At 39.2% G+C, this 230,686-nt stretch carries 208 protein-coding genes, 1 tRNA gene, 19 pseudogenes and 1 riboswitch (2 of these 229 cut by a window edge); of the genes and pseudogenes, 139 read left to right on the forward strand and 89 right to left on the reverse strand.

Translation table 11 applies throughout. The features are described 5' to 3' along the window. The 5 genes and pseudogenes from DX522_RS06590 to DX522_RS06610 all read left to right on the forward strand — a co-directional run. A pseudogene (locus tag DX522_RS06590) lies at positions 1-1,493 on the forward strand (YdbH family protein); it begins 1,242 nt to the left of the window's first position. After that, on the forward strand, positions 1,490-1,696 hold the full coding sequence (locus DX522_RS06595) for a YnbE family lipoprotein (RefSeq protein WP_115180228.1): 207 nt from the start codon (positions 1,490-1,492) through the stop codon (positions 1,694-1,696). Before DX522_RS06590 ends, DX522_RS06595 begins: the two are co-directional and overlap by 4 nt. A gap of 176 nt (positions 1,697-1,872) precedes the next feature. Then, a complete protein-coding gene (locus DX522_RS06600; protein WP_115180229.1) occupies positions 1,873-3,135 on the forward strand; it encodes a DNA cytosine methyltransferase in 1,263 nt (420 codons plus the stop codon). Beyond that, positions 3,128-5,233: an ATP-binding protein gene (locus DX522_RS06605; protein ID WP_262054177.1), complete on the forward strand. Its 2,106-nt coding sequence runs from the start codon at positions 3,128-3,130 to the stop codon at positions 5,231-5,233. Before DX522_RS06600 ends, DX522_RS06605 begins: the two co-directional genes overlap by 8 nt. Before the next feature lie 63 nt (positions 5,234-5,296). Continuing rightward, the gene (locus tag DX522_RS06610; protein ID WP_115180230.1) at positions 5,297-6,469 is read left to right on the forward strand and encodes a response regulator; all 1,173 of its coding nucleotides are present in this window, start codon (positions 5,297-5,299) and stop codon (positions 6,467-6,469) included. Positions 6,470-6,697: 228 nt separating this feature from the next. On the opposite strand, the gene DX522_RS06615 is transcribed toward DX522_RS06610, so the two are convergent. Next, complete coding sequence (locus DX522_RS06615) at positions 6,698-7,180, reverse strand: dioxygenase (protein ID WP_262054178.1); 483 nt, start codon at positions 7,178-7,180, stop codon at positions 6,698-6,700. A 304-nt stretch (positions 7,181-7,484) separates the two neighbouring features. Here DX522_RS06615 and DX522_RS06620 point away from each other — a divergent pair. Further along, positions 7,485-7,852 (forward strand): annotated as a pseudogene (locus DX522_RS06620) (rhodanese-like domain-containing protein). Positions 7,853-7,934: 82 nt separating this feature from the next. Here the strand turns inward: DX522_RS06620 and DX522_RS06625 are convergent. Beyond that, positions 7,935-8,727, reverse strand: a pseudogene (locus tag DX522_RS06625) (formate/nitrite transporter family protein). A 282-nt stretch (positions 8,728-9,009) separates the two neighbouring features. Next, a complete protein-coding gene (locus DX522_RS06630) occupies positions 9,010-9,477 on the reverse strand; it encodes a single-stranded DNA-binding protein (protein WP_115180231.1) in 468 nt (155 codons plus the stop codon). 162 nt (positions 9,478-9,639) lie between these two features. Here DX522_RS06630 and uvrA point away from each other — a divergent pair. Next, positions 9,640-12,472, forward strand: a pseudogene (uvrA, locus tag DX522_RS06635) (excinuclease ABC subunit UvrA). A gap of 120 nt (positions 12,473-12,592) precedes the next feature. Here the strand turns inward: uvrA and DX522_RS06640 are convergent. The 4 genes from DX522_RS06640 to rarD all read right to left on the reverse strand — a co-directional run bounded on the left by DX522_RS06640 (position 12,593) and on the right by rarD (position 17,623). Next, positions 12,593-13,666, reverse strand: coding sequence for a Fic family protein (locus tag DX522_RS06640; RefSeq protein ID WP_115180232.1), 1,074 nt, complete (start codon positions 13,664-13,666; stop codon positions 12,593-12,595). A gap of 242 nt (positions 13,667-13,908) precedes the next feature. Continuing rightward, entirely contained in the window at positions 13,909-15,435 is a 1,527-nt protein-coding gene (locus DX522_RS06645; protein ID WP_115180233.1) for a DHA2 family efflux MFS transporter permease subunit, read from the reverse strand. Positions 15,436-15,443: 8 nt separating this feature from the next. Beyond that, positions 15,444-16,613, reverse strand: coding sequence for an EmrA/EmrK family multidrug efflux transporter periplasmic adaptor subunit (locus tag DX522_RS06650; protein WP_115180234.1), 1,170 nt, complete (start codon positions 16,611-16,613; stop codon positions 15,444-15,446). Positions 16,614-16,747: 134 nt separating this feature from the next. Continuing rightward, positions 16,748-17,623 (reverse strand): EamA family transporter RarD, encoded by an 876-nt coding sequence (gene rarD, locus DX522_RS06655; RefSeq protein ID WP_115180235.1) that lies wholly within the window; start codon positions 17,621-17,623, stop codon positions 16,748-16,750. A 132-nt stretch (positions 17,624-17,755) separates the two neighbouring features. Between rarD and DX522_RS06660 the strand changes: the two genes are divergently transcribed. The 4 genes and pseudogenes from DX522_RS06660 to DX522_RS06680 all read left to right on the forward strand — a co-directional run bounded on the left by DX522_RS06660 (position 17,756) and on the right by DX522_RS06680 (position 22,943). After that, on the forward strand, positions 17,756-18,214 hold the full coding sequence (locus tag DX522_RS06660; protein ID WP_115180236.1) for an Lrp/AsnC family transcriptional regulator: 459 nt from the start codon (positions 17,756-17,758) through the stop codon (positions 18,212-18,214). Positions 18,215-18,401: 187 nt separating this feature from the next. Further along, complete coding sequence (locus tag DX522_RS06665) at positions 18,402-18,683, forward strand: ESPR domain-containing protein (protein ID WP_115180237.1); 282 nt, start codon at positions 18,402-18,404, stop codon at positions 18,681-18,683. A gap of 160 nt (positions 18,684-18,843) precedes the next feature. Beyond that, positions 18,844-21,675, forward strand: coding sequence for a YadA-like family protein (locus DX522_RS06675; RefSeq protein ID WP_115180238.1), 2,832 nt, complete (start codon positions 18,844-18,846; stop codon positions 21,673-21,675). A 131-nt stretch (positions 21,676-21,806) separates the two neighbouring features. Continuing rightward, positions 21,807-22,943 (forward strand): annotated as a pseudogene (locus DX522_RS06680) (DUF2827 family protein). A 54-nt stretch (positions 22,944-22,997) separates the two neighbouring features. Here the strand turns inward: DX522_RS06680 and DX522_RS06685 are convergent. Both DX522_RS06685 and nhaA read right to left on the reverse strand, forming a co-directional pair. Beyond that, a complete protein-coding gene (locus tag DX522_RS06685; RefSeq protein WP_115180239.1) occupies positions 22,998-24,530 on the reverse strand; it encodes a glycosyltransferase family 2 protein in 1,533 nt (510 codons plus the stop codon). 8 nt (positions 24,531-24,538) lie between these two features. Then, positions 24,539-25,726: a Na+/H+ antiporter NhaA gene (gene nhaA / locus DX522_RS06690; RefSeq protein ID WP_115180240.1), complete on the reverse strand. Its 1,188-nt coding sequence runs from the start codon at positions 25,724-25,726 to the stop codon at positions 24,539-24,541. Positions 25,727-25,934: 208 nt separating this feature from the next. On the opposite strand from nhaA, the pseudogene brnQ reads away from it, so the two are divergent. Next, positions 25,935-27,235, forward strand: a pseudogene (gene brnQ, locus DX522_RS06695) (branched-chain amino acid transport system II carrier protein). A 65-nt stretch (positions 27,236-27,300) separates the two neighbouring features. Here the strand turns inward: brnQ and rlmB are convergent. The 3 genes from rlmB to rpsT form a co-directional block, all read right to left on the reverse strand. Then, the gene (gene rlmB, locus DX522_RS06700) at positions 27,301-28,041 is read right to left on the reverse strand and encodes a 23S rRNA (guanosine(2251)-2'-O)-methyltransferase RlmB (RefSeq protein ID WP_049364038.1); all 741 of its coding nucleotides are present in this window, start codon (positions 28,039-28,041) and stop codon (positions 27,301-27,303) included. A gap of 16 nt (positions 28,042-28,057) precedes the next feature. Then, positions 28,058-30,403 (reverse strand): ribonuclease R, encoded by a 2,346-nt coding sequence (gene rnr / locus DX522_RS06705; RefSeq protein ID WP_115180241.1) that lies wholly within the window; start codon positions 30,401-30,403, stop codon positions 28,058-28,060. Positions 30,404-30,563: 160 nt separating this feature from the next. Next, positions 30,564-30,827: a 30S ribosomal protein S20 gene (rpsT, locus tag DX522_RS06710; protein WP_005695217.1), complete on the reverse strand. Its 264-nt coding sequence runs from the start codon at positions 30,825-30,827 to the stop codon at positions 30,564-30,566. A 267-nt stretch (positions 30,828-31,094) separates the two neighbouring features. Here rpsT and murJ point away from each other — a divergent pair, with 267 nt between their 5' ends. The 3 genes from murJ to ileS are packed head-to-tail and all read left to right on the forward strand — an operon-like array spanning position 31,095 to position 36,504. Continuing rightward, a complete protein-coding gene (gene murJ, locus DX522_RS06720; RefSeq protein ID WP_115180242.1) occupies positions 31,095-32,669 on the forward strand; it encodes a murein biosynthesis integral membrane protein MurJ in 1,575 nt (524 codons plus the stop codon). Positions 32,670-32,719: 50 nt separating this feature from the next. After that, positions 32,720-33,646, forward strand: a complete 927-nt coding sequence (gene ribF / locus DX522_RS06725; protein WP_115180243.1) for a bifunctional riboflavin kinase/FAD synthetase — start codon at positions 32,720-32,722, stop codon at positions 33,644-33,646. 32 nt (positions 33,647-33,678) lie between these two features. Next, positions 33,679-36,504: an isoleucine--tRNA ligase gene (gene ileS / locus DX522_RS06730; RefSeq protein ID WP_115180244.1), complete on the forward strand. Its 2,826-nt coding sequence runs from the start codon at positions 33,679-33,681 to the stop codon at positions 36,502-36,504. 101 nt (positions 36,505-36,605) lie between these two features. Here the strand turns inward: ileS and DX522_RS06735 are convergent, their stop codons facing one another. Then, positions 36,606-37,442, reverse strand: coding sequence for a neutral zinc metallopeptidase (locus DX522_RS06735; RefSeq protein ID WP_115180245.1), 837 nt, complete (start codon positions 37,440-37,442; stop codon positions 36,606-36,608). Positions 37,443-37,619: 177 nt separating this feature from the next. Here DX522_RS06735 and lysM point away from each other — a divergent pair, with 177 nt between their 5' ends. The 10 genes from lysM to rplA all read left to right on the forward strand — a co-directional run bounded on the left by lysM (position 37,620) and on the right by rplA (position 45,185). Then, entirely contained in the window at positions 37,620-38,060 is a 441-nt protein-coding gene (gene lysM / locus DX522_RS06740; RefSeq protein ID WP_115180246.1) for a peptidoglycan-binding protein LysM, read from the forward strand. Positions 38,061-38,273: 213 nt separating this feature from the next. Further along, complete coding sequence (gene tig, locus DX522_RS06745; RefSeq protein ID WP_115180247.1) at positions 38,274-39,572, forward strand: trigger factor; 1,299 nt, start codon at positions 38,274-38,276, stop codon at positions 39,570-39,572. Positions 39,573-39,687: 115 nt separating this feature from the next. After that, positions 39,688-40,041, forward strand: a complete 354-nt coding sequence (locus DX522_RS06750) for a helix-turn-helix domain-containing protein (RefSeq protein WP_115179798.1) — start codon at positions 39,688-39,690, stop codon at positions 40,039-40,041. Beyond that, a complete protein-coding gene (locus DX522_RS06755; protein ID WP_262054291.1) occupies positions 40,029-40,847 on the forward strand; it encodes an IS3 family transposase in 819 nt (272 codons plus the stop codon). The genes DX522_RS06750 and DX522_RS06755 overlap by 13 nt, the downstream gene beginning before the upstream one ends. 116 nt (positions 40,848-40,963) lie before the next feature. After that, on the forward strand, positions 40,964-41,545 hold the full coding sequence (clpP, locus tag DX522_RS06760) for an ATP-dependent Clp endopeptidase proteolytic subunit ClpP (RefSeq protein ID WP_049364030.1): 582 nt from the start codon (positions 40,964-40,966) through the stop codon (positions 41,543-41,545). Between the two features lie 9 nt (positions 41,546-41,554). Beyond that, entirely contained in the window at positions 41,555-42,793 is a 1,239-nt protein-coding gene (gene clpX / locus DX522_RS06765) for an ATP-dependent protease ATP-binding subunit ClpX (RefSeq protein ID WP_115180249.1), read from the forward strand. A gap of 122 nt (positions 42,794-42,915) precedes the next feature. Continuing rightward, positions 42,916-43,332, forward strand: a complete 417-nt coding sequence (gene secE / locus DX522_RS06770; RefSeq protein WP_115180250.1) for a preprotein translocase subunit SecE — start codon at positions 42,916-42,918, stop codon at positions 43,330-43,332. A 1-nt stretch (position 43,333) separates the two neighbouring features. Beyond that, positions 43,334-43,891: a transcription termination/antitermination protein NusG gene (nusG, locus tag DX522_RS06775; RefSeq protein ID WP_115180251.1), complete on the forward strand. Its 558-nt coding sequence runs from the start codon at positions 43,334-43,336 to the stop codon at positions 43,889-43,891. Between the two features lie 171 nt (positions 43,892-44,062). Then, entirely contained in the window at positions 44,063-44,491 is a 429-nt protein-coding gene (gene rplK / locus DX522_RS06780) for a 50S ribosomal protein L11 (RefSeq protein WP_014064251.1), read from the forward strand. Positions 44,492-44,495: 4 nt separating this feature from the next. Further along, positions 44,496-45,185 (forward strand): 50S ribosomal protein L1, encoded by a 690-nt coding sequence (gene rplA / locus DX522_RS06785; RefSeq protein ID WP_005695230.1) that lies wholly within the window; start codon positions 44,496-44,498, stop codon positions 45,183-45,185. Positions 45,186-45,528: 343 nt separating this feature from the next. Here rplA and DX522_RS06790 read toward each other — a convergent pair whose 3' ends face one another. The 3 genes from DX522_RS06790 to DX522_RS06800 form a co-directional block, all read right to left on the reverse strand. Beyond that, positions 45,529-46,068 (reverse strand): hypothetical protein, encoded by a 540-nt coding sequence (locus tag DX522_RS06790; protein ID WP_262054180.1) that lies wholly within the window; start codon positions 46,066-46,068, stop codon positions 45,529-45,531. 2 nt (positions 46,069-46,070) lie between these two features. Beyond that, complete coding sequence (locus tag DX522_RS06795; RefSeq protein ID WP_115180252.1) at positions 46,071-47,051, reverse strand: hypothetical protein; 981 nt, start codon at positions 47,049-47,051, stop codon at positions 46,071-46,073. 211 nt (positions 47,052-47,262) lie between these two features. Next, a complete protein-coding gene (locus tag DX522_RS06800; protein ID WP_115180253.1) occupies positions 47,263-48,354 on the reverse strand; it encodes an IS1595 family transposase in 1,092 nt (363 codons plus the stop codon). Positions 48,355-48,586: 232 nt separating this feature from the next. On the opposite strand from DX522_RS06800, the gene DX522_RS11670 reads away from it, so the two are divergent. Then, positions 48,587-48,763 carry a hypothetical protein gene (locus tag DX522_RS11670; RefSeq protein WP_161801355.1) on the forward strand — a complete coding sequence of 59 codons (177 nt, stop codon included), beginning with the start codon at positions 48,587-48,589 and terminating at the stop codon, positions 48,761-48,763. Positions 48,764-48,849: 86 nt separating this feature from the next. On the opposite strand, the gene DX522_RS11675 is transcribed toward DX522_RS11670, so the two are convergent. The 5 genes from DX522_RS11675 to DX522_RS06820 are packed head-to-tail and all read right to left on the reverse strand — an operon-like array spanning position 48,850 to position 53,645. Further along, positions 48,850-49,641 (reverse strand): hypothetical protein, encoded by a 792-nt coding sequence (locus DX522_RS11675; RefSeq protein ID WP_262054181.1) that lies wholly within the window; start codon positions 49,639-49,641, stop codon positions 48,850-48,852. Next, positions 49,622-51,040 (reverse strand): restriction endonuclease subunit S, encoded by a 1,419-nt coding sequence (locus DX522_RS06810; protein WP_115180254.1) that lies wholly within the window; start codon positions 51,038-51,040, stop codon positions 49,622-49,624. Before DX522_RS06810 ends, DX522_RS11675 begins: the two co-directional genes overlap by 20 nt. A gap of 41 nt (positions 51,041-51,081) precedes the next feature. After that, positions 51,082-53,103, reverse strand: coding sequence for an N-6 DNA methylase (locus tag DX522_RS06815; RefSeq protein WP_115180255.1), 2,022 nt, complete (start codon positions 53,101-53,103; stop codon positions 51,082-51,084). 36 nt (positions 53,104-53,139) lie between these two features. Next, positions 53,140-53,277, reverse strand: a complete 138-nt coding sequence (locus DX522_RS11680; RefSeq protein WP_261493073.1) for a hypothetical protein — start codon at positions 53,275-53,277, stop codon at positions 53,140-53,142. A gap of 35 nt (positions 53,278-53,312) precedes the next feature. Further along, positions 53,313-53,645, reverse strand: coding sequence for a helix-turn-helix domain-containing protein (locus DX522_RS06820; RefSeq protein WP_115180899.1), 333 nt, complete (start codon positions 53,643-53,645; stop codon positions 53,313-53,315). Between the two features lie 131 nt (positions 53,646-53,776). Here DX522_RS06820 and DX522_RS06825 point away from each other — a divergent pair, with 131 nt between their 5' ends. Further along, positions 53,777-54,814, forward strand: coding sequence for an IS1595 family transposase (locus tag DX522_RS06825; RefSeq protein WP_115179874.1), 1,038 nt, complete (start codon positions 53,777-53,779; stop codon positions 54,812-54,814). A 4-nt stretch (positions 54,815-54,818) separates the two neighbouring features. Continuing rightward, positions 54,819-55,241: a hypothetical protein gene (locus tag DX522_RS06830; RefSeq protein ID WP_115180256.1), complete on the forward strand. Its 423-nt coding sequence runs from the start codon at positions 54,819-54,821 to the stop codon at positions 55,239-55,241. Positions 55,242-55,268: 27 nt separating this feature from the next. Here DX522_RS06830 and DX522_RS06835 read toward each other — a convergent pair whose 3' ends face one another. From DX522_RS06835 to eno, 7 genes are all read right to left on the reverse strand, one after another. Then, complete coding sequence (locus DX522_RS06835) at positions 55,269-55,727, reverse strand: hypothetical protein (protein ID WP_070592550.1); 459 nt, start codon at positions 55,725-55,727, stop codon at positions 55,269-55,271. Between the two features lie 177 nt (positions 55,728-55,904). After that, on the reverse strand, positions 55,905-57,050 hold the full coding sequence (locus tag DX522_RS06840) for an iron-containing alcohol dehydrogenase (protein WP_115180257.1): 1,146 nt from the start codon (positions 57,048-57,050) through the stop codon (positions 55,905-55,907). A 48-nt stretch (positions 57,051-57,098) separates the two neighbouring features. After that, positions 57,099-58,280 carry a glutathionylspermidine synthase family protein gene (locus DX522_RS06845; RefSeq protein ID WP_115180258.1) on the reverse strand — a complete coding sequence of 394 codons (1,182 nt, stop codon included), beginning with the start codon at positions 58,278-58,280 and terminating at the stop codon, positions 57,099-57,101. Positions 58,281-58,282: 2 nt separating this feature from the next. After that, complete coding sequence (locus DX522_RS06850; RefSeq protein WP_262054292.1) at positions 58,283-58,909, reverse strand: hypothetical protein; 627 nt, start codon at positions 58,907-58,909, stop codon at positions 58,283-58,285. Positions 58,910-58,916: 7 nt separating this feature from the next. Continuing rightward, positions 58,917-59,624 (reverse strand): HAD-IA family hydrolase, encoded by a 708-nt coding sequence (locus DX522_RS06855; RefSeq protein ID WP_115180260.1) that lies wholly within the window; start codon positions 59,622-59,624, stop codon positions 58,917-58,919. Positions 59,625-59,632: 8 nt separating this feature from the next. After that, positions 59,633-60,052 carry a DUF2251 domain-containing protein gene (locus DX522_RS06860; protein WP_115180261.1) on the reverse strand — a complete coding sequence of 140 codons (420 nt, stop codon included), beginning with the start codon at positions 60,050-60,052 and terminating at the stop codon, positions 59,633-59,635. An 83-nt stretch (positions 60,053-60,135) separates the two neighbouring features. Beyond that, positions 60,136-61,446, reverse strand: coding sequence for a phosphopyruvate hydratase (gene eno / locus DX522_RS06865; protein ID WP_075875631.1), 1,311 nt, complete (start codon positions 61,444-61,446; stop codon positions 60,136-60,138). A gap of 285 nt (positions 61,447-61,731) precedes the next feature. Here eno and DX522_RS06870 point away from each other — a divergent pair, with 285 nt between their 5' ends. Beyond that, positions 61,732-63,498: a DUF4153 domain-containing protein gene (locus DX522_RS06870; protein ID WP_115180262.1), complete on the forward strand. Its 1,767-nt coding sequence runs from the start codon at positions 61,732-61,734 to the stop codon at positions 63,496-63,498. Between the two features lie 84 nt (positions 63,499-63,582). Here the strand turns inward: DX522_RS06870 and pyrG are convergent, their stop codons facing one another. The 11 genes and pseudogenes from pyrG to DX522_RS06915 all read right to left on the reverse strand — a co-directional run bounded on the left by pyrG (position 63,583) and on the right by DX522_RS06915 (position 74,374). Next, positions 63,583-65,220 carry a glutamine hydrolyzing CTP synthase gene (pyrG, locus tag DX522_RS06875; protein WP_065242715.1) on the reverse strand — a complete coding sequence of 546 codons (1,638 nt, stop codon included), beginning with the start codon at positions 65,218-65,220 and terminating at the stop codon, positions 63,583-63,585. 198 nt (positions 65,221-65,418) lie between these two features. After that, positions 65,419-65,761 (reverse strand): annotated as a pseudogene (locus DX522_RS11970) (iron-containing alcohol dehydrogenase); the annotation flags it as partial. Beyond that, positions 65,753-66,239, reverse strand: a pseudogene (locus tag DX522_RS06880) (MFS transporter); the annotation flags it as partial. The pseudogenes DX522_RS11970 and DX522_RS06880, both read right to left, overlap by 9 nt. Before the next feature lie 54 nt (positions 66,240-66,293). After that, positions 66,294-66,941: an L-fuculose-phosphate aldolase gene (fucA, locus tag DX522_RS06885; protein ID WP_115180263.1), complete on the reverse strand. Its 648-nt coding sequence runs from the start codon at positions 66,939-66,941 to the stop codon at positions 66,294-66,296. Then, a pseudogene (fucU, locus tag DX522_RS06890) lies at positions 66,907-67,388 on the reverse strand (L-fucose mutarotase). The gene fucA and the pseudogene fucU overlap by 35 nt, the downstream one beginning before the upstream one ends. A 13-nt stretch (positions 67,389-67,401) precedes the next feature. Then, the gene (locus DX522_RS06895) at positions 67,402-68,667 is read right to left on the reverse strand and encodes a PTS sugar transporter subunit IIC (protein ID WP_262054183.1); all 1,266 of its coding nucleotides are present in this window, start codon (positions 68,665-68,667) and stop codon (positions 67,402-67,404) included. A gap of 45 nt (positions 68,668-68,712) precedes the next feature. Next, positions 68,713-69,120, reverse strand: coding sequence for an alpha-L-fucosidase (locus DX522_RS11690; RefSeq protein WP_262054184.1), 408 nt, complete (start codon positions 69,118-69,120; stop codon positions 68,713-68,715). Beyond that, positions 69,110-70,036 carry an alpha-L-fucosidase gene (locus tag DX522_RS06900; protein ID WP_262054185.1) on the reverse strand — a complete coding sequence of 309 codons (927 nt, stop codon included), beginning with the start codon at positions 70,034-70,036 and terminating at the stop codon, positions 69,110-69,112. Before DX522_RS06900 ends, DX522_RS11690 begins: the two co-directional genes overlap by 11 nt. A 67-nt stretch (positions 70,037-70,103) precedes the next feature. Next, positions 70,104-71,522 (reverse strand): L-fuculokinase, encoded by a 1,419-nt coding sequence (fucK, locus tag DX522_RS06905; protein WP_115180265.1) that lies wholly within the window; start codon positions 71,520-71,522, stop codon positions 70,104-70,106. A gap of 108 nt (positions 71,523-71,630) precedes the next feature. Next, positions 71,631-73,400, reverse strand: a complete 1,770-nt coding sequence (gene fucI / locus DX522_RS06910; RefSeq protein ID WP_115180900.1) for an L-fucose isomerase — start codon at positions 73,398-73,400, stop codon at positions 71,631-71,633. 225 nt (positions 73,401-73,625) lie between these two features. Next, a pseudogene (locus DX522_RS06915) lies at positions 73,626-74,374 on the reverse strand (DeoR/GlpR family DNA-binding transcription regulator). Between the two features lie 126 nt (positions 74,375-74,500). Between DX522_RS06915 and glmU the strand changes: the two are divergent. The 3 genes from glmU (at position 74,501) to ispH (ending at position 77,420) form a co-directional block, all read left to right on the forward strand. Next, a complete protein-coding gene (gene glmU, locus DX522_RS06920) occupies positions 74,501-75,871 on the forward strand; it encodes a bifunctional UDP-N-acetylglucosamine diphosphorylase/glucosamine-1-phosphate N-acetyltransferase GlmU (RefSeq protein ID WP_049371771.1) in 1,371 nt (456 codons plus the stop codon). Between the two features lie 116 nt (positions 75,872-75,987). Next, positions 75,988-76,479 (forward strand): signal peptidase II, encoded by a 492-nt coding sequence (gene lspA, locus DX522_RS06925; RefSeq protein WP_070852916.1) that lies wholly within the window; start codon positions 75,988-75,990, stop codon positions 76,477-76,479. After that, positions 76,476-77,420, forward strand: coding sequence for a 4-hydroxy-3-methylbut-2-enyl diphosphate reductase (gene ispH, locus DX522_RS06930; protein ID WP_115180266.1), 945 nt, complete (start codon positions 76,476-76,478; stop codon positions 77,418-77,420). Before lspA ends, ispH begins: the two co-directional genes overlap by 4 nt. Before the next feature lie 48 nt (positions 77,421-77,468). On the opposite strand, the gene DX522_RS06935 is transcribed toward ispH, so the two are convergent. Then, positions 77,469-77,840: a DUF305 domain-containing protein gene (locus DX522_RS06935; RefSeq protein ID WP_115180267.1), complete on the reverse strand. Its 372-nt coding sequence runs from the start codon at positions 77,838-77,840 to the stop codon at positions 77,469-77,471. A 131-nt stretch (positions 77,841-77,971) separates the two neighbouring features. Here DX522_RS06935 and rdgB point away from each other — a divergent pair, with 131 nt between their 5' ends. The 7 genes from rdgB (at position 77,972) to DX522_RS06970 (ending at position 84,297) form a co-directional block, all read left to right on the forward strand. Next, on the forward strand, positions 77,972-78,571 hold the full coding sequence (gene rdgB, locus DX522_RS06940) for an RdgB/HAM1 family non-canonical purine NTP pyrophosphatase (protein WP_115180268.1): 600 nt from the start codon (positions 77,972-77,974) through the stop codon (positions 78,569-78,571). Between the two features lie 38 nt (positions 78,572-78,609). Next, the gene (locus DX522_RS06945; protein WP_005698058.1) at positions 78,610-78,927 is read left to right on the forward strand and encodes a heavy metal-binding domain-containing protein; all 318 of its coding nucleotides are present in this window, start codon (positions 78,610-78,612) and stop codon (positions 78,925-78,927) included. A 144-nt stretch (positions 78,928-79,071) separates the two neighbouring features. Continuing rightward, on the forward strand, positions 79,072-79,434 hold the full coding sequence (locus DX522_RS06950; RefSeq protein ID WP_115180269.1) for a helix-hairpin-helix domain-containing protein: 363 nt from the start codon (positions 79,072-79,074) through the stop codon (positions 79,432-79,434). A gap of 212 nt (positions 79,435-79,646) precedes the next feature. Beyond that, positions 79,647-80,501 (forward strand): formate transporter FocA, encoded by an 855-nt coding sequence (gene focA / locus DX522_RS06955; protein ID WP_115180270.1) that lies wholly within the window; start codon positions 79,647-79,649, stop codon positions 80,499-80,501. A gap of 55 nt (positions 80,502-80,556) precedes the next feature. Then, positions 80,557-82,869 carry a formate C-acetyltransferase gene (gene pflB / locus DX522_RS06960; protein ID WP_262054188.1) on the forward strand — a complete coding sequence of 771 codons (2,313 nt, stop codon included), beginning with the start codon at positions 80,557-80,559 and terminating at the stop codon, positions 82,867-82,869. A 129-nt stretch (positions 82,870-82,998) separates the two neighbouring features. Continuing rightward, complete coding sequence (pflA, locus tag DX522_RS06965; RefSeq protein ID WP_115180272.1) at positions 82,999-83,739, forward strand: pyruvate formate lyase 1-activating protein; 741 nt, start codon at positions 82,999-83,001, stop codon at positions 83,737-83,739. A gap of 54 nt (positions 83,740-83,793) precedes the next feature. Continuing rightward, positions 83,794-84,297: a surface-adhesin E family protein gene (locus DX522_RS06970; protein ID WP_054420262.1), complete on the forward strand. Its 504-nt coding sequence runs from the start codon at positions 83,794-83,796 to the stop codon at positions 84,295-84,297. A 121-nt stretch (positions 84,298-84,418) separates the two neighbouring features. Here the strand turns inward: DX522_RS06970 and efp are convergent, their stop codons facing one another. Continuing rightward, on the reverse strand, positions 84,419-84,985 hold the full coding sequence (gene efp / locus DX522_RS06975; protein WP_005695259.1) for an elongation factor P: 567 nt from the start codon (positions 84,983-84,985) through the stop codon (positions 84,419-84,421). Between the two features lie 36 nt (positions 84,986-85,021). On the opposite strand from efp, the pseudogene epmB reads away from it, so the two are divergent. The 9 genes and pseudogenes from epmB to DX522_RS07020 all read left to right on the forward strand — a co-directional run bounded on the left by epmB (position 85,022) and on the right by DX522_RS07020 (position 95,342). After that, positions 85,022-86,037: pseudogene (gene epmB, locus DX522_RS06980) on the forward strand (EF-P beta-lysylation protein EpmB). Between the two features lie 74 nt (positions 86,038-86,111). Next, positions 86,112-87,500: an opacity-associated protein OapA gene (gene oapA, locus DX522_RS06985; protein ID WP_115180273.1), complete on the forward strand. Its 1,389-nt coding sequence runs from the start codon at positions 86,112-86,114 to the stop codon at positions 87,498-87,500. Positions 87,501-87,605: 105 nt separating this feature from the next. Continuing rightward, the gene (locus tag DX522_RS06990; protein WP_115180274.1) at positions 87,606-88,013 is read left to right on the forward strand and encodes an MliC family protein; all 408 of its coding nucleotides are present in this window, start codon (positions 87,606-87,608) and stop codon (positions 88,011-88,013) included. 7 nt (positions 88,014-88,020) lie between these two features. Next, positions 88,021-88,725, forward strand: coding sequence for a DNA repair protein RecO (gene recO / locus DX522_RS06995; protein ID WP_115180275.1), 705 nt, complete (start codon positions 88,021-88,023; stop codon positions 88,723-88,725). A gap of 36 nt (positions 88,726-88,761) precedes the next feature. Beyond that, positions 88,762-90,072, forward strand: a complete 1,311-nt coding sequence (rlmD, locus tag DX522_RS07000; protein ID WP_115180276.1) for a 23S rRNA (uracil(1939)-C(5))-methyltransferase RlmD — start codon at positions 88,762-88,764, stop codon at positions 90,070-90,072. A 101-nt stretch (positions 90,073-90,173) separates the two neighbouring features. Further along, positions 90,174-92,422: pseudogene (gene relA, locus DX522_RS07005) on the forward strand (GTP diphosphokinase). 20 nt (positions 92,423-92,442) lie between these two features. Continuing rightward, entirely contained in the window at positions 92,443-92,799 is a 357-nt protein-coding gene (locus DX522_RS07010) for a diacylglycerol kinase (protein WP_049374693.1), read from the forward strand. Between the two features lie 144 nt (positions 92,800-92,943). Further along, positions 92,944-94,198 (forward strand): annotated as a pseudogene (locus DX522_RS07015) (GntP family permease). A gap of 14 nt (positions 94,199-94,212) precedes the next feature. Beyond that, positions 94,213-95,342, forward strand: a pseudogene (locus DX522_RS07020) (glycerate kinase). 58 nt (positions 95,343-95,400) lie between these two features. Here DX522_RS07020 and xerD read toward each other — a convergent pair. From xerD to proC, 3 genes are read right to left on the reverse strand one after another with little or no spacing between them, the layout of a single operon-like run. After that, the gene (gene xerD, locus DX522_RS07025) at positions 95,401-96,294 is read right to left on the reverse strand and encodes a site-specific tyrosine recombinase XerD (RefSeq protein WP_115180277.1); all 894 of its coding nucleotides are present in this window, start codon (positions 96,292-96,294) and stop codon (positions 95,401-95,403) included. 2 nt (positions 96,295-96,296) lie between these two features. Beyond that, complete coding sequence (locus DX522_RS07030) at positions 96,297-97,457, reverse strand: 3-phenylpropionate MFS transporter (RefSeq protein WP_115180278.1); 1,161 nt, start codon at positions 97,455-97,457, stop codon at positions 96,297-96,299. After that, positions 97,457-98,272: a pyrroline-5-carboxylate reductase gene (gene proC, locus DX522_RS07035; protein WP_115180279.1), complete on the reverse strand. Its 816-nt coding sequence runs from the start codon at positions 98,270-98,272 to the stop codon at positions 97,457-97,459. Before proC ends, DX522_RS07030 begins: the two co-directional genes overlap by 1 nt. A 667-nt stretch (positions 98,273-98,939) precedes the next feature. On the opposite strand from proC, the gene DX522_RS07040 reads away from it, so the two are divergent. After that, on the forward strand, positions 98,940-99,830 hold the full coding sequence (locus DX522_RS07040) for a replication initiation protein (protein ID WP_070868319.1): 891 nt from the start codon (positions 98,940-98,942) through the stop codon (positions 99,828-99,830). A gap of 166 nt (positions 99,831-99,996) precedes the next feature. Here the strand turns inward: DX522_RS07040 and DX522_RS07045 are convergent, their stop codons facing one another. The 3 genes from DX522_RS07045 to DX522_RS07060 all read right to left on the reverse strand — a co-directional run bounded on the left by DX522_RS07045 (position 99,997) and on the right by DX522_RS07060 (position 101,697). Further along, positions 99,997-100,149 (reverse strand): helix-turn-helix domain-containing protein, encoded by a 153-nt coding sequence (locus DX522_RS07045; RefSeq protein WP_005649008.1) that lies wholly within the window; start codon positions 100,147-100,149, stop codon positions 99,997-99,999. A 399-nt stretch (positions 100,150-100,548) separates the two neighbouring features. Beyond that, positions 100,549-100,899, reverse strand: coding sequence for a hypothetical protein (locus DX522_RS07055; RefSeq protein ID WP_115180280.1), 351 nt, complete (start codon positions 100,897-100,899; stop codon positions 100,549-100,551). 24 nt (positions 100,900-100,923) lie between these two features. Continuing rightward, positions 100,924-101,697: an LEM-3-like GIY-YIG domain-containing protein gene (locus DX522_RS07060; protein WP_115180281.1), complete on the reverse strand. Its 774-nt coding sequence runs from the start codon at positions 101,695-101,697 to the stop codon at positions 100,924-100,926. A 555-nt stretch (positions 101,698-102,252) separates the two neighbouring features. Between DX522_RS07060 and DX522_RS07070 the strand changes: the two genes are divergently transcribed. Next, the gene (locus tag DX522_RS07070; protein ID WP_044364853.1) at positions 102,253-102,675 is read left to right on the forward strand and encodes a multiprotein-bridging factor 1 family protein; all 423 of its coding nucleotides are present in this window, start codon (positions 102,253-102,255) and stop codon (positions 102,673-102,675) included. A gap of 36 nt (positions 102,676-102,711) precedes the next feature. On the opposite strand, the gene DX522_RS07075 is transcribed toward DX522_RS07070, so the two are convergent. Continuing rightward, positions 102,712-103,923: a tyrosine-type recombinase/integrase gene (locus tag DX522_RS07075; protein WP_115180283.1), complete on the reverse strand. Its 1,212-nt coding sequence runs from the start codon at positions 103,921-103,923 to the stop codon at positions 102,712-102,714. Positions 103,924-104,117: 194 nt separating this feature from the next. Between DX522_RS07075 and rdgC the strand changes: the two genes are divergently transcribed. Further along, the gene (gene rdgC / locus DX522_RS07080) at positions 104,118-105,047 is read left to right on the forward strand and encodes a recombination-associated protein RdgC (protein WP_115180284.1); all 930 of its coding nucleotides are present in this window, start codon (positions 104,118-104,120) and stop codon (positions 105,045-105,047) included. A gap of 84 nt (positions 105,048-105,131) precedes the next feature. Here rdgC and typA read toward each other — a convergent pair whose 3' ends face one another. Beyond that, positions 105,132-106,982: a translational GTPase TypA gene (gene typA / locus DX522_RS07085; RefSeq protein ID WP_115180285.1), complete on the reverse strand. Its 1,851-nt coding sequence runs from the start codon at positions 106,980-106,982 to the stop codon at positions 105,132-105,134. A 249-nt stretch (positions 106,983-107,231) separates the two neighbouring features. Between typA and glnA the strand changes: the two genes are divergently transcribed. The 19 genes from glnA to ndk all read left to right on the forward strand — a co-directional run bounded on the left by glnA (position 107,232) and on the right by ndk (position 126,042). Continuing rightward, positions 107,232-108,650, forward strand: coding sequence for a type I glutamate--ammonia ligase (gene glnA / locus DX522_RS07090; protein WP_115180286.1), 1,419 nt, complete (start codon positions 107,232-107,234; stop codon positions 108,648-108,650). A 121-nt stretch (positions 108,651-108,771) separates the two neighbouring features. Beyond that, positions 108,772-109,563 (forward strand): ABC transporter permease, encoded by a 792-nt coding sequence (locus tag DX522_RS07095; RefSeq protein WP_115180287.1) that lies wholly within the window; start codon positions 108,772-108,774, stop codon positions 109,561-109,563. Next, positions 109,563-110,294: an ABC transporter ATP-binding protein gene (locus DX522_RS07100; protein WP_115180288.1), complete on the forward strand. Its 732-nt coding sequence runs from the start codon at positions 109,563-109,565 to the stop codon at positions 110,292-110,294. The genes DX522_RS07095 and DX522_RS07100 overlap by 1 nt, the downstream gene beginning before the upstream one ends. A gap of 7 nt (positions 110,295-110,301) precedes the next feature. Next, entirely contained in the window at positions 110,302-110,655 is a 354-nt protein-coding gene (locus DX522_RS07105; RefSeq protein ID WP_262054189.1) for a GtrA family protein, read from the forward strand. A 35-nt stretch (positions 110,656-110,690) separates the two neighbouring features. Beyond that, positions 110,691-111,641, forward strand: a complete 951-nt coding sequence (locus DX522_RS07110; protein WP_262054190.1) for a glycosyltransferase family 2 protein — start codon at positions 110,691-110,693, stop codon at positions 111,639-111,641. Positions 111,642-111,650: 9 nt separating this feature from the next. Next, a complete protein-coding gene (rffG, locus tag DX522_RS07115; protein ID WP_115180291.1) occupies positions 111,651-112,718 on the forward strand; it encodes a dTDP-glucose 4,6-dehydratase in 1,068 nt (355 codons plus the stop codon). A gap of 75 nt (positions 112,719-112,793) precedes the next feature. Further along, positions 112,794-113,666 carry a glucose-1-phosphate thymidylyltransferase RfbA gene (gene rfbA / locus DX522_RS07120; RefSeq protein WP_115180292.1) on the forward strand — a complete coding sequence of 291 codons (873 nt, stop codon included), beginning with the start codon at positions 112,794-112,796 and terminating at the stop codon, positions 113,664-113,666. A 1-nt stretch (position 113,667) separates the two neighbouring features. Next, positions 113,668-114,552 carry a dTDP-4-dehydrorhamnose reductase gene (gene rfbD, locus DX522_RS07125; RefSeq protein ID WP_115180293.1) on the forward strand — a complete coding sequence of 295 codons (885 nt, stop codon included), beginning with the start codon at positions 113,668-113,670 and terminating at the stop codon, positions 114,550-114,552. A gap of 12 nt (positions 114,553-114,564) precedes the next feature. Then, on the forward strand, positions 114,565-115,137 hold the full coding sequence (locus DX522_RS07130) for a GTP pyrophosphokinase (RefSeq protein WP_115180294.1): 573 nt from the start codon (positions 114,565-114,567) through the stop codon (positions 115,135-115,137). Beyond that, entirely contained in the window at positions 115,137-115,679 is a 543-nt protein-coding gene (gene rfbC / locus DX522_RS07135; RefSeq protein ID WP_115180295.1) for a dTDP-4-dehydrorhamnose 3,5-epimerase, read from the forward strand. Before DX522_RS07130 ends, rfbC begins: the two co-directional genes overlap by 1 nt. A gap of 29 nt (positions 115,680-115,708) precedes the next feature. Further along, on the forward strand, positions 115,709-117,622 hold the full coding sequence (locus DX522_RS07140; RefSeq protein ID WP_262054191.1) for a rhamnan synthesis F family protein: 1,914 nt from the start codon (positions 115,709-115,711) through the stop codon (positions 117,620-117,622). A gap of 4 nt (positions 117,623-117,626) precedes the next feature. Next, the gene (locus tag DX522_RS07145; protein WP_115180296.1) at positions 117,627-118,439 is read left to right on the forward strand and encodes an NAD-dependent epimerase/dehydratase family protein; all 813 of its coding nucleotides are present in this window, start codon (positions 117,627-117,629) and stop codon (positions 118,437-118,439) included. Further along, positions 118,440-119,480 carry an acyltransferase family protein gene (locus DX522_RS07150; RefSeq protein WP_115180297.1) on the forward strand — a complete coding sequence of 347 codons (1,041 nt, stop codon included), beginning with the start codon at positions 118,440-118,442 and terminating at the stop codon, positions 119,478-119,480. Positions 119,481-119,498: 18 nt separating this feature from the next. After that, positions 119,499-121,028 carry a glucosyltransferase domain-containing protein gene (locus DX522_RS07155; protein WP_115180298.1) on the forward strand — a complete coding sequence of 510 codons (1,530 nt, stop codon included), beginning with the start codon at positions 119,499-119,501 and terminating at the stop codon, positions 121,026-121,028. 12 nt (positions 121,029-121,040) lie between these two features. Beyond that, positions 121,041-121,919: a glycosyltransferase family 2 protein gene (locus DX522_RS07160; protein WP_115180299.1), complete on the forward strand. Its 879-nt coding sequence runs from the start codon at positions 121,041-121,043 to the stop codon at positions 121,917-121,919. An 8-nt stretch (positions 121,920-121,927) separates the two neighbouring features. After that, positions 121,928-122,857, forward strand: coding sequence for a glycosyltransferase family 2 protein (locus tag DX522_RS07165; RefSeq protein ID WP_115180300.1), 930 nt, complete (start codon positions 121,928-121,930; stop codon positions 122,855-122,857). Next, the gene (gene wbaP / locus DX522_RS07170) at positions 122,854-124,272 is read left to right on the forward strand and encodes an undecaprenyl-phosphate galactose phosphotransferase WbaP (protein WP_115180301.1); all 1,419 of its coding nucleotides are present in this window, start codon (positions 122,854-122,856) and stop codon (positions 124,270-124,272) included. Before DX522_RS07165 ends, wbaP begins: the two co-directional genes overlap by 4 nt. 38 nt (positions 124,273-124,310) lie before the next feature. Next, positions 124,311-125,612, forward strand: a complete 1,302-nt coding sequence (gene pepB / locus DX522_RS07175) for an aminopeptidase PepB (protein WP_115180302.1) — start codon at positions 124,311-124,313, stop codon at positions 125,610-125,612. Positions 125,613-125,622: 10 nt separating this feature from the next. Further along, the gene (gene ndk, locus DX522_RS07180; protein WP_049374675.1) at positions 125,623-126,042 is read left to right on the forward strand and encodes a nucleoside-diphosphate kinase; all 420 of its coding nucleotides are present in this window, start codon (positions 125,623-125,625) and stop codon (positions 126,040-126,042) included. Positions 126,043-126,089: 47 nt separating this feature from the next. Here the strand turns inward: ndk and DX522_RS07185 are convergent. From DX522_RS07185 to DX522_RS07200, 4 genes and pseudogenes are all read right to left on the reverse strand, one after another. Then, positions 126,090-126,820, reverse strand: a pseudogene (locus tag DX522_RS07185) (ABC transporter ATP-binding protein). Next, positions 126,813-127,790, reverse strand: a complete 978-nt coding sequence (locus tag DX522_RS07190; RefSeq protein ID WP_115180303.1) for a FecCD family ABC transporter permease — start codon at positions 127,788-127,790, stop codon at positions 126,813-126,815. Before DX522_RS07190 ends, DX522_RS07185 begins: the two are co-directional and overlap by 8 nt. A 225-nt stretch (positions 127,791-128,015) precedes the next feature. Then, a complete protein-coding gene (locus DX522_RS07195; protein WP_115180304.1) occupies positions 128,016-128,801 on the reverse strand; it encodes a helical backbone metal receptor in 786 nt (261 codons plus the stop codon). Between the two features lie 73 nt (positions 128,802-128,874). After that, positions 128,875-130,782, reverse strand: coding sequence for a TonB-dependent receptor plug domain-containing protein (locus tag DX522_RS07200; RefSeq protein ID WP_115180305.1), 1,908 nt, complete (start codon positions 130,780-130,782; stop codon positions 128,875-128,877). A gap of 201 nt (positions 130,783-130,983) precedes the next feature. Between DX522_RS07200 and glyQ the strand changes: the two genes are divergently transcribed. The 9 genes from glyQ (at position 130,984) to DX522_RS07245 (ending at position 138,442) form a co-directional block, all read left to right on the forward strand. Continuing rightward, on the forward strand, positions 130,984-131,892 hold the full coding sequence (gene glyQ, locus DX522_RS07205; protein ID WP_115180306.1) for a glycine--tRNA ligase subunit alpha: 909 nt from the start codon (positions 130,984-130,986) through the stop codon (positions 131,890-131,892). Between the two features lie 52 nt (positions 131,893-131,944). After that, positions 131,945-132,595 (forward strand): FABP family protein, encoded by a 651-nt coding sequence (locus DX522_RS07210; RefSeq protein ID WP_115180307.1) that lies wholly within the window; start codon positions 131,945-131,947, stop codon positions 132,593-132,595. Further along, on the forward strand, positions 132,595-132,852 hold the full coding sequence (locus DX522_RS07215; protein ID WP_005709778.1) for a hypothetical protein: 258 nt from the start codon (positions 132,595-132,597) through the stop codon (positions 132,850-132,852). Before DX522_RS07210 ends, DX522_RS07215 begins: the two co-directional genes overlap by 1 nt. A gap of 137 nt (positions 132,853-132,989) precedes the next feature. Further along, a complete protein-coding gene (locus tag DX522_RS07220) occupies positions 132,990-133,628 on the forward strand; it encodes a hypothetical protein (protein WP_115180308.1) in 639 nt (212 codons plus the stop codon). 9 nt (positions 133,629-133,637) lie between these two features. Beyond that, positions 133,638-134,903 (forward strand): histidine-type phosphatase, encoded by a 1,266-nt coding sequence (locus tag DX522_RS07225; protein ID WP_115180309.1) that lies wholly within the window; start codon positions 133,638-133,640, stop codon positions 134,901-134,903. Between the two features lie 5 nt (positions 134,904-134,908). Further along, positions 134,909-135,280 carry a DUF559 domain-containing protein gene (locus DX522_RS07230; RefSeq protein ID WP_115180310.1) on the forward strand — a complete coding sequence of 124 codons (372 nt, stop codon included), beginning with the start codon at positions 134,909-134,911 and terminating at the stop codon, positions 135,278-135,280. A gap of 322 nt (positions 135,281-135,602) precedes the next feature. Then, positions 135,603-136,094 carry a hypothetical protein gene (locus DX522_RS07235; protein ID WP_115180311.1) on the forward strand — a complete coding sequence of 164 codons (492 nt, stop codon included), beginning with the start codon at positions 135,603-135,605 and terminating at the stop codon, positions 136,092-136,094. A gap of 16 nt (positions 136,095-136,110) precedes the next feature. Beyond that, positions 136,111-138,276: a glycine--tRNA ligase subunit beta gene (gene glyS, locus DX522_RS07240; protein ID WP_115180312.1), complete on the forward strand. Its 2,166-nt coding sequence runs from the start codon at positions 136,111-136,113 to the stop codon at positions 138,274-138,276. A gap of 89 nt (positions 138,277-138,365) precedes the next feature. Next, positions 138,366-138,442: transfer RNA gene (locus DX522_RS07245), tRNA-Ile, on the forward strand. A gap of 53 nt (positions 138,443-138,495) precedes the next feature. Here the strand turns inward: DX522_RS07245 and DX522_RS07250 are convergent. Next, the gene (locus DX522_RS07250; RefSeq protein WP_115180313.1) at positions 138,496-139,221 is read right to left on the reverse strand and encodes a 3-deoxy-D-manno-octulosonic acid kinase; all 726 of its coding nucleotides are present in this window, start codon (positions 139,219-139,221) and stop codon (positions 138,496-138,498) included. A 77-nt stretch (positions 139,222-139,298) separates the two neighbouring features. Here DX522_RS07250 and DX522_RS07255 point away from each other — a divergent pair, with 77 nt between their 5' ends. Further along, positions 139,299-140,354 (forward strand): glycosyltransferase family 9 protein, encoded by a 1,056-nt coding sequence (locus DX522_RS07255; protein ID WP_115180314.1) that lies wholly within the window; start codon positions 139,299-139,301, stop codon positions 140,352-140,354. Positions 140,355-140,425: 71 nt separating this feature from the next. Here DX522_RS07255 and DX522_RS07260 read toward each other — a convergent pair whose 3' ends face one another. Next, positions 140,426-140,770: a carboxymuconolactone decarboxylase family protein gene (locus DX522_RS07260; RefSeq protein ID WP_005698020.1), complete on the reverse strand. Its 345-nt coding sequence runs from the start codon at positions 140,768-140,770 to the stop codon at positions 140,426-140,428. A gap of 103 nt (positions 140,771-140,873) precedes the next feature. On the opposite strand from DX522_RS07260, the gene DX522_RS07265 reads away from it, so the two are divergent. From DX522_RS07265 to DX522_RS07310, 10 genes are all read left to right on the forward strand, one after another. Then, positions 140,874-141,764 carry a cupin domain-containing protein gene (locus DX522_RS07265; protein WP_115180315.1) on the forward strand — a complete coding sequence of 297 codons (891 nt, stop codon included), beginning with the start codon at positions 140,874-140,876 and terminating at the stop codon, positions 141,762-141,764. Positions 141,765-141,840: 76 nt separating this feature from the next. Then, positions 141,841-143,685: an ABC transporter ATP-binding protein gene (locus DX522_RS07270; RefSeq protein WP_115180316.1), complete on the forward strand. Its 1,845-nt coding sequence runs from the start codon at positions 141,841-141,843 to the stop codon at positions 143,683-143,685. Between the two features lie 133 nt (positions 143,686-143,818). Beyond that, entirely contained in the window at positions 143,819-144,343 is a 525-nt protein-coding gene (gene yceD / locus DX522_RS07275) for a 23S rRNA accumulation protein YceD (RefSeq protein WP_049357999.1), read from the forward strand. A gap of 22 nt (positions 144,344-144,365) precedes the next feature. Beyond that, positions 144,366-144,536 carry a 50S ribosomal protein L32 gene (gene rpmF, locus DX522_RS07280; protein ID WP_005544470.1) on the forward strand — a complete coding sequence of 57 codons (171 nt, stop codon included), beginning with the start codon at positions 144,366-144,368 and terminating at the stop codon, positions 144,534-144,536. A gap of 21 nt (positions 144,537-144,557) precedes the next feature. Beyond that, on the forward strand, positions 144,558-145,577 hold the full coding sequence (plsX, locus tag DX522_RS07285; protein ID WP_115180317.1) for a phosphate acyltransferase PlsX: 1,020 nt from the start codon (positions 144,558-144,560) through the stop codon (positions 145,575-145,577). Between the two features lie 18 nt (positions 145,578-145,595). Beyond that, positions 145,596-146,546: a beta-ketoacyl-ACP synthase III gene (locus tag DX522_RS07290; RefSeq protein ID WP_115180318.1), complete on the forward strand. Its 951-nt coding sequence runs from the start codon at positions 145,596-145,598 to the stop codon at positions 146,544-146,546. 92 nt (positions 146,547-146,638) lie between these two features. Continuing rightward, entirely contained in the window at positions 146,639-147,577 is a 939-nt protein-coding gene (gene fabD / locus DX522_RS07295; protein WP_115180319.1) for an ACP S-malonyltransferase, read from the forward strand. Between the two features lie 13 nt (positions 147,578-147,590). After that, complete coding sequence (fabG, locus tag DX522_RS07300; RefSeq protein ID WP_115180320.1) at positions 147,591-148,319, forward strand: 3-oxoacyl-ACP reductase FabG; 729 nt, start codon at positions 147,591-147,593, stop codon at positions 148,317-148,319. A gap of 217 nt (positions 148,320-148,536) precedes the next feature. Next, the gene (acpP, locus tag DX522_RS07305; protein WP_005544465.1) at positions 148,537-148,767 is read left to right on the forward strand and encodes an acyl carrier protein; all 231 of its coding nucleotides are present in this window, start codon (positions 148,537-148,539) and stop codon (positions 148,765-148,767) included. Positions 148,768-149,047: 280 nt separating this feature from the next. After that, positions 149,048-150,715 (forward strand): anaerobic C4-dicarboxylate transporter, encoded by a 1,668-nt coding sequence (locus DX522_RS07310; RefSeq protein ID WP_115180321.1) that lies wholly within the window; start codon positions 149,048-149,050, stop codon positions 150,713-150,715. A 93-nt stretch (positions 150,716-150,808) separates the two neighbouring features. Here the strand turns inward: DX522_RS07310 and DX522_RS07315 are convergent, their stop codons facing one another. Beyond that, positions 150,809-151,000: a hypothetical protein gene (locus tag DX522_RS07315; protein ID WP_115180322.1), complete on the reverse strand. Its 192-nt coding sequence runs from the start codon at positions 150,998-151,000 to the stop codon at positions 150,809-150,811. Positions 151,001-151,022: 22 nt separating this feature from the next. Here DX522_RS07315 and aroK point away from each other — a divergent pair, with 22 nt between their 5' ends. The 3 genes from aroK to DX522_RS07330 are packed head-to-tail and all read left to right on the forward strand — an operon-like array spanning position 151,023 to position 153,532. Next, positions 151,023-151,565 (forward strand): shikimate kinase AroK, encoded by a 543-nt coding sequence (aroK, locus tag DX522_RS07320; RefSeq protein WP_049362610.1) that lies wholly within the window; start codon positions 151,023-151,025, stop codon positions 151,563-151,565. A gap of 9 nt (positions 151,566-151,574) precedes the next feature. After that, a complete protein-coding gene (gene aroB / locus DX522_RS07325) occupies positions 151,575-152,663 on the forward strand; it encodes a 3-dehydroquinate synthase (protein ID WP_115180323.1) in 1,089 nt (362 codons plus the stop codon). Between the two features lie 14 nt (positions 152,664-152,677). After that, a complete protein-coding gene (locus DX522_RS07330; RefSeq protein ID WP_115180324.1) occupies positions 152,678-153,532 on the forward strand; it encodes a Dam family site-specific DNA-(adenine-N6)-methyltransferase in 855 nt (284 codons plus the stop codon). A gap of 1 nt (position 153,533) precedes the next feature. On the opposite strand, the gene DX522_RS07335 is transcribed toward DX522_RS07330, so the two are convergent. After that, positions 153,534-153,854, reverse strand: coding sequence for a DciA family protein (locus DX522_RS07335; RefSeq protein ID WP_115180325.1), 321 nt, complete (start codon positions 153,852-153,854; stop codon positions 153,534-153,536). Between the two features lie 72 nt (positions 153,855-153,926). Here DX522_RS07335 and secM point away from each other — a divergent pair, with 72 nt between their 5' ends. From secM to DX522_RS07355, 4 genes are all read left to right on the forward strand, one after another. Then, positions 153,927-154,244, forward strand: a complete 318-nt coding sequence (gene secM, locus DX522_RS07340; RefSeq protein ID WP_115180326.1) for a secA translation cis-regulator SecM — start codon at positions 153,927-153,929, stop codon at positions 154,242-154,244. Between the two features lie 73 nt (positions 154,245-154,317). Continuing rightward, positions 154,318-157,014, forward strand: coding sequence for a preprotein translocase subunit SecA (gene secA, locus DX522_RS07345; protein WP_115180327.1), 2,697 nt, complete (start codon positions 154,318-154,320; stop codon positions 157,012-157,014). 87 nt (positions 157,015-157,101) lie between these two features. Next, a complete protein-coding gene (mutT, locus tag DX522_RS07350) occupies positions 157,102-157,506 on the forward strand; it encodes an 8-oxo-dGTP diphosphatase MutT (protein ID WP_115180328.1) in 405 nt (134 codons plus the stop codon). Between the two features lie 22 nt (positions 157,507-157,528). Then, on the forward strand, positions 157,529-159,193 hold the full coding sequence (locus DX522_RS07355) for a sulfatase-like hydrolase/transferase (RefSeq protein WP_115180329.1): 1,665 nt from the start codon (positions 157,529-157,531) through the stop codon (positions 159,191-159,193). Between the two features lie 30 nt (positions 159,194-159,223). Here DX522_RS07355 and holA read toward each other — a convergent pair whose 3' ends face one another. From holA to DX522_RS07390, 7 genes are all read right to left on the reverse strand, one after another. Next, positions 159,224-160,261, reverse strand: coding sequence for a DNA polymerase III subunit delta (gene holA / locus DX522_RS07360; protein WP_115180330.1), 1,038 nt, complete (start codon positions 160,259-160,261; stop codon positions 159,224-159,226). After that, the gene (lptE, locus tag DX522_RS07365) at positions 160,261-160,764 is read right to left on the reverse strand and encodes an LPS assembly lipoprotein LptE (protein WP_115180331.1); all 504 of its coding nucleotides are present in this window, start codon (positions 160,762-160,764) and stop codon (positions 160,261-160,263) included. Before lptE ends, holA begins: the two co-directional genes overlap by 1 nt. Positions 160,765-160,851: 87 nt before the next feature. Continuing rightward, positions 160,852-163,440 (reverse strand): leucine--tRNA ligase, encoded by a 2,589-nt coding sequence (leuS, locus tag DX522_RS07370; protein WP_115180332.1) that lies wholly within the window; start codon positions 163,438-163,440, stop codon positions 160,852-160,854. 118 nt (positions 163,441-163,558) lie between these two features. Further along, complete coding sequence (yggU, locus tag DX522_RS07375) at positions 163,559-163,846, reverse strand: DUF167 family protein YggU (RefSeq protein ID WP_115180333.1); 288 nt, start codon at positions 163,844-163,846, stop codon at positions 163,559-163,561. Between the two features lie 78 nt (positions 163,847-163,924). Further along, positions 163,925-164,470: a YggT family protein gene (locus DX522_RS07380; RefSeq protein ID WP_115180334.1), complete on the reverse strand. Its 546-nt coding sequence runs from the start codon at positions 164,468-164,470 to the stop codon at positions 163,925-163,927. Beyond that, positions 164,470-165,417, reverse strand: coding sequence for a magnesium/cobalt transporter CorA (gene corA / locus DX522_RS07385; RefSeq protein ID WP_111315039.1), 948 nt, complete (start codon positions 165,415-165,417; stop codon positions 164,470-164,472). The genes DX522_RS07380 and corA overlap by 1 nt, the downstream gene beginning before the upstream one ends. 312 nt (positions 165,418-165,729) lie before the next feature. Next, entirely contained in the window at positions 165,730-166,329 is a 600-nt protein-coding gene (locus tag DX522_RS07390) for a YajG family lipoprotein (RefSeq protein ID WP_049369783.1), read from the reverse strand. 84 nt (positions 166,330-166,413) lie between these two features. On the opposite strand from DX522_RS07390, the gene DX522_RS07395 reads away from it, so the two are divergent. Further along, positions 166,414-166,725, forward strand: a complete 312-nt coding sequence (locus DX522_RS07395; protein ID WP_115180335.1) for a BolA family protein — start codon at positions 166,414-166,416, stop codon at positions 166,723-166,725. A gap of 106 nt (positions 166,726-166,831) precedes the next feature. On the opposite strand, the gene DX522_RS11700 is transcribed toward DX522_RS07395, so the two are convergent. Further along, complete coding sequence (locus DX522_RS11700; RefSeq protein WP_262054192.1) at positions 166,832-166,966, reverse strand: hypothetical protein; 135 nt, start codon at positions 166,964-166,966, stop codon at positions 166,832-166,834. Between the two features lie 158 nt (positions 166,967-167,124). Here DX522_RS11700 and DX522_RS07400 point away from each other — a divergent pair, with 158 nt between their 5' ends. The 19 genes and pseudogenes from DX522_RS07400 to rplS all read left to right on the forward strand — a co-directional run bounded on the left by DX522_RS07400 (position 167,125) and on the right by rplS (position 184,625). After that, on the forward strand, positions 167,125-168,468 hold the full coding sequence (locus tag DX522_RS07400) for a Na(+)-translocating NADH-quinone reductase subunit A (protein ID WP_115180336.1): 1,344 nt from the start codon (positions 167,125-167,127) through the stop codon (positions 168,466-168,468). A gap of 2 nt (positions 168,469-168,470) precedes the next feature. Beyond that, a complete protein-coding gene (locus DX522_RS07405; RefSeq protein ID WP_115180337.1) occupies positions 168,471-169,706 on the forward strand; it encodes an NADH:ubiquinone reductase (Na(+)-transporting) subunit B in 1,236 nt (411 codons plus the stop codon). Continuing rightward, positions 169,699-170,490, forward strand: coding sequence for a Na(+)-translocating NADH-quinone reductase subunit C (locus DX522_RS07410; protein ID WP_005695373.1), 792 nt, complete (start codon positions 169,699-169,701; stop codon positions 170,488-170,490). The genes DX522_RS07405 and DX522_RS07410 overlap by 8 nt, the downstream gene beginning before the upstream one ends. Beyond that, positions 170,490-171,119: an NADH:ubiquinone reductase (Na(+)-transporting) subunit D gene (locus tag DX522_RS07415; protein WP_005695375.1), complete on the forward strand. Its 630-nt coding sequence runs from the start codon at positions 170,490-170,492 to the stop codon at positions 171,117-171,119. The genes DX522_RS07410 and DX522_RS07415 overlap by 1 nt, the downstream gene beginning before the upstream one ends. Positions 171,120-171,122: 3 nt before the next feature. Further along, positions 171,123-171,719, forward strand: a complete 597-nt coding sequence (gene nqrE / locus DX522_RS07420) for an NADH:ubiquinone reductase (Na(+)-transporting) subunit E (RefSeq protein ID WP_070714890.1) — start codon at positions 171,123-171,125, stop codon at positions 171,717-171,719. A 10-nt stretch (positions 171,720-171,729) separates the two neighbouring features. After that, positions 171,730-172,965, forward strand: coding sequence for an NADH:ubiquinone reductase (Na(+)-transporting) subunit F (nqrF, locus tag DX522_RS07425; RefSeq protein WP_115180338.1), 1,236 nt, complete (start codon positions 171,730-171,732; stop codon positions 172,963-172,965). Between the two features lie 132 nt (positions 172,966-173,097). Continuing rightward, positions 173,098-174,138 carry an FAD:protein FMN transferase gene (locus DX522_RS07430; protein ID WP_115180339.1) on the forward strand — a complete coding sequence of 347 codons (1,041 nt, stop codon included), beginning with the start codon at positions 173,098-173,100 and terminating at the stop codon, positions 174,136-174,138. Between the two features lie 2 nt (positions 174,139-174,140). Further along, complete coding sequence (gene nqrM / locus DX522_RS07435) at positions 174,141-174,401, forward strand: (Na+)-NQR maturation NqrM (protein ID WP_049379890.1); 261 nt, start codon at positions 174,141-174,143, stop codon at positions 174,399-174,401. A gap of 120 nt (positions 174,402-174,521) precedes the next feature. Further along, positions 174,522-175,673: a tRNA 2-thiouridine(34) synthase MnmA gene (mnmA, locus tag DX522_RS07440; protein WP_070776140.1), complete on the forward strand. Its 1,152-nt coding sequence runs from the start codon at positions 174,522-174,524 to the stop codon at positions 175,671-175,673. A gap of 280 nt (positions 175,674-175,953) precedes the next feature. Further along, positions 175,954-177,981 (forward strand): BCCT family transporter, encoded by a 2,028-nt coding sequence (locus DX522_RS07445; RefSeq protein ID WP_262054193.1) that lies wholly within the window; start codon positions 175,954-175,956, stop codon positions 177,979-177,981. Between the two features lie 128 nt (positions 177,982-178,109). After that, complete coding sequence (gene tatA / locus DX522_RS07450) at positions 178,110-178,340, forward strand: twin-arginine translocase TatA/TatE family subunit (RefSeq protein WP_070852939.1); 231 nt, start codon at positions 178,110-178,112, stop codon at positions 178,338-178,340. Between the two features lie 2 nt (positions 178,341-178,342). After that, positions 178,343-178,948 (forward strand): Sec-independent protein translocase protein TatB, encoded by a 606-nt coding sequence (gene tatB, locus DX522_RS07455; protein WP_070852940.1) that lies wholly within the window; start codon positions 178,343-178,345, stop codon positions 178,946-178,948. Positions 178,949-178,957: 9 nt separating this feature from the next. Continuing rightward, a complete protein-coding gene (gene tatC / locus DX522_RS07460) occupies positions 178,958-179,752 on the forward strand; it encodes a twin-arginine translocase subunit TatC (RefSeq protein WP_115180341.1) in 795 nt (264 codons plus the stop codon). A gap of 56 nt (positions 179,753-179,808) precedes the next feature. Continuing rightward, positions 179,809-180,831: a porphobilinogen synthase gene (gene hemB, locus DX522_RS07465; RefSeq protein ID WP_115180342.1), complete on the forward strand. Its 1,023-nt coding sequence runs from the start codon at positions 179,809-179,811 to the stop codon at positions 180,829-180,831. Positions 180,832-181,064: 233 nt separating this feature from the next. Then, positions 181,065-182,413 (forward strand): annotated as a pseudogene (gene gdhA / locus DX522_RS07470) (NADP-specific glutamate dehydrogenase). A gap of 227 nt (positions 182,414-182,640) precedes the next feature. Then, positions 182,641-182,889: a 30S ribosomal protein S16 gene (gene rpsP, locus DX522_RS07475; RefSeq protein ID WP_115180343.1), complete on the forward strand. Its 249-nt coding sequence runs from the start codon at positions 182,641-182,643 to the stop codon at positions 182,887-182,889. A gap of 44 nt (positions 182,890-182,933) precedes the next feature. Further along, entirely contained in the window at positions 182,934-183,461 is a 528-nt protein-coding gene (gene rimM / locus DX522_RS07480) for a ribosome maturation factor RimM (protein WP_115180344.1), read from the forward strand. A gap of 37 nt (positions 183,462-183,498) precedes the next feature. After that, a pseudogene (trmD, locus tag DX522_RS07485) lies at positions 183,499-184,238 on the forward strand (tRNA (guanosine(37)-N1)-methyltransferase TrmD). Positions 184,239-184,274: 36 nt separating this feature from the next. After that, entirely contained in the window at positions 184,275-184,625 is a 351-nt protein-coding gene (gene rplS, locus DX522_RS07490; protein WP_005626422.1) for a 50S ribosomal protein L19, read from the forward strand. 60 nt (positions 184,626-184,685) lie between these two features. Here rplS and rho read toward each other — a convergent pair whose 3' ends face one another. Then, positions 184,686-185,948 (reverse strand): transcription termination factor Rho, encoded by a 1,263-nt coding sequence (rho, locus tag DX522_RS07495; RefSeq protein WP_014064140.1) that lies wholly within the window; start codon positions 185,946-185,948, stop codon positions 184,686-184,688. A gap of 230 nt (positions 185,949-186,178) precedes the next feature. Here rho and argH point away from each other — a divergent pair, with 230 nt between their 5' ends. Both argH and DX522_RS07505 read left to right on the forward strand, forming a co-directional pair. Then, positions 186,179-187,552: an argininosuccinate lyase gene (argH, locus tag DX522_RS07500; RefSeq protein ID WP_115180345.1), complete on the forward strand. Its 1,374-nt coding sequence runs from the start codon at positions 186,179-186,181 to the stop codon at positions 187,550-187,552. Positions 187,553-187,764: 212 nt separating this feature from the next. After that, positions 187,765-188,316 carry a hypothetical protein gene (locus DX522_RS07505; RefSeq protein WP_115180346.1) on the forward strand — a complete coding sequence of 184 codons (552 nt, stop codon included), beginning with the start codon at positions 187,765-187,767 and terminating at the stop codon, positions 188,314-188,316. A gap of 89 nt (positions 188,317-188,405) precedes the next feature. Here the strand turns inward: DX522_RS07505 and DX522_RS07510 are convergent, their stop codons facing one another. The 3 genes from DX522_RS07510 to serB all read right to left on the reverse strand — a co-directional run bounded on the left by DX522_RS07510 (position 188,406) and on the right by serB (position 190,505). Further along, complete coding sequence (locus DX522_RS07510; protein WP_115180347.1) at positions 188,406-188,906, reverse strand: hypothetical protein; 501 nt, start codon at positions 188,904-188,906, stop codon at positions 188,406-188,408. Between the two features lie 142 nt (positions 188,907-189,048). Beyond that, positions 189,049-189,540, reverse strand: coding sequence for a YajQ family cyclic di-GMP-binding protein (locus DX522_RS07515; RefSeq protein WP_115180348.1), 492 nt, complete (start codon positions 189,538-189,540; stop codon positions 189,049-189,051). A gap of 20 nt (positions 189,541-189,560) precedes the next feature. Beyond that, entirely contained in the window at positions 189,561-190,505 is a 945-nt protein-coding gene (gene serB, locus DX522_RS07520; protein ID WP_115180349.1) for a phosphoserine phosphatase, read from the reverse strand. A 68-nt stretch (positions 190,506-190,573) separates the two neighbouring features. On the opposite strand from serB, the gene DX522_RS07525 reads away from it, so the two are divergent. The 4 genes from DX522_RS07525 to hpf all read left to right on the forward strand — a co-directional run bounded on the left by DX522_RS07525 (position 190,574) and on the right by hpf (position 195,788). Next, the gene (locus DX522_RS07525; RefSeq protein ID WP_115180350.1) at positions 190,574-191,251 is read left to right on the forward strand and encodes a YtjB family periplasmic protein; all 678 of its coding nucleotides are present in this window, start codon (positions 190,574-190,576) and stop codon (positions 191,249-191,251) included. A gap of 85 nt (positions 191,252-191,336) precedes the next feature. Next, the gene (gene tkt / locus DX522_RS07530) at positions 191,337-193,334 is read left to right on the forward strand and encodes a transketolase (RefSeq protein ID WP_115180351.1); all 1,998 of its coding nucleotides are present in this window, start codon (positions 191,337-191,339) and stop codon (positions 193,332-193,334) included. A 308-nt stretch (positions 193,335-193,642) separates the two neighbouring features. Next, positions 193,643-193,764, forward strand: a riboswitch (glycine riboswitch). A gap of 88 nt (positions 193,765-193,852) precedes the next feature. Further along, entirely contained in the window at positions 193,853-195,223 is a 1,371-nt protein-coding gene (locus tag DX522_RS07535) for an alanine/glycine:cation symporter family protein (RefSeq protein WP_115180352.1), read from the forward strand. 241 nt (positions 195,224-195,464) lie between these two features. Further along, complete coding sequence (gene hpf / locus DX522_RS07540) at positions 195,465-195,788, forward strand: ribosome hibernation-promoting factor, HPF/YfiA family (RefSeq protein WP_115180353.1); 324 nt, start codon at positions 195,465-195,467, stop codon at positions 195,786-195,788. Positions 195,789-195,833: 45 nt separating this feature from the next. Here hpf and DX522_RS11705 read toward each other — a convergent pair whose 3' ends face one another. The 5 genes from DX522_RS11705 to pnp form a co-directional block, all read right to left on the reverse strand. Next, positions 195,834-195,977 carry a hypothetical protein gene (locus tag DX522_RS11705; protein WP_262054194.1) on the reverse strand — a complete coding sequence of 48 codons (144 nt, stop codon included), beginning with the start codon at positions 195,975-195,977 and terminating at the stop codon, positions 195,834-195,836. A gap of 56 nt (positions 195,978-196,033) precedes the next feature. Then, positions 196,034-197,428: a membrane-bound lytic murein transglycosylase MltF gene (mltF, locus tag DX522_RS07545; RefSeq protein WP_115180354.1), complete on the reverse strand. Its 1,395-nt coding sequence runs from the start codon at positions 197,426-197,428 to the stop codon at positions 196,034-196,036. 95 nt (positions 197,429-197,523) lie between these two features. Next, the gene (locus DX522_RS07550) at positions 197,524-199,374 is read right to left on the reverse strand and encodes a DEAD/DEAH box helicase (RefSeq protein ID WP_115180355.1); all 1,851 of its coding nucleotides are present in this window, start codon (positions 199,372-199,374) and stop codon (positions 197,524-197,526) included. A gap of 75 nt (positions 199,375-199,449) precedes the next feature. Next, positions 199,450-200,391, reverse strand: a complete 942-nt coding sequence (nlpI, locus tag DX522_RS07555) for a lipoprotein NlpI (protein ID WP_075916216.1) — start codon at positions 200,389-200,391, stop codon at positions 199,450-199,452. A gap of 64 nt (positions 200,392-200,455) precedes the next feature. Continuing rightward, entirely contained in the window at positions 200,456-202,594 is a 2,139-nt protein-coding gene (gene pnp, locus DX522_RS07560; RefSeq protein WP_115180356.1) for a polyribonucleotide nucleotidyltransferase, read from the reverse strand. 242 nt (positions 202,595-202,836) lie between these two features. On the opposite strand from pnp, the gene nanQ reads away from it, so the two are divergent. Beyond that, positions 202,837-203,304, forward strand: a complete 468-nt coding sequence (gene nanQ / locus DX522_RS07565) for an N-acetylneuraminate anomerase (protein WP_115180357.1) — start codon at positions 202,837-202,839, stop codon at positions 203,302-203,304. Positions 203,305-203,371: 67 nt separating this feature from the next. Here the strand turns inward: nanQ and DX522_RS07570 are convergent, their stop codons facing one another. The 7 genes and pseudogenes from DX522_RS07570 to polA all read right to left on the reverse strand — a co-directional run bounded on the left by DX522_RS07570 (position 203,372) and on the right by polA (position 211,764). Next, on the reverse strand, positions 203,372-203,593 hold the full coding sequence (locus DX522_RS07570; protein WP_115180358.1) for a sulfurtransferase TusA family protein: 222 nt from the start codon (positions 203,591-203,593) through the stop codon (positions 203,372-203,374). A gap of 9 nt (positions 203,594-203,602) precedes the next feature. Then, positions 203,603-204,645: pseudogene (locus tag DX522_RS07575) on the reverse strand (YeeE/YedE thiosulfate transporter family protein). A 166-nt stretch (positions 204,646-204,811) separates the two neighbouring features. Continuing rightward, entirely contained in the window at positions 204,812-206,188 is a 1,377-nt protein-coding gene (locus DX522_RS07580; protein ID WP_115180359.1) for a rhodanese-like domain-containing protein, read from the reverse strand. Between the two features lie 14 nt (positions 206,189-206,202). Beyond that, entirely contained in the window at positions 206,203-207,189 is a 987-nt protein-coding gene (locus DX522_RS07585; RefSeq protein WP_115180360.1) for a YeeE/YedE family protein, read from the reverse strand. Positions 207,190-207,316: 127 nt separating this feature from the next. Continuing rightward, complete coding sequence (locus DX522_RS07590) at positions 207,317-208,621, reverse strand: serine dehydratase subunit alpha family protein (protein WP_115180361.1); 1,305 nt, start codon at positions 208,619-208,621, stop codon at positions 207,317-207,319. An 18-nt stretch (positions 208,622-208,639) separates the two neighbouring features. Then, entirely contained in the window at positions 208,640-208,954 is a 315-nt protein-coding gene (locus tag DX522_RS07595; RefSeq protein ID WP_115180362.1) for a cupin, read from the reverse strand. An 11-nt stretch (positions 208,955-208,965) separates the two neighbouring features. Then, the gene (gene polA, locus DX522_RS07600) at positions 208,966-211,764 is read right to left on the reverse strand and encodes a DNA polymerase I (protein WP_115180363.1); all 2,799 of its coding nucleotides are present in this window, start codon (positions 211,762-211,764) and stop codon (positions 208,966-208,968) included. Positions 211,765-211,923: 159 nt separating this feature from the next. Here polA and DX522_RS07605 point away from each other — a divergent pair, with 159 nt between their 5' ends. Further along, positions 211,924-212,229 (forward strand): cell division protein ZapA, encoded by a 306-nt coding sequence (locus DX522_RS07605; protein WP_115180364.1) that lies wholly within the window; start codon positions 211,924-211,926, stop codon positions 212,227-212,229. 47 nt (positions 212,230-212,276) lie between these two features. Here DX522_RS07605 and DX522_RS07610 read toward each other — a convergent pair whose 3' ends face one another. Together DX522_RS07610 and ispB are read right to left on the reverse strand one after the other, a co-directional pair. Then, complete coding sequence (locus DX522_RS07610) at positions 212,277-213,017, reverse strand: epoxyqueuosine reductase QueH (protein ID WP_049379906.1); 741 nt, start codon at positions 213,015-213,017, stop codon at positions 212,277-212,279. 1 nt (position 213,018) lies between these two features. After that, positions 213,019-214,008 carry an octaprenyl diphosphate synthase gene (gene ispB / locus DX522_RS07615; RefSeq protein ID WP_115180365.1) on the reverse strand — a complete coding sequence of 330 codons (990 nt, stop codon included), beginning with the start codon at positions 214,006-214,008 and terminating at the stop codon, positions 213,019-213,021. Between the two features lie 229 nt (positions 214,009-214,237). Here ispB and rplU point away from each other — a divergent pair, with 229 nt between their 5' ends. The 6 genes and pseudogenes from rplU to DX522_RS07645 form a co-directional block, all read left to right on the forward strand. Beyond that, positions 214,238-214,549 carry a 50S ribosomal protein L21 gene (gene rplU, locus DX522_RS07620; RefSeq protein WP_005695431.1) on the forward strand — a complete coding sequence of 104 codons (312 nt, stop codon included), beginning with the start codon at positions 214,238-214,240 and terminating at the stop codon, positions 214,547-214,549. Positions 214,550-214,569: 20 nt separating this feature from the next. Further along, on the forward strand, positions 214,570-214,827 hold the full coding sequence (gene rpmA, locus DX522_RS07625) for a 50S ribosomal protein L27 (RefSeq protein WP_005539872.1): 258 nt from the start codon (positions 214,570-214,572) through the stop codon (positions 214,825-214,827). A gap of 186 nt (positions 214,828-215,013) precedes the next feature. Beyond that, positions 215,014-215,931 (forward strand): DMT family transporter, encoded by a 918-nt coding sequence (locus DX522_RS07630; protein ID WP_115180366.1) that lies wholly within the window; start codon positions 215,014-215,016, stop codon positions 215,929-215,931. A gap of 27 nt (positions 215,932-215,958) precedes the next feature. Then, on the forward strand, positions 215,959-217,131 hold the full coding sequence (gene cgtA, locus DX522_RS07635; RefSeq protein ID WP_049381822.1) for an Obg family GTPase CgtA: 1,173 nt from the start codon (positions 215,959-215,961) through the stop codon (positions 217,129-217,131). An 85-nt stretch (positions 217,132-217,216) separates the two neighbouring features. Next, positions 217,217-217,471, forward strand: coding sequence for a helix-turn-helix domain-containing protein (locus DX522_RS07640; protein WP_115180367.1), 255 nt, complete (start codon positions 217,217-217,219; stop codon positions 217,469-217,471). A 76-nt stretch (positions 217,472-217,547) separates the two neighbouring features. Next, a pseudogene (locus DX522_RS07645) lies at positions 217,548-218,375 on the forward strand (IS3 family transposase); the annotation flags it as partial. Between the two features lie 51 nt (positions 218,376-218,426). Here DX522_RS07645 and ykgO read toward each other — a convergent pair. From ykgO to arcA, 4 genes are all read right to left on the reverse strand, one after another. Then, positions 218,427-218,564, reverse strand: a complete 138-nt coding sequence (ykgO, locus tag DX522_RS07650; protein WP_005695435.1) for a type B 50S ribosomal protein L36 — start codon at positions 218,562-218,564, stop codon at positions 218,427-218,429. A gap of 9 nt (positions 218,565-218,573) precedes the next feature. Beyond that, positions 218,574-218,840 (reverse strand): type B 50S ribosomal protein L31, encoded by a 267-nt coding sequence (locus DX522_RS07655; RefSeq protein WP_014064115.1) that lies wholly within the window; start codon positions 218,838-218,840, stop codon positions 218,574-218,576. Positions 218,841-219,000: 160 nt separating this feature from the next. Next, entirely contained in the window at positions 219,001-219,483 is a 483-nt protein-coding gene (gene smpB / locus DX522_RS07660; RefSeq protein WP_115180369.1) for an SsrA-binding protein SmpB, read from the reverse strand. A gap of 111 nt (positions 219,484-219,594) precedes the next feature. Continuing rightward, positions 219,595-220,308 carry a two-component system response regulator ArcA gene (arcA, locus tag DX522_RS07665; protein ID WP_049381824.1) on the reverse strand — a complete coding sequence of 238 codons (714 nt, stop codon included), beginning with the start codon at positions 220,306-220,308 and terminating at the stop codon, positions 219,595-219,597. A gap of 179 nt (positions 220,309-220,487) precedes the next feature. Here arcA and DX522_RS07670 point away from each other — a divergent pair, with 179 nt between their 5' ends. From DX522_RS07670 to DX522_RS07705, 8 genes are all read left to right on the forward strand, one after another. Next, entirely contained in the window at positions 220,488-222,254 is a 1,767-nt protein-coding gene (locus DX522_RS07670) for a protein-disulfide reductase DsbD (RefSeq protein ID WP_262054293.1), read from the forward strand. Between the two features lie 117 nt (positions 222,255-222,371). Beyond that, on the forward strand, positions 222,372-222,770 hold the full coding sequence (locus DX522_RS07675) for a DoxX family protein (protein WP_049364883.1): 399 nt from the start codon (positions 222,372-222,374) through the stop codon (positions 222,768-222,770). A 178-nt stretch (positions 222,771-222,948) separates the two neighbouring features. Next, on the forward strand, positions 222,949-224,547 hold the full coding sequence (purH, locus tag DX522_RS07680) for a bifunctional phosphoribosylaminoimidazolecarboxamide formyltransferase/IMP cyclohydrolase (protein WP_115180371.1): 1,599 nt from the start codon (positions 222,949-222,951) through the stop codon (positions 224,545-224,547). Positions 224,548-224,637: 90 nt separating this feature from the next. Continuing rightward, on the forward strand, positions 224,638-225,924 hold the full coding sequence (gene purD / locus DX522_RS07685) for a phosphoribosylamine--glycine ligase (RefSeq protein WP_115180372.1): 1,287 nt from the start codon (positions 224,638-224,640) through the stop codon (positions 225,922-225,924). A gap of 24 nt (positions 225,925-225,948) precedes the next feature. After that, positions 225,949-227,172 carry a DUF711 family protein gene (locus DX522_RS07690; protein ID WP_115180373.1) on the forward strand — a complete coding sequence of 408 codons (1,224 nt, stop codon included), beginning with the start codon at positions 225,949-225,951 and terminating at the stop codon, positions 227,170-227,172. A gap of 63 nt (positions 227,173-227,235) precedes the next feature. Next, positions 227,236-227,805: a hypothetical protein gene (locus DX522_RS07695; protein WP_115180374.1), complete on the forward strand. Its 570-nt coding sequence runs from the start codon at positions 227,236-227,238 to the stop codon at positions 227,803-227,805. A gap of 115 nt (positions 227,806-227,920) precedes the next feature. Continuing rightward, complete coding sequence (gene glyA / locus DX522_RS07700; RefSeq protein ID WP_115180375.1) at positions 227,921-229,183, forward strand: serine hydroxymethyltransferase; 1,263 nt, start codon at positions 227,921-227,923, stop codon at positions 229,181-229,183. Next, on the forward strand, positions 229,183-229,458 hold the full coding sequence (locus DX522_RS07705) for a DUF1294 domain-containing protein (protein ID WP_115180376.1): 276 nt from the start codon (positions 229,183-229,185) through the stop codon (positions 229,456-229,458). Before glyA ends, DX522_RS07705 begins: the two co-directional genes overlap by 1 nt. Positions 229,459-229,529: 71 nt before the next feature. Here the strand turns inward: DX522_RS07705 and dsbB are convergent, their stop codons facing one another. Together dsbB and nhaB are read right to left on the reverse strand one after the other, a co-directional pair. Then, positions 229,530-230,063, reverse strand: a complete 534-nt coding sequence (gene dsbB, locus DX522_RS07710; RefSeq protein ID WP_115180377.1) for a disulfide bond formation protein DsbB — start codon at positions 230,061-230,063, stop codon at positions 229,530-229,532. Positions 230,064-230,081: 18 nt separating this feature from the next. Then, positions 230,082-230,686, reverse strand: the final stretch of a protein-coding gene (gene nhaB, locus DX522_RS07715; protein WP_115180378.1) for a Na(+)/H(+) antiporter NhaB. The gene runs 934 nt beyond the window's last position; only the last 605 of its 1,539 coding nucleotides appear in the window; its start codon lies beyond the right edge, outside the window; it ends in the stop codon at positions 230,082-230,084.

A 230,686-nucleotide genomic window follows, 5' to 3' on the forward strand; every position in this document is an offset into this window, starting at 1 on the left:
ATCGGTATGGCGTAGAGGGACGCTTACAAGCAACCTTAGAGGGAACAACGGCTCAGTTTAATCATTTAGATTTAAAATTAGATGGGCAAGCTCATGAATTTATTGCTGGTATTAAAACGGTATTTGATTTGCGGGCAGATGATCAGAAATTGCTCTCATTGGAGAAACAAGCGACAAACCGTTGGGATTGGACAATCAATGGCAGTGCAAACTGGAAATCTTTAAATACACCAGTCAAAATGGAAGGTAAAGGCTTTTGGGAAGCCGATCATATTGAATTAAATCAACTTTCTGCACGTTCTAACGAAGTGAAAATGAAAGAGGTGAAAATGGCACCACTTTCATTGGAACTTAAAGATCGACTTCGTTGGGATTATGAAAAAGAGCATATTCGTGGTTTGTTACAAGCAAAAACGGATTGGGTTGAATTGGCTTATGGCGGTCGTTTTGTTTCGCCGATTTTCGGTTTAGGTATTGAAGGAAAAAGCATCAATCATTTCAATTTGGCAGGGGATTTAAAAGCGGGTGAACTTGGTCCGTTGGATGTATCAGCCGTGTACCAAAATACCGCACTTTCAGGCAAAATCAGCTGGAAAGAACAATCCGCAAAAGTGTTCCAATCACTTTTCCCTCAACAATGGAATTGGATAATTCATGAGGGCAGCATTAAAGGACAAAGTGAATTCGCAATTAATGGCAATGGCGTGAAGATGAAGGGGGAGTTGAATCTTAAAAATGGCAAAATCACTATGCCAGATGGTGAAGTTTATGGTTTGAATATTCGCTTCCCAATGAATTATGAAAACTCAGCATTACAAGTGTCTTCAGGTAAACCAATTCATATTTCGACTAAGAATCTTCGCTATGGGGCGCTTTCTGTAGTAAATGGAGAGCTGAATTTATTCGGGCGTTATCCGAACACCATGAAAAATCCGCTTACTTTGAGAAATGTGAAACTTTCCTTATTTGATGGCGTATTGACGGTGCCTCAGCTCACTTTCCCACAAAATAAAATGGCGACACTTTCTTTTACTAATATTGATTTAGCCCAAGTGTTAGCTTTAGCACAATACAATCAAGTAAGCTTAACCGGCCGCGCCAATGCGACCCTGCCATTTTGGCTTGGACATAAGGAATGTTTGATTTGTAATGGTACATTGGAACAAGTGGGAAATGTATCCATCAAATTAACCGATGAAATGGTGAAAGGGCTGAAAAAAGGTGGTTGGACAGAAAATATTTTGGTGGATTTATTAAAAGAAATGGAACTGCAAAATTCCCATGCGGCGGTGACGCTCGATCCGAAAGGACAAATGACATTGCGTGCGAGTATTAGCGGATTTAATCCAACCAAGCGAACCAATAATCCGATAACGTTAAATTATACGCACCAAGAAAATATGTTTGAATTGTGGAATATGATTGACTACGGCTCGCAATTTGAACAAAATCTGCAATATAAACTTTATAAGCAATTAGACAAAGACAAATGATAAAACACCTTAAATTTCAACCGCACTTTTTTATTTTTGCGGCAATATTTACACTTACAGCTTGTACACCGACCATTCAATTGGACACCCCAAAGGAAGGTATCACCATTAATATGAATGTGGTGGTAGATCACAATATTAAAGTGGAAATGGATGAAAAATCTCAGAAAGCCGTGGGTGAAGTAGAGCCTGTGAAGAAATAATAAATAAAAAAACGTTTGAACTTTGATTTTATTTCTAGCTATATTGTTTTCCATGGGTGTAGTTGTGTCATATCCAGTCATTGTTATGGGAAAGTTGGTTTAATATTGTTCATTTTGTGGTATCAATTTATAGCTACTGTTATAGCTAATTAAAATATAAGTAATTAAGGTATTAAATGTCAGAATTGCGTTTTCTCGATCTTTTTGCAGGTGCAGGTGGACTTTCCGAAGGGTTCATTCAGGCAGGTTTTAAGCCCGTTGCTCATATTGAATCGGACAAGGCTGCCTGTTTTACTCTGCAAACGCGTATGGCTTATCATTGGTTAAAATCAATAGATAACCTAGATGTTTATGTGGACTACTTAAATGGAAAATTAAGTCGCACAGAATTTTATAAAATCATCCCTGAGCATATTATAAAAACAGTAATTAATATGGAAATCTCAGAAAATACCTTAAAAACATTATTTAATGAGATTGATTATTTACTTAAAGACTCACCTCTTGATTTGATTGTTGGTGGCCCGCCATGCCAAGCCTATTCTCTTGTCGGTAGATCATGTGATTCTAATAAAATGCTTGGTGATAAACGTAATTATTTATACAAGTTTTACGGGAAATTTCTTCAACGCTACCAACCTAAATACTTTGTTTTTGAAAATGTATTAGGACTTTTATCTGCAAAAGATGCTAATGGCAATTATTATTTTCAAGAGATGAGAAACCTTTTTAAAAAGTTAGGTTACGAGACTGAATATCGCATACTTAATGCAAATGATTATGGCGCTCTGCAAGCTCGCAAAAGAATCATACTGGTTGGTAGAAAAGGGCATCAAACCGGATTCTATCCTCAATTAGAGCTTGATAAACCAAATGTGTTAGTTAATGAAATATTTACTGATCTTCCTGTAATCCATGCAGGAGAAGGAAGTGTTCGTCCTTGTAGAATGAAGAAGTATACGGGTAACTGGTTGTATGATTCAGGCATAAAAAACAATGATATTCCTGTTACATGGCATATTGCACGCCCACTCAATCAACAAGACTCCAAAATATATCGTTTGGTAACGGATCTATGGAGCAGAGAGGGGAAAAGGATGGAATATAATGATTTGCCTGAGAATCTTAAAACACATAAGAATCGAACTGCATTTGCCGACAGATTTAAGGTTGTTGCAGATAATTTATCTGCATCTCACACTGTATTAGCTCATCTTGCTAAAGATGGACATTACTATATCCATCCTGATTCATATCAGAATAGATCAATTACCCCTAGAGAAGCAGCACGCCTTCAAACTTTTCCTGATGATTATTATTTTGAAGGAGGGACTGACAAACCAAGTAGAACTGCTGCATTTAGGCAGATTGGTAATGCTGTTCCAGTTATACTGGCTAGAAAAATTGCAGAAAATTTGAAGGAGAATTGGCATGAGTGAAAATGCTTATAAAATAAGACCGGCTGGACGACATTTACTAACTATCGGTAGAGATCTAATTCAGGACAGTTATGCAGCTATCGTTGAGCTTGTAAAAAACGCTTATGATGCGGATTCAGAATCTGTAGAAATACATTTTAAAGCAACTGAAAAAACATCAGAAAATGTAAATGGTAATGCCGAGAAAAGAATAGAGATTACAGTCCGTGACTATGGTCATGGGATGTCCCAAGATACTGTGATTAACAAGTGGATGGTTCCATCAACGCCAGATAAGCTTGAGCGCAGAAAGAGTCCGCATGGCCGAATTATGCAAGGCCGTAAAGGGATAGGCCGCTATGCTGCGTCTATGCTTGGTTCTACCTTGTTACTAGAGACAGTCTCAAAAAGTGCAGAAAAAACAACTGTTTTAGTTGACTGGCATGATTTTGAAACATCTAAATACCTAGATGATGTTGAACTTTTAGTTGAAACTCATTTAACTGATGAGCTCTCAGGAACTACTTTGACAATTGAAGGTGGAGAAGAGTATTACAGCGAATGGAATGGAAAACAGTTTAAAGATTTAAATTATGAATTAAAAAAACTAATATCTCCTGTTCAAAATTCAATAGATAAAGCAGCTCAGGCTTTTCAGATTCATTTGAAAATCAGTGGGTTCTCAGATGTTGAAGATTTAGAAGAGATCATTGCTCCGTACCCTATCTTTGATTTATTCGATTATAAAATTTCTGGGAGAATTCATTCAAATGGTAAAGGTATTCTGACTTATGCTTTGCAGAAGGCAAGGAATACAGTAGAAGAGGTTATTCCGTTTGATTTAAAAGGTTATACTGCTTGTGGTGATTTAATCTTTGATATCCGTGTTTACGACAGGGAAAAGGAATCAATAGAACAATTAATTCACCGTGGTCTTAAAGATGATCATGGTAACTATCTAGGAAAATTGCAGGCGAGAAAAATACTTAATGATTCCAATGGGATTGGGGTATATCGCAATGGATTCCGGATTAGACCTCTTGGTGATCCTGAATTTGATTGGTTAAAACTTAATGAACAGAGAGTTCAAAACCCTTCTTTAAAAATTGGTAGTAACCAAGTAATTGGTTACGTATTAATTGACTCAGAGGAAAAGTCTGATTTAATAGAGAAGAGCGCTAGGGATGGTTTGCGTGATAATAATGCTTATAAACAATTGCAGAAGATTACAAATGAAGTAATTAAAGAGTTGGAAATACGTAGATTCAGTTATAGACGCAAAGCAGGATTAAGTAAACCTGCACTTAAAGTTGAAAAAGAGCTGAATCGAATTTTTTCTTTTGATAATTTGAAACAAACTGTTCATAAAAAATTGATTGCAGGTGGAATGAATGAAAAATCAGCAGAAGAAGTTATTGAATTGATCAGTAAAGAAGAAGAAGAAAAAAGCCAGACAGTAGAAGAAATCCGTCAAGCTATTGCGACTTACCAAGGGCAAGCAACTTTGGGGAAAATTATGAATGTGGTTTTACATGAAGGCCGAAGACCACTAAATTATTTTCGCAATGAAGTTCCTAGAATAGATAGATTTATCAAGAAATACAAGGAAACAAGTGATTTTGAACATATAGAAACGATTGAATCAATTGCACACAATACAGTTTCAAATGCTAAAACATTTTCTGACCTCTTTTTACGACTAGACCCTCTTGCCATGGGAAAACGCCCAGCTAAACGACAATTATCTATAGAGAATGAAATTTCTAATTGTTTTGCAATATTTCGTCAACAAATGGAAGATAAGGGCATTAAATTCAAAATTAGCGGAAGTGCAATTATAGAAGCATGGCAACAGGATATTGCTGCTATATTTACTAATCTTATAGAAAATAGCATCTTTTGGCTGTCAGAGAAAAATACTGACATTAAGGAAGTCATGATCAGTATTATTACTGAGAAAAATTCTTTAAGTTATATAGATTTTCGTGATACAGGTCCCGGGATAGAATCCAATCTTATTGAGGATAATCTTATATTTGAACCTCAATTTAGCACTAAACCGGGGGTACAGGTATCGGTTTGGCAATTGCAGGTGAAGCTGCTGATAGAAACGGGTTGAAACTTACAGCTTTAGAATCTACTACCGGAGCTTATTTTAGACTTTCTACAAAAGGGGATGAAAATGAATAATATGAAGTTAATTCTTATCGAAGATAACGATGAAGAGCTGCAATCTTGTAAGAACGCCGTAAAAGATTTTAATGATGATCACAAAGACAAGAAGTGGTATATTCGGTTAGAAACTTATACCAATATAGAGAATGCATCAAAAGCATTAGAGAATTCTTACTTTGATGGTGCAATTATCGATATGAAATTAGCTGATTCTGGCAATGAGGGAAATCAGGCTTTAGATGTAATAAGAAAGCATTTAAAACGGATACCCGTAGCAATATATACTGGAACTCCTGATGTTGCAGATGTAACAGATATTCCTTCAATTGGTCTGTTTAAAAAAGCAGATATAACATATGAACAGCTTATATATAAATTTTGGGATATTTACAAAACTGGATTAACCAAAATAATGGGAGGAAAAGGTCAAATTGAACAAAGTCTAAGTCAAATTTTTATAAAATACCTTCTTCCTAAAATTTCACCGGAACCAACAATTTCAGAAAAGAGTAATTGGGTTTCTTATGCAGAAGAAGATCCGGATAACACGGAAAAAGCTTTACTGCGCTATACGCTTAATCATCTCATTCATGAATTATATAAAAGCAGTGAAAATTGCTACCCTGATGAAATGTATATACATTTGCCAAACCTAGAGCTGGATCAAGTAAAAGTAGATACAGGGTGCATTTTAAAAAATAAAGATAACAATAAATTTTATATTGTTTTGAGTCCTGCTTGTGATTTGGCAGAGCGTGAAGGGGGAGAATGCAATACTGATAGAGCATTACTGGTTGAGATTCAAATGCTTGAAGATATTTTATCTGATGACTATTTTATTAGTAATTGCCATGGTGGTAAAAAACTTAAAAAAAGGTACTTAAAAAGTAATCCTGAGTCTCCAAAAGAGTATCTTTTAAAGCAACAAGATAATGACTTAATAAAATACCAAAGAAATACAAAAAATTTATATTATTGTTGGCTTCCCAAGACTAGTTGTTTCAATAATGGAGCTGTCATTAATTTTAGAAGAGTCTCTACATATTCTCAAGAAGAGCTAAATGAGTCTTTTAATAGTCCAGTTATTCAAGTGTCTAGCCCATTTCTAAAAGACATAATATCTCGATTTTCATCCTATTATGCACGACAAGGGCAACCTGATATAAATTTTATGATTTGAGTATATTCTTAATTATATATTTGTAGAGATCTAGCAGATTTGAATATGTGTAAAAAAGAGGCCTTTAATACAGGGCCTCTATTGGAATATGGGTTTAATGTTAATTTTAGATATTAAACAATCTAAAAATTTAGATTGGATTGCGATACTAATCACAATCAATTTAATGCTTCTGTTAATTTATCCTGAATTTATACTCTGCTGAGTCCTATCTCTTAAAACTTATAATCAATAATCAGAAAAATTATGGTAACTAATTAAGTTGGTAAAGAAAATTTTCTCTTCCAATGAGTCTTCAAATTTCAAAGCATTTTTAAGGCTAAGTTGCACCACAGGAATATCGGCATCGGGATAGAGATATTTCAACACTGCCCATGCACCATGATCAAAACCACGCGTCGGGTTCAGCTCGACATTTTCCGGCTGTAATAATGACTGCACCTGCTCTGCCAACTCAGGCGAACTGGGCGCGGGATATTGCACTTGGCTGAGTTCATCGGGAAAACCATAGAAATCGTAAATCATTTCAGGGTGTTCACCTGATGTTACCTGCAAACGGCTACTGTACCAATGCGCTGAAATCATCAAAATAGCTTTTGGTTTGGCAAACTTTTGCGTAATTAGGCTGAAACTCTGATTGAACGGGTTTTCTTTATCTAACGCATTCATCGGGCTACCATGCCCAACGAACAATACAGGCATTTTTTTCATTATTTTCTCCTAAATATTTGATGGAGCAGATTGTACGGTTAAATCTTTGTGTGAAAAATACCACTTTATGAACAACATCTTTTACTAATCAGAAATAATGAATGATAAGGTTTAGAGAGATTGATGTGGTTAAATAAGGTAAATATTACAAAATGCGGTTAAATTTTACGAAAATTTTACTTAAAATTTACTTCATTTACAGTTTATTATCTTTATATTTAGGCGTATGATGACTATCAGTTTTACATAACCCCTAAATTTATTTAGATAAATATATTATTTCTATTTAATTGGAGATTGAATGATGAAAAAATTACTAGCAGCAGCAATTTCAGCGGTTGCCATTACTACCTCTTTTGTTGCTCATGCAGATGTTACCCGCAAGCCAAACAAAGTATGGTACAACCGGAAAAAGCAAAAGGTGTTTGGATTGATGTACGTTCTGCTGAAGAATTTAATGCTGGCCATTTACAAGATGCGGTGAATATTCCACATGATAAAATCATTGAAGGTGTTAAAGCGCTTGGTTCAGATAAAGATGCACCGATCAATCTTTACTGCCGTAGCGGTCGTCGTGCCGAAGCCGCACTCACTGAGCTGAAAAAAGCAGGCTATACGAATGTTACTAACTATGGCGGTTATGAAGATTTGGTTAAAAAAGGTTTGAAATAAACAACGCATCATTTAACGTAAAAATCCCCTAGATTAAGCATTTAGGGGATTTTTATTATAAAGAGCGGTCAGGTTTTGTTTACTAAATACAATAATCTTCTTTTAATAAGTGACGATAGGCATAAAGATAAGATGCACCGACAAATGCTGCACCACCGGTAACATTGCCTAAAAAGACAGGAATCATATTGAAGAAGAATTGGCTCCAAGTCACATTAGCACCAGCAAAAATCCCAGCAGGAATAATAAACATATTGGCGACAAAGTGTTGTAATCCGATAAGCACAAAAATCATCACAGGGAACCATATGGCTAGGATACGACCGGAGGTTTGTTTGGCGCCAAAATAGAACCAAATACCCATGCAGGCCATCCAGTTACAGGCAATAGCTGAAACAAAGGCACGACCAAAATCCATTTGCACTTTAGCCTCGGCAATCGCGATGGTTTTAGCGGCAGCAGCACCTTCTGATAAACCGACATAATGCCCTAAGAAATAGGCCATAAACAGCGCACCGAGCAGGTTGCCCAAACTCACGACAATCCAGTTACGAAATAATTTTTTTAAGCTTACTCTTTTGGTTAAATGACCTAACGCCATCATCATCATGTTTCCCGTGGCCAATTCACCACCACCGATTAATATACAAATCAAACAAATCGGAAACACCGCTGCACCAAGTAATGTCGATAGCCCTCCCCACTATGGAGGAATACCGCTCACGACTTTTAAATAGGCCATATAACCAAAACTCACATAGCCGCCACCTAAAAGCTTAAAATAGCCAGTGTTTTTAGGTGTCCTTCCGACTTAGCATAACTTTTATCGATAACATCTTGTAAGATTTCGTGGGATAAAGATCACGATGCTGCATAGTTGTACCTCTAGTGAAAATAAGACGGTAAAAATGTAGCAAAGCACATAGAAAAACAGAAAGAATTGTTAACTATATATACTTATTTTTAGTTATAACGAAATTGAATAATAATCCGAACCTAAAATTAGGTGTTTGAGTTTTTTGGGGAGGAGAAAAAAGAGCGGTTAAATTTTCAGGTGTTTTTGCTAAAAGTTATAAAAATCTGACTGCTTGCATGTATAGAAAAAGCGTTGTTCTAGTCACATAGAACAACGCTTTTATTTTTAAATTATATGTAACTTAGAATGGAATGTTGTCATCAAATGCGTCCATTGGTGGCTCAGCTTGTGGCGCTGGCGCAGATTGTGCTGGACGAGATTGATAGCTTGGCTGTGGTGCTGGTTGTGCAGGTGCATAACCGCCCATCTCTTGATTACGACCACCTAACATTTGTAAGTTATCACCTTGGATTTCAGTGGTGTAACGATCTTGACCATTGTTATCTTGCCATTTACGGGTTTTTAAACGACCTTCAACATAAACTTGTGAACCTTTGCGTAAGTATTGTCCCGCAATTTCCGCTAAACGACGATATAACACGATACGGTGCCATTCGGTCACTTCACGGCGTTCGCCTGTGTTTTTATCTGTCCAGCTTTCACTTGTTGCTACGCTAATATTTGCTACCGCTTCGCCATTTGGCATCGTACGGATTTCAGGATCATTACCTAAATTACCCACGATGATTACTTTATTAATACCTGCCATAGAATCCTCTATATTTTAGAAATAAGGTGAAAAATTTTGGCTATTTTGCCTTAAAAGAAACAAAAGATCCATAAAAATTAACTGGATATTTGCACAGATATTGAAATATGCGATAATGGTCGCAATTTTTGAATTTATTTTCTAAAGGCAATTGCTTTTTTTATGGATACTATAGACATTCGTGGGGCAAGAACCCACAACCTCAAAAACATCAATTTAACCATTCCGCGCGATAAATTAATTGTGATTACAGGCTTGTCCGGTTCGGGCAAATCTTCTTTAGCATTTGATACGCTTTATGCGGAAGGGCAGCGCCGTTATGTGGAATCGCTCTCTGCTTATGCGCGTCAATTCCTTTCTTTGATGGAAAAACCAGATGTGGATTCGATTGAGGGCTTGTCACCAGCGATTTCTATTGAGCAAAAATCTACTTCTCATAATCCGCGTTCAACCGTGGGCACTATCACCGAAATTTACGATTATCTGCGTTTGCTGTTTGCTCGCGTAGGGGAGCCGCGTTGTCCTGATCATGATGTGCCATTAACGGCACAAACCATCAGCCAAATGGTGGACAAAGTTTTAAGCTTGCCTGAAGAAAGCAAAATGATGTTGCTAGCGCCCGTAGTGAAAAACCGTAAAGGTGAGCACGTTAAGCTGTTAGATAGCTTGGCAGCACAAGGTTATATTCGCGCAAGAATTGATGGTGAGATTTGTGATTTATCTGATCCACCAGAACTTGCTTTACAGAAAAAACATACCATTGAAGTGGTGGTGGACCGTTTTAAAGTGCGGTCAGATTTAGCTACACGTTTAGCCGAATCCTTTGAGACAGCTTTAGAGCTTTCGGGAGGTACAGCGGTTGTGGCTGATATGAATAATCCTAAGGCTGAAGAATTAGTTTTCTCAGCAAACTTTGCTTGTCCGCATTGTGGCTATTCTGTACCGGAATTAGAGCCTCGCTTATTCTCATTTAATAACCCAGCAGGGGCGTGTCCGACTTGTGATGGCTTAGGTGTTCAGCAGTTCTTTGATGAAAGCCGAGTGGTGCAAAATGAAAGCATTTCCCTCGCAGGTGGGGCGGTGAAAGGTTGGGATCGTCGCAATTTCTATTATTACCAAATGCTTACTTCGTTGGCGAAACATTATAAATTTGATATTGAAACGCCATACGAAGATTTGCCTCAAAAAATTAAAGATATTGTGATGCACGGTTCAGGCAAAGAAGAAATTGAATTCCAATACATGAACGATCGTGGTGATGTGGTGATCCGCAAACATCCTTTTGAAGGGATTTTGAATAATATGGCACGCCGTTATAAAGAAACGGAATCCATGTCTGTGCGCGAAGAATTGGCGAAAAATATCAGTAACCGACCTTGTGCAGATTGTGGAGGTTCGCGTCTTCGTCCAGAAGCTCGCAATGTGTATATTGGTAACGTTAACTTGCCCCAAATTTCAGAGAAAAGCATTGGTGAAAGCCTCGAGTTTTTCCAAGGGCTTACTTTAACCGGTCAAAAAGCACAAATTGCGGAAAAAATCCTGAAAGAGATCAGAGAGCGGTTAGAATTCTTAGTGAATGTAGGCTTAAATTATCTTTCCCTTTCTCGCTCAGCCGAGACCCTTTCGGGCGGTGAAGCGCAACGTATCCGTCTTGCGAGTCAGATCGGTGCGGGCTTAGTGGGCGTCATGTATGTGTTGGATGAGCCTTCTATCGGTTTGCATCAACGCGATAATGAGCGTCTGTTAAATACGTTGATTCATTTGCGTAATTTGGGCAACACCGTGATCGTGGTGGAACACGATGAGGATGCCATTCGAGAAGCCGATCATATTATTGATATTGGCCCTGGAGCAGGTGTACACGGTGGCCAAGTAATTGCTCAGGGGACAGCCAAAGAGATTATGGATAATCCGAATTCGATTACGGGTAAGTTCTTATCGGGCGAAGAAAAAATTGAAATTCCGAAAAAACGAACCGCACTTGATAAAAGCAAACTTTTAAAATTAAAAGGTGCGACAGGGAACAACCTGAAAGGCGTGAATTTAGAAATTCCAGTGGGATTATTTACTTGTATCACAGGGGTGTCAGGTTCAGGCAAATCAACGTTAATTAATGATACGTTATTCCCATTGGCACAAAATGCTTTAAATCGTGCGGAAAAAAACGGATTTTGCGCCTTATAAATCCATTGAAGGCTTGGAATATTTCGACAAAGTGATCGATATTAACCAAAGTCCAATCGGCCGTACACCACGTTCTAACCCAGCGACTTACACGGGGTTATTTACCCCAATTCGTGAATTATTTGCGGGCGTACCAGAAGCGCGTGCGCGTGGTTATAATCCAGGACGATTTAGTTTTAACGTACGCGGTGGTCGTTGTGAAGCATGCCAAGGTGATGGCGTGCTAAAAGTGGAAATGCATTTCTTACCGGATGTGTATGTGCCTTGTGATCAATGTAAAGGTAAACGCTATAACCGTGAAACCTTGGAAATCCGCTATAAAGGCAAAACTATTCACCAAGTATTAGATATGACAGTAGAAGAAGCACGCGAGTTTTTTGACGCGATCCCAATGATTGCGCGTAAATTGCAAACCCTAATGGATGTCGGCTTATCTTACATTCGTTTAGGTCAGTCTTCTACCACGCTTTCAGGTGGTGAGGCACAGCGTGTTAAGTTAGCGACAGAGCTTTCAAAACGCGATACCGGTAAAACCCTTTATATTTTGGATGAACCGACAACTGGTCTGCATTTTGCCGATATTAAACAACTTCTCGACGTGTTACATTGCTTACGCGATCAAGGCAATACTATCGTGGTGATCGAACACAATTTAGATGTGATTAAAACCGCAGACTGGATTGTGGATCTTGGTCCAGAAGGGGGCAGTGGTGGTGGTCAAATCATCGCGACAGGCACCCCGGAAGAAGTGGCCAAAGTCAAAGGTTCGCACACTGCGAGATTCCTAAAAGAGATCTTGGCAAAAGGCTAGAAAAACCAACCGCACTTTTGAATTTAATCAAAGTGCGGTTATTTACTAGAATTGTATTACAACATTGGATATTTTTACTATCTGATTGGATATAGCTAATGTTGAGAATTCTGATAATCTCTATTGCTTCATCAATAACTCATACAAGGCTACATTAATATAAAAATTTTCTTTTCCAATTTTTTCCTTCTTCAAAATACCGATTTTGACCAATGCTTCTAAACGGGTTCTTGCTGTATTACGATGGATTTGGCAGTCTCGTACGACAAAATCAATTTTCGTATAAGGGTGTTTATACAGATTGTTAATTAGTTCATGGCTGTAAATCTGCGGTAAGTGATTGCGGATGAGCTGTTTGTGATTTTGCATTAACACTTTAATTCCATTGATTAAAGTAACCGTTCGTTTTGAGGTTTCCGTGATGCCGTTTAGCATAAATACTAGCCAAGCCTCCCAGTTTTTGCTATCACGGACAGACTGCAATAACTGGTAGTATTTTGTTTTATTTCTATTTATATATCGGGAAAGATACAGAATTGGAGTATCGAGTAAATCTTGCTGAATCAGATATAGAATATTCAATATTCGTCCTGTCCGACCATTGCCATCATAAAATGGGTGAATGCTTTCAAACTGGTGATGAATCAGTGCCATTTTTACCAAAGGATCGTAATCAAGTTGTGCCGATTCGTTGATAAATCTTTCTAAATTAGACATATATTTTTCAATATCGGCAGGATTTTGCGGTGGCATATAAACAATTTCTTTTGTCGTTTGATTTACCAGCCCCGTTCCTTGCTGCTTTCTAAAACCCGCATAGTTTCCTTCCAATGCAGCTTGAATTTCTTTAATTAGATTGAGTGTAATTAATTTATCGGAACGGACGGAGTTAAAGCCTAATGACATGGCTTGTGCGTAGTAGTGAACTTCTTTTGCAGCTACGGTAGTGAATTGGTGTGTATTGATATTGCTTTGATATAAATCATCCTGCGTGGTAATGATATTTTCAATCTCCGAGCTTTCTTTTGCTTCCTGCAAGGGTAATGTCCCGAGTAGAATATTTTGATTCGGCATTGTATGTACTACGCCTTTTAACTCACCTAATGCCTGATGAGCAGCACTGCAAGCTTTCAATACTGATTTACTTTCTATCTCGCCCAAGGCAAATAAATCTGGAATTTGATAGTTGTTCATTATGACTTCCTTTATATATAAAAAGGTGTGGTTTCTTGTGCACGTTTACATAACATGCACAATATTCAGAATATTTTGTGCATATTAGTACAACACACACAAATTTTCTATTTTTTTGTGCACGTTTCTGGCTCTAAAGCAGAAGACATAATATTTGGTTAAATTTCCCAGTTTTTCAATTGTCTCAAATAACAAATTCTTGTCATTCAGATAGAAAAGTGCGGTTATTTTTTGGGATGTTTTTAATGTTTGCTGCTGAAAGGTGGTTTAGCAAACCAAATGAGAACAACCAAGGAAATGAACGTTATCGCAGAGACTAAGAAGATCTCGTTAGCACCAATAATAAAGCCTTGAGCGGTGATTTGTCTGGCAAGATATGATGCCGTTTGTTCTTCGCTTAAACCAAAACTCCCCATCGTTTGGAAGAATTGTTGGGAAATTGGGTTGTATGGATTAATGACTTCCGTGAGTTGCGTGTGATGCACGGCTTCGCGGTTATACCATATAAATGTCGTGAGAGATGTGCCTATTGAGCCGGCAAGGGTTCGAAGGAAATTAAATAAGCTTGACGCTGAAGCCATTTTTTCGGGCGGTAAACCTGAAAGCGTAATGGTTGTCAGTGGCATAAAGAAACAGGCGACCGCTAACCCTTGCACAAATTGCGGTAATGCCACATCCATAAAGGTCATTTCAGGTTCAAAGGTCACAGCTCGCCAATAAAAGGTGAGCGCATAAACCATAAAACTGACGGTGATTAAAATCCGCATATCAATTTTATTGCCGAATTTCCCGATAATCGGTGCAAGTAGAATCGGCAATAATCCCACTGGCGCAGCCGCAAGTCCCGCCCACGTGGCGGTATAGTTATAAACCTGTTGGAGCAGAAGCGGGATGAGCACGACCGTCCCTGAATACACCAAGAAAGCAAGGCTCGTCGAAACACAACCCACGGTGAAATTTCGGGATTTGAATAAGGAAACATCCACAACTGGATTATCGTCGGTGAGTTCCCAAATGATGAGGGCGATTAAACCTACTGCAGCGATAATGGTAAGCACCACAATTTCAGTGGAGTTGAACCAGTCTAGCTCGCGACCTTGATCCAGCATCAATTGCAACGCACCTACACCGAGTGCTAACAAAATCAGCCCAATAGTATTAACTGGTTGATGAGAAATTCTACTTTCTCGGCCTTCTAAAATTTTCCAACTGATTAAGACAACGGCAAGCCCAATCGGGACGTTGATAAAGAAAATCCAACCCCAGTGAATATTATCGCTGATCCAACCGCCTAAAATCGGGCCACAAATCGGGGCGACGACGATCGTCATTGACCAAAAGGCCAATGCCATTCCGCGTTTTTCAGGCGGGTAGTTATTCAATAATAAGCTTTGAGAAAGGGGGATAATTGGGCCGGCTACCGCACCTTGAAGGACGCGAAAAACGATCAACATTTCCAAGCTATTTGCAATACCACAAAGCCAAGAGGCTAGTACGAATAATAGCGTTGCAATTAAAAATAACCGCACTTCACCAAAACGTTTTGCCAGCCAGCCTGTAATCGGAATTGAAATGGCATTTGCCACACCGAACGAGGTGATCACCCACGTTCCTTGGCTAGACGATGCACCTAAATCACCAGCTATGATTGGAATGGCTACGTTAGCGATGGTGGAGTCTAGCACGAGCATAAAGGTGGCTAATGAAAGCACCAATGTAAGCATCGCTAACGCACCGCCTTGTAGCGGTTTGAAATGAGATTGCGGCATAACAGAACCTAATAGCTATTGTCGCGAATAATAGATTCGATCAAATTATTGACCGCACTTTCATCATATTGCAGCACATTCGTGGAATAAAGCGTTGTAGCTGGCGCTTGGTCACGTAAAGTTTCGCCTTGGCTATCGGTCACATTCACTTTTACTGTGGCGGAAAGGCCGATACGTAGAGGATTTTCAGCAAGCTGTTGCGGATCTAATTGAATACGCACAGGCACACGTTGCACCACTTTTATCCAGTTACCGGTCGCATTTTGAGTAGGCAATAAAGAGAATGCACTGCCCGTACCCATTTCAATTCCGAAGACTTTTCCATTAAAGGTTTTATCTTTGCCATAAAGGTCGAAATGAATTTCAACTGGCTGACCAATTCGCATATGGGTTAATTGTGTTTCTTTGAAGTTGGCATCTAACCACATTTGATCAGTGGTAACCACTGCCATTAATGCCCCGCCAACAGAAACTGCTTGCCCTACTTGCGCATTGCGACGAGCCACATAGCCTTTAATTGGACTGCGGATTTTTGTGCGTTCTAAATTCAACCAAGCTTGTTTCAAATTACTGACCGCACTTTGAATTTGGGGTTGTTCACTTAAAGGCCCGTCTAGCAATAAGGCTTGATTGGCCTCAAGTTGGTTTTGTGAAGTCGTTAAGTTTGCTTTGGCGAGCTCAACCGCTTCTTTGGCGTGTTGGAAAGATTCTTTATCAATCGCCCCATCTTTCACTAATTGAACGCGACGATTCAAGTTTCCTTGTGCTTGAGCAAGGGTGATTTCATTCGCACGAACGGCGGATTTCAATTGTTTTACAGTGTAATTTAGTTGAGAAATTTGGCGAACCGCATTGGCTAAATTGCTTTTAGCTTGCTCAAAACTCAATTTGGCATTGGTGTCATCCAGCTCTAATAACACATCACCAGCCTGTACGGGATCCATATTATCGACATTAATTTTCGCTATATTTCCCGCCACCTGTGCCGATACCATCACCTGATTGCCGCTCACATAGGCATCTTCCGTTTCTTCAAAGCCTTTAATAAAGAAATACCAATAAGCCGCAGAGCCGATCGAAATCAAAAGAAGCAAAAGAATAAAAATAGAAAGTCCTTTTTTACGTTGTTGAGATTTATTATTTGAGGAAGTTGGTGTATCTGTTTGTTGATCGGACATAATGCGAGCCTTATCGGAAAATGTTGAAGTAAAAAAAAGCTTCAGTTTATAAATATGAATATTTGTTCATTATGACCGTGAATGAGAATTAATTCAAGAATGACCGCACTTTAGCGTAAAAAGTGCGGTCAATTTTAATGACGTTTTTTCATTAAGCCATTTACGCCAAGCAAAATTAAACTTGCCCAAATTGGCACATAAGTGAAGTAATCAGAAGGGGAGACTTGCGTGTTAAGCCAGAATATTGCGATTAAAAAGAGCAACGTAGGTTCGAGATAACTGAGCACGGCAAACACACTGACAGGAATTTGTTGGCTCGATTTTAAATTGGCAGACAAACTAATTGCACTCACTAAACCTAACGCAGGCAATAAATACCAATATTGGCTTTCACTGATTACAAAAGACAATTGCTGCTCTTGTATGAGCAAATAAATGAGGCAAGGAATGGCAATGAAGCACACATCAAGTGTGATGCCTTGCAATGCCGGAATCTTCATGGCTTTACGGCTTAAATAATAATAGGGATAAACTAGGCATACCCAAAGGCTGCTCCATGAAAAGGTTTGATTGTGCCAAAGCTCATGTGCCACACCGCAAGCAGCGATGCACAAGGCAATAATTTGAATGGTGGAAAGGGTTTCTTTCAGCCAAATGCGTCCAAGTAATGCCATCACTAATGGGAATAAGAAATACCCCATAGCGATATTGACTCCTTCGCCATTAACGGGCGCCCACATAAATAACCAAAATTGGCTGCCGGCATCGAGTGTGCCGAGCAAAAACAGCATCCAACGTTTTTTGTCTTTGCCTAAGGTTTCATTGACTAATTTTGATAATGAACGACAACCTACAGTTGGGAAGATAATTAAAAATAACCCGAAGACCATCATCACCATTCGCCAAGCAAACACATCCGTACCGTTAAGCGGCTGTAGCCATAAACTGAATAGATAGAGCAATCCAAATAAAAATTGCGAGATGATGCCGAGAAAAATACCTTGAGCCATTTTTATCATTTCCTTAGGTTTGATAGCTTCATTATAAAAGTCTGGCGTGGTAAATTTTCTCAATATAAAATGATTGATGATTATTTTTCCCAAGTTTAAGTGTTATTCTGCATTTATTTTCAAGGATTAAACATGGAATTAGATAAATTAGATCGGGATATTTTAAATATCCTCCAACAAGATGCGACTTTGCCGTTAAAAGAGCTCGCGGAAAAAGTGCATAGCTCGGTAGCAACCTGTCAGCGTCGAATTCAATTACTGACAGAAAAAGAGGTTATAACTAAACAAGTAGTAGTGGTATCGCCAAAGGCAGTGGGTAGAGGTATCAGTGTTTTTGTGATGGTGGAAATGGACAACCAACATTCTCGCTTTCAAGAGTTGTTTGAACGAAAAATGCGCCAAGAAACTGATGTGGTGAGCTGTTATGAGATTTCAGGTGATTATGATTTTATGTTGCTTATTCACGCCGAAAGTATGGAAAGCTACCATTCATTTACCCGTCGCGTTCTAACTGGTGAATATCATGTTAGAACTTATAAGAGTTTATTTGTTATGAATTTTACCAAAGCAGAGAGTGGGATTTTACTTTAGATCAATATTAGGAATAAAAATAAGTGAAAGTGCGATAAAAAATACAGTCTTATCATGAAATAATATGAAAAAAATTGTATGAATTTTATTCGTAACTACTAGTTTTTATAGTAGTGTTTCAGGCATAATTAAAAGTTGGTTTGTGCTTAGCATACTATTGTTAATTTATACAAAGGATTTATCTCTTATGAATAAGATTTTTAAAGTAATTTGGAATCGTACTACACAATCGTTGGTGGTTACTTCCGAGTTAGCGAAAGGGGTCGCTAAAGCATCCTCTGAAGTTAATGTAGAAAGCAAGTCCTCATTAGGTAAAGTTTTTAAATTATCGGCATTGTCTTTACTGCTTTTAGATGTCACAAGCACTGCATATGCAACAATTCCTGAGGACTCTATTAGCAGAGGGGTTGTTCAGGCTGTTGCCATCGGTGGGGAAGTTCAACGGACGCTCATGGTGCTGTTGTTGTAGGCGCAGCATCAAGAGCAACTGGTGGAGTAAAAGGCATTGCAATTGGTCATACCGTTTTCGCTAATGGGCAAGATGCAGTAGCTATTGGTTCTAACTCTCAGTCAGTAACTCAGGGGTAGCTCTGGAGCGTTTAGCAAATGCGGGGAATAGTGCTACGGCATTGGGTAACCAAGCGACAGCAAGTGGTGCAAGTTTAGTTACAGCGGGTGATGGGGCTAATGCAACATCACAAGCATCTGTTGCGATTGGTAAAAATTCTAAAGCTCAAGGTGAGGGGACTATTGCACTTGGTGCGGGAGCGGTAACAAGTGCTGATACTGGAGCAATGGCACTTGGCGGGAATGCTTCGGGGATTTATTCTGTAGCGGTAGTGAGTGGTTCTCAAACTAAAGGTAACTATGCCATTTCAATGGGCTATAACGCGATTAGTGAGGATAGTGGTATTGCCCAAGGTTTAAATGCGAATGCAAGCGATTGGGCGATTTCCTTAGGGCGAGATTCTAAAGCACTTGGTCGGAATGGTGTTACATTAGGCGCAAGCGCTACAGCAAAAAATGCGTACGATGTTGCTTTAGGTTCAGGTTCAATAACCGAAGATAGACATTCGCTACCTTCTGTAAAAGTAGGTGGGGTTGAAGTAGGTAATAATGGTGTAAGCAATGGGAATGGGGTTGTAGCTGTAGGTCGTAACGATAGCGCTCGTCAAATTCAGTTCGTTTCTGCAGGTGCAATTAGTGCGACTTCAACGGATGCGATTAACGGTTCACAACTTTATAAAGTGATTGGTGTGCTAGATTCAACAGCAAGCACAGCAACAGCTGCACAAACTGCAGCAAATAATGCTCAATCTACGGCAACAGCAGCGCAAACCACCGCAGATCAGGCTAAAACGGCTGCAGGTGCAGCGCAAACTACTGCAAATGATGCAAAACAAATTGCAAAAGCAGCAGATCTTAACGCAACCCAGGCATTAAATTTAGCTAAAGAGTCTACTCATAGCTATTTTCATGTAAATCGTCCTGTTGAAGATATAGATTCTCCACCGGTTACGTATTCAAATGATAATAGTGGTACAGTTAATTCACCAGGTTCGGCACATGCCTCACATTCTATTACAGTGGGTATGTACGCAAGTACTGAAAGAGATGCAGATTATGCGATTGCGATGGGGTACAGTGCTTCAGCAGCGACGGAGAACTCTGTGGTAATTGGTGCAAAGAGTTCAGTCCATACAGGTACAACAAATGCAACACTGTTAGGTTCTAACTCTGTAGTAGAGGCGGGTGCTCAAAATGCGACTGTAGTGGGTCAATTCTCAGCAGCTGGCCAGAACTCATTAAATGCAACTGTAGTGGGTGCAAGGAGCTATGTTCGTCCGAATACTAATAATGGTACAGCATTAGGTTATTACTCAGGTGTTGATAACAGTACAGTAAATGGTACTTCTGAGGGGGCACACACATGGGTGGGTGAAAATGCAGAAAATGGCACTGCTTTAGGTGTGCGTAACCTAGTTGGTAATAGCTCTCGTAATAGTATTGCGATTGGTGTGGAAAATAACATCGCCGATGGTAAACAAAATAATACGGTTATTGGCTATAACAATAAGATCAAAGCAAACGGCACAACTGTAATTGGTAATGGTGTTGGAGTTGCGGCTGGTTTAGATAATGCCGTTGTTTTAGGCAACCATTCAACCACTACGGGTTCTCATACTGTTGAGAATGTAACTTCAGCAACCGTGGGGAATTTAACTTATAGTGGCTTTAAAGGTACTGTATCAGGTAAAGGTAGCTTTGTAAGCGTTGGTGCAGTAGGTAATGAACGTAAATTGATCAATATTGCAGCGGGAAATATTTCAGCAACTTCAACAGAAGCGATCAATGGTTCACAACTTTATGCAGTAACCTCTCAATTAGATAAAACAAACGAAACAGCGAAAACAGCCGCTTCAAGTGCAAGTAGTGCAGTGTCTTTAGCTTCTGCTGCAGCTTCTTCAGCATCATCAGCCGCAGAGGTTGTTAAAGATAATTTAAGTAAGATTGAAAGTACAGCATCAGCTGTAACGAGTGCAGCTACTGCAGCAAATAATTCAGCAAAAGCAGCAAGCTCTTCTGCTTCAGCAGCAGGCTCATCAGCAACCGCAGCGAGCTCATCAGCATCAGCGACAGGCTCATCTGCAACGGCAGCAAGCTCTTCTGCTTCAGCGGCAGGTTCATCAGCAACAGCAGCGAGCTCATCAGCTTCAGCCGCAGGTTCATCAGCAACAGCTGCAAGCTCATCAGCATCAGCGGCAGGCTCATCTGCAACGGCAGCAAGCTCTTCTGCTTCAGCGGCAGACTCTTCTGCAACAGTAGTAAAAGAAGAAGCTGCAGCACTTAAACGAGTTGTGAAATCAACAGATGAAAACGGTAATGTGAATAAAGTTGAATCTGAAGTAGATGGCAAGAATGCAACAGCTGTAGGTTCAGGTGCAAAAGCGAAAGGTAATAACAGCTCTTCGTTTGGTACGAATGCAAGTGCTTTAGCTGAAAATGCGACAGCAATTGGTCAAGGAGCTAAAGCAACAGCAAATAATGCTGTGGCATTAGGTCAAGGCTCTGTAGCGAATGAAGCAAATACTGTTTCAGTTGGTTCAGTCGGTAATGAACGTCGAATCACCAATGTGGCAGATCCAGTTCGTGGTACGGATGCAGCAAACAAACAATATGTTGATCGTTCTGTTGGCGCATTTCGTAGCGAAATGAAGAAAACTGATAAGAAACTTCGCGGTGGTATTGCTGGTGCAACAGCTGCAGCAAATATCCCACAAGTAACGAAAGCGGGTGGTTCAATGGTTGGTCTTGGTGTAGGTAACTACAAAGGTGAAAGTGCCGTTGCAGTAGGTTACTCACGTGCGAGTGATAACAATAAAGTTATCTTCAAAGTGAGTGGTGCAGCAACGACACAAGGTGATTACAATGTTAGTGCCGGTGTAGGTTACCAATGGTAATAATCAACTAAGCTAGATAAATCACTCGGGTAGGTATATCCGAGTGATTTTTATTATTTAAGTTATTTGAAAATACGTTTATTTTTGACCGCACTTTTAGATGATTTAAATAATAAAAGAGGGAAGCTCGTATGCGTAAATATAAAATTGGAATTACCTTTAATTTAGAAGCAAAAGTCACAGATATTTGGGCAAATGGTGCGAACCAAAATGTGATTCATCTTTAGCATTTATTTCAACATTCTGATATTGTTGATGATGTGGTTTTAGTATCTTGGGGACCAGAAAATCGCACTACACCACCAGATGGTTTTATGTTAGAGGGCTTAAATCTTAAATATGCCTATGTTGAAGATGTGATTGATCAATTAGATGTATTGATTGAGGGGACTTTGGTCATTGAACCACATCAAGTTACTCGCATGCATGGGCATGGTGGAAAAGCTGTTTGCTATAAAATGGGCAATGACTTTATTATGGATATGGAAAATTTCCTTTTTGATAAGAAAGCGGGAAGAGTATTTAATGGTACGGTATTTGATTCTGTGTGGATGATTCCACAACATGAAAATACCTGTAAATCGTATTTTTCCATTATGTATCGTTGTCCTGCTTATGTCGTACCAGCAATTTGGTCACCCGTGTTCTGTGATCAAGTGATTAAGCGTATCAAGGAGCAAAATAATTTAGAATTCGGGTATGAACCTGATCCTGAGAAAAAAGCTAAACGTATTGCTTCTTTTGAAGCCAATATTAATGTGGTAAAAACCTGTTTTACACCAGTGTTAATTGCTGAACAAGCCTATCGTGAAGCCCCCAAAAAAATTAAGAATGTTTATATGTGTAATACTTATGATAAAAAAGATAATCCAACATTCTTTAATTTTATTGGTCGAACCGATCTTGTGAAAGACGGCATAATGACAGTGGAAGGTCGTTACCAAATGCCAGACTTTTTAGCTCGTTATGTGGATATTGTGCTTAGTCATCAATGGGAAAATGGCTTAAATTATGCTTATAATGATGCATTGTATGGTGGCTATCCATTTATTCATAATTCAAAACTGATTCCGAAAGGCGTGGGGTATTACTACGATCAGTTTGACGCATTTGAAGGTGCAAAAGTGTTGCTTGATGTGATTGATAACCATGATAAGCATCATGAGGAGTATGTGAAAAGAGCGAATGAGTATTTGGATTCTCTATTACCGACAAATCCAATGAATATCTATTTGTATGAGAAAGAAATCAAGCGATTGTTCTCTTAGTTAAATTAACAAAAATCCCTTAGCGAAGGCTGAGGGATTTTTTTAGAAAGTCACTTATTCATCAATATTTTCTAATGATTTCTTTAATTCATTAAATTCATTTTCATACATTTTTTTATGTTCTTCAGATAATAATGTGAAAGAATCATAAATGAATTGCTTTTGTTTAACTAAGTATTGATATAGTCCCTTAGATAAAGAGGAGTCATTCATACTTTTTATTTGGTTTAGCTTTTCAAGCACAATATCTATGAGATCTTTAGTGTTTTTAGGTTTTACAAACTCAGTAATTGATCCTAGTCGTTTAGCTCTATATATATAGAAATAGCTGTCATATAGTGCATAGCTTGAAATATAGGGAGCTAGATTAAAGCTCCAATCTAAATCTTCATGGTTTTTTCCTTTTGGAAAAAAGAGTTGATTATCTATGATGATTTTTCTTTTGACGACCTTATTACATGCGGAAGGTCTAAATATGTTTCTGCTAGTTAAAGTATAAAAGTCAGCAATATAATCGCCTGTTAGCCCCTCTTTAGAAATTGGGTAATATTCTTTTTTGTTATCTTTGTATCTGAATGTGAGATCATAAATAATAAGATCAGGATTTTCTTCTGAAATCTTAGCAAGATCAGAAAGAATACTTGTTCCTTCCCAATAATCATCACTATCTAAAAACATTAAGTATTCACCACGGGCAAGTTTAATACCCGCATTTCTTGCATCGGAAAGCCCACCATTGACTTTACGGATAAATACAATGTTATGGTGTTGTTTAGCATATTTAGTGCAAATATCGATAGAATTATCTGGTGAACCATCATCAACTAAAATCAGTTCATAATTCTGATAATTTTGTGCTAAGACAGATTCAATACATTGCTCAAGGTAACGTTCAACATTATAAATTGGCACAATGATGCTAAACAGTGGGTTTTCGATCTTGTCTTGTGGTTTTTGGTTTGGATTTTCGCCTAATAGATAACAAGCTTGAGCAATATTTTGAGGTTCATGGAATGCAGTGAATTGATCTGCAAGCCAGTAGGGTTTTGTTTCACTTAAAAGTGCGGTCAATTTTTTTGCGACATTTTTGCGGATGAGATAAAGCGAACAACCATAGTTGTATTGGTTAATATCGCCATAAATTAAAGCATAAGGCTCATCACCTATTTGAAATAAACGCTCTCCAGAACGACCCTCACCATCATGTTGCAATTTGATAATTCCGTAAGAGGAATATTTATTGGCATAATGGATAGCATGCTGAATGAAGTTTTCAACAGGTTGTATTTTACTTTCACCAATTAAAGCAAAATCATTATCTTGTAACTGTTCATTTTCAGCAATGGCTTTCCAGCACTGAATATGAGATAGCGTGTGGGCGATTTCTTTGTTATTGGGCGTGCGATCAAGTATTTCTTCAGCTTTCTTTAAATTAAATAAGGCTGAAGAATTACCGAGTAAGCTAACCTGTTCTTTAGTTACTGCAGGAACAGGTACAACATGAGAGTCAGAGGTGCATTGTAAAAAATGACTCAGTCCCTCTATTTTTTCAGAAGCATAAATCACATAACAGGTTAGTTTTTCCATCGTTTTAATTACCCTTTATTTTTCGCAGTAGTCGATTTTAACGCCATATACCCCACAATCGCAGAAACAGTAGAACCTAATAAGATCCCTAGGCGAGAAAGGGCGTTAATGCTTTCACCTGCATCTGCATTGAAGGCTAGGCTAGCTAAGAACATTGACATGGTGAAACCAATGCCACATAAAATCGCTACGGCAAAAATTTGTTTGAAGTTGATACCTTGAGGAAGCTTTGCAATGCCCAGTTTAACGGAAAGATAACTGAAACCAAATACACCAAGTGGTTTTCCGATAATTAAGCCTAAAGAAATCGCAAATAATAATGGCGATGAAAGCATACTTGAGTCGATACCGTCAAAACTTACCCCCGCATTGGCAAAAGCGAATAATGGCAGAATAATAAAGGATGACCAAGGCGCAAGAATATGTTCAAAGTCATGTAATGGTGTTTCGCCATTTTTGCCTTTTAATGGAATACAAAATCCGATGATAACGCCTGCAAGAGTAGCGTGTACGCCAGATTTTAATACAGAAGCCCATAAGATGGCTCCCACTACCATATAGGCACAAAGTGCGGTCACTTTAAAGCGATTTAATGCGATAAGTACAGCAATTGCAATGGCAGCAAAGACAAGAGCTTGCACGCTTAATCCATGTGAGAAGAAGAGTGCAATCACGACAATGGCGCCTAAGTCATCAATGATGGCTAAAGCAAGTAAAAAGATTTTTAGTGGGAGTGGCACTTGTTTACTTAATAACGCCATGATACCAAGAGCAAAGGCTATGTCTGTCGCCATTGGGATTGCCCAGCCATCGGCTAAAGCGGGATCTTGTTGGGCGATAAATACATAAACTAAGGCAGGAATGATCATTCCCCCAACGGCAGCAATAGCAGGGAAAACCGCTTGTTGATAGCTTGAAAGGGAGCCCTCGAATAATTCTCTTTTGACTTCCATTCCCACTAAAACAAAGAATACTGCCATAAAACCATCGTTGATCCAGTGAATTAAGGTTTTATCGATAGAAAAACTACCTACTTGAATGCTGACTGGTAAGTTTAAAAAATTGTTATAATTTTGATTGAGCGGTGAATTGGCTAATAGCATTGCAATTACCGCTGAAAAAAGTAATAAAATTCCACCAGCTGATTCCAATTTGAAAAAACGCTGAATTTGTTGAATCAAACTCAGTTTATTCATTCATTCTCTCCTAAAAAAGTAATAAAAAATAATAAAGCTTGGATACTATCACAAATTTACTGATTTTGGGGAAAGAAATGTAGATAATGTGAGATTTAATCGGAATGTGATGGATTTTGTGATCTATTTCACAAAATTTATTTTCATTTTTGGAATAAAAAACAATTTAATAGTAAAATCCCTAAAATTTATTTATTCGAGAATACTTATGTTTTCAAAAAAAGATATCATCGTGTTAGGTATGATGATTTTTGCTTTATTTTTAGGTGCAGGAAATATTATTTTTCCACCGATGGAAGGTTACTCAGCAGGTAACCATTGGGCAACCGCTTCGCTAGGATTTGTGATAACAGGCGTACTCATGCCATTTATTACATTGGTTGTTGTGTCAGTATTAGGACGTGGTGAAGAACTGACTAAGAACTTACCCAAGTGGGCAGGTGTAGCTTTTTTAACCATTCTTTATTTAGTGATTGGTTCAACCTTTGCCATGCCTCGAATTACCAACGTGGCTTATGAAATGGCATGGTTACCATTGGGGCTTGTTGAAGATAGTTCGACGACACGTCTTATTTTCTCTGTGATCTTTAATATTATCGCGATGGGATTCATGATTCGTCCAAGTACAATTATTTCAACGGTGGGTGAAGTGATGACGCCAGCATTGTTGGTATTATTACTTGTTGTTGGGGCACTGTTTTTGTTTCACCGCTTTCTGATATTGTTGCACCATCTCGGGCGTATGCTGAGAATTCAGCATTAACCACAGGGTTAATTAGTGGTTATCAAACGATGGATGTACTTGCAGCGATTGCCTTTGGTGGCATTGTTGCACGGGCGTTATCTGCAAAAAATGTGACTAATCCCCAAAAGATTGTTCAATATACTATTTCAGCGGGTTTCGTATCTGTCATTTTATTAGGTTGCTTGTATTTCGCCTTATTTTACTTAGGGGCGACTTCTGATGCTGTGGCACAAGGCGCAACAAATGGCGGACAAATCTTCTCTCGTTATGTGAACAGTTTATTCGGCACTGCGGGAACCTGGATCATGGCGGGGATTATTACTTTAGCAAGTCTAACCACATTAGTGGGCGTAACCAGTGCATGTGGTGATTACTTCTCCAAGTTTTCGACGCGTTTTTCCTATCCATTTTGGATTGTCTTCTTCACTGCCATGACGACAATTATTTCACAATATGGCTTAACAAAATTACTCCGAGTGACGATTCCTGCCTTGTTGTTGATTTACCCAATGGCGATCATGTTAGTTGTTTTACAGCTAGTGCGTAATAAATTGCCTTCTATTCGATTGAGCTATTATGTGACCATTTTAGTGACGGTTTGCTTTAGTTTAGTTGATAGTTTAAAAAACTTGGATGTTTTGCCGGAAGGATTACATCAAATCATGACTCATTTCCCGCTCTATTCACAAGGGCTCGCATGGCTTGTACCAGCATTATGTACTTTAGTGCTTTCCATGATATTCGGGAAAACGATTTCAAAATAACAAAAATGCCGACAATGATTTGTCGGCATTTTTTATATCAAGTACGGTTGTTTTTTCACGTGTTTTTAGGCGGCAAGGCGTTGTCTCACAATTTCAAATAAACATACACCTGTTGCAACGGAAACATTCAGGGATGAAACTGAGCCCGCCATTGGAATACTAATGAGTTGATCACAATGCTCACGAGTAAGACGGCGCATGCCTTCACCTTCGGCCCCCATCACTAAGGCAAGAGAACCAGTAAGTTTACTTTGATAAATGGTTTCTGTTGCTTCGCCAGCTGTACCTACCACCCAAATATTATGATTTTGTTGTAGATCTCGCAAAGTACGAGCTAAATTGGTTACGCGAATTAATGGCACAGTCTCCGCAGCACCGCAAGCCACTTTACGTGCAATAGAAGTGAGTTGAGCGGATTTATCTTTTGGCACAATAACAGCGCTCACTCCAGCAGCATCTGCAGTACGTAAACAGGCACCCAGGTTATGAGGATCTGTCACGCCATCAAGCACTAACAAAAGTGGATTTTGCTTACGAGTAAGAAGTTCATCCAGATCATGTTCATTCAGCTCTTTCGCTTCTTGCACTCGAGCAATCACACCTTGATGAACTTCACCGTTGGATTTTTTATCTAATGTTTGACGGTTTACAAATTGCACCGCAATGCCTAAAGCATAGAGCTCATTGAGTAAGGATTGTAGGCGTTTATCTTCACGACCTTTTAGCACAAATACTTCAATTAAACGCTCAGGGCTATTTGCTAAAATGCTGTTTACAGCATGGATACCATAGATATTTTCTGACATAGTGTTCTCTTATTTATTATTTCTTCCGTTTTCTAGTCGGTTTCTTAGAAACGTCTTTATTTTTGACCGCACTTTTACGTTTTTTTGACACTTTAGGTGGCAGTTCCTTAAAGACTTTTTTTGCTTTTTGCTTCGCTGTTTTTCCCACTCGACGCGGTTTTCGTGCGCTTTCGATTAAACTGAAATCTACCATTTTTTGTTCTAAATGAACGGCGACCACGCGAATTTTGACTTTATCGCCAAGGCGGTAGATCATACCACTATTTTCACCGATTAAACGTTGTTTTGCAGAATCAAATTGATAGTAGTCGTTATCTAAAGTGGAAATATGGACTAAGCCGTCAATAAATAAATCATCTAAACGCACGAATAAGCCAAAGCCTGTTACAGATGAGATCACCCCGCTAAATTCAGCACCCACGTGATCTTGCATATATTCACATTTCAACCAATCAGCTACTTCGCGAGTGGCATCATCGGCACGGCGTTCTGTCATCGAGCAGTGATCGCCTAATAAATCCATTTCATCAAAAGAATAGTGATAGCCGCCAGTATCTGTGGTTTTACGTTTAGCGCCTTTTTCTTTTGCTAATAAATACTTAATCCCACGATGTAGGGTTAAATCCGGATAACGACGAATCGGAGAGGTAAAGTGAGCATATTCCTCTAAAGCTAGACCAAAGTGGCCGATATTATCCGCATTATAAACTGCTTGGCTTAATGAACGGAGCAACATGGTTTGAATAAGCTCATGATCCGGACGATCTTTCACTTGCTCTAACAATTTCGCATAATCTTTTGTGATTGGTTTCATGCCGCCTTCAAGGCTTAAACCGCATTCACTTAAGAATGCATGGAAAGACGTCAGTTTTTCTTCGCTTGGTGTGGCATGAATACGATAGAGTGAAGGCTCTTTATGTTTTTCCATAAAGTTTGCTGCTGCAATATTCGCAAGAATCATGCATTCTTCAATGATTTTGTGAGCATCATTTCGCACAACAGGTTCAATGCGATCAATTCGTCCCATAGCATTGAAAATAAATTTGGTTTCTATGGTTTCAAAATCGATGGCACCACGTTGTTTACGGGCATTGAGTAATGCTTGATAGAGATGATGCAATTCTTCTAAATGTGGTACTAGCCCTTGATAACGGGTGCGGAGCTCATCATCGCCGTCTAAAATCGCCGCGACTTTCGTATAGGTTAAACGTGCATGAGAATTCATCACCGCTTCATAAAAACGATAATCGGTGAGTTTACCTTTGGCAGAAATGTGCATTTCACACACCATACACAAGCGATCAACTTGTGGATTCAGTGAACACAATCCGTTTGATAAAATCTCCGGTAGCATTGGCACAACACGATTTGGGAAGTAAACAGAGTTACCTCGGTTATAAGCTTCAGCATCTAATGCCGAACGTAAACGCACATAATAGCTGACATCGGCAATCGCCACCCAAAGTTTCCAGCCTTTACCGCTTTTTTCGCAATATACGGCATCATCAAAATCGCGCGCATCTTCACCATCAATGGTCACCAGAGGCAGATTACGTAAATCTACACGGCCTTTTTTCGCTTCTTCAGGCACTTCTTCCGTGAATTTTTTAACGTATTTTTCGACCGCACTTGGGAATTGGTGAGGAATGTCATGATTACGAAGAGCGATCTCCACTTCCATCCCTTTTGCCATATTGTCACCCAGAATTTCGGTGATGATGCCAACAGGTTGAGTAAAGGAGGCAGATCGTTCTTGCAATTCAACCACGACAACTTGTCCCATTCTTGCACCATTGCGGTGTTCATTAGGGACTAAAATGTCTCGTCCGATACGACTGTCATCAGGTACCACATAGCTAAAACCATTTTCTAAGAAGAAACGGCCGACAATTTGTTTTTTACGACTCTCAAGCACGCGAACAATACGGACTTCACGACGGCCACGGCGATCTAAGCCTGCAGGTTGCGCTAACACAAAATCACCGTGCATTACACGTTGCATTTGGTGATTAGGAATAAAGAGATCCTCTTTTTTACCTTCGACTTGTAAAAAGCCATAGCCTTCGCGATGGCCAATGACCATGCCTTTGAATAAATCCAATTTTTCAGGCAAGGCATAGCGTTTACGTTTCGTAAAAACTAACTGTCCATCATTTTCCATGGCGCGTAAGCGGCGGCGCATGGCTTCTTGTTGTTCGTCACTTTTAATTGAAAGTGCGGTCAGAATTTCTTCCCGACTCATCGGGGCATTATTTTCACGAATAATTTGCAGAATGTAGTCTCTGCTTGGGATCGGATTACCATATTTTGCTAATTCTTTTTGATAATTTGGATCCGCTTTTTTAAAAGATTTTTTGGTCATTTATTGTTTATTTTATGATTAATTTTTAAGTTGTGGGGTAGTTTACAGGTTAAAGGAGGGAATGCAAGCTCGTTATGGGGCGTTTGTGGCAGGACGGTTTACGGCAAACAAAAACCGCACCAAAGTGCGGTTTTATTTTTAAGCTGTTTTAGTGCTTTAATTACGCTAATTTTTTGATTTGAGCAGCTAATTTAGCTTTGTGGTTTGCTGCTTTGTTAGCGTGGATTAAGCCTTTAGAAGCCATACGGTCAACAACTTTTTGCATTTCAACGAATGCTGCTTCAGCTGCTGCTTTTTCACCTGCTGCTACTTGAGCATATACTTTTTTGATGTAAGTACGCATCATAGAGCGTTGGCTTGCGTTGTGTTGGCGGCGTTTTTCAGATTGAACCGCGCGTTTTTTTGCTGACTTGATATTAGCCAAGGTCAAACTCCTAAAATTTCTGTTAGATGATTATGACAAAATAAGGGCGTAGAATATGCCGATTTTTTATACTTTTGTCAATGAATAATTTGTGTTGATTTCGGTGAGACACAACCGAAAGTAAGCATCGTTATTTAAAAAAAGCGCTTTCTATTGGCTCACACAAACGATGTGGGCAGGATTTTATCAGTTTTTTTCGTTGGAATATAGCGTAAAAACAAAAATTCTATACAATTAAGGCAAATTTTTTTGAAGAGACCCCCTATTTTGAGTAAACGACTTTTAAAATCCGGCATTATCGTGAGTGGGATGACATTAGTATCCCGTGTGTTAGGTTTAGTCCGTGATGTGGTAATAGCACATTTAATCGGTGCAGGTGCGGCGGCAGACGTGTTTTTATTCGCTAACCGTATCCCAAACTTTTTACGTCGTTTATTTGCGGAAGGTGCATTTTCTCAGGCTTTCGTACCCGTATTAGCTGAATATCAAAAATCGGGCGATCTTTCTAAAACCCGTGAATTTATCGGGAAAGTGTCGGGTACACTGGGCGGATTAGTTAGTGTCGTCACCTTGCTTGCCATGGTGGGATCACCTGTTGTGGCGGCGATCTTCGGGATGGGCTGGTTTACCGATTGGCTAAATGACGGACCGGATGCGCACAAGTTTGAACAAGCGTCTTTACTCTTAAAAATTACGTTTCCTTATTTATGGTTTGTCACCTTTGTGGCACTGTCAGGCGCGATTTTAAATACGATAGGCAAATTTGGCGTGATGTCGTTTTCGCCTGTTTTGCTCAATATCGCCATGATTGCGACCGCACTTTTCCTCGCACCAAGATTAGACAATCCTGATCTTGCCCTTGCTATCGGGATCTTCTTAGGCGGTTTATTACAATTTTTATTCCAAATCCCTTTCTTGAAGAAAGCCGGCTTGCTCGTAAAACCAAAATGGGCGTGGCATGATGAAGGGGTTGCCAAAATCCGACGATTAATGATTCCAGCTTTGTTCGGGGTTTCAGTAAGTCAAATCAACTTGCTGCTTGATACGGTCATTGCCAGTTTCTTAATGACGGGATCCATTAGTTGGCTTTATTATTCTGATCGTCTATTAGAGTTTCCACTTGGGCTATTTGGTATTGCAATTTCCACTGTGATTTTACCGACACTTGCTCGCCATCACGTGAATCGAGAAGATAATTCTTCCCAAAGTGCGGTTGATTTTCGTAATACCATGGACTGGGGCGTACGAATGATTTTATTACTCGGCGTGCCCGCCGCGATTGGTATTGCCGTGTTAGCCCAACCAATGTTACTGGTATTGTTTATGCGTGGCAGTTTTACCTTAACAGATGTGCATGCAGCCTCTTATTCTTTATGGGCATTCAATGCCGGTTTGCTTAGCTTTATGCTGATTAAGATCCTAGCTAATGGCTATTACGCACGCCAAGATACCAAAACGCCCGTGAAAATCGGGATCATCGCCATGGTGAGCAATATGGGCTTTAATGTGTTGGCGATTCCATTTAGTTATATAGGGTTGGCGATTGCTTCTGCGATGTCAGCAACCTTAAATGCTTATTTGCTTTATCGTGGTTTAGTCAAAGCGGATGTTTATCATTTTTCACGTAAAAGTGCGGTCTTTTTTCTGAAAGTTTTAGGCGCAGCCTTAGCCATGGGCGGTTTGGTTTGGTATAACTGCCCGTCGATTCAAGAATGGGCTGCCATGACATTTTTAATGCGTGTCTATTGGTTGGTTTGGTTAATTGGGCTGGCTGCGGTGGTGTATTTAGGCGTATTGTTGCTCTTGGGTGTTCGTAAACACCATTTACTGACAAAACATTAAGTTACCGCTATAATGAACCGATTATTTTTCGTTTTTTGGAATAAGATGTAATGCAATTAATTCGTGGGCTTCATAATACACAGCCATATTTGTCAGGGTGCGCATTAACCATTGGCAATTTTGATGGGGTGCATTTGGGGCATCAGGCGATTTTGCGTCATCTTCGTCAGAAAGCGAATGCGCTGAATTTACCCATGGCAGTGATGCTTTTTGAGCCGCAACCGCGCGAATATTTTATGGGTGACAAAGCCCCTGCGCGCTTAATGCGATTAAGAGATAAATTGCATTATTTGGCTCAGGCGGGTGTAGATGTGGTGATCGTCGCGAAATTTGACCGCACTTTCGCCAATCTTCCTGCAGAACAATTTATTGAAGATTGGCTTGTACGCAAATTAAATGTGAAGTTTCTCAGCATTGGCGATGATTTCAAATTTGGTGCGAAACGTTTAGGCAATTTTGCGATGTTGCAACAAGCAGGAAAGCAGTTTGGTTTTGAAGTTGAAGACAGTCGCACCTTCTGTTTAGATGAGTTACGTATCAGTAGCACCGCTATCCGTGAAGCATTGGCTAGAGATGATTTACAGCATGCGGAAAATTTACTCGGTAAGCCTTATCGTATTTGGGGACGAGTGATACACGGCAATAAATTAGGGCGAACCATTGGTTTTCCTACCGCGAATGTTCGTTTACATCGTCAAGTGAACCCAGTAAAAGGGGTTTATGCGGTGAAAGTGTGGTTAAAATCGGGCGAGATTTTTAACGGCGTTGCAAACATGGGAAAACGCCCAACTATTAACGGTACGATGCAATTATTAGAAGTTCATTTATTTGATTTTTCTCAGAATATTTATGGGCAAATGGTCGAAGTGGAATTCAGCCATAAGATTCGCGATGAGATAAAGTTTCCTTCTTTTGAAGCGTTGAAAGCTCAAATAGAACAAGACGTAAAAACAGCGAAAGCATTTTTTGCAAAATAGAATTATATTGAAATATAAAATTGGAAAATAACATGACAGTTGATTACAAAAACACGTTAAATTTACCTGAAACAGGTTTCCCAATGCGTGGCGATCTAGCCAAACGCGAACCTGTAATGTTAAAAAATTGGTATGACAAACAGTTGTATCAAAAAATCCGCCAAGCGACGAAAGGTAAAAAATCCTTTATTTTGCACGATGGCCCTCCGTATGCGAACGGCAATATTCATATTGGTCACGCCGTTAATAAAATTCTGAAAGATATTATTGTTAAATCCAAAACCGCATTAGGTTTTGACTCGCCTTATATCCCAGGTTGGGACTGTCATGGCTTGCCAATTGAATTAAAAGTAGAAGGTTTAGTGGGTAAACCAAACGAGAAAGTGACTGCAGCTGAATTCCGCCAAAAATGCCGAGAATATGCGGCAGAGCAAGTAGAAGGGCAGAAAAAAGACTTTATCCGTTTAGGGGTGTTAGGCGATTGGGATAATCCTTATTTAACGATGAACTTCAACACTGAAGCAAACATCATCCGCACACTCGGTAAAGTGATTGCGAATGGCCATTTATACAAAGGTTCAAAACCAGTGCACTGGTGTTTGGATTGTGGCTCTTCTTTAGCAGAAGCAGAAGTGGAATATGAAGATAAAGTTTCTCCGTCTATCTATGTTCGTTTCCCAGCAGTAAGTGCGGTTGAAATTGAAGAGAAATTTAACGCAGTGGGCAAAGGCCATGGCAAATTATCTGCGGTGATTTGGACAACCACACCTTGGACAATGCCATCTAACCGTGCAATTGCGGTAAATGCAGACTTAGAATACCACTTAGTACAACTTGGCGATGAGCGTGTGATTTTAGCTGCTGAATTAGTTGAATCCGTAGCGAAAGCCGTGGGCGTAGAACAAGTTGAAGTTTTAGGTTCAGTAAAAGGTCAGGCGCTTGAGTTAGTACGCTTTAACCATCCGTTCTATGATTTCACTGTACCAGTGATTTTAGGTGATCACGTGACCACTGATGGCGGTACAGGTTTAGTACACACTGCACCGGATCATGGTTTGGACGACTTTATTGTAGGACAAAAATATAATTTACCAATGGCGGGTCTTGTATCGAATGACGGTAAATTTATTTCAACGACTGAATTCTTTGCAGGCAAAGGTGTGTTTGAAGCGAACCCATTGGTTGTTGAAAAATTACAAGAAGTGGGTAACTTATTAAAAGTTGAGAAAATCAAACACAGCTACCCACACTGCTGGCGCCACAAAACGCCAATTATTTTCCGCGCGACTCCGCAATGGTTTATCGGCATGGAAACGCAGGGTCTACGCCAACAAGCATTAGGCGAAATCAAACAAGTTCGTTGGATTCCAGATTGGGGTCAAGCACGTATCGAGAAAATGGTTGAAAACCGCCCTGACTGGTGTATTTCCCGTCAACGTACTTGGGGTGTGCCGATGACCTTGTTCGTGCACAAAGAAACTGAAGAACTTCATCCGCGTACCTTAGAGTTACTTGAAGAAGTAGCGAAACGTGTAGAGAAAGCCGGTATTCAAGCATGGTGGGATTTAGACGAAAAAGAATTATTAGGTGCGGACGCAGAAACCTATCGCAAAGTGCCTGATACCCTTGACGTATGGTTTGACTCAGGATCAACCTATTCTTCTGTTGTCGCAAATCGCCCAGAATTTAACGGCCAAGATATCGACATGTATTTAGAAGGTTCTGACCAACATCGTGGTTGGTTTATGTCTTCTTTAATGCTTTCTACGGCAACAGACAGCAAAGCACCATACAAACAAGTATTAACTCATGGTTTCACCGTGGATGGTCAAGGTCGTAAGATGTCAAAATCTATCGGTAACATCGTGACACCACAAGAAGTCATGGATAAATTCGGTGGCGACATTTTACGTTTATGGGTTGCATCTACCGACTATACCGGTGAAATGACTGTTTCTGATGAGATCTTAAAACGTGCCGCGGACAGCTATCGTCGTATTCGTAACACCGCGCGTTTCTTACTAGCGAACTTGAATGGTTTTGATCCGCAACGTGATGCCGTTAAACCGGAAGACATGATTAGCTTAGATTGTTGGGCGGTAGCTTGTGCCTTAGATGCACAAAAAGAAATTAAAGACGCGTACGATAACTATCAATTCCATACGGTGGTACAACGTTTAATGCGTTTCTGTTCTGTGGAAATGGGTTCGTTCTACCTTGATATTATCAAAGACCGTCAATATACCACCAAAGCAGACAGCCTTGCGCGTCGTAGCTGCCAAACAGCTTTATGGCACATTGCAGAAGCATTGGTTCGTTGGATGGCACCAATCCTGTCATTCACGGCAGATGAAATTTGGGGGTACTTACCACAAACCGCAACTGCACGTGCTGAATTCGTCTTTACTGAAGAATTCTACGAAGGCCTATTTGGCTTAGGTGAGAATGAAAAACTAGACGATGCTTACTGGCAACAACTGATTAAAGTTCGTTCTGAAGTGAACCGCGTATTAGAAGTCGCACGTAACGATAAAGTGATTGGTGGCGGTTTAGAAGCAGAAGTGACCGTTTATGCGAATGACGAATATCGTGCATTATTAGAACAATTAGGTAATGAATTACGTTTCGTGTTAATCACCTCAAAAGCAGAAGTGAAAGCATTAGCTGACAAACCTACAGATGTGGCTGCGGGTGAATTAGAAGGTATTGCAGTGAGTGTAGCTCGTTCTAACGGTGAAAAATGTCCACGCTGCTGGCATTATTCTGACAAAATCGGCGTAAACCCTGAACATCCTACACTTTGTCCACGTTGTGTGGAAAACGTAGCGGGTAACGGCGAAGTACGTCAGTTCGCGTAAGCTTAACATAATGAAGAAAAGAGCGGTCAAAATTGACCGCTCTTTTTTATGTTTAAATGAACAGAAATAAAAAAGGCTGACATGAATCAGCCTTAAAGATCTTATTGGTTAAAAGTATTACATACAGAAGGGTTAGCGCTTTGTAAGCCTTTTCTGAACCATTCTAGACGCTGTGCAGATGTGCCGTGAGTGAAGCTATCCGGTACCACATAACCTTGGCTGTGTTTTTGTAAACGGTCATCGCCCACAGCTTCTGCTGCATTAAACGCTTTTTCTTCATCACCACGTTCAAATAAACCACTTTTTACCGCTTGACTCGCCCAAACACCAGAGAAACAGTCAGCTTGAAGTTCTAATTGAACAGAAAGTTGATTTGCCGTTTTACGATCGCTGCTTTGTTGTGCGCGATTCACTTGTGGCAGAATACCAAGCATATTTTGTACATGGTGACCGACTTCGTGCGCAATTACATAAGCAAAGGCTGAATCACCTGCTGCACCCAGTTTATTTTTCATTTCATTATAGAATGATAAATCAAGGTAAACTTTGCGATCGCTCGGACAGTAGAATGGGCCCATTGCAGATTGACCCGTACCACAAGCAGTTGGCGTTACACCATTGTAAAGCACCATGGTTGGCTCGCTATAGGTTTTACCCATTTGTCTAAAATATTGTCCCCAAACGGTTTCAGTATCCGCTAATACAACTTTAGAAAGACTCGCAAGCTGCTGTTCTTCTTGGGTTTCTAATTGTTGAGAACTTTGTCCTGAAAAATCCGGTGTGCCCACTAAGCCTGAAAGATCTACGCCATAATAAGCGCCGACTAAAAGAATGATAATACCGAGAACACCGGTGCCTTTTCCACCACCGAAGTTACCGCCGCCAGAGCCACGTCTATCTTCAATATTTGAGCTTTCTCTACGACCTTCCCAACGCATAATTTGTCCTTTCTGAGTGAGTAAATTAAAAATCGGCGTATTCTATCAAAGTGCGGTCAATTTTAGATCAGTTTTCTTAAAATATTTACATAGCTTTACACTCTGATTTATAGACTTCTTAAGGGAATTTCAGTATCGTAATAATCCCTTAAACAAACATACAAAAGGAACTTTAAAATGGGTTTATTTGATTTTGTCAGTGACATTGGTAAGAAAGTTTTCTCTAAAGAAGAAGATGCGTCTAAAGCAGTGACGCAACACATCGCAGAAGACAATCCAGGCGTGGAAAACTTATCTGTTACCGTTGAAAATGGTGTAGCAAATATCCAAGGTGTGGCATCAACTGCAGCAGCATTAGAAAAAGCTGTATTAATGGCGGGTAACATTCAAGGTATCCACTCAGTAACAAGCGATGCAAGCATCAATAACGGTGAGACCTTAGGCGGTGATGAAACATTCTATGTAATCCAAAAAGGTGACACCTTGTGGAAAATCGCCGAGAAAGCTTATGGAAATGGCGCGAAATATACCGCTATCGTTGAAGCGAACAAAGAAGTGATTAAAGACGCGGATAAGATTTTCCCTGGTCAAAAAATTCGTTTACCGAAAGGTTTATAATTCGATAAAAAGTGTGGTTATTTTTGACCGCACTTTTTTCTTTATTCAAAATTGTTGATAAATTGTGCAATTTTAGCGGGTTTTCTATTGAATTTTCCAGTTTCTATCGACTGTTTGATTTTCTTTCGCTATAATTTGGCGGTTTTTTATTTTTACAAACAATAACGTGTTCGGTGTGGTTTTTACCGAGTGCAACATTAATTGAGGTTACAAATGTCATTAAATATTGAAACAACTCAAGGTTTAGAGCGTCGTGTGACGATCACCGTTCCAGCTGAAGCTGTAGAAAAAGCAACTCGTGAAGAATTCAAACGTGCAGCAAAAAATGTACGTGTTGATGGTTTCCGTAAAGGTCATGTGCCAGCTCACATCATTGAACAACGTTTTGGCGCATCAATCCGTCAAGATGTATTAAACGATTTATTACCACGTCATTTCTTTGATGCAGTAATCGCTGAGAAAATCAACATCGCAGGTCGTCCAACTTTCGCTATCGAAACGTTCGAACCTGGTAAAGATTTATCATTCACTGCAACTTTCGAAGTGTACCCAGAAGTTGAATTAAAAGGCTTAGAAAACATCAAAGTTGAGAAACCAACTGTTGAAATCACTGAAGTTGATATCGATAAAATGATCGATGTATTACGTAAACAACAAGCGACTTGGGCTGAAAGCAAAGCTGCAGCGAAAGCAGATTCACGCGTAACAATCGACTTCGTTGGTTCAGTAGACGGCGAAGAATTCGAAGGCGGTAAAGCAACTGATTTCGTTCTATTCATGGGCCAAGGTCGTATGATCCCAGGTTTTGAAGAGGGCATCGTAGGTCACAAAGCAGGTGAACAATTCGATATCAATGTGACTTTCCCAGCAGAATACCATTCTGAAAACTTGAAAGGTAAAGATGCAAAATTTGCGATCACCTTGAAAAAAGTAGAAGAAATGGAATTACCTGAATTAACAGATGAGTTCGTTGCTAAATTTGGTCCTAACACCAAAACTGTGGCAGATTTACGTGCAGAAATCCGTAAAAACATGGAACGTGAATTGAAAAACGCATTAGTTTCTCGCGTTAAACAACAAGTCATCAACGGTTTAATCGAACAAAACCCAATTGATGTTCCAGCTTCTGCAGTAGAAGAAGAAATCAATGTGTTACGTAACCAAGCAGCACAACGCTTCGGTGGCAATGCACAACAAGCTTCACAATTACCACGTGAATTATTTGAAGCGGATGCAAAACGTCGTGTTCAAGTCGGTTTATTATTCTCTGAAGTGATCAAATCAAACGAATTGAAAGCGGATGAAGAACGTGCGAAAACAATGATCGCGGATATCGCTTCTGCTTACGAGCAACCAGCTGAAGTAGTTGAATATTACAGCAAAAATGAAGAGTTAATGAACAACATTCGCAACGTAGTATTAGAAGAACAAGCAGTTGATGCCGTTCTTGCTAAAGCTCAAGTGACTGAAAAAGCGTCTTCATTTGATGAGATCATGAATCCACAAGCATAATAATTGATAGAACGTGAATTAAATTCACAGGTATATCATCGAAAAGTGCGGTCGTTTTGATCTGCACCCCAAAAGTTGGACTCAACAAACCAACAATTGAGGTGCAGATTTTTTTATGGGTAAACACTACACAATCGAATTTAAATTACAGGTTATTCAACCTATTTTGAATGAGAAAATGAGTATTAGAGAAGCCGCGCGTTTTTACAATATTCCCTCCAACACCCTAGTCGGGACATGGTTGAAACGGTTTGAAAAAAGTGGCATAAAAGGACTGATTCCCCGTAAACCATCAGGACGACCACCAATGAAACCCAAATATGCCAGAATGCCACCGCCACCCAAAACTGAAGAAGACCGTTTACGCCTGAGAATTTTACAGCTTGAAGCGGAGGTAGCCTACCTAAAGGAGTTGAGAAGGCTCAGGCTTCAGGACGAAGCCGAGCAACGGAAATTATCCAAAGGTTAAGAACACGTTATCCGTTAAAATGGCTTTTAGGCTTTTCACAGTTAGCGCGTAGTACGTTTTTTGCGAAACGTCAGATTAAACCGGATAAGGATGAGCCGCTGAAAAAGGCCATTAAACGCATCAAAGCCAATCATCCTGATTATGGCTACCGACGTGTTCATGCCAGCTTGCCAGGCGTGAATCATAAAAAAGTTCAACGTTTAATGCAGACACTTGGGCTTCAAGTGCGGTCAAGAAAAAGCAAGAAATTTACGACCTATCGTGGCACGATAGGGGTGATTGCCCCAAATCATATTGAACGTAATTTTAGCGCAACAGCCCCGAAACAAAAATGGGTGACCGATATCACCGAGTTTAAGGCGAAAGATGGGAGTAAAGTCTATTTATCTCCAATTTTAGACTTATTTAACAATGAGATAGTCTCCTATAATCTCAGCTATTCCCCAAACTGGGCACAAGTAGAGGACATGTTAATGCAAGCCGTCAAAGGATTAAATAAGGCTTGTGGTGTCATTTTGCATTCAGACCAAGGCTGGCAATATCAAATGGTAGCTTATCGTCGAATCTTGGCTGAACATGGCATCATTCAAAGTATGTCGAGAAAAGGGAATTGCTTAGATAACGCCGCGATGGAAAGTTTCTTTGGGCGATTAAAAACGGAATGTTTTTATGGTCGGGAATTTAAAACAAAAGAAGAGATAGTTGATGCTGTCAGAGATTATTTGGATTACTATAATCATCGACGGATTCAACTAAAATTAAAAGGACTGAGTCCGATACAATATCGAAAACAATCCTTTAAATAACAGTCTAACTTTTTGGGGTCAGATCATTTTTTTAAATGAAAAGCGACCGCATTTTGTTTTTACTGATTTTCGGGTAGAATATCGCCCGATTTTTTAGCACATATTTAGGGGCAAAAATGAGTGTAATTCCTATGGTTGTCGAACAAACCTCTCGTGGTGAACGTTCGTATGACATTTATTCCCGCCTATTAAAAGAGCGCGTGATCTTCTTGAGTGGTGAAGTGGAAGATCGTATGGCAAATTTGATCGTGGCACAGCTACTTTTCTTAGAATCAGAAGATCCGAAAAAAGACATCAATATTTATATTAACTCACCGGGCGGTTCAGTGACTGCGGGTATGGCAATTTACGATACCATGCAATTTATTAAACCGGATGTGCGTACTCTTTGCATTGGTCAAGCTTGCTCAATGGGCGCATTTTTACTTGCAGGAGGTGCAGCAGGAAAACGTGCTGCATTACCGAATGCACGAGTGATGATTCACCAACCGTTAGGTGGTTTCCGTGGACAAGCATCAGATATTCAGATCCACGCGCAAGAAATTTTAAAAATCAAACAAACCTTAAACGAGCGTCTTGCTTTCCATACAGGTCAAAGCATCGAACGTATCGAAAAAGACACCGATCGTGACAACTTTATGTCGGCAGAAGAAGCAAAAGCTTACGGCTTAGTGGACGATGTGTTGATTAAACGTTAAGGATTTAACATGACAACAAATGATAACGATCTTCACTGTTCTTTCTGCGGAAGAGAAAAAAGTGAAGTAGGTAAATTAATTGCAGGTACAGATGGTTATATTTGTAACGAGTGTATCGAGCTTTGCCACAGTATGTTGGAAGACAGTGGAGAAATCGAAACACCTAGCGAACTGGCAGTTGAAGAAAAATTACCGACACCGCACGAAATTCGTGCGCACTTAGATGATTATGTGATTGGGCAAGATTATGCGAAAAAAGTCTTGTCAGTGGCGGTTTACAATCACTACAAACGCTTACGCACAAACCACCAAAGCAATGATGTGGAATTAGGTAAAAGTAACATCTTGTTAATCGGTCCAACAGGTAGCGGTAAAACCTTATTAGCACAAACCTTGGCGCGTCGTTTAAATGTGCCTTTTGCTATGGCCGATGCGACGACGTTAACTGAAGCCGGTTATGTGGGCGAAGACGTCGAAAATGTTCTGCAAAAATTATTGCAAAACTGCGATTATGATACGGAAAAAGCAGAGCAGGGCATTATCTATATTGATGAAATTGATAAAATTAGCCGTAAATCAGAAGGTGCGTCTATTACTCGCGATGTGTCTGGTGAAGGTGTGCAACAAGCCTTGTTGAAATTAATTGAAGGCACTATTGCGTCTGTGCCTCCACAAGGCGGACGTAAACACCCTCAACAAGAAATGTTGAAAGTGGATACCTCAAAAATCCTCTTTATTTGTGGTGGGGCATTTGCCGGCTTAGATAAAATTATCGGTAAACGAACACAAACTGATACCGGGATTGGTTTTGATGCGAAAGTAGAGAAAGAAGAAGAGAAAGAAAATCTTTCTGAATTATTCCGCCAAGTTGAGCCGGATGATTTAATGAAATTCGGTTTGATTCCAGAATTTATTGGTCGTCTTCCGATGATTGCACCATTAAGCGAATTAGATGAAGAAGCGTTAATTCAGATCCTTACTCAACCGAAAAATGCACTGACCAAACAATATCAAGCATTATTTGGTTTAGAATATGTGGAACTTGAATTCACCCCAGAAGCATTAAAAGCGATGGCGAAAAAAGCCCTTGAACGTAAAACCGGTGCACGTGGTTTACGCTCAATAGTTGAGGCTGTGTTGTTAGATACGATGTATGATTTACCTTCAATCGAAAACTTGCAAAAAGTGATTGTGGATGAAGAAACTATCGTTGATAACAAACCACCGAAGCTCGAATATAAAAACTAATAGAAAGTGCGGTTGTTTTTTTCTAACATTTTTCATAGGCAATCCCGAAAGAAAATGCTACAATCGCACGTTCTGAAATTAATCTAAAAATTATTTATCCCTTATTTTATACGGATTCACTTATGGCAACTGAAATTGTTGAGAAAAAGAAACACGACCAAGAACAAGTCGTAGAAGGAAAATCAAAAGGCTTAAATACGCTTCTTTGGGTTCTTTCTGTGGCATTTTTTACTGCTGCAGCGATTGGTAACGTTTATTTTAAAGACGCCTTCTCTTTACCTGTACGTGTAGTTGGCGTAGTTGTCGCTTTATTAATTGCCTTTGGTTTAGCTGCAATTACTAATCAAGGTACAAAAGCTCGTACATTCTTTAGCGAAGCAAAAGTTGAAGGTCGTAAAGTGGTATGGCCAACTCGTGCAGAAACACGTCAAACAACTTTAATCGTTATTGGGGTAACCGTGCTTACCTCTTTATTCTTCTGGGCAATTGATTCAATTATCATTGCATTGATTAACTTCTTAACTGATTTGAGATTCTAAAATGAGCGAAACTGAAAACGTATCCAAAAAACGTTGGTATGTATTGCAAGCATTCTCAGGCTTTGAGAGTCGTGTCGCAATCACATTGCGTGAATATATCAAACAACAACAAATGGAAGATCAGTTTGGTGAAGTGTTAGTGCCGACTGAAGAAGTCGTTGAAAACGTGGCAGGTAAACGTCGTAAAAGCGAACGTAAATTCTTCCCTGGCTATGTATTAGTTGAAATGGCAATGAATGATGACACATGGCACTTAGTGAAAAGCGTACCACGTGTAATGGGTTTTATCGGTGGTACACCAGATAAGCCTGCGCCAATTTCTAAACGTGAAGCGGATTTAATTTTAAATCGTTTAGAGCAAAGTGCTGAAAAACCACGTCATCGTAAAGAATATCAACCAGGTGAAGAAGTACGTGTGACAGAAGGTCCATTTGCTGACTTTAATGGTACGGTTGAAGAAGTGGATTACGAAAAAGGTCGCTTAAAAGTGTCTGTATCTATCTTCGGTCGTGCAACACCAGTTGACCTTGAATTTGGTCAAGTGGAAAAAACACGTTAATTTCCCTTTTCCAAAATAAGAAATTTAATGGCCGCACTTAAAAAATAAAGTGCGGTTGTTTTTCGAGTAGTTTTTCTGCTTGAAATTTCGAGGCTGATTAATTAAAATACAGCCTTTCATTAACAGGGGAGCCGATTTCGGCGTTATCACCCATTTAGAGGAAACTAAAAAATGGCAAAAAAAGTCCAAGCATACGTTAAGTTGCAAGTTGCAGCTGGTATGGCAAACCCATCACCACCAGTTGGTCCTGCATTAGGTCAACAAGGTGTGAATATCATGGAATTCTGTAAAGCATTCAACGCTCGTACTGAGAGCTTAGAAAAAGGTTTACCGATTCCAGTTGTTATCACTGTATATGCAGACCGTTCATTCACTTTCATTACTAAAACTCCACCAGCAGCAGTATTATTGAAAAAAGCTGCAGGTATCAAATCTGGTTCTGGTAAACCGAACAAAGATAAAGTGGGTAAAGTAACTTTAGATCAAGTTCGTCAAATTGCTGAAACTAAAGCAGCAGATATGACTGGCGCGACTATCGAAACTAAAATGAAATCAATTGCTGGTACTGCTCGCTCAATGGGCTTAGTGGTGGAGGAATAATACGATGGCTAAATTGACTAAAAAAATGAAAGCAATCAAAGCTGGCGTAGATTCTACTAAAGCATACGAAATCAACGAAGCAATCGCGTTATTAAAACAATTCGCAACGGCTAAATTCGTTGAAAGTGTTGACGTTGCAGTAAACTTAGGTATCGATCCTCGTAAATCAGACCAAAACGTTCGTGGTGCAACTGTATTACCACACGGTACCGGTCGTGAAGTACGCGTAGCTGTGTTCACCCAAGGTGCTAACGCAGATGCAGCTAAAGAAGCTGGCGCTGATTTAGTAGGTATGGAAGATTTAGCAGAGCAAATCAAAAAAGGCGAAATGAACTTTGACGTTGTTATCGCTTCTCCTGATGCAATGCGTGTTGTTGGTCAATTAGGTCAAGTATTAGGCCCACGTGGTTTAATGCCAAACCCTAAAGTTGGTACCGTAACACCAAACGTTGCTGAAGCAGTTAAAAATGCTAAATCTGGTCAGATCCGTTATCGTAACGATAAAAACGGTATCATTCACACAACAATTGGTAAAGCAAACTTCTCTGAAGTTCAATTAAAAGAAAACCTTCAAGCATTATTGGCTGCTTTAAACAAAGCAAAACCAACTACTGCAAAAGGTATCTTTATCAAGAAAGTAAGCATCTCTACAACTATGGGTGCTGGTGTGGCTGTTGATCAAGCTTCACTATAATTAAGCGTTCAAACTTAATTCAAATTAACCGCACTTTGGGTAACTAAAGTGCGGTTATTTTTTGTGTTCTTTTCCGGTATTATGTAGCAGTTGCACAAAGACCAAAATTTAAACAAAACCGTACAAAAATGCCCTTATTTCGATAAGGGCATTATTTTTATAAATGTATCTTACAGAATTCTACTTATTTTTCCATTTATCACTTTTCCGTTTTCTTCTAAACAGTCTTTCTCGTGGCTCTTCTAACAATATCTGTTGCATTATCGCAGATTTAGGTTGAAATAGTCACTTTTGGTTTTAGACAAAATTAAATAAAAATAGCGAGTGATACTCGCTATTTATATCAATTATGAATCCTATCAATTAGGAAAAATAAACCTAACAGAGTAACAAATATTATATTAAATAGAAATGTAAGATATATAAAAGAAAGTAATTGTTTAAAATATATATAATAATCAGAATTTATTAATGATGTAATATTAGGTAATGATAATTGCGCTAAACCACCTAAGAAATATAAAAATATACTCATAAATGCCAGATAGCCAAAAAGATGAGTTAAAAATAATCTTCTTGTTAAATTTTTACCTCCTAATTTTGGAGGTGTTCCTGACATTACTTGATCAATTTCAGGTCTAGAGAATGTTGCTACAGCTGCTAGTGAAGCGATATAAAATCCTGATAATATCTGTAATATACCATTTACTAGATTAACAATACTAGAATTACCAAGAAAACGCATAGGATGTTCTAAATTAGAATTAACTATTATAAATAATAGAGAGCATAATATAGGTAGTATATAATCAAATACTCTTTTCTCTCCATGCTTTATCTTTAAATACCGCAAGGGTGATAAGATCTTTCCCAATACAGACATAATTATCTCCGTATATCTTTTTTCAAGATATTAATCATCTTGTTCACTAATTCTTGATGTATATTGTTTTGACACGAATTAATAGGATCCGATAATTGCACTTTTTCTCTAGAGGCAAATTGAGCCTTTGCTACATCATCAAAAGCATCTTCATAACTGCTGATACTTGTATTTTCTGAGGGTATATTATAATAAGTAGAAGATACTCTATCATTTTCAGATTTAGTTATTTTCAATCTAGAGAACCCTTTTTCTTTAGCGAAATTTGCTACTTTAGTTATAGCATCTAAGGCTGTCTTTCCAACAGATTTATTTTTTCTTTTTATTACCAGTCTCTCTTCCTTAATAACTGTTGTCCCCTCTTCATCTAATCCTGATAATCTTTCTGTTCTGATTGCTGAAATATCGCATAAGTAGCCTTTTTTAAACGACTCTTCAAAACTACTAGATGCAAAAAAATCAATATTGAAAATTGGTCGACAATCTATCTCTGCATTGTTTTCTAGCTTTCTTAAAAAACTAAATTTAGTATGCTTTTTAGTAAAATGAGTTAATATCTCAGCGATGGTACTTTTAGTTAAGCCCGGAACTTCTTCTAAAACTGCTCGATATTGAGTTTTTAAACTAGGCTCGTATGGCTCTACATCAATTACTATATGTGCCGTTACTGCAATTCCTTCATTCGCATTCTTTTTCACAATTCTTGTAACTCCTGTATGAAGATGAGAAAAAGAAGGATCAGATGCTTTTCCATTAGAAAATTGCACTAAAATAACTAAAAATTTATCATCTATTAGTTCAGTCTTAACAATATTAAAGGAAACAGTGCCGTGTTGTCTTAGATAAACTTCATTAGGTAGAATTTTAGAAAATGGCTTTATTAGTTCATCCATTGGTATAGAAGGAGCATCCTCAGGCGTAGAATCAAGAGTAACCTCACATTCCACAACAAATCTTTCCATATCAACTAACATTAAGCTCATTAAATAACCTATACCTTATTTTGTTTAATTTATGGGAGCTATTATAGAATTTAGTAAGATTTTTTTCTACAAAAATAGCTTGTCATTTATATTTTAGCCCATTCTTACATAAAGGTTTTGAAGGTTTTATAGTCCATCTTTTTTAACATATACATTAAGTGGCGTGTGTGTCATGGTTTCCATCATTGTTCCTTATGTTGTTTTAAATTATTTAGGCTACGGCTAAATATTGGTTATCGTTTGAGGCTTCCAAACACAAACTTTCTAATCCGAATTTTGCCGTAGGCTTCTTATTTCCCTGCCAGTAACCGGTTAAATCTCGTGAAGGTCTCGCTTTCAAACAGCGTTTTAGTACGTTGTCGAATTTGTCTTTATCTGACTGGTAACGAAAATCCTCACGCCATGCAGTTTCATTCGCATAGTGCATCATGTAATTATTTCCCATCTTATGATACACACCCATAATCATTCTTCTAAATCTTGCAAAGAAGGATTCTGCTAGGTTATTAGTGGTGCCGTCAATCGAACAATACTCTTGTGAATGATTTACGCGACATAAGTCATAGTGAAATGCCAAGCCATCATAAGCAGGATTTTCATCAGCGCAAATTGTAGATTTTGGTGCGACTAAGCGATGTGTTAAAGCAAGCATATCATCAGCATTTTCCTCTTTAACTAATGCAACGAGAGTGCGGTCGGCTCCTTTTATTATTTCCTGATTTGCAGCTTGTTGACGGAAAACCATAACGCAGGATTTATCTTTACGTTGGTGACATCTCTTACGTCTATCAATTCGCTTATGTTTAAAATTTTTGGGGCGAAGGTAGTTATTCACATAACAACCATCAATATGAATAATGCCAGTGAGTGCTGTGTAATCTTGCGTTTTTTCAACTGCTTCACGAAATTTATGTAGTAACGCCCATGACGTTTTATATTGCACACCAATATGATGAGATAAGTTAAGAGCAGAAATACCTTTACTATTGATAGTGAAATAATAAACCGATAACAGTAGCTTTTTTAGGGAAAGTTTAGTGTGCTGAAAAATTGTACCACTTTTTACAGAAAAACGATGTTGGCAATGCTTGCACTGCCATTGCTTACGAGAAGAAATAAAATAGGCTTTATGCTCAATCTGGCAACGAGGACATTGAACAGTATGAAAACAATGAGAATTTCCCCAACGAGCATTTTTTAGAAGAATGAGTATTTCTGTATCAGATAAATCGTAAATAGCGAACGCAGAGAGGTTGCGAAGTGCAGAAAGTAAAAGTGGTGATGTTTTCTTGTTGTTTTTCATTTTTTCGTTCAACGTGCATAATCAACTTTCAACTTATTGTTTTGTAGCCAATAAGTCATGTTTCTCTTGCTAAATTGGTTGAACAAATTAAATATAAAAAAAGCAAACGAGAAGATTTGCTTAAAAGTGGGAATATTCTAGTTCAAAATTTACTTAGTTTGCAATAAAAAGATGCCCTTTAAAGCTCTTATCGCCATCACTATAACAGCAAGAATATTGATTAATTAAGGTTATGAGCCATGTGAATTTCCTTGTGTTGCAAGGTGTTAGCCAAACGCTGGAAATGAGAAATCGCCCACTTGAAAATCTTAAGTCAGCTCAAAGCGTTTGGGTTTTGAATACCTATGAACACTACAAGGAAATCATGCTAGAAATCAATAAACCGAAAGGCATAATGCTTGCCAGTTAGCCGAGTAATTGGCTTAGTGATTTACTGGGGCTTACTAAAAGTATTGAGCAAGACTATTATAAATGTATTCACACAACAATTTTATATTAAAGTCCAATAACTAATTGTCTCATTACTCTATACGCCGCTTCGTAAACTTTATTTGTATCTTTATCAGGGGCAATTTCCCCGTGAAATAAAGCATTTCTTAAATTATAAATTATTTCTAAAGTAGCTTTATAAATTAAATCTTCATTATCAATAAACTGATATTCTCCAATCTTTAAATAAGGCTCAGATTTTGTTAATAATGAAATCTTTTTTCTTGGATTAGCTTCTTCAAAAATTCCATTGATCTTACGTTTCTGAGAATCACTTAAACATTTAAATTCTTTGTCACAATTAAAATGCGCTAAATCATACTCGTTGTGAGTATAGCATAATACAGTTTTTTTACTTGAATTCTTCACTGTGGCAGTGACTCTTTTTATACCAACTCGTTCTAATTCAATATGAACGTGATATGAAATATTTCTATTAGAATAGTTTTGTGTTAAATTTTTTTTATCTAGCTCTACCATAAATTCTTCAAAATATAGTCTATCTCCGCCATATACTATATGATTATTTAATAAACAATAATGGAAGTGAGCGAGATTATTTTTAAAGTACGAGCTATCTTCATTATTTCCATTTAGTAAACTTAAAAATCTCTTCCTAAATAAGCATTCTGGAGATGATTTTATTTGATTAATGGCTTCTCTATCTGTTTTTAAGTTAGGATAAGAATTTTTATACCAAGCATTAAATGAAATCCAACTTTTAACAAAATATGTGAAGTAATCTATATCAGATAATGACTTCCATTTTTCTATATTATCAGTGTACATTGCAGTCATTAGTTTGTTTTCCTTTTATAAAATCCAAAGCTGATTCTTGATCTTTTTCAATTGCTAACTCAACAGCTTTCTTAGCTTTTTCTAACAATCCTTTACTCTTAATACGTAAGTAATTAGATTGTCGGATTAAATCGGCGATTTGGGTTTGAATTTTCTCTTCTACATTTGGAATAACAATTTGTTTAATATCATTTGCAGAAATATTTGTTTGAACGCCACCAGTTCCCATACGCTCTAATTGATATTTTCCGATAATCGAATTAATGATGAGCGGCAATACCTCGACATTAATATTTTGAGGAGAGATTCGCATGATTCTTTGATTTACTACCGCATTTACACCTTTAGGCACTTTACAAGAGTTTCCAATAGTACCAGACATTGATATTAGTATGTCATTTTCATTTGCAACATCTTTAGAACTTAAACTAATATCTCCTTGTGGAATCAACATAGCATTAGATATATCTAATGTGCCATTCCCGATATTATTAATTCGGATTAAAGGGATTCCCGTTTCTGTATATGTCTCACTTTTGTAAGCAAAACCAGTTGAAAAATCTTTAATAAAATAATCTAAGGTATTATATCCTTTAGGATAGCTCTTGATTTTATCTATCAATTTTTCATACTTTTCCTGATAAAACTCCGCATCCAGCCTACCCGATGTACCGAAACTGTTGGAAAAGGATTTGATATTGACCTTTTGTAATGGCGGGTTGAAGTCTTTTAAACCTAAATGCTCTAAAAGCAGGTTTTGGGCTTGCTCGTAAACTATTTTTGATTGACGTAATTTTTGATGAGCCAATTCACATTGCCCTTGAATACTTTCATGAAATTCATCATCAAAAACAGGTATCAACATCTCATTTATCTTGTACACAAATAAACTTAGCTGAACATTTCCTGTTGATTCTCGCAGAGATTGAAATCGTCCATATTTTGAATTTAAAAATGTAGAAAGATAATAAGCAGGGATATTTTCTTTTATACGGATAATTCCAACATGACGATCCGAATTTGCTGGTAATTGTTCTTGTTGAACAACCGCTGTATTTCCAATTGTTCCGACTGTTGAAATAATGACATCATTTAGCCTTAATGCCGTTTTAGGATTTTCTTTATGCTGTTTAGTCGAAATATACGCATTTCCAGATAAATCAAAATAATTATCTTTTGGCGATTTAGCTGAAATCAAATTGATTTCACTGTTTTCACAAAAATCGATTGAACTGTGAATCCCATCTGTAACACTCGCAATCTCTGAAATACGCTTATACTTCCACTTTTTGATTTGACTCAATAGCTGAATATTTTCTTTCTTAAAAAATTCAGCATCTAATCTTAATTTGTTATGTTCAAAAATTAATTCGGAAAATTTAACAACTTGAATCTCCACCCCCCCCAACAACCGCTGATATTTCGTGGCATCAAAGGGGCTTAGGGCTTTCCCACAAAAGACAATTTTTCTTTTTTAGCAAATTCTAAAAAGGCTTCAGCTATCCCATCTTGAGTTTTACCATCGTGGTTAAACAGGTCGTGCTTAACGATTAAATGTCCGTGGCTATCCAGCAAAGGTGAGCCATCTTCATTACGGACAAAGATTTTATCGCCGCTGTTGTCTTTACTCGGTTCTTGCATGGTAGCAAAGAAAATCGGGTAATCTTCGACTTTCGGGCAAAGTTCATCATGCCATTTTTGTACGAATAAAACGCTGGTTTTGGTGCCAGTATGTGGTTTAAATACGTTCCCATGCAAACCAACTACGGCAAGGATGCGACAACGTTCCGCAATAAATTCGCGGATGGCTTTATCGGAGCTATTATTGAAACGCCCCTGCGGTAATACAATTGCCATTCGTCCCCCATCTTTTAAGAAATCCAGATTGCGTTCGATGAAGAGAATATCACGCCCAACTTTAGTTTGAGCTTTGCCATTGGGCTTTTTGCCCAGTTCATATTTCGCCAAAATGCGACTTTCTTTAATGTCACCAGCAAAAGGTGGATTTGCCATCAATACATCGAATTTAAAATCTCTATTACTATCCTTACTTGCTCGAAGCTTTCTGATTTTTTTCCAGCCTTCCCCATAGGTATCCAGCCATTCAGTATCTCCAACAATCTCTTTTTTTGTATTGCCTGTTTTTTCATCCCAGCGTTCCCAATCTAAAGTATTTAAATGAAGAACATTCGTCTGTCCATCACCTGCAATAAGATTTAATGTTCTTGCAACACGTACTGCTTTTTCATCAAAATCTATTGCAAAGACTTTAGTGGTTACATAATCTGTACACTCAATAGGTTTTGCTTCACTGGTAAATAAATGGCTCTTATGTAATCCTTTCTCTTTAAGGATTTGTTCCCATACATGAAAAATTGTATGTACAGGGAATCCACAACTACCAGATGCAGTATCAATTATGCTTTCATCCTTTGTAGGATTAAGCATTTTTACACACATATCAATGATATAACGAGGAGTAAAATACTGTCCTTTCTCGCCCTTGCTTGATTTACTTATTAGATATTCGAAAGCTTCATCGACTACATCTAAGTTAGAATTGAATAATTTCACATCTTGAAGTGATGACACACAAACAGATAAATGTGATGGCGTAAGTTGAATTTTTGCATCTTCAGAGAATACACCTTCCCATTTTTCATTCGCTTTTTCAAATAAAGATTGAATTTTATTTTTTAATTCAATTTCTGTATTACCATTATTTCTGAACTCTAAATATCGATCTTTATTTCTTCCACTTTGCATTTCATCATAAAGTTTTGTGAAGATAAGTTTAAATACTTCTTCGAATACATCTATTCCTGCGTTCGCTAGAACTTCATCCTCCATTTCTAGAATAAGATCTTTTAATGATTTTCTCTCATTGACTAATTTATCACGTTTAATTAGATCACTTATTGTGTAGCGCTCGTTTAATATATCTGAAAGTTTTTCATTTACATTAGGGATATTAGGTATATCTTCAAAATAGTTAGGATCTTTGCGGTGATAAAATGAAATTGACTCACCATTTGTCCAAACTCCCATCGGTGAACCAGTAGCGTTGCAATAAGATTTTAATTGTTCTTTACCATCTTTTAATTTTGGTTTTTTTAATTCAACGATAATATAAGCTGAACCTATATTATCTTTATCTTGAATAATAATATCCGCACGCTTTTCTTCTCTACCAAAATTTACCGCACTTTCCACGCTTATTCTATCTATTGGATAACGGTATTTATTAATAAGAGTAGATAAATATAGCTGTCTAATAACCTCTTCAGGAGTTAGTTTGATTTCTTTTTTTCGGATAAGACAAGTGACAAAATAGACTGTTTTTTCTTTTTGTTCTTTTAAAATTATTTTTTCTTCTAATTCCCTAATTTGATCTTGCGTAAATTGGGTTAATTTATATTGACTATCTTTAAGGATGGTTTCTAATTTAATAGTGTTAGTCATTAGAAACCTCCCATAAGTTTTGAAAGGTTGGTATAATTAGGCTTGTAGGCTTGTAGGCTTGTAGGCTTGTAGGCTTGTAGGCTTGTAGGCTTGTAGGCTTGTAGGCTTGTAGGCTTGTAGGCTTGTAGGCTTGTAGGCTTGTAGGCTTGTAGGCTTGTAGGCTTGTAGGGACATTTTTGTTCCTTATTGAGTTAGTGTAAAATTAGTATTTATTGTTTTTCTGATATTTCTTTAAAAGAAATAGCAAAGGCATCCTTTAAATTTTCAGGCATAGTACGATAGTCCGCAATCAGCTTTTCTTCTTGCGCTGAGATAGTATTTTTTGGCATTACAGCTTGAAACATCTCTCCTTCACCACTCACGAGCCAGTTCAAATTCACGCCAGCTTTGGCAATGCCTGACATTCCTTCTGCATTAGGCTCACGTTCACCACCGATATAGCCCTGCATCGTACGATAAGCTATTCCTGCCTGCTCTGCAAAATCTGTAATTTTCCAATTTTTAGCTTCACAAACTTGTCTCAATCTTTCTGATATACACATTTGAGCGTTCCATTTTCGATTTAAAATTGACAAATTACGCAAACGAGCGTATATTTGTTTTCGGTTTAAACGCATTTTATCACGTTTGAGCATATTTAAAATCTCTATTAACATAAATTTTAAACAAGACGATGACTCAGCATTTCTTACTTTCTAGCAAAGCTCGCACGCTTTCTTCCTACGAGATTGCACAACTCTCGGAAGAAGAAGCGTATGATTTGCTTTGTGAATTAAGATGGGGTGGAAAAGAGTTTATCACTTGTCCTAAATGTGGGGTACAACACAAGCCTTATTATATTTCTACACGCAAACAATGGCGTTGCAAATATTGTAATCATACTTTCAGCGTCACTTCTGGCACCATTTTTGCCAATCGCAAGAAACCGATTAAGGTTTATCTCTATGCTTTAATGGAGTGGGTAAATGCCGTCAAAGGCTTATCTTCCCTTCAATTAGCGCGTAATGCAAAACTTAATCCTCGCACGGCATTTGTTTTATCACATAAATTCCGCAAGGCGTTATTAGAAAGTCGTGATATGAACCCCCTTTCAGGTGTAGTGGATATGGACGGCACTTATGTGCATCCTGCACCACGTAAAGCGAATAAGAAAGCTGACCGCATTGACTATCGCTTAAAGGAAAATCAGAATCCTGATAAACGTTGTGTAATGGTTGCTCGTGAGCATTATTCGCCAGAAGAAAAAGCCAGTAATGCGCTGCATTGTGGAGCAAAACGTTCTCACGTTTTTGTGGCACATACAGAATCGCAATCAGTAGTGAAAAGTTTTGCTGAAAAATTCATTAAACCTAATACGCAAATCAATACCGATGAAAGTACGGCTTATGATGTCTTGTTGCCTTACTATAACTTGAGAACGGTAAACCATAAAGAAGAATATCGTAGTGACTTAGGTGTAACAAACAATCAGGCAGAAAGTCTATTCAGTCGTTTTAAGCGTATGTATTACGGACAAGTTCACCGAATCAGCAACGAATACTTACTTAACTATGCTAATGAAATTGCGTACCGTGAGGACAATCGCCGTACTTCAAATAAAGCGCAGTTTATTGATGTATTAAGTCGATGTTTGAAAACCACCAACGATAACAATGAATGGTGCGGTTATTGGCAGCGTAAAATTATTCATCAAGAAGTGATTTGGCAGTAGATATATGGCATATAACCTAGATAAGAAGCTCAAAGAATTTGAGTTTGAGCGTAAACAAGTCTTGCATCATCTTGCGTTACTTGAGGCGAATATTGCCACATTAAAACGTGCTATTGAGCTTACTCAAAAGGAAAGTGATGTAGCCCTTTATAATACGGACAACTTTGTGTACCGTTCCAAATATAAGCTCTTTAAAGGGAAAATTCGTAAATACATCGTACAAATGATGCGAGAAGCACCCAATAAAGCCTTTACAATAGCCGAACTCACGCAACGCATTTTCGATATTGAACAAAATCCTGATACACCATCTGAAAAGCACCTTGATTCCGTTCGTAAACAACTGAATGAGTTTTATAAAAGAGAATGGATTAATAGAGTTCAAATCAGTCGAAATGAGGTTCACTGGCAATGGAAACAAAAATAGCGGTATTTCTACCGCTATTTACTATCCTTACTCAAGTGTTCTCAATCGCCAATGTTGTGAGTTATCTATTAAGCATTTTTCCACTAACGATTTATACTTTAAATAGTTTAATGTACAAGCAATCGTTTGTGATTGTTTATACGGTATAACTTCTTCAATCTCTTGCCCATCTAACTTCATCGCCTGATATGTAATCTCCTTCACACTTAACCATTTTGAAGGCTCTTGTTTTAGTACCTGAGCAATCAACTGTTGAGGTGAAGTTTGGAAACGAAGATTTCTAAATTTGGGGTTTGACGGTAAAGGCGGTTCTTCTCGACCTTTTGCGTGATTTAATGCCACACGATAGTCTGAAATCTTCCGATCAAGATCTTTTAATTCTTTATGGAGTTGCTTGATTTGCGCTGCAATTTCTTTCTTTTCGGTTTCAATTTCTTCAATCGCTTCTTCAAGCGCATTTTCCAAAGTTGATTTTTGTTTTGTCATTGACTATTCTTACCTTTCGTAAATAAAAGATAAGAAAATGTAGCAGAAACAACAAATTAAATCTTTGTGCAACTGCTACATAATACCGTTCTTTTCAATAAAGTGAAATATTGAGAATATAAAAAGAGCGGTCAAATTCCATTGTTTTGTGAATTTGACCGCTCTTTTTATGAGAGATTACTTCGCTAAAGCGAAAATTGCTTCAATAGCTTCTTTGGTATAAATCTTATCCATTTTCGCCTTAATCGCAGTTTGAACCGCATTATCAACAATTTCAGATAAGGTTTTATCATTAATATCAAGTTGCTCAAGGCGAGTTGGTGTACCGATTTTATCAAACCAAGCTTTTAAGGCTTGAATACCATCTTCAGCCTTATCTAAGCCAAATATTTCTTTAGCAAAGCGTTTGAATTGAGCAGGTCTTTGAGATTGATACCATTGCATCCACGCAGGCATAATCACGGAAAGGCCAGCTCCATGTGGCACATCTGAAATCGCACTCATGGAATGTTCAATCATATGATTTGGGAAACCGTAAGGTGAGATACCTAAATGGGTTAAACCGTTTAACGCAAGTGTAGCCGCCCAGGCAAATTCACCACGAGCATTGAGATCTTGGGGATCATTGAGCAAGATTTCAGTCGTACGGATAACGGTTTTAATATTGCTTTCTACTAAGAAATCAATAATTTCAGGACGATATTCTGCCGTGAAATAGGCTTCAATAGAATGAGCAATAATATCTGCAGCAGAATACACTAAATAATCACGACTGACGGTCGCTTGCAATTTCGGATTAATGACTGATACTTTTGGGAATAAATGATTGCTGTGAATTGAATATTTTTGCTGCGTTTCTTCATTGGTAATGACGGCTCCCCAGTTCATTTCACTGCCTGTTGCCGCAAGGGTGATCACATCAAAAATCATCAACGCTTTTTGCACCGGTGTGCCTTTGAAGAAATCCCAAGTATCACCGTCATAGCACGCACCTGCCGCGATCGCTTTTGTACTATCAAGGCAAGAGCCACCACCGATACTCAACACACTATCTGCACCAAAGGCTTTTGCCATTGCAACGGCTTCACGGACTTTGCTGATTGTTGGGTTACTTTTCACCCCACCACATTCAATGTATTCAATTCCATGCTCACGCAAACTTTTTGCCACACCTTCAAATAAACCGGATTGTTTGACACGCTCACTACCATAGATAATTAAGGCCTTTTTTGCACCGTATTCGTGCATATATTTACCCATCTCTTTTTCTTTATCGAGACCAAATTCAATGCGAGTAGGGTTTTGAAAACTAAATGGATACATATTTATCTCCTTATTATCTGTTAAGTGCGGTCAGTTTTTGCGTTGTTTTTATTCCACAAAGTAATGCGGAATGAAGTGGCTATCATTGCCAGTAACTGGGGTAAAATCTTCTCTCAATCCGATGCCGCATGCCACATCACCCACTACCCAAGAACCAATCATTGGATACATACCATCAAAATTCGGTAGTTCAAATTTTTGTTGATAGATGTAGCCTGCCTGATCGTAAAAGGCAGAATGTTCGCTGCCTTTGGCAGCAAATTCCAGACCATTACGTTTTTCATAGTAAGAAACATTGGCGCCCTCACGGCCTAACGTCGGTTTTTTCACCCATATTGATTGACGATCGGTAATATCATGTTTACTAAAGTAAGCGGGTAGTAATAAAGGGTGGTTTGGATGTTTTTGCCACAATTTCGCTAATAGCACTTTATTGCTTAATAGTAATTTCCACGCTGGCTCAATAAAGGTGGTGGATGAATTAAGCATGTGCGGTGCATATTCTGTGGTAGTCATCCATTCAAGTGGATAGAGCTTAAATAAACAATCAATAGGTTGATTATTCAGATCGAGGAATTGTTGACTGTCTTTATCATAGCCCACGTCTTCAATAGCGAGCTGATGAATATGCCAACCTGCGTTGTAAGCCACATCCGCTAGGTAATCGATATTGCCCCAATCTTCACGTCCCACTTCTTGCATAGCACTAAAATGGAAATCGTTTAGTCCTGTTTGCTGTTGAATAAACTGAAAGCGATTGAGTAATTCTTCGTGAATCCAATTAAATTGGTCACGATGAGCTAAGCCTTCAATTTGCTCTAACCATTTCCATTGCACCACAGCAGCTTCAAGCAGGGAAGTTGGCGTGTCGGCATTGTACTCAAACATTTTGAGGTTTTCGCCGTCATAGCCAAAATCAAAACGGCCATATAAGTGCGGTACGTTTTTAGCCCATGTTTGTTCAATCAGATTTTTCTGTAAATCGGTGAAGCGATAATGCGCATAATCACCTTGTTTAATTTCATCGGCAACAAAATCCATACACATTGCGTGCAATTCGTTGGTGGCATCTTCAATGCGATCGATTTCAGCTAGGGTAAATTCATAAGCCACATTATCCGACCAATAATGGGAGCCATCAGAGGAAGGTAGATTATAGTAATCAAAGCCCACATCTAATAATTGTTGCACCATATTAGGGCGAGTAGGAAAACCTGTGATTCGTTTCATATTTAACCGCCTGAGCTACGGCTGCTGCTTGAATTTGAGCTTTTAAAGCCACCGCGTGAAACTGGTTTGCTGTAAGTGCTGCCTGCATTACCTTTCACTAATACAGGTTTACCGACAGAACGATTAGTTTGTGGTTGGATAACTTGGCCCGTTGGTGTTGAAACGGCACGGTTACTTGGATTGTAGCTTGGACCTAAAAATGAGCCCATCGTACGCGCGATCATATAACCCATTGCAGCACCAGCAATCGCACTGCCCATACTACCGTGTCCTTCTCCTGTTGCAGAGCTCGTGTGGCTTGCTCCCTCAGAACCGCTTGAGTTGCCAGAGTGAGTTGCGCCATCTGGATTTAAGGTTTGTTTGACGGTTTGATTGTCTTCTGACCATTCACTATTATTGCTTGGACGTGTATTTAAATTGCCCGAGAGAGAAGAGCCAGATCCAGCATGTGCAGTTGTGCCGCTATTATTTTCACTAGATTGCTCAGCTTCGCATAATTCAATTTTTTGCCAGTCAGCTAAACAATCCTCAAGGCTGTTATAAACATCACGTTGAACTTGCTCTTCTGAGCAGCCGCCCAATAAAGCCACAATGGAAAGGCTGACGAGAACTTGATTTTTCTTTTTCATCATAGGGTTAAAGTGTTAATAATTCAGTTAAATGATTGATTTCTAATGTAGGCAAAACACTTGCTTCAGTAAATGAATTGAGGTTTTTGCCTGATAAATTAATCCATACAGCTTGGCAGCCGGCTTGAATGGCGCCTTGAATATCCGTGGTTAAGTTATCACCAATATGTAAAATTTCACTCGGTTTTATGCCAAAATGATCGGCGGTTTGGTGGAACAAATCTTGATGAGGTTTCGCTCTGCCTTGCTCTCCTCCATGTAAACTCAGTTGAAAGTGTTCAAATCCAATACGTGTTGCAATCACATTACCATTGGTAATCACGCTAAGCGGGTAGCGCTCTTTAAGTTGGTTTAATACTTCAATGCTTTCAGTGGGAACATCAATTTTATGTCGCCATTCAATAAATTCTTCCATAGCGATGGCCAAAGTGCGGTCAATTTCAACCGCACTTTTACTATGATGCGCCAGTAAGTGCCGTAACGTTTTGACCCGCCAGGCGATCACATCTTCAGCAATTAAGGGATCTTTCTCCGCCAGTTGCCATTTCCATTCTCGCCAATATTCTGAGGTAAGATCGGTCAGTTGTGCGTGTTCTTGTACACATTGAAGAAAGCGTTCTTCGGCCAAACGAATGACATCACTATTATCGTAAAGGGTGTCATCAAGATCAAAACTCATGACCTTGAAAGGCTGAAGAGCGCGGTAAAATCGCATAGTTAATCCTATTTAATGGTATTGACACCAAGCCATGCTGTTGCACGTTCATTGGTGATTTCTTCGTGTGTCCACATGCTCATTAAGTCAGGCTGAGGATGTTTGTTGGTGTTATAGCCGATCAAATGAGCAAAATCAAATACGGCATGCGGATAGCCATTAATGAGCAATAAGGCTAAATAACCACTTTCATCCCAGCAGATTTCTAATTTACGTGCTTCGTGGTGATTGCGAGTGTTATCGACGTTATAAACATGTAAGCAATCGACAACAGGCTGCCCATTTTGACGCATATCTAACGCATAAAAATAGCCCGTTTCACCGTCATCTTCAAACATTACCGCTAGATGATCATGCACAGTTGAGTGTGTGCCGACTTGCTTTGGTTGACCGAGAAAGAGTTGATCTTCGAGGGTTAAATGTAACATTTTCTTTCCTTTAAATATTAGATAGAAAAACACCGCACTTTTATGCAAAGTGCGGTGCTATTTTACATTAAATTAAGCAAAAATTATGCTTGACCTTTAACCGCTTTTAAACCTAAGAACGGAGCTGGTGTACCAGCACGCTCTAATGCTTCTTCAATACGGATTAATTGGTTGTATTTAGCAATACGGTCAGAACGGCTCATAGAACCAGTTTTGATTTGACCTGCTGCTGTACCAACCGCTAAATCAGCGATAGTCGCATCTTCGGTTTCACCTGAACGGTGAGAGATTACAGCGGTGTAACCTGCATCTTTAGCCATTTTGATTGCTGCTAAAGTTTCAGTTAAAGAACCGATTTGGTTGAATTTGATTAAGATAGAGTTTGCGATACCTTTTTCGATACCTTCTTTTAAGATTTTGGTGTTAGTTACGAATAAGTCGTCGCCCACTAATTGAACGCGGTCGCCTAACACTTTAGTTTGGTATGCAAAACCTTCCCAGTCAGATTCATCTTGACCATCTTCGATAGACACGATTGGGTATTGTTTAGTTAACTCTTCAAGATAGTGAGTGAACTCTTGAGAAGTGAATGAACGGCCTTCGCCTTTCATTTCGTATTTGCCAGTTTCTTTGTTGTAGAACTCAGAAGATGCACAGTCCATTGCTAAAGTAACGTCTTTACCTAATACATAACCTGCTTTTTCAACTGCTTCTTTGATACATGCTAAAGCGTCAGCGTTAGATGCTAGGTTAGGTGCGAAACCACCTTCATCACCTACAGCCGTGCTCATGCCTTTAGATTTTAATACTTTCGCCAAGTTGTGGAATACTTCAGCACCGATACGAAGTGCTTCACGTAACGTTTTCGCACCAACTGGTTGAATCATGAATTCTTGGATATCGACGTTGTTGTCTGCGTGTTCACCACCATTGATAATGTTCATCATTGGTAATGGCATAGAGTAAACGCCTGGGGTGCCGTTAAGTTCTGCAATGTAAGCGTAAAGTGGTAAACCTTTAGATGCTGCAGCGGCTTTCGCTGTTGCTAAAGATACCGCTAAGATTGCGTTTGCACCGAAGTTAGATTTGTTTTCAGTACCGTCTAAATCGATCATGATTTGATCGATTTCAGCTTGGTTAGACGCTTCTTTACCCACTAATGCATCAGCGATAGGACCGTTTACAGCCGCGACCGCTTTTAATACACCTTTACCTAAGAAACGAGATTTGTCGCCGTCACGTAATTCTAATGCTTCACGAGAACCAGTAGATGCACCTGATGGAGCAGCTGCTAAACCAACGAAACCACCTTCAAGATGAACTTCAGCTTCTACAGTTGGGTTACCACGAGAGTCGATGATTTCACGACCAATGACTTTAACGATTTTTGCCATTTTGTTTTCCTCTGTTTAAAGTTAATTAAAATTAGTTAGGCGAACCTAAAGTGGCAATATAATAAAGCAAATTTAGAAATTTGTCTTGGAAAAATGACCGCACTTTGATCTGCATCTTGTTTTTCAATAAAGTGCGGTAAGTTTTTATCTCTTTTTATCCAATATCTATTTAATTTTAGTGGATTTATCCATAAAAGTTCGTTAAAGTTTCAGTAAATTCCATACTGTTTTAGTATGAATTATTAAGTGTTAATTAAGACTTTATAGAATAAAAAAGGAATGATTATGTCTGTTTCAATATTTTTCGAAAAGACTAAAGTGCAGATAAAAAATGCAGTGTCTGCACATCCGATTGAAATTTTTCTAATTAGTGCATTTGCAATTGGAATTTGGTTTGTCGATATGAACTCAGGAAAAGATCATTTAGCTTATTGGCTATTTGAGCCGATGCTGTTTGCCTTTATTTATTTATCTCGCCCATATTCTTGGTATCGTTTTTCATGGATTGTGCCTCTCATTGCTGTTTTCACCATTTGGCAAGTGAATGATAATACTGATTTTTATTGCTATAGCCCTAAGTTTTGGGGTGCAAATTTTATTGCGTTACTGGTGTTATTAGGGTTTCCATTTGAAAAAAATAATCAAGGGTTTACCTACCGTAATTTTATCAATCTATTCCATCTTGGCTTAGCAACGGCGGTATGGTTATTGGTATTTGGATTAGTAGCGGCTATTTTATTTACGATTATAACACTCTTTAATATAGAGTTTTCTGATAGTTTCTACAGTCACATTTATATGTCTTTAGGCATTTTTACTCAGCCACTGTTTTTCTTAGTATTCCAACAGCGCCAAGTTAAATCGGAAATGACGTTAAATCGCATTTTTGACATTTTAGTTAATTTCGTATTAGCACCAGCATTGATGATTTTCACTGTGTTGCTTTATGCTTATGTTGTTCAAATTATTTTTGAAGGCGTATTACCAAAAGGCATGCTGGCTAATATTACCTTGCCTTACCTGCTTGGTGGTTTAGGCGTATATGCATTACGTTCTATTTGTGCTAAAGCCCGCTGGGAAACTTTCTTTAAGTTCTATCCATTTCTTGCTATTGTGTCAATCGTGTTGCTATGGCTGGCGATTGATCGCCGTATTAGTGCGTATGCTTGGACTGAACCACGAATTTATTTAGTGGCCTTAGCTACGGCGATTACGATTGCTTATACCATTTTAATCATCTCTAAAATTCGTCAATATCGTTTGATTTCTGTTGTTGTAATGATAGCTATTTTTGTCATGACTTGGGTGGTGAATCCGAAAGAAATTGCTTATCAAAGCCAAACGGAACGTTTTGAACAGTTATTAACAAAACTAAATTTATCCGATAATTCAGGCAAAATTCGTGATGATGTAGATTTTGTAGAGCGTTTAGAAAATATGCCGAAGAGCGAGCTTAAAGATTGGGAAGAATTAGATAGTGTATCAGACTATTTGCTTTACAGTATAGAGCTAGACTCTTCTGTGGAAGATGCTTATCAAGAAAGACGAGAGGTATTTAAGAAGCAATATGGTGAAAAATCGAAAGAACTTTTGGCATTCAATATTTATCATGATGAGATCCGCATCAATGAGCGAATAATTAGCGACCGAAAAACAACAGTGGGATTTGAATGGAAATCAATTGATGTCACGCCGTATAAAAAATGGATTCATGTACCGATACCTGGATTTGCTCGTACAGAGGTTCAGACTTATATGAAATCTGATGAAAAAGCGGATAAGCACAAAGAGAAGCCAGAGGTTTGCTTTGTTGAAGATCATGACAGATATTGTACAAATATGGATGAACATATTCACAAAGTATTTAAAGAACATCAGCTAGACCCGATGAAAAAAATCTCTCAAGCTGAACTTAAATCGCTTAGCCAAGATTTATTAAAAATTGATAGAGCAAGCTTTACGATTTATTTGAGTGAGCTTGATATGGAATTTAGTCAAGAAAAAGGTTATTACTACAAGGAATTAACCGTCGAAGCTATTTTCGATAAATAGACAATATATAAAAAGTGATCTGGACCCAAAGTAGGTGTCCCGATTTTGGGGTACAGATCACTTGTTTATGGAATTATCAGCAAATTACTTTTCAGTTTTTAACTGATTTTCTCTGGCTGCTTTGACAAAACCTTCAAATAATGGGTGACCATCACGTGGCGTTGACGTAAATTCTGGGTGGAATTGACATGCCACAAACCATGGGTGGTTTGGTACTTCGATGATTTCCACTAATTTACGATCAGCCGATAAACCTGTCACTTTAAGCCCGGCTTTTTCAATTTGTGGAAGCAGGTTATTGTTCACTTCATAACGGTGACGGTGACGTTCTTCAATCGTTTCTTTGCCATATAATGCACGCGCTTTTGAGCCTTCAATTAAATGACATTGTTGTGCGCCTAAACGCATCGTACCACCGAGATCTGAATTGTCGTCACGGGTTTCAATGTGGCCTTCCGCATCTTGCCATTCTGTAATCAAACCAACAACAGGTTGCTCACAGTTACGATCAAATTCAGATGAGTTGGCTTTTTCAAGACCTGCAACGTTGCGCGCGTATTCGATTAACGCAATTTGCATCCCTAAACAAATACCGAGGTAAGGAATATTGTTTTCACGCGCATATTTTGCTGTCAAAATTTTACCTTCTACACCGCGATAGCCAAAGCCGCCAGGTACTAAAATACCATCTACGCCTTTTAATACGTCAGTGCCTTTGGTTTCAACATCTTGAGAATCAATGTATTTGATATGCACGCTTAAACGGTTTTTCAAACCTGCGTGTTTTAAGGCTTCATTCACTGATTTATAAGCATCAGGTAATTCAATGTATTTACCGACCATACCAATGGTGACATCGCCCACAGGGTTGGCTTCTTGATAAAGCACTTGTTCCCATTCAGAAAGATCAGCTTCAGGACAGTCTAAGTGGAAACGTTGACAGATGAATTCATCTAAACCTTGTGATTTCAATAATGCTGGAATTTGGTAGATTGAATTCACATCTTTTAATGAAATTACTGCACGTTCTGGTACGTTACAGAATAAGGCAATTTTTGCACGCTCGTTTGGTGGAATCATGCGATCTGAACGGCAGATAAGCACATCTGGCTGAATACCAATTGAAAGTAATTCTTTTACAGAATGTTGTGTCGGTTTGGTTTTCACTTCGCCCGCAGTCGGGATGTATGGCACTAACGTTAAGTGCATAAAGAGAGTATGCTCACGTCCGACTTGTACGGCAAGTTGACGAAGTGCTTCTAAGAATGGAAGTGATTCAATATCACCCACGGTTCCGCCCACTTCAACAATTACCACATCATGGCCTTGTGCACCGGCAATCACGCGATCTTTGATTTCATTGGTGATGTGTGGAATAACTTGAATTGTCGCACCTAAATAATCACCACGACGCTCTTTGCGTAATACTTCAGAATAAATTTTACCTGTGGTGAAGTTGTTGCGTTTGGTCATTTTGGTACGAATAAAACGCTCGTAGTGACCTAAGTCTAAATCGGTTTCCGCCCCGTCTTGTGTCACGAACACTTCGCCGTGTTGGGTTGGGCTCATTGTACCCGGATCCACGTTGATGTAAGGGTCTAATTTCATAATAGTCACGTTTAAGCCACGTGCTTCTAAAATGGCTGCCAATGATGCTGCAGCAATACCTTTACCTAACGATGAAACTACACCGCCTGTGACGAAAATATAATTTGTAGCCATAGTGAGAGACCTAAAAATGTTGGGATAAAAATGATATAGCCAATCATCTTTTATGTAAATTTGTGCAGAATGCTGAAAAGTGCGGTCAAAAATAAAAGAAAAAGATGACTAGCTATCAAGACGGGAGGGTAGTTTACCTTATTTGTTGAATTAACTCAACGATTGAATAATCGATCAGGGTTAATTTTCATAGATGAATTATTTAAATGGCAATCTATAGATTTCTAAAATATCCTCTGCCGTGCAATTACGTGGATTGCCTTCAGTACAAACATCTTTAAGTGCATCTTGAGAAAGCTGTCTTACAGCATTAATCGCAGTCTATATTCATCTTGGCTCATATCATCTACACCCTTCACACCCATTACTCTAGCAATCTCACGGAATTTTTCACCAGTTTCAGGAGCATTGAATTCTAGTACATAATGCAATAAAACTGCGTTAGCAATGCCATGTGGGGTGGCATAATAGGCAGAAAGCGGGTGTGCCATGCTGTGTACGATACCTAAACCTACGTTCGAAAACTCATGCCTGCAACGTAAGGAGCCCGAATTTCCGCCAAATCGTGGGTGCGAATGCTCATTTTTTCCGTTTCGGACAAAGTGTGGAAAATTACATGGCCAGCGGCATCCCGTTTATCGGATTCCAAATCGGTTAAGACTAATTGAGACGCTACGAACATCTCGGTAATAGAGCCAAGCGGGTTAAAGGATTAGGCAAAGTTCAAACGACGGGTGGCAGTTTGCGGATTGCCCATGGGCAAAATGTAAGGATTTGCCATGTTTTCAAGAAATGCCAAGCCAAAATATAAAGAAAAATTAAGAAGAAATGCAACTCTTTATATTTAGCGACCAGCCAAAATAACAAGGCCCGACCGCATAAAGCGCTAAACCTAGAAGAATTCCCGCTTTGTAACTATAACGACTGGCAAACAATACAGTTGGAATCGCTATGGTTCGATAACCGCCATAAAAAGCAAATTGTATTAAAGCGGCTTCAGATGCCGGAATTTCCATTACTTTAGCGCTCGTAATCTTTTCCTTGTTTAAATGAGTGATGAATCTGTTTGTGGGCTATTCTTCAATGCGCAGCCCATAAGTATGGAATTTTCCTAGAACTACTTTCATTTGCTCCTTACTTAATAATGGAATTTCCAAGCCTGTCGCCAGCAATTTCAAATACCAAGATGCCAATACTTCAACTTCTTGTGCTAACCACAAGGATTTGTCCAAGTTTTCGCCACAAGTGATTAAACCGTGATGAGAAAGTAAAATCGCTTTGCTTTCTTTAATGCCTTCGCCCACATAGGACGCTAATTCGTGAGTACCGAACGTTGCATAAGGCACACAAGGGATATGATCGGTGCCGCCAACCGCGACCATGTAATGAATGGCCGGAATCGGTTTTTCTAAAATAGAAAGCCCCGCACAGTTTATAGAATGGTTATGTACTACCGCATTGGCCTCAGGGCGTGCTTGATAAACGGCTAAATGGAATTGCCATTCGCTAGACGGCAGTTTATTTTCTTCGTGTTTACCTTTGCCGTCCACATACACAATGTTTTCCGGTTTCATTAAATGGTATGGCATTCCTGTCGGAGTGATGAGCATGCCGTCTTTGTAACGTACACTGACATTTCCCGCTGTACCTTGGTTTAACCCCAATCGGGTCATTTCAAGACAAGTATCAATAATTTTTTGTGCTAGTTCTTTTCTGTTCATTTTTTAGTATCTCTAAGCTGTTATAGAACGGGGATAACCCTTTTTTAATAATGTTGCCGTATTTAGCCGCTTTGTCACTGATTACGACCACATAAGCCTGTTTGGCGCGTTCGTAAAAGGCAAAGCGTTCAATACGTTCTAAATTAGGTATAAAATTGACCCACTTTTAATCGCGCCCAAGTAATTAGCTTCAACGCTAGGATCAAGACTACCCCCGGAACGGCTTGCATCATTATCAATGGTGCATCCACATAAGCATCTAATTCAAAAACTGCGCAATACCTTTAAGTAGCGTAGTAACGGTGATGCCATCCGAAGGCTCACGTTTGAATGTAATAAATGTGTCGGGAAATGAGCATCTGATAGTATGATTTCATCACCATGTCTCATTTCAGCAAGGGTTTTGAGTAGTTCTGGGGATATAGCCGGATGAATTCCTTTTAGCATGTTCTAACCTCTTTCATGAATGATTTGCTTCTTGTTGTTCTCGGGCAATACAGATTTTTTCGTATGCTTTGAAGAATGGGTAATAGATAAAGACATCTAATATGATTAAAGCGGTACTTAGTATCGGCGCCCAAATGTCACCGCCTGAAACCAAATACGCACCAATTGGCGCCGGTGTTGTCCATGGTGCCATGAGGTAGATTCTGTGGATTAAATCGAAATCTAGGATTAAATAAGCAATAACGGCATTCGCAATCGGAGCAAAAATCAACGGAATGAAGAATGTCGGATTAACTACCATCGGAACGCCGTAAACGATAGGTTCTCCAATGGAAAATACAGATGGAAGCAAGCCGATTTTGCCTATAGAGCGTAGATGTACGGATTTGCTACGAACTAACAGAATTGCTAGAGCAATAACGCCACCGGAGGCACCGTGTACCACATAGAAATCCCAAAATGAGTTGGTGATGATATAAGGCAACGGTTGCCCTGCCTGTAAAGCTTCAAGGTTTGCTGCCATATTTTGTAACAGAAACGGTGTCCAGAGTTGCATTAAAACCAGTGAACCATTGATGCCTAAAAACCAAAGCAAATGGGTGGCAAAAACAAACAGAACGATAGCGCCTAAAGAATCACTAACTTTAATTAGCGGAGCCATAAAGTCCATGATTAATTGCGGAATAATAGTTCCGGTAGCATGTTCCACATATAAGGCAAATGGGAAGATAGTTAGTAACATTGCCAGAATTGGAATAACAATATTAAGTGATTCTGCAACAGCAGTTGGAACCTCTTTAGGCAGGCGGATACAAATATTGAATTTTTCCAGTAAACGGGTAAGTTCTACGGAATAAATAGCAACGAAAATTGCAGTGAATAATCCAGTTCCGCCAAAGAACTTCACATCTATCATGCCATCTTTAATCGGCATAGAAACCAGCAAGAACGTCATGACGGACAGAAATGCCGCTGGTAAAGGTTCTCGTTTATAGGCTTTGGCGAGGTTGTAGGCAATACTGGCAGAGGTTAATAACGAAATAATGTTGAACGACATTTGGAAGAATCGCCAACCGTAATCGCTTGCCCAATTGGCAAATTTCCACCAAGCCATACCGAAACTGTTTGTTGTATTCTGATCAAATGGCGGAATTAATAGAATCATAATGAAACTACCGACGACTAAAAACGGTAATACCACAATAAATCCGTCCCGAATGCCGGCAATGTGCGGTTGATTTTCCAGACGTTTTGCAAACGGAACCAAGTGTGCATTCATGTAGTTGATGACTTTTTGATTGAAAGAATTACTCATATTTTTCTCCTATTCCCCGTTAACCGCTTTAAAACAAAGCACTTGCCAATCATCCTTGTAATTTTCAAGGTTAATTTTGACGTGATCCTGTTCAATGTATTGTGAGAACTTCACTTCGGGATTTAAACAATGCACCTGGACAGAACAAGGAAATTCAAATGTCTGATTACCTGCACTAAGCCCATCAACGAAACAATAACGATCTGGACCCTTGGAGGTGAAATGGAAAGAGAGATTTTCTAGTTGATAAGATTCACATCGACTGCATCGAGTGTCATAAATTCCTTCGCCGTTAATGGCTAACCATTGCCCTAATCCTTTTAAGCGACTAATTTGACCTTCCGGTATAGTACCGTCAGCTTTTGGTCCCACATTGAGCAATAAGTTACCGTTATTGGCGACTACTTCAACCAACAATGAAATCAGTTTTTTTTACAGAAATTAAACTGTCATCGGTTTCATTTTGGTTATAGCCGAAAGAAAGTCCTAAACCCCGGCACATTTCCCATTTTTTGTTACGAGAGGCTTCACCCTGTTTGTATTCTTTGTGTGCGAAATCTCCCCATAAATCGTTCCAACGGTTATCTAAAACAGCGTCCTCTACTTGGTTGTAGTAGTAAGCAAATAAACTCGGTAACATGTGCTCACCTTGCTTCGGCCAGCCAATATCATTCCAAAGTATGGAAGGTTTATATCGATCAATTAATTCTTTGCAATGGTTGTATGCGTAATCTGCGTAAGCATAGGTTGGGCAGGCATTAGACATATTTTGGCTTTCAGTGAAAATTGGTGCGGAAGAGAAGGTCCAGTCAATAACGCCGGAATAATAGGCACCCATTTTTAATCCTTCCGTTCTGACGGCTTCAGTCAATTCACCCATAATGTCCCGTTTAGGTCCATAATTCAGGCAATGATAGTAGGTATATTGGCTTGGAAATAAACAGAAACCATCGTGGTGTTTCGTAGTTAAAACCACATATTTTGCCCCTATTTCACGGAATAACTTTGCCCATTCGGTAGGTTGCCATTTCTCCGCTTTCCACATTGGTAGAAAATCACGATATGCAAAATCTTTGCCATAGGTTTTGAGATGGTGCTCGTAGGTTGGTCCGCGTTTTACATTAATGGAATTAAAGTACCATTCGGCATACGGATTATTGCAGAACCATTGTTCATCAACATCGACTTCACCTAGTTCCCAGGTTAACGGCGCATAAGCCGGAACAGAGTAAATTCCCCAATGAATAAAAATACCGAATTTATAATCATCATACCAATCAGGTAAACGATGGGTTTTTATGGAATCCCAAGTTGCTGAATAATAGTGCTTCATAGATGTCCCTCATTTGTTTATCAAGTGAAAATCTGTATGTGCGACTTACTGTTTTAACAAAATGTAATTATGCTGATGGATAAATCCGCTTTCTATTTGGTTGCATTGCTTTCTGTGCTTGTTCCGGAGTTAGGTATATCCCAATGCCCGCGAAGGTGAACATTGCCGCGCCGAGCACAGTGCTTTCTGCGATATCCACGACATCAATCGGTAAACCTAAAACATCTGCACGGATTTGGTTCCAGAGTGGGTTTTTCGAGCCACCGCCAACGCAAAGCAAACTTTCCGCTTTGAAATGACTGACTTGTTGTAATACCTCTAAGCCCTGTTTGAGTTGGTTTGCCATGTAATAAAGCGCAGCAAGGTAGATTTCTCCACGAGAGGAGAACATAGAAAGTCCGCTGATATTGCCTTGTCCAAGTTGGCTAAAAACACCCTGAAAATTGACCGCACTTTGCATGCCTTTTTCAGCTGCAGCGGAGCCTTCGGCGATCATGGTCGGGTAATATTGGTCAGTGCCATGTACATCGGCGAACAACAATTTACCGAGCCATTCCATAATGCCTGAACCGACCCATTGCACGGCGGGGTTAAAACAATTCTGCTGAGCGTCAAATTCGGTGGTTAAGCCTTGAGGCACAAAATCAAATTGTGGTTCGGCGTGTTCCGTGCGGGCCATTAAGATTTCCCACGTGCCTGAACTGAGTACTGGTTGATTCAATCCCGCACCGGAACCAAATACGGCAAATTGGGTGTCGTGACCGCAGGAAATCACGGGAATGCGATTTAAGCCCCAATGGTCGGCAAGTGCACTAGTTAACACTCCCACTTTTTCACCTGCGTTATGTAATGGTGGAAAGTGTTTTTGGCTTAAACCGAGCAGTTTTAAAATGTCCTCGTCCCAATTTCCTGTAGCGAGACGGGTCATCATGGATGTGCCAGCCATGGTGTGGTCGGTGGTAAATTTGTCAGTTAAACGTTGGGTTAGCATGGAAGAAATGAACACGAATTTATCCATTTTTTGGAAAATATCCGGTTTGTTTTCTTTCAACCAAAGCAGTTTGAATAAGGTATTGAAGCTGTATTGTCCGATACCGTTACGTTGATAAAGGGCTTTTATGTCTAGCAACTGAGGGAGATTTTCCATCACTGGCACCGTTCGCGGGCATTTCCACGAAATAATCGGATAAAGTTGTTGCCCGTTTTTATCAAATGGTGCGCCGTCCACGCCGAACGTAGTGACGGAAATGCCTACGATTTCTTTTAAATCAACCTGTTGTTGCTTTAATTGAGCGATTGTATTATCCGCACACACCGTTAATTTTTGCCAAATTTCTTCAAAATCCCAAATATGATAATCAGGCGATTCGCTGCCTTGTTGGGTATTGTTGGCAAGGTGATGGGACGCCACGACTTTGCCTTTGTCATTCATGGCGATAGTACGTAAATTGGTCGCGCCGCAATCAAAAATCAGTACGATAGACATAAAAGTTCTCCTAAGTGCGGTCAAAAATTCATTTGTTTTTTCAACCGCACTTTTGTTTGAATTTTTATGGGATGATGGTACGCACCTAGGTGCGCGCCGGCCATAGGTTTATTTATAAAGCGGTCCGAAGTTTTTGCAGGCGCGGTAGTCCTGACCTTCTTTGTCTTGACCGAAACCGTTCCAAGAGCTTGGGCGGAACACGTCGGCATCTTCAACGTTGTGCATGCAAACTGGAATGCGTAACATGGAAGCCAACGTGATGAGGTCTGCGCCGATGTGACCGTAAGTTGCAACACAGTGGTTAGCGCCCCAGTTCGCCATCACAGAATATACGTCGTTAAATGCACCTTTACCTGTCAAGCGAGGCACAAACCAAGTTGTCGGCCAAGTTTCATTTGTACGATGGTCAAGCGCATCATTGATTTCTTTCGGTAAATCAATGGACCAACCTTCAGCAATTTGTAGCACAGGGCCTAAGCCTTTGATGAGGTTAATGCGGTGCATGGTGAACGGCATGCCGCCTTTGGTTAAGAATTGAGAGGATAAACCGCCCCCACGGAAGTATTCGTGTACCGCAGGACACCAACGGGTATGTTCCAAACAACGTTTGCCGTCTTCTTCCGTGACTTCCCATGCCGGTTTGATGGTTGGGTTGCCATTGGCATCTTTATGTTGACCTGTACCGTCAAGGGCAGCGGAACCGGAGTTAATTAAATGCAGGAAGCCTTGTTCCGGACGGAAACCGGTAACGCGTTCTACGGAATCTGGGCTCCAGTAAGTCCGTACGTCGGCAAAGATTTGTGCCTGACCGGTGAGCTGATTACCAAGCAACATACAAACCGCGTTCAAACTGTCGTTTTCGGTCGCAAGAATGTATGGCGGGCGCACGCCGTTCCAGTCGTAAGTGGAATTTAGCATGGCTTCCATAAAGTCACCGTTCGGTAAATGGTCGGTCCAATGGCGTTGACCTTGGAAACCGGCAGCAATAGCATTGTGACCGAGAGCTTCTTCGCCAAAGTTTAATTTTGCCAATTTCGGATTACCCACCATTAAATCACGGGCGATAATGGTCATTTTCACCACATTTTCCCAAAGTTCGGCGCGTTCTTCCGGGGAGCGTTGATTTTCCGGGCTGTTTACGTCAATACCGTCTTTGCAATATTGTTTCACCCAAGAAAGCGCTAAATCCATTTCTTCCTGATCGTAAATTTTGCGATCCAAGCGGCGTTTGATTTCGGTCATGTCCACATATTCGTTACGCATACCGAGGTATTCTTGGAAGAATTGTTGGTTGACGATAGAACCGGCGATACCCATGGAAACGGAACCGATAGATAAGTATGATTTGCCGCGAATAGTCGCAACCGCAAGACCGGCACGAGCAAAGCGTAATAGTTTTTCTTTAACGTCAGATGGGATGCTTGTGTCATCAGCTTCTTGTACTTCCGTACCATAAATGGAGAAAGCTGGTAAGCCTAATTGAGAATGACCTGCGAGGGCTGCCGCTAAATAAACAGCGCCTGGACGTTCAGTGCCGTTAAAGCCCCAAATGGCTTTTGGCATATGCGGATCCATGTCGATAGTTTCGGAACCGTAGCACCAGCAAGGGGTGACGGTAATGGTTAAGCCTACATTTTCATGTTTAAATTTATCGGCGCAGGCGGCAGCTTCTGCTACACCACCAATACAGGTATCGGCAATAACGCATTCAACGAAAGCGCCGTCCGTATGGCGAATGTGGCTTTGTAATAATTCAGCAACGGATTTCGCCATGCTCATGGTTTGATCTTCTAATGATTCGCGTACACCCATGCGACGACCATCAATAGTTGGGCGGATACCGATTTTTACTCGATTTGATTGAGTGATAGATGTCATCATAAAGTCCTCCTTTTATGTTTAACATTTATGATGAAATGTGAATAAGTTGATATCGACTTAACCTGGTATTATTTTTGATAAAAAGAATGAGAGAAGATAGGGTAAAATCCAAATTGATTTCATATTTGTGAGAAAGATCACACAAAAGTGTTGTTTTTTTATAAAATTAATACCCGATTAACCAATATTCAAATGTTTAACGGTTAAATCGGGCATTTTTATCTATAGAACGGTCAATACATCTGCTTTATCACAATATTTTTGTAAGGGAGTTGAGAGGGCTGAATCAGTAAAGATAGTGTTTATTTTATTTAATTCGCTTAATTGGATTAGGCTTTTTTTCTCAAATTTTGATTGATCTACGAGTAGATAACATTTTTCTGATGCATCCATCATCTTTCGTTTTATCGACGCATTTAATTCATTTGATTCCCAAATATTTCCTTCGTTATCAATACCAGAACAGGAAAAAATAGAAAAGTTGATATGCAAACGCTGTAATAAATATTCAGATAATGGACCGTAAAAGGCTTCATATTTTCGAGAGTAGACACCACCAGTAACAATTGTTTTGATATTTGGCTTGTTCACTAATGCGTTGATGTTAAAAATTGAGTTTGTTACAACTGTGCAGGGAATATCAGGCATTAGGTATGCAAAATACCAACTAGTAGAGCTAGCATCAAGTCCAATTACTGCATTTTCATAGAGCAATTCAAGAGCGTTTTTAGCAATATGGCGTTTGGCTATGGAGTTGACATGTTGTCGTATTTGAAAAAAAGATCCAATATCATTCGTTTTTCCGCTAACAGCGCCACCATGAGTACGATATAGTAAACTTTTTTTTCTAATCGATTGAGATCTCTACGGATAGTTTCTACTGACATTTCACATTGTTGAGCGAGTTCTTGTACGCTTACTTTACCTTGGTGATTTAGTAGTTGTAAGATTATTTCATCCCGATTGCGCATATAAACCTCTGTAGATTGAAGAGTCTTTAGTATTATAGAATTTTCTTGAAAAAGATAAACAACTTATCATTCAACCCTTTCTACGATAGAATACGCCCAAATTTTTTATAAAGAAGAGAAGAATTTATGACAAATAAAGCATTAAGCGTGGTGATTTTAGCCGCCGGTAAAGGCACTCGTATGTATTCTGATTTACCAAAAGTCTTGCACAAAGTGGCAGGAAAACCGATGGTAAAACATGTGATCGATACGGCAAATCAATTAGGTGCGGAAAACGTGCACTTAATTTATGGTCACGGTGGCGAATTAATGCGTGAACGTTTGGCAAATGAAAGCGTGAACTGGGTATTCCAAGCGGAACAATTGGGTACAGGACATGCTATGCAACAAGCGATGCCTTTTTTCCGTGATGATGAAAATGTTTTAATGGTGTATGGCGATGGCCCAATGATTACACCGGAAACATTGCAAAAATTAATCGATGCGAAACCTGAAAATGGTATCGCAGTGTTAACGGTCGTATTAGATAACCCAACAGGTTATGGTCGAATTGTACGTGAAAATGGCAAAGTTGTAGGGATTGTTGAACAAAAAGATGCAACGCCTGAGCAACTCAAAATTCAAGAGATTAATACAGGTGTGTTAGTTTCAGATGGTGCAAGTTTCAAAAAATGGCTAGCGCGTTTAGATAATAATAATGCACAAGGCGAGTTTTATATTACTGATGTAATTGGCTTAGCTCATCAAGATGGTTGTCCGATTGTAGCTGTTCAAGCAACTGATTTTATGGAAGTTGAAGGGGTGAATAACCGCCTACAATTAGCCAAAATGGAACGCTATTATCAACGCAAACAAGCAGAAAAACTTTTACTTGCAGGCGTGATGTTAATTGACCCAGAGCGTTTTGATTTACGTGGTACATTAGAACACGGTAAAGATGTTGAAATTGATGTAAATGTGATTGTGGAAGGTAATGTACGTTTAGGCGACCGCGTGAAAATTGGCGCTGGCTGCGTATTGAAAAATGTGACCATTGGTGATGATGTTGAAATCAAACCTTATTCTGTTTTAGAAGATGCGACAATTGGTGAGAAAGCGGCAATTGGTCCATTCTCTCGTTTACGTCCAGGTGCTGAATTAGCCGCTGAAACTCATGTGGGCAACTTTGTAGAAATTAAAAAATCCACAGTGGGTAAAGGCTCTAAAGTAAACCACCTCACTTATGTGGGTGATACTGAAATCGGTGAAAACTGTAATATTGGTGCAGGTGTCATTACTTGTAACTATGACGGTGCGAATAAATTTAAAACAATCATTGGTAACAATGTATTCGTAGGTTCTGATACACAATTAGTCGCGCCAGTTACTGTGGCAGATGGCGCAACGATCGGTGCAGGCTCAACGATTACTCAAAATATTGAGAAAGATGAGCTTGTGATTACTCGTGTGCCGCAACGTCATATTCAAGGTTGGCAAAGACCGGTGAAGAAAAAGTAATTAACATTGCAAGGCGAACCAATGTGTTCGCCTTTTATAATTTGATGCCTTTTGCTTTATAAAGGCTATTCGAGTTGTTAAAATCATCGTCCATTTATAAAGACAGATAATTTCCTATGACAAAAAATAAAACAGGACTTTCATTCCTTTGGTTAAGTGCGGTCGCATTTATCCTTGATTTACTGACCAAATATATCGTAGTGCAACGCTTTGATCTCTATGAAAGTGTGAACATATTGCCCGTTTTTAATTTAACCTATGTGCGTAACTATGGCGCAGCGTTTAGTTTTCTTGCTGAACATGATGGTTGGCAGAAATATTTCTTTATCGTGCTAGCAATCGGGATTTCTTTGATGCTGGCTTATTTTATGAAAAAGAATTCTGCAGAACAAAAATTACAAAACTCAGCTTATGCGCTGATTATTGGTGGTGCGTTAGCCAATATGGTGGACCGTGCGTATAACGGTTTTGTGGTGGATTTCTTAGATTTTTATTGGGATATTTATCATTATCCGGTATTCAATGTGGCAGATATTGCGATTTGTATTGGTGCGGGTTTATTAGCATTAGATGCCTTTAAAGGTGATAAAAAGAGCGGTCAAAAATGAAGATAATTTTAGCTAACCCTCGTGGATTTTGCGCGGGTGTCGATCGAGCCATTAGCATTGTTGAATTAGCGCTTGAAATTCATGGTGCACCAATTTATGTCCGTCATGAAGTGGTGCATAACCGTTTTGTGGTGAATGGTTTGCGTGATCGTGGGGCGATTTTTGTGGAAGAATTAAGTGAAGTGCCCGATGGTGCTATTGTGATTTTTTCCGCCCACGGCGTGTCACAAGCCGTTCGTCAGGAAGCGAAAGATCGTCAGTTAAAAGTATTTGATGCAACTTGTCCGTTGGTAACCAAAGTGCATATGCAAGTGGCTCGTGCAAGCCGTAAAGGGACGAAAGCGATTTTGATCGGACACAAAGGCCATCCCGAAGTGGAAGGCACAATGGGACAGTACAACAACGAGGAAGGTGGTATTTTCTTAATTGAAAGCGTGGAAGATATTGCTCGTTTGCCGGTTCAAGAAAGTGATGATTTAACCTTTATGACGCAAACCACACTTTCTCTTGATGATACGGCGGAAACTATCAGTGCATTGAAAGACAAATATCCTGCTATTCAAGGCCCACATAAAAACGATATTTGCTATGCTACAACCAATCGCCAAGAAGCAGTGCGTGAATTAGCGAAACAATGTGAGCTAGTCGTGGTTGTAGGCTCAAAAAACTCATCGAATTCTAACCGTTTAGCTGAGTTGGCATCGCGTATGGGCGTGAAATCAAAATTAATTGATGATCCAAATGATGTGGCAGCAGATTGGTTTGAAGGCGTTGAAACAATTGGCGTAACAGCAGGCGCTTCAGCACCTGAAGAGTTGGTGCAATCCGTGATTGGTCGATTAAAAGAATTTGGTGCCGATACTATTGAAGAGCTTCAAGGCTTAGAAGAAAATATGTTCTTTGAAGTGCCAAAAGAGTTAAGAATAAAAGAAGTAAACTAATTCTATTAAAAAAGTGCGGTTAATTTACCGCACTTTTTTTGTGTTATTTTATTTTTTATTGTGCACTTTAAGCCATTTTTGCATTTGTTCAATTTCTGCTTGTTGAGCGTTAATAATATTCTCAGCAAGCTTACGCATCTCAGGATCTTTTCCGTATTTTAATTCAACTTCTGCCATTTTTACTGCACCAATATGGTGTGGCAACATACCTGCTGCAAAAGCAACATCAGGATCTTTATATTGCGCAGCTGCCATCATGTCTTGATGCATTTGATTCATACCTTGCATAAATTCTTGTTGCATTGCAGAATCTGTCGACATTGGCATATTCATGTGTGCTTGATGCGGTTGTTCATTAGCTTGGGCATAAATTGAAACTGCAGCAGCGCTAAGTGTGATAAAAGTCATAAGTTTTTTCATGTTTTTCTCCTATGTGATAACTGAATGAGCACCAATCATAAACGTTAACCTAAGGTTAAGGTCAATATTTATTCCGAAAATTTTTGGTGAAATGCTAAAATAAGACAATGTTTGATATGAGGGACAGAATCATGAAACAAAAAATTGTGCTTGCCACAGGTAATAAAGGCAAAGTAAAAGAAATGGCGGATGTATTAGCTAATTTCGGTTTTGAAGTGATTGCTCAAACGGATTTAGGCATCGAAAGCCCCGAGGAAACTGGCTTAACGTTTGTCGAAAATGCGATCCTTAAAGCACGCTATGCGGCTGAAAAATCAGGGTTGCCGGCAATAGCGGATGATTCCGGTCTCGTGGTAGATGCGTTAAATGGTGCGCCAGGATTGTATTCTGCACGTTATGCTGGAGTAGATGGTGATGAAGCCGACGCGAAAAATCGTGAAAAATTACTGACAGAATTATCCGATGTTCCATCTGAACGTCGCCAAGCAAAATTTGTGAGTACGATTGTGTTATTGCAACACCCAAGTGATCCTTCTCCAATCATTGCTCAAGGTGAATGTGATGGGAAGATTATTTATGAAGAGAAAGGTGAAAATGGCTTTGGTTATGATTCGCTCTTTTTTAGCCCAGAAAAAGGCTGTACTTTTGCAGAATTAGAAACCGTAGAGAAAAAGAAAATCTCTCATCGTGCGAAGGCATTAGCTGTTTTAAAATCAAAATTAAGCGTCTAAAGTGCGGTTAATTTTTAACGAGAATTTAAGGATACAAAATGATTGTGACAACAACTCCTAATGTCGAAGGGAAACAAATCGTAGAATATAAACAAGTCGTCTTCGGTGAGGTGATTGCGGGTGCCAATTTCATGCGTGATTTCTTTGCTGGCATTACGGATGTGATTGGTGGGCGTTCTAGTGTTTATGAGCGTCGTATTAGTCGTGCACGTCAAGATGCGTTGAAAGAACTAGAAGAAAAAGCGTATGCCTTGGGTGCTAATGCTATTGTTGGCGTGGAAGTTAACTACACAACAGTGGGCACGAAAAGCATGTTTATGGTGATTGCAAGTGGCACGGCAGTGGTGGTGCGCTAAGGTCGTTTTTTCATTTGCTTAAATGTAATTTTTGCGATCAGGATCGCAAAAGTGCGGTCAATTTCTTGCGTGTTTTTGGAGTTTCTTAAAAATATCGCTGTTGATATGAGTCAACGGTACTTTTTGTTAATAAAGGGCATTTTTATGAAATTGATGAAACATTTATTTAGTTCATTATTTATTGCAGGCGCGATGTTGAATACACAAGCAATTGCAGAAGAAAAGACAGCAGAGCAGGCTCAACCGCAAACGCAAGTGCAGCAACAAACTGCTGTGCAAGCACCATCACAAACTGTACAACAAACAGTGAGTGATAAATTAAATATCAATACCGCTAGTGCATCAGAAATTCAAAAAGCATTGATTGGTATTGGGGCGAAAAAAGCAGAAGCCATTGTGCAATATCGTGAAAAACATGGTAATTTCACCGTGGCAGAACAACTACTTGAAGTACAAGGCATTGGCAAAGCCACGCTAGAGAAAAACCGAGATCGTATCGTGTTTTAATGTTGTTATTTTTATATGAAAAGCGGAATAGTGATATTCCGCTTTTTTATTTTTGAACAGAAAATTTACCAAAACTTGCAAAATATCAAATTTTTTTGGAATAAGTCGGGGAATCCTTGCAATGGTTTTTTAAGAGAGTAGAATACCAAACGGGTATAGGAATACCTATGTTGTAGTATAAGAAATAATAAACCAACTATTTGGAGTTAGATATGGCATCAGAAAATTTAAATCAATCTTCTGTTGCTCTCACACCAGTTGAAGCAACGGATTATGCTGAAAGCGTCGCTGCGTATAAAGCGCAAAAACGCCCATTTTTATCATTTCTGTCTGGTATTAGTGCTGGGGCTTGTATTGCTTTAGCCTTTGTATTCTATACGACGACACAAACAGCAAGCGCAGGAGCGCCTTGGGGATTAACCAAGTTAGTCGGTGGGTTAGTTTTCTCTTTAGGCGTAATTATGGTAGTAATTTTAGGATCTGAATTATTCACCTCTTCTACTTTAACCTTAGTTGCTCGCGTAGGCGGTAAGATAACCACAACGCAAATGATCCGAAATTGGATTGTGGTATATTTGGGCAACTTTGTGGGCGGTTTATTTATTGCTGCAGTGATTTGGTTTGGGGGACAAACCATGGCAGCAAATGGTCAATGGGGTTTAACCATTTTGGCTACCGCTCAGCATAAGATTCACCATACTTGGTTTGAAGCATTTAACCTTGGTATTTTATGTAACATTATGGTGTGTGTAGCGGTATGGATGTCTTATTCCGGTAAAACTGTTACAGATAAAGCATTTATTATGATTATGCCGATTGGTTTATTTGTTGCATCAGGTTTTGAACACTGTGTGGCAAATATGTTTATGATTCCACTAGGCATTATTACAGCTCATTCTAGTACGCCAGAATTTTGGCAACAAATTGGTATAGATCCAATGAAATATGCAGACTTAGATCTTTATCATTTCATTGTGAAGAATTTAATTCCCGTAACGTTGGGCAACATTGTGGGTGGCGCAGTTTGTATCGGCTTATTCCAACGTTATTTAACTAAAGCTCACTAATGTACTAACGAACTAAACAAGACTTATTTTTTATCAATTAAAAAAGGAAATGACTATGTCAGAACTTAATGAAGCACAAAAAGTTGCGTGGGCAGGGTTCGTTGCCGGTGATTGGCAAGAAAACGTCAACGTGCGTGATTTTATTCAAAAGAACTACACCCCGTATGAAGGTGATGATTCTTTCTTAGCAGGTCCAACCGAAGCGACAACAAAACTTTGGGAAACCGTAATGGAAGGAATTAAAGTTGAAAACCGCACACATGCGCCATTAGACTTTGACGAACATACGCCTTCAACGATTACTTCTCACGCACCAGGTTATATCAATAAAGACTTAGAGAAAATCGTAGGTCTTCAAACTGATGCTCCATTAAAACGTGCCATTATGCCATTTGGTGGTATTAAAATGGTGGAAGGTTCATGTAAAGTTTACGGTCGTGAATTAAATCCTGAAGTGAAAAAAATCTTCACTGAATACCGTAAAACACATAACCAAGGTGTATTCGATGTTTATACGCCAGATATTTTACGTTGCCGTAAATCAGGTGTATTAACCGGTCTTCCAGATGCTTACGGTCGTGGCCGTATTATCGGTGACTACCGTCGTGTAGCACTTTACGGTGTAGACTTCTTAATGAAAGATAAATACGCACAATTCTCTTCTTTACAAAAAGACTTAGAAGATGGCGTAAATCTTGAAGCAACTATCCGTTTACGTGAAGAAATCGCAGAACAACACCGTGCATTAGGCCAAATGAAACAAATGGCAGCAAGCTACGGTTACGATATTTCTAACCCTGCAACTAATGCTAAAGAAGCAATTCAATGGATGTACTTTGCTTACTTAGCAGCAATCAAATCACAAAACGGTGCAGCGATGTCATTTGGTCGTACTGCAACCTTTATCGATATCTATATCGAACGTGATTTAAAAGCGGGTAAAATTACTGAAACTGAAGCGCAAGAATTAGTTGACCACTTAGTCATGAAACTTCGTATGGTTCGTTTCTTACGTACACCTGAATACGATCAATTATTCTCTGGTGACCCAATGTGGGCAACTGAAACCATCGCAGGTATGGGTTTAGATGGCCGTACATTAGTAACCAAAAATACATTCCGTATTTTACACACTCTTTACAACATGGGTACTTCTCCAGAACCAAACTTAACGATTCTTTGGTCTGAACAATTACCTGAAAACTTCAAACGTTTCTGTGCGAAAGTATCGATTGATACCTCATCTGTTCAATACGAAAACGATGATTTAATGCGTCCAGACTTCAACAATGATGACTATGCAATCGCATGTTGTGTATCACCAATGGTTGTTGGTAAACAAATGCAATTCTTCGGTGCTCGTGCAAACTTAGCGAAAACATTGTTATACGCAATCAACGGCGGTATCGATGAAAAATTAGGTATGCAAGTAGGTCCGAAAACTGCACCAATCACTGATGAAGTGTTAGATTTCGACACCGTAATGACTCGTATGGACAGCTTTATGGATTGGTTGGCAAAACAATATGTGACAGCCTTAAACATCATCCACTACATGCACGATAAATATTCATACGAAGCAGCATTAATGGCATTACATGATCGTGATGTATACCGTACTATGGCTTGTGGTATCGCAGGTCTTTCTGTTGCGGCAGACTCACTTTCTGCAATTAAATATGCGAAAGTTAAACCTGTTCGTGGCGACATCAAAGATAAAGATGGCAATGTTGTAGCAAGCAACGTAGCGATCGACTTCGAAATCGAAGGTGAATATCCACAATATGGTAATAATGACAACCGTGTAGATGATATCGCTTGTGATTTAGTTGAACGTTTCATGAAGAAAATTCAAAAACTTAAAACTTACCGCAATGCTGTGCCTACACAGTCTGTATTAACCATTACTTCTAACGTGGTTTATGGTAAGAAAACAGGTAACACTCCAGATGGTCGTCGTGCAGGCGCGCCATTCGGACCTGGTGCAAACCCAATGCATGGTCGTGACCAAAAAGGTGCGGTAGCATCATTAACTTCTGTAGCTAAACTTCCATTTGCTTACGCGAAAGATGGTATTTCTTATACCTTCTCAATCGTACCAAATGCGTTAGGTAAAGATCCAGAAGCACAACGTCGCAACCTTGCGGGCTTAATGGATGGTTACTTCCACCACGAAGCGGAAGTAGAAGGTGGTCAACACTTAAATGTGAACGTGTTAAACCGTGAAATGTTATTAGATGCAATGGAAAATCCGGATAAATATCCGCAATTAACCATTCGTGTATCTGGTTACGCAGTACGTTTCAACTCTTTAACTAAAGAGCAACAACAAGACGTCGTCACTCGTACATTCACAGAATCGTTCTAAAACACGATAAAATTTAACCGCACTTTAGCGGGAACATAAAAATTATGAGCCTGATTTAAGTCAGGCTCATTTTTTATAGACGATATTTTTGGTAAAATTTAGCTATATTCATTTTTTGGAAATTTATGTATGTCTGTTTTAGGAAGAATTCATTCTTTTGAATCCTGTGGCACCGTGGATGGCCCGGGGATTCGCTTTATTTTATTTATGCAAGGCTGTTTAATGCGTTGCAAATATTGTCACAACCGTGATACTTGGGATCTTGAAGGTGGTCGCGAAATCAGTGTTGAAGAGCTCATGAAAGAAGTGGTGAGTTATCGCCATTTTATGAATGCGACCGGTGGTGGTGTAACAGCATCAGGTGGTGAGGCCATTCTTCAAGCTGAGTTTGTACGAGATTGGTTCCGAGCTTGTAAAGCAGAAGGCATTAATACTTGTTTAGATACTAATGGGTTTGTACGTCATTATGATCACATTATTGATGAACTAATCGATGTAACCGATCTTGTGTTGCTTGATTTAAAAGAACTGAACGATCAAGTGCACCAAAACCTGATTGGTGTACCAAATAAACGGACGCTTGAGTTTGCGAAATATCTGCAAAAACGTAATCAGCGAACCTGGATTCGTTATGTCGTGGTACCCGGTTATACAGATAGCGACCATGATATTCATTTATTAGGGCAATTTATTGAAGGTATGACCAATATTGAAAAAGTCGAACTTCTTCCTTATCATCGATTAGGCGCCCACAAATGGAAAACCCTTGGGTTTGACTATGAACTCGAAGATGTATTGCCTCCGACAAAAGAGTCGCTTGAGCATATCAAAAATATCTTAGAGGGATACGGACATACCGTAAAATACTAGGCGATAGTGTCAAACGGTAAACAGCAAGCTTCAGTAAGCTTTAAGGAGAGAAAAATGAAAAAATTGGCATTAACGTTTTTAGGTGTAGCCCTTTTAGCAGGCTGTTCAGCTGTTCAACCGCCACTTCCTCAAGAAGAGGTGAAACTAAGCCCACCTTCTAAAGATAGAGTGGGTTATGTTCGATTGGTAAAAGATAAAAATTACTACATTGATGCTGATTCTATTTGGGTCGATAACCAAGATTTAAACCAAGTGCATTTTGATGCGGTAGTGAATTTGGATAAAGGCTTATATGTGTATCCAAACGAAACTAGACGTTATGCACGTTCTGTTCGCCAATATAAAATCTTAAACTGTAAGAACTACCATTTAACCCAAGTTCGTACCGATTTTTATGATGATTTCTGGGGTGAAGGTTTGCGTGCTGCACCGAAAAAACAAGAGAAATACACAATCAGCTTGAAGCCTAATACAACGCTTTATGCGGCGGCACAAATCATTTGTGTGAACTCAGATAGAAAACCTTCTTTAGAATTAGAAGGCTCAAAAGCGAAATAATCAATCAAAGTGCGGTTAGAAATAACCGCATTTTTTATCTCTATGAAACTAATGAGCAGGCAATAAAAAACGGCCAATATTTATCAAATATTGACCGATCTTTTTATCTCTCAATGAAAGATTATTTCACACGAGAAACGTATTCGCCTGAACGAGTATCAACTTTGATTACTTCGCCGATTTGAACGAAAAGAGGTACTTTCACCACTGCACCAGTGCTTAATGTTGCAGGTTTACCACCTGTACCCGCAGTATCACCTTTAAGACCTGGGTCGGTATCGATGATTTCTAATTCTACGAAGTTTGGTGGGGTAACAGTAATTGGCGCACCGTTCCATAAAGTCACGATACAATCTGCTTGGTCTAATAACCATTTTTCAGCATCACCTACTGCTTTTGCATCAGCAGAGTATTGTTCAAATGTTTCTGGGTGCATGAAGTACCAGAATGCATCATCTTTGTATGAATAAGTCAGGTTAAGATCCATAACATCAGCAGCTTCAACCGAAGTACCAGATTTGAAGTTTACATCTAATACTTTGCCTGAAATTAATTTACGAATACGAGTACGAGTAAAAGCTTGGCCTTTACCTGGTTTAACGAATTCGTTTTCAACGATCACACAAGGCTCACCGTCTTGCATAAATTTTAGACCTGGTTTGAAATCACTGGTAGTATATGTAGCCATATTAAAAATATCCTAAAAAATAGAGATTGTTTGAAAGTGCGTATTTTAACCCGAAATATTGCGATTAGAGAAGAACAAAATTGGTTAGAAACCCTAAAAAATGCGATTTCTGATCCGAAAATCTTATTAAAAACCTTAAATTTGCCCGTTGAAGATTTTGCCGAGGACATCGCTGCTCGTAAACTTTTTGCTATGAGAGTGCCTTTGCCTTTTGTTGAAAAAATGGAAAAAGGGAACCCTAAAGACCCACTTTTTTTGCAAGTGATGACGGCTCAACAAGAATTTATTGAAGCGGAGGGTTTTGGCCAAGATCCTTTAGATGAGCAGCAAAAAAATGCCGTGCCTAATATTCTGCATAAATACCAAAATCGCTTGCTATTCATGGCAAAAGGGGGCTGTGCAGTCAATTGTCGTTATTGCTTCCGTCGTCATTTTCCTTATGATCAAAACCCAGGCAATAAAACCAGTTGGCAACAAGCAATAGACTATATTGCCGTACATTCTGAAATCGAAGAAGTGATTTTTTCAGGCGGCGATCCGATGATGACGAAGGATAGTGAATGGGTGTGGCTATTAGAACGCCTTGAAAAAATACCGCACTTACAACGTTTACGTATTCACTCTCGTTTACCTGTCGTGATTCCAGAGCGCATTACGGATGAATTTTGTGATTTATTGCTAAAAAGCCCATTACAAGCAGTGTTTGTGACACATATCAATCATCCAAATGAAATTGATGAAGAACTTGCTTTCGCTATGCAAAAACTGGCAGGCGCTAAGGTCACGTTACTCAATCAATCAGTCCTTTTAAAGGATGTGAATGATAACCCACATACATTAAAAGCATTGAGCGATAAGCTGTTTCAATCGGGAATCCTGCCTTATTACTTGCATTTGTTGGATAAAGTGCAGGGGCAAGTCATTTCTATATTTCAGATGAGAAAGCGTTACAAATTTATAAAGAATTGCAGGCGATCACTTCTGGCTATTTAGTGCCCAAATTAGCACGAGAAATCGGTGGCGAGCCAAATAAGACTTTATACACAGCTTAAGATCCGATAAAATACGATTCAATTTTTCACCGCACTTTTGTGCGATCTTTAGTTTAGCAAATCGAGGTAATACCGTGGATAATAAAAATCAACCTAACGACAATTCATCTCAAAATGAATTAGATTTAGGATTTAATCACTCTGACTCTGTGATACCAAGAAAACCAGTTCAACAAAGTGGCTCAATTTTTGATAAAGCCAAAGGTTTATTTGGTAAAAAAGAACAGGCAGATACACAATTCCATGTTCGTCGCGAACCAACTTTTGGTGCGGCAGCAAGCCAACCTTTTTCACCTTCTCAAGCATTCCAAAGTGAAACTACTGAACAGTCAGTGCAATCAAATGCTTTCGGCTCTCAAGAGTCTGTTGAAAATGTTCAAGTAGAAAACGTAGCGGAAGAAAAAGTGATGTTTGAAAATTCACCTGCAGAAGAGATTGTGGAAGAAGTGACGACTCAAGCAGAAACAGTTGCACCAACAGCCGCCACAGCAGCAAGTTTGAAATCACCTGAAAAATGGAAGGTTCTACAAATGTTACCAGAAAAACATCGCCGTTTATTTATTGCTATTTTGGGGTTAGTGGTATTACTGATCATTTTCTTCACCCTAAAACCAAATTCAGATACGGTAGAGTCTTTTGAACAACAAAACAGTAATGAAATTCCAGTTCAATTCCAATCATTGGATCAGTCTCAACCAGTTGAAACTACAGTATTAGATAATAATACTACGGCTCCAGCAACAACAGAACAAACAGCAAATGACGCTAAATCAGATACACCTCCAGCAATGGAATATGTAGGTGATAAAGCAGATGCTGCTAAATCACAACCTGCAGAGCCTGCACAACAAACTGTTACTCAACAGCCGGCCACTCAACCTGCGCCAGTTCAACCAGTTGTTGCTCCTGCACCAGTTAAAGAACCAGTGAAAACAGTACAACCCACTGTAGAAAAACATACCGCAACAGTTGAGCATAAAGCAGAACCTCGTCGTGAACAGACACCTGTGGTTCAAGAGAAAAAACAACCTAAACCTGTAGCTGAAAAAGTGACAGCTCAACCGACTCAAACCGTGAAAAAAGAGTCAAGCAAAATTCAAGAAGCGAAACCAGTTGATACTAAAGACAGTAAGGTTCAAATTGTGGAAGCGAAATCCGCAACCAACAAGACTGTGAAAGCTGCAGAACCAGTAGCTCAAACAGCTTCAACCGGTGCAACAAAAACATTAACTGTGCCTCAAGGTGTTTCACTGATGCAAGTATTCCGTGATAATAAATTGAATATTTCAGATGTGAATGCGATGACAAAAGCAAGCGGTGCTGGTAGTGCATTAAGCAGCTTTAAGCCTGGTGACAAAGTACAGGTTTCAGTGAATAGTCAAGGTCGAGTGAGTGAGCTTCGTTTATCAAATGGTGGCAAGTTCATTCGTCAAGCTGATGGTTCATACCAATATATAAAATAATCTTTAGTGGGCGAGCAATCGCCCATTTTTCTAGCTGAGATTGTTTATCCTTGCTCATTTTATAAAGTGAGCAATCATAAACAAACCTTGATGGAAATAGGATTCATGTTAAAAAAAATAAGCGTAATTTTGACCGCACTTTGGCTTTCCGCATGCTCGCAGAGTGTTGAGTTCAATAAAGCCACACCACAGAAAATGAAAGTGCAAACCGTTGATAAAAAATCCCAAAAGGGTTTAACAACCGTTTATTTGTGCAAAGACAATAAAGAAGTGAGTGTGGTTCATACCAAGCAAAAACAGAAAAGTAAAAAAACACTTAGTCAGGTCACGGTAACCTATAATGATGTGACAGAAAAACTGACGCGTGTGATTTCTGAACGTGGTAGAAATTATGCGAATATTCGTTGGTATTGGCAGGAGCGCGATGACTTCAGTCGATTACAAACTAGCGTAGGTGAGGTGCTCGCAGAACACTGTGTGAAACAACCAAGTGAATTAAAATCAGGCAAATAATTCTTGTATGGATCTCCAACGCGGCTTTGTATTGCATCGTCGTCCTTATAGTGAAACTAGCCTTTTAGTGGATTTATTCACTGAAGAAACAGGCCGTTTAACTGTTATTGCAAAAGGCGCACGCGCGAAGCGTTCTGCGTGGAAATCTGTCTTACAGCCTTTTACCCCATTACTTCTGCGTTGGTCAGGGAAAGGCGCATTAAAAACACTCACCAAAGCTGAACCGGCCGCGATTACATTACCTTTGCAGCAAACGGCTTTATACAGCGGGTTTTATGTTAATGAATTGATTACGCGTGTCATCGAGCCAGAAACGGCCAATCCACAGCTTTTTCAGCATTATCTACAATGCTTGACAGGCTTAGCAACTCAGCCACAGGTTGAACCTACATTACGCTTATTTGAATTTCATCTACTTAAAATTTTAGGTTATGGCATTGATTTTCTGCATTGTGCTGGATCAGGTTTGCCAGTGGATGAGTCAATGACTTACCAATATCGTTCGGAAAAGGGTTTTATCACCTCGTTAGTAAAAGATAACTTGACCTTTTATGGTCGAGACTTACTCGCCTTTGAGCGTTTGGAATTTACCAATGAGGCAGTCTTGCAAGCGGCAAAACGTTTTACTCGCATTGCGCTTAAACCTTATTTAGGTGATAAGCCGCTGAAAAGCCGAGAATTATTTACGCAAAATGTACTTTATTTAAAATAATCCCTTTCTTTGATACAAATAGATTAAAACATCATCATGGCTTTACTTTACGCTCCACAAAAAAAACAGAAAACCACGCAAAGAATCGTCGCAGAAATTCAGGATTTAGATTATCAAGGATTAGGTGTCGCCAAAATTCAAGGTAAAACTTGGTTCATTGAAAATGCTTTGCCAACGGAAAAAGTAGAAGCGGTAGTGACCGATGAAAAACGTCAATATGGATTAGCCACTGCTCAAAAATGGCTACGAGAGAATAATCAGCGTGTTGAGCCTCAATGTACTTATTATGGCCGTTGTGGTGGATGCCAAGGCCAGCATATTCCTGTAGAAATGCAGCGTAAAGCGAAAGAAAAGGCTCTTTTTTCTCGTTTAAGTAAACTACAAGCAGAGTCTATTCAATTAATGTCCATGATTTGTGGTGACCAATGGGCTTATCGTCGTCGTGTACGATTAAGCTTGCTGTGGAATGCCAAAAACAAAACCGTTGAAATGGGATTTCGTCAGAAAAACTCCAATCAGTTAGTGAGCATTCAGAAATGCTTAGTCGTAGAGCCTGTGATTAATCATCTTATCCCCAAATTGACCGCACTTTGGGCGCAATATTCAGCCCCGAAACAATTAGGGCATATTGAATTGGTTTCTGCTGAGAATGGCGTCGCTATGTTGTTACGCTATAAAGGAAATCTAGCCGAAACTGACCGCACTTTGTTGCTTGAGTTTGCTCGTGTAAATGCCGTCAATTTGTTCCTGCAAGATGATCAAGGTATCCAACTTGTGCATGGTGAAATGCCTTATTATACGTTAGACGATATTCATTTATCTTTTGATATCCGCGATTTTATTCAAGTGAATACCCACTTAAATCAACAAATGGTTGAGACTGCTTTAGATTGGTTTAATTTGAATCAGGATGATCATGTCTTAGATTTATTTTGTGGTATGGGCAATTTCACGTTGCCTTTAGCCAAACGCGTGAAAAGTGCGGTTGGAATTGAAGGTGTTTTTGACATGGTTCAAAAAGCCCAATTGAATGCACAGTTTAACCACATTGAGAATGTTGAATTTTATCAAGCCGATTTAGACCAAGCTTTTTCAGAACAACCTTGGGCAAAACAACATTTCAATAAAATTCTTCTCGATCCGCCTCGCAGTGGCGCTGCTTTTGCACTGAATGCGTTATGTGAGCTCGGTGCAGAAAGCATTCTTTACGTATCTTGCAACCCTGCAACCTTAGTACGAGATGCTGAGATTCTCCGCTCTTTCGGTTATTGTATCATCAAAACTGCCATGATTGATATGTTCCCGCATACCAGCCATTTGGAGTCGGTGACATTATTTATCAAATAAGGTGTAAATTCTGATAGAATAATCGGACTTTTTTGTTGTCTTAAAAAGACAACTCGGCAGACAGGATGTTGCCGAGCCATATTCATCAACAAGGGGGTATTATGGTTGCAGTTCGTGGTTCTCACTTATCAAATCCACATGATTTTGTGATCGAACAGTGGTGTTCGAGCCTTAAACTTGCTGCCCCTGCAGAAAAGTCTTTGATTGATGCATGGTATTATGCTCAAGCCAAAATAGCTGAACATGCCGATCAAATGGAGAATGCAATCCTCACATTGCAATCTGGTGTGGAAATGGTGGAAATTCTGCATGAAATGAATATGGACAGCGAAAGCTTACTCACCGCGATGCTATTCCCCTTAGTAGCAAATAAAATTGTCGATTGGGAGCAAATTCAGGAACATTTTGGCCCTAAAATCACCAAACTGCTTAAAGGTGTAGAGGAGATGGATAATATCCGTCAGCTCAACGCCAGTCATTCAGCCAATGCATCTCAAGTGGATAATGTGCGTCGTATGCTCCTCGCGATGGTGGACGATTTCCGCTGTGTGATCATCAAACTTGCCGAACGTATTACCTTTCTTCGCGATGCGGAAAATCATTTTTGCGAAGAGGAAAAAGTGTTAGCAGCCAAAGAATGTTCCAATATTTATGCCCCGTTGGCAAACCGTTTAGGTATCGGTCAATTGAAATGGGAGCTTGAAGATTACTGTTTCCGCTATTTGCACCCAGAACAATATCGAAATATTGCCAAATTATTACATGAGCGCCGCTTAGATCGTGAGCGGTATATTGCGGATTTCGTCACAGAATTAATTGGTTATTTAAAAGAAAATATTGATCAGGTTGAGGTTTATGGTCGCCCAAAACACATCTATAGTATTTGGCGAAAAATGCAAAAGAAACACTTGGAATTCAGTGGTTTATATGATGTAAGAGCTGTCAGGATTATTGTGCAAAAATTGCAAGATTGTTATACCGCGCTTGGTATCGTACATACACATTTCAAACATTTACCAAAAGAATTTGATGACTATGTCGCCAATCCGAAACCGAATGGCTATCAATCCATTCATACTGTGGTGTTGGGCAAAGGTGGTAAGCCGATTGAAGTGCAAATTCGTACCCAGCAAATGCATGATGATGCCGAACTTGGTGTAGCCGCACACTGGAAATACAAAGAAGGGACGACCGGTAGCCTTTCTGCTTACGAAGAAAAAATCACCTGGTTGCGTAAATTACTTGCATGGCAAGATGATATTGCGGATTCTGGCGAAGTGATGGCCGAATTGCGTAGCCAAGTCTTTGATGACCGAGTATATGTGTTTACGCCGAAAGGTGAGGTAGTAGACTTACCAGCTGGTTCTACACCGCTTGATTTTGCTTATGCGATCCACAGTGAAATTGGTCACCGTTGTATTGGGGCGAAAGTTGGTGGACGTATCGTACCATTCACTTATCACCTACAAATGGGTGAGCAAGTGGATATTATCACGCAGAAAAATCCAAACCCAAGCCGAGATTGGGTCAACCCTAACTTAGGCTTTACTCATACCTCAAAAGCGCGCGCCAAAATCCAAGCGTGGTTTAAGAAACAAGATCGTGATAAAAATGTTCCAGCGGGTAAAGAGCAGTTAGATAATGAACTTGCTCGTTTGAATATCAGTTTGAAACAGGTTGAGCAGCTAGCCTTGCCGCGTTATAACTTAAGAAACCTCGAAGATTTATACGCCGGTATTGGTAGTGGGGATATCCGTTTAAATCAGTTGATGAATTTCTTACAAAGCCGATTAATTAAAGTGACGGCTGAAGAAGCGGATCAAGAAATTCTCCGTCATGTGGCGAGTAAAAGTGCAAATACTGCACAGCAAAAGGCGCAGCAGAAAGCCGAACAACAACAGAATAACGGTTATGTCATTGTTGAAGGGGTCGGTAATTTAATGCACCATATGGCGCGTTGTTGTCAGCCGATTCCTGGTGATGCCATTGCAGGCTACATTACGATGGGACGAGGTATCTCAATTCATCGTTGCGATTGTGAACAGTTCATTGAATTGCAAGCTGCCCATCCTGAACGCGTGGTGGAAGCCCTTTGGGGGATAATTACGCGGCTGGTTTCCATATTAATATTCGAATCGTAGCGAGTGATCGTAATGGTTTATTACGAGATATTACGACTGTGCTGGCTAATGAAAAAGTCAGTGTTCTAGGTGTTTCAAGCCGTGCGGATACCAAAAAACAAGTGGCAACGATGGATATGGAAATTGAACTGAAAAATGTCGAAAGTTTAAGTAAAATACTGGCCAGATTAGCGAAGTTAGACGACGTTATCGAAGCAAAACGTTTATAGATTACAACATAGGAACTTTTATGTATAAAACCACGGGATTAACCCATTTAATTAACTCCACAAAATATTCTTTACAAGGTTTAAAGAGTGCATTCAAAAATGAAACTGCATTTCGCCACGAATGTTTTCTTGCGTGCATTTTGATTCCGCTCGCATTTTTGTTAGGTGACACTAAAATTGAAATTGCCTTGATGATTTCATCGGTTTTACTCGTGATGGCAGTGGAGCTGTTAAATAGTGCAGTTGAAGCGGTGGTAGATCGTATCGGTACAGAACGCCACGAGCTTTCAGGAAGAGCTAAAGACCAAGGCTCAGCAGCGGTATTCATCGCCCTTTGCATTGTTGTCGTGGTTTGGGGAAGTATTTTATTTTTCTAAAGTGCGGTCAATTTTCAGTAACAATTTCGGCTTATGTGTTTTACATAAGCCGTTTTTGTAGGTGAGAGCGGGCAAAATTTTATTCCTCTGTTTTTGTGTATCTGATATAAATAAGAAAGATCATTTAAACAGGAGGACTCTATCATGACAACAGTCTCAGCTTTAGGTGCGTTAATGGCGCTACTTGTTGCTATTTTCCTTATTTTGAAAAAAGTTTCACCAGCCTATGGGATGTTACTCGGGCTTTGGTGGGGGATTAGTCGGTGGTGCGGATTTATCTCAAACTGTGAGTCTCATGATCGGTGGGGCTCAAGGTATCACTACCGCAGTCATGCGGATTCTCGCGGCAGGTGTATTAGCCGGAGTACTGATTGAATCCGGTGCGGCGAATACCATTGCTGAAACTATTACAAACAAGTTAGGTGAAACCAGAGCATTATTGGCTTTAGCGTTGGCTACATTAATTTTAACCGCTGTTGGTGTATTTATTGATGTTGCCGTGATTACGGTCTCTCCAATTGCCTTAGCACTTGCTCGTCGTACTGACTTATCAAAACCCGCTATTCTCTTAGCAATGATTGGTGGAGGAAAAGCCGGAAACTTAATGTCACCCAATCCTAATGCAATCGCGGCAGCAGATACGTTCCATCTTCCTTTAACGTCAGTGATGATGGCAGGAATTGTTCCTGCTATTTGGGGCTTAATATTGACGTATTTCTTAGCAAAACGTTTAAGAAATAAAGGTTCGCGTGTTTCAGCCCAAGAAGTTGTCGTAGTCGAAACACAGAATTTACCCTCATTTTTGACCGCACTTATGGCACCTTTGGTTGCCATTTTCTTATTGGCACTTCGTCCGTTAGCTGATATTAAGGTAGACCCTTTAATCGCTTTACCACTTGGTGGTCTCATTGGCGCACTCTGTATGGGGAAGCTTCGTCAAGCCAATAACTATGCAATTAGTGGTTTAGGCAAAATGGCCCCAGTGGCGATTATGCTACTTGGTACGGGGGCTTTAGCCGGTATTATTGCTAATTCCGGTATGAAAGATGTGCTCATTGAAGGCTTAAAACATTCGGGCTTACCTTCTTATATCCTAGCACCAATTTCAGGTGCGTTAATGTCTCTTGCAACGGCATCAACAACAGCAGGTACAGCGGTTGCTTCGAATGTGTTTAGTTCAACGCTATTAGAGTTGGGGGTGAGTAGTCTAGCCGGTGCCGCAATGATTCATGCGGGGGCGACAGTTTTCGACCATATGCCACATGGTTCTTTCTTCCATGCAACTGGCGGTAGCGTGAATATGGATATGAAAGAACGCTTAAAATTGATTCCTTATGAAAGTGCCGTGGGTTTGATTATGACCATTGTGTCCACTTTAATTTTTGGTGTATTTAATTAGCTTAAGGAGAGAATATGAAAATTGTGATTGCACCAGATTCATTCAAAGAAAGTTTAACGGCACTTGAAGTGGCTAATGCGATTGAAACAGGTTTTAAACGAATTTTCCCGAATGCCGAATATGTGAAATTACCGATGGCAGATGGTGGTGAGGGAACTGTGCAATCCTTAGTGGATGCCACTCAAGGGCGCCTGATTGAAACGGAAGTTACTGCACCGTTAGGCAATCAAGTAAAAAGCTTTTTCGGCTTATCGGGTGATGGTAAAACGGCGATTATCGAAATGGCGGCAGCGTCAGGGCTACATCTTGTACCAATGGATAAACGCAATCCTTGTCAAACCACCAGTTTTGGTACGGGTGAGCTAATTAAGCAAGCCATTGACCTTGGTGTTCAACACATCATTTTAGGGATCGGCGGAAGTGCCACAAATGACGGTGGCGTAGGTATGCTGCAAGCATTAGGCTTGCGCTTATTGGATAAAAATGGTCAATCTATTGGCTTTGGCGGCACAGAATTATCTAAAATTGCTGAAATCCAAATGGCTGATTTAGATCCTCGATTGCAGCACGTACAAATTGAAGTGGCTTGTGATGTGAATAATCCACTTTGTGGTGAACGAGGTGCCTCTGCAATTTTTGGCCCACAAAAGGGCGCGACGCCTGAGATGGTGAAAGAACTCGATGCTGCATTAGCTCATTTTGCTAAAATTGCCGAGCGGGATTGTGGTAAGCAAATTAAAGAGCAGCCAGGTGCTGGGCGGCAGGTGGTATGGGCGGTGGTTTATTGCTCTTACCCAATGTGCAACTCAAGGCGGGTGTGCAGATTGTGTTAGATAATTTGAAACTTGCTGAGCAAGTTAAAGAGGCTGATTTAGTGATTACTGGCGAAGGCCGTATGGATGCACAAAGTATCTTAGGTAAGACCCCAATCGGTGTGGCGCGCACGGCGAAACAATTTAATAAGCCAGTCATCGCGATTGTAGGTTGTTTACGTGAGGATTATGAAGTGGTGTATGAACATGGCATTGATGCAGTGTTCCCAATTATCCGTAATCTGGGTGATTTACCGACAATTCTCAAGCAAGGCGAGCAGAATTTAATCTCAACAGCTCAAAATGTGGCGAGATTGTTGTCATTGAAATAAGCTTTTCATACTAAAGTGCGGTCAAAAATAACGATAAATTTGGCCGCACTTTTTTATTTTATCCCCTCGGATGAAATCTTTCGTGAAGGTGTTTCAAGCGTTCTTTAGCTACGTGAGTATAGATTTGCGTGGTGGAGAGATCGCTATGTCCGAGGAGCATTTGCACAACACGGAGATCCGCACCGTGGTTCACTAAATGCGTCGCAAAGGCATGACGGAGAACATGTGGTGAAAGGGCATCCGTATCGATTCCCGCTAACACAGCATAATGCTTTATACGATGCCAAAAGGTTTGGCGAGTCATTTGCTGAGCTCGTTGACTCGGAAAAACTACATCTGAACTTTGTCCATTAAGCAAAATAGGACGACCATAACGTACGAATTGTCGCACCCAAAAAGCAGCTTCTTCTCCCATTGGCACAATGCGTTCTTTGTTACCTTTACCAATCACACGCACGACACTTTGTTGTAAATTCATATTCTCAATGGTGAGCGTGACCAATTCCGTGACACGTAATCCTGTGGCGTACAACAATTCCAACATGGCTTTATCGCGTAACTCGATCGGAATTTCTACATCTGGCGTATTTAATAAATTTGTGACTTGTTGCTCGGTTAAATACTTAGGCAAACGGCTTGGTAGTTTAGGCGAACTCAGTACGGCACTTGGATCATCTGTACGATATTTCTCACGATATAAATATTGAAACAATTTTCGCATCGCACTCAGCATTCTAGCCGTGCTTGTCGCTTTATAGCCTTGTTCTAAACGGCTACCTAGAAATTGCTGTAGATCTAATGGCTCTAGCGTTTCGAGAGATAAATTTTGTTTATCTAACCAATCACACAGTGCGGTCAAATCGAGACGATAAGACTGCACGGTGTTTTCAGACAATCCTTTTTCTATCCAATATTCATTCAAGAACAAATCGACTAGTGTGAGGTTATTCATGTTTACACTCTATGGGGTAAAAAGGCTTTTACACCACGTGGGGTGATAAATAAACCAATGAATGCAAAGGCGGCCATTAAGCTGAAAGCATAAACTGGTGAAATTGGATAAAGCACGCCAGAAAGTGCGGTGAAAATGGCAATGGCGGCACATCCGGCTAAGGCATTGTATAAACCTTGTAATTTCGCAATATGGTTTTGTGGTTGAGTCGTGATATAACGCACGGTCGCGTAATGCCCTGCCACATAAGTGAGGCTGTGAAAACATTGCAATAGAACGATTTCAACAAAGGTATCGGCATAACCAAAAGCAAGCCAACGTACGATAGCCGCGATGCCTGTGAGATAGAAAAGGACTGTAATACTCCAATTTTTGAATAATCGGGTGGAGAAGAAAAAAACGACAATTTCTACTAATACACTGATTCCCCAAAATAAGCCTGCATCGGAAACAGAATGACCGTGGCTTGTCCAGAAGATAGTGCTGTATGAGTAATAAGCCGCGTGCGATCCTTGAATCAGTGCAATAGCAATAAATAAACGAAGTGTCGTTTTATTTTTGAGTAAGCCTAAAAATCCAATAGAATTTTCGACCGCACTTTGTGGCTCATCTTGTGGCATTGGATTGGGATGAAGTAATTGCACAATACTATAGAAAATAAGGATGCCCGTAATCATCCATGTGATGTATTGTTCACCAATTATCCCCGCTAAATACCCAAACACCATTACGCCGACAACAAATGCAAAGGAGCCAATCAAGCGTACTTTGCCGTAATCTAAATGAATTTGTTGTTGCCAGGTACTGGCTAGGCTATCACCAATCGGCATCCCCGCCGCATTCACCATGGAATACAAGGCAAGTCCAATAAATAATAACCAGAAGTTATGCGATATGAGCCCGATTAACGCCATGGTGACAGCGCTGGCAACAGCTAAGTAACGTAAGCCATTCACTAAAAGGGAAACGCGTTTTATTAAGCCTGAAAATAAAATACTGCCGCTAAAACGGAAAATATAACCACAGGCCAGTAATAAACCGATGCTTTCTTCACTATAAGATTGCGTTTTCAACCACGCAGGGAAAAGGGGAAGAAATACACCGTAGGCACAATAGTAACCAAAAAAGCTCAGGGTGAGCCAGGTCAAAGGACGAACTTGCATTAGAATAATTTTTCCATTTCTTGTGAGCGTGCCAGACAAGCCCGCATCGCTTGTTTAATGATGTCGTTAAATTGATGTTGATTAAACACATTTAATGCGGCTGCGGTGGTACCGCCTTTTGAGGTGACATTTTCTCGTAAAGTGGAAAGCGCCGTCTGTGGATTTTCAATCACCAACTTCGCTGAGCCTAACATGGCTTGTTGTACCAACTCACGAGATTGTTTTTCATCTAAGCTCATTTCCATTAGGCCTTGTTGCATGGCTTCTAAAAATTGGAAGAAGTAAGCGGGGCTACTGCCAGATGCAGCGGTGATTGCATGCATTTGATCTTCATCCGTCACCCAAGTGGTTTTTCCTACAGCTGAAAGTAAATCTTCCGCAAAAGTGCGGTCAGTTTCAGGAGTGTTTTTGTCTGCAAATAAGCCCGCCATGCCTTCACCGACTAAGGCAGGCGTGTTTGGCATCACGCGAACAATGGATTTTGCTGTTGGGATGAGTTCGGCTAATCGGGCGGTCGAAATACCTGCAGCAATGGAAATGATTAATTTATCAGAAAAATCAACCGCACTTAATGGCTTGCAAACATCAGCGAGGACTTGCGGTTTAACCGCAAATAAGACTACTTGAGATTGTGTGATGGATTGATCGTTATCCGTAGAAACCGCGACGCCATATTGAGCAAAAAAAGCACGTTTCTCTTCATTAGGATCATTAACGATAATTTTATCGGCTGGATAACCTTGTTTTAATAGGCCTAACACAATCGCTTGTGCCATATTGCCACCACCGATGAAGGCAATTAATTTCTGTTGCATCATTTTTTCCCGTGAGTTTATGGGCTACAATGTCGCGTATTTTACCCTATTATGAAGGAAGTGTACGATGTGGTTTAAAAATTAAATAGATTGTCTTGAACCATTGCAAATATAATCAATCTTCTTTCATGTTTTGATAATTGGTTACCAAATTGGTTACTATTTTTAGGCGTGTACACTGTAGCTGTTTATTACTTGTTCACTAATTATATGTAATATTACCTCTAGTATATACAATACATCAAAAAGTATCCGATGTATCCAAAAAATCTCTAATTTTTATCTATTCAATTTGTAATATGTCTTAAACAATGTTTTTACCATCAAGTTGTTGCGATCTGATTTAATTAGATATTATTTCATTTTATATTACTTCTAAATTATTAATATCTGATATGGGATGATATTTTGTTACGAATCTATATTTTTTGCTTAAGATTTAGGCATTCGATTCTTTTTTATGTTTCAAGTGTCTAAAAAACAATCAGATCAAGTTAAAAAATGCTTTTTTTGTATTAATCTCAGTTAAGACATATTAGCTAGATATGTCTACCACATAATTTCAATCATATATCACGAGGTAAATATGGAATCAGCATATACATTAGATGATTTTAATCAAAGCTTAGCTGAACGGATAAAATAGACAGATAATTTTGATAATGGGGTGCAGTTATACCCTAAAGATGTTGCATTAACTCATAAGTATATTCAGTTTAATGATCTGTTTATTAAATTTATGGTGTTAGATCTAGATCGGGAAAATTCTGCAATGGATTGGGAATTGTTAGGACTTCCAAGTCCAAATATAGTCGTACAAAATAGATTAAACGGTCGATGTCATTATATCTATGCGTTAGAAGTACCTATTTGTAACACAAAGAATGCTCGATTTAAGCCAATAAGTTATTTTAAAAAGATACAACGGGCTTATATTGATAAGTTAGGAGCAGATCAACACTATGTTGGTGTATTCACTAAAAATCCAAACTCAAATTTTTGGAGAACATTTGTATTTAATGTACCTAAATATACTCTGGATTATTTAGCTGATTTTGTTGATTTATCAAATAAACCTGTATTTTATCTAAATGATAATGAAGATATTGAAGGTCGGAATTGTTCTTTATTTAATCAGATCAAAAAAATTGGTTATCGTGAGATTCTGAAGTTTAAATGTTCAGGTAAACAATTAGAACAATTTAATCAGTATTTATTATCTTCATTAGAGTTATTAAATCAGAATCATAATCCACCATTACCATACAGGGAGTTAAAAGGAATTGCTAGAAGTTCATCTCGTTGGATCTGGGAAAGATTTTCTGAATCATCGTTTCAACAAATTCAGTCGAATCGTTCTCGAAAACGATGGGAAAAGCAACAAATTATCAAGAAAGAGTTGTTTAATCAATTTGGAGCTAATAAACCTAATATGTCGTTAAAGCAAATAGCAGAACAATTTAGTATTAGTATAAGTTCATTGAATCGTTGGGCAGAAGAATTCGGATGGGTGAAATCAAAAAATGACTTAAAAAGTAAATATGAGAAAATAGTATAGTTAAGAACACAAGGTCTGAAATGGCGAGAAATAGCAACCTGTTTATCAATATCAGAAGGCAGTGCTAAGATGTGTTTTAAACGATATAAAAGATAATAAATAAAAGCCACCATGTTTTTGGTGGCTTATTTTTTTATACTTTACAAGTTTCAAGGTAACTTAGAATCTAAGATTCAGGAATACGAACTTGTCGTCCAAATTTGATAGATGTTAATTTTTTCGATTCAATTAATCGTAGAATAGTTGAACGACTTACACGTAAACGATCTTGAAGATCTTGAATTGTGAAGTAATAGCCGACGTTATCTTGTATTTTCATAATTATCTCCTATTTCGTACATACTTTTTAGGAGCTTAACACAGGAATTTATGAATCTAACTTTAAATTGATATTTTTTTTAATTATTTTTGTGAGTGTATATTTTGCACGGATATCACGTTGTAAAACACGTAGCAGAAAGATTAGTTCATCAATGTCGAGTTTTCTAAATAGTAAGCTAATTAATTCTTCAGTTTCCGTGTCAGAATGCGGTTTAAAATTTGGAAATTTTTTCATCATTTTAAGTTCACTGTACTTGATAAATGTATATAGGTATTTAATGTAAGCCAGAATAATTCTAAATGATGTCTAGATGCATTTAGTTGATTAGAATGATAAAACCTATAGGTAATACATAAAATGAAAAAAGAGCTCATTTTTGAGCTCTTTATGACGATTTTAGTTTTCACTACTCATTGGTACAAAACCATCAGTTTCTGGTGAGTATTCAACATAGTAAGATGAATCTCTCATTTTGTAGGCTTGTGGAACATTGTCGGGTTTAGTGCTACATGCTTTGTTTAAAAGTTTGTATTCATCATGAGTAATACATTGACCTTTTTCATATGTTTTTAACAAGCCTGTTATCATGCAGACATCGTAAGATGAACGTTTTTCACCAAAATAAATATAGTCTCCACATTTCATAGCTATTGAACCGGATTGTTCTGGCGGAAATTCAATAGTACGGATTCCTGCATATGTAATATTTGTTATTAGAAATATAGATGTAATTAAAAATTTATTCATTTTAAGATTCCATTAAAGTAAATATTAACAATTACGATAAGTTATTGGATTTTGTGGCGCCTTGTAATCATTATTTGATGAATAGGTTAATTTATTAACAAGTTCTTGATAAATTGGAGAATCTTTCGGCACAAGTTTACCGACAAAACCCCAACGACCTTGACGCTCAATAGGTGCTTCAATCCAGTATGAAATTTCGTAGGCTGCTAATGTCCAGCCACGATAAACTGCAATAGCATATTTGGCTTTTTCACGGCGTAAACCCGTTTTCCAATAGCCGCGAGTGCGTTCGTAAATTTCTTTTTCAATTTGCGATTTATCAATTTCGCCTGATTTTATTTGTTGTTTTAATTTTTTATAGTTTTTATTAATTGTGATTAAAACAACAGGTAAATCTGTTTTTAATTCTTGTGGGTCATATATACGTTTTAGTTCTGATAATGACATTAAACCTTTTTCAGAAGAATATGTGCCACCTTGAATATTGGTTAATGGTTGTTGATTAGGTTTTACAATGGATAATAAATCGATCGCTAAAGCCTCATATTCAAGTGCTTGTTTTTCCTCCTTGATATTATGTCTTAAAATATAGTATAAGGGTTCAAGCCCATCTTTATGTATATCATTGATTAGTGATATTTTATCATTTTCATTAGTTTTGCAAGTTAATGCACCTTGTGCATGTTGAAAAACTCTATTGCCAATACCTTTACCGATATAGAAGATATTTTGATTTCTAGGGTCAACAAGACAATAGATGTAATAATTAATTTTTTCAATTATAGCGGTTGAAAACATAGTTACACCTATAATTCTTCTTCCCGTATTTTAGTATACGTATGCTTGCAATTAGGATTTTGGCAACAATATGTATATCGTTTTTTTACTTTCGTGCATTGAAGATATCGTTCTCGTGTTTTTCCAGATGCCATTCTTTCGCGTACTTTAGTTTTTCCCAGCCAGCGATCAATTTCTTTAATTGAATCCAATTCAATTTTGCCTGATTTACAGACTGGACAGACTTCAGGCTTATTTGCCCAAGAATTAAATGTGTAGCAAATGTAACAAATACCTAGAATCCCAAAAACAATAAATTCGGTCGGAATTTTTTTGTTATCAACGAATCCGATAATTAGCATTAGTATGAATAATAATGAAAGTAAGAATAAAGCAGTTTTTATTAGAAGTTTTAGTATATGTCCTATTGGTTTAAGTATAGATTTAAGCATAAATATCCCCAGTATAGTTGTATCTGTAAATTTTATCTAAGAGAGATTTTGCGTTCTACCAACAATCGATGTATAGTTAGCACACAGTTTGTTGTAAAAAATTAACCTATTTATGGGTATAAGAATGAACGTACATGAAAAGATCAGAAAACTACGTGAAACAAAGCATTGGTCACAAGAAGAAATGGCTGAAAAAATGAGTATGTCGTTGAATGGCTATGCAAAAATTGAACGTGGTGAAACGAAATTACATCTGGATAAGCTAGAGCAAATTGCACAAATTTTAGATATAGATATTGTTGAATTGATTAATTCTGGTGAGCGAAATGTCTTCGTTCAATTCAATGAGAATTCTCATTTTGGTTCGTCATTTCAGGGAGACAATGAGAAATCTCTATTGATTGAGATTGAAAAGCTAAAATTATCGTTATCACATTGTCAGCAATTATTGGAAGAAAAAGAAGGTTTGTTGAACAAGCTAGTAGAGCAAAAAGATAATGAAATAAAGCTACTGAGAGAAATGGTAGAGTTATTGAAGAAAGGTTAGGTAAATAAAGGGAATCAGTATTGATTCCCTTTATTTTTAGATACTTTTTTTCATACATTCTTCAACAAAATCTCCCCAAGCATTCATTAATGGTTTTCGTTGTTCAAGATAGGTTGAGCGATTGTAGGCATTACGAACTTGATTTTTGCTTTGATGAGAAAGGCAAGCTTCAAGAATTTCCAGATTCATTTCGGTAAATGTCTCGCTAAGATAGGTGCTTGCGATAGAACGTAGCCCATGTGATGTTAATTGATCTTTATAACCAACGCGTTTAATTGCTGCATTAGCAGAGCTTGAATGTAATGGTCTTTCAGGATAACGTTGGCTTTGAAAAATAAAACGACTACGGCCTGAAATGTTTTTTAGCTTATTAAGTATTTTAAGCACTTGTGGTGATAATGGAATGGTGAAAGCTTTTTTCATTTTCATGCGTTCAGCAGGGATATTCCATAGCGACTTCTCAAAATCAATTTCATTCCATTGTGCATTTGCAGCTTCACTTGGACGGGTGATAGTCAAAAGGGAGAATTCAATAAGATATTTCACCATAAGGTCAATATGTGAATGACGTAACGCAGACATGAATTCAGGTAGTTTTTCAGGTCTAATAGTTGGATGATGTGTTGTTCTGTTTACATTAAAAGCCTTTGATACATTGATGCATTTATTAAACTCAATAATACCTTTGTTAACAGCAAAATTCATGATTTCATTAACTAATGCAATAACAAGCTTCCCAGTGTGAGAAACTCCTCGTTCAAATAATGGTATAGCTGTATCATGTAACTGTTGTGGTGTAATTTCAGCAATAGGGTTATCGCCTAAATATGGAAATGCATATTTTTCTAGCGTTCTCCATCGGCTTTTAAGTGTTACAGACTTGATTTCAGAAACTTTTTTTTGTTTCCATTGAGTTGATATGGCAAAAAATGTATTGTTTTGTCGTTGTAATTGCAGTAATTCATGCTGTTTTATGTATTCTTGCGGATCAATCTTATTAGCTAGTAATTGACGATATTGTTCTCTCAATTCCCTTGCTTTTGATAGTGTAATTGCTGGATATAGTCCTAAAGAAATTTTTGCTCGTTTCTTTGTTAGAGGTCGATAGTAATTAAACCTCCAAGATTTTGAACCTGTTGGTGAAATGATTAGAAATAGTCCATAACCATCAGTCAATGTATATGGTTTGTTTGATACTTTTGCTTTCTTGATTTCAGTGTCAACAAGTGGTTTTACTTTTTTAGCCATAAGACATCTGTTTATGTATATAAAAATAGGTATTAATATGTTTTTTAGTAACCAAGAAATCTAGCTTGATTATGATAAGTTACCATTATGGTTACTAAAAAATTGAAATATGATGATATACTATGAATTATAAATGGTGTTTTGAAATAAGTAAATTATTGATTTGATAATAAAATTGTACATGGTGAAATGTTATGAGTTATAAAGTTAATTTTTGGTTTAAAAATTTAATGTCATATAGGCTGACTAAGCCCCTAGATTGGGATCTTAATGAATTGCAACGCCAGTTGTCAGGTTGTGAATTTCATCCTTGTGGCTCACAAGATCAAAGTAAATTCGGTTGGACGAATCCGTTGAAAGACAGCGAGTTATTGCATTTTTCAGTCGGTAAACACATTTTGTTGGTCGCGAAAAAAGAAGAGAAAATGTTGCCAGCAAATGTGGTGAAACGTGAATTGGATGAACGCATTGAAAGCCTTGAGCAAAAAGAAAACCGTAAATTGAAAAAAACGGAAAAACAAACGTTAAAAGATGATGTGGTGATGAATTTATTGCCGCGTGCGTTCAGTAAAAATCAGCAAACTGCCGTGTGGATTGATACCGAAAATAATCTTGTTCATGTTGATGCGGCATCCAGTAAACGCGCAGAAGATGCCTTAGCATTATTGCGTAAATCACTTGGTTCGTTACCCGTTGTGCCGTTAGTTTTTGCGAATGAGCCTTCTACGATTTTAACGGATTGGATTGTGCAGGAAAAAATCCCGCATTGGTTGGTGGCGTTAGAAGAGGCTGAATTGTGTGGAAGCCAAGAAGACAGTGTGATCCGTTGTAAGAAACAGCCTTTAGAAAATGAGGAGATTCTCGCGCTTTTACAAGATGGCAAAAAAGTGGTGAGCAAGCTCGCATTGGAGTGGGAAGATACGCTGACTTTTGTGTTTAATGAAGATTGCACTCTCAAACGTTTAAAATTTGCCGATGCAGTGCGTGAGAAAAATGCGGATATTTTAAAAGAAGATTATGCGCAACGCTTTGATGCTGATTTTGTATTAATGACGGGGATTTTATCTAAACTGACTGAAAACTTACTCGATGAATTCGGTGGCGAGAAAGTTCGATTAGGTTAGTTTGAACGAAGAAATAAAAAAGGCGAACATCATGTTCGCCTTTTGTTGATCTAAAAGTGCGGTCAAATTTCCGCACGTTTTTAATTAGTGAGTACTCGTACTGGTTGTCGTACGGTTTGCACGTTTACGATCGTTTTCCGTTAAGAGTTTTTTACGGATACGGATCGACTCTGGTGTCACTTCCACTAACTCGTCATCATCGATAAACTCGATGGCTTGTTCAAGTGTAAATTTCACCGGTGTAGTTAATACGATGGCATCATCTTTACCTGATGCACGCATATTGGTGAGTTTTTTACCTTGTAAACAGTTTACGGTTAAGTCGTTTGTGCGGCTGTGAATACCGATGATTTGACCTTCGTAAACTTCTACGTTGGCTTCAATCATTAATTTACCACGCTCTTGTAAACCGAACAGTGCATAAGCCAATGCTTTACCCGTTGCGTTAGAAATTAATACACCGTTTTTACGTTGACCGATTTCACCTGGCTTGATGTCATCGTAGTGATCGAAACTGGAGTAAAGTAAACCTGTACCAGACGTCATCGTCATGAATTCACCACGGAAACCGATTAAGCCACGGCTTGGGATGATGTATTCTAAACGTACACGACCTTTGCCATCTGGCATCATGTCACGAACTTCACCTTTACGGATACCCAATGCTTCCATGACAGAACCTTGGTGTTGTTCTTCTACGTCAATAGTCACTTGCTCATAAGGCTCTTGTTTTTTACCGTTGATTTCACGGTAGATTACTTTAGGGCGAGAAACCGCAAGTTCATAACCTTCACGACGCATATTTTCAATTAATACAGAAAGGTGTAATTCGCCACGACCAGAAACACGGAATTCATCTGGGTTTGGTGTTTCTTCAACGCGTAATGCCACGTTGTGAACTAACTCTTTGTTTAAACGTTCAAGAATTTGACGAGAAGTCACATATTTGCCTTCTTGGCCCGCAAAAGGAGAGGTGTTTACACAGAAGAACATGGTTACGGTTGGCTCATCAACGGTTAATGAAGGCAAGGCTTCAACGGCGTTGATATCGCAAATAGTATCCGAGATATTTAATTCACCTAAACCGGTAATCGCGATAATATCGCCTGCGTAAGCAATATCTTCTTCATAACGTTGTAAACCAAGATGACCTAATACTTGACCGACACGACCTTGGCGAGTTTTACCTTCGCCATCAATAATCGTTACAGGTTGATTTGGTTTGATTGCACCACGTTTGATACGACCGATACCGATAACACCCACATAGCTGTTATAGTCTAATTGTGAGATTTGCATTTGGAATGGTGCATCAAGTTCCACTTTTGGCGGTTCAACGTGTTGAACGATCGCTTCAAATAATGGGGTCATATCTTCCGCTAAATCTTCGTGTTCAAGCCCTGCGACACCATTTAATGCTGAAGCATAGATAATAGGGAAGTCTAATTGCTCATCGGTTGCGCCAAGGTTAACGAATAAATCGAATACTTGATCCACCACCCAATCAGGACGTGCGCCTAGACGGTCAACTTTGTTAATTACTACAATTGGTTTTAAACCATGAGCGAAGGCTTTTTGTGTCACGAAACGCGTTTGTGGCATTGGGCCATCAAAGGCATCTACGACTAAAAGTACAGAATCCACCATAGAAAGTACACGTTCTACTTCACCACCGAAGTCGGCGTGTCCTGGGGTATCTACGATGTTAATACGATAACCATTCCAGTTAATTGCGGTATTTTTTGCAAGAATGGTAATGCCCCGTTCTTTTTCAAGATCGTTTGAGTCCATTACGCGTTCATCAACATCGCCGCGAGTTGATTCAAATGTACCGGATTGTTGAAGGAGTTTGTCAACGAGGGTAGTTTTACCATGGTCAACGTGAGCGATAATTGCGATATTGCGCAATTTATTAATATCAATGTCGTTTTTCATTTATTACGTTCTTAATGTTTAAGTTTTGTAGAGTGGAATTTTTATGCCACCAAATAGTCCAAGTAGTTTAAATTGGTGAGTCAAACTCACCCTACGAGAATCTCGAAAGGGCAAAAATTATACACGATATTTCGTTGCTCTGCTATGCCATTGGATAAAATAAATCTTATGAAAAAGGCAGGCGGTTGCGTTATAATGCTCTTTTAATTTTTATAAAGATTATACACATAGCAAAATAGAGGACTCCCTATGCCAAATGTAAATGCAATTGCCAATGTATTCAAATTGATCGAAGAGAACGATATTAAGTTCGTGCTACTTCGTTTCACCGACATTAAAGGTAAAGAACATGGCGTTTCTATTCCGGTTAGCCTTGTTGATGAAGATATGTTTGAAGATGGCAAAATGTTCGATGGCTCTTCTGTTGAAGGTTGGAAAACCATTAATAAAGCCGATATGCTTTTAATGCCAATCGCTGAGACTACAGTAGTCGATCCATTTGCGCAGATCCCAACACTTTCAATTCGTTGTAGCGTTTATGAGCCAACAACCATGCAAAGCTATGATCGTGACCCGCGTTCAATTGCCATTCGTGCTGAAAACTATATGCGTTCAACCGGTATTGCTGATCAAGCATTCTTTGGTCCTGAGCCAGAGTTCTTCTTATTTGATGATGTGCGTTTTGATGTATCAATGAACCGTGCTTCTTTCGCCATTGATGATATTGAAGCTGCTTGGAACACCAACAAAAAATACGAAGGTGGTAACAACGCTTATCGTCCATTGAAAAAAGCTGGTTACTGTGCGGTTGCTCCAATTGATACGGCTCATGATATTCGCTCTGAAATGTGTTTAATTTTAGAAGAAATGGGCTTAGCCATCGAAGCTCATCACCATGAAGTGGCAACCGCAGGTCAAAACGAAATTGCAACGAAATTCAACAGCTTAACCTTGAAAGCGGATGAAACACAAATCTATAAATATGTGGTACAAAACGTTGCATTAGAACACGGTAAAACCGCTTGTTTTATGCCTAAACCAATCACGGGTGACAATGGTTCAGGCATGCACTGCAATATGTCACTAAGCAAAGACGGTAAAAATATTTTTCAAGGTGATAAATATGCAGGCCTTTCTGAAACCGCACTTTATTACATCGGCGGTATCATTAAGCATGCTAAAGCATTAAATGCTTTCACCAACCCAAGTACTAACTCATACAAACGTTTAGTGCCTGGCTTTGAAGCGCCTGTATTATTGGCTTACTCTGCAAGCAACCGTTCTGCCTCAATTCGTATTCCGGCAGTCACTAGTCCGAAAGCGATTCGTATTGAAGCACGTTTCCCAGATCCAATGGCAAACCCATATCTTGCATTCGCAGCATTATTAATGGCAGGTCTTGATGGTGTAGTAAACAAAATCCACCCGGGTGATGCAATGGATAAAAATCTTTACGATCTTCCACCAGAAGAATTAAAAGATATTCCAGCAGTTGCAAGCTCGTTAGAAGAAGCCTTGAGTTCATTAGAAAAAGACTATGAATTCTTAACGCAAGGTGGTGTGTTCGCGAAAGACTTTATCGAAGCATTTATTAATATTAAACGTAAAGAAGTAGAACGTTTAAATATGACACCACATCCTGTTGAGTTTGAGATGTATTATGCATAAGAAACGATAGATTTCTAGTTGCTAAATGAGAAAGTGCGGTCATTTTTGGCCGCACTTTTTGTATGTGATATCACGTTGAATTCGTGTATAATAGAAATCCGATTATAGATAGGACTAGATTATGCTAAATAAATTTGTAGGCAAATTTCGCCGATTTTATGCATTCGATGAACTTTTAAAACAACTTATCATAAGAGATGTAAAACTCAAGTACCGCCGCAGTTATTTGGGGTATTTATGGAGTATATTGAACCCCTTAATGTTAATGATGGTTCTTGTTGTTGTTTTCTCTAATCTCTTCCGATTTGATATTCCTAATTTCCCACTTTATATGATCTCGGGTCAATTTCTTTTTAATTTTATGACTGAAGCAACCAATATGTCTGTTGGTTCAATTACTGGAAATTCTGCCTTAATAAAGAAGACATATGTGCCAAAATATGTTTTTACAGTTTCTAAGGTAGGAAGTTCTCTAGTTAACTTACTCTTTTCTCTTGGAGCCTTGCTGTTAGTAATGATTTTTACAGATGCAGAGTTTTCTTGGAATCTCTTATTTTTTCCTGTCATTATTTTAGAAGTATTTATTTTTAGTTTAGGACTTGGTTTGTGGCTTTCTGCGATTACAGTCTTTTTTCGTGATATTCAGTATTTATGGGGCGTATTTATTTCAATGTGGATGTACCTTACTCCATTATTCTATCCCGTATCAATCATTCCGGAGGAATACCAAGAGTTATACAAAAATGCAAATCCAATGTATGGCTATATTGAGCAATTCAGAGATATCGTCTTACATGCAAAATTTCCACAGACTGATTCGATTCTAATCGGTTTTGGTACGGCTATTTTGGTTCTTGTCCTTGGGGCTTGGTATTTTAATAAAAAACAAGACGAGTTTATTTTATATATCTAATGAATAAAGAAACAGTAATTAAAGTCACTAATGCTACGGTGCGTTTTAATAAAGCAACCGAACAATATAATGGCTTAAAAGAATATGTGATTAAGATGCTAAAAGGGGAACTGATGTTCCAAGAGTTTTTAGCATTAAAAGATGTTAATCTTGAAGTGAAGAAAGGTGAGTCTTGGGGGTTAGTTGGTACCAATGGTTCTGGTAAGTCGACTCTTTTAAAGTTAATTTGTGGTATTTTAAAACCCTATAAAGGCATTGTCGAAGTACATGGTAATATCGCACCTCTCATTGAGCTTGGTGCAGGTTTTGATGGGGAACTTACTGCAAGAGAGAATATCTATCTCAATGGTGCTCTGCTTGGACATAAGAAAGCTTTTATGGAGCAGCATTTTGATGAAATTATTGAGTTTGCGGAGCTTCAAGATTTTGTGGATGTGCCACTTAAAAACTTTTCATCTGGTATGGCAGCACGCCTTGGTTTTGCGATAGCGACGATTGTTAAGCCAGAAATTCTCATTGTGGATGAAGTGCTTGCTGTAGGCGATGCAGCCTTCCAAGAAAAATGTAAAAAACGTATGGAAGAAATGCTTGCTGGTGGCACAACATTATTGTTTGTTTCCCACTCAATTGAGCAAGTAAAAGAGCTTTGCCAGAATGTGATTTGGATTGATAAAGGTATCGCAAAAGCTTCTGGTAAAACAGAAGATATAATCCCATTATACGATGTATGATTTTTATATGTTTTCTAAATATATTCTAGTCGGTATCATCAATACCGCCATTACAGCACTACTTATTCTTTTATTAATGTATTTGGGATTAGGCGTATATACTTCTAATGCGTTCGGTTATATTGCTGGCATTATCGTTAGCTTTATATTAAATACATTATTTACTTTCTCAACTAAACTCACATGGAAAAGATTTATAAAATTTATAATAAACTGTGGGATTTGTTATGTGGTTAATTTAGTTGTAATTTATCTAGTTTTATTCATTAATAATGAATGGATCTATTTTGCACAATTATTCGGTATGGGAGCTTATACCGTTTCAGGTTTTATTTTAAATAAATTATGGGTGATGAAATAATGCCAACAGAACAGAACAGAACAGAACGGCCATCTTTGGCGATCGTTGTTCCTTGTTATAACGAAAGTGAAGTTTTTAGCTATTGCTTGAATGCACTAACAGATATTTTAAAAGATCTTATTAATAAGAATAAGATTAAAGCAAATAGTTATGTACTTTTTGTTGATGATGGTAGCAAAGATGACACTTGGCAACAAATCGAGCAAGCAAGTAACGTATCCAATCTCATTCGTGGAGTAAAACTCTCTCGTAATAAAGGACACCAAATTGCACTCTTAGCAGGTTTGTATTCTGTAGATACTGATGTGAGTATCAGTATTGATGCCGATTTGCAAGATGATACCAATTGCATTTATGAAATGCTTGATAAATATATGCAAGGTAATGAAATTGTTTATGGCGTTCGCAATGATCGTACAACAGATACGGCATTTAAACGCGGCACAGCTGGACTGTTTTATACCTTAATGACTAAATTAGGTGTTGAGCAAACTGAAAATCACGCAGATTATCGTTTACTGAGCTCTAAAGCATTAGATGCATTAAAACAATATAAAGAGCAAAATGTATATCTACGTGGAATGATCCCATTAATAGGCTTTAAAAACGACAAAGTCTATTACACAAGAAGTGAACGTATTGCGGGTGATTCTAAATATCCATTAAAGAAAATGTTAGCTCTTGCATTAGAAGGTATTACTTCGTTAAGTATTGCCCCATTGCGTTTAATCTCAGTGATTGGTTTTCTAACTTGCTTATTTTCCGCTTTAGCAGGAATTTATGTTTTAGTGGATAAACTATTAGGAAACACAGTAGAAGGTTGGACATCACTTATGATTGCAATTTTCTTCTTAGGTGGAGTTCAAATGCTATCACTTGGTGTAATTGGTGAGTACGTTGGTAAGATCTATATTGAAAGTAAGAATAGACCAAAGTTTTTTGTTGAAAGATGCAGTATATCTAAGAATTTTTATCCTGACAATTAAAGAGGACTTATGAGTAAGAAAATTCTCGTCACTGGTGGTGCAGGCTTTATCGGTTCTGCAGTTGTTCGCCATATTATTGAAAACACGCAAGATAGCGTAGTAAACGTTGATAAATTGACCTATGCAGGTAATTTAGAATCCCTTGAAGCGGTAGAAAATCATCTACGCTATGCGTTTGAGCAAGTAGATATTTGTGATGCGAAAGCACTCTCTCGCGTGTTTGAGCAACACCAACCAGATGCGGTGATGCACTTAGCGGCAGAAAGCCACGTTGACCGTTCTATTGATGGTCCTGCTGCCTTTATCGAAACTAACATTGTGGGAACTTACACCCTATTAGAAGCCGCTCGTGCTTATTGGAATACCTTAAGCGATGAGAAAAAAGCAGCATTCCGTTTCCACCATATTTCTACCGATGAAGTATATGGTGATTTAGAAGGGACAGATGAGCTCTTTACTGAAACCACACCTTATGCACCAAGCAGCCCTTACTCTGCTTCAAAAGCCTCAAGTGATCACTTAGTTCGTTCGTGGTTGCGTACTTATGGCTTACCAACGATTGTGACTAACTGTTCAAATAACTATGGTCCATTCCACTTCCCTGAAAAACTAATTCCATTAATGATCTTAAATGCGTTAGATGGTAAACCATTACCTGTGTATGGCAACGGTCAACAAATCCGTGACTGGTTATTTGTGGAAGATCACGCACGCGCTTTATATAAAGTGGTAACAGAAGGCGAAATCGGTGAAACCTACAACATTGGTGGACATAACGAAAAAGCTAACATTGATGTCGTTCGCACTATCTGCGCCTTATTAGAAGAATTAGTACCAAACAAACCTGAAGGAGTAGTAAAATACGAAGATTTAATCACCTATGTGAAAGACCGCCCAGGCCATGATGTACGTTATGCGATTGATGCAGCAAAAATTGGTCATGAATTAGGCTGGAAACCACAAGAAACCTTTGAATCTGGTATTCGCAAAACCGTGGAATGGTATCTAAACAACAAAAAATGGTGGAGTCGCGTGTTAGATGGTTCTTATAACCGTGAGCGTTTGGGTAGTCAATAATTTTACAAGCGGTTAGGTTTTGGTACTTTTTGGCAAAACAGAGCAAAAACTAACCACACTTTAAAAAGGATCTCTATGAAAGGCATTATTCTCGCAGGCGGTTCTGGCACTCGCCTCTACCCAATTACTCGTGGTGTGTCGAAACAGCTTTTGCCTGTTTACGACAAACCGATGATTTACTATCCGCTTTCAGTGCTTATGCTGGCGGGTATTCGTGATATTTTGATTATCACCACACCTGAAGATAACGAGAGCTTCAAACGCTTATTAGGCGATGGTTCAGATTTCGGCATGAATTTACAATACGCTATTCAACCTAGCCCAGATGGTCTTGCGCAAGCCTTCTTAATTGGTGAAGAATTTCTCAACGGCGATAGCTGCTGTTTAGTGCTAGGCGATAACATTTTCTACGGCCAGCACTTCACACAAATGTTGCAAGAGGCGGTTGCACAGCCTTATGGCGCAACGGTATTTGGTTATTTAGTGAAAGATCCTGAACGTTTTGGCGTAGTGGAATTTGACGAAAACTTCAAAGCTATTTCCATTGAAGAAAAACCCACTCAGCCGAAATCAAACTATGCCGTAACAGGTTTATATTTCTATGATAACCGCGTAGTGGATTTTGCAAAACAAGTCAAACCATCGGCGCGTGGTGAATTAGAAATTACCACATTAAATGAAATGTATCTAAAAGACGGTTCGTTAAACGTGCAATTACTTGGACGTGGTTTTGCGTGGTTAGATACGGGCACACACGAGAGTTTACACGAAGCCGCTTCTTTTGTTCGCACCATCGAAAATGTACAAGGTTTACAAGTCGCTTGCTTAGAAGAGATTGCGTGGCGTCATGGCTGGCTCACATCTGAACAAGTGGAGCAACTGGCTAAACCAATGGCAAAAAATGAGTATGGGCAATATCTGCTTAGAATAATTAAGGAAAAAAAATAGCATGGCTAAACTCCTAATTACGGGAGCAAATGGGCAGGTAGGTTTCATTCTTTCTCAAAAATTAAGAAATGAATCAAAACACGAAGTATTGGCACTATCCCATGCTGAGCTTGACATAACGAATAAAGAAGCAGTTTCCTCCATTGTAGATTCTTTTGCTCCCGATGTAATCATTAATTGTGCCGCATATACAGATGTAGATAAAGCTGAGTCAAAAATAAAACTAGCTTATGATGTTAATATGAATGGCGTAAAATATTTAGCAGAAGCTGCAAATAAATGTAATGCAACTATTTTACATATATCAACTGATTATGTATTTGATGGGGGTAAGACGGATAAATATACAGAAAAAGATATTATCCATCCTATCAGTGTCTACGGTAGTTCTAAGGCGAAAGGAGATACTATCCTTTTATCTTTATCTCCAAAAGCTATAATTCTAAGAACCTCATGGGTATTTGGCGAGCACGGTAATAACTTTGTTAAAACCATCCTGGGTTTAGCAAAAAGTAAAGATACCTTAGCTGTGGTTAGCGATCAAATTGGCGGCCCGACTTATGCTAAGGATGTTGCGACAGCATTAATTTATATTGCTGAACAAATTATTGAAGATGGAAATATTAGATATGGTATTTATAATTTTGCTGGTAAACCTTGCGTAAGTTGGTATGATTTTTCGAAAACTATTTTTGAGGAAGCTGTTTCGCAAAACGTATTAGAAAAATCACCGCTTGTGAATGCGATTACCACAGCAGATTACCCAACACCAGCCAAACGCCCACTAAATTCTTGCTTAGATTTGACAAAAATACAACAAGTGTTCGGCATTCAACCAAGCGATTGGCAAGCAGCATTGAAAAACATTAAGGCATATATAGAATAAAAAAGGGAAAATATGCTTGAGAAAATAGAGCGTTTAATTGATGAAATTAATAAAGTTCATCTTGCTTTTTCAAAAGATTATTTTGAAACAGATAAAATTGAGAAAGTTAATTTAAAACATACGCTAGCAAAAGCGCCTGTGGAGCATATTTTATCTTATCGCTTAAACTTACACGAATCAATCAATGATTATTTATATCGAGCGGATTTATATGATGTCCCTTATTTTTATCGGGTAAAAACATCAGAATCTATTTTAGATAAAATTGAACGATTTAAACAACGTAGTGAAGGTTATCCTGTAAATAGCATTTTAAATGATATTTTTGGTGCACGAATTGTTGTTTCTTCTGAAGATATTGCTCAAGTGATGGAGCAATTAGATAATTGGAAAGAAAAATATGGCTTGAAAAATTGGTATTTACGCGATAAAGATGAATATGTAGGCATTCATATTTATTTCAAAAATGCCAGCAACTTTTATTACCCTTGGGAATTACAAATTTGGGATAAAAAAGATGCCGAAAAAAACATTCAAAGCCACCAAAAATATAAACGTAATTTTGTAAAAAATAAGGATTCTTAATGAAAGTTATTGATACCAAAATCCCCAATGTAAAATTATTAGAACCGCAAGTATTCGGCGATGAGCGCGGATTCTTTATGGAAACTTTCCGTGATGAATGGTTTAAACAAAATGTTGCAGACAGCACTTTTGTGCAAGAAAACCACTCAAAATCAGTGAAAGGCGTATTGCGCGGGTTACATTACCAAACCGAGAATACACAAGGCAAATTAGTGCGCGTGGTATCTGGTGCGGTGTTTGATGTGGCTGTAGATATGCGTGAAAACTCCCCTACATTTGGACAATGGGTGGGAGAGATTCTATCTGCCGAAAACAAACGCCAACTTTGGGTGCCAGAAGGTTTTGCACACGGTTTTTATGTGCTAAGTGATGAAGCTGAATTTACCTATAAATGCACAGACTACTACAATCCAAAAGCTGAACATTCTTTAATTTGGAATGATAAAACTGTAGGAATTGAATGGCCTTTGGATGGAAACCCAAACTTATCTCAAAAGGATTTATTAGGAAAATCGTTACAAGATGCAATTACTTTTAAGTGACTGATAATGTTAGGAAATAATATTAAGAGATGAAAAATATGAAACGTTTAGCAATTTATTTATTCTATGATCATGATGGAATTGTAGATGATTATATCCCGTATAAACTAGAGAAACTAAAAGAGTTTGTCCAAGACATTTGGTTTGTTTCAAATTCAGATTTAACAGCTGAGTCACGTAAAAAAATTCAACATTGCACAGATTACGTTATGTGCCGAGAAAATATTGGATTTGATGTTTGGGGATATAAAGAGGCAATTGAGAAAATTGGCTTTGATAAACTAGCTGAATATGATGAACTTATTCTATTAAATTATACTTTCTTTGCACCTATCTTCCCATTCTCAGAATTATTTGAGTGGTCAGAAAAGCAAGATGTTGATTTCTGGGGAATATCGGATCATGGAAAGGTCCAACCTAATCCGTTTACCGGTACAGGTGTTTTACATAAGCATATTCAATCGCATTTTATTGCAGTCAGAAAGAATATGTTAAATTCGCATGAATTTGAGCATTATTGGAAAAATATGCCAATGATCCATTCATATACAGACTCAGTGTTAATGCATGAGTCTAGATTTACACATCATTTCTACTCTAAAGGGTATAGTTATGCTGTTTATGTAGATTCTGATGTTTTTGGTAGTAAATATCCAACATTCTATGAAATTGATGATACATTTAGTAAATCTCGTTCTCCTATCTTAAAGAGAAGACCTTTTTTTCATGATCCATTACATCATGATAGAGAATGCTTATTTTTAAGAAGAGCCATAGAATACATTCAAGAACAATCAGAATACCCGATAGAGCTGATAATTAAAAATATCTTAAGAACATCAAAACCTAAAGATATTGCAACTAATATGACTTTATTAAAAGTCTTTGATTCTTTAAATACTGTAAAACTTAGAGAGAATTTGAAAATTCTTGTGGTTGCACATATATTCTATGCAGATATGCTTGAAGAGATATTATTTTATACCGAAAATATACCTTGCAAATATGATTTGCTTATTACGACGTCAAGTAAAGAGCAAAGAGAAGAGATCTTATCTTCTCCTATATTGGAAACAATAAATACAAATAATATTAAGGTGATTGTAACTGAGCAAAATAGAGGACGAGATATGTCTTCACTATTTATTAGTTGTAAAGATGATATTATGAATAGTGATTATGATTGGGTCTGTCGTTTACATTCAAAAAAATCTCCTCAAAATGGTTATAACATGGCGAAACATTTTAAGGAAATGATGTATTTAAATTTATTGAAGGATAAAGCATATGTATCTAAGTTACTTAATTATCTAGATAATAATAAAAACATAGGTTTTGCAATGCCTTCAATGGTTCATATTGGATATCCAACTCTTGGGCATGCTTGGTATAGTAATAAACCTCTTTGCTTAGAGATAGCCAAAAAACTAAATATTAATGTGCCTTTTGACGATATATCTCCATTTGCTGCATACGGTACCATGTTCTGGTTTAGACCAAAAGCATTGCGTAAGCTTTTTAAATATAACTGGAAGTTTGAAGATTTTAATAAAGAACCAATGCATTACGATGGTTCGTTGGCTCATGTTTTAGAACGATTATTAGCTTATGTTGCTCATGATGCAGGTTACTTAGCATGTAACATTATGTCGTCAGAAATGATGGAGCTAAATTACACTAAGTTAGAATATAAGATGCAAAGATTGGTAAGTAATCTATCTAATGGAGATATACCTTATCAAATTCACTTAGCTCACAACGCTAAGCATATGTTAGGAAATAATGCCTCATCAGGAACTTCGAATGTTAGCCGCTATTTCTTAATTAACGTAGTGCGATTATTAAAAAATCACGTATTAGGTAACTATCCTAGATTATCTAAATTAACACGAATGCCATATAGAAAATTAAGACATTATTATCATAAATTAAGAGGACATTAATTCAATGAATATTATTGTAACTGGAGCTAATGGTTATATTGGAAGAAATATTGTAAAAACACTGTTAAATAAAGGCCATCAAGTCACTGCTATGCTCTTTGATGGGGAAACACCCCATCCTTTTTTAGAAGGCGCAAACTTATTTTATGGAAATATATTTGCACTATCTCAAGATGAAAAATGTGATTTAGTTAAAAATGCAGAATATTTATTGCATTTAGCTTGGCAGGCAGGGTTTAATCATCGTGACTCTTCTCATTTAGCTAATGTCATGAAACATTATGAGTTTCTTACATCTATAGCTGAATTAGGTATAAAAAATATCTCTGTTGCTGGAACGATGCACGAGGTGGGATATTTTGTTGGTGCTATAGATGAAAATACGCCTTGCAATCCAAGAAATCCTTACGGCATAGCGAAAAATTTTTTACGTCAAGCTATGTTTGATTTTGCAAGTGTAACACCAGAATTAAATTTACAGTGGCTGCGCTTTTACTATATTACTGGAGATGATCGTTTTAGTAATTCCATTTTTACAAAAATCTTAAAGGCTGAAGATGAAGGTCAAGAATTTTTCCCATTGAATAGCGGAGAAATGCTTTATGATTTCGTTGATATTACGGAACTCTCAGCACAAATAGAAGAAAGAATTTTAAGCAAAGAAAGAGGTATATTTAATTGTTGCTCAGGCAAACCGAAGAGTTTAAGAACCGCTGTAGAAGAGTTTATTACTGAGCATAACTTAAAAATTAAGCCTAAGTATAATGTTTTTCCGGCAAGAACTTATGATTCTATGGCTACTTGGGGAAAAAGATAAATGCAAGAGAAACAACATCTATTTTATGTTGATGCGATTAAGATTATAGCTTGTATATCAATCATACTATTTCATCTTAATGTTCATGCATTTTATTCAAATAATAGCGCTTCTTTGATTGGTTCTCTTACTTATTTTAATGTTAGTTTTGGTGATCTTTGGATATCAATGTTTATTATTATTTCTGGATTAACATTAGCATTAACAAACAGAGAAAATTTTAGTATAAGGGGTTTCTTTAAAAAAAGGTTTTTAGCAATCTATCCTTCATTTTGGATTACCTATATATTGGTTGCTTTAGTCTTTCTAATCATTCTACATAAACCTTTTGGTGATGGAGAATATTGGAAAATTATATTAACATTTATTGGTTTAGATGGTTTCTTTTTATATAAATTTCCTAGCTATTACCTGGTTGGTGAATGGTATACAGGGTATATGCTGATAACCTATCTGTTCTTTCCAGTATTGTATATATTTTTTTCTAAGAAACCAATTATCTCATTTATTATAATAATTGCTATTGTTGCATGTGTATTTAATATTTATTCAGAAATATTTCAGATTCCTCAGACGATTAATCCAATAATGAGACTACCTGATTTTTTCTTTGGAATAATTTTTACTACATTTTTGTCTAAAAATGACACGTGCAAAATGATATTACCTGTATTATCTTTAATTTACTTAAGATTTTCAGATTTCGCTCATGCGCATATTCCATATCATTTTCATATGATTTTAACAGGGATTTCATTATTTTTGATTCTCGAATGTATTTTTAGGGTGATTGGTCAATATCTACCCCCAAAAATATTAGATAAAACAGCATACTGGGCCCAATATACTTTTTTAGCATTCCTTATACATCATCAGGTTTTATTGTATTTCTTTCAGGAGATACCTAATCTACCTAATGAAAACTCTACTTTCAAATTAAGTATTTGGGTTTCTGTTTGTGTGATAAGCTTTTCTTATGCCATTATTATATATCCAGTTGTGAGTAGTTTTTCTAAGTTTCTTTTTAAAAGAATAATGTGATTTTTATAGGAACCTTGTATGTATTTCTTATCTAATTGCAAATATAGTTTTGATGAATTTATCGATTTTCTAAGAAATAACTTATTTCTTATTAATATTACCGTTTTCTTTCTGCTATTGGGGTATGGAATAAAACTATTTTCACTAAGCTTCTCAATCGATACTGAGGCCATTATTTCTATTACTGATTCTCAATATAGTGCTTGGCATGAATTAGGGCGTACTGGGCTTGTGCTATTTAAACATTTGATGGGTATTGGTTGGTATAATAATGCATTAGCATCTTTTTTAATGGTTCTATTTATTGGCTTATCTGCATTAGTATGGGCTTATTTACTAAACGGAGGAGTAAAAAAGAATCATTCTCTTCTTTTTTTTACAATACCAGTTGTTTCATCGCCTATTATTGCTGAAATGCTAGGATTCTTATTAATGGGGATGGAAGTTGCTCTAGCCCTTATATTTATTGCTATAAGTTTGATGTGCACTCAGAACTGGATTTTTAGTAAATCAAGAATAGCACTTTTATTTGCAATAATTTTTAGCTTTATTGCATTTTCTATTTATCTAGCTATGGTGACGATATTTATCACTGCAACTTTCTTTGTGGTTTTTACGAAAATAGAAAATAATAATAGATTAAATAAGGAAACTGTATTTGTTACAATTAGATATGTTCTCGTATTTTTATTATCTTATTTAGCTTATACTATTTTTAATAAAGGAGCCCAATGGTATTTTGACATATCCACTCATCCATATATATCAGAGCAACTAAGATGGGGTAAGGATGATATTCACATTATCCTTAGCAATCTCTTAAATCATCTTATTGAAATATATTATTCGAATAGTATATTCTTCACTAAGTGGTTTCTAATTGTTTCCATAGTATTTTTCTTATTGCTGTTAATTAAAACATTTTATGAAAAAAAATCTACATATAACTTATTGATTGCGATCTGTATAGTTGCCTCTCCATTTATGATGGGCATTATTCTAGGTAATAGAACTACAGAACGAACAATAATGACTCATCCATTTGCCTTGGGTTTTATGCTATTTTATATTTATCAACATATTCAAAAACAGCATAAATACCTTAAGGGTATTTTAGTATTAACTCTGTCAGTTATTGGATTGTCTCAAAGCTACGTAGTGAATAGAATATTTTATACTGAGGCTATTACGTATCAGCAAGACGTTAATTTGGTTTATAGCGTCCAAAATAAAATAGGTGAGCTTGGATTCGGCGAGTTTCCTCCCTATCCCGTTGCATTCATTGGTTCACATAGCGTTAAATGTAATAATAGTTGTTATTCTAACCAAAAATTAGCTCTTACGGGTCGTTCTTTATTTGAAATAACTTTTGGCAATGAGCATGGAACTTTTGTAAAGAACCATTTTTTTGCAGCTCAAGGTGCAAGCTATAATCTCCCATCTAGTGAACAAATACAAATTGCGACAAAAGTCTCCGAGAATATGCCTCATTGGCCATCAAAAGGAAGTATTGCATTAGTAAATGATGTTATTATTGTTAACTTTTGAATCGATAATAAAATGAGTTTAAACTATTCCGTGATTGTATGCACCTTCAACGGTGCATCTTTTATATCAGAACAACTAAAGAGCATTTTATCTCAGCCTATTCTGCCACAAAAAATTATTGTATCGGATGATAGTTCTTGCGATGAAACCCTTGCTATTGTCCAGCAAATTTTTGCTCAGGCTAACTTTGCGGCTTATCAAATTGTACAAGGTCCTAAAAAAGGCGTGATCGCTAATTTTCTGTCTGCCTTAACGCATTGTGAAGCAGATTTTACTTTTTTAGCGGATCAAGATGATATTTGGCACTTGGATAAGATCACAGAATTTGCTCAAATGGCTGAAAAGCAAAATAGTAATGTTCCAACTCTGACTTTCAGTGATGCTCGTTTGATTGATGAACAAAATCAAGAAATCGCCCCAAGTTTTTTTGCTTACCAGGCTTTAAGTGCAGAATGTTTGAACGATGATTCAATTTTGTATAAAAATTGCGTGCAGGGAGCAGCTTGTATGATCAATCGAGCCTTACGTAATCTAGCATTAGAGTCTTTATCTTATACTCAACTTTCTGAACTTTATATGCACGATTGGTGGTTGGCACTGTTAGCGCGCTATTATGGTGAAACACAATTTATAGATAAGCCTTTGCTAGATTATCGTCAACATTGCCAAAATCAGATTGGCGTGTTTAATCATAAATTTCGTGCACTTTATTATGTAAGCCGTTTTCGTTCTTACTGGAAAAATTTTCGCCAATCCATTCGACAGGCCAAAATGTTTGAGTATTTTGTTACGCAATATGGAAAGCCGCATGGTTTGCCTGTAAAGTCAAAGCGGATTTATCATAGTGTGCCAACATTAAAGAAATGGATATTGCCACTTTTTGCAAAATAAGGAAAAAAATGACCGCTCTTCGGTTTGTATTATGCATACCAACCCACAACGCCGACAATCTCTGGAAAGACTGGATTGCCGCTTATCAATCTCAGTCCTTAAAAGCAGATAAAGTCATTGTGATTGATTCTTCTTCTTCTGATAATACGGTAAAACTAGCGGAAGAAGCGGGATTTTCAATTCATACGATTCTGAAATCTATATTTAACCATGGTAGAACTCGTAACCAAGCGGTTGAATTTGCCAAAAGTTTTGCTGATGTAGTGGTATTTATGACTCAAGATGCAATTTTGGCTTCACCAGATTCGTTAGCGAATTTACTCGTTCCCTTTCTAGATCCTGAAGTAGCCGCTGTTTGTGGACGACAGTTGCCACATCATGAAGCAACAGCGCTAGCAGTTCATGCTCGTTATTTTAATTATCCGTCTGAGTCCAGAGTAAGAACTATGGCTGATATTTCAGAATTAGGTATCAAGACAGCATTTATGTCTAATTCTTTTGCTGCATACCGCTTATCTGTATTTGATAAATTAGGAGGATTTCCGGATAACACAATTCTAGCTGAAGATATGTATTTAACAGCAAAAATGATTTTGTCTGGGTATAAAATTGCTTACTGTGCTGAGGCAACCGTATTTCACAGTCATAACTATACACTAAAACAAGAATTCCAACGTTATTTTGATACCGGTGTATTTCAGCAAGAACATAAATGGATTCAACAGAAATTTGGTAGGGCTGCTTCTGAGGGAAAAAGGTTTGTACTATCAGAATTAAAGTTTTTATCCATAAAGTCACCGCATTTAATTCCTAAAGCTATATTATCTACATGTGCTAAGTGGCTCGGCTTTAAATTAGGTTATTATTACTATAGATTACCTTATAAGTGGTGTAGGGCTTTTAGTATGCATAAAGGATATTGGAATAAAGTAACATGAATAGAGCCAATTTTATTAAGTTTTTTCAAATTTCTGTAGATTTTGTTTCTTTCTGGATTTCTATTTTTTTAGCATCCTTTGTTTTACTTAAATTTAGTAGGGAGGATGGTCAATATTTTCCCATAGAGCAACTTTCATCTTTTATTTTTATTCATAGCCTTATGGGAGGCTGTTGTGTTATTTGGTTTTGGATTCGTTTTCGTCATTATACCTACCGCAAGCCATTTTGGTTTGAGTTAAAAGAGATATTTAGAACATTATTAATTATTTTTGTTATTGAGCTAGCTATAGTTGCTTTTTCCCGTCTTTATGTTTCTCGTTATTTTTGGTCTATAACTTGGCTTTTTGTTTTTACTTTAGTGCCCTTGGGGCGAGTTTTAATCAAAAATTTACTTATCAAATTAGGATGGTATTTGAAAGAAACCATTATTATTGGCAATGGTAAGAATGCGAAAGAAGTATTTGATGCATTAAATAATGAACCATATTTAGGATTTGATATTAAGTTGTTTATAACTACTGAAGAATATAAGTCAGAGTATATTGAAGGTGTGCCAGTAATGCGCCATAATCCCGAGTTGCTGATCAAACTGGTATCTCCAGAATTTACACAGTTTATTCTTGCTATAGATGAGGAAAATAAAGTAAAGCAGGATTTCTGGTTGCGTTATTTAATTCGAAAAGGTTGCCGTTCTATCTCAGTTATTCCTGATTTTCGAGGTATTCCGCTTTATGGTACGGATATGTCTTTTCTGTTTAGCCATGAAATGGTACTGTTTCGAGTAAATAATAACTTAGCAAAGCGGTCTTCTCGATTGATTAAAAGAGTCTTTGATATATTGGGTGCCTCTTTTCTTATTCTTTTCTTATTCCCATTATGTATCCCATTATATTTTCTTATTAAGAAAGATGGGGGGAAACTAATTTATGAGCATTCAAGAATTGGTCAGAATAAAAAAGAATTCAAATGTTTGAAGTTTAGAACGATGGTAAATAATTCCGATGAAGTGTTAGAAAAACTTTTAGCAACGGATGAAAGTGCTAGACTAGAATGGGAAAAAGACTTCAAACTTAAAGATGATCCACGCATTACACCAATAGGAAGATGGTTAAGAGCGAGAAGTCTAGATGAATTGCCACAGCTTTGGAATGTTCTCAAAGGTGAAATGAGTTTAGTGGGACCTCGCCCAATAGTAAAAGAGGAGTTACCTTATTATCAGGACGACGTTGATTATTATCTTATGGCAAAGCCTGGAATGACAGGTTTATGGCAAGTTAGTGGACGAAATAATGTAAGTTATGATACTCGTGTCTATTTTGATACTTGGTACGCAAAGAACTGGTCATTATGGAATGATATCGTGATTCTATTTAAAACATTTAAAGTTGTATGGAAGAAGACCGGAGCTTATTAGCAAAGTAACTTATACAATAAATAAAGGAGAAGAACTACATGCAAATTACATTATCAACGGCTCCCACTTCGGAGAGTTGGGGCAAAAATGCCATTTTAAGTTTTAATCAAGATCAAGCCGTTATTCATCTTAAAGATGATGAAAAATCGAACCTTGTTTTAATTCAAAAAGCCGCACGTAAGTTACGTGGACAAGGTATTAAAGATGTTGAGCTTGTGGGGGATGTATGGGAATTAGAAAATTGCTGGGCATTTTATCAAGGTTTTTACTCGGCGAAGCAAGATTATGCAATTGAATTTCCTCATTTAGATGATGAGCCACAAGATGAATTATTGGCCCGTATTGAATGTGGCGATTTTGTGCGTGAAATTATTAATGAACCGGCACAAACCCTTACTCCGGTTAAATTAGCAGAACGCGCAGTTGAGTTTATTTCTAAACAAGCCGAAAATTATGCCGATAAAAGTGCGGTCAGTTTTCAAATCATTTCTGGTGAAGCGTTAAAAGAGCAAGGTTACCATGGGATCTTTACTGTGGGTCGTGGTTCTATTAATCCACCCGCTATGTTGCAATTAGATTTTAATCCGACTAATGATCCAAATGCGCCAGTATTAGCCTGTTTAGTCGGTAAAGGTATTACTTTTGACAGTGGCGGTTATAGTATCAAACCAAGTGATGGTATGAGTACCATGCGTACCGATATGGGCGGAGCGGCGTTATTAACGGGCACATTAGGATTTGCCATTGCGCACGGTTTAAATCAACGTGTAAAACTCTATTTATGCTGTGCAGAAAACTTGGTGAGTGGTAATGCGTTTAAATTGGGTGATATCATCACGTATAAAAATGGTGTAACCGCTGAAATTTTAAATACTGATGCGGAAGGCCGTTTAGTATTGGCGGATGGCTTAATTGAAGCCGATAGTCAAAATCCACAATTTATTGTTGATTGTGCAACCTTAACCGGTGCAGCGAAAGTAGCAGTCGGTAATGATTACCACAGTGTACTTTCTATGGATGATGCGTTGGTAAATAGCCTATTCCAAGCTGCGAAAGAAGAAAATGAACCGTTCTGGCGCTTACCTTTCGAAGCGTTTCATCGTAGCCAAATCACTTCTTCTTTTGCTGATATTGCAAATACAGGTACAGCGCCGGTTGTCGCGGGCGCAAGTACTGCAACGGCATTTTTATCGTATTTTGTGAAAAACTATCAACAACGTTGGTTGCATATTGATTGTTCGGCCACTTATCGTAAATCAGGTAGTGATTTATGGGCGGTTGGCGCAACTGGAATCGGTGTGAAAACATTAGCAAATTTATTAGTAACGAAAGCAAGTTAAGTAGGATTTTATGACAGAACGTACTTTTTCAATTATCAAACCCGATGCAGTAAAGCGTCATTTAATTGGTGCTATTTTAGGGCGTTTTGAAGCACAGGGATTCCGTGTCGTTGCGCTTAAAATGGTGCAATTAACCAAAGACCAAGCGGAAGGTTTCTATGCGGAACACCAAGGTAAACCATTTTTTGAGCCGTTGGTGGAGTATATGATGTCTGGACCGATGGTGGTTTCTGTGTTGGAAAAAGAAAATGCCGTGAAAGATTACCGCACTTTGATTGGTGCAACGAATCCGGCTGAGGCGGCAGAAGGCACTATCCGTAAAGACTTCGCATTAAGTCAGCGTGAAAACTCTGTCCATGGTTCTGATAGCGTTGAAAGCGCAAAACGAGAAATTGCTTATTTCTTTGTAGATTCAGAAATCCAACCGTAATTCATTTCTATAAAAAAGCACTTAGTGAATCGCTAAGTGCTTTTATTTTATTGCTTTTCAATTTTTGAGATAGTCTTTTTCATTGGATCAATTTCAGCCTGAATATGAAAGGCTTTTGCCAAATTCTCCGCATTTAACACCGCTTGCGTTTCACCTACAGCTAACAATTTTCCTTTATCTAATAGAACAATTTCATCACAAAATTGATAAGCCAACGAAAGGTGATGAATGGCAACAACACATGTATGTTGCGGTGTGAGTGATTGAAGCTGTTCCATCATATCAATTTGATAATAAGGGTCGAGTGGCGCAATCGGCTCATCTACCAATAAAACAGGTGATTCCTTAATACAGCAACGAGCGAGTTGTACACGCGCTTTTTCGCCACCTGAAAGTTGTTGGAAAGGTTTTTCGAGCAAATGCGTTACCGCAAATTTTTCTGAAAACGCTTGAATTTTTGACCGCTCTTTTTCTTTTGGTAATGGGGTTGCTAAACCTAACGCAATCACATCATAAACGGATAAATCCCAATGAATTTGCGTATTTTGTGCAAGGTAAGCAATGTGTTGGCTTTTTTCAGTTGCATTCATTTTGCTTAATGGTTGAGCATCAAACCAAATTTCCCCTTGTTTGAGGGCAAGATACCCGCAATGGTTTTCAATAAGGTAGATTTTCCCGCACCATTGGCGCCCATAATGCCAATCAATTTACCTGAAGGAAGCGTACAGTTGATGCCATTTAAGCAATAGGATTGGGTGAGTTTTTCAATTCTAATCATAGATTTTTCTCTGCTGCGTTAATAACATCCAAATCAAGCAAGGTGCGCCGATAAGTGCCGTCAATGTGCCGATGTAAATATGTGAGAACAGCGGGATATATAAAATGGCTAAATCGGCTAGTAACAGTAATAACGCCCCAATTAATGTGCTGGTAAGGTAAAGCTGTGATGGGCGAGCTTTTAGTAAAATACGGGCAAAGTGTGGCGCGATTAGGCCGATAAAGCCAATGGTACCGGTTTGTGGAATGGTCGCCCCGACTAATAAGGCCACACCAAAGGTGCTGATGAAAAAGCTACGTTTCGGATCTACGCCCATGGTGCTCGCAGTTTCTTCACCAAAGGTGAGTAAATCTAGGTATCGGCGAGTGTGGAATAAACAGAAGATCCCCGCCAGAACAATGGGGAGTGAAATAAGTAAAGTATCTAATTTTGCCCACATCAACGAGCCTTGTAACCAGCGGTAAAGTTCGGCTAATGCCCACGGACTTTCCGCGTTGGAAAGCAGTAATGCAATTGCTGAGCCAAGTAGCATATTCACGGCTAAGCCACTTAGAATCATCATCGTGGTGCCGTAGTTTTTGGCGATCAAATACACGATTAAAAAACTTAAAAGTGCACCAATTACGCCACCCGCTAAGAGAAGTGAAAATGGTACAGCAAAATAATAAAGGGTAAATACACTAGCCGCTGTTGCACCAGCACTACTGCCGAGTAAACCTGGACTCGCTAATGGATTTTGGAAAATACCTTGCATCGCATTGCCGGCAATCGCGAGACTAGCTCCCGTCAATAAAGCTAAGCCAATACGCGGAAAACGAATATCCCACAGCACCATCGAACGCATATCGGTGAGCGCACCATCCGCATTTTTGAGATGGGCAAAGTCACCGAGCTGATGATAAATCGCAAAGCCGCTAATCAATAGCAACGCGAAGAAAAGTGCGGTATTTAATTTGAGTGTTTTGGTCAATGATCAATTTCCTATGTAATCCAAATATCATTTGTTAATTTGAGTTTGTCAAATCTCCCCTAACCCCTCTTTGCTAAAGAGGGGGATTTCATTATTAAATTAATCTAGAGTGATGTAGTTACAATTTTTATATATGATAATTTAAATAAATATCAAAATTATAAATTATCACCATAATAATTCCCCTCTTTAGCAAAGAGGGGTTAGGGGAGATTTGCAACTACATTATTTTAACTGTTGATAAATCTTCTCCGCCCCTTGCCACACACCGTGATCGAAGCAATAGGTATATTTCATTGGGATGCTGACAAGCGGTTGGTTTTTGAAAAAATCTTGCAACATAGGGTGTTGTAGCAGTTCTGCTTGCGCATTGTAACCTTGTTTGTCAGTCAGTGAAATGAGCACATTCGGTTGGCTCAAAATCACTTTTTCTAGCGAGAAGTTTTGTGCGGTTAGTGGCGTTTTTAACGGTGTTAATCCGAGTAAATTTAACAGCACGGGATATTGCGGATAATAACTTTCCACTACGCCTGTTTCCGACAAAATTAGTGTGTCAGTAAGCGGTCGATTTAAGTGAAAGTTTTGCGATTTGAGTTTTGTTACTAAATCAGCCGCCTTTTGCTCATTACCCAGTAGCTTGCCTAAGTCTAGAATCAGCGCAAATAATTCATCTGGTGTCTGCGGACTGTCGTTAATCGGAATAATCTTCGCGTTGAGTTTTTTCAGCTCTGCGACTAATTGTGGATAAAAGGTTTCGTTAATCAGAATAGTTTTATCTAAATAGGGCAATAATTCCGTTAATTGCGGTTCCAGCACAGGTTTGTCGGTATTGATTTTGTCTAACATCATCAACGGATTTTTCGAATAAGGTGACTGTGCAGCAATTTGCGAAGGCTCAGCCAGTTCGATAAGCAGTCTGTCACTGCAAAGCGTAAGCGAGACAAATTGTTCCGAAGCCTGAGCGGTAAACGGAAGGAAAAGTGCGGTTAAAATTAAGCGAGTTTTTTGCATATAGATAATGATACGCTACGCCATCAAGAATGTAAAAAGGCGTGCTAAGCACGCCCTTATTAGAGGGAAATAATTAGAACGATCCTTTCAACCCAACATAAACGTTGCGACCGTCTTGGCCGTAGCGTACTGTACTTTCATATTTTCGGTCAAAAACATTGTTTAAATTCGCATAAATGTTTAGATTTTTGCTTAATTGATAATTCACGCCTAAATTAACCAAAGTATAAGAAGGCATTTGATAGCGATGTTTATTGTCATCCACTCTTTTACCAACATAAGAAATGTTTACATCACTGCCCCAGTGTTCAGTAATTTTATAAGCAAGTCCACCATTAGCCACGTGTTTCGGTCGACGAATTAATTGTAAACCAGAACTATCTTTAGCTGCAGTATAAGTGTAATTTGCATAAGCATTGAGTTTATCATTCAGCTGTCCGCTATATGCTATTTCTACGCCACGAATATGGCTTGTGCCAGACATATTTTGTGCTTGATAAGTACACCAAGTAATACAAGAAACAATTTGATCGGAAATTAAATCTTTTACATTACGCGCAAAATACGTAACGTCCAAATTATGACGTTTATCGGATGTTTGTGTTAATAATCCGAATTCACCACCACGGCTTTTTTCTGATTTAAGCTCAAAGTTAGCAATTGAATAACCGCTGTAACCAAAGTATTCCGCAACATTTGGTGCTTGAGATGCAGAGCCTAACGCAGCATGTAAACGGAAATTAGGAGAAAGACGGTATGCTCCAGCTAAACGTGCATTAAAAGCATGCCCATATTGAGAATTATCAATTGTTCGTCCGCTGATAGAAAGGCTATGATCATCTTCGCTTAACAATCGGTATTCTAACGCAACACTCTTTTCATTAAGTTTTAATTTATGGTTGTATTCTGAGCCTAAATAACGGCTTTTATTATAGTCTGCTAACAAACTAAGAGATTGTTTAATGTCTCCTTCGCGATCAAAGTTGAAATCTAATTGATAGCTTGCGTCATCACGACGAGCAGTATAGTGTCCATAATAATCTTTGTTGTCAGTTTTAAAACGATTCAAATTAATTTTATGTTTGAATAAATCTTGATCGCTACCTAAATAGCCACTGAATTTATATAGCGTGTCACGAATGCGGGTTTTATAATCATTCATACCATCTTTTGCATCAAAATAGCTGTCATAACGCACCGTCTGACTAGAGTGCGACGTTAAAAATTCTACACCTTTTTTGCCATCATCAAATCCAACACGAGCAGACGCGTTATCGCGGTGGAATTTATCACGCTCAGTCCCTAGGAAAGATGGGCGATATTGTGCGCCATTTCTACCTTTATAAAGGAATTCTCGATCACTTAAGGCTGAAATACCACGTGTGTGATGGCTATCACCATGTAATGAATAATAAAAACCTTGATTATAGCCTGAAACAGACGCAGAACCATCCACTGTACCATGCGAACCCGTACCAATATCAAAATCTAAGTTCACAGGCTTGTCTTTGTAAAGACCACTTTTTGTTGTGATGTAGATTACTCCTCCCATCGCATCACTGCCCCAAAGAGCAGATTGCTCACCACGTAATACTTCAATGCGATCAATATTACTTAATGAAAGTCCACCAAAATCAAATCCCCTGCCATTAACTGGATTCATTTTAACGCCATCAATGATAACTACAGTGTGATTAGATTCTGCACCACGTAAGAACAAACTAGTTAACGCCCCACGTCCACCATTTGCACTCATTGCCACACCCGGTACGGTCTTCAACACATCACTTACATAAGTCGCATTACGTTCTAAAAAATCTTTCTCAGTTAAAACAGTAACAGATGAAGCGGTTTGATCTTGGTTTACAGGTGTTGCGTAAGCTGAATACACATTGATCGGTTCAAGCTCGGTTTTGGTTTCAGCTTGTACAAAAGCCGATGCACCCAATAAAAGTGCGGTAGTAATCAAGTTAGTTTTCATTAAATTGGTTCCTATTTTTAAAAAGTGTTCTATTTTGACACAATAGAAATTCATTTCCTAGTTGAGAATTTTCATTTACTTTACAAATTCTGTTCATTTTGTAAAAAAATTCGTTTTTTGACCGCACTTTTTCGCCTTTATCCGCCTTATAGTTTCAAGTATAATGGCAGTGTTTTTCATCACATTATTATTAAAAAAATTATGAGTACAAAATTCAACGTAAAAACATTCCAAGGCATGATTTTAGCCTTGCAAGAATATTGGGCAAATCAAGGTTGTACCATTGTTCAACCATTTGATATGGAAGTGGGTGCAGGAACTTCTCACCCAATGACCGCATTACGCGCGTTAGGCCCAGAGCCAATGGCATTTGCTTATGTGCAACCTTCACGTCGTCCAACTGATGGTCGTTATGGCGAAAACCCAAACCGTTTACAGCATTACTACCAATTCCAAGTAGTGATCAAACCTTCTCCAGATAACATTCAAGAACTTTATTTAGGCTCGCTTGAAATGCTCGGCTTCGATCCGACCAAAAACGACATTCGTTTCGTAGAAGATAACTGGGAAAACCCAACCTTAGGTGCTTGGGGCTTAGGCTGGGAAGTATGGTTAAACGGCATGGAAGTGACCCAGTTTACCTATTTCCAACAAGTGGGCGGCTTAGAATGTAAACCGGTTACCGGTGAGGTGACTTACGGTTTAGAGCGTTTAGCCATGTACATTCAAGGCGTAGATTCTGTGTATGACTTAGTTTGGTCTGACGGCCCATTAGGCAAAACCACTTATGGCGATGTTTTCCATCAAAATGAAGTTGAGCAATCAACCTATAACTTTGAACACGCAAACACCGATTTCTTATTCTACTGCTTCGATCAATATGAAAAAGAAGCCAAAAGCTTATTGGAATTAGAGCGTCCGTTACCATTGCCGGCTTACGAGCGCATCTTAAAAGCGGCACACAACTTTAACTTGTTAGACGCGCGCAAAGCGATTTCCGTTACTGAGCGTCAACGCTACATTTTACGCATTCGTGCATTAACTAAAGGTGTGGCGGAAGCATACTATGCGAGCCGTGAAGCCTTAGGCTTCCCAGGTTGTAAAAAATAGTCAAAAAACAATCGCACTTTAAGCATTAACACGACGATATAAGGAGAAAATAATGAAAGATTTTCAATACCCAGATGATATCTACACGGAAGCAGAAACTAATCCTAATACACTTGCGAATTTAGGCCCATTGGCAAAATTAGCGGGTGTTTGGGAAGGTAAGCGTGGTGTGGATATCAACCCGAAAGCGGAAGGGCCAGAAAAAGATCCTTATATCGAACGTTACGAAGCCCATCCAACTGATGGTCAAACCAACGGTCCGCAACTCTATTATGGATTACGCTATCACACCCATATTGTACAACCAGGCGAAGTGGAGACGTTCCACGATCAAGTGGGCTATTGGTTATGGGAGCCTGAAACAGGCAATATTTTATTAACAGGTAGCATTCCACGTGGCCAAACCTTTATTGCTGTCGGTAATGCACCGGCTGATGCGAAAGAGTTTACGGTAAAAGCGGCACGCGGTTCACTAACAAACGGTATTATTTCGAATCCGTTCTTGGAGCGTTCATTTACCACGGAAAGTTTTGAAATGACGGTGAAATTCCATGATGATGGCACTTGGTCATACGATCAAACCACAACCATGATTATCCCAAATTATGATGCCCCATTTGAACATCGCGATCGTAACCGCTTAACCAAAATTGCTGAGCCGAAATTAAATCCAACTGCGGCAGCAGAACAAGGAGGTGAATAATGAAACCCATTCTTTATTATGCGGCAGATTGCCCTGATACTGCGCCATTTGTGGCAGAGTTAAAACGCTTGGGTGTGGATTATGAGTCAGTGGAAGTACTATCTTCCATCCCAAATTTGAAACAATGGTTACGCTTGCGTGATCGTCACGCCGCATTTGATGATGCAAAAGCACAAGGTTATGCAGGCTTTCCAGCATTATTGTTAGATGACGACCGTGTTATTTTGGATGAATCCAAATTAAAAGAGATTTTCTAAAATGGTGAAAAAAACCTTAGCCTTTGCAACTTCAGCGATGATTTTGACCGCTTGTAATGAAAACCAAGAAAAGTTGGAAGATTCGTAAGTAGTTTCATTTCATAATAGAAGTAACAAGTAATCCTAAGGAGCTTACTATGACAATTGAATTTAAAAATGGCGTTCCTACTTTCTTTGGGCAAGGACCTACGATTTGTTTGCGTGATCCCTTAGCTGCATTTTTAGGTGCAGCAGAAGGTGGTTTAATGACCTATTCTTATCAAGATGCAGTGAAACTGGCTGGTCATTCTTGCCCGACTGTTGCAGGAAGCTTTGTTGCGGTTATTCGAGGTTTAAAAGCGCTTTATGGTAATGACATGCCAGAGCGTGGCAATATTGAAGTATTGATGACAAAAGGTAGAGAAGAAGGCACAACAGGTGTGGTTGCCTCTATCGCAACATTACTTACAGGCGCAACAACGGAGATGGGTTTTGCTGGCATGGGTGTGGCTAAACGTTTTTCTCGCCGAAATTTATTGAGCTTCAATAATGAAACTGATGCGACCTTCATCTTAAAACGTAAAGATAATCAAAGTGCGGTTAAATTAACCCTTAATTTAGATGAAGTAGCCCCATGGTCAGATGAAATCCGTGAGTTGCTGCCAAGAGCATTTAACAATCAATTAAAAGCAGATGAAATCACGCATTTCCAAAGCCTCTGGCAAGAACGGGTAAAACGCATTTTAGTGGATTGCGTGAATGAAGAAAGATTGGTACTAGTAGAAAAATTAGATTAGGTCTCGAATATGAAAAAAATAATCCTAAAATTCACCGCACTTTTGCTTGGCTCAGCTTTAGCAAGTAGCGTGTTGGCAACAGAAAATGGCTCAAATTCCTCAAGTTCTGATTATGAATTAGAGAAAGTATTGATTTTTAGCCGACATGGGTTGCGTTCACCAGTGGAAAAAGATCCGCAAGAAATGGCGAAATATTCCCCTTATGAATGGGCGAAATGGGATGTGCCATCAGGTTATCTCACGGCAAAAGGTACAGTATTAGAAACCTACTTCGGACAATATTTAGGTCAATGGCTTGCGGATAAAGGGTTATTAACGACAGAACGTTGTGCATCGGGCGAAGGTATTTTCGCTTATGCAAATGGTGTGCAACGCACCATTGCAACAGGGCAAGCGATTGTTTCTGGCGCATTTGCCGGCTGTAATGTTCAACTGCAACATCACGGTAAAATTGGTTCAGAAAAAGATCCAATTTTTAACACGCAGGCGCATAATCCAAGTCAAGCCTTGATTGAATCTGCAAAAAATAACGTTGATTTAACCGCTTTACAGCAAAAATTAGCGCCAAATTATGCGCTATTGAGTGAAATCATCGATTACAAAAACTCACCAAACTGCTTGCAAAAAGGCGAATGTGATTTAGGTAAAAAAGTCGGTGAATACAGTATTAAAGACGGCAAGTCGGTCAAAATTACGGGTTCTATCAGCACAGGAAAGAAAATTGTCAGTGCATTATTACTCGCGCATTATGTGGGCAAGCCTGATTCAGAAATCGCAAACGGGCGCGTGAATAGCCAAGAAAAATGGCGTGCAATTAACGAAATTAAAAACGAATATTACCGCACTTTATTTAAAAACAACGAAGCGTTGGCACAAAATGCCTCATATCCGTTATTGGCATTTATTCAGCAACAGCTAAATAGTGAGAACAAAATTAACTTATTGGTTGGACACGATTCTAATATCGTCGCTCTGCTTGCAGCACTAGGTGTTGAGCCTTACGAATTGAATGATTCATTAGAAAATATCCCAATCGGTGGCAAGTTACTATTTGAAGTGTGGAAGCACAAACCAAGTGGTAAGCTAAAATTTAAGTTGGATTATGTGTATCAAACCACTGAACAACTGATTAACATCACGCCATTAAGTTTAGCAACACCACCAAACCAAACAGCATTAACCCTCAAAGGCTGTGAAAAAGATGAAAAGGGCTTTTGTGATTACGAGCGTTTTCAACAGGTGTTGAGTGAGGGTATTGAAAACGGCAAGAAGTAGCTTTCATGCAACCCTATGAAAAATACTTAAAAGAGAATTCGCAGAAACTACGAGTGGATCAAACGGATGCGGAAAGAAAACTATGGCAACGCATCAATCGAGATCAATTATTAGGATTTCGATTTAATCGACAAAAGCCACTTTTAAGCTATATTGTTGATTTTTATTGTGCGAAAGCAAAGCTGATTATCGAATTAGATGGTAGTCAGCACTATGAGCCAGATCATCAGGAAAAAGATGCATTGCGAGATGCAGAATTAAATTCACTTGGTTTTATGGTGATGCGATTTAGCAATGATGAAGTCATACGTGAAATTGAAGCGGTAGTTGAGCAGATTTATTTATTTTTGGAGAATGTGAGGGCTGATAGAGTATGAGGTTGGATTAACTTGTGCCAAATCTCCCCTAACCCCTCTTTGCTAAAGAGGGGGGATTTCTTTAGTAAATTAATAGCAACAGGCTCATTTGCATTTCGATTTCAATAGAGATTAATTCAATCTCTTTCAAAAAGAGGTTGATGTAGAACGCAGATATCTAACTCTGTAAAGATCCAATCCCCTCTTTAGCAAAGAGGGGTTAGGGGAGATTTGGCAGAAGTGAATAGTAAAACTGGTAATAAAAGGCGAGATGTTTAATAGAAAGTAAGTCAATTTTTAAGATTTTTTATAAATTTTGATTACTCAACCTAAGGATAATTAGATGAAAAAAATGTTATTAAAATTAGTTGGATTAAGTATTATTGGATTAACCTTAGCTAGTTGTGAAGCAAATCCGAATACTTATGGAGGGGCTGTTATTAAACTGCCTACTCAAGAAAAAAATTGGACAAGACAGCCACTAGAAAATGCAAAGTTTTTGCGACGTGGAATGACAGAGGCTGAAGTTATTCAAATTATGGGAGAGCCTGTAACACGAGAATTTCAGGAACGACGTTCAGCATTACAATGGTGTTCAACAGGAACAATCGGAACAAATAACCCATACGATAGATTTTTACTTGCTGCATTTACTGATGAAAGATTAACTGAAATTAAAAATTTCTCGAATAAAGATGAATTTATGGAACTTGCTGCGCAAGTAAAACAAAATGGTGGTATTGATTGTGCAAACTTAATTCAAAATGTCCATTGGTTAGATGAACCTAATGAAATTATTGAACATAGAACAAGAGATATGAATCAATATCAATAAGTTAAGAGAAAACAAAATGACAACCCAAAACTTCCTAGTAGAAATCGGCACAGAAGAGCTGCCACCAAAAGCTCTCAAAACATTAGCGACCTCTTTTGCGGATAACGTAGAGGCGGAATTAAACCAAGCGGGCTTATCATTCGACAAAATCGAATGGTTTGCAGCGCCGCGTCGTTTAGCAGTGAAAGTGTTGAACTTAGCCACACAGCAACCAAGCAAAGAAATCGAAAAACGCGGACCTGCAGTATCAGCAGCCTTTGATGCAGAAGGCAAACCAACAAAAGCGGCTGAAGGTTGGGCGCGTGGTTGTGGTATTACCGTTGAGCAAGCAGAACGTATTGCGACCGATAAAGGTGAATGGTTAGTTCATCGTGCAAAAATTGAGGGGCAGCCAACTAAAAACTTGCTGAACGATATTGTGGCTAATGCCTTAGTAAAATTGCCAATTCCAAAACCAATGCGTTGGGCAGATAAAACCGTGCAATTTATCCGTCCGGTTCATACTGTGACTATGTTATTGGGTGATGAGTTAATTGAAGGTGAAATTTTAGGTGTGGCAAGTGCGCGCACTATTCGCGGTCACCGTTTCTTAGGCGAGAAAGAATTTGAAATTCAACACGCAGACCAATACCCACAATTGTTGCGTGAAAAAGGGTCTGTGGTAGCCGATTTCAATGAGCGTAAAGCGGAAATTCTTGCAAAATCTCAAGCAAAAGCGACCGCACTTGGCGGCGTGGCTGATATTGAAGAAAGTCTGCTTGAAGAAGTAACCTCGTTGGTGGAATATCCAAACGTACTAGCGGCAAAATTTGAAGAACGTTTCTTAGCAGTACCTGCGGAAGCCTTGGTTTACACCATGAAAGGCGACCAAAAATATTTCCCGATTTATGACAAAGACGGCAAATTATTACCGCACTTTATTTTCGTTTCGAATATCAACCCGGAAGATCCAACCGCGATTATCGAAGGGAATGAAAAAGTAGTTCGCCCACGTTTAACCGATGCGGAATTCTTCTTTAAAACCGACTTAAAACAAAAACTGGTCGATCGTTTACCGCGTTTAGAAACCGTGTTGTTCCAACAGCAACTGGGCACATTGAAAGATAAAACTGACCGTATTGAACTGCTTGCAGGTGAAATTGCAAAACAAATCGGTGCAAATGAAGTGAAAGCAAAACGTGCTGGCTTACTGTCAAAATGTGACTTGATGACCAACATGGTATTCGAATTCACCGATACGCAAGGTGTAATGGGTATGCATTACGCGCGTCACGACGGTGAAGATGAAGAGGTCGCAGTGGCGTTAAATGAACAATATATGCCACGCTTTGCTGGCGATGAATTACCAAAATCTCTAGTGGCAAGTGCGGTTGCTTTAGCGGATAAATTTGACACCCTAACGGGGATCTTCGGCATCGGACAAGCGCCTAAAGGCAGTGCAGACCCATTTGCATTGCGTCGTGCAGCATTAGGGGCATTGCGTATTATTGTTGAGAAAAATCTTCCTCTTGATTTGGATGATTTAGTAAGAAAGTCTATTGGAACATATAAACATTTATTAGGATCTGGTCGTCGCTCTCCAGAACGAAGTCCATTTACTCGTTATAAGGGGATTATTACGAGCAAAGATGGGCTAACTGCTCCAGATGCATCAGTTCCAACTGTTGATGAGGTAACAAAAGAGGTAGTAGATTTCATGCTCGGTCGTTTCCGTGCATGGTATCAAGATGAAGACATTGCGGTGGATGTGATTCAAGCGGTATTAGCGCGTCGTCCAACTCGCCCTGCTGATTTTGATGCGCGTGTGCGTGCGGTTTCACACTTCCGTACTTTAGATTCAGCGGAAGCGTTAGCAGCAGCAAATAAACGTGTAAGTAACATCTTAGCTAAAGCGGATGTTGCAATTGGTGAGATCAATTTAACCGCTTGCGTAGAACCAGCAGAAAAAGCCCTTGCTGAAGCGGTACTTGCATTACGCACTGAAGTTCAACCGCTTATCGCACAAGGCGATTACACCGCAGTATTAGATAAATTAGCTAACTTACGCGCACCAGTAGATAGCTTCTTTGATAACGTAATGGTAAATGCTGAAGATCCAGCGCTACGTCAAAACCGTTTAGCGATTTTAAACACGTTACAAGGCTTGTTCTTACAAGTGGCGGATATTTCGGTATTGCAATAATAGATCTAAAAAGGATGGTCAATTTTCAAACGACCATCCTTTTGTATATAGACTTCAACGGATTATTTCTCTATAATCACTCGCACTTTCCCCCCTTAGCTCAGTCGGTTAGAGCAGGCGACTCATAATCGCTTGGTCACTGGTTCAAGTCCGGTAGGGGGGACCATTTTACAGAGATCGCATTAGGCGGTCTTTTTTATTCCCTTTCTATAACGCGTTTTAGGCGTTATATCCTTTCAACAATTCAGTCCAATTATCTTTATTGAATTGAATGTTCATTCTGCCGACTTCTTTGACAAAAGAGCGGTGTAATCTTTCTAGGTTGCTTTGTTTCCAAAAATCACCCGATTTTTGACCGCACTTATCGAAATCAATAAGCCAACATTTTTGTTCATTTTCGAGTTGTTGAACGAGAATATTATGAGCATTGAGATCCGTATGGCAGATTTGCAAATCATGTAATTGGCGAATTAATTTCCCGATGGCTTGCCAGATATTATTAGGCAGGTTCTGGATTTGTAAAAGTCCAGTCAGATCCTGGGCATTTTCGATCTTTTCAATCAAGATATCCGCTTGGTAGCAAATACCTAATTTGCCTTTTTTAACACATGCAGCAACAGGTTTAGGCACAGCAACACCTGCTTGATGGAGTTGATTTAAAAGCTGAAGTTCTGCTACGCTGCGAGTTTCAGTCAATGATTGAAAACGATAGCGATCTTTGTTGAATTTTCCCCATAAACCACCGCGATAATAGTGACGAAGGGCTGTATTTACACCAAACAGATCTTTTGTATCCAGGAAGTAGGTTGTGCCACGTCCTTTGGCTGAACCGGTAATACGTTGTTGTTTTTCCCAAAAAGCCGATTCAAAAAATGAAGCGGGCTCCGTTGGTTTTTCCGTGAGATTAAAAAGAAAGAATTGATTATCTTTTTGGAATTCAAGCATTTTAGTTGAACCGAATAATAGAAAATGCTCTCATTCTACTTTAAAATAGGTGGAAATTAAATGCGTGAGGAATTCAAATGTCCCATTCTCCACTTTTTACCTCCCCCCCTAAATCACTTTGTATTTTGCGTTTGTCTGCGGTGGGTGATGTTTGCCATGCACTTGCGGTGGTACAACATATTAAACGTTATTGGCCGCAAACAAAATTAACGTGGATTGTGGGTAAAACAGAAATGGGCTTGCTTTCTGGTATTGAAGGCGTGGAACTTGTTCCTTACGATAAAAAGAGCGGTTGGAAAGGCGTGTGGAATTTATGGATGTTTTTGAAAAATAATCAATTTGATGCGCTTTTGAATATGCAGACGGCATTTCGTGCTTCTATTATCTCTCTTGGTATTCAAGCAAAATATAAAATTGGGTTTGGCAAAAAACGTTCTCGAGAAGGGCAGTGGTTGTTTGTGAATCACCGAGTTCAAGATCCTGAAACGACTCATGTGCTAGATGGTTTTATGGCTTTTGCCGATTATCTAGGAGTGCCACCGGCAGAAATGCTTTCTTGGCAATTAGCGATCTCTGATGCAGATCGAGGATACGCCAAACAGTTTATTGATCCTACGCGTAAAAATCTGATTATTTCTCCTTGCTCTAGTAAAGCCGAGAAAGATTGGTTGGTGGAGCGTTATGCAGAGGTGGCGAACATTGCTCATCAACATCATGTGAATGTGATTTTTTGTAGTTCGCCGGCAAAACGCGAATTAGAAATGGTGAAAAAAATTATCGCACTTTGTGATTTTGAAGCTGTTGATGCATCTGGAAAAACCAGTTTGAAACAACTTGCCGCATTAATTCATCAAGCAGATTTAGTCATTTCGCCTGATTCTGGGCCAGCCCATATTGCTACTACTCAAGGTACGCCAGTGATTGGATTGTATGCCTATCACAATCCATTGCGCACCGCGCCTTATCATAATCTGGATAATGTGGTGTCAGTATATGAAGAAAATGTGCAAAAAGAACAAGGAAAACCTTCAAGTGAATTGCCTTGGGTGACTAAATTAAAAGGCAAAAATTTAATGGCTGAAATTCAGGTAGATCAAGTAGTGGCTCAGATGAGAGCATTAAATTTATTTTAAAGTGCGGTCAATTTTAGAGATAAAAAAAGCCCTCAAATGAGGGCTAAAAGAATCATAAAGTTCCTTGCGAATTATTCGCCTTTTTGTGCGTTGTAAGCTTCTAATGCACGAAGAGAATAGGTGTAAGCTGCACCTGCATTTAATGCGATAGACATCGCTAATGCTGCTGCCACTTCTTCTTCAGTTGCACCTGCTTTCACCGCTTCATCAGCATGCACGCCAATGCAGCTTTCACAACGTGTTGTTACTGCAACGGCTAATGCAATTAATTCACGGGTTTTGGCATCTAATACGTTACCTTCTGCTGCAGCCGCACCTAATGCGCCGTAAGCTTGTAACATTTTAGGGTATTTTTTACCTAATGCACCGAATGATTTTTTAACGTGTGCTACATCATTTTTCCAATCTGCAAACATAGTTTTTCTCCTTAAATTTAGTACAAATTTCGAGAGGAATTATAAGCAGATTAGCGTATGATACTTGTCAAATTGTCTTAACTTTTAGACGGAAAATCTCACAATGGATTATTTAGATAAATTAACTCAGCTGGCGCAAGTGCGTGGGGAAATTAATATTCGCTGCTTGTTTCAAGGGGATTGGCAAGTTGAACATCAGCCAGATGCGGCGGAATATCAAGGTTTATTTCATTTAATTGAGCAAGGTGAGTGCTGGGTAACCTTTGCAGAAAAACAGTTCCATTTGAAAAAAGGAGATCTCTTTTTTCTCCCTCAAAATAGACCGCACTTTTTGGGCAGTTCTCAACAAAAAAGAGAGAATAGTCTACAGAGAGAGAAATCAAACGCACTTTTTAATGTCCATCAAATAGGTGCAGGTACGCCCGATCTGAAGATGTTTTGTGGGACGTTTTATTATCAAAAACCGTCATTATTAATTGAGTCGTTACCAGATTACTTACATCTTTCGCTACAAAATACGCCAGTGCAGCCTTTGGTTTCACTTTTTTTGCAAGAAGCCGAGAAACCGGAGCAAGGCACAAAATCCGTGATAGACGCGCTATCAAATGTGTTGTTTATTTATATTTTGCGTCATGCTCAACAAATAGGTTTGCTCAATCAAGGCTTATTAGCCTCGTTGCAGGATAAAAGACTGAATCAAGTCCTTGAAAAAATCCTGTTTTCACCTCAATTAGATTGGAATATTGAGCAATTAGCCGAGTTGGCATCCATGTCTCGTGCGACCTTTATGCGGATCTTTCAACAGCAACTCGGGATGCCACCAGGAAAATTTCTCACACAAGTGCGGTTAGAAATGGCGGCTGTTTTATTGAAAAATACGCAAAAGACCATTTTGGCAATCGCCCTTGAAGTAGGGTATCAATCAGAAGCACATTTTAGTAAAGCATTTAAGGCAATTTATGGGCTTTCACCGAGCCAATTTCGTAAAACCTAGCCCATCGTTCAAAACTTACGCTATAATGACCGCACTTTAGGCGGCTTTGTCGCCTTTAATTTTTTAAGGTATTGTTATGTTTAATAAAATATTTTCATGGTTTGAAAACCGTTTAAATCCTTATCCGGAAAACAATCCTACGACGCCTGAAAAAGGTTTGTTCCGTTTTATTTGGTCAAGCATTGATGGCATGAAGGGTTGGATCTTTTTACTCGCGGTATTGACGGTCGGTACCGGTGTGATGGAAGCCTTACTTTTCCAATTTATGGGATTATTGGTGGATTGGCTGGGGGCTTATTCACCAACCACACTTTGGCAAGAAAAAGGGCATCTGCTTGCCGGTATGGCAGCTTTGCTTATTTTCAGTATTGTATGGTCATTTGTGGGCGTGAATGTACGCTTACAAACGTTACAAGGGGTGTTTCCAATGCGTTTGCGTTGGAATTTCCATCGTTTGATGCTAGGCCAAAGCTTAAGCTTCTACCAAGATGAATTTGCAGGTCGCGTATCGGCGAAAGTGATGCAAACCGCTCTTGCGGTGCGAGATACCGTCATGACCATTGCGGATATGCTGGTGTATGTTGCCGTATATTTTATCACCTCCGGCTTAGTGCTTGCGGCTTTAGATACTTGGTTTTTAGTGCCGTTTTTCTTATGGATTGTGGCATTTGTGACTATTTTACGTTTGCTTATTCCACGCTTAGCGAAAACTGCGCAACGACAAGCTGATGCTCGATCTCTAATGACAGGGCGTATTACAGATGCTTACTCAAATATTGCAACGGTAAAACTATTTTCACATGATGCGAGAGAAGCGAATTATGCCAAACGTTCCATGGAAGAATTCATGGTCACCGTGCATGCACAAATGCGGTTGGCGAGCTCATTAGATACCTTAACTTACGCAACCAATATTTTCTTAACGTTAAGCACCGCGATTTTAGGTGTGGTGTTATGGCAAAACGGCCAAGTTGGCGTGGGAGCAGTGGCTACAGCAACCGCGATGGCGTTACGTGTAAATGGTCTTTCTCGTTGGATTATGTGGGAATCAGCTCGTTTATTTGAAAATATCGGGACAGTGAATGATGGTATGGCAACACTAACCAAACCGCATACCATTGTTGATAAGCCAAATTGTGTTGCATTAGAAGTAAAACAAGGTGAGATCAAATTTAACAATGTTTCGTTTGCCTATGATCCGAATAAACCGTTACTTAACCATTTTAATCTCACCATCAAACCAGGTGAAAAAGTGGGCTTAATTGGTCGTTCTGGTGCAGGTAAATCAACCATTGTGAATTTACTTCTACGTTTCTACGAAGCACAAGAAGGTTCAATTACCATTGATGGTCAAAATGTTTTAGATGTAAGCCAAGAAAGCCTTCGTAGTCAGATTGGTCTTGTAACACAAGATACCTCGCTTTTACACCGTTCTGTTCGCGATAACATCATTTATGGTCGCCCAACTGCGACGGACGAAGAAATGATCAATGCGGCTAAACGTGCGGAAGCAGCCGATTTCATTCCTTATCTCAGCGATGCGCAAGGTAGAAAAGGCTATGATGCTCATGTTGGTGAACGTGGGGTGAAACTGTCAGGTGGACAACGCCAACGTATTGCCATTGCACGAGTGATGTTAAAAGATGCACCAATTTTACTGTTGGATGAAGCGACCAGTGCGTTAGACTCCGAAGTAGAAGTAGCGATCCAAGAAAGTCTCGATAAGATGATGGAAAATAAAACGGTTATTGCCATCGCTCACCGTTTATCCACTATTGCGGCAATGGATCGTTTAATTGTGTTAGATAAAGGGCAAATTGTCGAGCAAGGGACTCACTCAGAATTACTTGAACAAAATGGCCTTTATGCTCGCCTTTGGAAACATCAAAGTGGTGGCTTCTTGAGTGAGCATGCCGAGTAAAACACAGGAAAAAATGACCGCACTTTGCAAAGGTGTAAATCTTGAGAGAGTTTAGATAGAGATTGAACTTTTCTCATAATTAGTGCGAATTTCCTTTGACTATTTTATTGACAACAGGTAATATTCGCACCCTATGCAAAAGGTAAAACTACCCCTAACCGTTGATCCGGTTAAAGACGCTCAACAAAGAATTGATTATGATGGTTATTATACCGCTAGTCAGTTAGTGCGTTTAGCTGAATCTACGGGGAAAGTGCTCAGCGATGCACAGGTAACATTATCGTTTTATATTGATCCACAAAAATTAGTGGTGATGAAAGGGCAAGTACAAGTTGATGTCGAATTAGACTGTCAACGTTGTGGCGAACCATTCAAACAAACATTGGAATGTCATTTTATGTATAGTCCAGTGGCTAATTGGGATCAGGCTGATGACTTGCCGGAAATTTATGAGCCAATCGAATTTAATGAGTTTGGTGAAATAGATTTACTTGGTGCAGTGGAAGACGAACTTATTTTAGCTCTACCGCTTGTTCCAATGCATTCATCTGAACACTGTGAAGTGTCCGCGCACGAACAGGTTTTTGGCGAATTGCCTGAAGAATTGGCAAAAAAACCGAACCCGTTCGCTGTATTAGCTAATTTAAAGCAAAAGTAAATTAAATTTAGGAGTATAGCCAATGGCTGTTCAACAAAACAAAAAATCTCGTTCACGTCGTGATATGCGTCGTTCACACGATGCATTAACTACTGCTGCAGTATCAGTAGATAAAGCAAGCGGTGAAACTCACTTACGCCACCACGTAACTGCTGACGGTTACTACCGTGGTCGCAAAGTGATCAATAAGTAATTTTACTTATAAGGTATTCACTTGAACCGTCTAACCTTAGCGTTAGATGTGATGGGCGGGGACATTGGTCCCCGTATTACTATCCCCGCATCTCTTTCAGCGTTGGAAGCAGATCCAATGCTTTCTTTAGTGCTGTTTGGCGATAGCCAACAAATTTCTCCCTTGCTGGAAAATGCACCTTCTCCTCTTTTAGAACGTATTCAAATTCATCATTGCACTAAGACTATTGATAACAATCAAGGTATTTCTCATGCATTGCGTCATAGCAAAGGCACGTCGATGCGTTTAGCGATTGAAATGGTTCAGAAAGGAGAGGCACAAGGTTGTGTGAGTGCAGGAAATACGGGGGCATTGATGGGATTGTCAAAGGTACTCTTACAGCCTTTAGAAGGGATTCAACGCCCTGCGTTGGTATCCTTATTACCGTCGATGACGGGTGATAAAACCGTGATGTTAGATTTAGGCGCAAACGTAGAATGTTCTGCTCAAAATCTTTATGAATTTGCCGTCATGGGCTCGATCTTTGCCGAAAACCGATTGAACTTAGTTTATCCACGTATTGCCTTACTCAATATTGGTGTGGAAGAAATTAAAGGACATCAATCCATTCGTGAAGCCTCGAATTTATTAGAAAAATCGACCGCACTTAATTATACCGGCTTTATTGAAGGTAACCTTTTATTAAATGGTGTGGCTGATGTGATCGTGAGTGATGGGTTTTCGGGAAATATTGCATTAAAAACCCTTGAAGGGGCGGCTAAGAATCTGTTATCCCTTCTGAAAGGAAAAGAAAAACAGCCTATTTTTAAATCATTTGCCAAATTTATTCTGCGTTTTTTCTTTAAGGATGCTTATCATCGCTTGAAACGTATTAACCCAGATGAATATAATGGGGCATCTTTACTCGGATTAACGGCTGTTGTGGTGAAAAGCCATGGCAGCGCAAATGTGGATGCATTTGCTCGTGCAATTGCGGATGCAGCTTTGCAAGCTCGTTTGCAAATTCCACAAAAAATCTTGGCGGGTTTACAACGTTATTAATTAATAAGTTTTGATATTATGAATAGTAGAATTTTATCCACCGGTAGCTATTTGCCGAGCCATATTCGTACCAATGCGGATTTGGAAAAAATGGTTGATACTTCAGATGAATGGATCGTGACGCGTTCTGGCATCCGTGAACGTCGTATTGCTGAAGCAGATGAAACTGTTGCAACAATGGGATGTGAAGCAGCCAAAAAGGCACTTGAAATGGCTAATCTTGATCCTCAAGAAATTGAGTTGATCATCGTTGCGACAACCAGTGGTTCTCATGCTTATCCAAGTTCAGCTTGCCAAGTTCAAGGTTTATTAGGTATCGAAGATGCGATTTCTTTTGATTTAGCGGCGGCTTGTACTGGTTTTGTTTATGCTTTAGGCGTAGCGGATAAATTTATTCGTTCAGGTAGCGTGAAAAAAGCCCTTGTGATTGGTGCGGATCTTAACTCGCGTAAATTAGACGAAACTGATCGTAGTACTGTCGTGTTATTTGGCGATGGTGCAGGTGCGGTGATTTTAGAAGCATCAGAGCAAGAAGGCATTATTTCAACGCATTTACATGCATCACCAGATAACAATGCGGCATTACAGCTTCCACAAGCAGAACGTGGCGTGGAGAAATCTGGCTATATTGAAATGCAAGGTAATGAAACCTTTAAATTAGCGGTACGTGAGCTTTCTAATGTCGTGGAAGAAACCCTTTCTGCCAATAATCTCCAAAAAACAGATATCGACTGGCTTGTGCCACATCAAGCGAATTTACGTATTATCACGGCGACAGCAAAAAAATTAGAGATGGATATGTCGCAAGTGGTGGTAACGCTTGATCGTACAGCCAATACCAGTGCGGCGACTGTACCAACCGCTTTGGATGAAGCGGTGCGTGATGGCCGAATTCAACGCGGTCAATTGCTTTTACTCGAAGCTTTTGGCGGTGGTTGGACTTGGGGTTCAGCATTGGTGCGATTCTAATTAATTTGTTAGAATCCCGACAGAATTTTAAAAGTGCGGTTAAATTTGACCGCACTTTCAACATTTAAACGATGAAGAAATAGGAAGAAAACATGAAAAAATTCGCAATGGTTTTTCCAGGACAAGGTTCTCAAGCTGTTGGCATGTTAGCTGATCTTGCTAACGAATATCCGGTAGTCACTGAGACTTTTAAACAAGCATCTGAAGCGCTTGGCTATGATTTATGGAACTTGGTTCAACAAGGTCAAGCAGAAGAATTAAATAAAACTTGGCAAACTCAGCCGGCATTATTAGCGGCATCCGTTGCGATTTTCCGTGTATGGCAAGAAAAATACCCACAATTACAACCAAGCGTGATGGCTGGTCACAGTTTAGGTGAATATTCAGCATTAGTTTGTGCCGGTGTCATTGATTTTAAAGATGCGATCAAATTAGTCGAATTACGCGGTAAATTAATGCAGCAAGCGGTACCTGAAGGTACTGGTGCAATGTATGCGATTATTGGTTTAGATAATGAAGCGATTATTAATGCATGTAAACAAGCCGAGCAAGGTGAGGTAGTATCTGCAGTAAACTTTAACTCTCCAGGCCAAGTAGTCATTGCGGGAGCGAAAGAAGCGGTAGAACGTGCGGCTGCATTATGTAAAGAAGCTGGCGCAAAACGTGCTTTACCATTAGCGGTAAGTGTTCCTTCACATTGCGCATTAATGAAACCAGCAGCAGAACAATTAGCCGTAACACTTGAAGGCATTACGCTTAATGCGCCAGCAACACCAGTATTAAACAACGTGGATGTCAAAGCAGAAACAGAAAGTACAGAAATTCGTACCGCACTTATTCGTCAATTATATAGCCCTGTTCGTTGGACTGAAACCGTTGAGAAAATGGCACAAGATGGCGTAGAAGTTTTAGTTGAAATCGGCCCAGGTAAAGTATTAAACGGTTTAACAAAACGTATCGTGGCAGAATTACAAGCAACATCAGTAAACGATGTGGCATCATTAGATGCTGTTGAAGCATTATTAGCATAAAAGGGGATTAAAAATGCAAAATAAAATCGCATTAGTGACAGGTGCAACACGTGGTATTGGCCGCGCAATTGCAGAAGAATTAGCATCAAAAGGTGCATTTGTAATTGGTACCGCAACCTCTGAAAAAGGTGCAGATACAATTTCTTCTTACCTTGGCGATAAAGGTAAAGGTTTAGTATTAAATGTGGCGGATAAAGAAAGTATTGATGCCGTATTAGAGCAAATTAAAGAACAATTTGGTGATATTGATATCCTCGTGAATAACGCAGGTATCACACGCGATAACTTATTAATGCGTATGAAAGATGAAGAATGGTTCGATATTATGCAAACCAACTTAACTTCTGTATTCCATCTTTCTAAAGCGATGTTACGTTCCATGATGAAAAAACGTTTCGGTCGTATCATTACTATTGGCTCAGTTGTGGGCTCAATGGGTAATCCGGGTCAATCTAACTATTGTGCAGCAAAAGCGGGTTTGATTGGTTTCTCTAAAGGCTTAGCGAAAGAAGTGGCATCACGTGGCATTACAGTAAACGTTGTGGCTCCTGGCTTCATCGCAACGGATATGACAGAAGTGCTTACTGAAGAACAAAAAGCAGGTATTCTTGGTAATGTCCCTGCAGGTCGTTTAGGTGAGCCAAAAGATATCGCAAAAGCGGTGGCGTTTTTAGCTTCTGATGATGCGGCTTATATTACGGGTACTACATTGCATGTGAATGGCGGCTTATATATGAGCTAACCCTTTAGGGGATATATATCTGGGATTTTGTCTATAAAATATAGCAAAGCAGTTTAGTTAATGATAAAATCCCAATCGCAATGTAACTTTTTCTCTGTATGTGTTTTTACATTGCCTGTTTTTTGTGGTGCGACCACCTAAGAAATAGTTGCAACTTTATCAAAAATGCATACACTAACCGCTCTTAAATGAGTTAAAACAACAATAGGAAAAACAAATGAGTATTGAAGAACGCGTGAAAAAAATCATCGTTGAACAATTAGGTGTTAAAGAAGAAGACGTAAAACCAGAAGCTTCTTTCGTTGAAGATTTAGGTGCGGACTCTTTAGATACAGTTGAATTAGTAATGGCTTTAGAAGAAGAATTCGATATCGAAATTCCTGATGAAGAAGCTGAAAAAATCACAACTGTTCAATCTGCGATTGACTACGTTCAAAACAATCAGTAATTTTTAAGTTGGGCGATCTTTTAGGTCGCCTAATTTTTTTCTTTAAATTCCTTTTCTAAATTATTTATCTTCAAATAAAACAAAATATATTTAAATCTTCTAAATTTCTGACTGCACTTTTCTTTATTTAATCTTTCTCAGATTTGCTTTTATTATTTAGTTCCTTATTTTTTGATTTAAAACAAAATTTATCCTAAAAATACTTATTATGAGTTAATTTTGGTGCTAATATCTGGTCCAAATTTTTTCTAATTAACCATAAAATGATTCGGAGTATCTTATGGATTTTCTAATGAACCTAGGTGAAGGTAGCCAGTTTGCGATTCAGCTTGCTATTGTTCTTATCTGTTTATTTTACGGGGCAAAAAAAGGTGGTATCGCACTGGGTATGCTCGGTGGAGTAGGCTTAATTGTTCTTGTTTTCGGCTTTGGTATTGAACCAGGTAAGCCTGCTATCGATGTTATGTTAACCATCCTTGCGGTGGTGGTGACATCAGCAACATTACAAGCCAGTGGTGGTTTAGATGTCATGTTACAAATCGCGGAGAAAATGCTTCGTCGTAACCCGAAATATGTCAGTATTTTGGCTCCGTTTGTAACCTGTTTCTTAACCATTTTATGTGGTACAGGTCATGTGGTTTATACCATGTTACCAATCATCTATGATATCGCGATCAAAAATGATATTCGTCCTGAACGTCCAATGGCGGCAAGTTCAATTGCCTCTCAAATGGGTATCATCGCGTCACCAGTTTCTGTGGCAGTAGTGACTTTAACCACATTCTTAGTGAATGCTAAAACCCCATTAGCAGGTTTTGATGGCTATTTAGATTTATTAAAAATTACCGTGCCTTCAACCCTTTGCGGCGTGTTAGCTATCGGTATTTTCAGCTGGTTCCGTGGTAAAGATTTAGATAAAGACCCAGAATTCCAAGAGAAATTAAAAGATCCCGAATTCAAAAAATATGTTTATGGTGATAGCACATCATTGTTAGATAAGAAATTACCACAATCTAGCTGGAATGCGATGTGGATCTTCTTTGGTGCGATTTTAGTAGTTGCCCTATTAGGTTACTTTAAAGATTTACGCCCAGCCTTTGAAAAATCAGCACCAGCTCAAGTGGTAGAAATCGTTTCTGCTGATAAAGCTGTGAAAACCTTTAATATTAAAGACGGTAAAATCGTTGCGTTAGCGAAAGACGGTACATTAGTGCTTGATGTTAAAGACAGTAAAGCAAAAGCAAAAACTGCCTATAACAACGTTGCGATTTATAATGATAAAGGTGAAGTTGTTCAAACAATTACCGTTCAAGATAACGGTGTTGTAATTACAGCGGGAGATAAAACAGAAACGATTGATAATGCTGCAATCGTATTAAAAGACACTGCGAAGAAAAAAGTGAATTTAAGTATGGTTCACGTTATTCAAATCTTCATGTTATTAGCGGGCGCATTAATTGTTATCTTTACTAAAACTGATGCGGGTAAAATCAGTAAAAATGAAATTTTCCGTTCAGGTATGATTGCGTTAGTGGCTGTATTCGGAATTTCTTGGATGGCAGAAACCATGTTTACTGTCCACACCCCAATGATGAAAGCGGCACTTGGTGATGTGGTAAAAGCGCATCCTTGGACTTATGCATTAATGTTGTTATTAATTTCTAAATTCGTAAATTCACAAGCCGCAGCATTAGTTGCATTCGTTCCTCTTGCTTTGGGTATCGGTGTTGATCCAGCGATTGTCTTGGCCTTTGCTTCAGCTTGTTACGGTTACTACATTTTACCTACTTACCCAAGTGATCTTGCGGCAATCCAATTTGACCGTTCAGGTACCACTCATATCGGTAAGTTTGTAATTAACCACAGCTTTATTTTACCGGGCTTAATTGGTGTAATCACTTCATGTATCTTTGGTTACATTTTCACAAGCTTGTTTGGTTATCTATAATTAGCTAACTGATAAAAGAAAAGGCTATTCGTATGAATAGCCTTTTTTGTTTCTAAAGTGCGGTTGAATTTTAGGATGTTTTATCTCGATGCTCTATTTGACTTTATTATTCATTAAAATCCCTAAAAAACTTACCGCACTTTTGCGCTTCTTAAAATAAATTCCAGCTAAAGGTTGAAACATAGGGGGGTTTATTGCGATAATCTTCATTATTTCTTGGGTGATCTTTCGGGCTGCCATTTTTTCAGGTGACCAGTTTTTATTAGGAAAGATTAATTTGAACATTATTTAAGTTAGAAGAATAACAATGGCTGAAAAACGTAATATTTTTTTAGTAGGTCCAATGGGCGCGGGTAAAAGTACCATTGGCCGTCAGCTTGCGCAACAATTGAATATGGATTTTGTCGATTCAGATGCAGTAATTGAGGAACGTGCGGGAGCAGACATTAGCTGGATTTTTGATTTAGAAGGCGAAGAAGGCTTTCGTAAGCGTGAAGAACGTATTATCAATGAATTGACTCAATTACAAGGCGTCGTGCTTTCTACTGGTGGTGGGGCTGTGATGTCAAAAGAGAATCGAAATTATCTTTCTGCTCGTGGCATTGTCATTTATTTAGAAACCACGGTAGATAAGCAATATCAACGTACACAACGTGATAAAAAGCGCCCATTATTACAAGGTGCTGATGACCCACGCCAAGTGCTTGAAGATTTAGCTAAAGTGCGTAATCCGTTATACGAAGAAATTGCGGATATTACTTTACCAACAGATGAGCAAAATGCCAAAGTAATGGTTAATCAAATTGTTGATTTAATTGATAATCTAAACGGCTTAAACGGTTCATTCTAAGGATTAAAAATGTTGTGCGTAAATGTTGAATTAAAAGAACGTCGTTATCCCATTTATATTGGCGAAGGGTTGCTTAAAGATGAAACCTGTTATCCGCTGAAGAAAGGGGATAAAGTGATGATTGTGACTAATCCAACTGTCGCACAATATTATCTTGAAACCGTTACACAAACTTTAGAAAAAATCGGCTGTCAGGTTGAATCAGTATTATTGCCTGATGGCGAAAAATACAAAACGCTCGATTCTTTAAACCTCATTTTTACCGCACTTTTAAAACATAATCATGGGCGAGATACCACCATTATTGCATTAGGTGGTGGTGTGATTGGTGATGTGGCAGGTTTTGCCGCCGCAAGTTATCAGCGTGGTGTGCGTTTTATTCAGATTCCTACCACATTATTAGCCCAAGTAGATTCTTCTGTCGGTGGAAAAACTGCCGTTAATCATGAGTTAGGCAAAAATATGGTTGGGGCGTTTTATCAACCTTCTACGGTGATCATTGATACCCTTACGCTCAATACCTTGCCAAAACGTGAAGTGAATGCGGGACTTGCGGAAGTCATTAAATATGGGGCGATTTTAGATTATGCCTTTTTCGAATGGCTTGAAACTCATATTGATGAATTAGTCGCGTTAAATCAACATTCACTGCAGCATTGTATTGCGCGTTGTTGCCAAATCAAAGCGGATGTTGTTGCACGCGATGAAACAGAAAAAGGTGATCGTGCATTATTAAATCTCGGTCATACTTTTGGGCATGCGATCGAAACGCATCTAGGTTATGGAAACTGGTTACATGGTGAGGCTGTTGCAGCTGGAACCATGATGGCTGCCGTATTATCCGAACAATTAGGTGATCTTTCTTTTGAAGATGTCGCACGTTTAGAAAAACTTTTAGCACGTGCTAATTTACCAACCGTTTCGCCTGATACCATGCAACCAGACGATTATTTACCGCACATGATGCGAGATAAAAAAGTGCTGGCAGGCAAGTTGCGTCTTGTGTTGCTAAAAGCTCTTGGTCAAGCCTACGTGGCGACTGATACTGACAAATCTCTTGTGCTAAACGCGATTGAGCGTTGCATACAACATGACTAACTGTCGTTGCTCTCATGTTGCGTCCGAAAAATAACAAAACGAAACCTCGAATTAAACATCGCCCGTTTTTGAAGTGGGCGGGCGGTAAATTTCGTTTAACGGACGATCTCAACCGAGTCTTTCCAAAAAGAAAACAGTGTTTAATCGAACCTTTTGTGGGCGCGGGTGCTGTTTTTTTAAATTCTCATTTTGAACGTTATATTTTGGCAGATATTAATCCTGATTTGATTAACTTGTTTAATATCGTCAAAGACAATGTGGATGCCTATATTGAGGCTTGTAAGCCAATTTTCTTCGCTGAAAATGCGAATACAGCCGAGTATTATTACGCACAGCGAGATACCTTTAATCAATCAACTGATCCTTTCGAGCGTTCGGTGTTGTTTCTTTATTTGAACCGCTTTGGGTTTAATGGCTTGTGCCGTTATAACAGTAAAAATGAGTTTAATGTGCCCTTTGGCGCTTATAAAACCCATTATTTCCCTGAAGATGAATTACGCTATTTTGCTCATAAGGCACAAAGTGCGGTCTTTTTATGTGCTGATTTTCAACAGACATTTGAATTAGCGGATAAACACAGCGTGATCTATTGTGATCCTCCTTATGCACCGCTTCCGCAAGATACTAATTTTACTGGATATGCGGGGAATGCTTTTGGGTTTGAGCATCAAAAGAATTTAGCGGAATGTGCAAAGAAAGCACAAAAAGAAAAGCAAATTTCTGTCGTGATTTCTAACCACGATACAAAATTCACACGTGAGATTTACAAAGGGGCAAAATTTAAACGCGTTAAAGTACAGCGCTCGATCAGTCAATCTTCAGAGAAACGAGTTAAGGTAAAAGAATTAATCGCTATTTTTAAAGGTTAGTTTAGCAGGTTAATTCTGGATTGATTTTAATCTCAAAGCCTTTCACTTCGGGATAAGTCGGTTGAATTGCAGCGAGTAATTCACGTTGGCGAAATAAAATCCCTTGGCGAACGACCGCACTTTTGACTTCGATAAAGAGTTTCCCATCTGTGATGGCGCCTAACCGAAAAAGTCCTTTAAATTCTTGAGGGAAAAGGCGGCTGATGTTTTGATTCAGTTCATTCAACATTAAGCCTTTCTGCATGATTTTGGCAAATTGTGATCCTTCTAGCACATCAATAATATTCATGGCTTTTTGATAACGCTCATGCTTGTTTTCCACAAAAATACCCCAATAATGACTTTATGTTGAATTTCCGATACAATACACACAAATTTTGTCAGAGACAATAAGATGATGAAATCAAACAAAGGTAAAACAAATTTCTGGTCGCAGTTGCTGTTAAGCATGATTGCGATTTTTGCTTTACCTGTTGCTCAGGGATTGGAGGTGCCACCTTCATCAAATATGAGCGGTGAAAATTACCAAACATCATCTGAACAACATATGTTGATTGCGGTGCGTGAAATTCGTCAAGCATTGCAGGTTCAACCTCAGCCAATAAATCACAAAACCCATTCAAATCAAAAACACGAAAAAATTCAATCGCACTTTATTGCGGCAGAATTCCCTGTTTTTGCCCCTATTCGTGCCGGCCCAGCCATCATTTAATTTTCTTTTATCTTTGAACGAGCCGATTTTTTAATCGGATGATCCTTTTTATTTTTTATTTGAAAGAGAAATTATGAGTTTTTTAACAAAAATTTTTGGCAGCCGTAACGATCGTATTTTACGTAAATTAAGAAAACAAGTTGCGAAAATCAACAAAATGGAGCCGGCTTTTGAGGCATTAAGTGATGATGAATTAAGAGCAAAAACTGACGAGTTCCGTAGCCGTTTAGCTAACGGTGAAACCTTACAACAACTTTTACCTGAAGCGTTTGCTACCGTGCGTGAAGCGGGTAAACGTGTACTCGGTATGCGTCATTTCGATGTGCAATTAATCGGTGGTATGGTGTTAACAAACCGTTGTATCGCTGAGATGCGTACGGGTGAAGGTAAAACCTTAACCGCAACCTTGCCTTGTTATTTAATGGCATTGGAAGGTAAAGGCGTACATGTTGTGACAGTGAATGATTACTTAGCTCGTCGTGACGCGGATACCAACCGTCCATTATTTGAATTCTTAGGTATGACTGTTGGAGTGAATATCCCTGGCTTACCGCCTGAAGCAAAACGTGAAGCTTATGCGGCCGATATTACATACGCGACAAACAGCGAATTAGGTTTCGATTATCTTCGTGATAACTTAGCGCATTCCAAAGAAGAACGTTTCCAACGTCATTTAGGCTATGCTTTAGTGGATGAGGTGGACTCTATCTTAATCGATGAAGCACGTACGCCGTTGATTATTTCGGGTCAAGCGGAAGATAGTTCTGAGCTTTATATTGCGGTAAATAAATTAATTCCGAATTTAATTAAGCAAGAAAAAGAAGATACGGAAGAATATACCGGTGAAGGCGATTACACCTTAGATCTTAAAACCAAACAAGCGTATTTAACTGAACGCGGTCAAGAAAAAGTAGAAGAGTGGCTAATCGCACAAGGTTTAATGCCAGAAGGTGATTCCCTTTATTCACCTGCGCGTATTGTATTGTTACACCACGTTATGGCGGCATTACGTGCAAACACCTTATTTGAGCGCGATGTAGACTATATCGTGAAAGATGGCGAGATCGTGATCGTGGATGAGCATACTGGTCGTACAATGGCTGGGCGTCGTTGGTCTGATGGTTTACACCAAGCGATCGAAGCGAAAGAAGGGGTAGAGATTAAGAGCGAAAACCAAACTGTTGCCTCTATTTCTTACCAAAACTACTTCCGTCTTTATGACAAATTAGCGGGTATGACAGGTACAGCAGATACCGAAGCCTTTGAATTCCAACAAATTTATGGTTTAGAAACTGTCGTCATCCCAACAAATCGTCCAATGATTCGTGATGATCGTACGGACGTCATGTTTGAGAATGAAGAATACAAATTCAATGCAATTATTGAGGATATCAAAGACTGCGTTGCTCGCAACCAACCAGTTCTAGTGGGTACCGTATCAGTTGAAAAATCTGAAATGCTTTCTCAAGCGTTAGATAAAGCGGGTATCAAACACAATGTGTTGAATGCAAAATTCCACGCACAAGAAGCGGAAATCGTTGCTGAAGCAGGGGCGCCAGGTGCAGTAACCATTGCAACGAATATGGCCGGTCGTGGTACCGATATTATCCTGGGTGGTAACTGGAAAGCAAAAGCTGCAAAATTGGATAACCCAACCCCAGAGCAAATCGAGGCACTTAAAGCTGAGTGGGAGAAAAATCATGAGATCGTGATGCAAGCCGGTGGTTTACATATTATCGGGACAGAACGTCATGAATCTCGTCGTATTGATAACCAGTTACGTGGTCGTTCAGGTCGTCAAGGTGACCCAGGTTCTTCACGTTTCTACCTTTCTTTAGAAGATGGCTTAATGCGTATTTATCTGAATGAAGGTAAATTAAATATGATGCGTAAAGCCTTCACCCAACCAGGTGAAGCGATGGAGTCTAAGCTTCTTGCTAAAGTAATTGCATCGGCGCAAGCGAAAGTAGAAGCCTTCCACTTTGATGGTCGTAAAAACTTGCTTGAATATGATGATGTGGCGAACGACCAACGTCATGCGATTTACGAACAACGTAATTACTTGCTCGATAATGATGATATTTCAGAGACTATCAAAGCTATCCGTAGCGATGTGTTTAACGATGTAATTGACCAATATATTCCACCACAATCGCTGGAAGAACAATGGGATATTAAAGGCTTAGAAGAGCGTTTAGCACAAGAGTTTGGCCTTGAGTTACCAATTGAACATTGGTTAGAAGAAAATAATAATCTTCACGAAGAAAACTTGCGTGAGCGTATTATTCAAGAATCAGAAGATGAATACAAAGCGAAAGAAGCACTTGCAGGTGAAGAAACCATGCGTCATTTCGAAAAAGGCGTGATGTTACAAACCCTTGATGAGCTTTGGAAAGAGCACTTGGCTGCAATGGATTATTTACGTCAAGGTATCCATTTACGTGGTTATGCCCAAAAAGATCCAAAACAAGAGTACAAAAAAGAATCTTTCCGTATGTTTACTGAAATGTTAGATTCTTTAAAACATCATGTGATTACGACACTTACTCGTGTGAAAGTTCGTACGCAGGAAGAGATGGAAGAAGCAGAGCGTGCACGTCAAGCAATGGCTGAGCGTGAAGCTCAAACTCATCATTCTGTAGGTGAAAATACAGAGCAAGCTCAAAGCGAGGACTATTCAGATCGCCATATTGGTCGTAATGAACCTTGTCCTTGTGGGTCAGGTAAAAAATACAAGCATTGTCACGGCAATAAAGCCCGATATGCTTAGTTAAGGAAAAGAGCGGTTAAATTTTTGCGTGTTTTAAAACACCGCTAAAAATGACCGCTCTTTCTACTTTTGAGATAAGGAAAAATGATGAGTAAGCCTATCATTCAAGTTGCGGCAGGGATTATTCGTAATGAATTTGGGCAGTTATATTTGACCCAGCGCTTAGAAGGGCAAGATTTTGCGCAAGCATTAGAATTTCCTGGCGGTAAAGTTGATGCAGATGAAACCCCTGAAGAAGCCTTAAAAAGAGAATTGGAAGAAGAGATTGGCATTCATATTTTAAATGCTGAACTGTACGAACGTTTTCAATTTGAATATCCAACAAAAATTTTAGATTTTAGTTTTTATTTGGTCACTGAATGGATCGGCGAGCCTTTTGGACGAGAAGGCCAGGAAGGTTTTTGGCTTGAACAACGTGAGCTTGATGCAGGACAATTCCCGCCAGCAAATTTAAAGCTGATTCAGCGTTTAGTGGCTGAAAGTGTCAAATAACATTTAATCAAATTTATTTATTATGATTCCAAGTATTTTTCTGAGCTTATTTTTTATTGCAACGGTGATTTTTATCGTCAATTCGCACTATCGTTGGACATATTTTTTTGCGATAGCATTATTTGTTTTATTGTTTAACTCAATGTTTGCGATAACTGGTCAATGGCAACGCGGATTGAATTTTGCGTCCGTACTTTTTGTGGTGTTGATGTTATTCCATCGAATGAAAATCCATTACTACAAACAACCTTTACTCATTTCAGATTTTTGGCTTGTGACAGACTGGCGAAATTGGGAAACCCTTTTACATTATAAAGGCGCAATTTTCGGTGTATTAGGGCTATTAGGCCTACTTGGCTATGCTGTCTTAGGTTGGTCAGATGTAGAAAGTGCCTCAACTGGATTTCGTGTATTCGCAGCAATACTTGCAGCAACGAGTTTTGGTTTAATGTGGCATTATTCTAAAGATCCGGATGCGACAAAAGTCTGGTTAGACTCATTGCCAGATGATGGTCGAGATGTTTTCTTAAACCTGCCTATGTCTTGTCGTGGCGTATTCTTTAAAGTGCCAGAATTTGAAGGTAATAGTCAAAAATTTAAAGAAAAAATGACCGTACTTTTAAGTGAAAAGGCTGACAGTAAAACTGAAAGTGCAGAAAAGCCCGACATTGTGGTTTGTTTACAAGAATCAACCTTGAATCCTCATCAATTTGATTTTGATGCAGAAACCATCCCACCATTTTCAATGTTTAATAAGCAGGAAGATACCGTATTTGTGAGTCCATTGCGTGTACATACGGTGGGCGGTGCAACGTGGAAATCTGAATTTGCTTTCCTTGCAGGGGTGCCTTCAACCGATTTTGGTGCTTTAGCAAGTGGGGTGTTTTATTCCGTTGTCCCACACTTACAGACGGGTTTTATTAAAAATCTCCGTGAGCAAGGCTATTTTTGCGTGGCGTTATCGCCTTTTACGAAAGGTAACTACAATGCAAAACCTGCTTATGACCACTTTGGTTTTGATTTGATGTTGCAACCACAAGATTTAGGCTATCCCGCATCAATCAGCAAAAATCTCTGGCATATTAGCAGTGAAGAGATGATGTATTACACCAAACTGATTTTGCAGAAACAGCATTTATCATTGGAAAATGTACAACAGCCCATGTTTGTTTATGTGCTTACGATGAAAGAGCACGGCCCTTACAACACGAATATGCCAAATCATTTTAATTTGGCGAGTAAGCGTTTAGGGGGAAAAGCGATTTCTTGCTTGAACGATTATATTGATCGTATTGATAGCCTTAATGAGGCAATCGAAGGCTTGAATGATTACTTAAAATCGCGTGAAACACCTTATGTATTCGGTTATTTTGGTGATCACCAAGTCGCTTTTGATAATCAGCTCCCACCGAAAAAAGGTAATTTTGCAAATCCAGATTATGTGACTCAATTTGTGGTTAGAACTAATCGTAAAACTGACTTTGTTCAACAGCAAGATTTCTTAGATTTAGCCTTTGTTGGTGGCGTATTACTTGATGTGGCAGGTTTATCACCGAAAGATGACTTTATGCGAGCAAATATCGCTATGCGTCAGTTAAGCCAAGGTAAGCTTGAAGATGCAGAGGATATGGATTTAGTGAATAGTTATCGAAATTATCTGTATCAAGATTTAAAAATTGCACAATAATAAAAAATCTCGGTTAACGCCGAGATTTTTTTATAAGCAAAATTTAACCGATAAGTCTGCCAATTTTACCCACACATCTTGACCATATTCTTGCTTGGTTGTGCGCTCAATATCTGCCAACTCTTGCAATATTTCAAAGAGCTTTTGATAGGTGAGCCGTTGTATCGCTGCCATATAAAGGTGACGACGATTCTGCCAAATTTTGAGGCGGTCAAAATCCGCTTTGAGTGTCTGTGTAGGCAAATTCGTATTAAGAGAGGGATTACGTAGCTGTGGTTTTGTTAATTCTAACAAGGTGAGCAGTTCACGTTGTAAAGTACGCAATAAAATGACAGGTTGCACATCTTCAGCTTGTAAACCTCGCAAAATTCGCTTTGAGCGATTTGCCTTGCCTGACAACAAAGCATCAATCCATTGGAAAGGGGTAAAGACAGAAGATTGCTCTACGACTGATTTAACGCGGTTATACGTGAGTTTGTGATCAGGATAAAGCAAATCTAAAAGCTGTAATGCTTGTTTCAATGCCAGGAGATTATTTTCATAGCTATAACAAAGTAGTTGAACGGCTTCCTCATCTGCTGATAACCCCATGTTTTTTGTACGATGCTTCACCCAACGAGAAAGTTGTTCTGAATTCGGTGTTTGGCAGTTAACAATAACAGCTTGTGGCTCAAGTTGATTTGCCTGAATAAACCACTCTTGTTTTTCGGCTGCTTTAGACAATTTAGGCAAGGTGAGAACAAGCAAGCTATCTTCATTTAATCCACTGATAAATTGCTGAAGGTTTTTTTGCAAAAGTGCGGTCAAATTTTCGGGTAAATTGAGAATGAAAATTTGCTTATTAAAAAAGAGCCCCATAGATTGGCTGGCCTCAATTAATGCAGGCCAGTCAGTATTAGTATCTATGGTGATTTGATTTTTTTCATCGAAACCTTGAAGAAGAGCAGCTTGATGAATGAGATCTTCACTTTCACTGAGCAACAGGGGATCTGTCCCAACCAAAAAATAGACTTTCGCTAAATGGCTGTTCAGGTTAGAGGCCAGTTGCTCAGGAAAAATGCGGTTCATTATTTTCCTTGAACTTGGTGTTGAAAGGCGGCCATTTTATTAATTAATTGGCGAGCCGCTTGTTCGCGCATATCATTCCAAATCACATCACGTTCAGCTGATTTTGCTAATGCAGCACGTGAGTTATCAAAGAAAGTGCGGTTGATTTTTGCAGAGATTGGATAGGTTTCTCCGTTTGCTAAACGTACACTTGCTTCAACATCAAGGGTCAATACTTTCTCTGCTTCACGGCCTTGTCTAAAGACTGACGCCACTTTATCGTTTGAAGTCTGTTTATTTAAACGCAACACTGGCACACCTTGTTTTGCAGGAACAAGGTTTACATTGTTGCTAAGCAGTTGCTTACGCATTGCCATTGACATTTCACTATATGGGTCGCTACTTTCAAGGGCCATTGTTTTTAATTCTGCAGGAACAGCCGCACCATTATCTAAGTGCCAACCACAAGCAGTTAAAAAGGCTGTTGCCCCAACAAAGCAGAGTGTTTTGATTGATTTCATCATAAAAATTACCTGTAAAATTCACCGCACTTTATTTTGTTTAAGAGCCGTTTATGCAACGCTTGGAATAAAATGTGGTTATTTTATGGATTATTGCGGTTTAACCACCACATTTAACAATTTACCTGGTACATAAATCACTTTCACGATTTGTGTATTGTCAGTAAATTTCTTCACGTTTTCATCTGAAAATGCAACAGTTTTCACGGTTTCTTCACCCGCATCAGCTGCAACAGTCACTTTACCGCGTACTTTACCGTTGACTTGCACCACGATAAGTTTTTCATCTTCTACCATCGCTGCTTCATCAGCTTTCACCCATTCTGCATGGTCGATGTTGCTTTCGTTACCTAAAGCTTTCCATAACTCAAAGCAGATATGTGGTGTGATAGGGTAAAGCATACGCACGACTGCGCTTAATGCTTCTGCCATAACCGCACGATCTTGTTCGCTTTCTAATGGCGCACGGGTTAATTTATTCATTAACTCCATTACTGCTGCGATAGCGGTATTGAACGTTTGACGGCGACCAATGTCATCGCTCACTTTCGCGATTGTTTTATGGACATCACGGCGAAGTGCTTTTTGGTCTGCAGAAAGTGCGGTCATATCTAAAGCGGTTTTTGCAGGATTTTGGCTGTATTCATACACTAAATTCCATACACGACCTAAGAAACGTTTTGCTCCTTCTACGCCAGATTCTTGCCATTCAAGTGTCATTTCTGCAGGAGACGCGAACATCATGAAAAGACGCACGGTATCTGCACCGTATTTTTCCACCATCTCTTGTGGGTCGATACCGTTGTTTTTGGATTTCGACATTTTGGTCATACCGGTATGCACCAATTCACGGCCTTCCGGATCAGTGGCTTTGATGATACGACCTTTTTCATCACGCTCAAGGGTCACTTGCGTTGGGCTCACCCAAATACGCTCGTTGGTCGGGCTGGTGTAGTAGAACGCATCAGCTAATACCATGCCTTGGCATAATAATTTTTGTGCTGGCTCGTCGCTCGTTACGAAACCTGCATCACGCAATAGTTTGTGGAAGAAACGGAAGTAGAGCAAGTGCATGGTCGCGTGCTCAATACCACCGATATATTGATCCACCGGTAACCAGTAATTAGCTTCATCTTTATCTAACATACCTTCCGCATAGCTTGGCGAGGTGTAGCGTGCGTAATACCAAGACGATTCCATAAAGGTATCAAAGGTATCGGTTTCTTTTAATGCAGGTTCACCATTGAAGGTAGTTTTCGCCCAGTTTGGATCGGCTTTAATTGGGCTTTTCACGCCGTCCATGACCACGTCTTCTGGCAGGATAATCGGTAAATCTTCGATTGGCGCCGGTACGGTTTCACCGTTTGGTAAGGTCAGCATTGGAATTGGTGTCCCCCAATAACGTTGACGGGAAACACCCCAGTCACGTAAACGGTAATTCACTTGGCGTTTACCCACGCCTAATTTTTCTAATTTATCCGCGATACCGTTGAATGCACCATCAAAATCTAAACCGTCAAACTCAGCAGAGTTCACTAATTTACCGTGCTCAACAAAAGCTTGTTTGGTTAAATCAATTTCTTCATCAGCAAGCGGTGCGATCACTTGTTTAATTGGTAAATCGTATTTTTGAGCAAATTCAAAGTCACGTTGGTCATGTGCTGGAACCGCCATTACTGCGCCAGTACCGTAATGCATTAATACAAAGTTAGCGACCCAAATCGGTAATTTTTCACCGGTTAATGGATGAATGGCGAATAAGCCGGTTGCCATCCCTTTTTTCTCCATCGTGGCAAGGTCTGCTTCCGCCACTTTGGCATTTTTTGCTTCACGGATGAATTCGGCTAATTCAGGATTCTTTTCTGCCGCTAAGTCCGCTAATGGATGCGCTGCTGCAATACCTAAATAACTTACACCATAGAAGGTATCTGGACGGGTCGTATAAACCGCAACTTTTTCTGCGGTATCTGCCACATCAAAAGTAATTTCTACCCCTTCAGAACGGCCAATCCAGTTGCGTTGCATGGTTTTTACCATGTCTGGCCATTGTGGAAGTTGGTCTAATCCACCTAATAATTGTTCTGCATAATCAGTGATTTTAATAAACCATTGAGGGATCTCTTTTTGTTCTACTGGAGTATCACAACGCCAACAACAACCGTCGTGCACTTGTTCGTTCGCCAACACAGTTACATCATTCGGACACCAGTTTACGGTTGAGTTTTTTTTGTACACTAAGCCTTTTTTGTAAAGCTCAGTGAAGAACCATTGTTCCCATTTGTAGTATTCTGGACGGCAGGTCGTAATTTCGCGATCCCAGTCATAACCAAAGCCCAACATTTTGAGCTGGTTTTTCATGTATTCGATATTTTCGTAAGTCCATTTCGCGGGCGCGGTTTTATTTTTAATCGCAGCACCTTCAGCCGGTAAACCAAATGCATCCCAACCAATAGGCTGTAACACATTTTTGCCGTTCATACGTTGATAACGAGAAACCACATCACCGATCGTGTAGTTACGCACGTGGCCCATGTGTAAACGACCAGATGGGTAAGGGAACATTGAAAGGCAGTAATATTTTTCTTTAGATGTATCTTTGATTGCTTTGAAGACTTTATTTTCAGCCCAATATTGTTGAACTGCAGGTTCAATCAAATCGGGACGGTAATGTTGTTGCATAGAAAATCACCTTAAATTTTGACCGCACTTTGCGGCATGTTTTGCTTTGTAAAATGTGATATAGGATAGCGTAAAACAGGGAGAATTGGTAGAAAGTACGGTGATTTTTTTGCTGATTTTATAAGAGATTTTGAATTTCAGATGGAATTAATTTAGGCGAAGGAATCCAAACTTGTTTATGTCGGTTTAATTCACCTTTTTCAAGAACTATTGAGCTCTTAGGTACTTTGAATGCTTTACTCAAAAATTTTAGCAAGTGAGCATTTGCTTGACCATTAACTGGTGGAGCCGTGATCGTGATCTTGAGTTTATCATCATGCAATCCCACAATTTGATCTTTACTGGCTTTGGGTTGCAGAATGATTTTAAGACGTAGTCCTTCAGGCGTTTGTTCGATTGCAGACATAACTAAATTTAATTACCACATTTACAATAAGGGCTGGAAAATCCAGCCCGAAAAAATAATGTTATTTTTGACCGCACTTTAAGCGGCGATTGCCCATAAAACCTTGAAATAATCGTAAAAGAGATTATTCAAAAATAATAGAACAATAGCGATAACCATCGGTGAAAAATCAATGACGCCCACAGTTGGTAAAATGCGCTTAATTGGTTTTAATAATGGTTCGGTAAGTTGATATAACGCATAGAATGCAGGATTATTGCCACGATTAAACCAACTTAAAATTGCACCGGCGATTAACACATAGAAAATAGCCACACCGATATTTTTGATCAGCCCTAGTATGCCCAATAGTAAGAAGAAACAGAGATTTAATCCGCCAAAGAGAATCGATTTTAGTCCGCAAAGCAAGAAGACTAAAACCAGTGCCGCAGTTTCCACTTTTTTCACCACAGGAAAAACTTTACGCAATGGTGCAATAACTGGTTGGGTAAATTTCAGTGTAAATTGAGAAATAGGATTGTAGTAATCCACATTCGCTAATGGTAGCCATACGCGTAAAATTAACTCTAAACAATACAGATCGATAAACGATCCTAAAAATAACGCAGTTTGGGAAATTTCCATTATAACCAACCTTTCCGTTTGAAATAGATGTAAGGTGTAATCGCCGCACCAATCATTAAGCCAATAGCCATTGGGTAGCCATATTTAAAATGAAGCTCCGGCATAAATTCAAAGTTCATTCCGTAAGTGGATGCCACAAGTGTTGCCGGTAGGAACATCACAGACACCACCGAGAAGAATTTCATGATTTTATTCTGCTCGATATTAATATAACCCATTGCCGCCTGCATTAAAAAGTTTACTTTTTGGAATAAAGACTCATTATGCGGTTGTAAGGATTCGATATCTCGTAAGATTTCACGAGCTTGTTCTAACTGATTTGCCGGTAAACGCGTTTTACGTACCAAGAAACCCAATGCACGTTGTGTATCCATCAAACATAAGCGCACTTTAGAACTGGTATCTTCTTGTTCTGTTAGCGTATTTAAGGCTTCATCGAAAGCTTCATCTTGTGTACCGTTTAGAATTACACGGCTTAATTTTTCTAAATCCGCATAAACGTTTTCGATAACATCCGCTAATTGCTCAATTTTGGTTTCAAATAAGTCGAGCAAAACTTCATACGCATTACATTCCAATAAGCGCTGGCTACGAGAACGCATACGATATAAACGGAATGCCGGTAACTCACGATCACGTAAGGTAAATAAGCGGCCATCACGAATTGTAAATGCTACGCTCGCGAGGTCGGCGTAGTTTTCTTCGTCTTCACAATAAAAGAATGAGTGCAAGTGCAGGCCGTCTTCGTCTTCGAAGAAACGTGCGGATGCCTCGATATCTTCTAATTCGAGGAATGAGGCGAGACTTTGTCCTAAGCCTTCTTGCAACATTTCACGTTCTTCCCCTGTCGGCTCGAGTAAATCTAACCAAATGGCAGAACTGAGCTCGGCTGGCTCGTCATCAATACGAAGCAAACGGGAATCGTTAATGGCAAAAGCGTTAATCATTGGTCATACTCCTTTTGGGATTATGAAGATCCAACTGTGAACAAAAAAAGATCAAACGAAATTGGCACTAGAGAAAAGTGCGGTTAAATTTTTGTGTGTTTTAAAAATGGGTTTCGTTCGATAAAAGATGCCGAAGAAAGGTAAATTGATTACCAGCGAACTCTCGCTGATAAGAGGCGAGAGTCTAAAGCGATATTCGGTATCGACTATGACTGTCCAAAGTGTGTGTCCTTCTCGTTAAAAAATCGGGCGAATGTTACGCTTGAAAGGCGCTTTCGTCAAGTATTATTGAAAAGGACACGGCACTTTTAATTAATTGGTATATTGATTAATTGCGTTAGTAACTTCTTGATCTTGATAAATATTATTAACAATATCTTTGAAGGTTTCGCCTAACACTTTTTGAATTTCATCATTGCTCGCATTAAATGCGCCAGATTGTGAACGGGTTGCATTAAAGGTTTTGTTGTATTGTCCGCGTGGACCTTGTACATAAACAACTGCTTGGATTTTGCTGTTCAAGGTATAACGTAAATTACCTTGATCTACGTGAGTGTTGAATTCTTTCACTTCAACGGTTACACCCGCATTCGCATTATTAGCTTGTCCGATACGGAAACCTTTGCTAACTAAATTTTGTTGCATCACTTGTTGGAAAAGTTGAGTAACGCTTGGTGATGCGTTTAATTTAATCAGCTCACCTGATTTAGTATAAGTTGCAATTTCTTGTTGTGGACGAGAATCGCGAGTATTAACTGTTACCACTGCTGATTGGTTAATATTCATTGATGCAGTCGGCGATTGAGGGGTAAAAGTTAAGGTATTAGATTGCGCTTGGCAACCTGCTAAAAATAATGTTGCAGCGGCCAACGTCATTGTTGATAATGCTTTGATTTTGTTTGTTACTTTCATAATTTCCTCATTGAATTAGGTTAATTTGTGTTATTCTTACAAACTTAACGCTGAATGTATAGCAAAAAGTTAGGGAGTTTATTTATGTCAAAACAGCAAGAATTATTAGAGAGAATTCAGGCCGAATTTCAACCGCACTTCGCCACCGTGGAAAATGAAAGCCATATGCACAGTTCCGGTCGCGGGTCTGACTCTCATTTTAAATTAGTGATTGTCAGCGATGCTTTTGAAGGCATGCGCAAGGTGCAACGCCACCAAAAACTTTACCAACTTTTTACCAATGATTTAAAAAATGGCATTCATGCATTAGCACTTCATCTTTATACAAGAAGCGAATGGGAGAGCCTAGGTGAAGCATTTCCAAAATCACCAAATTGTCTTGGTGTTGGACAGTAAGTATTTCCTTACGTTCCCTGTATTCCATTTCAATAATAAGAGAGAAGGCAAGAGGCTTTCTCTCTTTTTATTTTAACGTGAATTTATTTTTAACTCCTAATGAGTGTTACTCTAAAAACTTCACAAATATTTCACAAAAAGTATCGGCTAAAAGTAGAAAAAAAGCCCATTTTCCGCTAGAATGAAGCGCTTTTAATTTTCGAATTTCAATTTCTGGATGTGTAAGTAATGCCTTACTCATCGAGGAATTAAACAGATTTGAGTTTTTAAATTTATGTGTCAGTTAATAGCGCTTTGATCTTAAAAGTGTTTTCTGTCACGCTCAATCGCGAGATTGCTTTTAGAGTGTATGCTTTAATCGCAATCGTGTTTTTAACCTAGAAAAGTAGTGCAAACAGTATGATTACAATCAAAAAAGGCTTGGATCTTCCTATTGCAGGAAAACCAGCACAAGTAATCCATAGCGGTAACGCTGTGAATCAGGTTGCGATTCTTGGTGAAGAGTATGTGGGTATGCGTCCTTCTATGAAGGTACGTGAAGGCGATGTTGTGAAAAAAGGCCAAGTGCTTTTTGAAGACAAGAAAAACCCTGGAGTGGTTTTCACAGCCCCTGCGAGCGGTACTATCACTGTAATTAATCGTGGCGAAAAACGTGTATTACAATCTGTGGTCATTGATGTGCAAGGTAACGATCAAGTTACTTTCGCTAAATATAACGCAGGTGAGCTCAATACGCTTTCTTCTGAACAAGTTAAACAAAACCTCGTTGAATCCGGTTTGTGGACAGCGTTCCGCACCCGTCCGTTCAGCAAAGTGCCTGCCTTAGATGCAGAACCTTCTTCTCTGTTTGTAAATGCGATGGATACCAATCCTTTGGCAGTAAACCCAGAGGTGGTGTTAAAAGAGCATTGGCAAGATTTTATTGACGGTTTAACAGTATTAAATCGTCTATTCCCAAATAAACCATTAAATCTATGTAAAGCTGGCGATAGCAATATCCCAACCGTGGATTTAGCTAACCTAAAAGTACATGATTTTGGTGGTGTTCATCCTGCAGGCTTAGTGGGTACACATATCCACTTTATCGATCCGGTTGGTGTTCATAAAACCGTATGGCACATCAATTACCAAGATGTGATTGCTGTAGGTAAATTATTTACTACAGGCGAACTTTATGTTGAACGTGTTGTATCTCTTGCGGGTCCGCAAGTGAAAGAACCTCGTTTAGTTCGTACAGTAATCGGTGCTAACCTTTCTCAATTAACGGCAGGTGAGTTAAAAGACGGTAATAACCGTGTGATTTCTGGTTCAGTACTTTGTGGTCAAACTGCAAAAGACGCTCACGATTATTTAGGTCGTTATGCATTACAAGTGTCTGTGATTGCAGAAGGTAATGAGAAAGAGTTCTTAGGTTGGATCACACCGCAATCGAACAAATATTCGATTACCCGTACCGTATTGGGTCACTTTGGTAAAAAATTATTCAACTTCACTACCGCAGAAAATGGTGGTGAGCGTGCAATGGTACCAATCGGTAGCTATGAGCGCGTGATGCCGTTGGATATTTTACCGACATTATTATTACGTGATTTAATCGTGGGCGATACTGATGGTTCACAAGCGTTAGGTTGTCTTGAATTAGATGAAGAAGACTTAGCGTTATGTTCTTTCGTTTGCCCGGGCAAATATGAATACGGTTCAATCTTGCGTCAAGTGTTAGATAAGATTGAGAAGGAAGGTTAAAAATGGGTTTAAAAAATCTTTTTGAAAAAATGGAACCCGCGTTTTTACCAGGCGGTAAATACAGCAAGCTTTATCCGATCTTTGAATCGATTTATACCTTGCTTTATACACCAGGTACGGTAACGCACAAAAACACGCACGTTCGTGATGCGTTAGACTCAAAACGTATGATGATTACGGTTTTCCTTGCGTTGTTCCCTGCGATTTTCTATGGGATGTATAACGTGGGTAACCAAGCGATCCCTGCTTTAAATCAATTAGGCAATTTAGATCAATTAATTGCTAACGATTGGCACTATGCACTTGCAAGTTCATTAGGTTTAGATTTGACCGATAATGCAACTTGGGGTTCAAAAATGGCATTAGGGGCGATCTTCTTCTTACCAATTTACTTAGTGGTATTCACTGTTTGTACGATTTGGGAATTATTATTCTCAGTAGTACGTGGCCATGAAGTAAATGAAGGGATGTTCGTTTCAACCATTTTATTTGCGTTAATCGTTCCACCAACATTGCCATTATGGCAGGCTGCACTAGGTATCAGTTTTGGTATCGTGGTAGCGAAAGAACTATTCGGTGGTGTAGGTCGTAACTTTATGAACCCTGCGCTTGCTGGCCGTGCATTCTTATTCTTCGCTTATCCGGCTCAAATTTCCGGTGACTTAGTATGGACTGCTGCAGATGGTTTCTCTGGTGCAACCGCACTTTCACAATGGTCTCAAGGTGGTCAAGCAGCATTACAACACACTGTAACCGGTCAACCTATTACTTGGATGGATGCATTCATCGGTAATATTCCTGGTTCAATGGGTGAGGTTTCAACTCTTGCGCTATTAATCGGAGGTGCGTTAATTGTATTCACCCGTATTGCTTCTTGGCGCATTATGGCTGGTGTCATGATCGGTATGATTGGTACAGCAACCTTATTCAACTTAATCGGTTCTGATTCTAACCAAATGTTCTCAATGCCTTGGCATTGGCACTTTGTATTAGGTGGTTTTGCACTTGGTATGATCTTCATGGCTACAGACCCTGTATCTGCTTCATTCACCAACACGGGTAAATGGTGGTACGGTGCGTTAATTGGCGTGATGGCTGTATTAATTCGTACAGTGAACCCAGCTTATCCAGAAGGGATGATGTTAGCGATTTTATTTGCAAACTTATTTGCACCAATTTTCGACTACATCGTGGTTCAAGCAAATATCAAACGTCGGAGAGCAAGAACAAATGGCTAAATTTAATAAAGATAGCGTTAGCGGTACAGTTACCGTTGTTGTGTTGCTAAGTTTAGTGTGTTCTATCGTGGTTTCTGGTGCTGCAGTAGCATTAAAATCCAAACAAGATGAACAAAAAGCACTCGACGTTCAACGTAACATTTTAACTGTTGCCGGATTGATGAAAGAAGATAATGCATCAGTAATTAAAGACACTTACAGCAAATTTATTGAACCACGTTTAGTGGATTTGCAAAGTGGTGATTACGTTCAAGCTTCAGCAGAAGAAATTAATAAATTTGAACCTAAAGATGCTGTTAAAGATCCAGCTAAAAGCCAAGCTATCCCAGCTGAGGCAGATAAAGCAGGGATCAAGGTCCGTGCAAACCAAGCGCGTGTTTATCTTGTAAAAGATGAGCAAGGCAATGTAACCCAAGTTGTATTACCAATGTATGGCCGTGGTTTATGGTCAACCATGTATGGTTTTGTTTCTGTTGCACCAGATGCGAATACCATCAAAGGTATTACTTACTATGATCAAGGTGAAACAGCCGGTCTTGGGGGCGAAATTGCGAACCCTCGTTGGCAAGCACAGTTTGTCGATAAAAAATTATTCGATGAGCAAGGTAACCAAAAATTCAAAATCTACAAAGGTAGCTCTGCTGCAGATAAAGAGCACGGTGTAGATGGTTTATCAGGTGCAACTTTAACCAGTAACGGTGTTCAAGGTTCATTTGATTATTGGTTCAGCCAAAATGGCTTTGGTCCATTCTTAGCGAAATTTAAAGCAGGAGAAATCAAATAATGGCTGATGCAAAAGTAAACTTAAAAGGTCTTTTATTCGATCCTATTGTTAAAAATAACCCGATTGCCTTGCAAATTTTGGGTATCTGTTCTGCATTAGCGGTAACGACCCAATTACAAACAGCAATCGTTATGGCGATTGCGGTAAGTTTGGTAACTGGTTTCTCCAGTTTGTTCATTTCATTGATTCGTAACTATATTCCAAATAGTATCCGTATCATTGTGCAACTGGCGATTATCGCATCTTTAGTAATCTTGGTTGACCAAGTATTAAAAGCTTATGCTTATGGTTTATCTAAACAGCTTTCTGTATTCGTTGGCCTTATCATTACAAACTGTATCGTAATGGGGCGTGCAGAAGCGTTTGCGATGAAATCACCTCCGCTAGAAAGCTTTGTTGATGGTATCGGTAATGGTTTAGGTTATGGTGCGATCTTATTAATTGTCGCCACATTACGTGAATTAATCGGTTCTGGTCGTTTATTTGGTTTCCCTGTATTCCAAACGATTCAAGACGGCGGTTGGTATCAGCCAAACGGTTTATTCCTTCTTGCACCAAGTGCGTTCTTTATTATCGGCTTCGTTATTTGGGGCTTAAGAACGTGGAAACCTGAGCAACAGGAGAAATAATCAATGGAACATTATATTAGCCTATTCGTGAAGGCGATCTTCATTGAAAACATGGCGCTTTCTTTCTTCTTAGGGATGTGTACTTTCCTTGCAGTTTCTAAGAAAGTTTCTACGGCGTTTGGCCTTGGTGTTGCGGTAACCGTGGTACTTGGTATTGCGGTGCCTGCGAACCAATTTGTATACGAACATGTATTAAAAGATGGCGCATTGGTAGAAGGTGTAAGTCTTGAGTTTTTAAACTTTATTACCTTTATCGGGATTATTGCGGGTCTTGTTCAATTACTTGAAATGGCTTTAGATAAATTCTTCCCAGCACTTTATAACGCATTAGGTATTTTCCTTCCACTTATCGCTGTAAACTGTGCGATCTTTGGTGGTGTATCTTTTGCTGTACAACGTGAATACACTTTTGCAGAATCTGCAGTTTATGGTGTGGGTGCAGGGTTAGGTTGGATGTTAGCAATCGTTGCACTTGCAGGCTTAACCGAAAAAATGAAATATGCCGATGTACCGGCAGGCTTAAAAGGATTAGGGATTACCTTTATTACTGCAGGCTTGATGGCGCTTGGCTTTATGTCATTCTCTGGAATTCAGTTATAAGGAGGCATAAATGAGCGAATCTTCAATTTTATTATTAGGTGTTGCGGCATTTACGGTTATCCTTTTAGTGCTCGTTGCAATTATTTTATTCGCTAAATCAAAATTAGTGGATTCTGGTGACATCACCATTTCTATTAATGATGATCCTGAAAAAGCGATCACTTTACCAGCTGGCGGCAAATTACTTGGTGCTTTAGCAAGTAAAGGTATCTTCGTTTCTTCTGCTTGTGGTGGCGGTGGCTCTTGTGGCCAATGTATTGTGAAAGTAAAAAGTGGCGGTGGTGAAATTCTCCCAACTGAGCTTTCTCATATTAATAAACGTGAAGCAAAAGAAGGCTATCGTTTAGCTTGTCAAGTTAACGTGAAAGGTAATATGGAAGTTGAACTTCCAGAAGAAATTTTCGGCGTGAAAAAATGGGAATGTACTGTTATTTCTAACGATAACAAAGCCACCTTTATCAAAGAGCTTAAATTAGCGATTCCTGAAGGCGAGGAAGTACCTTTCCGCGCGGGTGGTTATATCCAAATCGAAGCTGATCCACATGTGGTGAACTATAAAGATTTCGATATTCCTGAAGAATATCACGAAGACTGGGATAAATATGATTTATGGCGTTATGTCTCTAAAGTGGATGAACATATTATCCGTGCTTACTCTATGGCCTCATATCCAGAAGAGAAAGGTATCATTATGCTTAATGTGCGTATTGCAACGCCTCCACCACGTCAGCCTGATGCACCTCCAGGTCAAATGTCTTCTTACATTTGGTCATTAAAACCAGGTGATAAAGTGACAATTTCAGGTCCATTCGGTGAATTCTTCGCGAAAGAAACCGATAATGAGATGGTCTTCATCGGTGGTGGTGCGGGTATGGCACCAATGCGTTCTCATATCTTTGACCAATTAAAACGTTTACACTCTAAACGCAAAATGTCATTCTGGTATGGTGCACGTTCTAAACGGGAAATCTTCTATCAAGAAGACTTTGACCAATTACAAGCCGAAAATCCAAACTTCGTATGGCATGTTGCACTTTCAGATGCATTGCCAGAAGATAACTGGACAGGTTACACTGGCTTTATTCACAACGTACTTTATGAAAACTACTTGAAAAATCATGAAGCACCAGAAGATTGTGAATACTACATGTGTGGACCTCCGGTGATGAACGCTGCGGTAATCAAAATGTTGAAAGACCTCGGTGTTGAAGATGAAAACATCTTATTAGATGACTTCGGTGGTTGATTTTAGTTAATCAAAACATCATGAAAACTGACCGCACTTTGTGATGAAGTGCGGTCAATATTTAAGATGGATTACAGGCAAGCTGATGGAAGAGTCGGTTTGCCTGTAATTCATATATTTAGGAAGGAATAGATGAAAAAAGTATTAAGCGGATTGATTGCTGTAGTCCTAGCTTGTTCATTAAGTGCGTGTAAGAAAGATCCCGAAATTATTTTACTTAGCGGTAAAACCATGGGAACGACTTACCATATCCGCTATATTGAGGATGATTCTGTAAGTGAAAACTCACAAAAAACGCATGAGCAAATTGAAGTGGTTTTAAAAGATGTGAATCAGAAAATGTCCACTTATATTAAAGATTCCGAATTGAGTCGTTTTAATCAAAATACACAAGTGAATACGCCAATTGAAATCTCTGCGGACTTTGCCAAAGTGTTACAAGAAGCGATCCGTTTAAATCAGGTTACTGAAGGTTCATTGGATGTGACAGTAGGGCCTGTAGTGAATTTATGGGGATTTGGCCCAGAAAAACGTCCAGAACGTAAACCAACCCCAGAACAACTTGCTGAACGTCAAAGTTGGGTGGGAATTGATAAAATTCACCTTGATATGAGCGGTAAAACCCCAACATTAAGTAAAGCCGTGCCACAGGTTTATATTGATTTGTCATCTATTGCTAAAGGTTTTGGTGTGGATCAAGTCGCGGATGTATTAGAGCAAAATCACGTACAAAACTATATGGTGGAAATTGGTGGGGAAATTCGCGCTAAAGGTAAAAATCCTGAGAATAAAGCGTGGCAAATCGCCATTGAAAAACCTAATAATACCGGTGAAAGAGCAGTTCAAGAAGTGATAGGTTTAAATAATATGGCGATGGCGACCTCAGGCGACTACCGTATTTATTTTGAGGAAAATGGTCAACGCTTTGCTCATGAAATCGATCCAAAAACAGGTTATCCAATTCAGCATCATTTAGCCTCAATTACTGTGCTTGCACCAAGCTCAATGACAGCTGACGGTTTATCTACAGGCTTATTTGTACTTGGTGAAGATAAAGCCTTGGAAGTGGCCGAGAGAGAAAATATTCCAGTTTATTTAATTATGAAAACCGAGCAAGGCTTCGAAACGAAAATGTCTTCAGCCTTACAAAAGTTACTCGCAAATAAGGAATAATCATGCAAACGTTATTTTTTACCCTAATCGCTTTTGTGGCCATTATTGTATTAATGTCTGTGGGCTTTATCTTTAAAAAACAAAGCTTAAAAGGTAGCTGTGGAGGCCTTTCCTCACTGGGTATTGCTAAAGCTTGTGATTGCGATAAACCTTGCGACACCTTGCAAGAAAAATTAGATGCTGGCGATGAAAATGCCAAAGCTGAATACGAACAAAAATTTGCGAAGAAAGACGATGATTCGCAATTTTATGAAGTGAAATAATTCACTCAAAATCAACCGCACTTTGTACAACAATCTTAATTTATGGGGCGGAAGTCATTCCACCATATTTCAATCATTATCACCAATGTGCTTCGCCTTAACCGAAGTTACGGGAGACTTATGTTAACTTCAAATACTTATAATCAACATTTCGCACCATTGAGTGCAGAGCAACTTGCCGAAAATGCCACTAAAAAGGTTATTTGCGGTATGTCTGGTGGGGTAGACTCCTCCGTTTCCGCGTTTATTCTTCAACAACAAGGCTACCAAGTGGAAGGCCTGTTTATGAAAAACTGGGAAGAAGATGACGATACCGATTATTGTACAGCTGCAGCGGATCTTGCTGATGCGCAGGCAGTATGCGATAAGCTAGGTATTAAGCTACATAAAATCAATTTTGCGGCGGAATATTGGGATAATGTGTTTGAACATTTCTTAACAGAATACAAAGCTGGTCGTACACCAAACCCGGATATTTTGTGCAATAAAGAAATTAAATTTAAAGCTTTCTTGGAATATGCCGCGGAAGATTTGGGCGCTAACTATATTGCTACCGGCCATTATGTGCGTCGTCGTGGTGCAGATGATCAAGCAGAGCTATTGCGCGGCTTAGATAGCAATAAAGACCAAAGCTATTTCCTTTACACGTTGAGTAAAAATCAGGTAGGCCAAAGCCTTTTCCCTGTTGGTGAAATTGAAAAGCCGATCGTACGTGCTATTGCGGAGGATTTAGGCTTAATCACTGCGAAGAAAAAAGATTCTACCGGTATTTGTTTTATCGGTGAGCGTAAGTTTAAGGATTTCTTAGCGCGTTATTTACCGGCTCAACCAGGTGACATCCGTACCGTAGATGGCGAGATTATTGGTCGCCATGAAGGCTTGATGTACCATACACTGGGGCAGCGTAAAGGGCTAGGTATCGGTGGATTAAAAAATGCCGGTGATGAAGCCTGGTATGTGGTGGATAAAGATGTGGAAAATAATGAATTGATTGTCGCACAAGGCCATGATCATCCACGTTTATTCTCCAAAGGCTTAATTGCCAAGCAGCTACATTGGGTGAGTCGCGAACCTGTACGTGAAGCGTTCCGTTGCACGGTGAAAACTCGTTATCGTCAAACGGATATTGCTTGTTTGGTTGAGCCGATTGATGACGATTGCATTCGAGTGATTTTTGACGAACCGCAAGCCGCGGTCACACCGGGTCAATCAGCCGTGTTTTACCTAGATGAAGTCTGCTTGGGCGGCGGCATTATCGAAGAACGAATTTAATCAACACCTAACAAAGTGCGGTCAGAAATTTAACGATTTTTCTGACTGCACTTTTTCTTCTATCGCATTTCAATTTTCGTTAATTTGAAAAAATGATGATGTTTTGCTAGTATAAATTTCGTATTTGGAAACAATCCACTCAAATCCTACTGAGCGTTTCCTTCAAAATCGCACTTCTCCGTGCTGTCATTTGCGATGGTTCCATCGCCCGTTTGGGTCTTAAGGCCTTGTTTTATTTAATCTGATTTTATTTTTATTCACCTAATTTTTAAGGGGAAGCTTGTCTTTATCTAAATTTATGGAAAAACAAACGTCGTTCAATCCTTTAGTGATTGGTGCAACGTTATTTTTTGTAGTGTTATTGGTGGCAATGATTTTAATTGCACCGGAACAAACACAAACTTTATTAAATGCCGCCAAATCGGGCATTTTTGCGAACTTTAGTTGGTTTTACGTATTAGCATTCTCAGTATTTTTGGGCTTTTTAGTCATTTTATCGGTCAGTAGCCTAGGTAATATCAAATTAGGCAATGATGAAGAAGAACCTGAATTCGGTTTTCTCTCTTGGTTGGCAATGTTATTTGCTGCCGGCATGGGGGTAGGGTTGATGTTCTTTGGTGTAGCAGAGCCCTTAACGCATTACTTATCTGACATTACTGGAGGTACAGCAGAACACAAACAACAAGAAGCCTTGTTACACACCTTATTCCACTGGGGAATTCATGCGTGGGCGGTGTATGGCACGATTGCGTTGGCATTGGCTTACTTTGGATTTCGTTACAAATTACCTTTGGCATTACGCTCTTGTTTCTATCCGTTATTGAAAGAGCGTATTAATGGCAAGTTAGGCGATTTTATCGATATTATGGCGCTACTTGCTACCTTATTCGGTATTATAACAACGTTAGGTTTCGGTGCTTCTCAATTGGGGGCAGGCTTACATCAATTAGGCTGGATTAGTGAAAATAGCTTCAGCTTACAAATGATTGTAATTGCTGTGGTAATGAGTTTAGCAACATTTTCCGCAATTTCTGGCGTAGGGAAAGGGGTAAAAATCTTAAGTGAGCTGAATTTAACACTAGCTTTCTGTTTGTTGATTTTCGTGTTAGTGGCGGGACCGACACTTTATTTGTTATCCGCTTTTAGCGACAACATCGGAACTTATCTCAGCAACTTAGTACAATTAAGCTTCAAAACCTATGTTTATGAACAAGAACATACTGGCTGGTTTAGCGGTTGGACAATTCTGTATTGGGCATGGTGGTGTTCTTGGGCGCCATTTGTAGGCTTGTTTATTGCCCGTATTTCGAAAGGACGCACGATTCGCGAATTTATTTTCGGCGTGTTGGTGATTCCTAGCATGTTCGGTATTTTGTGGTTTACCGTATTTGGTAATACAGCCATTTGGTTGAATGATGGTGAAGCTGCAGGTACGTTAGGACAAATGATTTCTTCGCCTGAAACGTTGCTCTTTAAATTCTTAGATTATTTACCGCTTTCTGGTGTGACGGGTTTAGTGAGTTTGGTGGTGATTTCTTTATTTTTTATCACTTCTGCTGATTCGGGTATTTATGTATTAAACAACATTGCATCACGTGATAAAAGCCTCGCTGCACCACGTTGGCAAGCGGTGATGTGGGGCGTATTAATGTCAGTCGTTGCGATTGTTTTAATGCAATCGGGTGGTTTGGCAAACCTACAGGCAATGACCTTGTTAGTGGCGTTACCTTTCGCCATGTTGATGTTGTTGATGTGTTTTAGTTTATGGAAAGGCTTGAATGCGGATAAAAAATATTTTGATACTAAAGTGAATCCAACCAGTATTTTCTGGACGGGGGATAAGTGGAAAGAACGTTTGGAACAAATGATGAACCAAACACAAGAAAAAGATATTTTACGTTTCCTTAAACATACGGTATTACCGGCTATGCGAGAATTACGTCAAGAGTTGATTGGCAAATATGACTTGAGCGTGCAAATTAACACGTTATTTGATCAAGATGAACCTGCAGTCGAGTTAGTCATTCAAAAAGAATCAATGCGTGATTTTATGTATGGCGTTAAATCTGTGGGTCGAGATGTATCCACTCAACTCATTAATGATGACAATTTGCCACATATTCAGCATAGTATGACTTATGAACCATACACTTATTTCTTTGATGGTCGAGTGGGTTATGATGTGCAATATATGGATCAAGATGAATTAATTGCTGATATGTTGAAACATTATGAACGCTACTTAAGTTTGCTAGATGACGTAGGCCGAGAATTGATGGCACACGAGCAAACAGAACTGGCTGAATAATAAGACTAAAGTGCGGTTGAAAATAGCATTATTTTTGACCGCACTTTTAAAATTACCTCTTGAGACAAATGCATAAAAAGAGTATATTCAAGCCCAAATTTTCAATTTAATTCTAACGGAGTTTTTCTATGTTTGGTTTATCCCCAGCACAAATGATTATTTTATTAGTCGTGATTTTATTAGTATTCGGTACAAAAAAATTACGCAATGCGGGATCTGATCTTGGCGCAGCAGTAAAAGGCTTTAAAAAAGCGATGTCTGACGACGAACCGAAAAAAGATGCGGAATTTACTCAAATTAAAGACTGTACAACAACCGCTGAAAAAACTGAAACTGTAAAAGATAAAGAACAGGCATAACCGTGTTTGATATTGGTTTTTCCGAACTTGTTTTATTGATGCTTGTGGGCTTAGTGGTACTAGGCCCTAAGCGTTTACCTGTGGCTATTCGCACGGTAATGGGCTGGGTGAAAACGATCCGTGGGTTGGCAGCTAATGTTCAAAATGAATTAAAACAAGAGCTTAAATTGCAAGAATTGCAAGATAGTATCAAGAAAGCGGAACAACTGAATCTAAAACAGCTTTCCCCAGACTTAAGTAAAACCGTTGAAGAGCTGAAAGAACAGGCTCAAAAAATGCGTGCAGAGCTAGAAGAAAAAGCGGCTGCTGCGGGCACAACGGTGGAAGAGCAAATTAAAGAAATTAAAAGTGCGGCTGAAAATTCTGCTGATTCTGCTGAAAAACTTGCGGTAAACTCACAAGAAACAGCAGAAAAACCAGTTGAAACAGTATCGACAGAACATGCAGAGAATGAAACTACCGACGTTTTGGAATCTGAAAAAGCAGAAGTAGATTTGACCGCACTTGAAGCCCATGAACAAGCTGAATTAACCGAGCGTTTATCTGATTACTATTCGCCGGATGATGTGGAACTGCAACCAGCACCTAAATCTGAAGCTAAGTCCTAGAGAATAATTATGAGCAATACGACGGACGATTCCCAACCGTTAATTACCCATCTTGTTGAACTCAGAAACCGCTTATTACGTTGTGTAATTTGTATTTTAGTGGTTTTTGTGGCGTTGGTTTATTTTTCTAATGATATTTATCATTTTGTCGCCGCACCTTTAACGGCAGTAATGCCAAAGGGGGCAACCATGATTGCAACCAATATTCAAACGCCATTCTTTACGCCAATTAAATTAACCGCGATTGTATCGGTATTTATTTCGGTGCCTTATTTGCTTTATCAAATTTGGGCGTTTGTTGCACCGGCGTTGTATCAACATGAAAAACGTTTAATTTATCCGTTATTATTTTCCAGTACAGTTTTATTCTATTGCGGTGTGGCGTTTGCTTATTATATTGTTTTCCCTTTCGTGTTTAGTTTCTTTACGCAAACCGCACCAGAAGGGGTGGCTATCGCAACAGATATCAGCAGTTATCTTGATTTTGCGCTAGCATTATTCTTGGCTTTCGGTGTGTGCTTTGAAGTACCCGTTGCTATTATTTTGCTTTGCTGGACAGGTGTCACAACTACGAAAGCATTGGCGGCAAAACGTCCTTATATTATTGTGGGAGCATTCTTTGTTGGCATGATCTTAACGCCACCAGACGTGTTCTCTCAAACTTTACTTGCTGTACCAATGTGTCTTCTCTTTGAATTAGGCTTGTTAGTTGCACGTTTCTATCAACCGAAAGAGGATGAAGAAGAGACAACGGATGAGAAAAGTGCGGTAGAAAATCAGGGTGATTTGAATCACAAAGATTAAGAAAATGGGCGTAGGTTATACGCCCTTTTAACATCATAAAAACAGGAAATATTATTATGACTCAACAAATTTTAGGCGGTTTTCCAACCCGTCGTCTTCGTCGTTTACGCAAACATGATTTTAGTCGCCGTTTAGTCGCAGAAAATACTTTAACCGCGAATGATTTAATTTATCCGGTATTTATCATTGAAGGTGAAAATCATCGTGAACCAGTCCCTTCTATGCCTAAAGTTGAACGTTTAACGATCGATCAGTTATTAATCGAAGCAGGCCTTTTAGTGAAATACGGCGTGCCAGTGATTTCATTATTTCCTGTAGTTGAGCAAGATAAAAAATCTTTAATGGCGGATGAGGCATTTAACCCGAATGGTTTGGTACAGCGTGCAGTGAGAGCATTGAAAGCCGCTTATCCAGAATTAGGTGTATTAACCGATGTCGCACTCGATCCTTATACACTACATGGACAAGACGGGATCATTGATGAAGAAGGTTATGTTTTAAACGATATCACGACAGATATTCTGATTAAACAGGCACTTTCTCATGCTGAAGCGGGTGCTGATGTTGTGGCACCGAGTGATATGATGGATGGTCGTATTGGTCGTATTCGTCAGGCATTGGAAGAAAATGGCCATATCAATACACAAATTATGGCGTACTCAGCGAAATATGCGTCTAATTACTATGGCCCATTCCGTGATGCAGTCGGTTCTGCGGGTAATCTGAAAGGTGGGGATAAGAAAACTTACCAACTTGATCCGGCAAATGGTAATGAAGGCTTACAAGAAGTCGCACTTGATTTACAAGAAGGTGCGGATATGGTGATGGTGAAACCAGGTATGCCGTATTTGGATATGGTATATCGTGTGAAAGAGTATTTCGGCGTGCCAACTTTTGCTTACCAAGTTTCTGGCGAATATGCGATGCATATGGCAGCCATTCAAAATGGTTGGTTGAAAGAAAAAGAATGCATTATGGAATCATTGCTTTGTTTTAAACGTGCGGGTGCAGATGGTATTTTGACGTATTTTGCGAAGCAAGTCGCTGAATGGCTTTACTTAGAAGGTAAAAATAAATAAGTACTTTTTAACTTGAAGTGCTAATCTAGGTGTTAATTTTAGATATCATCTAATAAAAATGAGAAAGTATTAAATATTTTCTCGTTTTTTATTTTTTCTTTATTTTCTCTATAAAAAAACTATTGCCTAGTTGATTTTTCTATTGTTATATTGATGACACGCCGCAACAAGACGGTGATAAATAAAATAACGTTATACACATCATATTAACTCACTACTAGAAGGAAAATCCTATGTCAGCAGTAGCATCATTAGACGCATTTCTTGAAAAAGTGGCTCAACGTGACGGCCACCAACCTGAATTTTTACAAGCCGTGCGTGAAGTCTTTACGTCAATCTGGCCTTTCTTGGAAGCAAATCCTAAATACCGTTCAGAGGCTTTATTAGAGCGTTTAGTTGAGCCAGAGCGCGCAATCCAATTTCGTGTGGCATGGACTGATGATAAAGGTCAAGTTCAAGTAAACCGTGCTTTCCGCGTGCAATTCAACAGTGCAATTGGTCCTTTTAAAGGGGGATGCGTTTTCATCCATCGGTAAACTTATCGATTTTAAAATTCTTAGGTTTTGAACAGATCTTTAAAAATGCCTTAACGACATTGCCAATGGGCGGTGCGAAAGGGGGCTCAGATTTTGATCCTAAAGGTAAATCTGATGCTGAAGTGATGCGTTTCTGTCAAGCTTTAATGGCCGAGTTATATCGTCATGTTGGTCCAGATACTGATGTCCCAGCAGGAGATATTGGTGTAGGCGGTCGCGAAGTCGGTTATCTTGCAGGCTATATGAAAAAATTATCAAACCAAGCCGCTTGCGTGTTTACTGGTCGTGGTCTTTCATTCGGTGGGAGCTTAATTCGTCCAGAAGCAACGGGGTATGGATTGGTGTATTTTGCCCAAGCGATGCTTGCAGAGAAAGGGGATAGCTTCCTAGGCAAAACGGTTTTAGTTTCAGGTTCAGGTAACGTAGCACAATATGCGATTGAAAAAGCGATGGCACTAGGTGCGAAAGTCGTAACTTGTTCTGACTCTGCGGGTTATGTGTATTTACCTGAAGGGTTTGATCGTGAAAAATTAGAGGCATTATTAGAGCTCAAAAATGTAAAACGTGGTCGAGTAGAAGAGTTTGCAAAACAATTCGGTCTTCAATATTTTGCAGGTAAACGCCCTTGGGAAGTGAAAGCCGATATTGCACTTCCTTGTGCAACCCAAAACGAATTAGAGATTTCAGATGCGAAAGCTTTAATTGCAAATGGTGTGAAATTAGTGGCTGAAGGTGCAAACATGCCAACCACTATCGAAGCAACAGATGCATTCTTAGAAGCTGGTGTATTATTTGGCCCAGGTAAAGCGGCTAATGCAGGTGGTGTTGCGACATCAGGCTTAGAAATGGCGCAAAGTTCACAACGCTTATACTGGACAGCTGAAGAAGTAGATAAACAGCTTCATCGCATCATGTTAGATATTCATGCAAACTGTAAAAAATATGGTACTGTCGCTGGTCAAGCAAACATCAACTATGTTGTCGGGGCAAATGTTGCAGGCTTTGTGAAAGTGGCTGATGCAATGTTGGCGCAAGGAGTTTATTAATCCAATAAATGAATGAAAATTTGACCGCACTTTATGATGAAGTGCGGTCATTTTTTATGGTGAATTTCTCAAGTTTGAAATGGGCTTGTGGCTTGCTTTTTTGCTCAAAAAGTGTAAAATCCTCAGGCTTTTTGTCTATATATACAGAGAAAAAAGTAAGCTATATTCTTAAATCACTTTCGAGTTTGAGAATATTCTTTTAGTAATTAAACATTTAGAGGAAGGTTATGGTAACCATTCGTTTATCTCGTGGCGGAGCTAAAAAACGCCCATTTTATCAAATCGTAGTAGCTGACAGTCGTTCACCACGTGACGGTCGTTTCATTGAGCGTGTAGGTTTCTTCAACCCAATCGCACAAGGTAACGCTGAGCGTCTTCGTGTTGATCTTGATCGTGTAAATCACTGGGTTGCTCAAGGTGCATCACTTTCTGATCGTGTTGCGAGCTTGGTAAAAGAAGCACAAAAAGCAGCATAATTTTGCTTTTTGATTTAGTTCTTAAGCTAAGATAGGTGAGAAATATGGAACAACAACGTATTGAAGTTGTGGGCAAATTAGGCTCAACCTACGGTATTCGTGGGTGGTTACGTATTTATTCATCAACAGAACAAGCTGAAAGCATTTTTGAGTATCAACCTTGGTTTTTAAAAATCAAAGGTGAGTGGCAGCCAACAGAATTAGAACATTGGCGTCATCATAATCACGAAATCATCGTTAAATTAAAAGGTGTTGATGACCGTGAAGCCGCACAAATTTTAGCAAATGTTGAAATTGGTGTGGATTTATCTGTTTTCCCAGAACTGGAAGAAGGCGATTATTACTGGCATGATTTAATTGGTTGTTCAGTCGTAAACTTAGAAGGTTATACAATGGGAACGGTGACAGAGATGATGGAAACCGGTTCTAATGATGTTTTAGTAGTTAAAGCCAATACGAAAGATGCTTTTGGAAAACAAGAGCGGTTAATTCCGTTTTTGTATGAACAAGTAGTTAAAAGAGTCGATCTCACCACAAAAACTATTGAAGTGGATTGGGACGCTGGTTTCTAATCTCAAGTATGCACAAACGTAATGTAGTAGGCTTTTTATGTGGATAGGGGTGATTTCATTATTCCCGAAATGTTTAAAGTGATTACGGAATTTGGGGTTACAGGTAGAGCCGTAAAACATAATCTTCTGCAAGTGGAATGTTGGAATCCAAGAGATTTTACATTCGACAAGCATAAAACCGTGGATGACCGTCCTTATGGTGGTGGCCCGGGAATGCTGATGATGGTGCAACCTTTACGGGATGCGATTCATGCTGCAAAAGCAGCGGTAGGAGAAGGCGCAAAGGTGATTTACCTTTCACCACAAGGACGTAAACTCGATCAAGGCGGCGTAACCGAGCTTGCTCAAAATCAGAAATTGATTTTAGTATGTGGACGTTACGAAGGTATTGATGAGCGATTGATTCAAACTGAAATTGATGAAGAATGGTCAATCGGGGATTACGTTTTGACCGGTGGGGAATTGCCAGCAATGACATTAATTGATGCTGTTGCACGTTTTATTCCCGGTGTATTAGGCAAACAAGCCTCCGCAGAAGAAGATTCTTTTGCCGATGGTTTATTAGATTGCCCGCATTACACCAGACCGGAAGTGTTAGAGGGATTAACTGTACCGCCCGTGCTGATGTCTGGACATCACGAAGAAATTCGGAAATGGCGATTAAAACAATCGCTACAAAGAACGTGGCTCCGACGCCCTGAGCTCTTAGAAGGCCTAGCTCTGACTGACGAACAACGTAAGCTGTTAAAAGAGGCGCAAGCCGAACATAACAGTTAGTTTCAGTTACATCTAGGATCAATAAAGGATCAAACAATGTCTAACATTATCAAACAACTTGAACAAGAACAATTAAAACAAAACGTACCTAGCTTCCGCCCAGGTGATACTTTAGAAGTTAAAGTATGGGTAGTTGAAGGTAGCAAACGTCGTTTGCAAGCATTCGAAGGCGTGGTTATTGCAATTCGTAACCGTGGCTTGCACTCAGCATTCACTTTACGTAAAGTATCTAATGGAGTAGGCGTTGAGCGTGTATTCCAAACTCACTCTCCAGCTGTAGATTCTATCGCAGTTAAACGTAAAGGTGCGGTACGTAAAGCTAAACTTTACTACTTACGTGAACGTTCAGGTAAATCTGCTCGTATTAAAGAGCGTTTGGGCGAATAATTCGCAAAATAAAAAAGGCTTGGTTTTCCAAGCCTTTTTTGTTTTTAAGTGCGGTCAAAATTAAGACCGCTTCATAATTTCAAAAAACTCATCGTTGGTTTTTGCCACCATAAGTTTGTCAATGAGGAATTCCATCGCTTCCACTTCACCCATTGGGTTAAGGATTTTGCGTAGAATCCACATTTTTTGTAATTCATCTGGTGTGGTAAGTAAGTCTTCTTTACGTGTACCAGAACGGTTGAAGTCAATCGCAGGGAATACACGTTTTTCTGCAATTTTGCGAGAAAGATGTAATTCCATGTTACCAGTACCTTTAAATTCTTCGAAGATAACCTCATCCATTTTTGAACCGGTATCCACAAGTGCGGTTGCAATAATGGTTAAACTACCGCCTTCTTCTACGTTACGTGCCGCACCAAAGAAACGTTTTGGACGATGCAAAGCATTTGCATCCACACCACCGGAAAGAATTTTACCGGATGCAGGCGTAACGGTATTGTAAGCACGCGCTAAACGAGTAATAGAGTCGAGTAAAATCACCACGTCTTTTTTATGCTCAACAGAACGTTTTGCTTTCTCAATAACCATTTCTGCCACTTGAACGTGACGGGTTGCTGGTTCATCAAAGGTAGAGGCAATGACTTCACCTTTTACCGAACGTTGCATTTCCGTTACTTCTTCTGGGCGCTCATCGATTAAAAGTACAATAAGTTCACATTCAGGGTAGTTGTGCGTGATACTTTGTGCAATGTTTTGTAATAACATGGTTTTACCGGCTTTTGGCGGAGCCACGATAAGACCACGCTGACCTTTACCAATCGGAGAGGCTAAATCCAAAATACGTGCGGTTAGGTCTTCGGTTGAGCCATTACCACGTTCCATTCTTAAGCGAGAATTCGCGTGTAATGGGGTTAAGTTTTCGAAAAGGATTTTGCTACGAGAGACTTCCGGTTTGTCATCGTTAACTTGGTCGACTTTTAAAAGTGCGAAATAACGTTCGCCCTCTTTCGGTGGACGGATTTTGCCTTCGATTTTATCACCAGTTTGAAGATTGAAACGACGAATTTGACTTGGGGAAACGTAGATGTCATCAGGACCAGCAAGGTAGGAACTGTCTGCGGAGCGTAAGAAACCGAAACCATCGGGTAAAATCTCTAACACGCCGCCGCCAAAAATGTCTTCACCGCTCTTGGCGTGCTGTTTCAAAATAGCAAAAACAATATCTTGTTTACGTAAACGGGCAAGATTTTCTAAACCCATTTGTTCTTCGCCAAGTTTCACAAGATCAGAAACAGGCGTGTTTTTAAGTTCTGTAAGATGCATAATTAATAATGTTGGAACTAATAAGAGTTGATAATACTGAATTGTTTGAATGGTGGGCAATGCCCTTAAGAATGCTGCGTAAATTACCACTAAAATGCAGTACTGTCTAGTTTTTGTTAGAAAAAACAGGGTAAAATAGCGGACGATATAGAGATTATTATTGCATGTTGATTAATTATGCGTAATAATTGAATAATTAATCATTTTTATAATCGAGATAAGGATAACTTATGGCTCTCTGGGGTGGTCGTTTTACACAAGCGGCAGACAAACGTTTTAAAGATTTTAATGATAGCCTGCGTTTTGATTATCGCTTGGCAGAGCAAGATATTGAAGGTTCAATTGGTTGGTCTAAAGCTTTAGTTAATGTTGGTGTTTTAAGTGTTGAAGAGCAACAACAGCTAGAGGTTGCCTTAAATGAATTATTAATCGAAGTGCGGTCAAATCCACAAGCGATTTTACAAGACGACGCAGAAGATATTCATAGCTGGGTAGAAAGTAAGCTCATCGATAAAGTGGGGAATTTAGGTAAAAAATTACACACAGGTCGTAGCCGTAATGACCAAGTTGCACTTGATATTAAAATGTGGTGTAAACAGCGTGTAGTCGAGTTGCAAGAGTCAGTTCGTCATCTTCAACGTCACTTGGTACAAACTGCTGAAAATACGCAAGATGCGGTGATGCCGGGTTATACCCATTTACAACGTGCACAACCAATCACTTTTGCCCATTGGTGTATGGCTTATGTGGAGATGTTTGAGCGTGATTATTCACGTCTTACCGATGCTTATAAACGAATGAATAGCTGCCCATTAGGCAGTGGTGCACTTGCAGGAACAGCCTATGCAGTCGATCGTGAGCAATTAGCTACCGATCTTGGTTTTTCTTTTGCGACGCGTAATAGTTTGGATAGCGTCTCTGATCGTGATCATATTGTGGAATTGCTTTCAACGGCATCTTTAAGTATGGCACACCTTTCTCGTTTTGCTGAAGATATGATTATTTTCAACAGTGGTGAAGCGAATTTTGTGGAGTTGTCAGATCGTGTGACTTCAGGTTCCTCTTTAATGCCGCAAAAGAAAAATCCAGACGCTTGTGAATTGATTCGTGGTAAAGCAGGCCGTGTAATGGGTGCATTAACCGGTATGTTGATGACTTTAAAAGGTTTGCCGTTAGCGTATAACAAAGATATGCAAGAAGACAAAGAAGGGATCTTTGATGCATTAGATACCTGGCAAGATTGCGTAGATATGGCGACTTTTGTATTAGATGAATTAAAAGTGAATACCGACCGTACACGCGAAGCGGCTTTAAAAGGCTACTCAAATGCAACAGAGCTAGCGGATTACCTTGTGGCGAAAGGTGTGCCATTCCGTGATTCTCACCATATTGTCGGTGAAACAGTGGTTTATGCCATTGAAAAAGGAAAAGCCTTGGAAGACTTAACCATTCCAGAATTCCGTCAATTCAGTGATGTGGTAGGAGATGATGTATATGACATTCTTTCGCTACAATCTTGTTTAGATAAACGTTGTGCGAAAGGTGGGGTTTCACCACTTCGAGTAGCAGAAGCGATTGCAGAAGCAAAAGCGAGATTAGCTTAATTAGCGTAAATAAAAAGAGCGGTCAAAAAATGTTGTGTTTTTTTGACCGCTCTTTCGTTTTTATGGTGTAGGTGGAACCATTAATTCAAGGATTTTATCGCTAGGCTCTTTTATATCGAAACTCGATTCCATTAATAATGAAAACGTCTTGTTATTACACTTTCAGCTTGGCATAAAATTCTACACCAACTCACTCAGGTAAATTTATTGAAATGCAGGTATATACAAATGAACCTGGTAATAGTGCAGAAGCGACGCGAAAGGTTGGCTCAACAGTGGGTAATAAATATCTAACAACGGCTTTAGATCCTGAAATTTTGGGTTTATCAAGAAATGGTAAAGAATATCTTGGTTTTGTGAATAGTTATCTTTATCAATATTTATCTGATGAGCCGAAAATGGTTATCGTACCAAATTCAACTAACAGAGATGAGGTGGTGGTAAGTAAGCTTAATGCTGTTTTAATGAAATTAACATTAGTTAATGCTTTTATTAGTGAGAATTCTGATATTGCTGATCGTATTAATCTAGGCTATCTATTAAAGAATGAAAATTTGCGTAACCAATTAAAAGAAGGGTTAATGACGCAAATTCAAGCTGCTCGAAATGAGACACCGAGTGAAGAGTATTTAAATTTAGTTGCCGATAAGTTATTGAGTGGCGAGTTTAAATCTACGGTCGAATTCTATGCGCAAGAAAATGAGTTTGCTGAACAATATAAAAAAGGTTCAATGAAAGACTTTACCGCATCTAGTCAGCATTAGGACAAAATGCAGGCTGGTGAATTATCAAATAATGATGACTTTAGTAATATAAGTTCGAAAATATAAAAAAGCGGGGATACCCGCTTTTTTTATTTATAATAATCTGGATGATCAGTCACAAATTTTAAAATTGCTGACGAATTCAAAATTTGAGTTTTTGAGTTCAAAACCTCTTTAGCTTCCTCTGTTTTTAACTCATTATATACAGATAAATAATATTCTGTAGTAATTTGTGCAATTTCTCTAAATAATATGGCAAATTCTTTGTCATATCGTTTTTGTTTTTTAGCTTCATACCAGACGTCTATAAATTTATGAAACATATCATCATAATAATGAACTGCAGATGACGGTTTTTTATTTTTCTCTTTGATAACTGCATTAATTTTTTTATAATATGCGATGATATTTCTTAATTTTTGTTTATCTTCCTCAAGTAAACGACGATCTTCTTCAGTATTCACTTGTGCTTTATTCACACGGAAAGTATCTTCGTCAGTTGTGGTTAAGGTTTGATCTGTCCAATAATAGACATCTTTCGCCATAGTGATATTCGCTGTCGCTAATGTTAAAACTGCAACGATGGCCATTAAAATTCTTTTCATTGTAACCTATAAGTAAGTTTAGTTAAGTTGATGTTGGTGTTCTCAATATAATGTTTTGAGAACATCGAGACCAATAAAATAATTACATCGTATTATAAAAAACAAAGTAGAATTATACCTAGATTTTTTAATCTCTGAAGTTATTAAATTGGAATGGTTGGCCTAATTCAGCGCCTTTCACCAATTGAATAACAGCTTGTAAATCGTCACGAGATTTACCAGTTACGCGCACTTGTTCACCTTGAATTTGGGTTTGCACTTTGATTTTTGAATCTTTCACTAATTTAGTGATTTTCTTCGCCATCTCCGTTTCAATTCCCTGTTTTAATTTGATTTCTTTGGTGTAAAGTTTACCGTGGTGTTCACTTTCTGTTGGAATATCCAACGAGCTATGCTCAATGCCACGTTTTACAAACGCACCAATTAAGATTTCAATTAATTGCTCTAATTGGAAATCAGATTCGGTCGTCACTTTCAAGGTTTCGCTTTTTTCATTTAATTCAATAACCGCTTCCACGCCACGGAAATCATAACGTGTACTTAAGACGCGGTTTGCATTTTCAACCGCATTACGCACTTCGTGCATAGTAATTTCAGATACGATGTCAAAAGATGGCATAAATTTTCTCCCAAAATGAATTAAATTCGATCATTTGCACTTAAAAGACATAAAAGTGCGGTTAAGTCAGCAAAGTTTACCACAATTTGTGCTTGTTGTTGCACCTTCGGTTTGGCATGGAATGCCACGCCTAATCCGGCGACATTCATCATCGCCAAATCATTGGCTCCATCACCAATGGCGAGGGTGTTTTTGCGTGGAATATGGTATTCTTCAGCGAGTTTTTGCAAGGTATTTGCTTTATATTGTGCATCGACCACGCTACCTTTTACATTGCCGGTAAGCGTGCCATCAATAATTTCAAATTGATTGGAAGCCGCAAAGTCGAGGTTTAATAAACTTTTTAAGTAATCGGCGAAATAGGTAAAGCCACCAGAAGCAATGGCCGTTTTCCAACCATGTTGTTGTAATGTCTTAATGGTTTCAATTAAGCCAGGCATTAAAGGCAATTTTTCACGTACTTGTTGCAAAATACTTTCTGGTGCACCTTTAAGTGTTCCCACTCGACGACGCAGACTTTGTTCAAAATCGAGCTCGCCACGCATGGCGCTTTCAGTAATGGCAGAAACTAATTCACCTGTGCCAGCCAGTTTGGCAATTTCATCGATACATTCAATTTGAATGGCAGTAGAATCCATATCCATCACCAATAAACCTTTTTCTGATAGCTTTGCATCAAAATCCAGTTTAGCGATGTCTAATTGCAGGTCATGAGCGTGGACAATAAAATCAGTTAGCCATTCGCCTTTTAAAAGGACAACGGTATTTTTTTCAACGTTCCATGCATCAAAACACTGGAAAGATTGACCGCACTTTTGTTGAAATTCGAGTAATTTCGCTAAATTCAGCGTGGTGCCGTATAAAATAAACGCATGTGTTTCATTGGAATGAGGCAAATCAGACGAAAGTGCGGTGGGTAATTGGGGATATTTTTGGGTAATGCTTGCAAGGTTTTGAATTTGCATAGAAAATCCTGTAAATTGTGAATACTCATCTATTCTAGCCGATCTTGGCGAAAAAATGGAAAAACAACGTGCAATTAATTAAAGAAAAACTTCAAAAATCACTGATGTTTGGGCTCATTGTGCTGCTTTGTATCGGTGCCATGTCCGTGATTTTGTTTGGTGTGAAACAATTTAAGATTGGTTCTCAGCTTTCAAGTGTGAATCAAGTGGCAAATTTGTCGCATATTTTGGTTCGTCAGCAAGCAAATTTATTTTCAGTTTTATTAACTAATAATGCGAAATCCGATCAACTTGTCGAAAATCTAGATAATTTAGTTAAAGAAAACTTTGTGCTCGATGCGACCATTTATGATTATAACGGCAAGGAATTAGCACAAAGTACCAATACTGGCAATCTTCGTGAGCAACTTGGTCTAGAACATAAAAATGAAGGTGAATTTTCAACACAGCAAATTGTTGAGCCCATTTACTCTGCTTCCAATAATGCCGTTCGTGGCTTTTTGCGGGTGACCTTTGACGCGCAATATGCTCAAACGACGCAGAGCAAAATTAATCAAGTCTTCCATCGTTTATATGGTGAAATTGTGGTGGTCTTTTTATTAGGCGCTTTATTCGCCAGTTCCATTCATTATTTTTTAAGTCATTATCGTCGAACATATCGAAAACCAGTGGAAACTAAAACGGTAGTTAATTTACAAGGTAAATCGAGTAGCCAGCGTTTTCATCAACGTCGTCGTAGAATTTGATCAAGGTAAATAAAATTGCAGATATTGCTCAAGTCAATCAGTAAATAGGTTAGAATACTCGGAATTATTTAGATAGGAGAAAAACATGGCAACTCGTAGACAACTGGCCAACGCAATTCGTGCGCTATCAATGGATGCAGTACAAAAAGCAAAATCAGGCCACCCAGGTGCACCAATGGGAATGGCGGATATCGCTGAAGTATTATGGCGCGATTTCTTAAAACACAATCCAAACAGCCCTAAATGGGCTGATCGCGACCGTTTTGTGCTTTCTAACGGCCACGGTTCAATGTTGATTTATAGCTTATTACATTTAACAGGCTACGATCTTTCTATCGAAGATTTAAAACAATTCCGTCAATTACATTCTAAAACCCCAGGTCACCCAGAATATGGTTATGCACCAGGTGTTGAAACCACGACGGGTCCGTTAGGCCAAGGTATCACTAATGCAGTGGGTATGGCGATTGCTGAGAAAACTTTAGCGGGTCAATTTAACCGTGAAGGCCATGAAATTGTCGATCACCACACTTATGTGTTCTTAGGCGATGGCTGTTTAATGGAAGGGATTTCCCATGAAGCTTGCTCTTTAGCAGGCACATTAGGCTTAGGTAAATTAATCGCATTCTACGATGACAACAACATTTCCATTGATGGTCATGTTGATGGCTGGTTCAGCGATGATACTGCAGCTCGTTTTGAAGCTTATGGCTGGCAAGTGATTCGCAATGTAGATGGTCACGATGCAGAACAAATTCGTGCCGCAACCATTCTTGCTCAAGCAGAAAAAGAAAAACCAACTTTAATTATTTGTAAAACCATCATCGGTTTTGGTTCACCAAATAAATCAGGCTCTCATGATTGTCATGGTGCACCATTAGGTGATGAAGAAATCGCATTAACCCGTAAAGCACTGGACTGGGAATATGCTCCATTTGAAATTCCAGCTGAATACTATGCTGAATGGTCTGCAAAAGAGAAAGGCTCTGCAGCAGAAAAATCTTGGGAAGAAAAATTTGCCGCTTATGCAAAAGCATATCCTGAACTTGCAGAAGAATTTACTCGTCGTGTAAACGGTGAATTACCAGCAAACTGGACGGCTGAATCCAAAGCGTTCATTGAAAAATTACAAGCAAATCCAGCGAGTATTGCAAGCCGTAAAGCATCACAAAATGCAATCGAAGCATATGCTCATGTGTTACCTGAATTCTTAGGTGGCTCTGCAGACTTAGCAAGCTCTAACTTAACCTTATGGAGCGGTTCTAAACCGATTCGTGCACATGAAAACGTAGGTGGTAACTACATCAACTACGGTGTGCGTGAATTTGGTATGTCTGCCATTATGAACGGGGTTGCCTTGCACGGCGGTTTCATTCCTTACGGCGCAACCTTCTTAATGTTCTACGAATATGCACACAATGCGGTGCGTATGGCAGCATTAATGAAACAACGTGCTTTATTCGTTTATACTCATGACTCGATTGGTTTAGGCGAAGATGGTCCAACTCACCAACCAGTTGAGCAAACCGCATCATTACGCTTAATTCCAAACCTTGAAACATGGCGTCCGTGTGACCAAGTGGAATCAGCTATCGCATGGCAACAAGCGGTTGAACGTCAAGATGGCCCAACTGCATTGATCTTTACCCGTCAAAACTTAGCACAAATGGACCGCACTTCTGCACAATTAGATGCGGTTAAACGTGGTGCTTATGTGTTAAAAGACTGTGATGGCACACCTGAGTTAATCTTCATTGCGACAGGTTCAGAAGTGGAGTTAGCAGTGAAAGCAGCAGATGTATTGGCTGCCGAAGGTAAAAAAGTACGTGTCGTTTCTATGCCAAGCACTAACCGTTTCGATAAACAAGATGTGGCGTACCGTGAAAGCGTATTACCTGCTGCTGTAACCAAACGTGTTGCGATTGAAGCAGGTATTGCAGACTTCTGGTATAAATACGTAGGCTTTGATGGTCGCGTAGTAGGCATGAATAGCTTCGGCGAATCAGCACCAGCAGATCAATTATTCAAACTCTTTGGTTTCACCGTGGATAACGTGGTGGCAAAAGCAAAAGAGATTTTATAATTATTAAAATAAATAAAGGCAGGTAATGACCTGCCTTTATTTTTTGATTTGAAAAAGTGCGGTCAAAAAATAAGAAAATTTTTTACCGCACTTTGTTTTTATCGGCTTACACCTTGTTATCAAACCCTTTTTTCGTTAATCCATTGAGTTAGTTTTTCAAGTTTGCTAAAATTTGCAGTACTTTTTGCAATAAGAATAAAACGTAAAAAGTGAGTTCGGAAGAAGGTAGCTGGAGAGTGGGGAATTGCCCCTACGCCGACGAGGTAAAATCTTTCAGGCGCAATCGCGAGGTTGCAGGGACTGTTACTGGACGAACCCTTGGAGAGATCCATTGCATTTTATTGATGTAAATGGACGCCGAAGGCGCAAAAGAGCGGTCGATTTTTCGATTGTTTTCCAAACGCTCAGGCAAAAGGACAGGGGCAAAAGACAATCGGTATTATCAAAAATATTTCTATCGGGATTCTTCTTGTCTCCTTGTCGAGTTTATTTGTATTTTAAACGACGAGGAATCATCAATGTCATTACAGACAATCTTATCGGCTATTAGCAGCTTTATATGGGGACCGCCCCTACTTATTCTTTTGTCCGGAACCGGACTTTATCTCACCCTTCGTTTAGGTTTCTTACAAATTCGTTATTTGCCTAGTGCATTGGGCTATTTATTTGCTCGTGGTGCGAATAAAGGCAAGGGGGATGTCTCTTCTTTTGCCGCACTTTGTACGGCATTAGCGGCGACCATCGGAACAGGGAATATCGTGGGTGTAGCGACCGCAGTACAAGCGGGTGGACCTGGCGCGATTTTTTGGATGTGGCTAGTTGCATTATTAGGCATGGCAACTAAATACGCTGAATGTTTACTTGCCGTGAAATATCGTGTACGTGATAAATACGGTTTTATGGCGGGTGGACCAATGTATTACATCGAACGTGGCCTTGGAATTAAATGGCTAGCCAAATTATTTGCGCTCTTTGGGGTGTTGGTGGCCTTCTTCGGTATCGGTACTTTTCCTCAAGTCAATGCGATTACACATGCGATGCAAGACACCTTTCATGTACCTGTTGTGATTACTGCGACAGTGGTGACGGTATTGGTCGCGATGATTATTCTCGGTGGTGTAAGACGTATTGCGACAGCTTCTTCCGTTATAGTGCCTTTTATGGCAATTGGCTATGTGGCGACCTCAATTATTATCTTAGTGGTAAATTACGATAAGCTGCCTGCTGCGATCGCATTAATCATTCATAGTGCGTTTAACCCTCAAGCAGCTTTAGGTGGCGCAGTTGGCTTTACAGTAATGAAAGCCATTCAATCGGGTGTTGCACGCGGTATTTTCTCAAATGAATCTGGTTTAGGGAGTGCACCTATTGCAGCAGCAGCGGCACAAACCAAAGAGCCTGTTCGCCAAGGTTTAATTTCGATGACAGGGACATTTTTAGATACCATCATCGTATGTACGATGACCGGTTTAGTGCTTGTGATTACAGGTGCATGGAGTAACCCTGAGCTTTCAGGCGCAAGCGTGACTAACTACGCTTTTGCACAGGGCTTAGGCACATCAATCGGTGCAACTATTGTAACCGTTGGCTTATTATTCTTTGCTTTCACCACAATTTTAGGTTGGTGTTACTATGGAGAACGTTGCTTCCTTTACTTAGTTGGTATCCGTGGTATTAAATTTTATCGTTTCATGTTTATTGTTTTGGTCGGGGCGGGTTCATTCCTCACCTTAGATTTAATCTGGATTTTAGCGGATATCGTGAATGGTTTAATGGCTTTCCCGAACTTGATAGCATTAATTGGTTTGCGTAAAGAGATTATTTCAGAAACTAAGGATTACTTTGAACGTTTAAAAGCGACGCAATATGATCAAGATGAATTAGCCTAATTCATGTTGTAAAAAGAAAAGGGAAGCTGAGTGCTTCCCTTTGTTGTTTACAGCTTTACATCATAACAAGTTTACACAGAAAGAAAATCATATTTTTGCAGAAATTAGATCCCGATCATATTTTTGAACATTTGTTTTTTTATTTGCCTAAAAGCACTTGAAAAAGCAGTGCAAGGTCGATATGTTGTTATTAAAGATGAACTGAACCGAAGGGTTCATTTAACCAAAAGAGGTAAATGCTATGACACTCAATATCACAAGCAAACAAATGGAAATCACCCCTGCAATCCGTGAACATGTGGAGGGAAGACTTGCAAAATTAGAGAAATGGCACACTCAACTGATTAGCCCACACTTTGTTTTAAGTAAAGTACCAAACGGCTTTTCTGTAGAGGCTTCAATTGGAACCCCATTAGGTAATCTACTTGCGACAGCAACCGCTGATGATATGTATAAAGCGATCAATGAAGTCGAAGAAAAATTAGAACGTCAATTAAATAAACTTCAACATAAAGGTGAATCCCGTCGAGCAGACGAATGTTTGAAAGATTCTTTTGAAAAATAAAGAATAATGAGTGAATAAAAGGGCGAACATAATGTTCGCCCTTTTTTAGATCTCTTGAATCACTAATTGTAACGCATGGCGTTGGAACTGTTTTGCTTTACGGTGTTTTAAGCGTCTTAAACGCAGGTTACGTGAAGCTGAAATATCTCTTGATGCTTTTTTCTTTAAGAAGGTTTTTCTTTTTAACATCTTTTTCTCCTTATTTTCTTTCTATTCAATAAAAACGTTGTTTTTTCTGACCGCACTTACTCTGTTGCAGTCGCTTGGTTTTCTTGAACACGATGATAATTCACAATACTGTTCATATAACGGCGGATATTCTCGACATATTGATAAGCTTCATAACCGCGAGCATAGCCATATTTTAAGTTAGAATAATGACGCTTTTCTGATAATAGTTGAAGATTATTTTTTACATCTAACCAATTATCAGGATTACCACCTAATTTTTTCGTTAGGCGACGAGCGTCTAAAATATGCCCTAACCCCATGTTATATGCAGCTAAAGAATACCAAATTCGATCTTCTTCTGGAATGCTGTCTGGCATTTGGTTGAGTAGCCAATGCAAATATTCCGAGCCAGCCTTAATGCTTTGTTCTGCATCCGTGCGGTTATTAATATTCATACGTGTAGCGGTATCTTTTGTTAACATCATCATACCACGTACGCCCGTTGGAGAGGTGGCATAAGGGTCCCAATGTGATTCTTGATAGGCTACAGCGGCTAATAATCGCCAGTCTAAATTCCCTTTGTATTTTTCAAAGAGCGGTTGATATTGAGGCAGAATTTTTTCAACCGACTCTAAATAAGCCTGAGTATCTACATAATCAAAGGCGGTAATATGACGGAAGTATTTTTCCTCAATGCGATCAATTAATCCTGTTTCAATGGCATTATTCATAAAATCCAACAAGGCTGCTTGTAGCTCATTATAGGATTTATTGGAAAGATACCAATGCACGGTCATTTCATCCGTTAGGTCAAATGCAATCGCTAAGTTAGGGCGAATTTGTTGTGCCGCAGCCACATCAATACTATTTGCAATGGTGTAAGGAATTTTGCCTTCAGCCACTTGAATCAATAATTCTTCTTGGGTCAACTGCTTGTTATTCTGCCATTTAAGTGCAGGAAGTTTTTTCTGTGCAAGGGATAATAATTTTTCCAAATCTTCCCCCGCAGAAATGATAATTTCTTGTTGTACTTGCGCTAAATCTTTCGGACGATTTTCACCTTTTTTATACACAAGCTGCCAAGAGGCTGAAGTATAAGAGGGCCCTAACTGAAATTTTTCTGCACGTTGAGGCTGGAACAAAAGATTCGCAGCAGCAATATCAATATTGTTGTTCTCTAATTCGTTAAAAAGTTGATCGTTATTTTCTAAGGTTTTAATTTGTAAGCGAACCCCTAAATAATCAGCAAAGTTTTTTGCTAATTCGTATTCCAAGCCTGACTCACCGCCATTCCCAATAAAATAGTAAATGGGATTGTTAATGGTGCCGACAATAAGGCTACCGCGATTTTTGATCGTGGTGTAAGGGTTCTGCTCCGATTGCATAATTTTTTGCCAAGGGAAGACCATATCAATTGCCCAAAGTAATAATGCAAAAGCAGCAATAATACGTAAAAATAGACCTTTCAATAGATAAACCTTATAAATTGAGATAAGAGACGATTGTAACGAGAATTAAGACAATAAAAAAGCCCCTTTTACTTCAAGGGGCTGTTAAATAAGGATTAACGTTGGCGATCTCGGCGACCACGTTCATTAAAAGTGCGGTCGTTTTTATCGTTAAATTTACGCTGACGACGTTCACCATTACGCTCTCCACGGAAGCGATCTTGACCACGCTCTCCACGCTCATTACGACGACCATCGCGACGGCCTTTTCCGCCAAAATCGTTACCACCACGTCCGCTGTCTGATTGTGTCGCGCCCATAAAGCTCATTTGCATTTGTTTGTTTAAAACGCGAGTTTTACCGAATTGTTGAAGCAATTCTTTTGGCATGCCTTGTGGTAATTCAACGGTAGAGTAGTCATCATAAAGTTTGATATGACCAATGTAACGGCTGTTAATATCACCTTCATTTGCGATAGCGCCTACAATATGACGGACTTCTACACCATCTGCACGACCGATTTCGATACGATATAAATCCATAGGTTGTTGGTTGCCATAGTCTTTACGCTCACCACGACGTTCAGCTGAACGTGGGTTTTCGCGTCGATCACCGCGATCATTACGGTCACGACGACGTTTATCCATTGGTGGATCAGGTGGAAGAATGAGTTTTTGTTTACCTTGAAGCAACATCAACATCGCCGCGGCAATATCTTCTTGATCCTGATCTGCCGTGAATAAATCTTCTAATAAGCTACGATACATTTCGAGATCGTGATGTTCCAATTGTTTGGTAATCTTGTCTTGGAATTTTTTGCGACGACAGGCTTGTAACACTTCATGATTTGGCAATTCAACTTCATTGATTGGTTTTTTCATCAAGTGTTCGATGTTACGAAGTAAACGGCGTTCACGTGGTTCAACGAATAACAATGCACGACCAGAACGACCTGCACGACCGGTTCGACCGATACGGTGGACGTAAGACTCTGCATCAAGCGGGATGTCATAGTTCACCACAAGACTGATTCTTTCAATATCGATGCCACGCGCAGCAACATCAGTTGCAACGACGATATCAAGGCTACCATTACGTAAGCGATCTAAGGTTTGCTCACGTAATTGTTGGGTCATATCACCGTTTAATGCTGCAGCACGGAAACCGTGTTTTTCTAATAATTCAGTCACATCAAGCGTGCCTGTTTTAGTGCGGGTAAAAATGATGGCTGCATCAAACTCTTCCACTTCTAAGAAGCGTAATAATGCATCATTTTTACGGAAACCTTGAACATACCAACAATTTTGTTCAATATCTGGCGCGTTATCGTTATTTACTTTGATTTTCACTTCTTGTGGATTATTCATGAAGCGTTTTGTGATGCGACGAATTGGCTCAGGCATAGTTGCTGAGAAAAGCGCCGTTTGGTGCTCTTTTGGTAATTCAGCCATAACGGTTTCTACGTCATCAATAAAGCCCATACGAAGCATTTCATCTGCTTCATCAAGTACGATAGCTTTTAATTCAGATAGATTTAATGTGTTACGACGGATGTGATCCAAAATACGACCCGGTGTCCCCACAACAACTTGTGCACCTTGTTTTAATGCACGTAATTGGATGTCATAACGCTGACCACCATAAAGGGTTACGATATTGATACCTTTTGCATATTTCATGAAGTGTTCGCAAGCATCAGCAACTTGAATTGCTAGTTCACGCGTTGGCGCCATCACCAATAATTGTGGATGTTTTGCGGCAGGATCAATTTTTGCCAAAATAGGTAAAGAGAATGCGGCAGTTTTACCACTGCCGGTTTGTGCCATACCAAGTACATCTCTGCCTTCTAGAAGAGCAGGAATACAAGCTTGTTGGATTGGCGAAGGTGTTTCAAAACCAAGGTCAGAAACGGCTTTTAGAATGAATTCAGGCAAGCCTAAATCATTAAAAGTGATTTTGTCAGTCATTAAAATACTCGAATGTAAGTAAGGAAAGCTCAATTTAGCTTTCAGGTTTATTTGTTATAAAAGAAGGAGGTAAGTCTAAAAAACAGCTGTTTTTGTGACCGCACTTTTTTCTTCTTTTTCGTCTTCAGTTTGAGCCGGTTTTAATTTCATCAGCTCTAACACGGCAAAACGATACTCAACAAAGTTATACACCTGATTCGCAATAGCAAGTTTGAATAAAGCCGCCGCTTCATCAATTTGCCCCAAATTGAGTTTTTGTTTTGCTAGATAAAAGTAGGTTTCGGTTAATATTTCTGCATATTGTTGAGAGTTTTCTGCAAATTTGGTTGCCCGCTCTTGCAAGTCACTCACGGAAATATTACCTAAATAGTATTGAACGATATTTGTTCCCCAGAAGTCCTTAGATAGCCCTTTAGCTCGTTCAACAAGGTTGGCATGGGCTTCTTGTGGTTTTAATTTTTGTTCGTTCAAATAGAGCCAGAGTACGCGATAAGGATCTTTGGTATCGGCTTCATAAAACTTCATAAAATCGTCTTCAGCAAGATTATAGCGTTCGACGTAATAAAAATTTAAACCACGATTAAGGTGGGTATAGTCATAACTTGGATCCAATTCAAACACAGCATTAAAGGTTTCTAATGCACTGTCGTAATCTTCTTCAAGCAGTAAGTAAAGCCCTAAATAATTGTAAACAGAAGCCATCTTTGGCTGTAATGCAAGGGCTTGTGTAAAGTCATAACGTGCGAGGCCCCATAAACCTAGGGAATCGTATAATACGCCACGTTCAAAGTGAAGCGTCGCCCGTTCTTCATTACTCATTTTTCCAACTAATAAAACCTGCCCGATTCGGGTAATCATCACTTCTTGTTCGAAGTGAGCATTCGGATTCTGATCCGCTAGCCCGACTTTATTTGGTGCGACAAACACGTTTCCCGATTGCACACAACCGGAAATAAATAAAATCACACTTAGGCTAGACAACGAAACTAGAAAACGGAATAACCGAAAATACTGCATTGTTTTATAAGTTAGTTTGATAATCAAAACGGGTGTGCAAATTGAATTCACACACCCTGTGAGATTATTCTTGTTCTTCTGAAATGTCTTCTGCTGGTGCAGATTCTGCTTCAGTTTCTTGTTTTGGTGCAAGATCTTTCATGGTTAAGCGGATACGACCTTGGCGATCGATTTCAACCACTTTAACGGTTACTTCTTGACCAACTTGAAGATAATCACTCACTTTCTCTACGCGTTCTTCTGCAATTTGAGAAATATGAACTAAACCTTCTTTATTTCCAACGATAGCGACGAATGCACCGAAGTCAGCAAGACGAGTCACTTTACCTTTGTAAATTGCGCCGGCTTCAACTTCAGCAACGATTTCTTCAATACGTGCCATCACATTTTTCGCTGCACTGCTATCTACTGCAGCAATTTTCACTGTACCATCATCATCGATATCAATAGAAGTGCCGGTTTCTTCAGTTAATGCACGGATAGTTGCACCACCTTTACCGATAACATCTTTGATTTTCTTAGGATCAATTTTCATGGTGTGAATACGCGGCGCGTAGTCAGAAATATCTGCACGTGGTGCAGGGATTGCTTGTTCCATTACGCCAAGAATGTGCATACGTGCACCTTTTGCTTGGTTTAATGCAATTTGCATAATTTCAGGGGTGATACCTTCAATTTTAATGTCCATTTGAAGTGCAGTTACACCTTCACGTGTACCAGCCACTTTAAAGTCCATATCGCCTAAATGGTCTTCATCGCCTAAAATATCTGAAAGCACCACAAATTTTTCTTCTTCTTTCACTAAGCCCATTGCGATACCTGCAACAGCAGCTTTGATTGGAACACCTGCATCCATTAATGCTAAAGATGCACCACATACAGATGCCATAGAAGAAGAACCGTTAGATTCAGTGATTTCAGATACAACACGCACGACATATGGGAATTCCGCAAGGCTTGGCATAACAGCTGCAACACCACGTTTTGCTAAACGACCGTGACCAATTTCACGACGTTTTGGTGAGCCAATCATACCAGTTTCACCTACAGAGTATGGAGGGAAGTTGTAGTGGAATAAGAAGTGATCTTGACGTTCACCTGTTAACTCATCAATGATTTGTGCATCACGTTCAGTACCTAACGTTGCAACTGCTAATGCTTGTGTTTCACCACGGGTGAAAATTGCAGAACCGTGAGTACGTGGTAATACACCTGTGCAAATATCTAATGCACGAACGGTATCAACGGTACGGCCATCAATACGTGGTTCACCTGCAATGATACGGCCTCGAACGATTTGGCTTTCAAGTGCGGTGAAAATATCTACGATTTTACCTTCGCTGATTTCTTCATCTTCTGCTGTGATTTGTGCAATCACATCTGCTTTAATCGCATCGATTTGTTCGTAACGTGCTTGTTTTTCAGTAATACGGTATGCATCGCCTAAACGTGCTTCAGCTATCACTTTTACTTTGTTGATTAAATCTGTGTTTGGTTGTGGCGCAACCCAATCCCAACGTGGTTTTCCTGCTTCTTTTGCAAATTCTTTGATTGCTTCAACTACAACTTGTTGTTGTTGATGACCGAATACGACTGCTGCTAACATTTGTTCTTCAGTTAAGATATCTGCTTCAGATTCAACCATTAATACGGCTTTGTCAGTACCTGCAACCACTAAGTCTAAACGGCTTTGTTTTTGTTCAGCCATAGTTGGGTTTAATACGAATTGGTTGTCAATAAAACCAACACGCGCAGCACCGATAGGACCATTGAAAGGTACGCCAGATAAGGTTAATGCTGCAGAAGCACCGATCATTGCCACTAAGTCTGGGCTGATTTGTGGGTTTACAGAAACTACAGTTGCCACAACTTGGATTTCGTTGAAGAAACCTTCTGGGAATAATGGACGAATTGGACGGTCGATTAAACGTGCAATTAAAGTTTCGCCTTCAGATGGACGACCTTCACGTTTGAAGAAGCCACCAGGGATTTTACCCGCCGCATAAGTACGTTCTTGGTAGTTTACGGTTAATGGGAAGAAGTCTTGACCTTCTTTCACATCTTTTTTAGCAACAACAGTCACGAATACCGTGGTATCGTCCATGCTTGCCATGACCGCAGCCGTTGCTTGACGTGCAATTGCGCCAGTTTCTAGAGTAACGGTGTGTTGACCGTATTTAAATTGCTTAACAATTGGATTCACAATGTTTTCCTTAAAATTTATATTAAAAACAGTGCCTTATTTTCCAGATTGCGACTAGCAAAAGAAATCTTTTGTAAAAACAACCGCACTTTCGAGCGCTTAAAATTGCTTTTGATAGCCGCACGCTAATGTAGAAAATAAAGCTCGCTTATTATACAGAGTTTTAAATTTATTGGTAACTTTATTTAATATAAGCAACTTGTTATCATATTCTCATACAAATACATACGTAAGGAGACACTATGATTATCAGTGCATTAAATAACCCAAATTTCAAAGTGGGTTTACCAAAAGTTATCGCGGACATTTGCGATCATCTCAACACGTTAGATCTTGAAGCATTAGAAAATGGTCGTCATGATTTAAGCGAGCAAGTTTATATGAATGTCATGGAATTTGATACGGTTGAAGCGGATAGCAAACAAGCTGAACTTCATCATAGATACCTAGATATTCAATTGCTTATTCGTGGTGAAGAAAATATTGAAGTAAGCGCAACTTATCCAAATCTCAGCTTATACGATGAATATCGTGATGAAGATGATTACCAACTCACTCCGCAAATTGAAGATAAAAGCACCGTGACACTTTTACCAAAAATGTTTGCTGTTTTCTTCCCATATGAACCACATAAACCAGGTTGCACCGTAAACGGCAAATCAAGTTTTGTGAAAAAACTGGTGGTGAAAGTACCGGTAGAATTAATTTAATTATTTCGATTTATTAAAGCAGAAGTGCGGTCAGAAATTTGTGTGTTTTTCTGACCGCACTTTTTTATTATTTAATTACGGTAATTGACCATTTCGCATCATCAATTTGTTCGAAGTTTGTCACTTCATAACTTTCTTCAGCCGCCCAAGCGGGAATGGCTTCAGTGGCTTGTGTACAGTCGAATTCAATTTCTAGGCCATCGCCTTTATTTAACTTAGCCATGGCTTCCTTAGCTTCAACGAGAGGAAATGGGCAAACAAGGCCGAGTGTTGGTAATTTAACGATCATATAAACTCCTTATGATGCTTTTGTTAATTTTAAACGTTGTGGACGAATAATGGTAAAGTAGGCGGCCACCCAAGTGCGAGAATCATCAATGGCAATGAGATCCAACCTTGCCAAGAGAAAAAGGCAGTTTCGACTAAACCATTACCGATAGAGCAGCCACCCGCAAGGGTTGCACCAATGCCCATGAGAATACCGCCGAGTCCGCTGCGTAGAATCGTGGTGGCATCCGGTACGCGAACACGAAATTCATTGCTTGCTTTTGCGCCGATGAATGATCCAATAAAAATCCCTAAGACTAAGAATACGCCCCAGTTAATAAATTTACCGTCGCCAGTAACAAGGAATTGCATGATATTGGCTGATGGACCAGTGATTCCAAGTCCAAACTCACGACCAGTAGCAACACTGAGTGGCCAAGCGGCAAGTGCGATTAATCCAATTAATACGGCAGAGAAAAATGGGTGCCAGCGTTTTTCAAATAATAAGTGGGCAAGTCCCGTTTTCTTTGGTTTTAATGCCGCGACTTTTGCGCTTGGTTTGCTGAGATGTTTGTATACATAGAAAGCTGTCACTAAAGTTAATAATGCGACTAACCACCAAGGTGAAATACCGAATGTATCGTAAATATTGCGTTGCTCAATATTAATACTGCGTAAAGATTTATTGAATTCACCTAATGGGCCAGTACGCATGATGGCACTTAATAGCATATAAGTGAATAACGCGACCCAACTACCAACTAAGCCTTCCGCAGCACGGTACCACGTACCAGTCGCACAACCGCCAGCAAGAACAATGCCGATGCCAAACACAAAGGCACCGATAATCACCGCTAAAAAGGCGAAGTTTTCAGCCGGATCAACATTTAATACACCGATTTCTTTTAAGAGAAAGAAACCGATGGATTGCACGGTAATCGCCAATAAAAGGGCCACAAACATTTTGTTATTTTTGGTGACATACATATCGCGAAATGCGCCAGTAATACAAAAGCGCCCACGCTGCATCACAAATCCGAGTAAAATTCCGCAAAGTAATCCGGTTAAAAGCATAAATATTCCTTTCTTTTAAAACTAAGTAGAGCAGTATTTTCTAAAAAAATAAGAAGATGACGCCAATAACTTTTAGCTAGAAAATATGTTTTTTTGATATAAAAAAGTGCGATCAGAAATTTGTGTGTTTTTCTGACCGCACTTTCATTTATGATTGAGCGTGAAATTAACTTTTACAAGAGTTTCCTTTTTTCATTACTTTACCAAAATCATTTTTGGCATCCGGTTTTGTCATATTATTAGGTGCACCTTTTTGAACTGGGTAGATTGAATCCATTTGCCACTGATTCCAACCACCATCATAAATAGCCGTATGATCCCAACTCGCTAATTTTGTCATGAACCAAGGTACACCGGCTCGCCAACCTGTACCACAATAAAATGCGAGTTTATCGCCTTTTTCGATACCTTGTGTTTTCCATAATGCAAAAATTTCATTTGGATTACGTAATGTACCATCTGGATCATAATAATCAGCCATATTAGAAGAATCCGTACCCGCAAATCCCCAAATGGCACCTTGTGGTTCGCCTTTTCCTGGAATGTAATCATAACCGCTGACTTTACCGATGTATTCATCCCATGATCGGTTACTAATGAGTTTTAATCCATGTTGTTGTGCATCGATAATCTCTTTTGGTGTTTCAATATCGAAGCTTGGATTTGCGGGGATAGAGGCACCAAAATGGGATTCTGGTTTTGGTGTATTCACGGTTGTTTCTGTTGGTAAGTTAGCATCCATCCAGGTTGAAAGATTGCCATTTAGCACGCGAACATCTTTTACCCCTGCCCATTTTAATGCCCAGAATACACGATAAGCCGCTAATTGATTATCAGAATATAAGATGATGGTTTTATCAGCTGTGATGCCATTTTTTAACAAATTTTGTTCAATCACATCAGGTGATGATAAATTCCAAATTGGGCCATTCTCAATCCAATCTGTATCAAAATGGTAGGCACCAACAATATGCTGAACATAGCCTTGGGATTTATCTAATGGTCCCCAAGAGACTTCAAAGATAGCGAATTTATCATTGTTATAAGTCTCAGGTTTCTCACCTTTGGTTACTGCATTAATCCATTCCGGCGATACGCTATATTGGAAGTTTGGGAAAGATTCTAATGGATAATCGGCATTGGCATAACTTAGGAAATCATTGAAGACCTGTGTTTTATAACCTTTGTTTGCGAATTCAGCACTAATACAAGCAAGATTATCAGGATTGGTATCGTAGAAAACTAAGGTTTTATCCCTTGTGATCCCTTTTCCTGCTGCGAAAGATTCAAATTTGTCTGGTGCAATCCAATTTAGCCAAGAACAAGAAAATTGAATTGCGCCAGGAATATGTCCACCACGTGTTGCATTTTTATCTTTGAATCCGTTGTAATAACTGTCTTGACGAGAGTCAATAATGACATAGTTTGGATTTTTTAAATTATCCAATAACGCTTTGGTTTCAATATTTTTGACTTGATTATCATGACAAGCAAAAAGCGCAAGTGAAAGACTTAAACCTAATAAAGTGCGGTTAAATTTCATATTGTTTTCTCCTTTTATTTTTTAACAATCCATTTATTGGCAAACCAGCAACCGATTAGAATACATCCCGTTGCGATCCAACCTTGCCAGGAAAAATAAGCTGTAGCAACTAAAGCATTGGTAACAGTGCAACCGCCTGCTAATGCTGCACCTAATCCCATTATGATACCACCCAAAATCCGACGTAGTGCTTCTTGCGGATCTGGCATTTTTAAACAAAAATCGCCGCTTATTTTGGCCATTAAAAATGAGCCAAGTGGAATACCTAGTACAAATAAGCTTCCCCAATTGATATAACGTTGTTGTCCTATTACTAAATATTGAACGACGTTTGCAGAGGGTACAGCAATGCCATATCCATAGTTTCGTCCAGTTTGAGCACTAAAATACCAAGCCAGAACACCGAGTAATCCTATTAGCAAACCGCCTAGGTAAGGATTCCAAGGGCGTTTAAAAGTGCGGTCAAAAAAAGAAAGGTTTTCTGAATCAGTCGATTTATTACCAAGAAAAGATAATCCACAAGTGACCAATACGAGCGCTCCTACTAGCCACCAAGGAGAAATAGAAAGCGTTAAATAGATGTTATCCCATTCTGTGGTTTGTTGGGTCCAATAGTTAATAAATTGATGCAGACTACCAGTTTGAGCAGAAGCCATTGTGATTGCAAAAGCAACCAAGGCCAATAGACTACCTAATGCACCTTCCGCGGAGCGAAACCATGCGCCACTCCCGCAGCAATTCCCTAATACCATACCGATCCCAAATAATAATCCGCCGACTATTGTGGCCATGATGGGGAGTGTTGTTTGAGGAATTTTAATGATTTCTAATTCAGCAAGGCAAAATAATCCTATGGATTGTATGCTTACCGCAATGAGAAGCATCGTTAGAAAACGAGTATTTTTTTGAAATAATAAACGGCGAAAACCAGAAACAAAACAAAATTGGGTACGTTGAAGTAGGATGCCAAAAGCAATCCCGATAAGAAGACCAGTGAACATTGATTAACCCTTAATACTAATGTTAGTGCGGTACATTAAAACATAATTAATTAAAAAATTAATTGAAATTGATCACAAAAATAAAATAAAGTGCGATATAAATCGCACTTTATTGTTTTAAATGGGCTTAAGGGCAAGGCTTGCTCACCATAATTTCAATCACTTGGCGATCAATATGATGCATACTCTTAGAGGCAATTGAGCATAGATTGTCGATAGTGCGATCGAGATCATGTTCAACGATACCTTCATTGCCCGTAACATGGGTTTCATCCATTGCCATAAGTACTGATTTATAACCAGAAGCCACGCTGGTGGATACTTTCATTGCACAGCTATTGGATGCGCCATCGCAGATGATTCCGCTGATGTCACCAATCATGCTGCAAATCCCCATGCTCGCGGTTTCAAATTTGCCTGTAAGCAAATAGGCGATACCCGCACAGCTTCCCATTGATGCGGTTGTTACTGCGCAAAGGGCAGAGAGTTTGGGTAATTTACTGTGGATATAAATGGCCATTAAGTGTGATAAGAAGAGAGCTCGGAGACGTTTTTCCTCACTCACGTTTAAATAATCGGCGACCACAACCACGGGCATAGTCGCGGCAATACCTTGATTGCCTGAACCAGAATTGCTCATTGCTGGCAATGTAGCTCCACCCATACGGGCATCGGAGGCTGCAGTGGTTTCGATCATGATTTTACTGAGTAAATCATCTGACATTAAACCACTACCAACTTGTTTGCGTAACGTTCTGCCAATGTGTAAGCCGTAATTTTCACGTAATCCTTCGTTAGACAGTGCGCGGTTGAGCGTAGCAGCTTGTCCGATAAATCGGATTTTATCGAGCTCAACTTCACAAGAAAATTCAAAGATTTCACGTGCGCTCACCTGTTTGAAAATATCATAAGGATCGCAATCAGCACATTCATCGTGTTCTTTCTCAAAAATAACTTCGCCATTTTTTTCAATTAAAATGATGTTTGTGTGTTGATCTTGAATCGCTACTTTCACTCGGTCATTATCGGCAAACAACACGGCTTCTGAATATAAGATATGATCGGTTTGATGAATATCCACATTAACGAGCTTTTTATCAAGCATCGCTTTGGCTTGGGAAACTTGCTCTGGTGTGATGTGTTTTAATACTTCCAACTCACCCTCAGGGTCACCGCCTAAAGTACCAATTGCTGCAGCAATAGGCAATCCCACCATGCCGGTTCCAGGTACTGTAACACCTAAACCATTTTTCATTAAGTTTGGTGATACTTTAGCTTCAATACGTTCAGGTGTTTTGCCTAAATATTTAGCCGCTGTTGCTGCTGCAAGCGCCAAAGAGATAGGTTCAGTACAGCCAAGTGCCGGAACCACATCGCGTTCTACAATTTGAATTAATGGTTTTTCGATTTCGTTGAGTCTTTCTTGATTCATAAAATTCTTTTTAATATGTTAAATGCTGTCTTCTTTCTCTATAACTAATATGCGTGCTTCACCTTGTGGATGAGCAACATGTTCGGTACCGATACCCGCATAAAAAATATCACCTGTATGGAGCAATACAGTTTTCTCTTGGCCGTCTTCTTTGTAGCGCATTTCCACCGTACCATCCATGACAGCAAAGACTTCTTTACCGTCATTGATATGCCATTTGTAAGGTTTATCTGTCCAGTGAAGACGCACGGAAATACCATTCATATTGGTAATATCAAGTGCTCCCCAAGCACGTTCTGCCTTAAAGTGCTGACTTTGAATAACTTTATTCATGACTATATTCCTTAGTGCGCCTCATCCCAGTTCGTACCTTGACCTATTTCTACAATCAGTGGTACGACTAAATTAGCTGCGCTTTCCATGTGTGTTTTGATGAACTCGCTATAAAACTCAACTTTTTCTGACCGCACTTCAAACACCAATTCATCGTGTACCTGCATGATCATTGCGATATCGGGATCATTTTGTAGTTTTTGATCCAATTGAATCATGGCACGTTTAATAATGTCTGCGGCGGTACCTTGCATTGGCGCATTGATTGCTACACGTTCGGCGGCTTTACGGCGCATACCGTTAGAGGAGTTAATATCCGGCAGATATAAACGACGGCCGAATAGGGTTTCCACATAGCCTTGGGCTTTGGCTTTTTCACGAATATCGTGCATAAAAGTTTGTACGCCTGGATAGCGTTTGAAATACAAATCCATATAGCTCTGAGCATCGGTACGGCCAATACCGAGTTGGCGCGATAAGCCAAAGGCTGACATACCATAAATTAAACCGAAGTTAATCGCTTTAGCATTACGGCGTTGCTCGGACGTTACTTCATCGAGTGCGACACCAAAGATTTCTGCTGCGGTAGAGCGGTGAATATCTTTGCCTTGGGTAAAGGCGTTAATTAAGCCCTGATCCTGTGATAGGTGCGCCATAATGCGCAGCTCGATTTGCGAATAGTCGGCTGCAACAACAGTAAAGCCTTCTCGCGCAATAAATGCCTGGCGAATACGGCGGCCTTCTTCATTACGAATCGGAATGTTTTGCAGATTCGGATCGCTTGATGAAAGACGACCGGTGGCTGTCACCGCTTGATGGTAGGATGTATGCACTCGACCCGTTTGCGGATTCACCATTTGCGGCAATTTGTCAGTGTAGGTGGATTTTAGTTTGCTTAGCCCACGATGTTCTACCAATACTTTCGGCAATTCATGACTAAATGCGAGTTCTTCCAACACTTCCTCGTTGGTGGATGGCGCGCCTTTTGGTGTTTTTTGAATAACCGGCAAACCTAATTTATCAAACAAAATTTCTTGTAATTGTTTGGTTGAGGCCAAATTAAATGGCTGCCCCGCTAAGACATAGGCTTGTTCTTCTAATTCACTTAAACGGTTAGCGATTTCATTAGATTGTAGGAATAGTGCGTCGCTATCAATTAAGACACCACGACGTTCCATACGGGAAAGTACGCCTAACAACGGCAATTCCATTTCTTTAAAGAGTTTTTCAAGACTTGGTTCTTTAGAAAGTTTTTCCCATAGCATTTGTTGCAGTTTCATTGTTACATCAGCATCTTCCGCCGCGTACTCGGCGCCTTTTCCCAACGGAATTTGGTTAAATGTCAGCTGATTTTTACCTTTGCCTGCAATCTCTTCAAAACTGATGGTTTGATGCCCTAAATAACGTTTCGCTAGATCGTCCATATTATGACGGCCTGTGCTGTTGAGCACGTAGGATTCGAGCATAGTATCGAAAGCCACACCTTGCACATCAATGCCATTACGGGCAAAGATGGTGAGATCGTACTTGAAGTTTTGCCCGACTTTTTGAATAGCAGGATTTTCTAAAACCGGTTTTAACAACGTAAGTGCGGTTATTTTTTCGAGAGTTTTTGGTGCGCCTAAATAATCTAATTGTAGCGGTAAATAAGCTGCTTCACCGTTTTCTAACGCAAAGGAAATCCCCACTAAGTTAGCGGCCATATAATCTAAATTATCGGTTTCTGTATCTAAAGCAAAAAGTTTGGCTTGCTTGAGTTTTTCCACCCAACGATTTAAATCCGCTTCGGTGAGCAAGGTTTCATAACGGCTACGATCAATTTGAATTGCCGGCAATACTTCATCGCTATTGTCTTGAGCGAGCGCAGGCGTGGCTTGATAGTGATTCACTTTAGCCGGTTGTTCACTACTATTGGTGATAGAATCCGCACCATTCATCACTTCATTGAGCCAACGTTTAAATTCATAACGGCTGAAATATTCAGTGAGTTGATCGTTATTGCTTGCGCCAAGAGTGAGTTGCTCTGGCGTAATATCGAGGGCGACATCGGTTTTGATGGTGGCAAGACGATAGGATAAATCGGCCATTTCTTTTTCAGCCAATAACTTATCACCTAATTTTTTTGCCCCACGAATTGGCAATTCAGCCACTTTGTCTAAGTTGGCATAAATTTCTGCCATGCTGCCGATACCTTGCAAGAGGCCAAGTGCGGTTTTTTCACCGACACCTGCCACGCCTGGAATATTGTCGGCATTATCACCCATTAGCGCTAAGTAATCGATGATGAGTTCAGGTGGAATACCGTATTTTTCAATCACGGCATCGCGATCCAATAAGGTATTATTCATGGTGTTGATCAACATAATGTTGTCATCCACTAGCTGAGCCATGTCTTTATCGCCGGTGCTGATCAAGACTTTTTGATTGGCTTTGGAGGCGGCTACCGCTAAGGTACCGATGACATCGTCAGCCTCCACGCCTTCAATGACTAAAAGAGGAATGCCAAGGGCGCGGATAATATCGTGTAACGGCTGAATTTGTTTACGCAGATCGTCTGGCATCGGTGGACGATGGGATTTATATTGTTCAAACATTTCATCACGGAAAGTTTTGCCTTTCGCATCAAAGACTACCGCAATATGGCTGGGTTGCACTTGCGAAATCAGGCTTTTGAGCATGTTTAATACACCGTACATGGCGCCAGTCGGTTCACCAGCAGAATTGGTGAGTGGCGGAAAGGCATGAAAAGCACGATATAAATAAGATGAACCGTCCACTAGGACTAATGGATTAGGAGCAATAGTTGGCATAAATATTCCGTTCAAAAATAATGAAAAGTGTCGCATTATAGCGTAAATTGCGAAATGGGGCGAACGGATAAAGGCGGTCAATTAAACGTAAAAATTATGACGAAGGCATTTGGCTGTGGCATAATAGGATCACTTGAGCATTCAACATAAGGGAATAACATGTCATTAAAACTGGTTGAAGTTGTTGTATTAGGGCAAGTGCTGCGCTTGAATGTCCCTGCCGAACAAGAAGAGATTTTGCGTCAAGCGGCGCGTAATTTAGATCTTCAAGTATCTGAAATGAAAGAGCGTACAGGTTTATTGCAATTAGACCGTGTGCTTTCTATTGTTGCCTTGAATTTAAGTTTTGAATTAACTCAAGAAAAGAATAAAAATGCCCGGATTGAAAACGTGCTATGTACGAGAATTCAGCAGTTAGATCATTCTTTAGAGAATGCATTAGGTGGGCGCCTTATCGTCGATTAAATAAAAAAGAACCGCATGTTGAAAGTGCGGTTCTTTTTTATGTATTTTTAATCGGGCGTGTAATAGAGTTTACCAATTTCAATTTTTTGTCGCCCTGTTTCTTCACGCCATTTATTGCTGTCTCGTAAAGAATAAACGCAGCCACAATATTCTTGCTGATAAAAACGTTCACGCTTACTGATTTCGATCATGCGTTGCGATCCGCCAGCTTTACGCCAGTTGTAATCCCAATAAATCACATCATCATATTTTTCAGCCGCACGGTGACCGCAACCGTTGATTTGATCCATGTCTTTCCAGCGAGAAATACCAAGGCAACTAGTAAACACAGGGAAACCATGCTCATGAGCATATTCAGCGGCTTTTTCAAAACGCATATCAAAACACATGGTGCAACGGATGCCACGTTCAGGTTCCCATTCCATGCCTTTTGCGCGATCAAACCATTGTTGGCGATCGTAGTCTGCATCAATAAACGGAATCCCAAATTTTTGGGCAAAACGGATGTTTTCTTCTTTACGAATTAAATATTCTTTTAATGGATGAATATTCGGATTGTAAAAATAAATCGTAAACTCAATACCAGAGGCCAAAATGGCTTCCATCACTTCACCTGAGCAAGGCGCACAGCAAGAGTGGAGAAGCAACTTATTATGCCCTTCAGGTAATTCAAGTTTTTCACGAATAAAAGGCGCATTGGGATCCTTGCGCACTTTTTGTTTACGCGGTTTTTGAAATTTAGGTTGAGAATCGACCGCACTTTGCGGTTGAATTTGTTCTTCAGTCATATTAATAAGTTCGGTCTACCGATAAATAAGCCAGTGAAATTAAGGCTTTTTTGTATTCGCTTTCAGGTAATAAGGCAATGGCATCAACGGCTTTTTGTGCTTCGTGTTTAGCACGCTCCATCGCATAATCAAGGGATTTATGTTCAGCCATAATCGCAAGCACGTCATCGATCGCATCACGTTTTCCGCCTTGTTCAATGGCTTCGCGAATAAGTGCGGCTTGTTGTGGATTACCGTGACGCATTGCGTGTAATAAAGGAAGAGTCGGTTTACCTTCGGCGAGGTCGTCACCCACATTTTTTCCTAATGCCGCAGCGTTTGCGCTGTAATCTAACACATCATCCACTAATTGGAATGTGGTACCGAGATATCGACCATATTCTTGAAATGCCGTTTCAATTGATTTTTCAGCACCTGCAACAATCGCAACAGATTGTGCCGCCACTTCAAATAAACGTGCCGTTTTACTATAAATCACACGCATATAGCTTTCTTCTGTGGTATCGGGATCGTTCACATTCATTAATTGTTGAACTTCACCTTCCGCCAACACGTTGGTGGCATCTGCCATAATGCGAAGAATATCTAGCGATTGTAACTGTGCCACTAACTGGAATGCACGAGTATAAATGAAGTCGCCTACTAATACGCTAGCCGCATTACCAAAGGCAGAGTTTGCCGTTGCTCGACCACGACGCATATCAGATTCATCTACCACATCATCATGTAATAAAGAAGCGGTGTGAATAAATTCTACAAAGGTAGCACAAGTGGCCACTTTATCGCTTTCGTAGCCTAATGCACGAGCTGCTAAAACAGCAATAAGTGGTCGGATACGTTTTCCGCCACCTTGTACAATATAAAAACCAAGCTGATTAACCATCGGCACATCGGAGTTAATTTGTGCTAAAATGGCTTGGTTGACTTTCTGCATGTCCGCATCTGTTAATGTTTGAATGGCATGCATATCCATTAAATCTTGTTTGTTCATCTTCATTTGGTTCGATGGTTGTCTATATAAAAGAAAGTGCGGTGAATTTTACCTGATTTTTCAGGGTTTCTGAAATTAAACTCGAGGAAAAGCGCTTTTTTTTTATTTTATTGCAAATAAGTGCTTGCGATCGAGTTGTTTTTTCCGTAGAATTTGCGACCTATTTATATGAATTTTGAAGTGCGGACCGAAAATAGTAACGGAGAAGCACAATTATAGCGGAGTATTTATGTACGCAGTTTTCCAAAGTGGCGGTAAACAACACCGTGTGAGCGAAGGTCAAGTAGTTCGTTTAGAAAAACTTGAACTTGCAACTGGCGCAACAGTTGAGTTCGACTCAGTGTTGATGGTCGTTAATGGTGAAGATGTTAAAATTGGTGCACCAGTAGTAGCTGGCGCGAAAGTAGTGGCTGAAGTTGTGGCACAAGGTCGTGGCGATAAAGTTAAAATCGTTAAGTTCCGTCGTCGTAAACACAGCCGTAAACAACAAGGTCATCGTCAGTGGTTCACAGAAGTGAAAATCACTGGGATTCAAGCATAATTTCAGAGGAGATCAAGTAGATGGCAACTAAAAAAGCTGGTGGTTCAACTCGTAACGGTCGTGATTCTGAAGCTAAACGCCTTGGTGTTAAACGTTTCGGTGGCGAATCTGTATTAGCAGGTAGCATCATTGTACGTCAACGTGGTACTAAATTCCACGCAGGTAACAACGTAGGTATGGGTCGTGACCACACCTTATTTGCTACCGCTGACGGTAAAGTAAAATTTGAAGTGAAAGGCGAGAAAAGCCGTAAATACGTAAGTATTGTAACTGAATAATTTTACGTCTGATTTGATAAACGCCCCGCATTATCTGTGGGGCGTTTTCTTTGTTTTCTTACCTGTGATTTACAATCATTAATCAAATCTGTTATCTTGGCACTGTCATTCATTCTCTTCAATATTTCTTAGAATGAAATTTACCTGAATTCCTAACTGTGCTTTAGCCAAATAAAGGAAGACATCATGAAACAACAATCTCTTTTAGGATTTCTATTTGCTTTAATTACAGCGATGGCATGGGGATCTTTACCTATTGCGTTAAAACAGGTTTTATCCGTGATGACACCACAAACGATCGTGTTGTATCGCTTTATTGTCGCATTTCTAGCACTCTTTATTTTGCTTTCCTATAAGAAAAAATTGCCACAATTTTTCAAAGGTGGTCGATTCATTTGGCTTGTGCTCATTGGTGTTGCAGGATTATCGGGTAATTTCTTCTTATTTAATAGCTCACTTAATTTTATCGATCCTCCTTCAGCTCAAATTTTTATTCATTTTTCTTCTTTTGGCATGTTGATTTGCGGTATTTTTGTCTTTAAAGAAAAGCTCGGATTACATCAAAAAATTGGTTTGGGTTTGTTATTGGTTGGGTTGGTGCTTTTCTTCAATGATAAGCTTGAGATGTTTAAAGGAGAGAGTGGTTATTTAACGGGCGTCTTACTAAGCCTAACCGCTTCATTAGTTTGGGTGGCTTATGGTATGGCACAAAAGCTCATGCTCCGTCGTTTCAGCTCACAACAAGTTTTATTAATGATGTATTTCGGCTGTCTTTTAGTCTTTACACCTGTTGCTGAATTTTCCCAAGTAAGAGAGCTCAGTCCGTTAGCATTTGGTTGTTTAGCTTATTGTTGCTTAAATACCTTATTTGGTTATGGCGCCTATGCCGAAGCCCTTAATCGCTGGGAGGTTTCTAAAGTCAGCGTTGTGATTACCTTAGTACCGCTATTTACTATTTTCTTTGCTCATCTTGCGCATTATGCGAGTCCTGAGAATTTTGCTGCGCCAGAATTAAATATGATTAGCTATATCGGGGCGTTTGTTGTAGTATGCGGAGCAATTTTGTCGGCAATCGGACATAAGTTATTACCGCAATCAAAGTAAAGTGCGGTTAAATATTGGAGAGTTTTTATGAAATTTATTGATGAAGCCCTGATTCGTGTGGAAGCAGGGGATGGTGGAAACGGTTGTGTGAGTTTCCGCCGTGAAAAATTTATCCCGAAAGGTGGCCCAGATGGTGGCGATGGCGGTGATGGCGGTGATGTTTATTTGGTTGCAGACGAAAACTTAAATACCTTAATCGATTATCGCTTTACGAAACGTTTTGCTGCAGAACGCGGTGAGAATGGCCATAGTTCAGATTGTACAGGTCGCCGTGGTAAAGATATTACATTACGTGTGCCGGTGGGAACGCGTGCAATTGATAATGATACCAAAGAAGTGCTTGGTGATTTAACAAAGCATGGCGCCAAAATGTTAGTAGCGAAAGGTGGTTATCATGGTTTAGGTAATACACGTTTCAAATCTTCAGTGAACCGTGCACCTCGCCAAAAAACCATGGGTACACCAGGGGAAAAACGCGATTTATTATTAGAATTAATGCTTCTTGCGGATGTCGGGATGTTAGGTTTACCAAATGCAGGTAAATCGACCTTTATTCGTGCCGTTTCAGCCGCAAAACCAAAAGTCGCTGATTATCCATTTACCACTTTAGTGCCAAGTTTAGGCGTAGTGAAAGTGGATGAGAGCCACAGCTTTGTAGTGGCAGATATTCCTGGATTGATTGAAGGTGCATCGGATGGTGCGGGTTTAGGGATTCGTTTCTTAAAACACTTAGAACGTTGTCGTGTGTTAATTCATTTAGTAGATATTAACCCAATTGATGAATCCGATCCTGCTGATAATATTGCGATCATCGAGTCAGAATTATTCCAATATAGTGAAAAATTGGCAGATAAACCACGTTGGTTAGTCTTCAATAAAATTGATATGATGACTGAAGAAGAGGCGCATGAACGAGCACAAGTGATTACTGAACGTCTTGGTTGGGAAGAAGGCTATCACCTTATTTCTGCCGCAACCGGTAAAAATGTGCCACCACTTTGTCGTGATATTATGGATTTCATTGAAGCGAATCCACGTGATGCGGAAGTAGAAGAAAATAAACCAGAAGAAGTGAAATTCAAATGGGAAGATTATCATCAAGAACAGCTTGCTGAACATCAATTTGATGATGAAGATGACGACTGGGATGATTGGGACGAAGAAGATGAAGAAGGCGTTGAGTTTATTTATAAACCTTAATGCCTAAATGAAAAAAGAGCGGAAATTTGATCTGCACCCCAAAAGTTGGACTCAACAAACCAACAATTGAGGTGCAGATTTTTTTATGGGTAAACACTACGCAATCGAATTTAAATTACAGGTTCTTCAACCTATTTTGAATGGGAAAATGAGTATTAGAGAAGCCGCGCGTTTTTACAATATTCCTTCCAACGCCCTAGTCGGGACATGGTTGAAACGGTTTGAAAAAAGTGGCATAAAAGGACTGATTCCCCGTAAACCATCAGGAAGACCGCCAATGAAACCTAAATACGCCAGAATGCCACCGCCCCCAAAACTGAAGAAGACCGTTTACGCCTGAGAATTTTACAGCTTGAAGCGGAGGTGGCCTACCTAAAGGAGTTGAGAAGGCTCAGACTTCAGGACGAAGCCGAGCAACGGAAATTATCCAAAGGTTAAGAACACGCTATCCGTTAAAATGGCTTTTAGGTTTTGCACAGTTAGCGCGTAGTACGTTTTTTGCGAAACTCCAGATTAAACCGGATAAGGATGAGCAGCTGAAAAAGGCCATTAAACGCATCAAAGCCAATCATCCTGATTATGGCTACCGACGAGTTCATGCCAGCTTGCCAGGCGTGAATCATAAAAAAGTTCAACGTTTAATGCAGACACTTGGGCTTCAAGTGCGGTCAAGAAAAAGCAAGAAATTTACGACCTATCGTGGCACGATAGGGGTGATTGCCCCAAATCATATTGAACGTAATTTTAGCGCAACAGCCCCGAAACAAAAATGGGTGACCGATATCACCGAGTTTAAGGCGAAAGATGGGAGTAAAGTCTATTTATCCCCAATTTTAGACTTATTTAACAATGAGATAGTCTCCTATAATCTCAGCTATTCCCCAAACTGGGCGCAAGTAGAGGACATGTTAATGCAAGCTGTCAAAGGATTAAATAAAGCTTGTGGTGTCATTTTGCATTCAGACCAGGGATGGCAATATCAAATGGTAGCTTATCGTCGAATCTTGGCTGAATATGGCATTATTCAAAGTATGTCAAGAAAAGGGAATTGCTTGGACAATGCCGCGATGGAAAGTTTCTTTGGGCGATTAAAAACGGAATGTTTTTATGGTCGAGAATTTAAAACAAAAGAAGAGATAGTTGATGCTGTCATAAATTATTTGGATTACTATAATCATCGACGGATTCAACTAAAATTAAAAGGACTGAGTCCGATACAATATCGAAAACAATCCTTTAAATAACAGTCTAACTTTTTGGGGTCAGATCAATTTGACCGCTCTTTTTTATTACCTTTAACCTTTCTTTTTTCCACCTTGACGCGCTTTAAAGCGAGGATTAGTTTTCGAAATAACATAAACGACACCGTGGCGACGAACAATTTTGCAACCAGGACGGTTTTTTGCGCTTTTGAGTGAAGATAATACTTTCATTGAATATTCCTATTTTGATTTAAATGCGCCAAATTTACCGTAACGGCTTGCAAATTCACTTGCACGACCTTCATTACCAATTTGACGAGTTTTACCAGTATAAAATGGGTGAGAAGCAGATGAGGTATCACACATAAATACAGGGTATTCATTACCATCTTCCCATTTCATGGTGTTGTTGGTTTTAGCACAAGAACGGATGAGAAAGCCTTGTTTGGCGTTGGAATCGTAAAATAAAACGGTACGATAATTTTCAGGGTGAATGCCTTTTTTCATTAGAGCTCCTTATATGACGGAAATAATTGGGCGAAGATACTAATTTAAAGGAGAATAATTATCAATGTACTTTTATTCATGGGGATGAGAATTTTTTTCATATTAAGAAAAAGAAAAATGCCTTTCGGTTGAAAGGCATTTTGTCTATTTGTAGGAATTGTTATCCACGATGTGCGTTTTTCATAATACGCTCTTTCGCCACTTTCCATTCACGCTCTTTAATATCATCACGTTTATCATGTTGTTTTTTACCTTTTGCAAGACCGATTTTGATCTTTGCCCAAGCGCCTTTCCAATAAAGAGAAAGGGCAACAATAGTAAAACCATCACGGCTTGATTTACCGAAAAGATTATCCAGTTCACGTTTATTCAATAAAAGTTTACGTGTACGCGTTGGATCGCAAACCACGTGAGTAGAGGCCAAACTTAATGGTTGAATGGTTGCACCAAATAAATAAGCTTCGCCGTTTTTAAAAATGATATAGCTATCGCTGATATTAGCTTTACCCGTGCGCATTGATTTAACTTCCCAACCTTGCAATTCAAGGCCTGCTTCAATTTCATCTTCAATAAAATATTCGTGTCTGGCTCGTTTATTTAACGCAATGGTGTTGGAGCCGACTTTGACTTTCTTCTTGGTCATTATTATCCGTCGTTTATTAATCGTAAATTGGCATTGATTTTACCGAATCTCGCCGTAGATAGCAAAAAACAAAAGGCTGATTTGACTCAGCCTTTTACTATAAATGATAGATTATTCTTCTAACTCACCACAGAAACGATAGCCTTCGCCATGTACGGTAGCTATAATTTCTGGGGTATTAGGATGATCTTCAAAATGTTTGCGAATTCGGCGAATTGTTACATCCACAGTTCGATCTTGTGGTTTTAATTCTCGCCCTGTCATTTTTAGCAATAATTCTTCGCGTGTTTGCAATTTCCCTGGGTTTTCACAGAAATGCAACATGGCACGAAATTCGCTACGCGGTAGTTTAAATTCAACGCCTTCAGGTGTGATTAAATTATGGCTATTTAAATCCAGTATCCAACCATTAAAACGATAGTTCTCACGTTGTAAATGGGTTTCTTTGCCATTTAGTGTCATGGTGCGATGCAATAAATTTCGTGCACGAATGGTGAGTTCTCTTGGGTTAAATGGCTTAGTGAGATAATCATCTGCCCCAATTTCCAAGCCTAAAATTTTATCGACTTCGTTATCTCGCCCAGTAAGGAAAATCAGTGGAATAGCTGTTTTTTCACGTAATTCACGACCTAGTAATAAACCATTTTTACCAGGTAAGTTGATATCTAATACAATGAGATTAACCGTTTCTGAGTTTAACTGACGATACATTTCCGCACCATCTTGTGCTTGTAATACCTCATAGCCCTCAGCTTCAAAAATTCCTTTTAACGTATTACGGGTTACCGCTTCATCTTCCACGATGAGAATTTTCGGGGTAGCCATTCGTTGCTCCTTGTTATCCTTTGTTATGGGCATATTTTATAATTGCAACATTGCTGTAACAACAGAAAAGTGCGGTCATTGTTTAAATTACATTTAATTTTATGATCTAAGTCATAAATTATTAACATTCTTTTTATCTATGCTAGAATTTTAGTAGGAACAATAGTTGGGACTTTATGATGAAGCGAATTCTTCTTTTTTTATTTTTTATTTTTACCGCACTTTCCACTCAAGCTGGTCTTTTTGATAAGAAATCGGCTTTCTTACCTGTGGATGAAGCTTTTCAATTTTCAGCTGCGAAAAGCGATAATCAAGAAAATGTGATCGTCAATTGGTCAATTGCAGAAGGGTATTATCTCTATCAAGAGAAAATTTCCGTGAAACTTAACCAAGCGGAAACCTCATCCTTTGATGTGCCGACATTTTCTATTTTACCCGAAGATTATAACGATCCTTATTTTGGCTTAATGAAGATTTTCAAAAAGCCCGTGCAAGCTATTTTTAAAGCGAGTCAGCCTCCATTAAAAGAAGAAGATGTGATTGAAATTGCTTACCAAGGTTGTACTGAGGGCTTTTGTTATCCGCCTGAAGTGAAAGAAATTAAAGTAGCCGATTTACCTATCGCACAGGTCGCTAATACCGAAAAAACATCGGAAAAATCGACCGCACTTTCAGCACAACCCAAAGCAGAGCAAGACCGTTTAGCGGAAAGTTTATTTAACAGCAAATATGCTGTATTTGGTTTCTTCTTGTTAGGATTAGGTTTGGCCTTTACCCCTTGTGTGTTGCCAATGCTACCACTGCTTTCAGCGATTGTGATTGGCCAAAATCAGCGTCCTAATATGTGGCGCGCTTTTGCATTAAGTTTTGTGTATGTGCAGGGGATGGCGCTGACTTATACCTTGCTAGGCTTGATTGTCGCCGCAATTGGTTTACCTTTCCAAGTGGCTTTGCAACATCCTTATGTGATGATTGGGTTATCCATCATCTTTGTCTTGTTAGCATTGTCGATGTTTGGCGTATTTACCTTACAGCTCCCAAGCTCCTTACAAACAAAACTTTCTTTACTTAGCCAACAGCAAAAAGCCGGCGCTTTTGGTGGTGTGTTCTTAATGGGCATGATTGCGGGACTTGTGGCTTCACCTTGCACATCAGCACCGCTTTCTGGCGCCTTGCTTTATGTGGCGCAGAGTGGTGATTTGTTTACAGGTGCGATCACGCTTTATTTGCTCGCGTTGGGCATGGGCGTACCGCTGATTTTAATCACTTTATTTGGGAATAAAATCCTGCCTAAATCAGGCATGTGGATGGAAACCGTCAAAAAGCTCTTTGGCTTTGTGATGCTCGCATTACCGGTATTCTTAATTTCTCGTATTTTGCCAGAGGAATGGACACCAAGATTATGGGCAATGCTCGGTACCGCATTTTTCATTTGGTTTGCGTTCCAAATGCCAAAAAATGGCACCGGTTGGGTATTCCGAATTCTCTTTTTAGTCGCGGCTATGATTAGTGTTAAACCGCTTCAAACTTGGGGTTGGGGTGAAACCTCAACACCAAGTGCGGTCGAAAATAAAGCAGTTTCCCATGTTGAATTTAAGAAAGTGAAAAGCGAAGCTGAATTGCAACAAGCACTTGCTGAAAATAACAAATCGCTTGTGATGCTCGATCTTTATGCAGATTGGTGTGTGGCTTGTAAAGAGTTTGAAAAAGAGACATTTAGCGATCCTAGTGTACAAAAAGCCTTTGGTGATATGTTGCTACTTCAGATTGATATGACAAAAAACTCCGAAGAAAACCGCGCTTTAATGACAAAATATAAAGTGCTAGGTTTGCCGACTATTTTATTCTTTAACCAAGATGGAAAAGAAATTGAAGGCAGTCGTGTTAACGGATTCATGCCAGCTGTTGAATTTTTACAATGGATTGAGAAAATCAGTAAAGCGTAAGATTATTTCCTAATAGTAAAAAGTCCTTTTCGATTTGAGGTATTGTTTAGCTTTGAGTTAATCATTAATATACACCCCGTTCTCAAATCACTTTTTATTTTTTATTAGGAAAACTTTATGAAAAACTTAGAAAAATACTCTCCGTATGTTTTAGCTTTATTGCGTATCGTCGCTGCGTATATGTTTATCTTACACGGCACAGCGAAATTCTGGGAATTCCCAATTTCAATGACGGGTGGTAACGGCGCAGTAGGCGATCCAATGATGATTGTCGGTGGAGTAATCGAGATTGTCGGTTCAATCCTATTAATTTTAGGTTTATTTGTTCGCCCAGCGGCATTTATCCTTTCAGGTCAGATGGCTTATGCGTATTTCTTTATGCACGCTGCAGGTAAAGGAAATTTATTCTTCCCAATCGCGAACGGTGGTGAACTCGCTTTACTTTACTCTCTCGTGTTCTTCTATTTTGTGTTTGCTGGTGCTGGTGCATTTTCTTTAGATAACCGCAAACGTTAATTAATCATCTTATTCATTTATTGCCCGCATTTTGCGGGCTTTTTTGTTTTTAAAATCGCTTAAATAAACCACCGCACTTTAAGTGCGCTTACCAGGAAAATTTTCTCTATATAAACGCAAACGTTTGCGTTATAATTCACCCCGCTTATTTTTAACCATTTAATGAAAGGAAAATGTAATGACAGATCGTCCAATTCGTCAGGCTTTACTGAGTGTTTCTGATAAAACCGGTATCGTAGAATTTGCTCAAGGCTTAGTACAGCGTGGTGTAAAACTACTTTCCACAGGCGGTACCGCAAAATTATTGGAGCAACATGGTTTGCCGGTGACTGAAGTGTCTGATTATACGGGGTTCCCTGAAATGATGGACGGTCGTGTGAAAACCTTGCATCCAAAAGTGCATGGCGGGATTCTTGGTCGTCGTGGTACAGATGATGCCATCATGCAGCAACATGGTATTGAAGGCATTGATATGGTCGTCGTGAATTTATATCCGTTTGCCGCCACCGTGGCTAAACCGGATTGCACCCTAGCTGATGCGGTTGAGAATATCGATATTGGTGGTCCAACCATGGTGCGTTCTGCAGCGAAAAACCATAAAGATGTGGCGATTGTAGTAAATAATGGTGATTTCAATGCAATTCTTGCGGAAATGGATAAACACCAAAACAGCTTAACACTTGAAACCCGTTTTGACCTTGCGATTAAAGCCTTTGAACATACCGCTCAATATGACTCCATGATTGCCAACTACTTTGGACAAATGGTGAAACCGTACCATGTAGCTGAGGAAGAAGATGCGAATGCGAAGTGCGGTCAATTCCCACGGACTTTAAATCTTAACTTCGTTCGTAAACAAACCATGCGTTACGGTGAAAATTCTCATCAAAATGCAGCCTTTTATGTTGATTTAAATGTGAAAGAGGCGAGTGTAGCTACAGCTCACCAACTACAAGGTAAAGCCTTGTCTTACAATAATATTGCTGATACTGATGCAGCACTTGAATGCGTGAAAGAATTTGATGAGCCGGCTTGTGTGATCGTTAAACATGCCAATCCATGTGGCGTGGCTTTAGGAAAAGATATTTTAGAAGCCTATAATCGCGCTTATCAAACCGATCCAACTTCTGCATTTGGCGGCATTATTGCTTTCAACCGTGAATTAGACGAAAAAACCGCGAATGAAATTGTGGAACGCCAATTCGTTGAAGTGATTATTGCACCGAAAGTTTCTGCTGAAGCGCAAGAAGTGGTGAAACGTAAGAAAAATGTTCGTTTGCTTGAATGTGGAGAATGGCAAGCGCGTACCCAACGTTTAGATTTCAAACGCGTGAACGGTGGCTTGTTGGTGCAAGATGCGGATTTAGGCATGGTAGGCTTGGATGATTTGAAAGTGGTCAGCAAACGTCAACCAACGGAACAAGAATTAAAAGACTTATTATTCTGCTGGAAAGTGGCGAAATTTGTGAAATCCAATGCCATTGTTTACGCCAAAGATAACCAAACCATCGGCATTGGTGCAGGTCAAATGAGCCGTGTATATTCGGCCAAAATTGCGGGTATTAAAGCACAGGACGAAGGCTTAACCGTAGCCGGTTGTGTAATGGCATCTGATGCTTTCTTCCCATTCCGTGACGGCATTGATGCAGCGGCGAAAGTAGGGATTCAATGTGTGATTCATCCAGGTGGCTCAATGCGCGATCAAGAAGTCATCGATGCAGCAGATGAACATAATATGGTGATGGTATTGACTGGAATGCGTCATTTTAGGCATTAATTTATGTCGTCACTTCGCTCAATGAGCGACTTATTCCTTCCCCCTCTTTGCTAAAGAGGGGATTAAATTCAAAAAGATACAAGGAGCATTATGAACATCCTCATCATCGGAAATGGCGGTCGTGAACACGCTCTGGCTTGGAAGGCGGCGCAATCTCCATTAGCGGATAAAATTTTCGTTGCACCGGGCAATGCGGGGACAGCGTTAGAACAAAAAGTCGAGAACGTGAATATTGCTGCAACGGATATTCCTGCGTTGGTTAAATTTGCCCAAGATAATCACATTGGTTTAACGATCGTGGGGCCTGAAGCGCCACTTGTGATTGGGGTGGTGGATGCGTTTCGTGCAGTCGGTTTAAACATTTTCGGACCAATGCAAGCAGCTGCGCAATTGGAAGGTTCAAAAGCGTTTACCAAAGATTTTCTCGCTCGTCATAAAATCCCAACAGCGGAATATCAAAACTTCACCGAAGTTGAACCGGCATTGGCGTACTTACGTGAAAAAGGTGCACCAATTGTCGTAAAAGCAGATGGTTTAGCGGCGGGCAAAGGCGTCATCGTGGCAATGACATTGCAAGAAGCGGAAGAGGCTGTGCGCGATATGCTTTCTGGCAATGCCTTCGGTAAAGCCGGCAGTCGGGTGGTCATTGAAGAATTTTTAGATGGCGAAGAAGCAAGTTTTATCGTCATGGTGGATGGTAAAAACGTCGAACCTATGGCGACTAGTCAAGATCATAAACGTGTAGGCGAAAATGATACAGGATTAAATACTGGCGGTATGGGCGCGTATTCGCCTGCGCCAGTGGTGACACCAGAAATTCATGATCGCATTATGCGTGAAGTGATTTATCCAACAGTCAATGGCATGGCGGCAGAAGGCAATGTTTACACCGGTTTTCTGTATGCCGGATTAATGATTATTCCAAATGGTCAGCCGAAAGTGATCGAATTTAACTGCCGTTTCGGTGATCCGGAAACCCAACCGATTATGTTGCGTTTGGAATCGGATTTGGTGGATCTTTGTCTTAAGGCTTGTGATGGAAAATTGGACGAAGTGAAATCCCAATGGAACCCGAAGGCTTCTTTAGGTATCGTATTAGCAGCAGAAGGTTATCCGGGAGATTATCGCAAAGGCGATGAAATCAGCGGTTTGCCTCAAAGTGCGGTCGAAAATGAGAAAGTTTTCTTAGCGGGCGTTGCAGAGGAAGGCAAGTTAGTCACGAACGGTGGTCGCGTGCTTTGTGTTACTGCGTTAGGCGAAAGTGTATTTGAAGCGCAACAAAAAGCGCTAAAACTGGCTGAGCAAATTCAATGGTCTGGACGTTTTTATCGTCGAGATATTGGTTATCGTGCTGTTGAACGTGAGCAGCAAAAATAACTACATTAAATGTTAAGGTATCGCATGGATTATAAAAATAAAGAATTATGTCGTATTCGCACAATAAGTTTTTTTCTAACATTACATAAAGATAAATCGCAATGGGAAAGCGCACTTTATTCGGTGAAACGTGATGTTGATTTGTTATTGCCTGCTGTGCAGAAAGCTGGTTATACCTTGCAATCGATTCGAGTCATTACCAATCCTTTTGGTGAATATTTGGATTTAACCAATTTGCAGACGGCAAAAGCAGATTTACAGTATTTAACGGAGTTATTGAATAAATTTAATGAAAGTGGAATTCGTATTCGATTTGCTATTGGTGCAGCTAGAAATACAGAGGAAATTGCTTTATTGCCTGAGTTAATCTCGGCTTATGGAGACTTGTGTAATGCTTGTGTCAACGTGCCATTAGATGAAAATGGTGTGTTAGATAATGAACTCATTGAGCAATCTGTTTATGCCGTACAAAAAATTGCAAACATCACACCACGTGGTGAAGGTAATTTTAACTTTACTGTCAATTTTAACTGTAAGCCATTTATTCCTTATTTCCCTGCCGGTTATCATCTAAGTCATTTGCCAAACAGTTTTGTCATTGGTTTAGAAACACCAGATTTATTAGTCGAAGTATTAAAATCTGTACCAAAGTATCCTCATAATCAATTTTATGCAGATTGCTATCAAGCTATGTCGCAGGCTCTGCAATATCATGTAGATGAAATACTAGATATGTTAAGTGCGGTCAAATTGTCGGGTGCATTTGAATTTGCAGGCATTGATAGTTCGGCGGCACCATCTAAAAATTGTGCATCCATGACAAAAGTTTATGAATTAATGGGATTGCCATATTTTGCTGCGGCTGGTTCAGTAGAAGTTTCTGCTTTACTGACAAAAGTTTTTAAATCAATCCAACACGTGCCATTGGTTGGGTTTTCTGGATTGATGTTGGCGGTGACAGAAGATTTAGGTTTAGCCGAAGGTACACAAAAACACTATTTTGATATCCGTGCTTTACTGACTTATAGTGCAGTATGTGGTATCGGTTTAGATACGGTTCCTGTGGCGGGAAATGCTAAGGCTGAAAGTATAGCGGCTATTATGCGTGATACGGGAACGATGGCATTTCGCTTAAATAAACCGCTAACTGTGCGTTTATTCCCAATTCCGAATAAGGTTGCAGGTGAAATATCCGAATTTGAGGGTGATGATTTATGTAACTGCCGTCTTTTACATATTCCAGATTAAATAAAATTTTTCCTACTTTGTACTGATGAATGTTATCTCTACTGTCAATAAAAGGAATATCTCATGAGAAAATTAATATTGGGTGGTCTTGTTGCTGTATTATTCTCAGGGTGTACGGTAGCTCATCAGCAAACTGAACAAGAACAAGCTTTAGTCGGCGATTGGATTTGCCATGTTAAGCCTGCGGCAAAAGCCCCTTTACCAGTCGAGCATTTTGATTACATCACCTATCGAGCAAATCAAACTGTGCTGATGCGTGGTATCTCTCAGATTGATACAAAAGAAGGCTGGATGCGTTATTTATTGCAAGCTAAAGCTAAATGGCAGGCGAATGATGACAAGTTAAGTTATGACTTTACGGATCGCCTATTTAAAACCGCGCATTCACCACAAGTCGCGAAAATTATTGAACAATCTCCAGAATTTAAAGAGTATGATAAGGAACTTGTTTCACCTTGTAATAGTTGCGGTAATCATTTGGATATGAAGATTAAAATGAAAAGCCCAACCAGTATGACTAATTTTAATACTTATACGAAAGAGACCAGCCAATGTCGTAAACTGGGTGCAGGCGAGAAAACAAAAGAAGTTAAACTAATTGAGAAATTAGTGAAAGAAAAAGGCTCGATTTAGATAAATGAATGTTTTTCATTGTAATAATGAAAAATATGATCGAAATTTTTGATTAAGTTTTTACTTGGAAACAGGTAAACTATACACAAATAATTCAAGCAACGAGGAAAACACAATGTTTAAAAAAAGTATGAACATCGCTGATTACGATCCAGTTCTATGGCAAGCCATTCAGGACGAAAATCGTCGTCAAGAAGAGCATATCGAGCTTATCGCATCTGAAAACTATGCGAGTCCACGCGTAATGGAAGCTCAAGGTTCACAATTCACTAATAAATACGCTGAAGGCTATCCAGGTAAACGTTATTACGGCGGTTGTGAGTATACTGACATTGTGGAACAGTTAGCAATTGACCGTGCGAAAGAATTATTTGGTGCAGATTACGTGAATGTTCAACCGCACTCTGGTTCACAAGCTAATGCTGCGGTGTATGGTGCATTGATTAATGCGGGCGATACTATTTTAGGTATGGATTTGGCCCACGGTGGGCACTTAACTCACGGTGCAAAAGTAAGTTTCTCTGGCAAGATTTATAACTCAGTGCTTTATGGAATCACTGCGGATGGCTCAATTGATTATGAAGATGTTCGTCAAAAAGCATTAGAATGTAAACCAAAACTTATCGTTGCTGGTTTCTCGGCTTATTCACAAGTTGTGGATTGGGCGAAAATGCGTGAAATCGCAGATGAAGTTGGTGCGTATTTATTTGTGGATATGGCGCATGTAGCGGGATTAATTGCAGCGGGTTTATATCCAAATCCACTACCGCATGCACATGTTGTTACAACAACAACCCATAAAACATTGGGTGGTCCGCGTGGTGGTTTAATTCTTTCATCTTGTGGTGATGAAGAAATCTACAAAAAATTACAATCATCTGTATTCCCTGCAAATCAAGGTGGTCCATTAGTTCATATTATTGCGGCAAAAGCAGTTTGCTTTAAAGAAGCATTAGAGCCTCAATATAAAGAATACCAAGCAAATGTGTTGAGAAATGCAAAAGCAATGGTTGAAGTATTTAAACAACGTGGTTATGACGTTGTGTCAAATGGTACTGAAAACCACTTGTTCTTAGTAAGTTTCATCAAACAAGGATTGACGGGTAAAGCAGCAGATGCAGCATTAGGTAAAGCAAATATTACAGTGAATAAAAACGCTGTACCAAACGATCCGCAAAAACCATTTGTTACTTCAGGTATTCGTGTAGGTACACCATCTGTGACTCGCCGTGGTTTCAATGAAAATGATGTGCGTGAATTAGCTGGCTGGATGTGTGATGTTTTAGATGCTTTAGGCAAAGAAAATGAAGAACAAGTGATTGCTGAAACTAAAGAAAAAGTATTAGCAATTTGTAAACGTCTTCCTGTTTACGCATAATGCTGATTCAGCTTTTATTTGTGATGTTAGCGGCGGTAAATATCGCCGCTTATTTTTTTATGTGGAAAGACAAAGTCCGCGCGGTTCGTCATGGCTGGCGAATTTCTGAAAATACTTTCTTTCTATTAAGCCTTCTTGGTGGGTTTATTGGTGTTTATTGCGGGATGAAACGCTTTCGTCATAAAACAAAACACTTCAGTTTTAAATTTGTTGTTATTCTCAGTGCCTTTGTTTGGTTGATCTTAATGCCTTATTGGTATTTCTTTCTTGAATAATGTTGGCAGAATAACTTTCAGTAATAAAAAAGCCTAGAGGATCTCTCTAGGCTTTTTAGTATGCGATTAGACTACTTAAAAATGAGGCGTCGATTTCGACTTTTCTTCACTTGCGAAAGTGTAATTAATCCCAACACAATGACATAGACAGCGAAAATAAATACCAACCATTGCACCATCGTGATGCCGAAAAGTGACCATTGGCTTTCATTACAGCTACCAGTTGGATTGAACACCGCAGGTAGCCATTTATGGAATGGTAACGTTTCTGGAAAGTTTGGTATAAATTCACATTGTTTCCATGGCGCAGGGTTCATTTGTAAATCAAGGTGACGAATTGAGATCATTAATCCTTTGATTGCACTAAATAAACCCACAATAAGAGCAAGAATGCGGACAATAAGTGAACTAGGGTCTAAGGCGCCGATAAGACCAGCGACGAATAAACCCACAACAGCTAAACGTTCATAAACACAAAGTACGCAAGGTTGTAACCCCATACCATATTGAAAATAAAGTGCGGTCGATTCTAAGGCAAATGCAGTAAATGCCAAAAAGATCCATGCCGAACGCTTAAGGGACAATTGCTTAAAAAAGTCGAGCATTCTCTCTCCTATGTTTTATTAAATTGGAAGAATTAAGCCAAGGTTAGCAAGCCAAATTGTTACCCCAGGTAGTATAAATTCAATTGAAAGGAAACCAACTAACGTTAATACAATAGTATAAGGCAATGCCATGTAGACCATTCTACCATAAGAAAGTTTAATTAACGGTGCAAGCGATGATGTGAGTAAGAACAAGAATGCAGCTTGACCGTTTGGTGTCGCAACAGAAGGTAAGTTTGTCCCTGTATTGATTGCTACAGCAAGTAATTCAAATTGATGCGGTGCAATAGCACCTGTCGCAAGCGCATGTTTCGCTTCATTGATATAAACCGTTGCAACGAATACGTTATCCGAAATTGCGGAAAGTAAACCGTTGAAACCGTAGAATAGCGCTAACTGTGTTTTCTCTTCAGAACTTAATACGAAGTGAATAATTGGCGCAAAGAGTTTTTGATCGATAATCACCGCAACAATAGAGAAAAATACCACTAATAACGCAGTGAAAGGTAAACTTTCTTGGAATGATTTACCAATGGCATGTTCATCAGTTACACCTGTAAAGGTTGTTGCAAGAATAATCACACTTAAACCAATCAAGCCGACAGCCGCTAAGTGGAAGGCTA

It is taken from the genome of Haemophilus parainfluenzae, from assembly GCF_900450995.1.
GTDB classification, from domain to species: domain Bacteria; phylum Pseudomonadota; class Gammaproteobacteria; order Enterobacterales; family Pasteurellaceae; genus Haemophilus_D; species Haemophilus_D parainfluenzae_O.

Coding starts and splice junctions, on each gene's coding strand:
- DX522_RS06595 (WP_115180228.1), top strand. CDS start 1,490: ATGATAAAACACCTTAAATTTCAACCGCACTTTTTTATTTTTGCGGCA.
- DX522_RS06600 (WP_115180229.1), top strand. CDS start 1,873: ATGTCAGAATTGCGTTTTCTCGATCTTTTTGCAGGTGCAGGTGGACTT.
- DX522_RS06605 (WP_262054177.1), top strand. CDS start 3,128: ATGAGTGAAAATGCTTATAAAATAAGACCGGCTGGACGACATTTACTA.
- DX522_RS06610 (WP_115180230.1), top strand. CDS start 5,297: ATGAATAATATGAAGTTAATTCTTATCGAAGATAACGATGAAGAGCTG.
- DX522_RS06615 (WP_262054178.1), bottom strand. CDS start 7,180: ATGAAAAAAATGCCTGTATTGTTCGTTGGGCATGGTAGCCCGATGAAT.
- DX522_RS06630 (WP_115180231.1), bottom strand. CDS start 9,477: ATGGCAGGTATTAATAAAGTAATCATCGTGGGTAATTTAGGTAATGAT.
- DX522_RS06640 (WP_115180232.1), bottom strand. CDS start 13,666: ATGAACAACTATCAAATTCCAGATTTATTTGCCTTGGGCGAGATAGAA.
- DX522_RS06645 (WP_115180233.1), bottom strand. CDS start 15,435: ATGCCGCAATCTCATTTCAAACCGCTACAAGGCGGTGCGTTAGCGATG.
- DX522_RS06650 (WP_115180234.1), bottom strand. CDS start 16,613: ATGTCCGATCAACAAACAGATACACCAACTTCCTCAAATAATAAATCT.
- rarD (WP_115180235.1), bottom strand. CDS start 17,623: ATGGCTCAAGGTATTTTTCTCGGCATCATCTCGCAATTTTTATTTGGA.
- DX522_RS06660 (WP_115180236.1), top strand. CDS start 17,756: ATGGAATTAGATAAATTAGATCGGGATATTTTAAATATCCTCCAACAA.
- DX522_RS06665 (WP_115180237.1), top strand. CDS start 18,402: ATGAATAAGATTTTTAAAGTAATTTGGAATCGTACTACACAATCGTTG.
- DX522_RS06685 (WP_115180239.1), bottom strand. CDS start 24,530: ATGGAAAAACTAACCTGTTATGTGATTTATGCTTCTGAAAAAATAGAG.
- nhaA (WP_115180240.1), bottom strand. CDS start 25,726: ATGAATAAACTGAGTTTGATTCAACAAATTCAGCGTTTTTTCAAATTG.
- rlmB (WP_049364038.1), bottom strand. CDS start 28,041: ATGTCAGAAAATATCTATGGTATCCATGCTGTAAACAGCATTTTAGCA.
- rnr (WP_115180241.1), bottom strand. CDS start 30,403: ATGACCAAAAAATCTTTTAAAAAAGCGGATCCAAATTATCAAAAAGAA.
- ribF (WP_115180243.1), top strand. CDS start 32,720: ATGCAATTAATTCGTGGGCTTCATAATACACAGCCATATTTGTCAGGG.
- ileS (WP_115180244.1), top strand. CDS start 33,679: ATGACAGTTGATTACAAAAACACGTTAAATTTACCTGAAACAGGTTTC.
- DX522_RS06735 (WP_115180245.1), bottom strand. CDS start 37,442: ATGCGTTGGGAAGGTCGTAGAGAAAGCTCAAATATTGAAGATAGACGT.
- lysM (WP_115180246.1), top strand. CDS start 37,620: ATGGGTTTATTTGATTTTGTCAGTGACATTGGTAAGAAAGTTTTCTCT.
- tig (WP_115180247.1), top strand. CDS start 38,274: ATGTCATTAAATATTGAAACAACTCAAGGTTTAGAGCGTCGTGTGACG.
- DX522_RS06750 (WP_115179798.1), top strand. CDS start 39,688: ATGGGTAAACACTACACAATCGAATTTAAATTACAGGTTATTCAACCT.
- clpP (WP_049364030.1), top strand. CDS start 40,964: ATGAGTGTAATTCCTATGGTTGTCGAACAAACCTCTCGTGGTGAACGT.
- clpX (WP_115180249.1), top strand. CDS start 41,555: ATGACAACAAATGATAACGATCTTCACTGTTCTTTCTGCGGAAGAGAA.
- secE (WP_115180250.1), top strand. CDS start 42,916: ATGGCAACTGAAATTGTTGAGAAAAAGAAACACGACCAAGAACAAGTC.
- nusG (WP_115180251.1), top strand. CDS start 43,334: ATGAGCGAAACTGAAAACGTATCCAAAAAACGTTGGTATGTATTGCAA.
- rplK (WP_014064251.1), top strand. CDS start 44,063: ATGGCAAAAAAAGTCCAAGCATACGTTAAGTTGCAAGTTGCAGCTGGT.
- rplA (WP_005695230.1), top strand. CDS start 44,496: ATGGCTAAATTGACTAAAAAAATGAAAGCAATCAAAGCTGGCGTAGAT.
- DX522_RS06790 (WP_262054180.1), bottom strand. CDS start 46,068: ATGTCTGTATTGGGAAAGATCTTATCACCCTTGCGGTATTTAAAGATA.
- DX522_RS06795 (WP_115180252.1), bottom strand. CDS start 47,051: ATGAGCTTAATGTTAGTTGATATGGAAAGATTTGTTGTGGAATGTGAG.
- DX522_RS06800 (WP_115180253.1), bottom strand. CDS start 48,354: ATGAAAAACAACAAGAAAACATCACCACTTTTACTTTCTGCACTTCGC.
- DX522_RS11670 (WP_161801355.1), top strand. CDS start 48,587: ATGAGCCATGTGAATTTCCTTGTGTTGCAAGGTGTTAGCCAAACGCTG.
- DX522_RS11675 (WP_262054181.1), bottom strand. CDS start 49,641: ATGACTGCAATGTACACTGATAATATAGAAAAATGGAAGTCATTATCT.
- DX522_RS06815 (WP_115180255.1), bottom strand. CDS start 53,103: ATGACTAACACTATTAAATTAGAAACCATCCTTAAAGATAGTCAATAT.
- DX522_RS11680 (WP_261493073.1), bottom strand. CDS start 53,277: ATGTCCCTACAAGCCTACAAGCCTACAAGCCTACAAGCCTACAAGCCT.
- DX522_RS06820 (WP_115180899.1), bottom strand. CDS start 53,645: ATGTGTATATCAGAAAGATTGAGACAAGTTTGTGAAGCTAAAAATTGG.
- DX522_RS06825 (WP_115179874.1), top strand. CDS start 53,777: ATGACTCAGCATTTCTTACTTTCTAGCAAAGCTCGCACGCTTTCTTCC.
- DX522_RS06830 (WP_115180256.1), top strand. CDS start 54,819: ATGGCATATAACCTAGATAAGAAGCTCAAAGAATTTGAGTTTGAGCGT.
- DX522_RS06835 (WP_070592550.1), bottom strand. CDS start 55,727: ATGACAAAACAAAAATCAACTTTGGAAAATGCGCTTGAAGAAGCGATT.
- DX522_RS06840 (WP_115180257.1), bottom strand. CDS start 57,050: ATGTATCCATTTAGTTTTCAAAACCCTACTCGCATTGAATTTGGTCTC.
- DX522_RS06845 (WP_115180258.1), bottom strand. CDS start 58,280: ATGAAACGAATCACAGGTTTTCCTACTCGCCCTAATATGGTGCAACAA.
- DX522_RS06850 (WP_262054292.1), bottom strand. CDS start 58,909: ATGAAAAAGAAAAATCAAGTTCTCGTCAGCCTTTCCATTGTGGCTTTA.
- DX522_RS06855 (WP_115180260.1), bottom strand. CDS start 59,624: ATGCGATTTTACCGCGCTCTTCAGCCTTTCAAGGTCATGAGTTTTGAT.
- DX522_RS06860 (WP_115180261.1), bottom strand. CDS start 60,052: ATGTTACATTTAACCCTCGAAGATCAACTCTTTCTCGGTCAACCAAAG.
- eno (WP_075875631.1), bottom strand. CDS start 61,446: ATGGCAAAAATCGTTAAAGTCATTGGTCGTGAAATCATCGACTCTCGT.
- DX522_RS06870 (WP_115180262.1), top strand. CDS start 61,732: ATGTCTGTTTCAATATTTTTCGAAAAGACTAAAGTGCAGATAAAAAAT.
- pyrG (WP_065242715.1), bottom strand. CDS start 65,220: ATGGCTACAAATTATATTTTCGTCACAGGCGGTGTAGTTTCATCGTTA.
- fucA (WP_115180263.1), bottom strand. CDS start 66,941: ATGAACAGAAAAGAACTAGCACAAAAAATTATTGATACTTGTCTTGAA.
- DX522_RS06895 (WP_262054183.1), bottom strand. CDS start 68,667: ATGAATGCACACTTGGTTCCGTTTGCAAAACGTCTGGAAAATCAACCG.
- DX522_RS06900 (WP_262054185.1), bottom strand. CDS start 70,036: ATGAAGCACTATTATTCAGCAACTTGGGATTCCATAAAAACCCATCGT.
- fucK (WP_115180265.1), bottom strand. CDS start 71,522: ATGTCTATCGTACTGATTTTTGATTGCGGCGCGACCAATTTACGTACT.
- fucI (WP_115180900.1), bottom strand. CDS start 73,400: ATGACATCTATCACTCAATCAAATCGAGTAAAAATCGGTATCCGCCCA.
- glmU (WP_049371771.1), top strand. CDS start 74,501: ATGACAAATAAAGCATTAAGCGTGGTGATTTTAGCCGCCGGTAAAGGC.
- lspA (WP_070852916.1), top strand. CDS start 75,988: ATGACAAAAAATAAAACAGGACTTTCATTCCTTTGGTTAAGTGCGGTC.
- ispH (WP_115180266.1), top strand. CDS start 76,476: ATGAAGATAATTTTAGCTAACCCTCGTGGATTTTGCGCGGGTGTCGAT.
- DX522_RS06935 (WP_115180267.1), bottom strand. CDS start 77,840: ATGAAAAAACTTATGACTTTTATCACACTTAGCGCTGCTGCAGTTTCA.
- rdgB (WP_115180268.1), top strand. CDS start 77,972: ATGAAACAAAAAATTGTGCTTGCCACAGGTAATAAAGGCAAAGTAAAA.
- DX522_RS06945 (WP_005698058.1), top strand. CDS start 78,610: ATGATTGTGACAACAACTCCTAATGTCGAAGGGAAACAAATCGTAGAA.
- DX522_RS06950 (WP_115180269.1), top strand. CDS start 79,072: ATGAAATTGATGAAACATTTATTTAGTTCATTATTTATTGCAGGCGCG.
- focA (WP_115180270.1), top strand. CDS start 79,647: ATGGCATCAGAAAATTTAAATCAATCTTCTGTTGCTCTCACACCAGTT.
- pflB (WP_262054188.1), top strand. CDS start 80,557: ATGTCAGAACTTAATGAAGCACAAAAAGTTGCGTGGGCAGGGTTCGTT.
- pflA (WP_115180272.1), top strand. CDS start 82,999: ATGTCTGTTTTAGGAAGAATTCATTCTTTTGAATCCTGTGGCACCGTG.
- DX522_RS06970 (WP_054420262.1), top strand. CDS start 83,794: ATGAAAAAATTGGCATTAACGTTTTTAGGTGTAGCCCTTTTAGCAGGC.
- efp (WP_005695259.1), bottom strand. CDS start 84,985: ATGGCTACATATACTACCAGTGATTTCAAACCAGGTCTAAAATTTATG.
- DX522_RS06990 (WP_115180274.1), top strand. CDS start 87,606: ATGTTAAAAAAAATAAGCGTAATTTTGACCGCACTTTGGCTTTCCGCA.
- recO (WP_115180275.1), top strand. CDS start 88,021: ATGGATCTCCAACGCGGCTTTGTATTGCATCGTCGTCCTTATAGTGAA.
- rlmD (WP_115180276.1), top strand. CDS start 88,762: ATGGCTTTACTTTACGCTCCACAAAAAAAACAGAAAACCACGCAAAGA.
- DX522_RS07010 (WP_049374693.1), top strand. CDS start 92,443: ATGTATAAAACCACGGGATTAACCCATTTAATTAACTCCACAAAATAT.
- xerD (WP_115180277.1), bottom strand. CDS start 96,294: ATGAATAACCTCACACTAGTCGATTTGTTCTTGAATGAATATTGGATA.
- DX522_RS07030 (WP_115180278.1), bottom strand. CDS start 97,457: ATGCAAGTTCGTCCTTTGACCTGGCTCACCCTGAGCTTTTTTGGTTAC.
- proC (WP_115180279.1), bottom strand. CDS start 98,272: ATGCAACAGAAATTAATTGCCTTCATCGGTGGTGGCAATATGGCACAA.
- DX522_RS07045 (WP_005649008.1), bottom strand. CDS start 100,149: ATGAAAATACAAGATAACGTCGGCTATTACTTCACAATTCAAGATCTT.
- DX522_RS07055 (WP_115180280.1), bottom strand. CDS start 100,899: ATGAATAAATTTTTAATTACATCTATATTTCTAATAACAAATATTACA.
- DX522_RS07060 (WP_115180281.1), bottom strand. CDS start 101,697: ATGTTTTCAACCGCTATAATTGAAAAAATTAATTATTACATCTATTGT.
- DX522_RS07070 (WP_044364853.1), top strand. CDS start 102,253: ATGAACGTACATGAAAAGATCAGAAAACTACGTGAAACAAAGCATTGG.
- DX522_RS07075 (WP_115180283.1), bottom strand. CDS start 103,923: ATGGCTAAAAAAGTAAAACCACTTGTTGACACTGAAATCAAGAAAGCA.
- rdgC (WP_115180284.1), top strand. CDS start 104,118: ATGAGTTATAAAGTTAATTTTTGGTTTAAAAATTTAATGTCATATAGG.
- typA (WP_115180285.1), bottom strand. CDS start 106,982: ATGAAAAACGACATTGATATTAATAAATTGCGCAATATCGCAATTATC.
- glnA (WP_115180286.1), top strand. CDS start 107,232: ATGCCAAATGTAAATGCAATTGCCAATGTATTCAAATTGATCGAAGAG.
- DX522_RS07095 (WP_115180287.1), top strand. CDS start 108,772: ATGCTAAATAAATTTGTAGGCAAATTTCGCCGATTTTATGCATTCGAT.
- DX522_RS07100 (WP_115180288.1), top strand. CDS start 109,563: ATGAATAAAGAAACAGTAATTAAAGTCACTAATGCTACGGTGCGTTTT.
- DX522_RS07105 (WP_262054189.1), top strand. CDS start 110,302: ATGTTTTCTAAATATATTCTAGTCGGTATCATCAATACCGCCATTACA.
- rffG (WP_115180291.1), top strand. CDS start 111,651: ATGAGTAAGAAAATTCTCGTCACTGGTGGTGCAGGCTTTATCGGTTCT.
- rfbA (WP_115180292.1), top strand. CDS start 112,794: ATGAAAGGCATTATTCTCGCAGGCGGTTCTGGCACTCGCCTCTACCCA.
- rfbD (WP_115180293.1), top strand. CDS start 113,668: ATGGCTAAACTCCTAATTACGGGAGCAAATGGGCAGGTAGGTTTCATT.
- DX522_RS07130 (WP_115180294.1), top strand. CDS start 114,565: ATGCTTGAGAAAATAGAGCGTTTAATTGATGAAATTAATAAAGTTCAT.
- rfbC (WP_115180295.1), top strand. CDS start 115,137: ATGAAAGTTATTGATACCAAAATCCCCAATGTAAAATTATTAGAACCG.
- DX522_RS07140 (WP_262054191.1), top strand. CDS start 115,709: ATGAAAAATATGAAACGTTTAGCAATTTATTTATTCTATGATCATGAT.
- DX522_RS07145 (WP_115180296.1), top strand. CDS start 117,627: ATGAATATTATTGTAACTGGAGCTAATGGTTATATTGGAAGAAATATT.
- DX522_RS07150 (WP_115180297.1), top strand. CDS start 118,440: ATGCAAGAGAAACAACATCTATTTTATGTTGATGCGATTAAGATTATA.
- DX522_RS07155 (WP_115180298.1), top strand. CDS start 119,499: ATGTATTTCTTATCTAATTGCAAATATAGTTTTGATGAATTTATCGAT.
- DX522_RS07160 (WP_115180299.1), top strand. CDS start 121,041: ATGAGTTTAAACTATTCCGTGATTGTATGCACCTTCAACGGTGCATCT.
- DX522_RS07165 (WP_115180300.1), top strand. CDS start 121,928: ATGACCGCTCTTCGGTTTGTATTATGCATACCAACCCACAACGCCGAC.
- wbaP (WP_115180301.1), top strand. CDS start 122,854: ATGAATAGAGCCAATTTTATTAAGTTTTTTCAAATTTCTGTAGATTTT.
- pepB (WP_115180302.1), top strand. CDS start 124,311: ATGCAAATTACATTATCAACGGCTCCCACTTCGGAGAGTTGGGGCAAA.
- ndk (WP_049374675.1), top strand. CDS start 125,623: ATGACAGAACGTACTTTTTCAATTATCAAACCCGATGCAGTAAAGCGT.
- DX522_RS07195 (WP_115180304.1), bottom strand. CDS start 128,801: ATGCAAAAAACTCGCTTAATTTTAACCGCACTTTTCCTTCCGTTTACC.
- DX522_RS07200 (WP_115180305.1), bottom strand. CDS start 130,782: ATGAAAACTAACTTGATTACTACCGCACTTTTATTGGGTGCATCGGCT.
- glyQ (WP_115180306.1), top strand. CDS start 130,984: ATGAGTACAAAATTCAACGTAAAAACATTCCAAGGCATGATTTTAGCC.
- DX522_RS07210 (WP_115180307.1), top strand. CDS start 131,945: ATGAAAGATTTTCAATACCCAGATGATATCTACACGGAAGCAGAAACT.
- DX522_RS07215 (WP_005709778.1), top strand. CDS start 132,595: ATGAAACCCATTCTTTATTATGCGGCAGATTGCCCTGATACTGCGCCA.
- DX522_RS07220 (WP_115180308.1), top strand. CDS start 132,990: ATGACAATTGAATTTAAAAATGGCGTTCCTACTTTCTTTGGGCAAGGA.
- DX522_RS07225 (WP_115180309.1), top strand. CDS start 133,638: ATGAAAAAAATAATCCTAAAATTCACCGCACTTTTGCTTGGCTCAGCT.
- DX522_RS07230 (WP_115180310.1), top strand. CDS start 134,909: ATGCAACCCTATGAAAAATACTTAAAAGAGAATTCGCAGAAACTACGA.
- DX522_RS07235 (WP_115180311.1), top strand. CDS start 135,603: ATGAAAAAAATGTTATTAAAATTAGTTGGATTAAGTATTATTGGATTA.
- glyS (WP_115180312.1), top strand. CDS start 136,111: ATGACAACCCAAAACTTCCTAGTAGAAATCGGCACAGAAGAGCTGCCA.
- DX522_RS07250 (WP_115180313.1), bottom strand. CDS start 139,221: ATGCTTGAATTCCAAAAAGATAATCAATTCTTTCTTTTTAATCTCACG.
- DX522_RS07255 (WP_115180314.1), top strand. CDS start 139,299: ATGTCCCATTCTCCACTTTTTACCTCCCCCCCTAAATCACTTTGTATT.
- DX522_RS07260 (WP_005698020.1), bottom strand. CDS start 140,770: ATGTTTGCAGATTGGAAAAATGATGTAGCACACGTTAAAAAATCATTC.
- DX522_RS07265 (WP_115180315.1), top strand. CDS start 140,874: ATGGATTATTTAGATAAATTAACTCAGCTGGCGCAAGTGCGTGGGGAA.
- DX522_RS07270 (WP_115180316.1), top strand. CDS start 141,841: ATGTTTAATAAAATATTTTCATGGTTTGAAAACCGTTTAAATCCTTAT.
- yceD (WP_049357999.1), top strand. CDS start 143,819: ATGCAAAAGGTAAAACTACCCCTAACCGTTGATCCGGTTAAAGACGCT.
- rpmF (WP_005544470.1), top strand. CDS start 144,366: ATGGCTGTTCAACAAAACAAAAAATCTCGTTCACGTCGTGATATGCGT.
- DX522_RS07290 (WP_115180318.1), top strand. CDS start 145,596: ATGAATAGTAGAATTTTATCCACCGGTAGCTATTTGCCGAGCCATATT.
- fabD (WP_115180319.1), top strand. CDS start 146,639: ATGAAAAAATTCGCAATGGTTTTTCCAGGACAAGGTTCTCAAGCTGTT.
- fabG (WP_115180320.1), top strand. CDS start 147,591: ATGCAAAATAAAATCGCATTAGTGACAGGTGCAACACGTGGTATTGGC.
- acpP (WP_005544465.1), top strand. CDS start 148,537: ATGAGTATTGAAGAACGCGTGAAAAAAATCATCGTTGAACAATTAGGT.
- DX522_RS07310 (WP_115180321.1), top strand. CDS start 149,048: ATGGATTTTCTAATGAACCTAGGTGAAGGTAGCCAGTTTGCGATTCAG.
- DX522_RS07315 (WP_115180322.1), bottom strand. CDS start 151,000: ATGTTCAAATTAATCTTTCCTAATAAAAACTGGTCACCTGAAAAAATG.
- aroK (WP_049362610.1), top strand. CDS start 151,023: ATGGCTGAAAAACGTAATATTTTTTTAGTAGGTCCAATGGGCGCGGGT.
- aroB (WP_115180323.1), top strand. CDS start 151,575: ATGTTGTGCGTAAATGTTGAATTAAAAGAACGTCGTTATCCCATTTAT.
- DX522_RS07330 (WP_115180324.1), top strand. CDS start 152,678: ATGTTGCGTCCGAAAAATAACAAAACGAAACCTCGAATTAAACATCGC.
- secM (WP_115180326.1), top strand. CDS start 153,927: ATGATGAAATCAAACAAAGGTAAAACAAATTTCTGGTCGCAGTTGCTG.
- secA (WP_115180327.1), top strand. CDS start 154,318: ATGAGTTTTTTAACAAAAATTTTTGGCAGCCGTAACGATCGTATTTTA.
- mutT (WP_115180328.1), top strand. CDS start 157,102: ATGAGTAAGCCTATCATTCAAGTTGCGGCAGGGATTATTCGTAATGAA.
- DX522_RS07355 (WP_115180329.1), top strand. CDS start 157,529: ATGATTCCAAGTATTTTTCTGAGCTTATTTTTTATTGCAACGGTGATT.
- holA (WP_115180330.1), bottom strand. CDS start 160,261: ATGAACCGCATTTTTCCTGAGCAACTGGCCTCTAACCTGAACAGCCAT.
- lptE (WP_115180331.1), bottom strand. CDS start 160,764: ATGATGAAATCAATCAAAACACTCTGCTTTGTTGGGGCAACAGCCTTT.
- leuS (WP_115180332.1), bottom strand. CDS start 163,440: ATGCAACAACATTACCGTCCCGATTTGATTGAACCTGCAGTTCAACAA.
- yggU (WP_115180333.1), bottom strand. CDS start 163,846: ATGTCTGCAATCGAACAAACGCCTGAAGGACTACGTCTTAAAATCATT.
- DX522_RS07380 (WP_115180334.1), bottom strand. CDS start 164,470: ATGGAAATTTCCCAAACTGCGTTATTTTTAGGATCGTTTATCGATCTG.
- corA (WP_111315039.1), bottom strand. CDS start 165,417: ATGATTAACGCTTTTGCCATTAACGATTCCCGTTTGCTTCGTATTGAT.
- DX522_RS07390 (WP_049369783.1), bottom strand. CDS start 166,329: ATGAAAGTAACAAACAAAATCAAAGCATTATCAACAATGACGTTGGCC.
- DX522_RS07395 (WP_115180335.1), top strand. CDS start 166,414: ATGTCAAAACAGCAAGAATTATTAGAGAGAATTCAGGCCGAATTTCAA.
- DX522_RS11700 (WP_262054192.1), bottom strand. CDS start 166,966: ATGAGTAAGGCATTACTTACACATCCAGAAATTGAAATTCGAAAATTA.
- DX522_RS07400 (WP_115180336.1), top strand. CDS start 167,125: ATGATTACAATCAAAAAAGGCTTGGATCTTCCTATTGCAGGAAAACCA.
- DX522_RS07405 (WP_115180337.1), top strand. CDS start 168,471: ATGGGTTTAAAAAATCTTTTTGAAAAAATGGAACCCGCGTTTTTACCA.
- DX522_RS07410 (WP_005695373.1), top strand. CDS start 169,699: ATGGCTAAATTTAATAAAGATAGCGTTAGCGGTACAGTTACCGTTGTT.
- DX522_RS07415 (WP_005695375.1), top strand. CDS start 170,490: ATGGCTGATGCAAAAGTAAACTTAAAAGGTCTTTTATTCGATCCTATT.
- nqrE (WP_070714890.1), top strand. CDS start 171,123: ATGGAACATTATATTAGCCTATTCGTGAAGGCGATCTTCATTGAAAAC.
- nqrF (WP_115180338.1), top strand. CDS start 171,730: ATGAGCGAATCTTCAATTTTATTATTAGGTGTTGCGGCATTTACGGTT.
- DX522_RS07430 (WP_115180339.1), top strand. CDS start 173,098: ATGAAAAAAGTATTAAGCGGATTGATTGCTGTAGTCCTAGCTTGTTCA.
- nqrM (WP_049379890.1), top strand. CDS start 174,141: ATGCAAACGTTATTTTTTACCCTAATCGCTTTTGTGGCCATTATTGTA.
- mnmA (WP_070776140.1), top strand. CDS start 174,522: ATGTTAACTTCAAATACTTATAATCAACATTTCGCACCATTGAGTGCA.
- tatA (WP_070852939.1), top strand. CDS start 178,110: ATGTTTGGTTTATCCCCAGCACAAATGATTATTTTATTAGTCGTGATT.
- tatC (WP_115180341.1), top strand. CDS start 178,958: ATGAGCAATACGACGGACGATTCCCAACCGTTAATTACCCATCTTGTT.
- hemB (WP_115180342.1), top strand. CDS start 179,809: ATGACTCAACAAATTTTAGGCGGTTTTCCAACCCGTCGTCTTCGTCGT.
- rpsP (WP_115180343.1), top strand. CDS start 182,641: ATGGTAACCATTCGTTTATCTCGTGGCGGAGCTAAAAAACGCCCATTT.
- rimM (WP_115180344.1), top strand. CDS start 182,934: ATGGAACAACAACGTATTGAAGTTGTGGGCAAATTAGGCTCAACCTAC.
- rplS (WP_005626422.1), top strand. CDS start 184,275: ATGTCTAACATTATCAAACAACTTGAACAAGAACAATTAAAACAAAAC.
- rho (WP_014064140.1), bottom strand. CDS start 185,948: ATGCATCTTACAGAACTTAAAAACACGCCTGTTTCTGATCTTGTGAAA.
- argH (WP_115180345.1), top strand. CDS start 186,179: ATGGCTCTCTGGGGTGGTCGTTTTACACAAGCGGCAGACAAACGTTTT.
- DX522_RS07505 (WP_115180346.1), top strand. CDS start 187,765: ATGCAGGTATATACAAATGAACCTGGTAATAGTGCAGAAGCGACGCGA.
- DX522_RS07510 (WP_115180347.1), bottom strand. CDS start 188,906: ATGGCCATCGTTGCAGTTTTAACATTAGCGACAGCGAATATCACTATG.
- DX522_RS07515 (WP_115180348.1), bottom strand. CDS start 189,540: ATGCCATCTTTTGACATCGTATCTGAAATTACTATGCACGAAGTGCGT.
- serB (WP_115180349.1), bottom strand. CDS start 190,505: ATGCAAATTCAAAACCTTGCAAGCATTACCCAAAAATATCCCCAATTA.
- tkt (WP_115180351.1), top strand. CDS start 191,337: ATGGCAACTCGTAGACAACTGGCCAACGCAATTCGTGCGCTATCAATG.
- DX522_RS07535 (WP_115180352.1), top strand. CDS start 193,853: ATGTCATTACAGACAATCTTATCGGCTATTAGCAGCTTTATATGGGGA.
- hpf (WP_115180353.1), top strand. CDS start 195,465: ATGACACTCAATATCACAAGCAAACAAATGGAAATCACCCCTGCAATC.
- DX522_RS11705 (WP_262054194.1), bottom strand. CDS start 195,977: ATGTTAAAAAGAAAAACCTTCTTAAAGAAAAAAGCATCAAGAGATATT.
- DX522_RS07550 (WP_115180355.1), bottom strand. CDS start 199,374: ATGACTGACAAAATCACTTTTAATGATTTAGGCTTGCCTGAATTCATT.
- nlpI (WP_075916216.1), bottom strand. CDS start 200,391: ATGCAGTATTTTCGGTTATTCCGTTTTCTAGTTTCGTTGTCTAGCCTA.
- nanQ (WP_115180357.1), top strand. CDS start 202,837: ATGATTATCAGTGCATTAAATAACCCAAATTTCAAAGTGGGTTTACCA.
- DX522_RS07570 (WP_115180358.1), bottom strand. CDS start 203,593: ATGATCGTTAAATTACCAACACTCGGCCTTGTTTGCCCATTTCCTCTC.
- DX522_RS07580 (WP_115180359.1), bottom strand. CDS start 206,188: ATGAAATTTAACCGCACTTTATTAGGTTTAAGTCTTTCACTTGCGCTT.
- DX522_RS07585 (WP_115180360.1), bottom strand. CDS start 207,189: ATGTTCACTGGTCTTCTTATCGGGATTGCTTTTGGCATCCTACTTCAA.
- DX522_RS07590 (WP_115180361.1), bottom strand. CDS start 208,621: ATGAATCAAGAAAGACTCAACGAAATCGAAAAACCATTAATTCAAATT.
- DX522_RS07595 (WP_115180362.1), bottom strand. CDS start 208,954: ATGAATAAAGTTATTCAAAGTCAGCACTTTAAGGCAGAACGTGCTTGG.
- polA (WP_115180363.1), bottom strand. CDS start 211,764: ATGCCAACTATTGCTCCTAATCCATTAGTCCTAGTGGACGGTTCATCT.
- DX522_RS07605 (WP_115180364.1), top strand. CDS start 211,924: ATGTCATTAAAACTGGTTGAAGTTGTTGTATTAGGGCAAGTGCTGCGC.
- DX522_RS07610 (WP_049379906.1), bottom strand. CDS start 213,017: ATGACTGAAGAACAAATTCAACCGCAAAGTGCGGTCGATTCTCAACCT.
- ispB (WP_115180365.1), bottom strand. CDS start 214,008: ATGAACAAACAAGATTTAATGGATATGCATGCCATTCAAACATTAACA.
- rplU (WP_005695431.1), top strand. CDS start 214,238: ATGTACGCAGTTTTCCAAAGTGGCGGTAAACAACACCGTGTGAGCGAA.
- rpmA (WP_005539872.1), top strand. CDS start 214,570: ATGGCAACTAAAAAAGCTGGTGGTTCAACTCGTAACGGTCGTGATTCT.
- DX522_RS07630 (WP_115180366.1), top strand. CDS start 215,014: ATGAAACAACAATCTCTTTTAGGATTTCTATTTGCTTTAATTACAGCG.
- cgtA (WP_049381822.1), top strand. CDS start 215,959: ATGAAATTTATTGATGAAGCCCTGATTCGTGTGGAAGCAGGGGATGGT.
- DX522_RS07640 (WP_115180367.1), top strand. CDS start 217,217: ATGGGTAAACACTACGCAATCGAATTTAAATTACAGGTTCTTCAACCT.
- ykgO (WP_005695435.1), bottom strand. CDS start 218,564: ATGAAAGTATTATCTTCACTCAAAAGCGCAAAAAACCGTCCTGGTTGC.
- DX522_RS07655 (WP_014064115.1), bottom strand. CDS start 218,840: ATGAAAAAAGGCATTCACCCTGAAAATTATCGTACCGTTTTATTTTAC.
- smpB (WP_115180369.1), bottom strand. CDS start 219,483: ATGACCAAGAAGAAAGTCAAAGTCGGCTCCAACACCATTGCGTTAAAT.
- arcA (WP_049381824.1), bottom strand. CDS start 220,308: ATGGCTACCCCGAAAATTCTCATCGTGGAAGATGAAGCGGTAACCCGT.
- DX522_RS07670 (WP_262054293.1), top strand. CDS start 220,488: ATGAAGCGAATTCTTCTTTTTTTATTTTTTATTTTTACCGCACTTTCC.
- DX522_RS07675 (WP_049364883.1), top strand. CDS start 222,372: ATGAAAAACTTAGAAAAATACTCTCCGTATGTTTTAGCTTTATTGCGT.
- purH (WP_115180371.1), top strand. CDS start 222,949: ATGACAGATCGTCCAATTCGTCAGGCTTTACTGAGTGTTTCTGATAAA.
- purD (WP_115180372.1), top strand. CDS start 224,638: ATGAACATCCTCATCATCGGAAATGGCGGTCGTGAACACGCTCTGGCT.
- DX522_RS07690 (WP_115180373.1), top strand. CDS start 225,949: ATGGATTATAAAAATAAAGAATTATGTCGTATTCGCACAATAAGTTTT.
- DX522_RS07695 (WP_115180374.1), top strand. CDS start 227,236: ATGAGAAAATTAATATTGGGTGGTCTTGTTGCTGTATTATTCTCAGGG.
- glyA (WP_115180375.1), top strand. CDS start 227,921: ATGTTTAAAAAAAGTATGAACATCGCTGATTACGATCCAGTTCTATGG.
- DX522_RS07705 (WP_115180376.1), top strand. CDS start 229,183: ATGCTGATTCAGCTTTTATTTGTGATGTTAGCGGCGGTAAATATCGCC.
- dsbB (WP_115180377.1), bottom strand. CDS start 230,063: ATGCTCGACTTTTTTAAGCAATTGTCCCTTAAGCGTTCGGCATGGATC.